General features: G+C 36.2%; 201 protein-coding genes, 7 pseudogenes, 2 riboswitches and 1 other annotated feature. Of the genes and pseudogenes, 131 read left to right on the top strand and 77 right to left on the bottom strand.

The window, feature by feature from the left end; genetic code table 11:
- Positions 1 to 158 precede the first annotated feature (158 nt).
- The 4 genes from HRG09_RS06660 to HRG09_RS06675 form a co-directional block, all read right to left on the bottom strand.
- Positions 159 to 773 carry a response regulator transcription factor gene (locus HRG09_RS06660; RefSeq protein ID WP_174099987.1) on the bottom strand — a complete coding sequence of 205 codons (615 nt, stop codon included), beginning with the start codon at positions 771 to 773 and terminating at the stop codon, positions 159 to 161.
- On the bottom strand, positions 742 to 2,331 hold the full coding sequence (locus HRG09_RS06665) for a sensor histidine kinase (RefSeq protein WP_174099988.1): 1,590 nt from the start codon (positions 2,329 to 2,331) through the stop codon (positions 742 to 744). The genes HRG09_RS06660 and HRG09_RS06665 overlap by 32 nt, the downstream gene beginning before the upstream one ends.
- Positions 2,332 to 2,409: 78 nt before the next feature.
- Positions 2,410 to 4,380 carry an ABC transporter permease gene (locus HRG09_RS06670; RefSeq protein WP_174099990.1) on the bottom strand — a complete coding sequence of 657 codons (1,971 nt, stop codon included), beginning with the start codon at positions 4,378 to 4,380 and terminating at the stop codon, positions 2,410 to 2,412.
- 23 nt (positions 4,381 to 4,403) lie between these two features.
- Entirely contained in the window at positions 4,404 to 5,159 is a 756-nt protein-coding gene (locus HRG09_RS06675) for an ABC transporter ATP-binding protein (protein WP_174099991.1), read from the bottom strand.
- A 502-nt stretch (positions 5,160 to 5,661) separates the two neighbouring features.
- Between HRG09_RS06675 and HRG09_RS29350 the strand changes: the two genes are divergently transcribed.
- Together HRG09_RS29350 and HRG09_RS29355 are read left to right on the top strand one after the other, a co-directional pair.
- Positions 5,662 to 5,784: a type A2 lantipeptide gene (locus HRG09_RS29350; RefSeq protein ID WP_174099993.1), complete on the top strand. Its 123-nt coding sequence runs from the start codon at positions 5,662 to 5,664 to the stop codon at positions 5,782 to 5,784.
- Between the two features lie 78 nt (positions 5,785 to 5,862).
- Entirely contained in the window at positions 5,863 to 5,985 is a 123-nt protein-coding gene (locus tag HRG09_RS29355) for a type A2 lantipeptide (protein WP_174099995.1), read from the top strand.
- 508 nt (positions 5,986 to 6,493) lie between these two features.
- Here the strand turns inward: HRG09_RS29355 and HRG09_RS29640 are convergent.
- Complete coding sequence (locus HRG09_RS29640; RefSeq protein ID WP_174099997.1) at positions 6,494 to 6,613, bottom strand: IS3 family transposase; 120 nt, start codon at positions 6,611 to 6,613, stop codon at positions 6,494 to 6,496.
- A gap of 18 nt (positions 6,614 to 6,631) precedes the next feature.
- Here HRG09_RS29640 and HRG09_RS28765 point away from each other — a divergent pair.
- Positions 6,632 to 6,832 (top strand): annotated as a pseudogene (locus HRG09_RS28765) (GNAT family N-acetyltransferase); the annotation flags it as partial.
- 57 nt (positions 6,833 to 6,889) lie between these two features.
- On the opposite strand, the gene HRG09_RS06695 reads toward HRG09_RS28765, so the two are convergent.
- Together HRG09_RS06695 and HRG09_RS06700 are read right to left on the bottom strand one after the other, a co-directional pair.
- A complete protein-coding gene (locus HRG09_RS06695) occupies positions 6,890 to 7,042 on the bottom strand; it encodes a hypothetical protein (protein WP_174099998.1) in 153 nt (50 codons plus the stop codon).
- 268 nt (positions 7,043 to 7,310) lie between these two features.
- Complete coding sequence (locus HRG09_RS06700; RefSeq protein WP_174100000.1) at positions 7,311 to 8,033, bottom strand: lipase family protein; 723 nt, start codon at positions 8,031 to 8,033, stop codon at positions 7,311 to 7,313.
- A gap of 165 nt (positions 8,034 to 8,198) precedes the next feature.
- On the opposite strand from HRG09_RS06700, the gene HRG09_RS06705 reads away from it, so the two are divergent.
- Positions 8,199 to 8,984, top strand: coding sequence for a MerR family transcriptional regulator (locus HRG09_RS06705; RefSeq protein WP_174100001.1), 786 nt, complete (start codon positions 8,199 to 8,201; stop codon positions 8,982 to 8,984).
- Between the two features lie 39 nt (positions 8,985 to 9,023).
- On the opposite strand, the gene HRG09_RS06710 is transcribed toward HRG09_RS06705, so the two are convergent.
- Positions 9,024 to 9,806, bottom strand: coding sequence for a TIGR00266 family protein (locus tag HRG09_RS06710; RefSeq protein ID WP_174100002.1), 783 nt, complete (start codon positions 9,804 to 9,806; stop codon positions 9,024 to 9,026).
- 500 nt (positions 9,807 to 10,306) lie between these two features.
- Here HRG09_RS06710 and cspD point away from each other — a divergent pair, with 500 nt between their 5' ends.
- Positions 10,307 to 10,507 carry a cold-shock protein CspD gene (gene cspD, locus HRG09_RS06715; protein ID WP_001193054.1) on the top strand — a complete coding sequence of 67 codons (201 nt, stop codon included), beginning with the start codon at positions 10,307 to 10,309 and terminating at the stop codon, positions 10,505 to 10,507.
- Positions 10,508 to 10,549: 42 nt separating this feature from the next.
- Here cspD and HRG09_RS06720 read toward each other — a convergent pair whose 3' ends face one another.
- The gene (locus tag HRG09_RS06720; RefSeq protein ID WP_174100003.1) at positions 10,550 to 11,281 is read right to left on the bottom strand and encodes a yteA family sporulation protein; all 732 of its coding nucleotides are present in this window, start codon (positions 11,279 to 11,281) and stop codon (positions 10,550 to 10,552) included.
- 238 nt (positions 11,282 to 11,519) lie between these two features.
- Positions 11,520 to 12,473: a 1,4-dihydroxy-2-naphthoate polyprenyltransferase gene (locus HRG09_RS06725; protein ID WP_174100004.1), complete on the bottom strand. Its 954-nt coding sequence runs from the start codon at positions 12,471 to 12,473 to the stop codon at positions 11,520 to 11,522.
- A gap of 192 nt (positions 12,474 to 12,665) precedes the next feature.
- On the opposite strand from HRG09_RS06725, the gene HRG09_RS06730 reads away from it, so the two are divergent.
- The 11 genes and pseudogenes from HRG09_RS06730 to HRG09_RS06780 all read left to right on the top strand — a co-directional run bounded on the left by HRG09_RS06730 (position 12,666) and on the right by HRG09_RS06780 (position 23,182).
- Positions 12,666 to 14,060 carry an isochorismate synthase gene (locus HRG09_RS06730; RefSeq protein WP_174100005.1) on the top strand — a complete coding sequence of 465 codons (1,395 nt, stop codon included), beginning with the start codon at positions 12,666 to 12,668 and terminating at the stop codon, positions 14,058 to 14,060.
- Positions 14,057 to 15,811, top strand: coding sequence for a 2-succinyl-5-enolpyruvyl-6-hydroxy-3-cyclohexene-1-carboxylic-acid synthase (gene menD / locus HRG09_RS06735; protein ID WP_174100006.1), 1,755 nt, complete (start codon positions 14,057 to 14,059; stop codon positions 15,809 to 15,811). Before HRG09_RS06730 ends, menD begins: the two co-directional genes overlap by 4 nt.
- Complete coding sequence (menH, locus tag HRG09_RS06740; protein WP_174100007.1) at positions 15,808 to 16,620, top strand: 2-succinyl-6-hydroxy-2,4-cyclohexadiene-1-carboxylate synthase; 813 nt, start codon at positions 15,808 to 15,810, stop codon at positions 16,618 to 16,620. Before menD ends, menH begins: the two co-directional genes overlap by 4 nt.
- A gap of 81 nt (positions 16,621 to 16,701) precedes the next feature.
- Positions 16,702 to 17,520 carry a 1,4-dihydroxy-2-naphthoyl-CoA synthase gene (gene menB, locus HRG09_RS06745; protein ID WP_174100008.1) on the top strand — a complete coding sequence of 273 codons (819 nt, stop codon included), beginning with the start codon at positions 16,702 to 16,704 and terminating at the stop codon, positions 17,518 to 17,520.
- A gap of 114 nt (positions 17,521 to 17,634) precedes the next feature.
- Positions 17,635 to 19,080, top strand: a complete 1,446-nt coding sequence (locus HRG09_RS06750) for an o-succinylbenzoate--CoA ligase (RefSeq protein ID WP_174100010.1) — start codon at positions 17,635 to 17,637, stop codon at positions 19,078 to 19,080.
- Entirely contained in the window at positions 19,081 to 20,187 is a 1,107-nt protein-coding gene (gene menC, locus HRG09_RS06755) for an o-succinylbenzoate synthase (protein WP_174100012.1), read from the top strand.
- Between the two features lie 4 nt (positions 20,188 to 20,191).
- The gene (locus HRG09_RS06760) at positions 20,192 to 20,476 is read left to right on the top strand and encodes a hypothetical protein (RefSeq protein ID WP_174100014.1); all 285 of its coding nucleotides are present in this window, start codon (positions 20,192 to 20,194) and stop codon (positions 20,474 to 20,476) included.
- A gap of 178 nt (positions 20,477 to 20,654) precedes the next feature.
- Positions 20,655 to 21,272 carry a DUF47 domain-containing protein gene (locus HRG09_RS06765; protein WP_174100016.1) on the top strand — a complete coding sequence of 206 codons (618 nt, stop codon included), beginning with the start codon at positions 20,655 to 20,657 and terminating at the stop codon, positions 21,270 to 21,272.
- Between the two features lie 71 nt (positions 21,273 to 21,343).
- Positions 21,344 to 22,330: an inorganic phosphate transporter gene (locus HRG09_RS06770; RefSeq protein ID WP_174100018.1), complete on the top strand. Its 987-nt coding sequence runs from the start codon at positions 21,344 to 21,346 to the stop codon at positions 22,328 to 22,330.
- 298 nt (positions 22,331 to 22,628) lie between these two features.
- Positions 22,629 to 22,766: pseudogene (locus tag HRG09_RS06775) on the top strand (GntT/GntP/DsdX family permease); the annotation flags it as partial.
- 221 nt (positions 22,767 to 22,987) lie between these two features.
- Complete coding sequence (locus HRG09_RS06780; protein WP_174100019.1) at positions 22,988 to 23,182, top strand: YjcZ family sporulation protein; 195 nt, start codon at positions 22,988 to 22,990, stop codon at positions 23,180 to 23,182.
- Between the two features lie 51 nt (positions 23,183 to 23,233).
- Here HRG09_RS06780 and HRG09_RS06785 read toward each other — a convergent pair whose 3' ends face one another.
- The 5 genes from HRG09_RS06785 to HRG09_RS06805 form a co-directional block, all read right to left on the bottom strand.
- The gene (locus tag HRG09_RS06785) at positions 23,234 to 25,204 is read right to left on the bottom strand and encodes an FtsX-like permease family protein (RefSeq protein ID WP_174100020.1); all 1,971 of its coding nucleotides are present in this window, start codon (positions 25,202 to 25,204) and stop codon (positions 23,234 to 23,236) included.
- The gene (locus HRG09_RS06790) at positions 25,201 to 25,953 is read right to left on the bottom strand and encodes an ABC transporter ATP-binding protein (protein WP_174100022.1); all 753 of its coding nucleotides are present in this window, start codon (positions 25,951 to 25,953) and stop codon (positions 25,201 to 25,203) included. The genes HRG09_RS06785 and HRG09_RS06790 overlap by 4 nt, the downstream gene beginning before the upstream one ends.
- A 20-nt stretch (positions 25,954 to 25,973) precedes the next feature.
- On the bottom strand, positions 25,974 to 27,944 hold the full coding sequence (locus tag HRG09_RS06795; RefSeq protein WP_174100025.1) for an ABC transporter permease: 1,971 nt from the start codon (positions 27,942 to 27,944) through the stop codon (positions 25,974 to 25,976).
- A gap of 94 nt (positions 27,945 to 28,038) precedes the next feature.
- Positions 28,039 to 29,061: a sensor histidine kinase gene (locus HRG09_RS06800; RefSeq protein WP_174100027.1), complete on the bottom strand. Its 1,023-nt coding sequence runs from the start codon at positions 29,059 to 29,061 to the stop codon at positions 28,039 to 28,041.
- A 2-nt stretch (positions 29,062 to 29,063) separates the two neighbouring features.
- A complete protein-coding gene (locus HRG09_RS06805) occupies positions 29,064 to 29,759 on the bottom strand; it encodes a response regulator transcription factor (RefSeq protein WP_174100029.1) in 696 nt (231 codons plus the stop codon).
- Between the two features lie 206 nt (positions 29,760 to 29,965).
- On the opposite strand from HRG09_RS06805, the gene HRG09_RS06810 reads away from it, so the two are divergent.
- The 4 genes from HRG09_RS06810 to HRG09_RS06825 all read left to right on the top strand — a co-directional run bounded on the left by HRG09_RS06810 (position 29,966) and on the right by HRG09_RS06825 (position 33,362).
- Complete coding sequence (locus HRG09_RS06810; RefSeq protein WP_018764634.1) at positions 29,966 to 30,238, top strand: autorepressor SdpR family transcription factor; 273 nt, start codon at positions 29,966 to 29,968, stop codon at positions 30,236 to 30,238.
- Entirely contained in the window at positions 30,235 to 30,870 is a 636-nt protein-coding gene (locus tag HRG09_RS06815) for an SdpI family protein (RefSeq protein ID WP_174100031.1), read from the top strand. The genes HRG09_RS06810 and HRG09_RS06815 overlap by 4 nt, the downstream gene beginning before the upstream one ends.
- A 211-nt stretch (positions 30,871 to 31,081) precedes the next feature.
- On the top strand, positions 31,082 to 31,798 hold the full coding sequence (locus HRG09_RS06820; RefSeq protein ID WP_174100033.1) for an ABC transporter ATP-binding protein: 717 nt from the start codon (positions 31,082 to 31,084) through the stop codon (positions 31,796 to 31,798).
- Positions 31,788 to 33,362 (top strand): putative ABC transporter permease subunit, encoded by a 1,575-nt coding sequence (locus HRG09_RS06825; RefSeq protein ID WP_174100035.1) that lies wholly within the window; start codon positions 31,788 to 31,790, stop codon positions 33,360 to 33,362. The genes HRG09_RS06820 and HRG09_RS06825 overlap by 11 nt, the downstream gene beginning before the upstream one ends.
- 85 nt (positions 33,363 to 33,447) lie before the next feature.
- Here the strand turns inward: HRG09_RS06825 and HRG09_RS06830 are convergent, their stop codons facing one another.
- Positions 33,448 to 34,320, bottom strand: coding sequence for an AraC family transcriptional regulator (locus HRG09_RS06830; RefSeq protein ID WP_174100037.1), 873 nt, complete (start codon positions 34,318 to 34,320; stop codon positions 33,448 to 33,450).
- Between the two features lie 305 nt (positions 34,321 to 34,625).
- Between HRG09_RS06830 and HRG09_RS06835 the strand changes: the two genes are divergently transcribed.
- The 5 genes from HRG09_RS06835 to HRG09_RS06855 all read left to right on the top strand — a co-directional run bounded on the left by HRG09_RS06835 (position 34,626) and on the right by HRG09_RS06855 (position 39,497).
- Complete coding sequence (locus HRG09_RS06835) at positions 34,626 to 35,396, top strand: ABC transporter ATP-binding protein (RefSeq protein WP_174100039.1); 771 nt, start codon at positions 34,626 to 34,628, stop codon at positions 35,394 to 35,396.
- Positions 35,383 to 37,332 carry an ABC transporter permease gene (locus HRG09_RS06840; RefSeq protein WP_174100041.1) on the top strand — a complete coding sequence of 650 codons (1,950 nt, stop codon included), beginning with the start codon at positions 35,383 to 35,385 and terminating at the stop codon, positions 37,330 to 37,332. The genes HRG09_RS06835 and HRG09_RS06840 overlap by 14 nt, the downstream gene beginning before the upstream one ends.
- 152 nt (positions 37,333 to 37,484) lie before the next feature.
- Positions 37,485 to 38,195 (top strand): TraX family protein, encoded by a 711-nt coding sequence (locus HRG09_RS06845; RefSeq protein WP_174100043.1) that lies wholly within the window; start codon positions 37,485 to 37,487, stop codon positions 38,193 to 38,195.
- A 139-nt stretch (positions 38,196 to 38,334) separates the two neighbouring features.
- Entirely contained in the window at positions 38,335 to 38,901 is a 567-nt protein-coding gene (locus HRG09_RS06850) for a class I SAM-dependent methyltransferase (protein WP_174100045.1), read from the top strand.
- Entirely contained in the window at positions 38,901 to 39,497 is a 597-nt protein-coding gene (locus tag HRG09_RS06855; protein WP_174100047.1) for a DedA family protein, read from the top strand. Before HRG09_RS06850 ends, HRG09_RS06855 begins: the two co-directional genes overlap by 1 nt.
- A gap of 187 nt (positions 39,498 to 39,684) precedes the next feature.
- On the opposite strand, the gene HRG09_RS06860 is transcribed toward HRG09_RS06855, so the two are convergent.
- The 3 genes from HRG09_RS06860 to hpt form a co-directional block, all read right to left on the bottom strand.
- Positions 39,685 to 39,864, bottom strand: coding sequence for a cold-shock protein (locus HRG09_RS06860; RefSeq protein WP_174100049.1), 180 nt, complete (start codon positions 39,862 to 39,864; stop codon positions 39,685 to 39,687).
- Between the two features lie 150 nt (positions 39,865 to 40,014).
- On the bottom strand, positions 40,015 to 40,917 hold the full coding sequence (locus HRG09_RS06865) for a diacylglycerol/lipid kinase family protein (protein WP_174100050.1): 903 nt from the start codon (positions 40,915 to 40,917) through the stop codon (positions 40,015 to 40,017).
- 84 nt (positions 40,918 to 41,001) lie between these two features.
- Entirely contained in the window at positions 41,002 to 41,532 is a 531-nt protein-coding gene (gene hpt / locus HRG09_RS06870; RefSeq protein WP_174100052.1) for a hypoxanthine phosphoribosyltransferase, read from the bottom strand.
- A 187-nt stretch (positions 41,533 to 41,719) separates the two neighbouring features.
- On the opposite strand from hpt, the gene HRG09_RS06875 reads away from it, so the two are divergent.
- The 9 genes from HRG09_RS06875 to HRG09_RS06915 all read left to right on the top strand — a co-directional run bounded on the left by HRG09_RS06875 (position 41,720) and on the right by HRG09_RS06915 (position 49,630).
- Positions 41,720 to 42,625 (top strand): ABC transporter permease subunit, encoded by a 906-nt coding sequence (locus HRG09_RS06875; protein ID WP_174100054.1) that lies wholly within the window; start codon positions 41,720 to 41,722, stop codon positions 42,623 to 42,625.
- Complete coding sequence (locus HRG09_RS06880) at positions 42,618 to 43,517, top strand: ABC transporter permease subunit (RefSeq protein WP_217447944.1); 900 nt, start codon at positions 42,618 to 42,620, stop codon at positions 43,515 to 43,517. The genes HRG09_RS06875 and HRG09_RS06880 overlap by 8 nt, the downstream gene beginning before the upstream one ends.
- Before the next feature lie 243 nt (positions 43,518 to 43,760).
- A complete protein-coding gene (locus HRG09_RS06885; RefSeq protein WP_174100056.1) occupies positions 43,761 to 43,973 on the top strand; it encodes a hypothetical protein in 213 nt (70 codons plus the stop codon).
- A gap of 186 nt (positions 43,974 to 44,159) precedes the next feature.
- A complete protein-coding gene (locus tag HRG09_RS06890) occupies positions 44,160 to 44,492 on the top strand; it encodes a hypothetical protein (protein ID WP_174100058.1) in 333 nt (110 codons plus the stop codon).
- A gap of 566 nt (positions 44,493 to 45,058) precedes the next feature.
- Complete coding sequence (locus HRG09_RS06895; protein WP_174100059.1) at positions 45,059 to 45,661, top strand: N-acetylmuramoyl-L-alanine amidase family protein; 603 nt, start codon at positions 45,059 to 45,061, stop codon at positions 45,659 to 45,661.
- Positions 45,662 to 45,888: 227 nt separating this feature from the next.
- Complete coding sequence (locus tag HRG09_RS06900) at positions 45,889 to 46,383, top strand: LPXTG cell wall anchor domain-containing protein (protein ID WP_174100061.1); 495 nt, start codon at positions 45,889 to 45,891, stop codon at positions 46,381 to 46,383.
- A 94-nt stretch (positions 46,384 to 46,477) separates the two neighbouring features.
- Positions 46,478 to 47,098, top strand: a complete 621-nt coding sequence (locus tag HRG09_RS06905; RefSeq protein WP_174100062.1) for a class D sortase — start codon at positions 46,478 to 46,480, stop codon at positions 47,096 to 47,098.
- Positions 47,099 to 47,141: 43 nt separating this feature from the next.
- Positions 47,142 to 47,831: a response regulator transcription factor gene (locus tag HRG09_RS06910; protein ID WP_174100064.1), complete on the top strand. Its 690-nt coding sequence runs from the start codon at positions 47,142 to 47,144 to the stop codon at positions 47,829 to 47,831.
- On the top strand, positions 47,828 to 49,630 hold the full coding sequence (locus tag HRG09_RS06915) for a sensor histidine kinase (RefSeq protein ID WP_174100066.1): 1,803 nt from the start codon (positions 47,828 to 47,830) through the stop codon (positions 49,628 to 49,630). The genes HRG09_RS06910 and HRG09_RS06915 overlap by 4 nt, the downstream gene beginning before the upstream one ends.
- Before the next feature lie 222 nt (positions 49,631 to 49,852).
- Here the strand turns inward: HRG09_RS06915 and thiT are convergent, their stop codons facing one another.
- On the bottom strand, positions 49,853 to 50,455 hold the full coding sequence (gene thiT, locus HRG09_RS06920; RefSeq protein ID WP_174100068.1) for an energy-coupled thiamine transporter ThiT: 603 nt from the start codon (positions 50,453 to 50,455) through the stop codon (positions 49,853 to 49,855).
- Between the two features lie 95 nt (positions 50,456 to 50,550).
- A riboswitch (TPP riboswitch) is annotated at positions 50,551 to 50,652 on the bottom strand.
- Between the two features lie 437 nt (positions 50,653 to 51,089).
- Between thiT and HRG09_RS06925 the strand changes: the two genes are divergently transcribed.
- From HRG09_RS06925 to HRG09_RS06935, 3 genes are read left to right on the top strand one after another with little or no spacing between them, the layout of a single operon-like run.
- A complete protein-coding gene (locus tag HRG09_RS06925) occupies positions 51,090 to 51,317 on the top strand; it encodes a FeoA family protein (RefSeq protein WP_174100070.1) in 228 nt (75 codons plus the stop codon).
- On the top strand, positions 51,314 to 53,302 hold the full coding sequence (gene feoB, locus HRG09_RS06930) for a ferrous iron transport protein B (RefSeq protein ID WP_174100072.1): 1,989 nt from the start codon (positions 51,314 to 51,316) through the stop codon (positions 53,300 to 53,302). The genes HRG09_RS06925 and feoB overlap by 4 nt, the downstream gene beginning before the upstream one ends.
- A gap of 16 nt (positions 53,303 to 53,318) precedes the next feature.
- Positions 53,319 to 53,486 carry a FeoB-associated Cys-rich membrane protein gene (locus HRG09_RS06935; RefSeq protein WP_174100074.1) on the top strand — a complete coding sequence of 56 codons (168 nt, stop codon included), beginning with the start codon at positions 53,319 to 53,321 and terminating at the stop codon, positions 53,484 to 53,486.
- 40 nt (positions 53,487 to 53,526) lie between these two features.
- Here the strand turns inward: HRG09_RS06935 and HRG09_RS06940 are convergent, their stop codons facing one another.
- The 3 genes from HRG09_RS06940 to cuyB form a co-directional block, all read right to left on the bottom strand.
- Positions 53,527 to 54,105: a lipoprotein BA_5634 family protein gene (locus HRG09_RS06940; RefSeq protein WP_174100076.1), complete on the bottom strand. Its 579-nt coding sequence runs from the start codon at positions 54,103 to 54,105 to the stop codon at positions 53,527 to 53,529.
- Positions 54,106 to 54,649: 544 nt separating this feature from the next.
- Complete coding sequence (locus HRG09_RS06945; RefSeq protein ID WP_174100078.1) at positions 54,650 to 55,519, bottom strand: LysR family transcriptional regulator; 870 nt, start codon at positions 55,517 to 55,519, stop codon at positions 54,650 to 54,652.
- 123 nt (positions 55,520 to 55,642) lie between these two features.
- Positions 55,643 to 56,347, bottom strand: a complete 705-nt coding sequence (gene cuyB, locus HRG09_RS06950; protein WP_174100080.1) for a cysteate racemase — start codon at positions 56,345 to 56,347, stop codon at positions 55,643 to 55,645.
- Positions 56,348 to 56,731: 384 nt separating this feature from the next.
- Here cuyB and HRG09_RS06955 point away from each other — a divergent pair, with 384 nt between their 5' ends.
- From HRG09_RS06955 to HRG09_RS06970, 4 genes are all read left to right on the top strand, one after another.
- Positions 56,732 to 57,397: a PspA/IM30 family protein gene (locus HRG09_RS06955; protein WP_174100082.1), complete on the top strand. Its 666-nt coding sequence runs from the start codon at positions 56,732 to 56,734 to the stop codon at positions 57,395 to 57,397.
- Positions 57,398 to 57,659: 262 nt separating this feature from the next.
- Positions 57,660 to 58,064: a DUF350 domain-containing protein gene (locus tag HRG09_RS06960; RefSeq protein WP_174100084.1), complete on the top strand. Its 405-nt coding sequence runs from the start codon at positions 57,660 to 57,662 to the stop codon at positions 58,062 to 58,064.
- 21 nt (positions 58,065 to 58,085) lie between these two features.
- The gene (locus HRG09_RS06965) at positions 58,086 to 58,592 is read left to right on the top strand and encodes a DUF4178 domain-containing protein (RefSeq protein ID WP_174100086.1); all 507 of its coding nucleotides are present in this window, start codon (positions 58,086 to 58,088) and stop codon (positions 58,590 to 58,592) included.
- 12 nt (positions 58,593 to 58,604) lie between these two features.
- Positions 58,605 to 59,414: a DUF4247 domain-containing protein gene (locus HRG09_RS06970; RefSeq protein WP_174100088.1), complete on the top strand. Its 810-nt coding sequence runs from the start codon at positions 58,605 to 58,607 to the stop codon at positions 59,412 to 59,414.
- Between the two features lie 76 nt (positions 59,415 to 59,490).
- On the opposite strand, the gene HRG09_RS06975 is transcribed toward HRG09_RS06970, so the two are convergent.
- Entirely contained in the window at positions 59,491 to 60,507 is a 1,017-nt protein-coding gene (locus HRG09_RS06975; RefSeq protein ID WP_309232027.1) for an alpha/beta hydrolase, read from the bottom strand.
- A 339-nt stretch (positions 60,508 to 60,846) separates the two neighbouring features.
- Positions 60,847 to 62,001 (bottom strand): MFS transporter, encoded by a 1,155-nt coding sequence (locus HRG09_RS06980; protein WP_174100090.1) that lies wholly within the window; start codon positions 61,999 to 62,001, stop codon positions 60,847 to 60,849.
- A 99-nt stretch (positions 62,002 to 62,100) separates the two neighbouring features.
- On the opposite strand from HRG09_RS06980, the gene HRG09_RS06985 reads away from it, so the two are divergent.
- A complete protein-coding gene (locus tag HRG09_RS06985) occupies positions 62,101 to 62,964 on the top strand; it encodes a LysR family transcriptional regulator (protein ID WP_174100092.1) in 864 nt (287 codons plus the stop codon).
- A 100-nt stretch (positions 62,965 to 63,064) separates the two neighbouring features.
- On the opposite strand, the gene HRG09_RS06990 is transcribed toward HRG09_RS06985, so the two are convergent.
- Positions 63,065 to 64,357, bottom strand: coding sequence for a hypothetical protein (locus HRG09_RS06990; RefSeq protein WP_174100224.1), 1,293 nt, complete (start codon positions 64,355 to 64,357; stop codon positions 63,065 to 63,067).
- Positions 64,358 to 64,566: 209 nt separating this feature from the next.
- Positions 64,567 to 65,595, bottom strand: a complete 1,029-nt coding sequence (locus tag HRG09_RS06995; RefSeq protein ID WP_174100225.1) for a YdcF family protein — start codon at positions 65,593 to 65,595, stop codon at positions 64,567 to 64,569.
- A gap of 190 nt (positions 65,596 to 65,785) precedes the next feature.
- On the opposite strand from HRG09_RS06995, the gene HRG09_RS07000 reads away from it, so the two are divergent.
- On the top strand, positions 65,786 to 66,001 hold the full coding sequence (locus HRG09_RS07000) for a spore germination protein (protein WP_174100094.1): 216 nt from the start codon (positions 65,786 to 65,788) through the stop codon (positions 65,999 to 66,001).
- A 41-nt stretch (positions 66,002 to 66,042) separates the two neighbouring features.
- Here the strand turns inward: HRG09_RS07000 and cydB are convergent.
- Positions 66,043 to 67,071, bottom strand: a pseudogene (gene cydB, locus HRG09_RS07005) (cytochrome d ubiquinol oxidase subunit II).
- Positions 67,061 to 68,407 (bottom strand): cytochrome ubiquinol oxidase subunit I, encoded by a 1,347-nt coding sequence (gene cydA, locus HRG09_RS07010; RefSeq protein ID WP_174100096.1) that lies wholly within the window; start codon positions 68,405 to 68,407, stop codon positions 67,061 to 67,063. The pseudogene cydB and the gene cydA overlap by 11 nt, the downstream one beginning before the upstream one ends.
- Positions 68,408 to 68,630: 223 nt before the next feature.
- Between cydA and HRG09_RS07015 the strand changes: the two genes are divergently transcribed.
- Entirely contained in the window at positions 68,631 to 69,194 is a 564-nt protein-coding gene (locus HRG09_RS07015) for a beta-class carbonic anhydrase (RefSeq protein WP_174100098.1), read from the top strand.
- Here the strand turns inward: HRG09_RS07015 and yidD are convergent.
- Complete coding sequence (gene yidD, locus HRG09_RS07020; protein WP_174100100.1) at positions 69,191 to 69,427, bottom strand: membrane protein insertion efficiency factor YidD; 237 nt, start codon at positions 69,425 to 69,427, stop codon at positions 69,191 to 69,193. The genes HRG09_RS07015 and yidD overlap by 4 nt on opposite strands.
- A 322-nt stretch (positions 69,428 to 69,749) precedes the next feature.
- Between yidD and luxS the strand changes: the two genes are divergently transcribed.
- Positions 69,750 to 70,223 carry an S-ribosylhomocysteine lyase LuxS gene (gene luxS, locus HRG09_RS07025; protein ID WP_174100102.1) on the top strand — a complete coding sequence of 158 codons (474 nt, stop codon included), beginning with the start codon at positions 69,750 to 69,752 and terminating at the stop codon, positions 70,221 to 70,223.
- Positions 70,224 to 70,313: 90 nt separating this feature from the next.
- Here luxS and HRG09_RS07030 read toward each other — a convergent pair whose 3' ends face one another.
- Complete coding sequence (locus HRG09_RS07030) at positions 70,314 to 70,871, bottom strand: helix-turn-helix domain-containing protein (RefSeq protein WP_174100103.1); 558 nt, start codon at positions 70,869 to 70,871, stop codon at positions 70,314 to 70,316.
- A 258-nt stretch (positions 70,872 to 71,129) separates the two neighbouring features.
- Between HRG09_RS07030 and dapA the strand changes: the two genes are divergently transcribed.
- The 3 genes from dapA to HRG09_RS07045 all read left to right on the top strand — a co-directional run bounded on the left by dapA (position 71,130) and on the right by HRG09_RS07045 (position 74,198).
- Entirely contained in the window at positions 71,130 to 72,026 is an 897-nt protein-coding gene (dapA, locus tag HRG09_RS07035; protein WP_174100104.1) for a 4-hydroxy-tetrahydrodipicolinate synthase, read from the top strand.
- 16 nt (positions 72,027 to 72,042) lie between these two features.
- A complete protein-coding gene (locus HRG09_RS07040; RefSeq protein WP_174100105.1) occupies positions 72,043 to 73,527 on the top strand; it encodes an aldehyde dehydrogenase family protein in 1,485 nt (494 codons plus the stop codon).
- 242 nt (positions 73,528 to 73,769) lie between these two features.
- Complete coding sequence (locus HRG09_RS07045; RefSeq protein ID WP_174100106.1) at positions 73,770 to 74,198, top strand: DUF5412 family protein; 429 nt, start codon at positions 73,770 to 73,772, stop codon at positions 74,196 to 74,198.
- Positions 74,199 to 74,289: 91 nt separating this feature from the next.
- Here the strand turns inward: HRG09_RS07045 and HRG09_RS07050 are convergent, their stop codons facing one another.
- From HRG09_RS07050 to ytzI, 3 genes are all read right to left on the bottom strand, one after another.
- Positions 74,290 to 74,517, bottom strand: a complete 228-nt coding sequence (locus HRG09_RS07050; protein WP_174100107.1) for a DUF3953 domain-containing protein — start codon at positions 74,515 to 74,517, stop codon at positions 74,290 to 74,292.
- 264 nt (positions 74,518 to 74,781) lie between these two features.
- On the bottom strand, positions 74,782 to 75,012 hold the full coding sequence (locus HRG09_RS07055; RefSeq protein ID WP_174100108.1) for a DUF3953 domain-containing protein: 231 nt from the start codon (positions 75,010 to 75,012) through the stop codon (positions 74,782 to 74,784).
- 1 nt (position 75,013) lies between these two features.
- The gene (ytzI, locus tag HRG09_RS07060) at positions 75,014 to 75,163 is read right to left on the bottom strand and encodes a YtzI protein (RefSeq protein WP_174100109.1); all 150 of its coding nucleotides are present in this window, start codon (positions 75,161 to 75,163) and stop codon (positions 75,014 to 75,016) included.
- Between the two features lie 107 nt (positions 75,164 to 75,270).
- On the opposite strand from ytzI, the gene HRG09_RS07065 reads away from it, so the two are divergent.
- Both HRG09_RS07065 and mutTA read left to right on the top strand, forming a co-directional pair.
- Entirely contained in the window at positions 75,271 to 75,588 is a 318-nt protein-coding gene (locus HRG09_RS07065) for an HAD family hydrolase (RefSeq protein WP_174100110.1), read from the top strand.
- A gap of 85 nt (positions 75,589 to 75,673) precedes the next feature.
- Complete coding sequence (gene mutTA, locus HRG09_RS07070; RefSeq protein WP_174100111.1) at positions 75,674 to 76,153, top strand: antimutator 8-oxo-(dGTP/GTP)ase; 480 nt, start codon at positions 75,674 to 75,676, stop codon at positions 76,151 to 76,153.
- 94 nt (positions 76,154 to 76,247) lie between these two features.
- On the opposite strand, the gene HRG09_RS07075 is transcribed toward mutTA, so the two are convergent.
- A complete protein-coding gene (locus HRG09_RS07075) occupies positions 76,248 to 76,898 on the bottom strand; it encodes an HAD family hydrolase (RefSeq protein WP_174100226.1) in 651 nt (216 codons plus the stop codon).
- Between the two features lie 105 nt (positions 76,899 to 77,003).
- Between HRG09_RS07075 and HRG09_RS07080 the strand changes: the two genes are divergently transcribed.
- Both HRG09_RS07080 and HRG09_RS07085 read left to right on the top strand, forming a co-directional pair.
- Positions 77,004 to 78,128 (top strand): recombinase family protein, encoded by a 1,125-nt coding sequence (locus HRG09_RS07080; RefSeq protein ID WP_174100112.1) that lies wholly within the window; start codon positions 77,004 to 77,006, stop codon positions 78,126 to 78,128.
- A gap of 168 nt (positions 78,129 to 78,296) precedes the next feature.
- The gene (locus tag HRG09_RS07085; RefSeq protein ID WP_174100113.1) at positions 78,297 to 78,524 is read left to right on the top strand and encodes a hypothetical protein; all 228 of its coding nucleotides are present in this window, start codon (positions 78,297 to 78,299) and stop codon (positions 78,522 to 78,524) included.
- A 49-nt stretch (positions 78,525 to 78,573) separates the two neighbouring features.
- Here the strand turns inward: HRG09_RS07085 and HRG09_RS07090 are convergent, their stop codons facing one another.
- From HRG09_RS07090 to HRG09_RS07100, 3 genes are read right to left on the bottom strand one after another with little or no spacing between them, the layout of a single operon-like run.
- Positions 78,574 to 79,380: an ABC transporter permease gene (locus HRG09_RS07090; protein WP_174100114.1), complete on the bottom strand. Its 807-nt coding sequence runs from the start codon at positions 79,378 to 79,380 to the stop codon at positions 78,574 to 78,576.
- Positions 79,373 to 80,137 carry an ABC transporter ATP-binding protein gene (locus HRG09_RS07095; RefSeq protein WP_174100115.1) on the bottom strand — a complete coding sequence of 255 codons (765 nt, stop codon included), beginning with the start codon at positions 80,135 to 80,137 and terminating at the stop codon, positions 79,373 to 79,375. The genes HRG09_RS07090 and HRG09_RS07095 overlap by 8 nt, the downstream gene beginning before the upstream one ends.
- A gap of 11 nt (positions 80,138 to 80,148) precedes the next feature.
- Positions 80,149 to 81,153 carry an ABC transporter substrate-binding protein gene (locus HRG09_RS07100; RefSeq protein WP_174100116.1) on the bottom strand — a complete coding sequence of 335 codons (1,005 nt, stop codon included), beginning with the start codon at positions 81,151 to 81,153 and terminating at the stop codon, positions 80,149 to 80,151.
- A 121-nt stretch (positions 81,154 to 81,274) separates the two neighbouring features.
- Here HRG09_RS07100 and HRG09_RS07105 point away from each other — a divergent pair, with 121 nt between their 5' ends.
- The 3 genes from HRG09_RS07105 (at position 81,275) to HRG09_RS07110 (ending at position 82,985) form a co-directional block, all read left to right on the top strand.
- Entirely contained in the window at positions 81,275 to 81,571 is a 297-nt protein-coding gene (locus HRG09_RS07105) for a DUF3986 family protein (protein ID WP_174100117.1), read from the top strand.
- A gap of 1 nt (position 81,572) precedes the next feature.
- On the top strand, positions 81,573 to 81,776 hold the full coding sequence (locus HRG09_RS29495) for a hypothetical protein (RefSeq protein WP_309232028.1): 204 nt from the start codon (positions 81,573 to 81,575) through the stop codon (positions 81,774 to 81,776).
- Positions 81,777 to 82,031: 255 nt separating this feature from the next.
- Complete coding sequence (locus HRG09_RS07110) at positions 82,032 to 82,985, top strand: metallophosphoesterase (protein WP_375335752.1); 954 nt, start codon at positions 82,032 to 82,034, stop codon at positions 82,983 to 82,985.
- Positions 82,986 to 83,110: 125 nt separating this feature from the next.
- On the opposite strand, the gene HRG09_RS07115 is transcribed toward HRG09_RS07110, so the two are convergent.
- Positions 83,111 to 83,620, bottom strand: coding sequence for a DinB family protein (locus HRG09_RS07115; RefSeq protein WP_174100118.1), 510 nt, complete (start codon positions 83,618 to 83,620; stop codon positions 83,111 to 83,113).
- 575 nt (positions 83,621 to 84,195) lie between these two features.
- Here HRG09_RS07115 and HRG09_RS07120 point away from each other — a divergent pair.
- From HRG09_RS07120 to HRG09_RS07135, 4 genes are all read left to right on the top strand, one after another.
- Positions 84,196 to 86,013 (top strand): acyltransferase family protein, encoded by a 1,818-nt coding sequence (locus tag HRG09_RS07120; RefSeq protein ID WP_174100119.1) that lies wholly within the window; start codon positions 84,196 to 84,198, stop codon positions 86,011 to 86,013.
- Positions 86,014 to 86,465: 452 nt separating this feature from the next.
- Positions 86,466 to 86,708, top strand: a complete 243-nt coding sequence (locus HRG09_RS07125) for a phosphate-starvation-inducible protein PsiE (RefSeq protein WP_483862106.1) — start codon at positions 86,466 to 86,468, stop codon at positions 86,706 to 86,708.
- 33 nt (positions 86,709 to 86,741) lie between these two features.
- On the top strand, positions 86,742 to 87,083 hold the full coding sequence (locus HRG09_RS07130; protein WP_309232029.1) for a Na-translocating system protein MpsC family protein: 342 nt from the start codon (positions 86,742 to 86,744) through the stop codon (positions 87,081 to 87,083).
- Between the two features lie 131 nt (positions 87,084 to 87,214).
- On the top strand, positions 87,215 to 87,592 hold the full coding sequence (locus HRG09_RS07135; RefSeq protein WP_174100120.1) for a nucleoside triphosphate pyrophosphohydrolase family protein: 378 nt from the start codon (positions 87,215 to 87,217) through the stop codon (positions 87,590 to 87,592).
- Positions 87,593 to 87,678: 86 nt separating this feature from the next.
- Here the strand turns inward: HRG09_RS07135 and HRG09_RS07140 are convergent.
- Together HRG09_RS07140 and HRG09_RS07145 are read right to left on the bottom strand one after the other, a co-directional pair.
- Positions 87,679 to 87,915: pseudogene (locus HRG09_RS07140) on the bottom strand (Ger(x)C family spore germination C-terminal domain-containing protein); the annotation flags it as partial.
- Positions 87,916 to 88,374: 459 nt separating this feature from the next.
- Positions 88,375 to 89,183, bottom strand: a pseudogene (locus tag HRG09_RS07145) (alpha/beta fold hydrolase).
- 229 nt (positions 89,184 to 89,412) lie between these two features.
- On the opposite strand from HRG09_RS07145, the gene HRG09_RS07150 reads away from it, so the two are divergent.
- From HRG09_RS07150 to HRG09_RS07165, 4 genes are all read left to right on the top strand, one after another.
- Entirely contained in the window at positions 89,413 to 90,612 is a 1,200-nt protein-coding gene (locus HRG09_RS07150; RefSeq protein ID WP_174100121.1) for an ATP-binding protein, read from the top strand.
- A 233-nt stretch (positions 90,613 to 90,845) separates the two neighbouring features.
- On the top strand, positions 90,846 to 92,072 hold the full coding sequence (locus HRG09_RS07155; RefSeq protein WP_174100122.1) for an ATP-binding protein: 1,227 nt from the start codon (positions 90,846 to 90,848) through the stop codon (positions 92,070 to 92,072).
- Positions 92,073 to 92,558: 486 nt separating this feature from the next.
- A complete protein-coding gene (locus HRG09_RS07160; protein ID WP_174100123.1) occupies positions 92,559 to 92,882 on the top strand; it encodes an iron-sulfur cluster biosynthesis family protein in 324 nt (107 codons plus the stop codon).
- 112 nt (positions 92,883 to 92,994) lie between these two features.
- Complete coding sequence (locus HRG09_RS07165) at positions 92,995 to 93,900, top strand: DMT family transporter (protein ID WP_174100124.1); 906 nt, start codon at positions 92,995 to 92,997, stop codon at positions 93,898 to 93,900.
- A 28-nt stretch (positions 93,901 to 93,928) separates the two neighbouring features.
- On the opposite strand, the gene HRG09_RS07170 is transcribed toward HRG09_RS07165, so the two are convergent.
- A complete protein-coding gene (locus tag HRG09_RS07170) occupies positions 93,929 to 94,150 on the bottom strand; it encodes a hypothetical protein (protein ID WP_174100125.1) in 222 nt (73 codons plus the stop codon).
- Positions 94,151 to 94,717: 567 nt separating this feature from the next.
- On the opposite strand from HRG09_RS07170, the gene HRG09_RS07175 reads away from it, so the two are divergent.
- Positions 94,718 to 95,089: an ATP synthase subunit I gene (locus HRG09_RS07175; RefSeq protein ID WP_016116757.1), complete on the top strand. Its 372-nt coding sequence runs from the start codon at positions 94,718 to 94,720 to the stop codon at positions 95,087 to 95,089.
- Positions 95,090 to 95,578: 489 nt separating this feature from the next.
- On the opposite strand, the gene pckA is transcribed toward HRG09_RS07175, so the two are convergent.
- Positions 95,579 to 97,165, bottom strand: coding sequence for a phosphoenolpyruvate carboxykinase (ATP) (gene pckA / locus HRG09_RS07180; protein ID WP_174100126.1), 1,587 nt, complete (start codon positions 97,163 to 97,165; stop codon positions 95,579 to 95,581).
- Between the two features lie 370 nt (positions 97,166 to 97,535).
- Positions 97,536 to 97,657: riboswitch (SAM riboswitch) on the top strand.
- Positions 97,658 to 97,823: 166 nt separating this feature from the next.
- Here pckA and metK point away from each other — a divergent pair.
- Entirely contained in the window at positions 97,824 to 99,023 is a 1,200-nt protein-coding gene (metK, locus tag HRG09_RS07185) for a methionine adenosyltransferase (RefSeq protein ID WP_174100127.1), read from the top strand.
- A 142-nt stretch (positions 99,024 to 99,165) separates the two neighbouring features.
- On the opposite strand, the gene HRG09_RS07190 is transcribed toward metK, so the two are convergent.
- Entirely contained in the window at positions 99,166 to 99,345 is a 180-nt protein-coding gene (locus tag HRG09_RS07190; protein WP_174100128.1) for a hypothetical protein, read from the bottom strand.
- 160 nt (positions 99,346 to 99,505) lie between these two features.
- On the opposite strand from HRG09_RS07190, the gene HRG09_RS07195 reads away from it, so the two are divergent.
- Positions 99,506 to 100,015 (top strand): MogA/MoaB family molybdenum cofactor biosynthesis protein, encoded by a 510-nt coding sequence (locus tag HRG09_RS07195; RefSeq protein WP_174100129.1) that lies wholly within the window; start codon positions 99,506 to 99,508, stop codon positions 100,013 to 100,015.
- Positions 100,012 to 100,614 carry a molybdenum cofactor guanylyltransferase gene (locus HRG09_RS07200; protein ID WP_174100130.1) on the top strand — a complete coding sequence of 201 codons (603 nt, stop codon included), beginning with the start codon at positions 100,012 to 100,014 and terminating at the stop codon, positions 100,612 to 100,614. Before HRG09_RS07195 ends, HRG09_RS07200 begins: the two co-directional genes overlap by 4 nt.
- Before the next feature lie 10 nt (positions 100,615 to 100,624).
- Here HRG09_RS07200 and HRG09_RS07205 read toward each other — a convergent pair whose 3' ends face one another.
- From HRG09_RS07205 to HRG09_RS07215, 3 genes are all read right to left on the bottom strand, one after another.
- Positions 100,625 to 101,770: a glycosyltransferase family 4 protein gene (locus HRG09_RS07205; RefSeq protein WP_174100131.1), complete on the bottom strand. Its 1,146-nt coding sequence runs from the start codon at positions 101,768 to 101,770 to the stop codon at positions 100,625 to 100,627.
- Positions 101,771 to 101,782: 12 nt separating this feature from the next.
- Positions 101,783 to 102,316, bottom strand: a complete 534-nt coding sequence (locus HRG09_RS07210) for a phosphatase PAP2 family protein (protein ID WP_174100132.1) — start codon at positions 102,314 to 102,316, stop codon at positions 101,783 to 101,785.
- A gap of 145 nt (positions 102,317 to 102,461) precedes the next feature.
- Positions 102,462 to 102,974: a gamma carbonic anhydrase gene (locus HRG09_RS07215; RefSeq protein WP_174100133.1), complete on the bottom strand. Its 513-nt coding sequence runs from the start codon at positions 102,972 to 102,974 to the stop codon at positions 102,462 to 102,464.
- A gap of 74 nt (positions 102,975 to 103,048) precedes the next feature.
- Here HRG09_RS07215 and HRG09_RS07220 point away from each other — a divergent pair, with 74 nt between their 5' ends.
- From HRG09_RS07220 to HRG09_RS07235, 4 genes are all read left to right on the top strand, one after another.
- Positions 103,049 to 103,852: an alpha/beta hydrolase gene (locus tag HRG09_RS07220; protein ID WP_174100134.1), complete on the top strand. Its 804-nt coding sequence runs from the start codon at positions 103,049 to 103,051 to the stop codon at positions 103,850 to 103,852.
- Positions 103,853 to 103,888: 36 nt separating this feature from the next.
- A complete protein-coding gene (locus HRG09_RS07225; RefSeq protein ID WP_174100135.1) occupies positions 103,889 to 104,950 on the top strand; it encodes a tetraprenyl-beta-curcumene synthase family protein in 1,062 nt (353 codons plus the stop codon).
- Positions 104,951 to 105,169: 219 nt separating this feature from the next.
- Positions 105,170 to 106,081: a helix-turn-helix transcriptional regulator gene (locus HRG09_RS07230; RefSeq protein WP_174100136.1), complete on the top strand. Its 912-nt coding sequence runs from the start codon at positions 105,170 to 105,172 to the stop codon at positions 106,079 to 106,081.
- Positions 106,082 to 106,141: 60 nt separating this feature from the next.
- On the top strand, positions 106,142 to 106,528 hold the full coding sequence (locus HRG09_RS07235; RefSeq protein WP_174100137.1) for a GyrI-like domain-containing protein: 387 nt from the start codon (positions 106,142 to 106,144) through the stop codon (positions 106,526 to 106,528).
- Positions 106,529 to 106,871: 343 nt separating this feature from the next.
- On the opposite strand, the gene HRG09_RS07240 is transcribed toward HRG09_RS07235, so the two are convergent.
- From HRG09_RS07240 to mnmL, 3 genes are all read right to left on the bottom strand, one after another.
- Complete coding sequence (locus HRG09_RS07240; protein ID WP_174100138.1) at positions 106,872 to 108,182, bottom strand: PepSY-associated TM helix domain-containing protein; 1,311 nt, start codon at positions 108,180 to 108,182, stop codon at positions 106,872 to 106,874.
- A gap of 191 nt (positions 108,183 to 108,373) precedes the next feature.
- Positions 108,374 to 108,946: a tRNA 5-(aminomethyl)-2-thiouridylate-methyltransferase MnmM gene (gene mnmM, locus HRG09_RS07245; protein WP_174100139.1), complete on the bottom strand. Its 573-nt coding sequence runs from the start codon at positions 108,944 to 108,946 to the stop codon at positions 108,374 to 108,376.
- Complete coding sequence (gene mnmL, locus HRG09_RS07250; protein ID WP_174100140.1) at positions 108,943 to 109,902, bottom strand: tRNA modification radical SAM protein MnmL/YtqA; 960 nt, start codon at positions 109,900 to 109,902, stop codon at positions 108,943 to 108,945. Before mnmL ends, mnmM begins: the two co-directional genes overlap by 4 nt.
- Before the next feature lie 110 nt (positions 109,903 to 110,012).
- Between mnmL and HRG09_RS07255 the strand changes: the two genes are divergently transcribed.
- From HRG09_RS07255 to HRG09_RS07275, 5 genes are all read left to right on the top strand, one after another.
- Positions 110,013 to 110,276 carry a YtzC family protein gene (locus HRG09_RS07255; RefSeq protein ID WP_174100141.1) on the top strand — a complete coding sequence of 88 codons (264 nt, stop codon included), beginning with the start codon at positions 110,013 to 110,015 and terminating at the stop codon, positions 110,274 to 110,276.
- A 15-nt stretch (positions 110,277 to 110,291) separates the two neighbouring features.
- Positions 110,292 to 110,441 (top strand): glycogen biosynthesis protein GlgD, encoded by a 150-nt coding sequence (locus tag HRG09_RS07260; protein ID WP_098359531.1) that lies wholly within the window; start codon positions 110,292 to 110,294, stop codon positions 110,439 to 110,441.
- 96 nt (positions 110,442 to 110,537) lie between these two features.
- The gene (locus HRG09_RS07265; protein ID WP_174100142.1) at positions 110,538 to 110,900 is read left to right on the top strand and encodes a VOC family protein; all 363 of its coding nucleotides are present in this window, start codon (positions 110,538 to 110,540) and stop codon (positions 110,898 to 110,900) included.
- A 167-nt stretch (positions 110,901 to 111,067) separates the two neighbouring features.
- On the top strand, positions 111,068 to 111,829 hold the full coding sequence (locus HRG09_RS07270) for an ABC transporter ATP-binding protein (protein ID WP_174100143.1): 762 nt from the start codon (positions 111,068 to 111,070) through the stop codon (positions 111,827 to 111,829).
- Positions 111,830 to 111,845: 16 nt separating this feature from the next.
- Positions 111,846 to 113,699 (top strand): FtsX-like permease family protein, encoded by a 1,854-nt coding sequence (locus tag HRG09_RS07275; RefSeq protein WP_174100144.1) that lies wholly within the window; start codon positions 111,846 to 111,848, stop codon positions 113,697 to 113,699.
- Between the two features lie 56 nt (positions 113,700 to 113,755).
- On the opposite strand, the gene HRG09_RS07280 is transcribed toward HRG09_RS07275, so the two are convergent.
- From HRG09_RS07280 to HRG09_RS29500, 3 genes and pseudogenes are all read right to left on the bottom strand, one after another.
- The gene (locus HRG09_RS07280) at positions 113,756 to 114,952 is read right to left on the bottom strand and encodes an ABC transporter permease (protein ID WP_174100145.1); all 1,197 of its coding nucleotides are present in this window, start codon (positions 114,950 to 114,952) and stop codon (positions 113,756 to 113,758) included.
- Positions 114,949 to 115,094, bottom strand: a pseudogene (locus HRG09_RS28770) (ABC transporter ATP-binding protein); the annotation flags it as partial. The gene HRG09_RS07280 and the pseudogene HRG09_RS28770, both read right to left, overlap by 4 nt.
- Positions 115,095 to 115,213: 119 nt before the next feature.
- Positions 115,214 to 115,318: pseudogene (locus tag HRG09_RS29500) on the bottom strand (DUF6584 family protein); the annotation flags it as partial.
- Between the two features lie 391 nt (positions 115,319 to 115,709).
- On the opposite strand from HRG09_RS29500, the gene HRG09_RS07285 reads away from it, so the two are divergent.
- From HRG09_RS07285 to leuS, 6 genes are all read left to right on the top strand, one after another.
- Positions 115,710 to 116,237 (top strand): RNA polymerase sigma factor SigX, encoded by a 528-nt coding sequence (locus HRG09_RS07285; RefSeq protein WP_174100230.1) that lies wholly within the window; start codon positions 115,710 to 115,712, stop codon positions 116,235 to 116,237.
- 3 nt (positions 116,238 to 116,240) lie between these two features.
- Positions 116,241 to 117,416 (top strand): anti-sigma factor family protein, encoded by a 1,176-nt coding sequence (locus HRG09_RS07290; RefSeq protein WP_174100146.1) that lies wholly within the window; start codon positions 116,241 to 116,243, stop codon positions 117,414 to 117,416.
- 65 nt (positions 117,417 to 117,481) lie between these two features.
- Positions 117,482 to 118,447, top strand: a complete 966-nt coding sequence (locus HRG09_RS07295; protein WP_174100147.1) for an ABC transporter ATP-binding protein — start codon at positions 117,482 to 117,484, stop codon at positions 118,445 to 118,447.
- Positions 118,419 to 119,291 (top strand): ABC transporter permease subunit, encoded by an 873-nt coding sequence (locus HRG09_RS07300; RefSeq protein ID WP_174100148.1) that lies wholly within the window; start codon positions 118,419 to 118,421, stop codon positions 119,289 to 119,291. The genes HRG09_RS07295 and HRG09_RS07300 overlap by 29 nt, the downstream gene beginning before the upstream one ends.
- Before the next feature lie 396 nt (positions 119,292 to 119,687).
- Positions 119,688 to 120,881 (top strand): MDR family MFS transporter, encoded by a 1,194-nt coding sequence (locus HRG09_RS07305; RefSeq protein ID WP_174100149.1) that lies wholly within the window; start codon positions 119,688 to 119,690, stop codon positions 120,879 to 120,881.
- A 52-nt stretch (positions 120,882 to 120,933) separates the two neighbouring features.
- Positions 120,934 to 121,197: a binding site (T-box leader), on the top strand.
- Between the two features lie 66 nt (positions 121,198 to 121,263).
- A complete protein-coding gene (gene leuS, locus HRG09_RS07310; protein ID WP_174100150.1) occupies positions 121,264 to 123,672 on the top strand; it encodes a leucine--tRNA ligase in 2,409 nt (802 codons plus the stop codon).
- Between the two features lie 303 nt (positions 123,673 to 123,975).
- Here leuS and HRG09_RS07315 read toward each other — a convergent pair whose 3' ends face one another.
- The 5 genes from HRG09_RS07315 to HRG09_RS07335 form a co-directional block, all read right to left on the bottom strand.
- Positions 123,976 to 124,404 (bottom strand): pyrophosphohydrolase domain-containing protein, encoded by a 429-nt coding sequence (locus tag HRG09_RS07315; RefSeq protein WP_174100151.1) that lies wholly within the window; start codon positions 124,402 to 124,404, stop codon positions 123,976 to 123,978.
- 83 nt (positions 124,405 to 124,487) lie between these two features.
- Positions 124,488 to 124,673 (bottom strand): hypothetical protein, encoded by a 186-nt coding sequence (locus HRG09_RS07320; protein ID WP_174100152.1) that lies wholly within the window; start codon positions 124,671 to 124,673, stop codon positions 124,488 to 124,490.
- Positions 124,674 to 124,796: 123 nt separating this feature from the next.
- Positions 124,797 to 125,876 (bottom strand): Ger(x)C family spore germination protein, encoded by a 1,080-nt coding sequence (locus HRG09_RS07325; protein WP_174100153.1) that lies wholly within the window; start codon positions 125,874 to 125,876, stop codon positions 124,797 to 124,799.
- A complete protein-coding gene (locus HRG09_RS07330; RefSeq protein ID WP_174100154.1) occupies positions 125,852 to 126,946 on the bottom strand; it encodes a spore germination protein in 1,095 nt (364 codons plus the stop codon). Before HRG09_RS07330 ends, HRG09_RS07325 begins: the two co-directional genes overlap by 25 nt.
- 17 nt (positions 126,947 to 126,963) lie before the next feature.
- Positions 126,964 to 128,760, bottom strand: a complete 1,797-nt coding sequence (locus HRG09_RS07335) for a spore germination protein (RefSeq protein WP_174100155.1) — start codon at positions 128,758 to 128,760, stop codon at positions 126,964 to 126,966.
- Between the two features lie 202 nt (positions 128,761 to 128,962).
- Between HRG09_RS07335 and HRG09_RS07340 the strand changes: the two genes are divergently transcribed.
- The 5 genes from HRG09_RS07340 to HRG09_RS07365 all read left to right on the top strand — a co-directional run bounded on the left by HRG09_RS07340 (position 128,963) and on the right by HRG09_RS07365 (position 133,317).
- On the top strand, positions 128,963 to 130,087 hold the full coding sequence (locus tag HRG09_RS07340) for a homoserine O-acetyltransferase family protein (RefSeq protein WP_174100156.1): 1,125 nt from the start codon (positions 128,963 to 128,965) through the stop codon (positions 130,085 to 130,087).
- Positions 130,088 to 130,526: 439 nt separating this feature from the next.
- Positions 130,527 to 130,832, top strand: coding sequence for a rhodanese-like domain-containing protein (locus HRG09_RS07350; protein WP_174100158.1), 306 nt, complete (start codon positions 130,527 to 130,529; stop codon positions 130,830 to 130,832).
- Positions 130,833 to 130,923: 91 nt separating this feature from the next.
- Positions 130,924 to 131,148 (top strand): spore germination protein, encoded by a 225-nt coding sequence (locus HRG09_RS07355; RefSeq protein ID WP_174100159.1) that lies wholly within the window; start codon positions 130,924 to 130,926, stop codon positions 131,146 to 131,148.
- 18 nt (positions 131,149 to 131,166) lie between these two features.
- The gene (locus HRG09_RS07360; RefSeq protein WP_174100160.1) at positions 131,167 to 131,481 is read left to right on the top strand and encodes a hypothetical protein; all 315 of its coding nucleotides are present in this window, start codon (positions 131,167 to 131,169) and stop codon (positions 131,479 to 131,481) included.
- A gap of 585 nt (positions 131,482 to 132,066) precedes the next feature.
- Positions 132,067 to 133,317, top strand: coding sequence for a YHYH domain-containing protein (locus HRG09_RS07365; protein WP_174100161.1), 1,251 nt, complete (start codon positions 132,067 to 132,069; stop codon positions 133,315 to 133,317).
- Positions 133,318 to 133,381: 64 nt separating this feature from the next.
- Here the strand turns inward: HRG09_RS07365 and narI are convergent, their stop codons facing one another.
- The 6 genes from narI to HRG09_RS07395 form a co-directional block, all read right to left on the bottom strand.
- Entirely contained in the window at positions 133,382 to 134,080 is a 699-nt protein-coding gene (gene narI, locus HRG09_RS07370) for a respiratory nitrate reductase subunit gamma (protein WP_174100162.1), read from the bottom strand.
- A 17-nt stretch (positions 134,081 to 134,097) separates the two neighbouring features.
- Positions 134,098 to 134,628, bottom strand: a complete 531-nt coding sequence (gene narJ, locus HRG09_RS07375) for a nitrate reductase molybdenum cofactor assembly chaperone (RefSeq protein WP_174100163.1) — start codon at positions 134,626 to 134,628, stop codon at positions 134,098 to 134,100.
- A 19-nt stretch (positions 134,629 to 134,647) separates the two neighbouring features.
- Complete coding sequence (gene narH / locus HRG09_RS07380; RefSeq protein ID WP_174100164.1) at positions 134,648 to 136,123, bottom strand: nitrate reductase subunit beta; 1,476 nt, start codon at positions 136,121 to 136,123, stop codon at positions 134,648 to 134,650.
- Positions 136,113 to 139,796, bottom strand: coding sequence for a nitrate reductase subunit alpha (locus tag HRG09_RS07385; RefSeq protein WP_174100165.1), 3,684 nt, complete (start codon positions 139,794 to 139,796; stop codon positions 136,113 to 136,115). Before HRG09_RS07385 ends, narH begins: the two co-directional genes overlap by 11 nt.
- A 211-nt stretch (positions 139,797 to 140,007) precedes the next feature.
- A complete protein-coding gene (locus HRG09_RS07390; protein WP_174100166.1) occupies positions 140,008 to 140,700 on the bottom strand; it encodes a Crp/Fnr family transcriptional regulator in 693 nt (230 codons plus the stop codon).
- A 167-nt stretch (positions 140,701 to 140,867) separates the two neighbouring features.
- Positions 140,868 to 141,539, bottom strand: coding sequence for an NAD(P)H-dependent oxidoreductase (locus HRG09_RS07395; protein WP_174100167.1), 672 nt, complete (start codon positions 141,537 to 141,539; stop codon positions 140,868 to 140,870).
- A 139-nt stretch (positions 141,540 to 141,678) separates the two neighbouring features.
- Here HRG09_RS07395 and HRG09_RS07400 point away from each other — a divergent pair, with 139 nt between their 5' ends.
- The 3 genes from HRG09_RS07400 to HRG09_RS07410 all read left to right on the top strand — a co-directional run bounded on the left by HRG09_RS07400 (position 141,679) and on the right by HRG09_RS07410 (position 144,274).
- Entirely contained in the window at positions 141,679 to 142,005 is a 327-nt protein-coding gene (locus HRG09_RS07400) for a winged helix-turn-helix transcriptional regulator (protein ID WP_174100168.1), read from the top strand.
- Positions 142,006 to 142,230: 225 nt separating this feature from the next.
- Entirely contained in the window at positions 142,231 to 143,244 is a 1,014-nt protein-coding gene (gene moaA / locus HRG09_RS07405; RefSeq protein WP_174100169.1) for a GTP 3',8-cyclase MoaA, read from the top strand.
- Positions 143,245 to 143,260: 16 nt separating this feature from the next.
- Positions 143,261 to 144,274 carry a molybdopterin-synthase adenylyltransferase MoeB gene (locus HRG09_RS07410; protein ID WP_174100170.1) on the top strand — a complete coding sequence of 338 codons (1,014 nt, stop codon included), beginning with the start codon at positions 143,261 to 143,263 and terminating at the stop codon, positions 144,272 to 144,274.
- Between the two features lie 30 nt (positions 144,275 to 144,304).
- Here HRG09_RS07410 and moaC read toward each other — a convergent pair whose 3' ends face one another.
- Positions 144,305 to 144,796 carry a cyclic pyranopterin monophosphate synthase MoaC gene (moaC, locus tag HRG09_RS07415; protein WP_174100171.1) on the bottom strand — a complete coding sequence of 164 codons (492 nt, stop codon included), beginning with the start codon at positions 144,794 to 144,796 and terminating at the stop codon, positions 144,305 to 144,307.
- A 95-nt stretch (positions 144,797 to 144,891) separates the two neighbouring features.
- On the opposite strand from moaC, the gene HRG09_RS07420 reads away from it, so the two are divergent.
- The 5 genes from HRG09_RS07420 to HRG09_RS07440 all read left to right on the top strand — a co-directional run bounded on the left by HRG09_RS07420 (position 144,892) and on the right by HRG09_RS07440 (position 148,624).
- Positions 144,892 to 146,181: a molybdopterin molybdotransferase MoeA gene (locus HRG09_RS07420; protein WP_174100172.1), complete on the top strand. Its 1,290-nt coding sequence runs from the start codon at positions 144,892 to 144,894 to the stop codon at positions 146,179 to 146,181.
- Positions 146,151 to 146,663, top strand: a complete 513-nt coding sequence (mobB, locus tag HRG09_RS07425; protein ID WP_217447948.1) for a molybdopterin-guanine dinucleotide biosynthesis protein B — start codon at positions 146,151 to 146,153, stop codon at positions 146,661 to 146,663. The genes HRG09_RS07420 and mobB overlap by 31 nt, the downstream gene beginning before the upstream one ends.
- Positions 146,663 to 147,133: a molybdenum cofactor biosynthesis protein MoaE gene (locus HRG09_RS07430; RefSeq protein WP_174100174.1), complete on the top strand. Its 471-nt coding sequence runs from the start codon at positions 146,663 to 146,665 to the stop codon at positions 147,131 to 147,133. Before mobB ends, HRG09_RS07430 begins: the two co-directional genes overlap by 1 nt.
- Entirely contained in the window at positions 147,130 to 147,363 is a 234-nt protein-coding gene (moaD, locus tag HRG09_RS07435) for a molybdopterin converting factor subunit 1 (RefSeq protein WP_174100175.1), read from the top strand. Before HRG09_RS07430 ends, moaD begins: the two co-directional genes overlap by 4 nt.
- Before the next feature lie 91 nt (positions 147,364 to 147,454).
- Positions 147,455 to 148,624, top strand: coding sequence for a nitrate/nitrite transporter (locus HRG09_RS07440; protein ID WP_174100176.1), 1,170 nt, complete (start codon positions 147,455 to 147,457; stop codon positions 148,622 to 148,624).
- 249 nt (positions 148,625 to 148,873) lie between these two features.
- On the opposite strand, the gene HRG09_RS07445 is transcribed toward HRG09_RS07440, so the two are convergent.
- Positions 148,874 to 149,368, bottom strand: a complete 495-nt coding sequence (locus tag HRG09_RS07445) for a CarD family transcriptional regulator (RefSeq protein WP_174100177.1) — start codon at positions 149,366 to 149,368, stop codon at positions 148,874 to 148,876.
- A 284-nt stretch (positions 149,369 to 149,652) separates the two neighbouring features.
- Between HRG09_RS07445 and HRG09_RS07450 the strand changes: the two genes are divergently transcribed.
- From HRG09_RS07450 to HRG09_RS07465, 4 genes are all read left to right on the top strand, one after another.
- Entirely contained in the window at positions 149,653 to 149,889 is a 237-nt protein-coding gene (locus HRG09_RS07450; RefSeq protein ID WP_174100178.1) for a DUF2553 family protein, read from the top strand.
- A 1-nt stretch (position 149,890) separates the two neighbouring features.
- On the top strand, positions 149,891 to 150,073 hold the full coding sequence (locus HRG09_RS07455) for a sporulation protein Cse60 (protein WP_174100179.1): 183 nt from the start codon (positions 149,891 to 149,893) through the stop codon (positions 150,071 to 150,073).
- Positions 150,074 to 150,211: 138 nt separating this feature from the next.
- Positions 150,212 to 150,640, top strand: a complete 429-nt coding sequence (locus tag HRG09_RS07460) for an SRPBCC family protein (protein ID WP_174100180.1) — start codon at positions 150,212 to 150,214, stop codon at positions 150,638 to 150,640.
- Positions 150,641 to 150,964 (top strand): ArsR/SmtB family transcription factor, encoded by a 324-nt coding sequence (locus tag HRG09_RS07465; RefSeq protein WP_174100181.1) that lies wholly within the window; start codon positions 150,641 to 150,643, stop codon positions 150,962 to 150,964.
- A 233-nt stretch (positions 150,965 to 151,197) separates the two neighbouring features.
- On the opposite strand, the gene HRG09_RS07470 is transcribed toward HRG09_RS07465, so the two are convergent.
- Both HRG09_RS07470 and HRG09_RS07475 read right to left on the bottom strand, forming a co-directional pair.
- Positions 151,198 to 152,631: an MDR family MFS transporter gene (locus HRG09_RS07470; protein WP_174100182.1), complete on the bottom strand. Its 1,434-nt coding sequence runs from the start codon at positions 152,629 to 152,631 to the stop codon at positions 151,198 to 151,200.
- Between the two features lie 117 nt (positions 152,632 to 152,748).
- Positions 152,749 to 154,014 carry a BaiN/RdsA family NAD(P)/FAD-dependent oxidoreductase gene (locus HRG09_RS07475; RefSeq protein WP_174100183.1) on the bottom strand — a complete coding sequence of 422 codons (1,266 nt, stop codon included), beginning with the start codon at positions 154,012 to 154,014 and terminating at the stop codon, positions 152,749 to 152,751.
- Positions 154,015 to 154,164: 150 nt separating this feature from the next.
- On the opposite strand from HRG09_RS07475, the gene HRG09_RS07480 reads away from it, so the two are divergent.
- Both HRG09_RS07480 and HRG09_RS07485 read left to right on the top strand, forming a co-directional pair.
- The gene (locus HRG09_RS07480; RefSeq protein WP_174100184.1) at positions 154,165 to 155,817 is read left to right on the top strand and encodes a putative polysaccharide biosynthesis protein; all 1,653 of its coding nucleotides are present in this window, start codon (positions 154,165 to 154,167) and stop codon (positions 155,815 to 155,817) included.
- A 42-nt stretch (positions 155,818 to 155,859) separates the two neighbouring features.
- On the top strand, positions 155,860 to 156,594 hold the full coding sequence (locus HRG09_RS07485) for a pseudouridine synthase (protein ID WP_174100185.1): 735 nt from the start codon (positions 155,860 to 155,862) through the stop codon (positions 156,592 to 156,594).
- A gap of 83 nt (positions 156,595 to 156,677) precedes the next feature.
- On the opposite strand, the gene HRG09_RS07490 is transcribed toward HRG09_RS07485, so the two are convergent.
- On the bottom strand, positions 156,678 to 156,899 hold the full coding sequence (locus HRG09_RS07490; protein ID WP_000805512.1) for a DeoR family transcriptional regulator: 222 nt from the start codon (positions 156,897 to 156,899) through the stop codon (positions 156,678 to 156,680).
- Positions 156,900 to 157,257: 358 nt separating this feature from the next.
- Here HRG09_RS07490 and pepV point away from each other — a divergent pair, with 358 nt between their 5' ends.
- From pepV to HRG09_RS07510, 4 genes are all read left to right on the top strand, one after another.
- Positions 157,258 to 158,664, top strand: coding sequence for a dipeptidase PepV (gene pepV, locus HRG09_RS07495; RefSeq protein ID WP_174100186.1), 1,407 nt, complete (start codon positions 157,258 to 157,260; stop codon positions 158,662 to 158,664).
- 111 nt (positions 158,665 to 158,775) lie between these two features.
- Positions 158,776 to 159,330, top strand: coding sequence for an RNA 2',3'-cyclic phosphodiesterase (gene thpR / locus HRG09_RS07500; protein ID WP_174100187.1), 555 nt, complete (start codon positions 158,776 to 158,778; stop codon positions 159,328 to 159,330).
- A gap of 131 nt (positions 159,331 to 159,461) precedes the next feature.
- Entirely contained in the window at positions 159,462 to 161,603 is a 2,142-nt protein-coding gene (gene pulA, locus HRG09_RS07505; RefSeq protein WP_174100188.1) for a type I pullulanase, read from the top strand.
- A 256-nt stretch (positions 161,604 to 161,859) separates the two neighbouring features.
- Positions 161,860 to 162,657 carry a phosphotransferase family protein gene (locus HRG09_RS07510; RefSeq protein WP_174100189.1) on the top strand — a complete coding sequence of 266 codons (798 nt, stop codon included), beginning with the start codon at positions 161,860 to 161,862 and terminating at the stop codon, positions 162,655 to 162,657.
- 4 nt (positions 162,658 to 162,661) lie between these two features.
- Here HRG09_RS07510 and HRG09_RS07515 read toward each other — a convergent pair whose 3' ends face one another.
- Positions 162,662 to 162,940: a YtzH-like family protein gene (locus HRG09_RS07515; RefSeq protein WP_174100190.1), complete on the bottom strand. Its 279-nt coding sequence runs from the start codon at positions 162,938 to 162,940 to the stop codon at positions 162,662 to 162,664.
- 278 nt (positions 162,941 to 163,218) lie between these two features.
- Here HRG09_RS07515 and trmB point away from each other — a divergent pair, with 278 nt between their 5' ends.
- From trmB to HRG09_RS07545, 6 genes are all read left to right on the top strand, one after another.
- Positions 163,219 to 163,872, top strand: a complete 654-nt coding sequence (trmB, locus tag HRG09_RS07520) for a tRNA (guanosine(46)-N7)-methyltransferase TrmB (RefSeq protein WP_174100191.1) — start codon at positions 163,219 to 163,221, stop codon at positions 163,870 to 163,872.
- Between the two features lie 74 nt (positions 163,873 to 163,946).
- Positions 163,947 to 164,810, top strand: coding sequence for a YtnP family quorum-quenching lactonase (locus HRG09_RS07525; RefSeq protein WP_174100192.1), 864 nt, complete (start codon positions 163,947 to 163,949; stop codon positions 164,808 to 164,810).
- 302 nt (positions 164,811 to 165,112) lie between these two features.
- Positions 165,113 to 166,681 carry a fatty acid--CoA ligase gene (locus HRG09_RS07530; RefSeq protein ID WP_174100193.1) on the top strand — a complete coding sequence of 523 codons (1,569 nt, stop codon included), beginning with the start codon at positions 165,113 to 165,115 and terminating at the stop codon, positions 166,679 to 166,681.
- Positions 166,681 to 167,826 carry an acyl-CoA dehydrogenase family protein gene (locus HRG09_RS07535; protein WP_174100194.1) on the top strand — a complete coding sequence of 382 codons (1,146 nt, stop codon included), beginning with the start codon at positions 166,681 to 166,683 and terminating at the stop codon, positions 167,824 to 167,826. Before HRG09_RS07530 ends, HRG09_RS07535 begins: the two co-directional genes overlap by 1 nt.
- Before the next feature lie 131 nt (positions 167,827 to 167,957).
- Positions 167,958 to 168,830 carry a 3-hydroxyacyl-CoA dehydrogenase family protein gene (locus tag HRG09_RS07540; protein ID WP_174100195.1) on the top strand — a complete coding sequence of 291 codons (873 nt, stop codon included), beginning with the start codon at positions 167,958 to 167,960 and terminating at the stop codon, positions 168,828 to 168,830.
- Positions 168,827 to 169,978: a thiolase family protein gene (locus HRG09_RS07545; protein ID WP_174100196.1), complete on the top strand. Its 1,152-nt coding sequence runs from the start codon at positions 168,827 to 168,829 to the stop codon at positions 169,976 to 169,978. The genes HRG09_RS07540 and HRG09_RS07545 overlap by 4 nt, the downstream gene beginning before the upstream one ends.
- A gap of 98 nt (positions 169,979 to 170,076) precedes the next feature.
- Here HRG09_RS07545 and HRG09_RS07550 read toward each other — a convergent pair whose 3' ends face one another.
- On the bottom strand, positions 170,077 to 170,388 hold the full coding sequence (locus HRG09_RS07550; protein WP_098491931.1) for a PepSY domain-containing protein: 312 nt from the start codon (positions 170,386 to 170,388) through the stop codon (positions 170,077 to 170,079).
- A gap of 143 nt (positions 170,389 to 170,531) precedes the next feature.
- Between HRG09_RS07550 and HRG09_RS07555 the strand changes: the two genes are divergently transcribed.
- The 13 genes from HRG09_RS07555 to HRG09_RS07615 all read left to right on the top strand — a co-directional run bounded on the left by HRG09_RS07555 (position 170,532) and on the right by HRG09_RS07615 (position 183,836).
- Positions 170,532 to 171,605 (top strand): M42 family metallopeptidase, encoded by a 1,074-nt coding sequence (locus tag HRG09_RS07555; protein WP_174100197.1) that lies wholly within the window; start codon positions 170,532 to 170,534, stop codon positions 171,603 to 171,605.
- Positions 171,606 to 171,722: 117 nt separating this feature from the next.
- Positions 171,723 to 172,232 (top strand): DUF84 family protein, encoded by a 510-nt coding sequence (locus HRG09_RS07560; RefSeq protein ID WP_174100198.1) that lies wholly within the window; start codon positions 171,723 to 171,725, stop codon positions 172,230 to 172,232.
- Positions 172,233 to 172,315: 83 nt separating this feature from the next.
- Positions 172,316 to 172,630, top strand: coding sequence for a thioredoxin family protein (locus HRG09_RS07565; RefSeq protein WP_174100199.1), 315 nt, complete (start codon positions 172,316 to 172,318; stop codon positions 172,628 to 172,630).
- 79 nt (positions 172,631 to 172,709) lie between these two features.
- Complete coding sequence (locus HRG09_RS07570) at positions 172,710 to 173,522, top strand: DUF1444 domain-containing protein (RefSeq protein ID WP_174100200.1); 813 nt, start codon at positions 172,710 to 172,712, stop codon at positions 173,520 to 173,522.
- Positions 173,519 to 174,133, top strand: a complete 615-nt coding sequence (gene ytpR, locus HRG09_RS07575; protein WP_174100201.1) for a YtpR family tRNA-binding protein — start codon at positions 173,519 to 173,521, stop codon at positions 174,131 to 174,133. The genes HRG09_RS07570 and ytpR overlap by 4 nt, the downstream gene beginning before the upstream one ends.
- A gap of 147 nt (positions 174,134 to 174,280) precedes the next feature.
- Complete coding sequence (locus HRG09_RS07580; protein ID WP_174100202.1) at positions 174,281 to 174,628, top strand: thiamine transporter; 348 nt, start codon at positions 174,281 to 174,283, stop codon at positions 174,626 to 174,628.
- A gap of 208 nt (positions 174,629 to 174,836) precedes the next feature.
- A complete protein-coding gene (locus HRG09_RS07585; RefSeq protein ID WP_174100203.1) occupies positions 174,837 to 175,802 on the top strand; it encodes an N-acetylmuramoyl-L-alanine amidase in 966 nt (321 codons plus the stop codon).
- A 534-nt stretch (positions 175,803 to 176,336) separates the two neighbouring features.
- On the top strand, positions 176,337 to 179,630 hold the full coding sequence (locus HRG09_RS07590; RefSeq protein WP_174100204.1) for a DNA translocase FtsK: 3,294 nt from the start codon (positions 176,337 to 176,339) through the stop codon (positions 179,628 to 179,630).
- Positions 179,631 to 179,690: 60 nt separating this feature from the next.
- On the top strand, positions 179,691 to 180,809 hold the full coding sequence (locus HRG09_RS07595; RefSeq protein WP_174100205.1) for a nicotinate phosphoribosyltransferase: 1,119 nt from the start codon (positions 179,691 to 179,693) through the stop codon (positions 180,807 to 180,809).
- Positions 180,810 to 181,061: 252 nt separating this feature from the next.
- Positions 181,062 to 182,372, top strand: coding sequence for a UDP-N-acetylmuramate--L-alanine ligase (gene murC / locus HRG09_RS07600; RefSeq protein WP_174100206.1), 1,311 nt, complete (start codon positions 181,062 to 181,064; stop codon positions 182,370 to 182,372).
- A gap of 193 nt (positions 182,373 to 182,565) precedes the next feature.
- Positions 182,566 to 183,111, top strand: coding sequence for a GNAT family N-acetyltransferase (locus tag HRG09_RS07605; RefSeq protein ID WP_174100207.1), 546 nt, complete (start codon positions 182,566 to 182,568; stop codon positions 183,109 to 183,111).
- A gap of 107 nt (positions 183,112 to 183,218) precedes the next feature.
- The gene (locus HRG09_RS07610) at positions 183,219 to 183,617 is read left to right on the top strand and encodes a PH domain-containing protein (RefSeq protein WP_174100208.1); all 399 of its coding nucleotides are present in this window, start codon (positions 183,219 to 183,221) and stop codon (positions 183,615 to 183,617) included.
- Positions 183,618 to 183,629: 12 nt separating this feature from the next.
- A complete protein-coding gene (locus HRG09_RS07615; protein WP_174100209.1) occupies positions 183,630 to 183,836 on the top strand; it encodes an ATP synthase subunit I in 207 nt (68 codons plus the stop codon).
- Between the two features lie 20 nt (positions 183,837 to 183,856).
- Here the strand turns inward: HRG09_RS07615 and HRG09_RS07620 are convergent, their stop codons facing one another.
- On the bottom strand, positions 183,857 to 184,972 hold the full coding sequence (locus HRG09_RS07620) for an aminopeptidase (protein WP_174100210.1): 1,116 nt from the start codon (positions 184,970 to 184,972) through the stop codon (positions 183,857 to 183,859).
- 188 nt (positions 184,973 to 185,160) lie between these two features.
- Here HRG09_RS07620 and HRG09_RS07625 point away from each other — a divergent pair, with 188 nt between their 5' ends.
- Together HRG09_RS07625 and ytxJ are read left to right on the top strand one after the other, a co-directional pair.
- On the top strand, positions 185,161 to 185,664 hold the full coding sequence (locus HRG09_RS07625; protein WP_174100211.1) for a DUF948 domain-containing protein: 504 nt from the start codon (positions 185,161 to 185,163) through the stop codon (positions 185,662 to 185,664).
- A gap of 1 nt (position 185,665) precedes the next feature.
- On the top strand, positions 185,666 to 185,992 hold the full coding sequence (ytxJ, locus tag HRG09_RS07630) for a bacillithiol system redox-active protein YtxJ (RefSeq protein WP_174100212.1): 327 nt from the start codon (positions 185,666 to 185,668) through the stop codon (positions 185,990 to 185,992).
- A 53-nt stretch (positions 185,993 to 186,045) separates the two neighbouring features.
- On the opposite strand, the gene HRG09_RS07635 is transcribed toward ytxJ, so the two are convergent.
- The 3 genes from HRG09_RS07635 to HRG09_RS07645 are packed head-to-tail and all read right to left on the bottom strand — an operon-like array spanning position 186,046 to position 190,802.
- Positions 186,046 to 187,866, bottom strand: a complete 1,821-nt coding sequence (locus tag HRG09_RS07635) for an ABC transporter substrate-binding protein (protein ID WP_174100213.1) — start codon at positions 187,864 to 187,866, stop codon at positions 186,046 to 186,048.
- Positions 187,867 to 187,897: 31 nt separating this feature from the next.
- A complete protein-coding gene (locus HRG09_RS07640; protein ID WP_174100214.1) occupies positions 187,898 to 189,412 on the bottom strand; it encodes an ABC transporter permease in 1,515 nt (504 codons plus the stop codon).
- 13 nt (positions 189,413 to 189,425) lie between these two features.
- On the bottom strand, positions 189,426 to 190,802 hold the full coding sequence (locus tag HRG09_RS07645) for an ABC transporter permease (RefSeq protein WP_174100231.1): 1,377 nt from the start codon (positions 190,800 to 190,802) through the stop codon (positions 189,426 to 189,428).
- Between the two features lie 215 nt (positions 190,803 to 191,017).
- Between HRG09_RS07645 and HRG09_RS07650 the strand changes: the two genes are divergently transcribed.
- The 3 genes from HRG09_RS07650 to ccpA all read left to right on the top strand — a co-directional run bounded on the left by HRG09_RS07650 (position 191,018) and on the right by ccpA (position 195,365).
- Positions 191,018 to 192,745, top strand: a complete 1,728-nt coding sequence (locus tag HRG09_RS07650) for an ABC transporter ATP-binding protein (RefSeq protein ID WP_174100215.1) — start codon at positions 191,018 to 191,020, stop codon at positions 192,743 to 192,745.
- Positions 192,746 to 193,021: 276 nt separating this feature from the next.
- Positions 193,022 to 194,092, top strand: coding sequence for a bifunctional 3-deoxy-7-phosphoheptulonate synthase/chorismate mutase (locus HRG09_RS07655; protein WP_174100216.1), 1,071 nt, complete (start codon positions 193,022 to 193,024; stop codon positions 194,090 to 194,092).
- Positions 194,093 to 194,366: 274 nt separating this feature from the next.
- Positions 194,367 to 195,365 (top strand): catabolite control protein A, encoded by a 999-nt coding sequence (gene ccpA, locus HRG09_RS07660; RefSeq protein WP_174100217.1) that lies wholly within the window; start codon positions 194,367 to 194,369, stop codon positions 195,363 to 195,365.
- 223 nt (positions 195,366 to 195,588) lie between these two features.
- Here the strand turns inward: ccpA and HRG09_RS07665 are convergent, their stop codons facing one another.
- Entirely contained in the window at positions 195,589 to 196,353 is a 765-nt protein-coding gene (locus HRG09_RS07665; RefSeq protein ID WP_174100218.1) for a right-handed parallel beta-helix repeat-containing protein, read from the bottom strand.
- A gap of 330 nt (positions 196,354 to 196,683) precedes the next feature.
- On the opposite strand from HRG09_RS07665, the gene HRG09_RS07670 reads away from it, so the two are divergent.
- On the top strand, positions 196,684 to 196,956 hold the full coding sequence (locus HRG09_RS07670; RefSeq protein WP_174100219.1) for a DUF3917 domain-containing protein: 273 nt from the start codon (positions 196,684 to 196,686) through the stop codon (positions 196,954 to 196,956).
- 50 nt (positions 196,957 to 197,006) lie between these two features.
- Here HRG09_RS07670 and mscL read toward each other — a convergent pair whose 3' ends face one another.
- Positions 197,007 to 197,405 carry a large conductance mechanosensitive channel protein MscL gene (gene mscL, locus HRG09_RS07675; protein ID WP_174100220.1) on the bottom strand — a complete coding sequence of 133 codons (399 nt, stop codon included), beginning with the start codon at positions 197,403 to 197,405 and terminating at the stop codon, positions 197,007 to 197,009.
- Positions 197,406 to 197,919: 514 nt separating this feature from the next.
- Between mscL and HRG09_RS07680 the strand changes: the two genes are divergently transcribed.
- Positions 197,920 to 199,252 (top strand): MSCRAMM family protein (locus tag HRG09_RS07680; RefSeq protein ID WP_174100221.1); only part of this gene is annotated, 1,333 nt, incomplete at its 3' end.

Consider the following 199,252-nt stretch of genomic DNA (forward strand, 5'->3'; position numbering starts at 1 on the left):
CAAAAGGAATCCGTCTTTTCGGTGTATAACGAATTACAGGGGATAACTGTTGTATAATCATTTGAAGTTGGCAGGATGTGTTCTGTTTTAAATAACTTTGTAACAGAACACATCCTGCCAATGTCTGTCTGCATAAAAACTTTGTAATAGGAACGTTTTTAATAATTAGGTTGAATATAGCCTAACTTTATTCCCTTAGTTACAGCTTCTAACGCAGAGGAAACATCTAACTTATTAAATATACGCTGAATATGGTTGGAGATTGTACGGTCGCTAGCATATAACATAGAAGCAATTTCTTTACGCTTATATCCATCGCATAGTAATTGTAAAATTTGTTTTTCACTATTAGTCAATTCTTCTATATTTTCTGTAGATATTGGAAAATAGCACGCGCCCTTATTAATTTTGTTTAATATTTGTAATAATGCTTCTGGCAAAACGTTTTTATTAATAAAACCACTTACCCCTAGTTTTTGAGCTTCATATTGGTAAACAGGTAAATCATAGCCTGTTAATATAACTATTTTTGTATTACATTTACTATCTAAAATAATTTTTGCTACCCCTAAACCATCTTCACTACTGATGTTACTTAAATTAATATCTAATAAGGTAATGTCTGGTTTAAACTCATTGATAATTGTAATGACATTTTCAACATTTTGTAATGAACGGAATTGGTTTATGTCAGGATAATCCTCCAAGGCCATCTCCAGACTTTTTGCAAATAAAGCATGATCATCTATTAATAAAATATTCATAGGAATCATCTCCTTCCATGGGAATAAGAATAGTAACACATAAACCAGAAGGGTTGCACTCTGAAATTGTCATTTTACCGTTTAATAAAAATAGCTGTTCTTTAATCGAATTCAATCCCCTATGGCCATTAAGAATGTCCGTTTCAGTGGTCATCAGGCCTTTACCATTATCTTTTACTATAAGTTCTATTTCACCATTTTCTTGTGTCAAACTCAAAACTACCTTAGAACATTTCGAATGTTTGAATGCATTCGTTACCAATTCTTTTAAAATTCGATATATAACAAGATGATAGGGTTCAACTAAAAATAAATTTTCATTACACTTAAAAGATATATCAATATTTTGCATTCCATATTTTTGCTGTATCATCTCAAGCAAATTGCTATAATTCTCTTTTAATGTGAGTGTTTTTAATAGGGTTGGATGATATTCTTGCATTTGTACGCGTATTGATTGGTTTAAGTTACCTAGCGTTTCTATTATTATTTCGCGAATCTCTTCTTTGTTAGATTTATTCATCATATTTTTAACAGCTAATATATCTTGTAATATGTCATCGTGTAAATAATCTGAAAAGTCATTTTTTAATTTTTCCTCTTTAGCTATTTGTATGAGATTATGAACATAAGAGCTCTTTGGCAAGGTTTTTAGTTCTTCTGTATCCAAATTTAAGATAGTATTTTTTGTGTCTTGAAATAATAACGTGAAATAAAGTTGAACAAACCAAAAAATTGTATGTATAATGATGAAATAGGTAATCATATTAAATCTAAACAACATCCCAAGCGAACTAATAAAAACAAGAAAACATAAAAACATAAAGAACATTTTCCCTTCTTTTAAGAGAAAATATTGCTTCATAGATATATGGTTTTTAAAAGCTATCGCATGAATACTAAATAAGGGTAACAGGATCACGATATACCACCCTAAATTACTTAAATATTCGGGGCTCTCTGCAAACAACATAGCATATAAAATAAAGGGAAAAATGAGAATAGTAACAGATTTGAGTAAATGCTTTCTTTCGCTTTTGAAGACAAATTTAATTCGTTTACGATGCTTCAAGAATAGAAAGATAATACAACTAAAACTAAAGATCCATTGACATGAAAATAGAATGGCAAATATTTTATCGTTTATCAAGTTCGCAACCAATGTTAATAAACATGTAATCTGTAAAATCCAATCTTTTTCTTTTTTATAAGTATAGATAGAATCTTGGAAAAAGAATAGGAGCAAAAATTGTACGGTCTTATATAGAACCAATACACTAAGTAGCATACTTAATGTATGAAAAATCTCCCCCTCATTAAGTGTAAGTAAAAACTGCCATGAAGCAATGAGTAGCAAATTAGAAAATTGTGATAGTGTGTTATTGTCTTTTATGTTTAAAAAGCGGATGTATGCTCCATAAATAGACATTATCGTTATAAGCATTAGGGGGAGCAACTTTGCTGTTCCTATAATATTATTCTGTAAAAATTCGTAACATAAAAAAATAATCATACAAAGTTGATTAATTAAAATAAAAATTTGTTTTTGCTCATAGTGCTTTTTCATAAACTCACGTACCTTTACTATATTAAATACAGATAAAGCTGATGCTGGTTGACTATCACCAGCCTTATCTGTAGATTTTTACTTTTTATCGTTAAATATGATTTTATAACATGCTCTTTTTGTTAACAAATAATAAATGATATACACCAGAGTAAAAATAATTACTGCAAAAAGAATAGGTAATATAAAGGCACTGTTTTTTCCTAATAAGTCATCCATTAAAGCAGTTTTATAGGCTATCAGTGCAAAAATACTATGTGCTAACCCTAATACGTAGGGAATGCTAAATAACGTAAAAACTTCTTTACTTATTATTCTTTTTATTTTTTTCTTGCTATATCCCATTCTTTTTAAAATTATAAATTCATTTTTGTTTGACATCATGTTCGAAAGGTTATGGAAATAGAGAATACTACCTGTTGCAATAAAGAAGATGATAGTAACAAAACTAATGAGCAAGAATGTTGAGCTATTCTGTCCAATAATGTAATCATTTTTTTGGTAACTACTTGTAAAATAAATATTGTTTTTAAATAGTGGAGCTAAGTTTTCATAAACTTCCTTGTTATCTCTCATATCTGCTCCATTAAAGCTCATCATATTTTTTTCTTTAAGCCCTAAGGCCTTTATTTCTTTGTAAAGTTGGTCTGAAATGATAAGAGTTCCTACACTATTTGCAAATCCGATTGGATTAAGTAATGTAGTGTCTTTTACTTTTATATCCACGTTATTTGTAGGCGTTAAATTCAAAGTATATATTTTCCCTTTATCTAGCTTTTCTTTTTCAGGTCGATATTTTACTAAGACACTTTCATTTTTAGTTAAATTCTTAAAGTCTACATTTTTGCCCTGAATATTTATTAATTCCTTGTAATCGGATTCAGAGATAAGATCAAAGCCATGTTCTTTTTTTGCACTATATTCTTTAGGTAAATTTTCAGAAGAAGATGTTCCGTGAATAATAGTTGTTTCTTTATATTTCATATTTTCTTTGCCGACAGTATTTTGCACAATTTTAATTGCTTCAGTAGCTAATTGCTTATCTTCCACTGGAAACTCAATAGCTGACGGTATAATACGTTCTGTAGCAGCAACAGGATAGTAGAGAGTTAATATGGTGGAACCGAATATAGCCAAAGTTCCTGCAGCTAGTAAAGTTAACAAAATTAAAGTTTTTGCCTTCGAACGGATTTTAAATATAAAGTTTGGAATGATAATAATATTCGATTCCTTATAAAACCAGCTTTTCTTTTTCTTCAATTTTTGAATAGCGTAGGGTAAAAAAGAGTGAATAAAGAAAATTGTCCCTAGTACTACACTTAACATTGTTAAAAGTGCGATTGGTGAAAACCCTATCGTTTTCCACAATGATTTAGTTCCTCTTGTAATATCAATCGCTAAGAAATAACCCATTAAAATTAAGAATAATCCCAGTAACGAGAAAGCTGTATTGATTTTCACTTTCTTTTCTTCTTTTTTTTCCATACGTACCAAAGTCAGTAAGGAACTTTTTCGAAGAATTATCCAATTTGATAAACATAAAACAGTCAAAACAGCAAATATAAAAATAAAAGTGAATAATACTGCATCAGGATTAATAAGTGGTACTTCAGAAGTATTGATTTGTAATTTTAGTACGCTGACTATCGCTTCGACAATTCCTTTATGAGCAATAGCACCAAAAGCAATTCCTACAATTAGAGCAGTAAAACAAATTATAATATTTTCAAAGGTTAATAGTTTTAGCATTGTTGACTTTCGATACCCCAATAGGGAATAAATTCCAAGTTCTTTCATTCTTTTTTTCATAAAGAAAGTATTGGAGTATGACATATAAAATAATACAAATGTCATAACAAAGATTGCTACCGTTCTCGACATTGTTTCTACTCTACCATCAGACGAAATCTTTTCCATGATAATATCGTTCATGGAAAAAGAAATAAAGGAGAAAAACACCATCAGCACAAAAGCTACTGAAACGAAATAGAACGAATAGAAGGAAAAGTTATTCTTCAGATTCTTTTTTGCTATTGTTAATAATCCCACAGTTATGCCTTCCTTTCATACCTTTAGTTATATCGATTTTCATCAATTTTAGAGATTTCTTTTAATATCTCTTCAAAAAAATCTTTTCTATCCTGTCCATTTCTTCTTAATTCTTTTATGATATTTCCATCTTTAAATATTAGGATTCTACTTGAAAAACTTGCTGCATAAACGTCATGGGTTACCATTAAAATTGTTGTATGAAGTTCCTCATTTACCTCCCTTAATTTTTGAAGTAGCTCTGTTGCAGAGTTTGAATCTAACGCGCCTGTCGGTTCATCTGCAAATAAAATACTTGGCTGTTTCGCAATCGCTCTTGCTGCTGCAACTCTTTGTTTTTGCCCTCCAGAAAGTTGACTAGGGTACTTGGATAATTGTTCGAATATCCCAAAACGCTTTGCTAAATTTTCTATTGTCGACTCAATTTCTTTTGGGGATTTTTTTAACAGAGTAAGTGGCACAGCAATATTTTCCTTCACTGTTAAACTATCAAGTAAGAAATACTCTTGAAAAATAAAGCCTAAATGATCTTTCCTAAAATCCGCAGATTTATTATCATCAAGTGTTTTAATATTAATATTATCTATAAAAATATCTCCATCTGTAGGTGTATCAATGGTTGATAGGATATTTAATAAAGTTGTCTTCCCAGATCCAGATGCCCCCATAATGCCAACAAATTCACCTGAATTTATATCCAAAGATACTTTATCAAGTCCAGGTAATTGATTCTTGTTATAAATCTTTGTTACATTTTTTGCAGATACTAATGCATTCATCATATTTGCTCCTCTCAACTTATTGCTATATTAAGTTTACGATTCAACATAAAAAGATTCATGAGTAAAAAACGCAATCTTTTAATCATATACGGTATTTTTCTTTCTGATTGTCTATTTTGTATTTAAAATTACATGACATGTTAAGCTTTTTTATGAAAAATGCTAGTTAGATGTAAGGGGTTCTATTGCAAAGTTATTTTTATAAAGGTCTTTTTCTTTTTATTTTTTTATGCATAAATTAAAAAAGTCACCTTATAGTGATTGTTGAATGAACCGCCTCACAAAAACTTAGATACATCACGATATCTTTTTTGGAGTGTTTTCTTTTAAATTTTCTCATTTTCCAAGAGTCTTTTAATTTTTTCTCAAGGTCCAAAAAACTTGAAACAAGAACGTTTTTTTACAATAAAAGTATTTAAAAAAAAAATACTTTTATTATACAAAATTTTCTACATAATGAATTTCGCAAGGACCAAAAATAAAATAGGGGGTGGAAAAAATGGGAGAATTAAAAAATGTTGTAATGACATTAACTGATGAGGAACTACAAGAAGCAGCAGGTTGTGGTTGGGCATGTTCAGTAACAGATGATTGTCCAAATAGTATTTTTGTCTGTTGTTAATTTGAAATAGCAATTATAAATTTCAATTATATATATTTATATTTTTATATTACGTTAAAAAAATTAGGGGGCAAAAAAATGGAAGAGTTAAAAAATGTTGTAATGACACTAACTGATGAAGAATTACAAGAAGCAGCAGGTTGCGGTTGGGCATGTTCAGTAACGGACGATTGTCCAAATAGTATTTTTGTATGCTGCTAATCTCGTGAATTTTGACTGCACTTAAAATTAAGTAATTAGAAAGACAAGGATAGTTAATCTTATCCTTGTCTTTAATTATGAAGAATATAATTGAATATTATTCATAAAAATACAAAAATGCTTTTTGTTTCTAGTTAGTCACACTAAATTTGTTCATACTGTAGATTGATATAATATTCAAATATACATATTTTTATGCAAACAAGGAGTATAAAAAACATTATTTAGTAAGCATATTATTAAAGGTCAAAGCTGTTGTTATCTAAAGAATTGTCACCCTGGAATCGTGGATTATATTTACATGAACGTAGTGTTAAATCCCAGGAAATAAATGAAGAAATGAATGAAGAAATAAATCATTACATAAAAGAAGAAATATTTATTATTCTTTTATATGCAATTAAGTTTAGAATGTCCGCATTAAACTAGATAACTTGTATAAGGACTGTTACTTAAATTCTACTGTCATTCGATAGTTCAGTGTCTCGTGTATTCCAATGTTATTAAATTAGTGAACATAATCATTTAGTTTAAGAATCAGCTGTTCAAGTGAAGTGAAATGTGTTTCATTATCGAATCCTGTTTTAAATACTTTAAACATTGCGTTATTACAAGTGTATCCCTTCATATTTAGAGAACGCTTAATGTTGAAGCTTTAGGAGAACTTATAAAATTTGGTTTCCAGGAATTAAGCTTGAATCGCATTGAAGGAAGATGTGATGTGAAAAATATAGCATCTGAACGAGTGATGTAAAAGTTAGAGATGATCTATGAAGGCAAGTTGAGACAAAGCGTAAAAATTAATGAGAAATATTGTGATTCCAAGGTATATTCTCTTTTAAAATAAGAATATAATAATGTCTGGTAAAATCAAAACCGCTTGGAAGTTTCCAAGCGGTTTTGACTAGTTGTTGTAGTTTGTTACTGAAATGTAAGGATTGACTGAATAAATTATACCAGTTCCCCCATATTCCTCCGTAGCAAAGTATGAGAATGTAAAGAAACCTGTAACTGCAAATAATAGAACAAGAAAAAGTGCAAAGAAATATTTTAGCATGTATGGTCCCCTCATCCGAAGTTAGTTACATATATAAATCCAAATTAAAAAACGAACATCAAACCATTCTTTTCAGATGGGTGAGAGCATCCGGCCATGTATAGAAGCGGTCGGTGCCTTTTTAGCCCCATGCCATGTGAAAACAGAAGGAGAAAATGAGTGAAAGTCCCTGTCTGTTCTTCATAGCCATAATTTACCTGTTAGAAAATCAAATTGGATTTATATATTATTATAATATACTATCATTTCATTTCCAAATGTTTCCGGTTTAAAAGTGAGAAGTCAGACATGTTTTGTATGTTGTCATAGCGTGATTGTTGGTGATAGATTTTGTATTTTTCGTAAATGTCATGTTGTGATGAACATGTGCATACTCCCAGTCATGGTCATTAAAATGTACTTTGCGCGGTGGAAGAAGCGGGACGACATCGAATAAATTAACAAAGCGAAAGCTACTTGCTACTTGCAGTTTATAGTAGTTTCGAAAAGTAATATCGCCAACTTTTGGAGAAGCGAAGTTATAGAGACCATATTGTGCAAACGCAGTATTCACTCGTGCGTCTAATATGTGCAGTGTGGCAAGTGCCCCGCCAAGGCTATGTCCTGTGGCGAGCAGCTTTTTATGTGATGGCAAAGAGACGAGCATATCCATAATCGTATCACGGCATGATTCATAAATAGAGAGAAAGCCGTTATGGACGTTCCCGCTGTTTAATGCGTATGGATAAGGTTTTTGGTTTACAAGTGAATCAATCAGCCACTCAGGATCCGTTTGTGTTCCCCGAAAGGCAACAATGATGGTATCTTCAGATTCTAATATGAAGCCAAACCATTCTGTTGTTTGTATTACCTTTGCTTGAAAACCTTGTACATATTGAAAATCATCAGGTATTTGAAAAACACCATTTTGTTTATATTGATCATATGTTAACTCGCAACAAGAAGCTAACAATATGGCAGTATCTTTATCAAAGGATAAAGGAGCACGCATCAAGGAAGCCCTCCTTAAGAAGAAGTAATAGTTCAATATATGAGTGGGTAGGTGGAATCATTCTTTGAGGAGATTGAAAGGAAATTAAAACTTGAACCTACAGTTACGTGAGGGAGTATGATTGAGGTAACCGCATTGGTAAAAAGAATGTAGGGGGAATAAGAGATGAGTAACAGTGAAAATTATTCAATTGGAGAGTTTTCGAAACAAACAGGCACATCAGCACGAACACTACATTATTACGACGAAATTGGGTTACTTACACCTGAAAAACATCCTAGTTCCGGGCATCGCATATATAAAAGATCGGATATATTAACATTGCAAAAAATTGTGAGTTTAAAATTTTTAGGATATAGCTTAGATGAAATCTGTGTAATGGTAAATAGGGAAAGCTTTAACGGAAGCTTGAAAGAAACTTTACAAAGTCAGAAAAAAGCTTTTGAAGAAAAAAAGAGACATATCGAAACTTCTCTAAAAGCGATTCATCGAACGATTACTTTATTAGAGGACGAAGGGCAAATAGACAGTGACATTCTGATGACTTTAATACGTAGTATACAAAAAGAAAATGAACAACGCTTATGGCTTGAGGAATACATAGATAAGGGAGTTGTTGATCGATTATACGATAAATCTGAAGAAGAGATGGTAGCATTGGATAAAGAATTTATTCAGTTGTCGAAGGAAGTAAAGAGATTATTCGGAAAGCCAGTCCATGATTCAGAGGTGCAACAGCTTGTTGATAAACATATGAAGGCAAGTCTTACATACGTTGGGCAAGAAGCACTGCGCTCTTTTGGAGAATTAGAAAATATGGAGGAACAATATGAGCAGATAATTCCTTCTCCATATACAGAAGAAGAAGAGGACTGGTTAAACCGAGCGATGGAGTATTATATGATTCAAAACGGTATGTATAGTCCAAATGAAGTAGAAACGGATAAATAAAAAACAATCGCTACGTCTTATGACGTAGCGATTTGAACTTTACTCTTTTCCATCAAGAAGGCGACCAAGTCCTCCTAAAACGCTACCTTCCCCGCTACTTTGAGCTGCAGGGTTTGTAAGGCGTGCAGCTAAACGGCTTAATGTCAAGGATTGAAGCCAAACCGTTCCAGGACCTTCTAACGTTGCGAAGAATAAACCTTCCCCGCCGAATAGAGCAGTTTTTACATTGCCTACAAATTGAATATCATAGTCAACATCTTTCGTCATTGCAACGAGACACCCTGTATCGATACGTAATCTCTCGCCAGGTTTTAGGTCTCGTTTATAAACTGTTCCACCTGCATGCATGAAAGCAAGTCCGTCACCTTCAAGTTTTTGCATAATGAAGCCTTCCCCGCCGAAAAAGCCGCTACCGATTTTTTTTGTAAATTCAATTCCAATCGAAACCCCTTTGGCTGCGCAAAGGAAAGCATCTTTTTGACAAACCACTTTGCCTTGATATTCTCTTAAATCAACTGGAACGATTTTCCCAGGATAAGGCGCAGCAAATGATACGTGACGTTTGCCGTGACCTGTGTTTGTAAATACAGTCATAAACATACTTTCACCTGTAACGAGACGCTTTCCAGCACCCATTAGTTTGCCGAATAGGCCGCCAGATTTTCCAGCACCGTCGCCGAAGACTGTTTCCATTTCAATATGGTCTTCCATCATCATCATTGCGCCAGCTTCTGCTATAACACTTTCCTCTGGATCTAATTCAATTTCAACGAACTGCATATCATCGCCGTATAATTTATACTCAATTTCATGTGCTTTCATTTTTTCACCTCTTATGTAGTGGATACTAATATTGTACAGAAATTAAAGAGATTAGAAAACTATCGTTTTGTTAATTTTCAAATAAAAAGCCATTTTGATTTTTCGACATATAAGTTGCTGTTATGAAAAGAAATAGTAGATTTGCACTTGTTTTCTTCTTTCGCTTGGTAATGAGGCTGAAAGAGGATCTGACCGCTTCTATACATGGCTGGACGCTCTTTCCCATCTAAAAAGAAAGGTTTTATATCAGTTTGTATTTATGTAGTTTCCAGATTTTGTTAATAGTTTAAAAAATATAAGAAAAATGCTGAAATGAAAGTGTTCTCATTTGACGTTTTTGATAGAGCATGATATAGTGAAATCACTATTGAGCTACATAATGTGGTACGGAAATAAAGCGTGTTTAATTCAAGGCATTAGGTCTGAGATACATTCATGTCCTTTATATCCACCTTTTCATGTGGATTCATAGTTTCATTTTTATTTAGGAGGTACATGACATGCAAACAGGTAAAGTTAAATGGTTTAACAGCGAAAAAGGTTTCGGTTTCATCGAAGTTGAAGGTGGAGATGATGTATTCGTACATTTCTCAGCTATCCAAGGCGACGGCTTCAAAACTTTAGAAGAAGGTCAAGAAGTTTCTTTCGAAATCGTTGAAGGTAACCGTGGACCACAAGCTGCTAACGTTACAAAAAACTAATTAGCTAGCGAGAAAAAGCATTCCGAATTTCGGAATGCTTTTTTATGCCTTCGAACCAGACTCATCTGAAGATAATTCACCTTTGTAAGTACGTTCTTCAAAATCATCCAGCATTTGTTCATATTCTTCATGCTCTTCTGTCGCGTATACTTGTGGATTCTTTCCATACATATCTGTTCCGATGAAGTTCTCGAAGTCTTCTACATAACCACGTGGTTCTTCAGCATCTACATACATTTCATCGAAGTTTTTAGAGTCGCGGCGTTCTAAATCGGATGGCGTTTCTGAAGTTCCATATAAAGCGACATCTTGCCAAGCATCCTCTGCATCGTATCCTACGGCACTGTCCATATCATATTTGCCAAACGGTGGCTCTACTAATTCTTCTTCAATAGGGCGTGCGCTCATGTTTAATTTATTTGTTGTATGTTGGATACAGGTCGTAGCAGTCGGCATTGCTTCTAATCGTTCTAGTGGAATTTCTTCACCAGAAACTTCGCAAATACCGTATGTGCCAGCTTCGATTTTTTGCAAGGCATGCTTTGTATCTTGCAGTTGCTTATGCCAAAATTCAATCAGTCCGAAATCTTTTTCTCGTTCATATAATTCTGTACCCATGTCCCCAGGATGATTATCATAAGCAGATAATTCTCCTACAGATTCCCGTTCAGAAGCACGATCTTCATTTTCATGATTTTGAAGTGTTTGTTCTAGTTCTTGTTGTTGCTTTTCTAACATGGATTTAAATTGATTGATTTGTTGTGGAGTTAACATTGTATCCACCTTCCTACAATTCGGTTTCTTTATGTAGTATGAGCCGGAATTCGGGAAATATGAGGAGGAATTTAGGGAAGTAGTGGTGTCGTTACATGTCGAGTGGTCGATATGTTGTGTCGAATCGCTGATATATTTCAATTTGTGCTGATATAATTGGAGTTGCGGTCGATATATTTGAAAAAACGCCGATATATTTTGAAAATGAAAAAGGAGAGCTGCCTAGCAGCTCCCTTCCCTATAGGAAATACCCAAGTAGTAGGCCGATTCCCATTAAAAATCCGAAGATTGTATTTGTTTTTGCAGTTGCAATCATTGCAGGTGCCATTTCCATTGGAATGCTTTTGCCGATAAATCCTTTTGTTGCTTTGAATGCTTTCGGTGTACTTAGGAATACAATCAACATCCATGGAGATACGATTCCAACAATGATTAGGGCAATCGTCCAAATGTAGGAAATGATAAACATAGAAGCAAGGACACCAATTGCATTTTCACGTCCAACGATAATTGCTAATGTGTTACGACCGTTTTCTTTGTCTCCATCTAGATCACGAATGTTATTGGAAAGTAAAATTGCACCAATTAAAATCGAATTTGGAATGGATACTAAAATAATTTCTGATGTTACAGTTCCAGTCTGAATGAAGAAAGAAATACCAATAATAATAACACCCATAAATAATCCTGCTGTTAATTCTCCAAAAGGTGTATAAGCAATTGGAATTGGGCCACCTGTATAAAGGTAAGCAACAGCCATACACACAAGACCGATTGCAGCAAGCCACCAGCTAGAGTTCATACAAATATAAACGCCTAATAGCATCGCGATACCGAAAAATCCAAATGCTAAGTTCAGTACTGTTTTTGGCTGAATACCGTCGCGAACAATTGCCCCGCCGATACCAACAGAACCTTCATGATCTAATCCTCTTTTATAATCAAAGTATTCGTTAAACATGTTTGTTGCCGCTTGAATGAGAAGACAAGCAAGAAGCATGATAAAGAAAAGAGGGAGATGTATTTGATTAATACCCCCTACTTGCATGGCATACGCTGTTCCGATAAAAACAGGAACAAAAGCAGCTGTTAATGTATGAGGACGTAATAAACTCCACCAAATGCGCCAGCCTGTTTGTTTATTTGGCTTTGGCGGCATGGGAGGGGAATTTGTTTTCATTTTTATTTCCATTTTGAATCCTCCTAGTTCACATAAAGTACACAATTAAGTGTAGGAAAAGCATCATTTAGTGTCAACGTTTATTTTCTAGGAAGAGAAGGTGAATTTCTCAGAAATGCTAAACGTTGACAGGGGTTTCGTTTGAGGTGTATCTTAAAATCAAGCGTATTTATGACTATTTTTCGCCCATAGGGGGGAGACTTTGTGATTCAGACGAAACAAAAAGATTTACAAGAAATACTTACTGCAGCGATTGAATATGCAACTGATGAAAAAACATTGGTCAGTTTTGTAAAACAAATAGATTGGATGGATCCGCTTCTTTTTTATGCAGCAGGAAGAAGCATTGCATCCGAAAATAGATGTTATTTTGCAGACCCAGCTCAGCATGTAATATTTGCGGGAATTGGCTCTGTTTTCACTATAGCAAAATCTTCTGACAAGCGCTTTCAATATGCCTGTGAAGAGTGGAATAAAGTGCAGGAGAAAGCAATTGTTCATAGGGAAGAATATGAATTTGGAACGGGTCCACTTTTATTTGGTGGCTTTTCATTTGATCCAGAAAAAGAGCAAACGGATCTGTGGAAAGAATTTAAAGATACAACATTATCGTTACCGGCTTTTCTTTTAACAGTGAAAAATGAAAAAGCATGGTTAACAATAAATACATTTATTTCAGTTGGGGACTCTGTACAGATGGTTTATGAAGAAATTGTTTCTTTAGAAGAAAGAATTTTACACGAATGTAAAGGGCCACTTACAGAAGCAAAATTAGCAGTAAATTCTAAAGTAGAAGTTGATCCAAAGGGCTGGATGAATGCGATTGTAAAAGTGCAAGAAGAAATGAAAAAAGGAAGCGTACAGAAGGTTGTATTAGCAAGAGAGCTAAAACTAGTGATGGATCGAAATATTGATTCTGCTCGTATTTTAGAAGCGCTCCGCATCGGTCAGCCGGATTGTTACGTATTTTCCTTTGATTATAAAGGGGCATGCTTCTTAGGAGCAACGCCTGAAAGATTAATTCGTAAAGAAGGCGAGAAATTTACATCGATGTGTCTTGCTGGCTCGATTGGTCATGGTAACTCTATAGAAGACAGTAAGCAAAATGGCGAGATGCTTCTTCATGATGAAAAGAATTTAGCAGAGCATGGCTATGTAGTAAATATGATTCGCGGCGTATTAAATGAACATTGTGAGTCTGTTACTATTCCAGAACGTCCAGGATTATTAAAAACAAAAAATTTACTACATTTATATACACCAGTGGAAGCAAAAGGTGATGCATCCCTTCTGACAATGGTAGAAGAACTCCACCCGACGCCAGCTCTTGGTGGCACACCTAGCCACGCGGCGATGAAATTAATTCGTGATGTAGAATTATTAGACCGTGGACTGTACGGAGCACCAATCGGTTGGATAGATGACAAGGGGAACGGTGAATTTGCAGTCGCCTTGCGGTGCGGATTATTAAATGGTAATAAGGCATCCTTATTTGCCGGTTGCGGTATTGTGATTGATTCAGTTCCGCAACTTGAATATGAAGAAACAAGTTTGAAGTTTAGACCGATGCTTGGTGCTTTGGAGGAATTAATGAAATGAATAATCATATAGAAGCATTATCATATTATTTAGGCGCGTTTGTGGACGAACTAGCGCGTCTAAATGTATATGATGTTGTCATTAGTCCAGGCTCACGGTCAACACCGCTAGCCTTATTGATGGAGCGACATGAACAGATACAAACGTATTTACATGTAGATGAACGATCAGCTGCCTTTTTCGCGCTTGGTATTGCGAAAGCGAAGAATCGTCCTGTAGCAATTTTATGTACATCAGGAACAGCGGCAGCGAACTATTATCCAGCAATTTGTGAAGCTTTTCATTCACGTGTACCACTTCTTGTTTTAACAGCAGATAGACCGCATGAACTAAGAGATGTTGGTGCACCGCAGGCAATGAATCAATTGAATTTATATGGTTCTTTTGTAAAACAGTTTATGGAGATGGCACTGCCAGAAGCTAGGGATCCTATGTATCATTATGCCCGTATGACAGCTGGGCGCGCTATTGCAAGTGCATCGCTTGCGCCAAAGGGACCTGTCCATATTAACTTCCCACTTCGGGAACCGCTCATTCCTGATTTCTCTTTAGAGAATTTATGGGAAAAGGGTCGTGGTGAATATACAGGGGCAGTTCATCAAGGAAATATGACGATGACGAGTGAATATGTACGTTCTCTTACAGAGCGCCTTTCAAGTATGGAAAAGGGGCTTATTGTTTGTGGGGACGATAGTCATCCAGAAATCGTTGAAGTTATCACGGAGCTTGCTGAGCAAACCGGATATCCGATTTTAGCAGATCCACTTTCCGGTCTCAGAAGCGGCGAGCATGATAAATCAATGGTAATGGATTGTTATGATACATTTTTACGAAACGAATTGTTAAAGGATACATGGAAGCCAGAAGTAATCATTCGTTTTGGTGGTATGCCTGTATCAAAAGCATTAACGCAATATATAAAGAAACAAGAGAATGCTGTTCATATCGTTGTAGATGAATCAGGAAAATGGAGAGATGCAGCCCTTGTAGCGACGGAAGTTGTATGTGCAAGTGATGTCTCGTTCTGTAAAGCAATGATAGATCATATGCAAAAGCGAGAAAAGAATGATTGGTACGTGATATGGAAACATATAAACGATACAACGAAGGAACAGCTTCGTGAAATCGAAACTTATGAAACAGCATTTGAAGGAAAAGTGATTACAGACATCGTGCATGTACTGCCAGAGGGAGCGACTTTATTTGCCAGCAATAGTATGCCAATTCGTGATACAGATACGTTCTTTTTTACAACAGATAAAAGAATCAATGTAATGGCAAATCGTGGTGTGAATGGTATTGATGGGATTATTTCAACAGCCCTAGGCGCTAGTATGGTTTGTGAACCACTTGTATTAGTCATCGGTGATTTATCATTTTATCACGATTTAAATGGACTTCTAGCAGCAAAATTACATGATTTAAACGTAACAATTGTTGTTGTCAATAATGATGGTGGTGGTATTTTCTCATTCCTACCGCAATACGAGTCAAAAGAACATTTTGAAACATTATTCGGAACGCCGCTTGGACTGGATTATGAACATGTTGTAAACATGTACGGTGGTTCATTTGCGCGTGTAAATGGCTGGGAAGCATTTCGTAACGAAGTGCAAAAAGGAACAACTGAAAAAGGATTACATGTTGTAGAAATTTGTACGAATCGTGACGAGAACTTAAAGCTGCACCGTGATTTATGGGCAAGTACATCGAAGGTTGTTACGGAAATTTTGCAAGGTGAAACGGAATGAAAGTAACGCTAGAAGGTGTAGCATATGAATATGAGGTGGTAGGTAGTGGAGAACCGCTACTACTTCTTCATGGTTTTACGGGTAGCATGAAAACGTGGCGCCCATTTATTTCTTCATGGAGCGAACAATTTCAAGTTATCACTTTGGATCTAGTTGGTCACGGGAACACGGAAAGTCCGGAGGAAATGACGCATTATGATATTCAAAACGTAGCACTTCAAATGACGACATTACTCGATCATTTAAATATTGAAAAAGCACATATACTTGGTTATTCGATGGGCGGAAGGCTTGCGATTACGATGGCATGCTTATATCCAGGCCGTGTGAAATCTCTTTTATTAGAAAATTGTACAGCTGGGCTTGAGGTGGAATCGGATCGGCAAGAACGCCGCGCGCGCGATGAACAGCTCGCAGATCAAATCGAATTCGAAGGCATAGAAGCATTCGTAAATAAGTGGGAAAATATTCCGTTGTTTGCAACGCAAAAAAAATTACCACAAGGCGTGAAAGAAGCAGTTCGAAAAGAGAGACTAGCCAATACCCCAAGAGGACTTGCAAATAGCCTTAGGGGCATGGGAACAGGGGCGCAACCTTCATGGTGGAATCAGCTTGAAAGACTCAAAATGCCTGTTCTTTTAATGAATGGAGAGTATGATCAAAAGTTTTTTCAAATCCTTACAAACATGAAAAAATGCATCCCTCATGCGAAATTTGTCAAAATTCGCGAGGCTGGCCATGCAATTCATGTGGAACAACCGCAAAAGTTTGGTACAATAGTAGAGGGATTTCTAAAAACCATACAGTGACACTTTTTTCTTTTGAAGAGAGTGAAGCTTATAAAGGGGCTAGTGGACAACCATTAGCATAATAAAAAGGAGGTAAGAGTAATGGCTATTGAATGGGTAAAAGAAGGCAATTACGAAGATATTATTTATTCCACATACAATGGTATCGCAAAGATTTCGATTAACCGTCCTGAAGTACATAACGCATTCCGTCCGAAAACGGTAATGGAGTTAATCGATGCTTTTGCACACGCTCGTGATGATGCAAATGTTGGCGTTATCGTTTTAACTGGGGAAGGTGGACGTGCATTCTGTTCTGGCGGCGACCAAAAAGTTCGCGGTCATGGCGGATATGTAGGTGAGGACCAAATCCCACGCTTAAACGTATTAGACTTACAACGTCTAATTCGCGCAATCCCTAAACCAGTTATCGCAATGGTAGCAGGTTATGCAATTGGCGGTGGACACGTACTTCATATCGTATGTGACTTAACAATCGCAGCAGACAACGCTGTATTCGGACAAACTGGTCCTAAAGTAGGTAGCTTTGATGGTGGATACGGTGCTGGCTATTTAGCTCGTATGGTAGGTCATAAGAAAGCTCGTGAAATTTGGTACTTATGCCGTCAATACAGTGCGCAAGAAGCACTTGATATGGGCTTAGTAAACACAGTTGTACCATTAGATCAATTAGAAGCAGAGACAGTACAATGGGCAGAAGAAATCTTAGCAAACAGCCCAATGGCACTTCGTTTCTTAAAAGCTGCATTCAATGCAGATACAGACGGTTTAGCTGGTATCCAGCAACTAGCGGGAGACGCAACGTTACTGTACTACACAACTGACGAAGCAAAAGAAGGCCGTGACGCGTTCAAAGAAAAACGCCGTCCAGACTTCGGACAATTCCCTCGTTTCCCTTGATCAAAAGCGAAGCCGACTGTTCTAGCCGCTGTAGCTGGATAAGATCAAAAGCGGAAACAAAAAGAGACTTGATTCTATATCAAGTCTCTTTCTTTCATGAAAGGAGAATGTGTAATGGAGACAATGCCCAATTGGTTAATGCAACGTGCTTTTTTAACGCCAGAGCGCATTGCAATTGAGACAAAAGAAGAGAGAATGAGCTTTGCAAAATTACATGAAAAAGTATTATCTGTTTGTGAACACTTTTCATACTTACAAGTAGAAAAAGGTCAAAAAGTGGCTGTTCTGATGAAAAATGGTACGGAGATGATTACGGTAGTTCATGCCTTATCTTATATAGGGGCAGTAGCGGTACTTCTAAATACACGTCTTTCAAGAGAAGAGCTACTTTGGCAAATGGAAGATGCTGAAGTTGTTTGCTTAATAACGGACCGAGAATTTGAAACGGAGCAGGTACCTGTTTACATATTTGAAGAAGTAATGCATGGACCGAAGAAAACGGCAGTTGTTCAAGAGGAGTTCTCGTTAGAAGAAGTGATGACAATTATTTATACGTCAGGGACAACTGGTAAGCCAAAAGGGGTTATCTTAACATACGGTAATCACTGGGAGAGTGCCGTTGGATCGTCACTTAATTTAGGGCTTCGTGATGACGATTGTTGGTTAGCGTGTATGCCAATGTTTCATGTGGGCGGATTATCTTTATTAATGAAAAATGTGATGTACGGTATGCGCGTTTTACTCGTTCCGAAATATGATCCTGATTTCATTCATGAGGCAATAAAAACTCAGGGAGTAACAATCATATCGGTTGTATCTAAAATGCTGATGGACTTATTAGAAAGGCTTGGAGAAGAAACATATCCAAACTCTTTACGCTGCATGTTATTAGGCGGAGGGCCAGCACCAAGGCCGCTACTAGAAACATGTGTAGCAAAAGGAATTCCTGTATATCAAACGTATGGAATGACGGAAACATCTTCACAAATTTGTACGTTATCAGCTGACTACATGTTAAAGAAAGTCGGTTCAGCAGGAAAACCTCTTTTCCCATGTCAACTTCGAATAGAGAAGGATGGTAGGGTTATGCCGCCAAATGTTGAAGGTGAGATTGTTGTAAAAGGACCGAATGTGACACGTGGTTATTTTAAACGAGAAGACGCAACGCGTGAAACGATAGCAAATGGCTGGCTTCACACAGGAGACCTTGGCTATTTAGATGAAGAAGGGTTCTTATATGTATTGGATCGTCGCAGTGATTTAATTATTTCAGGCGGAGAAAATATTTATCCAGCACAAATTGAAGAAGTATTGCTTGCGCATCCTGCGGTAGGGGAAGCTGGTGTTGTTGGGAAAGCGGATGAAAAGTGGGGACAAGTGCCAGCTGCCTTTATTGTCAAAGCAGGACATGTAACAGAAGAAGAAATTATTCGTTTTTGTGAAGAAAAATTAGCGAAATATAAAGTGCCAAAAGAAGTGCATTTCTTATCAGAATTACCACGTAATGCTTCGAAAAAATTGTTAAGACGGGAACTAAGGCAGTTGCCGGAGGAAATGTAGATGAAGTTTAAAAAAGTGACGCTTTATATAACCGAAATGCCGCTTGTTACTCCTTTTGCCGCAAGTTACGGAACGTATAAGACGCGTGAAAGTATTGTCATTGAGCTAGAGGATACGGACGGATATATTGGTTTTGGGGAAGTTGTTGCTTTCTCAGAGCCATGGTACACAGAAGAAACCATAACAACGGCACTTCATATGCTTCAAGATTTTTTATTGCCAGATTTACTGAAAGCTGAAGTTATGCATCCAAATGAAATCCCTAATCTTTTTCAGCATATAAAGCGGAACCGGATGGCGAAAGCGGGAATAGAAGGTGCGGTATGGGATTTGTATGCGAAACGTCAAAACAAATCGTTAGCAACTTTACTTGGAGGAACGCAGCGAGAAATTGAAGTCGGCGTTGTGATTGGTTTAGATACAATTCCGAATATGTTAAAACGAATTGAAATGTATGCAGCAGAAGGATATCAGCGATTTAAAGTGAAAATCAAGCCGGAACTTGATTATGAGCTATTGAAGGAAATACGAAAAGCATTTCCACAGGTTCCTTTAATGGTAGATGCAAATTCAGCGTATACGCTAGCAGATACTGAGAAATTAAAGAGATTAGATGAGTTTCAGTTAATGATGATTGAACAGCCTTTAGCTGATAACGATTTTCTCGATCATGCTAAACTACAAAAACAAATCGAGACACCTATTTGTTTGGACGAGAGTATTCATAGCTTAGAAGATGCAAGAGTAGCCATTACATTGGGAAGCTGTCGCATTGTAAATATCAAGCCGGGCCGAGTCGGGGGATTAACTGAATCCATTCAAGTTCATGATTATTGCAAAGCACATGATATTCCAGTTTGGTGCGGTGGTATGGTTGAAATGGGAATTTCACGTGCACAAAATATTGCGCTGGCATCACTTCAAAACTTTACAATTCCCGGTGATATTTCAGCTTCGAGTAGGCATTGGCAGCGAGATATCATTTCACCAGAAGTAACGTTGCAAGGAGGGAAAGTGATTGTCCCAACTGGTCCTGGGTTTGGATATGATGTAAACCGGGAAAGATTAGAAGAGATTACGAAAAAACGGATTGTCTGTGAGAGGTGAATGCATGAGGGAAGAGATATTGCAGGTTATACAAACATACTTATTACGGGTGGTATTTGTAAAAGTTGCATACATCTGTTGGTCTCATGAAAAGGAAGGGATAACCACTACTATTGCGATTGAAACAAGGAATGCTTCATATAAGCAATTTCAATGGTTATATTTTGAGTTGGTAGAAGGACTAAAAGGAAGAGAGAAATTTGATGTGGTACATGTAAATACGCTCTCTGATCCACAAGTGAAAAAACGTATACTGCAAGAAGGAAAGTTGTTTGTACAGCGTATATAAGGAGCCTACGATAATTCGGTTATCGTAGGCTTTTTTGTATTAAAGGAATTTGAAATCCTTTCAATTATTAAGATTTGGTTCATCATTTTTATGGATTGAATTGTGCCATAAGGAAATATTAAGGTTGTATTATTTACGCTCGATATTTAAACTCATTGGACAAATTGGAGGTAATAGCATGGCTGTAAGGAAAAAAGACAAGTTTACAAATCATTTAAGTAATATTTCTTTAAATTTAAATGAAAGTGCTAATTATTTCGCTGATTATAAACTGAAAAATGTGAATGACCTTAAAGTTTTTTCTGAAAAAATGAAGAAATATGAATCAGAGGGGGATTCTTTAGTTCATGAAGTTACCAAAGACTTACACAATGCTTTCATCACTTCCATTGAACGAGAAGATATTTTATCTCTTACCTTGAGCATGGATGATGTTTTAGATGGACTAGAACATACTGCTGCTCTATTTGAAATGTATTCTATAGTAAATGCTGATAATTATATGCTTGAGTTTGTCGATGCTATCCGTAATTGCACTGCTGAAATTGTGGCAGCGGTTGACATGTTGGCAACAAAGAAATTACTAAACATGAGGGATCATGCCATTAAAATTAAAGAATTGGAATCAAAATGTGATGAGGTTTTGCGTGAATCCATTAAAAATCTGTTTGCTAATGAAAAAGATCCTATTCGTATTATTCAATATAAAGAAATCTATGAAGAGCTCGAAAACATTGCGGACTTCTGTCAGAATGTAGCCAACACATTAGAAAGCATTATCATGAAAAATGCTTAACCGTATTCAAGGAGCATTAATATAGCTCTGGAGTGAAAATTAATATAGTCAAAAAATATGTGGAGGCTCTAATGACAACAATAATTATTATCCTTATTCTTGCTTTAACTTTCGAATTCATTAATGGATTTCATGATACGGCTAACGCAATTGCAATGTCAGTTTCTACAAAGGCTTTATCACCACGATTCGCGGTTATTTATGCGGGTGTATTAAATTTTATAGGTGCTTTAATATCAGAAGCCGTAGCAAAATCGATTGGCGGTAAAATTGCTGATCCTTTTCAGATTGAAAACGGCTTGTTAATCGTCATTTCCGCTCTTATTGCAGCTATATTTTGGAATCTGTTTACATGGTATTATGGGATTCCTTCTTCATCGTCACACACTTTAATCGGATCTGTTGCTGGAGCTGTTATTTTTGGATCAGGAATACATTCTATAAACTGGGAAGGTTTCACAGATATTATAAAAGCCCTAATCATTTCTCCTTTTTTAGCCTTTATAGTAGGATTTATTCTAATGAAAATATTAGCAATTGTTTTTAAAAACGTAAATCCTCGCCGTGCCACTCGTGGTTTTCGAGGGTTTCAAGTTGTAGCTTCTGGTTTAGCTGCATTTTCTCATGGAGGAAATGATGGGCAAAAAACAATGGGAATTATTGTTTTTGCTTTAGTAGCAGGTGGTTACCAAGCCACATTAGATGTACCACTTTGGGTACAAATTACTTGTGCAGCGACAATTGGTTTAGGAACAATGATGGGTGGAATGCGAATTATTAAAACGGTTGCTAAAAAAATATTTAAAGTTCAACCTATCAATGGATTTGCTGCAGATTTAACATCATTTGTAGTATTGCAAGGTGCTACTATGTTAGGGCTACCAGTATCAACCACACATGTATCTTCATCTGCCATTTTAGGTGTTGGTTCCGCTAAACGTGTTCGGGGTGTAAATTGGGGAGTTGCTATAAGAATTGTGATGACTTGGGTTATTACACTGCCAATATCAGCATTAATAGCTGGTTTAGTAATGATGATAATGAAAATTTTCATATAAGGATATTAAATGAAAAAACAATAAAAAGTATTTGTCCGTTACCACTCTTTCAAAAAGCCATGAATATGTAATGCTCCCTCTTCAACCATCCTGCTCATTAACTTAATAAGATAATGAGCAATAATCTTTAATTACCCACTTTTTTCTTCTGATTGGAAACATATTAAAGGTAAATAACATAATTATTATCTGATGATTACGAATTGTTTTTGTAATATACAATGTTATTACTTAGGGTAGAATATGAATTAGAAACAGTTGAATTCTCAATTTTAGTGAAGGTATTGTATGATACAGATTAATAGAGAAAGATGGGGCAGCATCATTCATGTTTTCCCATGTAAATGATGCTGGATTCTGGTTCGTAAAAGAGACGTTTAAGACGTGGATAGTACTAGAGACAGTATTATCATTTATCGCATTTGGATTTGCATGATTGCTTAATATGTTTGTGTAATATAAGGAGGATGCTCTTAAAGAGCATCCTTTTTTGTATGTGATTTAAGAATTCATTTTTTTATTATTACATGAAACAAGCCTATTTTTAGGCAATACAAGCTCCCGATTTTCCATATAGACATAATATAAATGGAATCCCCTCATTTAGAACAAGGTAGAATTTCTTGTTACGAATGACACTAAAGGAGGAATAGAGCAATGAGTGAAAGTTTCGATCATAGACATCACGATCGTGACCGTGACCGTTGTCACAGCTTTGGCGGCGGTTTCGCGCTTCTAATTGTGTTGTTTATTTTGTTGATCATCATCGGTGCTAGCTGCTTCGGCGGTTTCCGTGGAGGTCACTGTGGTTACGGCGGTTTTGATGGCGGTTTTGGCGGTTATTGCTGTTAACAGTTACAAACTATTGAAATAGCCTTGTGCACGCGCACAAGGCTATTTTATTCACAATTTAAGACGTTGTGATAATTTATTCATGTAAAGGGAACGGATTAAAAAGAAGAAAATAATCTCGATAATCCCAAATAAAGTGAGTACAAATAATAGTTCTTTAAGTAAAGAAAGAGAAAGCACTGCTTGTAAAAATTGAATTGCAAATATTGTATGAATAGCTGCAACTATATAAGGTACGAAAAATAAGATAGCTAATTGAATTGTTGCAGAGCGAAACATCTCAGCTTCTGTTAATCCAATTTTAGTAATAGTGATATACTTTTGTTCTTCCCGCGTTAAATCATTATACATACGGAAATATAAGACACTTGCTGCGCCAATAAAGAAGATAATCCCAAGGAATGTTCCAATAAAGAAACTAGAGACATTATCTTTTTTACTGTATGCTAATTCATCACTAGATGTATAAAGACTGAATGGGATGGCGATATGTTGTTCTGTAGGCTTTGTTTTCTCCAATAAATCGTTTCGATCTTTATCTATGCTATTCACCATGTTTTTGGTAGGGACAAGAGTGTCTTCCCAATTTTCAACAAGATAGTTATAAATGGTAATGGTTTCAATATGAGGAATCATATTAGCAACTACATGATCTGGCATCACAAGTGTATGCGGAAGAGCGTATTGTGGCTCTACACTATGTTTTAAAAATCCTTTAATGTGAAACTCTTTTTTGTTAGACTCCAAAGTTATTGTTTCTTGCTTTGCAAATGGATTGGTTATTAAATTTAAGAGTGTTGGTGAAAGCCGAGAAATGATATAAGTTTCGTCTAGCCCCAACTGAACTTCTGGTTTTTTTAACAGTTTAGCTAGTGTATTATAATCACTCATTTTCATAATAACAATATCTTGATCTAGAGCTTGATCTTTTAAAACTGTAAATTTATATTTTTGATATTGAAATTGATGATTTGTAAGTTCCTGTTCTATCGTAGAAATATGTTTTTGTTCGAATGAATTTCCAGGCTCAGATATATATGTGAATGGAACGGGATAACGTTCTAAAATCGCAGCTTTTGTGTAATTATTCATAGCAAAGAGCGGTGTAATAATTGTAAAAGCAAGCGCAGATAACATAGTAACAATAAAGAGCATATTAATATTACCACGCGTGCGAGCAACTAAATCTGAAATCCATAACATATTTATTTGTTTCATATAAAATTTTCTTCTTTTTTTTAAAATAGATATAAAGAGAAGAATCGTTTGAGAAAAGAATAAATATGTTCCAATCGTTACAAGTGGCAAAATCGATAAAATGATAAAGGTTACAGAGCCATCCTGTACGTTTTTTTCGGTGACATATCCTTTTGGATATCCAGCGATATAATAACATAGACCTAAACAGGCTAAAGCAAATAAAGAAATAAGAATAGAAGGCCGTTTTTCTTTTCCTTGCTTGTGATCGCTTTTAATGAGACGAACTGTTTTACGTGTACGAACGAACATAGGTGTGAACGTAGAAACGATAAAAAATAGAACAATAAAAGTTACGGTTGTTGCGATAATTGCTTTTGTTGGCAAATATAAATAGATTCCTGTTGCACCTGTTAATTTGGATGTAACGAGTAGGAAAAAGTTAGAAAAAACAAGACCGACTTGAATACCAGCAAAAATTGCTAAGATCCCAATTATCATATTTTCCAGAAAAATAAGGCGTTTTAACTGTTTCTTAGAAATACCGAGAACGGTTAAAATACCAAATTGTTTTTTACGTACATTTAAAAATGTTCCAATCGAATATAGTAAAAAAAAGAACGAGAACATAACGATGACAAATTGTGCCATTCCAATTAAATTCATTAGCGGCCCTTGTTCTTTTATGTCTTGTAAGCGTGGATGATACGAATATACAGTAAAGGAAAAGAAAACTGTAATTGAAAATACACTGCTTATAAAATAGGCGAAATATGCCTGTGAATTCCGAGAGACATTTTTAAAAGCAAACTGCCAAAATGTCATCCGCGTCTTCCTCCTAATAACGCCAACACATCTAATATTTCTTGATAAAACTTTTCACGATATAGACCACGGTGTAATTCATTGTAAAGTTCACCATCTTTAATAAAAATCACACGGTTGCAATAGCTTGCTGCAAATGGATCGTGTGTCACCATTAAGATGGTTGCTTGTTCTTCTTTATTTAATTTTGTAAATAACTCCATTACATCAATCGCCGCTTTTGAATCTAAGTTTCCTGTTGGTTCATCAGCAAGTAAGAGCGATGGATTATGAATGACAGCACGAGCTACGGCGGTGCGCTGCGCTTGTCCACCAGAAACTTCAAAAATTCGTTTATCTAAAATATGATCAATTCCAAGTTTCTTGGAAATGTGATCAAGTTTTTCATCCATTTCTTTTAGAGGAATATTATCTAATGTTAAGGGTAATACGATATTTTCACCGATTGTTAACGTATCTAATAAGTTGAAATTTTGAAAGACAAACCCTAATTCTTGGCGACGAAAAACAGCTAATTTTTCACGGCGGAACGTGTGAGGTTCTTTTCCGTTAATAAACACCTCGCCAGCAGTAGGGGAATCAATCGTTGAAATTACATTTAAGAAAGTGGATTTACCGCTCCCAGAAGGACCCATAATTGCGACAAACTCACCTTTATCTACATGTAAATTAATGTTTTTTAAAGCGGTATGAGGGACTTTCCCCTCATACACTTTTGATACATTTTTTATGTGTAATACTTCTTCCATAAAACTCACCTTTCTAGCTCTTAAAGCTTAATATGTTGCGATAATTTTTGCATATATAGGGAACGAATTAACAAGAAAAAGATGATTTCAACGGTTCCGAAAATCATAAGGACAACCGTAACTTCAGCAAATAAAGATAGATTCATGATTTCTTGTAACATTCTTGTGGCAAACATTGTATGGATAGATGCCATAATATATGGAACAAAGAATAAAATTGCCAGTTGAATCGTAGCAGAGTGTTTCATTTCAGATTCTGTTAATCCAATTTTTGTAACGGTAATATATTTTTCTTGTTCGTTTGTTAAATCTGTATACATACGGAAATAAAGTACACTTCCAGCTCCAATGAAGAAAATAACGCCAAGGAACGTACCAATCAAGAAGAATGAAGCGGCACCTAATTTAATTTCGTATAGCGTGTTACTCGCTTCGTTCATGATAAATAATGGTTCTTCAGATGGGATATTTCTTCGATCTTTTGCAAATGTATCAAGATATTCTGCAGCAATCTCATGTGTCGTTTCCCAGTCTTTTACTTGAAAATTATAAAGTGTCATATGCTTCATATTATTTGATAAAGCATGTACTGTATCATCAGATAAAATCAGTATTTGTGATGTCCATCCAGTTGGTATCACATTAATCATTTCGTAACCTTTTACATGTAATGTAAGTGCATTTTGAGAAAGTGTGACGCTCTTTTGTTGAAACTCTTCTTGCATTGGGCTCAATATGTTTTGATATCCATATCCAGGTAATATATATGTTTCATTCTGTTTTACAAAAAGTTGCTTGCGATGTAAAGCAGTGGCCAATTTGTTATAGTCACTTTCTTTTAGTACATAGGCTTCCTGTTCATAAGGATTCATTTCATTCTTTTGCAATGAAACTGCATATAAATCTGTTTTGAATTTTTTATATGCAAATTGTTCTTCACTCAGCCGCTTCTCTAACCAGTCCATATGCTTTGAAGCAAGGGGATTAGCGTCGTACGAAAGGTAGGAGAATGGAAATGGACTATTGTTTGTAACGTCAAATTTCATAAATTTCCCAAATCCATATATAAATGTAATCATCGTAAATGCGAGAGTAGATAGCATTGCTACAATAAATAGCATATTAATATTTGTACGAATGCGGCTTGCTAAATCAGAAATCCACAGCATATTAATTCGTTTCATATAAAACTTTCTTCGCTTTTTCAGTATGCGAATGAGGAGGAAACTAATTTGAGAAAAGAAAAGATAGGTTCCAATTGCAACGAATGATGGAATAACGAAAATACTAGAAACAATGTATAGACCCCCTATATCTGAACCAAGTGATACAAAGTATTTTGGGTTCCCAGCTAATACATAACCTGATAATAAACAAATAGCACCGAATAGTGAAATCAGGATAGATGGTTTTCTTTCTTTTTGTTTCACATTCCCTTCTTTTAGAAGTCGTACCGCTTTTCTTGTTCGAATGAGCGTAGGAGTAAAAGCTGATACAACGATAAAGAGTCCCAGAAAGATTGTCGCTGTTAAAATAATCGCTTTTGTTGGCCAATATAAATAGAGTCCAGGAGCATATGTAATCTTTGCTGTTACCAATAAGAAAAATTGTGAAAATACAAGTCCAAATTGAATGCCAAAGAAGATGGATAATAATCCAATTAACATATTTTCCATAAAAACAAGGCGTTTCAATTGTTTTCTTGATATTCCTAAAACGGTTAACACGCCAAATTGTTTTTTTCGAACTTTTAAAAAGGTGCCGATGGAATAAAGTAAGAAGAAAAATGAGAAGAACACAATGACTACTTCTGAAAATATCATTAATCCTGAAATTCCATCAACTACGCTAGAATTCTGTAACCGAGGATGAAATAAATACACTGCAAATGAAAAGAACACAGCAATGGAAAAAGCACTACTTACAAAGTAAGCAAAATAAGCTCTAGAATTTCGTGTTACGTTTTTAAATGCAAATTGCCAAAAAGTCATGCTGTATACCTCCAAATTGAAGATATCGTTTGAGTCATGTTGCAAAAAATGTATGAGAGTAAGTTCTCATACATTTTGCTAAAATGTGTTATGTTCATTGCTCTGTCACCGCCCCAGATTCATCTGCTCGGTTATTCGCAGCGTTATGGAAGATGATTTTGATGCTTGTCCCTTTACCAACCTCGGAATCCAATTTCACAGAATGACCTAAATAAGAGCAAATCTTGCTTACAATATAAAGCCCCATACCAGTCGATTCTCCGAAAGTACGTCCATTTTTCCCTGTGTAAAATGGTTCAAATACTCTTCGAATGTCTTCCTGAGGGATACCAACACCTTCATCACGAATTTCTAAAATAATATCTTTTCCGTTTCGGTAAGCAGATAAGAAAACCTTTTTTCCACGCTCACCAGAATAACGAACCGCATTCGTCATTAACTGATAAATAATGAATTTAAGCCACTTGGCATCAGAGGCAACCATAAGATCAGAATGAACTTCTAGAACAGGGAAGACTCCGTTCCGAATAAAGAGTTCTTTTAAGCCATTAATATTTTTGGTTACAGCATCTTTCAGTGAAATGGTTTCAACGTGGAAATCTTCATGGAAGTTATTGAGCCGTGCCATATATAATGCCATATCAAGCCCTTGGTTTAATCTTTCTAGTTCTTTTTTAAATTTAGGAATGAGATGCTCATCTTCCATTTCAAGTACCATAAGCTGCATAACAGAAACGGGTGTTTTCATTTGATGCACCCAGTGGTTAATAAACAGTTGATGTTCTTGTTGTTTTACTTCATATGTTTGCAGCTCTTTTTGGAATAGGCGATATTGCGTACGAACAAGCTCGTTTACGCCGTGCGGCATAGGAGCGGTTGCTCTTTCAATAAAAGCATCTTCCATTTTTTCTGGTGGCTCACTTAACCTGTGATACATTCTGCGATTACGAACATAACGATAAGCAAGGAAGCAAATAAATAAATATAAACTTAATACAATAAAGTAGAACTTGTTGTTTTGGAATCCGTCTACTGCATCATAGAGAATAAAAATGATACCGAAGTTTAATGCATATAATAGAAAAAATGCAAAATGATCACGCAAAAATAACTTCATGCTTATTCACTCCAAGTTGTGTTAAAACGATACCCTAATCCACGTACTGTTTCAATGGCATTTTCAATACCAAGTTCATTAAATTTCTTACGAAGACGTGTAATGTTTACGTTTAATGTATTTTCTTCAACGAAGCTTTCATCATCCCAAAGAGCAGCTAATAAATCTTCACGATTTGCTGTACGAGGGAATTTTGATAACAGCATTTCAGCTAAGATTGCTTCTTTCTTTGTTAGAAGAACTTGTTCACTTCCAAAATGAATTTCTGGTCGTTCAGGAAATAATTTTAAACCTTCTACTTCAACGATCCGTTCTGAAATATTTGGTGCATAGTCACCGTAAATACGGCGTAATTGTCCTTTAATTTTCGCCATTACAACATCGTAGTGGAAAGGTTTTGTAATATAATCATCCGCACCGCTCTCAATTGCCATAATTTGTTCCATTTCACCAGCACGAGCAGAAATGAAAATAATTGGGCAAGTAGATTCATGACGAATTTGACGGCACCAGTAGAAACCATCGAACTTCGGTAAGTTTACATCTAGAAGCACTAGGTGTGGTTTCACTCTATTAAAAGAATCCATAATATCATCAAAGTTATCCGCAACAACAGCTTCATAACCGTATTTTTGAATATGAGATTGCAGTAAAGATGAGATATTTGGATCGTCTTCAACGATTAAAATTTTATACATATGTATATTCCTCCTAAAAACAATTGTAGCTATAGTGTACCATTTGTTTCGTGTCTTTTCATTAGCTTGAAACGAGTGTTAGTAAACAGTATAGGTCAAAAGTGGAAAAAGTAAAAAGGTCTTTGGATAGAATTGACAATTCATAGTTTTTATTTTAACATTTAGATAAATATATAAATGTCTAATTAGCGAAAGGAAGAAAGGTATTGAACCAAGCATTTAAAGCATTAGCAGATCCAACCAGACGAAAAATTTTAGACTTATTAAAAGAAGGAGATTTAACAGCTGGTGAAATTGCTGAACATTTCAATATGACAAAGCCGAGTATTTCACATCATTTAAATGCGCTCAAAAACGCTGAACTCATTCAAGATGAAAAAAGAGGACAATTCGTTGTGTACTCTTTGAACACAACCGTTTTTCAAGATTTATTAACATGGGTGTTTACGTTTACGAATAAAGGGGGAGAGGGGAAATGAGGAAGCATCTTTTTGCAATTATATTAATTTTGACAACATGCCTAGCATGGGCATTTGCATGGCCACATTTACCAGATACAATTGCAACACACTTTAGCGGCGGTAAGGCTGATGGATTTTCATCGAAAGTAACGGGCATGATGGTTATGGTTGGTATCATGATAGGTTGTTATATATTTTTAAATCTTTTAGTGAAAATCGATCCAAAGAAAGAAAACTATAGTAAATTTCCGAAAGCTTTAACGATGATAAACAATGGATTACTAGTTGTTTTATTTATAGGAAACATAGATATTATCACAAATGGATTAGGATACAATTTATTTATTAATCGAGTCCCGGAATTAATTGTCGGTATTTTATTTTTAATTATCGGTAACTATTTACCACAATGCAAACCAAATTTCTTTGTGGGTATGCGTAACCCATGGACGTTAAGCAGTGAAGAAGTATGGCGAAAGACACACCGCTTTAGCGGAAAAGTGTTTGTAGCTTTGGGACTTTTTATGATTGTAAGTATTGTTGTGCCGGCTAACTTGAGATCTTACATGATGCTTGCGATGATATTAATTGCTGTGTTGCTGACGAATGGATATTCTTATGTTTTATATAAAAAGGAAATGCAATCGTAAATAGCAGGTGATAGTCTTTAAAGCAGTTTGTAAGAAATTATACGCAGTAGGGATGCAGTCTTACTGCATATAATTTTGAATATAAGTTCTTAATATTCCAAAAACAATTGCGTTTGATTATAAATAGGGATGTTAGAGGAATGAAGCACAGGAAAAGGCTAAATATGTTGAGTCGATTCTATAAGAGTGAAGAGCGTTTGGGGGAGAGAGTATGTTAGAAATCATAAATTTTAGTAAGACATACAAAGGTGGTAGAAAAGCAGTAGATAAATTGAATCTGATTGTTCAAGCAGGAGATATTTTTGGGTTTATCGGACATAACGGTGCTGGAAAAAGTACGACGATTAAGTCACTAGTAGGCGTGATAGATTTCGAGGAGGGGGAAATTTTTGTTGATGGACATTCAGTAAAAAAAGATCCGATTGCATGTAAGAAAGTCATGGCATATATTCCTGATAATCCGGATTTATATGAACAATTAACAGGGATTCAATATTTGAATTTTGTTGCGGATATTTTTGGAGTGCCTGCAATAGAAAGAGAAGAGCGGATCCGAAAGTATGGAGATGCTTTTGAGATTACGCCATATTTGGGAGATTTAATATCTTCCTACTCACACGGTATGAAACAAAAAGTAGCAATCATATCGGCAGTTGTGCATCGGCCAAAATTATTAGTTTTGGATGAACCTTTTGTCGGATTAGATCCCAAAGCTGCCGTTGTATTGAAAACGATTATGAAGGAACTTTGCGAATCAGGCAGTGCGATTTTCTTTTCTACCCATGTATTAGATGTGGCAGAAAAGTTATGCAATAAGATAGCGATGATTAATAAAGGAAAACTAGCAATTTCAGGGGAAGTAAAGTCTTTAATAAAGGAACATTCATTAGAAGAGCTCTTTATGAAGGTGCTTGCTGATGAAGAATAATACGCTAGCTCTTTTAAAAATTCGTCTCATAACACAGCTTGGTCTCAATACTTTTAAGTATGAAAAAGATAAGAAAAAGAAGCAGAATAAAATTTTAATTTCAGTATCAATTGCCTTAGTGGCTGTTATGTTGATGTTGTATTGTGGAAGTTCGGCATATGGATTGATAAAACTTGGGATAGGTGAAGTCATTCCTGTTTATGCCTTTGTTATTAGCAGTGTATTAGTTTTATTTTTCACTATGTTTAAGGCGAATGGTGAAATTTTTGCCTTTAAGGATTATGATTTTGTCATGTCTTTACCGATTTCTGTAAGTGCGATTATTGCTAGTAGATTTTTGTATTTATACGTATTAAATACGGTCTTTTCAATGATCATTATGCTGCCGATGGGCGTTGTTTATTGTATATATGAGAAGCCATCGGCGTCTTTCTATTTAATGTGGATCATAACTCTGTTTACAGTCTCTTTAATTCCAACAACAATTGCGGCAGTTTTTGGAGCATGTATTACGGCAATCGCCTCTAAATTTAGACATGCAAATAAAGTCACTACCATTTTGAGTTTTATCGCAATTATTATATTTGGCTTTTTTATGTTCAAACAGGGAAATACGAAATATAGTTTTACAGATTTAGAAGGGATTGGTGCAACTGTTTCAGAGGGATTAGCTAAGGTGTATCCATTAGCTAACATTTTTCAAAGAGCAATTGTCGATGCTAATATGGGAGCTTTTATCTTTTTTGTTGGCATATCAGTTATTTGGTATTATCTTTTTGTAAAAATACTCGCTCTTAAATATAAGCAAATCAATACAGGTATTTCTACGTACCATATGCTTTCAAATTACAAGATTGATAGTATGAAGAAAGAAAAAGTATTGATTGCATTATATAAAAAAGAACGAAAGCGCTTCTTTTCTTCTACAGTATATGTGATAAATATCGGTATGGGAGTTGTCATGGCAGTCATCTTCTCACTTGCAGTGGTTGTAGTAGGACCAAGCAAATTAATCGGGTATCCTGGAATCGAAACAATTTTACAAAAGGTTGCGCCATTTGTTATTTCAGCAATGATTTCGTTGACGTGTACAACATGCGTGTCATTGTCATTAGAGGGGAAAAACGTATGGATTATCAAATCATTACCTCTTACACCTAAGATAATTTATGACAGTAAGATTCTCATGAACCTTTCACTGAGTATACCTACATCAATTATTAGCGCCATTCTTATGATAATCGGTTTAAAGCCGGATATTTGGACTGCTATTTTACTCATAATTACTCCAATTGCCTATTCATTCTTTTCAGCTGTATGGGGAATTTTTATAAATAATCGATTTGGTTACTATGATTGGGTGTCAGAAACGCAAGTAGTGAAACAGAGCATGGGAGCTTTTCTGGGTATGTTTGGAGGCATGATTATGGCTGTCATACCCGCCTTGCTAGTAGGTACCGCTGTGATATCAAACTATAGGTTGTTTACTTTTGCAGTAGTTGTAATGATTTCGATTGTGACTGCAGTACTGTATAACAATGAATCTAAAAGAAGTATAAAGTGAAACATTAGTCTAAAAAAAGCTGTCTCCAAAAGGGAGTTCAAAACGACCTTTTGGGATAGCTTCTTTTATTAATCCTATGCGTGATTTACTTTTTCAAAACGGGAATCCATATTTCGCTCTTAAAAGTTGGCGAAGTTACATCTTTATTTTCATTCCAGAGAATTTCGGGCCCTTCCAGTTGTTCATAGTTTGAAGATGGAAACCACTCAGAATAAATGCGTCCCCATACATTTTGTAATGTTTCAGGAAATGGTCCGATTGCTTCGAATACGGCCCATGTTGAAGCAGGGACTTCAAGTAGTTGGAACTGGTCTTGGCAATCCTTTGTTGTTGCTACACCAATATAGTGGTCCAACTCTCCTTTTTCCTCCATTCTCCCTTCAGAAAAATTGGTAGAAGCGCTAATGAGTCCAGTAGGTTCAACATTCGAAAGCGTCTTTAATGCGTGGATTGCTTGACTGTCTAAACTTTTCCACATAGAAGCAATTTCTTGGTTTACCCCGCTGAAAATAATCGGTACTCGTTTTTTTATACCAACGATGCGAAATGCTTCTTTTTCTTCGATTCTATAGTTCATTTCATGTCCTCCTTTAATAGATAACTGGAAGGTCATTCGTGAGTAGGCTTTAAGAGAACCGCCACTATTTCTAGCCTCTGACGGCGTTATACCATGCAGGTTTTGAAATGCTCGTGAAAAAGAATCTGGTGAGTTGTATCCATATTTCATAGCGATATCAATGACTTTTACATTACTATCTTTTAGTTCGAATGCCGCAAGAGTAAGACGTCTACAGCGAATATATTCTGAAAGTGAAATGCCTGCAAGGAAGGAAAACATCCTTTTAAAATGATATTCAGAGCAGAAAGCTAGCTTTGCCACTTCTTTAAAGTCAATGCTATTCGCAAGATTATCTTCAATATACTGTATTGCTGCATTCATGTTTTTAAGCGAATTCATGATATGACCTCCTTATGTAAATAGAATAGCAGGAATGAAATAACCTCATCCGACATTTCGTGCACAATTATGTAGGGCAGTTTTTTACCTTACAGAAATGTAATGTTTCTGTAAGGAGAATGAATGGCTGGCTCTTTGGCCCAATGTTATAGTAGCAAAGTAGTTATTTCATAAAGTTAAATTTCGTTTTCTTCTGCTAAGTAGCCTTACATAACTGTCATGTTTGTGTAAGAAACATCGATAGTGGCAAGAGTAGAAGTTAGATATAGTGAAAATAGAGAATAGAAGAAGAGAGGGATATAGAGATGAAAACGGTATTAGAAGCGAAAAATATTAAAAAAGTATATGATACAGGTGGAAATAAATTTGAAGCGTTAAAAGGAATTAACTTACAAGTTCAAGAAGGCGAGTTCGTTGGAATTATGGGACCTTCTGGGTCTGGTAAAACGACTCTTTTAAATGTTCTTTCTACAATTGATAACGCGACGAACGGTGAAATTTTAATTGATGGAAAAGACATTGTGAAAATGAATGATGACAAATTGGCATTGTTCCGCCGTGATCATTTAGGTTTCATTTTCCAAGATTATAATTTATTAGATACGCTAACGGTGAAAGAGAATATTGCTCTGCCACTTGCGTTATCCAAAGTGAAAGCAAATGAAATTGATCGCCGCGTTCTTGAGATTGCGAAGAAGTTTGGCATTGATCACATTTTAAGTCAATTCCCATACCAAGTATCTGGCGGACAGAAGCAGCGCTGCGCAGCATCACGTGCAATCGTTACAAATCCAAGTATGATTTTTGGGGACGAGCCAACAGGAGCGCTTGATTCTAAATCAGCAACAGACTTATTAGAAAGTATGAAGTCATTAAATGAATATGATAATTCAACCATTTTAATGGTAACGCATGATGCGTTTGCGGCAAGTTATTGTAAACGAGCTATCTTCATTAAAGATGGCGAGTTATATAAAGAATTGCACCGCGGGGAGTTAACTCGTAAACAATTCTTCCAACAAGTAGTAGATGTAATGTCCGCAATTTCTGGAGGCATGGCCCATGACATTATCTAGCATTGCCCTCCGCAACATACAGCGGAACTTTAAAGATTACTTTTTATATTTTGCATCGATGATCTTTAGTATCGTCATTTATTTTACATTTAAGGCACTTCAGTACAATTCACAAATGGAAAAAGCAGCGGAAGGCTCTAAGAAAATTAGCGGGGCATTCCAAGTTTCCAGCGTGATGCTGATTATTTTCGTAGCAGTATTTATTATATACTCTAACGGATTCTTTACACGAAAACGCAAAAAAGAAGTTGGATTATATTCACTGCTAGGAATTCGAAAAAAACAAATTGGTAAAATGTTATTTTATGAAAACATGCTAATGGGATTAATGTCATTAGTAATTGGAATTGCGATTGGTAGTGTACTTTCAAAATTATTCCTTGAATTGTTAGTAAGTATGATGGGATTAAACCTAAATGTGCATTTTGAAGTACCGGTGGCAGCAATTATTGATACAGCTATTATCTTTTTCGGCATTATCCTTTACACATCACTACAAGGGTATCGTCTAATCTATCGCTTTAAGTTAATTGAACTGTTCCGTGCAGAGCGTGAAGGAGAGGCAATGCCAAAAGGATCGATGATTATGGCATTACTGTCAGTCTTCTTAATCGGTTCGGGATATTTCTTATCGCTGATGTTTATGAAGGCTGCAAAATATGCTGACTTTATGATGGTTGCATTTTATATTTTACTTGCAACGGTACTTGGTACGTATTTACTATTTATGTTCTTTACAGTATTTGTATTAAAAAGAGCAAGACATAAGAAGTCATCCTTCTATAACGGTATGAATATGGTAACAACGTCACAGTTATTATATCGTATTAAAGGAAATGCAAAGTCTCTTGCGACAATTGCGATATTAAGTGCGGTAACATTAACGGCAGTTGGTACTTCTGTTACGATGTATTACAACACATTTAAGCAAGCGAAGAATGTTTCACCATATAGCTATTCATACGTGAAACAAGATGCAGCGTTAGATCATAAAGTAAATGCAATTCTTGATGCAGAAAAGAAAAATCATCCAGTTACAGAGCAATCTGAAATTGAGATGGTTCCTGTGAAAGGAAAGTTTGAAGGTAAAAGAGCGGATCAGGTTATGAATACACATTATCTTGTTACAGAACAATACCAGCTTATTTCTCAATCGACATTTAATAGAATTGCGAAAAAAATGGATGCAGATGCTGTGAATTTAGCTGCCAATGAAGCATTTATATATGATAGTCTATATGTTGAAGGGCTTGATTTCGGTCCTGAATATAAAGGGAATAAGGCTGTATTCCCTATTGGAAATGAAACACAAAAGCTTACAATTAAAGATGTAGATAATCGCAATATCACGAATTTAAGTGAATTATTTGTGATTGTTCCAGATCAAGTATATGAACAAGCGAAAAAAGTATCTGGAACACGTGTTGTAAACAATATTGATATAAAAGATGAAAGAAATAGTAAGGCACTAACAGAAAAATTAGCGAAAGCTATCCCAGCAGGAAAATCTGAAATTGAAGCATCATTTAGAGACTTCTACACTGGTTTCCAAGCAGGTCTTGAAGCGACGGGATTAATGATGTTTATCGGATTATTCCTAGGTTTAGTGTTCTTGCTTGCAACAGGTTCTATCATTTACTTCAAACAGTTAACAGAAGCGAGTGCGGACCGTGATCGTTACGTTGTCCTTCGTAAAGTTGGTGTAACAAAGCAAGAAATGAAAACGGCAATTGCAAAACAAGTAAGCTTTATCTTTGCGATTCCATTAGTAGTTGGAATTCTACACAGCTTATTTGCATTAAAAGGTTTATCAAATATATTGCCATATGAAATATTGATTCCGTTATTAATGAGCATTGGTATATATAGCGTGATTTATATTGGGTATTACTTCTTAACAGTTCGTTCTTATTATAAGATTGTGAGCGCGAAGTAATAAAGGAAGCAGCTATCGCTAAATAGGCGGTAGCTGTTTTTTATACAAAAATCTTACAAAAGTGTAATGTTAATGTAAGAGAAGTCGATAGTCCTCCTAACAGGAAATCGTTATAGTAAGAAAGTATTTAAAAAAGGAGGACTACTATTTTTATGAGGTTAAATGCTTTTCAATTAAAGATTTTTGCAATGATCTTAATGGTCATTGACCACGTGTATACGTATATTCCAGGTATGCCAATGTGGATGCATCATCCAGGACGCATCGTTGCGCCAATTTTCTTCTATTTTGTCGTAGAAGGATTCTTCTATACACGTAATCGTACGAAATACGCGACTCGTGTATTTATGTGGGCAGCGATTATGTTTGCAGGTTCAGCACTTATTCAATATTTGTTCCCAAGTGACAGTGGACTATCTAATAATATTTTCTTGTCACTTGGTTTAGGAATTGTTTTATTAATTGCAATTGATTATACGAAGCGTACAAAAAACTATTTAGTAGGGATTCCAGCTGCAATTATTGCGGCTGCATTAGGAATGTTTACGGAAGCAAGCTTTATAGGTGTAATCATGACATTAATCTTCTATTTCTTTAGAGAGAAGAAAATGTGGCTTATTGTCGCGTATGTGTTGCTTTCACTACTAGAGGTTCCATCGTTACTAATAGATGGAGAAATCTTTACCAAAATGGGATTGTTTGGATACAATAACCAATGGATGATGGTATTTGCTTTACCGTTTATTCTCTTATATAACGGAGCGCGTGGTTTAAATAATGCGTTCACGAAATATATGTTTTATATTTTCTACCCTGTTCATTTATGGATTATTTATACAATCGGATATTTTGTTAGTAAATAAAGAGAAAGCTTTGTGCATGTGCACAAAGCTTTTTTATTTCTTCATAAAATCTTAAGAAATTTCCATGCTATTTTTTAAAAAATGATCGTTATACTTGAAGCTATATTAAACAATACTGAATGAATGGGAGAGGTTAGAAATGCAACTTATTACATTCTTAACCGAATTTGTGAAGCATCCAAAGAATACTGGGGCAATTGCACCTAGTTCGAATAGATTAGCCAAAAAGATGGTAGGCGCGATTAATTTTGAAGAAGCGAAGTACATTTTAGAATTAGGACCTGGAACAGGTTCATTCACGAAAGAGATTATAAAGAGAAAAAAAGAACATACAATATTTATCTTGATTGAAATTAATGAAGTTTTTTTCAAAAAATTACAGAAGCAGTTTAAGGACGATCCTAATATTTTAGTTATACATGGATCAGCTGAAAATATAAAGAAATACATAGAGGATTTACAAATAGAGAAGGTTGATTACGTATTATCAGGATTACCCTTTACGTCTTTACCAAGAGAAGTATCATCTCGTATTTTATCTAGCGTCATGGAATCATTAAGTGAGGATGGTGAATTCATTACATTTCAATACTCGCTTGCAAAGAAAGCATTTATCCAAACCTTTTTTCAGGAAATTTCATTAAAAAAGGTTTGGTTGAATCTTCCACCAGCGCATGTTCTTAGTTGTAGAAAGGCATGTATGTAATGGAATTACATGAATTGTTATCATATATTGAGCAGTATGGTTATTGGGCTTTATTCTTTTGTCTATGGCTTGGGATTGTAGGCATGCCAGTTCCAGATGAAATGATTGTAATGAGTGGTGGGTTTGTATCATCGGTGGGCATACTAAGTGTAATTCCTGCCTTTTTGTTAACCTATTTAGGTGTAGTGTCAGGTCTTTCATTAGGATATATACTTGGAAAATTATTTGGTTCTAAATTACTTGATAAATTAATGAAAAAGAAGAAAGTAAAGTACCTTTTAAAATCACAAAAACTGATTCATAAATACGGACATTATGCATTGGCAACAAGTTATTTTATACCTGTCGTTAGACATATCGTTCCTTATTTAGTTGGCATGAATCGTATGTCATTTAAAACATATGCTTTGTATTCATACACGACAGGATTCATGTGGACATTGCTTTATTTTATGCTTGGTTCTATGTTTGGTAAATATATCGAGACGATTGTAGAACTTGCGACGAAGTATGGCCTCTATTTTGGTGGCACAATTGTCGTCATAGCAAGTATTTCATATTTATATATGCAAAAGAAAAATCAGGTAATGGGATAGATTACTTCTCCAAATATTCGCAGGCAGTAAGGAAGAAGGCAGCTATTTTAAGTAATAGCTGCCTTCTTCCTTATTTATTTTCGATTCACATTTAGGCAAGGTAGTTATAGTGGAGATAAGGAGAGGGAGGATCTTCTCTTTATTTGATTTCGTAATTGAGGAATGTAGGGGAAATAGAACTTAATCTTTACAATTTTTGTAGTAGTCGTGTTCCGCTCTCCATATCTCCTTTACATAAAGGACATTTTGGTTCTTCTTCTAAAGAAAAGTTTTTACGCATCCATCCACGGCAGCTTTCTGATTGACATTCCCATACAGCTATTTCTTCTGGATCTTCGACAGGCTTATTATTTCTTTTCCAATACATATCATCACTCCTCTAAAGTGGAAAATTTTTCTAGAAAAAATAAAAAGGTTGTTAACGTTTTTTGTTAACAACCTTTTATACTTTTAATTATAATCTTTATTTTATAAAAATGCGAACTTTATAAATTACCAAAGTATAACAAAGAATCTATTACACTAGTTCTGGATTATAAATCATCGTAAAATGTCCTGGCAATAATTCAATTTGGCACGGTGTATGAAGTGAGCTTTCTCCGTCTGTATCTACTTCTTTTTCTTCTTTCGTTTCAATAAGGATTGATTTTGCTTTCACGTGGAATATGTCGTTGTTATTAGTATCTTCAAATAGTTTCTTTCCGATATAATCTTTGAATGCTTGGATTCCTGTTGACTTCACAACAAAGATATCAAGTTCCCCATCGTCACATTTTATATTCGGAATGAAAGAAGGAATACCGCCAAGATATTCACCGTTTCCAACCATAACGAGTACTGCTTCGTCCTCATATACTTGTTCATCATATGTAATTTTCACAGGGAAGGTTTCTGCATTTTTAACTGTGCGGATTGTACTTAAATAGTAACCAATTTTACCGAGTTTTGCTTTTTCATCCGCATCAATGTTATTGGATACTTCGGAAACGAGACCAATTCCCCAAAAGTTTAAGAAATATTGGTTGTTTGCTTTGGCGAGATCAATCGGCTTCGTATGACCTTTTACAATTAATTTGGCAGCCTCGGCAATATTTTGTGGAACGCCAAGCGTACGAGAGAAGTCATTGCACGTCCCGCCTGGAATGATTGCAAGTGTTGGGCGGATTTTAAGCGGTGCTAGTCCATTCGTACATTCAAAGACAGTACCATCACCACCAAAGACGATAATTAAATCCACTTTGTTTGCAAACTCCTTACAATACTTTGTTGCATCGCCTTGCTGTTTTGTATGAAGAATACGTAAATCAGGAAAAGCTGCAGCAAGCGGCGGAACGATTTTGGATAAGTTTGTATGTAAATCTCCTTGCCCTGCTTTTGGGTTTACGATGAGAAGAACTTTTTCAAATTTTGTCTGTGTCATTCTAATCTCTCCCTTTGTTTTTTGCGAGTAGTAGATGATATAAATAAACTTCCATCAAAAGCCGATGGAAGTTGTCTGTGTTTTTTATTTATCAGTTACAACCGATGCGATATATGGTAAGTTACGATATTTTTCTGCACAGTCGATACCGTATCCAACGATAAATTCATCTGGAATTTGGAAGCCTACATACTCTGCTGTTAAATCGACTTTACGACGTTCTGGTTTATCAAGTAATGTACAGAACTTTAATGCTTTTGGTTTATGCATAAAGAAATGGTCTTTTAAGAAGTGAAGTGTTAAGCCAGAATCGATAATGTCTTCTACAACAATTACATTTTTACCTGTAATGTTGACATCGATATCTTTTAATAATTTAACTTTCCCCGTTGTTTCAGTTTGGTTGCCGTAACTAGATGCTGAGATAAAGTCGATTGTTACTTCATTTTTAATGTGACGAATTAAATCAGCAGCAAAGACGAAAGAACCTTTTAGTACAGCGATAACAACGATTTCTTCTCCTTCAAAATCACGCTCAATTTGTAGTGCGAGTTCTTTTACCTTCGTTTGTAATGCTTCTTCAGAAATTAAAGTATCTTTTATTTCAATATTCATTGAGATCCTCCTACGTTGTAAAACTTATGAACATTTCGACTTTAAAGGATTGAAGGGGAAAAGTCAAAAAAGAGAAAGACATATCGGTTAAAGGTTTATATTAGGAAAGTCAGAATAAAATAAAATGAAAGTTCGATTTGAGGTTTTTATGATCCATTCATGCTAGAAAAATTGAGAGGAGAAGGGAATGTTTAAAAAAATAATTTCAATCATTCTTCAATTATTTATTATGATTCTGCTATTTGTAGTAATTGTAAGTCTTCCGATGTTATTTATAGATGGGAAGAAAGTTGGGATACATATAGAGCATTTTTTTACACAATGTATACATGTTATCTTTGCACTCATACATCCAGAAGAGTTAAAGATGAAAATGGCTACACAAGTAGCGACTGTTTCGAACAATGTGCAAATATTTAAGATGCAAGAAAGGGAATTCCCCTTATTTCCACTTATCTTTAAACCATATGCATATTCGCTCATGCTTATATTTGGAGCGCTCGTAGTTTCGCTCTGTTTGTCTTTTGTATGTAGTATGATTACAGCGGTTATACCAAGGCGTGTACAGAGATTGATAGAAGAAGCTGTATGTTTTCTTAAAACAATCCCAGATATCTTTCTGATTTTTTTTCTTCAACTTATAATGGTAACTATATATAGGTATACCGGAGTTTTATTATTACATCCATTCTCTACAATGCAAAATTCATCGATCGTATTACCAATTCTCATTTTAGCTATTATTCCTACCATTTCTTTATTTCAATTTCAAATGCTACTTATTAAAGAGGAGCAGAAGAAAGATTATGTTCTGTTTGTGAAGGCGAAAGGTTTTAGTAGTCTGTATATTTTATGTAAGCATATTATTAGTAATATCGTGATTTCAGTTGTGAATCATATGGAATCAATATTATTAGCTTTGATAACGAGTTTATTTGTTTTTGAGTACATGTTTCATATAAGAGGTTTGTTTTCAATTTTGATTAGCGGCCAAGATCCAGCAGTTATCGTTTATTTGCTGATGCTGTTTATCGTACCTATGTACGGAGTGATATTGCTATTGAATTGGTTAAGGAGGAAGCTGTATGCGTAAACAGCGTTATATATACTTCTTATTTCCTATTATTCTATTATTAATTATTAGTTTTGCACTTCCATATTTTCAGAAGGAACCTAAGGTAGTGGAATATCGATACAATGATAAAGGAGAAATTGTTGAAGCGGCCCCTTTTTCCATGTCCTCTGAACATTGGTTTGGAACGGATCGAGAAGGAGAAGATTTGTTTTATAAAGTAATAGAAGGAGCTAAGTATACAATTTTAATATCATTTTTTGTGGCGGTTGCTAGAGTAACCATTTCTTTATTGATGAGCTTGTTGGTTCGTAATGATAAGTGGGGATTTTCTTTTTTACAACGTATTACTGTTAGTTTTCAATTTTTTCCACAAACGTTATTTTGTATTTTATTTCTTACACCGTTCATTATTTATGAACTACGAACGAAACCTATTGTTACAAATATAGAAGTGCTATGTATACAATTTCTTGTATTAGTTGTTGTGGCGCTTCCAGGAATGACACGATTTTTTCAAAAAGAAGTTCAGCAGCTGTGGAATAAGGAATATGTAAAGAATTCTTTTCTATTAGGCGGAAGCAGATGGCATGTATTTCGAACTCATATTACGAAAGTATTGCAACCACAAATTATATTTCAAATTGGAGAACAGATGGTGCAAGTATTATTAATTATGTTACATCTTGCCATTTTTAAATTATTTTTAGGGGGAACAAAAATCGTTTCCGGGCAAGCTCATGATCAATTTAATATATATGTTCCATACTTAAATGACTGGGCAAATTTAATTAGTTATTACTATGGAGAACTTATGCTAGAGCCAAGAATTATTATAATTCCAGTTCTGTTCTATATGCTTCTTTTATTTTGTATGACGAAAGTAGTAAACGGATATAAACATAATATGTAAATACAAATGTAAAAAACGAAATGAAATCATTCTTTTTAGGGGGAGAGAGCATCCGGCCATGCATAGAAGCGGCCAAACTTTCTTCCTGCTTCATGCCAAGTGAAAACAAAAGGAGAGAACGAGTGCAGGTCATTTTTTTATTTGTAAAAACGGAAGCGTTTTTAAAAAAAATATCCACAAAAAGGTCTGATGATATGATATAATAGCTATATTAAGAAAACGCTTCCATAAAGGGTAATAATCATGAAAAAGAAACAGTACTCAAGTATTACATTTATAAAAGCATTGCTTCTAACAATCGTTCTTGGTATGTTGGCTTATATAATTGATGTTCCTGCTATTCGAGTTTCACTGATTGGAATGACTTTAGTTCTTAGTGCGATTTCTCATGGAATGCTGCTCCAATTGTATGAAGCTGGATTAGATGATATGAAAGAATATATAGATAAAAAATGATTTCAAAACCTTCATTCATTTAGATGAAGGTTTTTTAATTCCTTACAAAAATGTAAGGTAATTTGTAAGACAAATCGATAGTGGAGTAATGATATTTTGGATAAACTTATAGGTGTAAGGTAAAAGGCAAGCACATTTTAGGTAAAATACGCTTTAGGCATTACATGTGAAAAGGAGTAGAAGGGAATGGATAAACGTTGGATGACCATTGCTTTATTATCGACTAGTAACACTATGATACTAGATGAAGAGATGAGTCTTTCGCACTTGTTTGATCGAGAAGAAGATCATTCTTCTTTACAATTTACAATGAAATGGTGTAAATGGAGCGAAAGTTGTAAATTTGAAGAAGAGACCCCTAATAAAGAGCAAAGAATTATCTTTACGAACCCTATTAAAGCATGGACCTTTCAACATAGTAAGTGTAACGTCACTAATCACTTAAAGAAAACTGAGCCGAGACAATTAGTTATTAGTCCAGATCCTTTTACTCTACATTCACGTGAAAGTAACAATTAAATACTGAGACACAGAAAAAGCATTGTAGAGGGAATCTACAATGCTTTTTTAGTGAAGATAAACATCTATATAAAGTGAAACTTTAATCAGCGGGGGGGGGTCCCATCCCCCACTGATTATTAGTTGAACCAATCGGGCTTTTACGGACAGTTCACCTCCCACCTAACTTCTTTGCTTTCGCTGAATTTTGAGGTGGGAGTGTTACTGTCCGTTAATGCGGGATAAATACGGATTAAAAAAATGACATAAAATCATTCCTTTTAGGTGGGAGAGAGGATCCACTCATAGGTTAGCCCCATGCCAATGGAAGAACAGAAGGAGAAAAGGAGTGAAAGTCTCTTTCTGTGCTTCATAGCTACAATTTATATGTTAGAAAATCAAATTGGATATATATTAATTTCGAGAATGTAATAGAAAAATAGTAACGGGAAAATAACTAAAGTAACAAAAATGATAAAATTATTACATTTATATTACAAAAGTGTTGTTTATTTTTACGATCCGTAATATAATTTGGTTGTAGAGGTAGAAACCAAAATATATTATTATTTGGGAGACTGGGAAAAATGAAAAAAATTATTTTGCTAGTTTTAATGTCTGTAATGTTTTTAGTACCTGTCGTTTCTTATGGAGAAACAAATGAAAATATGAATCAGGCTATCCCGAAAGAAGAACAAGCTATACAAAAAATGGGATGGGTAAAAACTGAAGATACATGGTATTACTTTGATAAAGATGGAAAAGCTCATGAAGGCTGGTTAAGTTATAACGGAAAATGGTATTACTGTATAGATGGAATGATGGTACAAAACGATTATGTTAGAGTAAATGGAAGCGATTATTACTTAGGTCAAGATGGTATTATGCAAACTGGTTGGATACAGGATGGAGATCGTTGGTTATATGCAAACCAAGATGGTTCATTTAAAACTGGCTGGTTAAAAGAAAGAAATGAGTGGTATTATATTCATCGTGGATTAATGAGAACTGGCTGGGTAAGAACTGATGCAGGTTGGTATTATATGAATTCTAATGGCACAATGAAAACAGGTTGGATGCAAGAGAGTGGAAATTGGTATTATTTAAAATCTGACGGTGCAATGGCAACAGGCAAACATTTGATTAATGGTACTTGGTATGTATTTAAAGATAATGGCGTTATGCTTTAAACATTTTAGATAAGAGGCTGCCGAAAGTAGTTGAATAGCTACTTTTAGCAGTCTTTTTTTATTCTATAAATAGAGAGAAGTGTATAGGGAATTTTGCTTTTCTGAAGGAGATTAAATCTTTAAAAGAAATCCATTTTATCTGCATCTCATCTTTACATCGTAGATATATTCTATGAATACATCCGATGCGATGTGATGTGAAAAAAGTATATAAGGAGAGAAATGAAATGAAAAAGAAACTTTTACCAATATGTGCGATGGCACTTTTATCAGTGGGGTATGCATCGGTAGCCAGTGCTTCTACTGGCACGATGACGAAAGAAGAAGTGACACAAGTGCAGCAGGATATGGCAAAAAAAGAAGCAGCAATTCAGGAGCAACAAAAAAGTGATATAGCGAAAAAAGAAGCAGCAATTCAGGAGCAACAAAAAAGTGATACGGCAAAAAAAGAAGCAGCAATTCAGGAGCAACAAAAAAGTGATATAGCGAAAAAAGAAGCAGCAATTCAGGAGCAACAAAAAAGTGATATGGCAAAAAAAGAAGCAGCAATCCAAGCAGAGCAAAAGAATGAAGTAGAGAAAAAAGAAGTAGCAAAGCAAGCTGTAAAAGGTGAGAAACTACCAAATACAGCATCAAATAGCGTAACAATGATGGCGTTAAGCGCGTGCCTTGTAGCATTAGGATCATTGTTTGGATTTACGCGCCGTAAAATTAAAGCGTAAAATGAATTTTTAATTAGCCTATAAAGAATAGGATCATTTCATATATTAAAAATGGTAGGTTAACCCTACCATTTTTTGCATGGAGGGATGAAAAGTGAAACTTGTAAATCGGATTGGACTCGCTTTCATGATAATTGGTATTCTTATGGGAGCTTATTATACTTTTGAATGGTATAAAGGAAAAAGTTCAGCGCAAGATTTAACAATAGAGGAGATAAAGAGCTTTGAAAAGGCACAACAAAAGGAGAGTATTACTGAAATACCTGTGAATTCGCAAATGTCTTCTTCTCAAATGCAGTATAAAGAAGGAGAGAAAGTAGCTACATTAAATATCCCGAAAATCAAGAAGAAATTTTCCGTACATTGGGGAACTGATGAAAATACGTTAAAAAAAGGCGTTGGTATGTTTGTTAGTGATATTACTACAGTTCCGTCTGAACGAGGCCATACAGTGCTGAGCGGACATCGTGATACTGTATTTATAGAATTAGGAGAGTTAAAAGAAAAAGATAGCCTCGTTGTAGAATATGATAAAAAGATCTACACTTATGAAATTCGAAAAATGTGGATTACGCATGCAGATGATCGAACTGTCATTGTAAAAAAAGAAGAACCGACATTAACGCTCACGACTTGTTATCCATTTGATTATATAGGTGATGCACCAGATCGATATATTATTGAAGCGAAGTTAATTGCGACTTATTCAAAATGAAATGACAGCCTTAGCTATTTTAGAATAAGAGGGGGAAATGAATATGCCACAAACCATTTTAATTGTTGAAGATGAAGACATTCTACGTGAAATCTTGAAAGATTATTTTTTAAGTGAACAATATAAAGTGCTTGAGGCAAGGGATGGGAAAGAAGCCTTATCCTTGTTTGAAGAAGATGAGGTTCATTTAGTTATCCTTGATATTATGTTACCAGAATTAGATGGCTGGTCTGTGTGCAGGAGAATTCGTAAAACGTCACAAGTTCCGATTATTATGCTAACAGCGCGTGTAGATGAGGATGATACATTACTTGGATTTGAGCTAGGGGCAGATGATTATGTAACAAAACCATATAGTCCGCCTATTTTATTGGCGAGAGCAAAACGATTACTAGAGAGCAGAGAAGTTATCAGTAAACCCTCGAGTAATAACGATGATACATTATCTATCCATGGAATTTGTGTTCACTTTCCCTCACGTGCTGTTACTGTAGAAGGAATAGACATTAATTTAACGCATACAGAGTTTGAGATATTGACCTATTTCATGCAAAATCAAGGAATTGTTTTGACAAGAGAGCAATTGATCTCAAGAATTTGGGGCTATGAATTTGCTGGTGATGACCGGACAGTGAATAGTCATATCCGTAATTTACGAAATAAATTGGGAGATAAAGCAAAGCACATTACGACTGTTGTTCGGATGGGTTATAAATTTGAGGGGAATGTATGAGAAAAGGGATTGTACTCAAATTATTTATTCTTACAACAGCACTATGCATGTTAATTTTAGCAACCATTTTTATTGGACAAACGATATTTTTTAAACAATATTATGCAAACAGAAAAGTTAGTGATATTAAAACAAATATAAGCTCCTTTGAGAGAGAGTATTTGAATAGTGGTGGTAACACAGAAACAATTCAGAAACTGGAACAAGATTTTTATAGAGAAAATAATACATGGATTACAGCATTAGATAGCGATGGGAATTTAAAACATGCAACCGATTTTTATTTAGAAGTAAAGCTGGATCGGCTGTGGCAGAAGGAACTTGGAAAAACAAACCTTACAATCCCTCTCTATTATCTTATGGGAATAGAAGAGGTTGAAAATGAAAAAATGCCGAATTTTTCAGGATTGCAAATTTCGGTTTATGGAATAGATAGAGATTCTACATTTGTTCCTGCTGTATTAAATTTAAGTAAGGGTAGTATAAGTTGGTCCAACAAGCCATTAGATAAGAAAATAAATGAAATAGTTCTTAAGGTGAAAGAGGAAAAGAAAAGTGCGGCTCAAGTTCCTAGTACTGGTTTTGGGGGAACTGTTACAAAAGTGCAACTACCTGATAGTAAAGGGATAGTGAATCCACTTTATAAAAACACTTTGTTCTTGGAGAGTATAAAAGAATTTCAAGCAGACTTACTGTTAAATGAAAATAAAGATAACAATGATGCCTTAAGAATAAATGACTATGAAAAAAATGATATAAAATATAAATTATTAATCAAACCAATAAAAGAAAAGGATGGCTCTTTAACATATATATTCGCCATGGCGTCCTTACAGCCTGTGGATGAAGCAGTACAAATGGTAAAGGATTATTATGTATATATTATTGCATTTGTACTAGTCCTCACCTTGATGGCATCTTTTTATTACTCAAAACAAATTGCAAAACCGCTATTAAGAATAAATGACACAACCAAGAAAATTGCAAATCTAGATTTCACAGAAAGAATTCCAATTGCTTCAAAAGATGAGATTGGAGATTTATCTCAAAATATTAATAGGTTATCTAATACATTGCACACACATATTGAACAATTAGAACAAGATATTGAAAAAGAAAGAAAGTTAGAAAATACGAGAAAAGAATTTATTTCGGGTGTCTCACATGAATTGAAAACACCGCTAAGTATTATGAAAAGCTGTATTTCGATCCTAAAAGATGGGGTAGCTGAACATAAGAAAGAGTATTACTTTCAGGCAATGGAAAAAGAAGTGGATAAGATGGACATGCTAATTTTGGACATGCTAGAGTTAGCTAAATTCGAATCTGGTACGTATAAAATGCAGATGGATACTTTTCATATTGATGAGGTCATTGAGCATATATGTGGACAGCTATCATTAGAAATAGAGAAGAAACAACTGCATGTTTACAAACACATATCTCCAGCTCAAGTTGTCGCAAATCAACATCGTATTGAACAAGTAATTGTCAATTTCATTACGAATGCAATCCGTTATACACCTGAAAAAGAAGATATTATTATTTCTACAATAGATGAGACAAATCGAATGAAAATTTGTATAGAAAATAAAGGCGCTCATATTGAAGAAGAACAATTAGATAAAATTTGGGACCGTTTTTACCGGATAGATACAGCTCGTCAACGTTCAAACGGTGGAACGGGACTCGGACTTTCGATTTCTAAAAATATTTTAGAACTTCATGAAGTAGAGTATGGGGTAACGAATACAGCCGATGGTGTGTTATTTTACTTCTATTTACCGAAAAAAGTGTAGGAAAGAAATTCTACGCTTTTTTAATTTATTTTGATAATATCTTTATTTTATCTTTATATTTAACATTTATAATTTTGGTAGAGGATAAAGTTGTTTAAGGAGTAGATTATCCATGAAGAGCAATTTACTAAGTGTAATGGTATTTATATTTTTATGTGCATTTATTGTTTTTATTATTGATATAACACATTGAGAGTTGTTTATAAAAAGAAGAGCACCTATTTAGGCACTCTTCTTTTTTGTGTTTCTATTATATACATCTGCGCTTTTGAATAAGCGCGGAGCTGTTGTGTATAAAAGCAGTAGTAATACTGTACATAATGCGAAGGATGCAAGCAGTGTACTACCGTTTACAATCAATGAATATAGGAAAACAGATTGCCCCTTTGGTGCATATTGTCCCCAGAAAACAATACCAGCGATAAAGTGCCAGAAGTAACGTGCTAAGCTACCAATGAATGTAGCACCAATAATATAGGCCATTGTTTTCTTACCTTGATTATTTGCCATTGCTTGTTGGATAGGTTGATAAAATAAGCCGGCGAAACCAATGAAGGCAAAAGCAACAAAATATTCAATCAGTGTCTGAATTGGTGTAACGATAACAGCATCCCCAACGACAATTTGTAATAGTCCCCAAATCAAGCCGCCTAAGAAAGCTGTTTTAAATCCCCAGCGGTAAGCGATAATAAAAATAGGAATCATAGCAAATGAAACAGAACCGCCTGTTGGAAGTTTAATGGATAGTGGTAAAATATCGATGATCAAGGCAAAGGCTGCAAGGATTGCAGATTCAATCATCGCTTGTAAATTGGTGTTACGCATATTATCATTCCCCCTAAATCTAAGTTGCACAAAAAAAGAATAATGTATCATAGGGAGATATGAAATACGTAAATAGAATATGATGAGGTAGATGTATTTCGACGTTTGCACAATTCCTACGTTAGCATTAACTAACAGGTTCTAAGGGTCGGAATATTATATTCCCTCTCAGCAACGAGGCTCCCCCTGTGATAACGAGATTCTTTGATTGTTAGATTCATTGTAATTGAAATGGATGAGAATGGCAAATGGTGTTTAGATAATCGTAAATTAAAGACTTTTCTTGTTAGAGGGAAGAGAGAATCCAGCTATGGATAGAAGCGGTCAGGGCCTTTTTGGATCCCATACCGCATGAGGACAGAAATAGGGAATGAGAGGAAGTTTATTTTTATTTTCATAGCCGTAATATGTATGTAGGGAAATGGAAATAGCAGAAGAGGCTCCCTTTTCTTTTTTGATGAAAGAGAGAGTCTAGCCATTAGCGAGCGGTGAGAGTTATGGTGCAAAAAAGTTATTCCTATGTAATTGTCCCAAAATGTTAATAAATATGAAGGAAAAGGCTATAGTACTTGATTGGTAGGGATGGTATAATTCGTATGAAAATAATTATCATTCTCTTTTGAGGAGGGGGATTATGAGTCTAGTTGACATCAAAATAGGTGAAGAGGCACTAGTGAAAAATATACAGGCGTTAGATAAGTTGTTAAAGCGGAGATTAGCTGCTTTTGGTCTTTCTGAAGGAAGTGAACTTCGTGTAAAACAAAAAGCGATGTTCAAGGGACCATGTACACTAGAATGCCGCGGGCAATTAATTAGTATTCGTCATTGTGACGCGAAAATGATAAAGGTGGAATTAGCGTGAATAAGGTTGCATTGCTAGGGAATCCGAACACAGGAAAAACATCATTATTTAATGCGTTAACTGGTTCCTATGAATACGTGGGAAACTGGAGCGGGGTAACGGTAGAAAAAAAGATTGGTAAGTTAAAGAATAAGCAAGGGACATTAATTGATTTACCAGGTGTATATGATTTAAATCCTGTCTCGCGTGATGAAGGTGTTGTTACAAACTTTCTATTAAAAGAAGAATTTCAACATATGCTGAATATTATTGACTCTTCGCAATTTGAGCGCAATATGCATTTAACATTGCAACTACTGGAATTTGGTAAACCAGTTTCAATTGGGTTAAATATGATCGATGTTGCAAAGCAGCGCGGGATTGTTATTGATGTAAAAAGATTATCAGAAATATTAGGAGTAACGGTTGTTCCTGTTGTTGCGAGAAGCGGGAAAGGCTGTGAAGAGTTACTTGCTGCCCTTCATGAGAGTGAGAAGAAGACGAAAAAGCCTTTCATTCTTTCATATGGTAAACAAGTAGATGCAGGAATTGCAGAGCTTATGGATCTTTTAAACAAGGAAAATTATGAACATCCAAGATGGCTTGCACTTCAGTTTTTAAGCAATAATGAAGTTGTGGAACAAGAAGTGAGTAGATTACCGATTTATAAGGAACTTGTGGCAATTCGCTCTAATCTGGAAGCAGAACTTGATGGTACATTAGAGCAGCATATTTATAATACACGTGCAGCGTATATTGAAAAGTTAAAAACAAATGTCATTCAGCATGAAAAAGAAGGAAAGATTCCTTTTTCGGAAAGAGTTGACCAGTTAATTACACATAAAGTTTTGGGACTTCCAATCTTTTTAGCAGTTATGTTTTTTATTTTTCAGATTACGTTTACGTGGATTGGGACGCCTTTGTCGGATATGCTGGATGAATTTCTTGGTGGGCAGTTTACGGATTGGGTGACAGCGGGCCTTACAAGTATTGGCGCATCTGAGTTTATTCAAGCGCTTGTTACAGAAGGAATTATTGCCGGTGTTGGTGCTGTTTTAGTGTTTGTTCCACAAATCTTTGCACTCTTTTTCTTTATTTCGTTATTAGAAGACTCCGGTTATATGGCACGGATTGCGGTTGTGATGGACCGGATAATGGAGTTCTTTGGTTTAAACGGAAAAGCATTTATTCCAATGATTATCGGTTTTGGTTGTAACGTACCGGGCATTATGGCAGCAAGAACAATTGAACAAGAGAAAGAAAGGCTGCTTACTGTTTTAGTAACACCATTTATGTCTTGCTCAGCACGTTTGCCTGTATACGCACTATTTGCGGGAGTCTTTTTCCCGAATAGCCAAGCGAGTGTTGTGTTCTCGTTATACATTGCAGGGATTGTACTTGCGCTATTAGTTACAAAGGTAATGTCTATGACTGTTTTAAAAGAAGAAAAGTCTATTTTTGTGATTGAGCTTCCGCCTTATCGTATGCCACAAGCAAAAACATTGTGGCTGAGTACGTGGGAAAAAGGAAAAGGTTTCGTACGTAAAGCTGGTACATTTATTTTTGGTGGATCTGTTGTCATTTGGTTACTCAACTATGCTGGTCCATCTGGATTTGGCGTAGATATGGGAGATAGTTTCTTAGCGATGATTGGTGGGTTCGTGGCACCAATTTTAGCACCGCTCGGTTTTGGAACATGGCAAGCTGCAGCATCACTTTTAACAGGATTTTTAGCAAAAGAAGTTGTTGTTTCTACAATGGCCATTATTTATGCGGTGAAAGAAGATGTATTAGGAAACGTAATGGGAGCGCACTATACTGCGTTATCAGCATATGCGTTCATGTTTTTCATTTTATTATATGTTCCATGTTTAGCGACAGTAGCTGTGATTCGTCGTGAAACTGGATCTGTAAAATGGACGATTTTCTCTGTTGTGTATCCACTTATCATTGCCTATGTATTAACGCTCATTATATACCAAGTCGGATCCATGCTTGGATTCTAGAAGGAGATGTATCATAATGATGGTCAATATTGTTATTGGAGCTGTCATTTTTGGCTATGCAGGGTATACATTATTCAATTTTGTAAAGAGAAGTAGAAAAGGGAAATGTGCAGCATGTTCCTTGAATAAATCATGTCAGTCAAAGAGTTGTAGTCCCGATATGGAGCAGGTCGTGAATAAATAGAAAAAAGCTTTGCGAATTTCGCAAAGCTTTTTTCTATTTATTATTTTTTAATTTTAACAAGTTGTACGGCTTCTGTTTCTTTAGTTGTATCTTGGATTTTATCTTTAGGGTCCTTATCAAATTTCAGTACACCTACAGATTTTTCTTCGCCCTTCACATCTCCGTATGCTGCATCATCAACGATTGCAAACATATCTGCATAAGAACGTGCATCACCGATAATTGTGTTGCCTTCGTATTTTAATTTCGCTCCATCAATTGTCGCATTTGCTACTTCTTCTTTCGCAAATAATATACCTTGATCCGCTGTTACTGCTGGCAGTTTATCGATTGCTTTTGTGTCTTCTTTTTCTACTTTCTTGATAAGTTCTTTTTTCACTAGTTCTTCACCAGTTTTTTTATCCATTACAAGCACTTTCTTATTATTTAATGTTGAAAGTTTCATTCTATATGTGTTTTTTTCTTTTATATCAGATTTGTTTTTATCGATTACATTGTTAACTTGTTGTTCACTTCCGTAAGTAACCATACCATTTGCTTTTTCACCTAATAACGAACAGCCTGATAATGCTCCGAATGAAATTGCTGCTGCTAACCCGATTCCTACTAATTTTTTCATTTTCTTGTCTCCTTTTTATATACGATATAGTGAATACAATGCAGGTACTAAGAGGGAAATATACATTGTATTGATTCTTAAAATATGAAGAAGCAAAAGTGTTTTGGTTGTAACCTCGGCTTCTGATTTCATTTTATAAAAATAACGTTTTTATAACTATCGAGGTAGCTTACAGTAACATTACAATTCTGTAATTTAGTGAAAATGGTTAAAAGTGTGATAAAAGAAAGTGAATCTGGAAGAAATTACAATAAGGTGTATAGAGTTGTATATAGGTTTTAAAGAGAAGAAGGGGTATCCCTTGTAATGATAGGTTCTGTAAGTTGTATATGTATAAGCTATAGATGGAGTATCGCCACATCGCTATCAAGTTAAAATTTTGTAGCACCCCCAGAACGAAATTTTAGACCTTCTTATAACAGAGAAGGTTATTTTATCGTTTGGGGGTGACCTGTTTTCTTAGCTTGATAGGTATACGTCAGAACCCCATACCTATCAACTCCAGAACAAAAACAAACCGATTGATATACCAATCAGTTTGTTTTTATTTACACATCTTATCTTTTAAAAAGTCAATAAAAACAGATTTTGGTCTGCCTTTTAAATAGATAAAATCAATACTAATATTAATTTTCACTGGAGGTGCCATTTCCACTCGGATCAATTCTCCATTTTCTAATTCTTGTTTGACACAATGTTCAGGCAAAAAGCTAATGCCCATCCCTTGAATCACTAAATTTTTCGCTGTTTCCATATTATCTACTTCTAAAGATATAGTCGGGCTTACATCATTACCTGAAAATAGCCGATGAATCATGAGCCAATCCATTGATCCATAATCAAAAAAGATAAGGGGTTGTTTACTTACATGTTCTATTGTTACTTTTTCTTCTTTTAAAAATATATGATTTCGAGGCACAAAAAGGCCAATAGGGTCATTATAAAGACGAATTGATTCTACTTGAGGATGTGTTTCTGTTCGTACGATGCCAAAGTCAACTTCTTTATTAATAACCTTCTGTAAGATGTCTTGTGAATGACCCGTTACAATTTTTATTTTAACATCCTTAAATTCAGATTTGAAACCAGGTAAAATCTCAGGAAGGATATTATTAGATATTGATAAAGCACTCCCAATTACCAAGTCATATGGGATTGTTACTTGTTGCAATCCATACTTAGCTTCCTGATAAGATTGCAAAATTTTTTGTGCATGTGGAAAAAAATACTCTCCTTTTTCAGTTAAGGAAATCTTATTGCCATTTCGATGAAAAAGCTTTATATTAATTTCACGTTCAAGTGATTGAATACGTGCTGTTACAGAAGGTTGGGTTAAATAAAGAGCTTCGGCGGCTTTATTGAAACTACCAAGTTGACAAACATATATAAAAGCTTCAATATTTTCAATATTCATTTCTAAACGCTCCTTACTGTAGCTCTCTATTATCATTTACTATAACATGTACACGTAAATCGTATGCATCAAATATTCATAAAATAAGAATGCAACAATTCTGCCGCATTCCCAACTTATAAATTACACTTTTATTATTTCTTTTTCTGTTCCATTAGCTATTTTAATAACCATTTTAGCTACAATTTCTGTTGGATCAATAACGCAAATATTTTCGGATGATTTCAATACAAGAGGAACCTCTGTGCAGCCTGCTATAATAGCCTCAGCTCCGCTCTCTTTCAATTTATCAGCAACCTTTGAAAGATATAAAAATCCTGTTTCTAAATTTCCACTTTTTATAGCATATATTCCTTCCATCACTTTTTCTTGCATTTCTTTATCAGGCTCAATGACATTAATCTTGTAACTTTGACAACTGTTTTGGTATAGTTCCGTCTTAATCGTCCCATCCGTAGCTAACAAACCTACTTTTTTAAAATTATTTTCTTGTACAAAACGAGCCGTTTCTAAAGGCATATGCAAGATCGGAATACTAACGGACCTTTTAGCTGCTTCATAGAAAAAATGAGCGGTATTACACGCAATAACAAGAAACTCCGCACCAGCGTTTTGCAGTCGCTGCGCTGATTGTACAATGTATGGGGTCGGATCCACTCCCTTTCCCAAAATAGCCGTTGTCCGATCAGGTATTTGAGAATAGTTGTCTGCAATGATATGGATATGATCTTGATCCTTCATTGCAGGTGTATAAGAAATAATTTTATTCATTAAATCAACAGTCGCCAAAGGCCCCATGCCACCAATAATCCCAACAACTTTTTGCATTTTGTTCACCGCTTTTAAGTATATTTTGAAAGTCCAATCTTAATAAATTTCTTAGTATTTCTGTAAATGTATTTTGAATGATTGACTTAATTATAAGCTCCTTTTTAAGGAATGAATTATAGAAAGAATCTATACAACAATAGAAACTATGTATTGATAACTAATGTATAAGGGGATTTTCATATGTTTAATAGTGGAGAGGAAATGTTGAGAAGGAAATGTCATATTATAATTTGCGTATTTGGAAAATAATAGGTAAGGACATCTTCGTTTTAATATAATAAATATGTAGGATTTGGTAATGAACATTATTCTGGTAAAAAGAAAGTTTTTACGGGAAGTACATGAATTTGAAATATGAGGAAATATATAGGAGGAATATGAATGTCTGTATTTAAGCGATTAAGAGACTTAACAATGTCAAATGTGTATGCACTAATTGAAAAAGCTGAAGATCCAGTTAAGATGACGGATCAATATTTACGCGATATGCAACAGGATGTACAAGAAGCTGAGAAGAGTGTAGCAGCTCAAATTGCGCTTGAGAAAAAGTTTAAATTATTGTTTGAAGAGCAAGAAGCACTTGTAAAGAAACGTGAAGAACAAGCACATATGGCTGTTCAAGCGAATAATATTGATCTTGCGCGCCGTGCTTTAGAGGAAAAGCAAAATGCAGAGCAAAAGATGAATGAATATAAAGCGAGCTATGAGCAAAATAAAGCAGCTGCTGATAACCTTCGTGCGAAGTTAGAAGAAATGCGTAAGCAATTAACCGAGCTCAAAAATAAACGTGAAACACTTGTAGCACGTGTAAATGCTACGAAAGCGCAAAAGAGCATTAATCAAGCGATGTCTGGATTCGATGCCAATACTGCAAAAGCAGGCCTAAGCCGTATGGAAGAAAAAGCTCTTCAATTAGAAGCTGAAGCAGAGGCAAGCGGCGAAATTTACAAAAAAGAAAAGTCATTAGATGAGGAATTTGCGGCTTTAAATAAAAATTCAGCTGTGGATGATGAATTGGCACGTATTATGAAGCAGTATGAGAAGTAATAATATATAAATGAAGGACTAAAAACCTTTCTTTTTTGGTGGAAGAGAGCGTCCGGCCATGTGTAGGAGCGGTCAGAGCTCTTTTGGATCCCCTGCCGTGTGAGAACAGAAATAGGAAAAGAGAGGAAGCCTGTTTTTGTTTTCAAAGCTGTATTTTAGATGTGGGAAATCAAAATAGATATATAGTAGATAAAGAAACCGGCATGTCATGGAAAGCAATCATGTCGGTTTTCATATTATTTTTCTAGGAGGAGGTTTTTGTATGACATGGATGAATGTGTTAGCCATGCTTGTATGGACAGGAGCAAGTGCTGTTCTTTTATTTGCACTTATGTGGGTTGATTCTATTTTTACAAAATACAACGATTTAGCAGAAATGAAACAAGGAAACATGGCCGTTACAACACGCTTTATTATGAAATTATTTGCACAAGGATATATTTTGTCACAATCAATTACGAAATCAAATGATTTATGGCAAGCACTCCTTGCATCAGCGGTTTCATTCGTTATTTTATTAGTTGTAGAAATGTTTATTGAATTTATTTTGAAAATAGTAGTTGGTTTAGATTTAGAAGAGGGAACGAAGCAAGGGCATGTCGCACATGCTTTATTAGCTGGTTCGTTACATATTGTTGGAGCCCTCATTTTAGCAGCTTGTCTATAACGAGAAAAGGAGGGATAAATCATGAGTTTATTTAAACGTATTAAAAATATAATAAAAAGTCCAGAGCCTGTGAAACCAGAGAAATCGTTACTCACGTTAGCACCTGGCGATATGATTGAAGTTTCATTAGTTATGTATGAATTGATTGGAAGAACAAGCATGCATTCTCGGAATGAAATTGTCTTAACATTACAGGACGGGAAAACAATTCGCTATTTAAAAATTGAAAATCGTGAAAGTACGTATTATAAGTTGTATACACCAATTGATGGTCGGTTAGATTCGATAGATGAGATTCCAACGACAATTGAAATGGATGATATCGAGTATCATATGGAAGAACAATATAGCGGCCGTGTTGTTGTGATGGGAAAAACACCGTTTGCTGTCTCTGATGAACAATATGTGTGGGAGTTTCAATCTGATAACCGGAAGCTACTTCGCATTGAGTGGCAAGACGGACGTACAATGATGTATGAGGGAGAATCGATTCTTCCTGCTGATGTACAAATTATAAGGGCAACGTAAGGGGGCATAATCATGTCAAACCGATTGTTTACCATGATTAAATCGTTCGTAATCCCTATACTTGCCAGCGTTACATTACTTGTAATTGCTGGATATGCTTTATCAGGGTGTCAAAGTGAAAAATCGATTCAAGATCGTTATCCACTAGAATCCGTCGCAAAAGATGGTAAGCAAGAATCTTATGTGTATAGGGCTGCTAATCGGTCAGTTCCAGAAGTTGCAAAAGAACTGATTGATGAGAAAAAGCCGAAGCAAGTATCTAAAGAAGATGAAAATCAGATGTTCCTTGTCTATTCTGATAAGTTATATAATCTTCAGAAGGATAAAGAAAAACCGTCTGATACATTAATTGAAATTAGTAATAAAGAATACGTTCGCCAAAATTATCAACCGTCCTTTTTACAAGGATATATTATGGCGAGTATATTAAATGATATATTTGATTCACGTAAATCGTATCATGGCGATTACCGAGGATATACAGATCGGAAAAATCATAAACCGGTTATTCCAGACAGGCCGCCTACAAAAGAAGAAAAACAAACACCACCGCCTATTACAAAACAAGGTAAGGGTTCTATTATTAAAAGAAGCGATAAGATTGAGCCGAAACCATCTGTAGGAGACCAAGGAAGCATTATCGAAAAAGGAACAAAGACGGTTCCGCCATCTACAGAGAAAAAAGGGAAAATCACGAAATCACCAGGTGGTTCTAGTGGATCTGATGTAAAACCAAAATCATCGATTAAAAGCCCGCCTAGAAATACATCTCCCCCTAAAACAAGGGTTGGTGGTTCAGGGAAAATTACGAAGAGAAGATAGAGGAAAGTCCAAGAAGCAGAGTAGATGCTTCTTGGACTTTTGTGTGAGTGATATAATATATAAGTAACAAATATAATTATTTATGTTTATTTAGGAATTCGATGGTTTTTCCGAGCGTTTTTTCAGCATGTGGTGAAGTGAAATCAAATTGATATTCATGACCTAATTCAGATTTTGTTCCGTCAAATAAAACACTTTCTACTTCTACACCATTCTTTTTGAGCGCGTCTATAAGATCGGCTGAATGTGGTGCCAAAGGATCGGCATCTCCAACTGTCAAAAAGACAGGTGGATAATTAGGTGTTACATGATGGACTGTAGACAATTCGTTGAGTCTAGGAAAAGATGCTACATCCTTCTCTCCTGTATATGACCAAAACATTGTATGCACCATCCATTTTCCGATTGCTGATGATTCAGGATTATCTAATCTATCCATGCTATAAGGCCCGCAAAACAAAAGAAGACCTTTTATTTGTTTATTATCAATAGAAGGATGAATATCCATCGTTTTTGCTAGTCTTTCATTGGACATAAGTGCGGCAGTTTGACTAGCGATTTGAGCACCCGCGGAATCGCCTCCTATGAATAATCTATTCATATCGCCACCGTATTCTGCAATATTGTTCTGAAGATATTGCAGTGCCTGATTTGCTTGAATGATAGGACCTGGATATTTTTGCCGCGGTGCAATCGCATAGTTTATATTTGCAACTACATATCCCTCGTTAGCTAATGCCATTCCGTATTCTTGTGTTTGTTCTTTACTACCAGATAAAAAGCCACCGCCATGTATCCACATAATAACAGGGAGCTTCTCATTCAAATTTTTCGGATAGTAAATATCTAAAATACTATTATCAAGTCCATCCTTGTCATAAACAATATCTTTTTTTACAATAACTTGCTTTCTTATCGTTTCCATATTTTTAGGTGATGCAAAAGGCTTTGCCTCGAAAAGTTTCTTCATTACTGCTGCTCTAATTGCAGGTGTAAACTGATTCATTATAGATACAGCCAATGTAGGAATACCAATAACCGAAATAGGAATTATCCATCGCTTTTTCTTATAGACTTTTTTCTTTAGTATCACTTGAATCAGCCTTTCTTAAGATGTATCGTAGTTCTGTATATCTATATTTCAATATTTCTTGGTGTTTCATTGTTATTATGTATCCTGCTATTTATGATTCATACTCCTACTTTACAATTCAGCGAGAGCAAAGAAGTTAGATGGGGAATCAAGGAACCCCCACTGATTAAAGTTTCACTTTATACCATTATACCCTTATTTCTTGTATATTCCCTTTCAATTTCAAGATCTAGTAACCAGGCTTCATAAGTATGCGGAATAGAGCATAAGAGATTATGTTAGTAATAAGCCCTTATCTTATAAGAAGGAGATAGGGGCGTATTGTTTTTGAATCATAATTTAGTGAGATTCACGTACTGTTACAATTTTCTTACCTATAAGAAGGATTTGTCCTCCTATAGCCAAAAGTAATATACCGGCTATTATAAAAGGCAAAGTAACAGGTTCTATTCCTTTCTCTAAAAATATTCCGTTTGTCATAGTCCCTATTGAACCAGCTAAGTAATTAATAGAGCTAAGTAAAGCAATTGAAATGGTAGCATGATCTGGGCTAATTTCTAAGAGTGTTTTTTGCTGAGTAGCGAGTGCCGCCCACCCTGTACTTCCCCAAAGAATTAAGCATATAGCTAACAATAATGCAGTTTCATGGAAAATCCCCATACATATAAACGAGAAAAACATGATTCCCATTAAGTACAGTAATATGATTTTTGGCTTCTTATAGAAATCCATTATAAACCCAATTATAAAACTTCCGGCAATACCACCAATTCCCCACATCCAAATAAACATGATAGATTTTTGAAATCCATATGCAGTAATGATGGTATCTAAGTATGTGTATAAACCTAAACTGCAAAAACTTAATACCATTGTGATAAGCATGACGAGTGAAATCTTTTTATTTTTAAACATATTTAACCGTTCTTTTAGCGTTGGTAAAGGTCTAGATTCTATCATAGGAAATTTAGCAAAGAGAGCAAATATCCCGATCGTCCCAATGATAACGATAAACCACATCGCTATGCGCCATTCATAAATAGAAGCAATATAGATGCCGAACGGAACGCCAATTACAGTACCAGCGCTCATTCCGAGTAAAACGGTGCTTAAAGCTCTTCCTCTTCTTTTCTCAGAAACTAATGTAACAGCAGCTGACGACGCCAATGGTGAGTATAGGCCAGCACCTATGCCAGCTAGGCCTCTAGAAATTAATAGAATAATAAAATGATGAGTTACAGCGGTCAGGAAGTTAGAGAATGTAAAAAGGAATAATGCTGCCAATAATGTATGTTTTGTGTTTGTCTTTTTCATACATGTAGCAAATAAAGGCGCTGCAATCGCATAACAAATTGTGAAGATACTTACGGTTTGTCCAGCAGTCCCGATTGAAACATGAAAATCATGGGCGATTTGAGGCAAGATTCCTGCCATTATATAAGCATCTACTCCTAGTGCGAATATCCCAAATGTTAATAAAAAAATTTTATTCAATGTGAGTCCTCCTTTTGATGATTTGTTCTAATTTCATCGTAACGAGTATAATGAAATTAGTGAAATTCATATTTTACATAGGAGGTATGAATAAAACTCATGACGATAGCTAGATATGAAGTGTTTCAAAAGGTAGTAGAGTTAGGTAATTTTACTAGAGCAGCAGAACAATTGAATATGACGCAATCAGCTGTGAGTCATGCGATTGCGAGTTTAGAAAAAGAATTAGGATATCCTTTGCTGCACCGGAATAAGCAATCTGAGATTAGAATGACTGAGTTTGCAAATCGTCTTTTTCCACATATTCAGAATGTCTTGAAGAGCGAAGTGGCTATTAAACAAGAAGTATCCATGCAAAATAATCGGTTGGAAGGCACATTGAAAATCGGAGCATTTACAAGTGCGGCAGCTCAAATATTACCTGCCATGTTATTGCATCTTAAACAGAGTTACTCAGGTGTGAAAGTTTTATTATTCGAGGGGACATACGGAGAAGTAGCGGAATGGATTAATAATGGTACAGTTGATATAGGGTTTATATTAGAAACGAATACAAATAAACAAATAAAATCAATCCCGGTGAGCAAAGATGAAATCGTATTAGGGTTACCGAAAAATCATTCATTGATGAATCAAAAAATAGTGGATGTTCAGCAAATTGATGGAATGGATTTTATTATGCCAAAAGGTCCGTATCAGCCACTAGTGATAAAAAATTTAGCTGATTATCAAGTACGTCCAAACATTATATTAGAAGTACTAAATTGCGAAACAATCGTGAACATGGTCTCGCAAAATATTGGAATTACAATGGGGCCTGAGTTGTTTTTTAAATCGCATAAAAATATTGAAATGAAAAAATTAAAGCAGAAACAATATCGCCATATCCATTTAGCGTTTAAAGAAAGTTCACCTATCATTAATGCCTTTTTTACGTGTAATCAATTGCTGATTCCTTCCTAAGAGTATATAAAAGTTGTATTTTTTATATTCAAAAAGAGGACTGTCTATAAGTCAGCTTTCACTGACATATGGGAAGTTCCTCATTTTTTTATAACCACTCTTACCCCTTTTTTGGAGCAGTTTTTTTACCAATCCAAACACCTAAAACTACCATTCCGAGCCAACAACAGAGTGCTAAAATAGACATTAATAACGGTGCTGGTAGTCCTGGTATTGGTAACTTATTCCTTCCGGCAATTGTTTGGAAAAGTTGAGACCACGGAGTATTGTAGTAGATTCCAACGGTCACAATTACAACGAATACAAAGAATTGTAAACACAGATTTCCAATTGATCTCCATGTTGTATGAATGAGTAATGAAAGTTCTCTATGTGAAGGGTTATGGGTATATACCTTCATATTATTTTGGGAAGAAATTATGTTAAATGTATAGCTTCCAATAGTTACACTTAGGATAATAAATATGGGTGAATAGAATCCGAATAACATTAAAAATGTACTCAATAGAAAAATATGTACTAGATTCATTTTCTTAACAGTTGTATTGTTTAACAATGTAGACAGTAACAGCCCTAATAAATAAGGAACAACCACAATAAAAATACTAGTTAAAATGTTATAAAATGTAAAACCGTAAAATAGCCCGATTACAAATAAATAACCATTTCCAAACCCAAGCAAAAAGGATTCGGCTTTTAGTTTCGTTGGTAATGATGAAGAAATATTATGGAAAAATTCACCTTTTAATAATTTGAAAAACATGAAACCAATAAGCAATATAGCCATAATTAGAAACAAGATTATGAGCTGGTCATTGCTCGTATAACGACTCGCACGCAGCAGAATAACGAATAGAGAAAATAATAAAAACTGTATGATTGCGCCTGTAATTGGAACGGAGGGCATGTCTGTCGTTTTTTTTATTTGTGGCATTTTTCTTATAAAAAAGACGACATGAATTAAGCAACCTCCATATATTAGGGTTAATATGAACAAGGGTATGAAACTAATTGCGAAAAGAAATGTAATTAACAAGAAGAAAACAATGAACATAAGCAGTGCTTGTTGATTATTGTTAAAAACTTTTCCGCCTCCTTCTACATGGCGAAATAAAAAAGTGCTCGTCATTGCAGAAATAGTACTAATGGAAAAACCAGAAACGAGTGCACTTCCTTCGATCCATAGGGAAGAATCTTTAAAGAAGGCGACACTTATTATAGATATCATAGCAATGAAAACAGCACAGTATAATGATTGATGAATACCAATCTTACTAACGATAGGTATCCAAATCAATACACCAGTTATATAGGTAGTATAAAATAAAATAGATGGCCAATATCCTTCAAAGCCGCTAGATAACTGTAACCCGTATACAACGTAAAGAATCATTGGAATAAAAGCCGTACTGATTAGTAAGCCAAATGTAAAGAGACTTTGAATGACGCTCCATCCTTCTCTATTAATACGTATCATACAATCCCTCCGCTACATGTAAAAATTCAACCTTTTTTCATACATATTGTATCCCAAAATATGATATTGTATATTTTTACATATAGAGAAAAGCCTTCCTTAAGAGAGGAAGGCTTTTTTGTAAATTAACTAAATAAAAAGCTAATTACAGATAAGAAGATACAGAAACCTAAAATGACTCCTACAACTTTCGTATGGAACTTTCGGCTCATTACAACAATTGCAATATATTCCCGAATCATCGCATTTGGCCAGTAATAGAAAGCGGTTTTTGAACCGATTCCTTGGCTGTTGAGCCCAGCTTGTCTTGCGTATAATCCAGCACGGAATAGATGGAAATTATTCGTTGTGAAGATGCTCTTATACTTGTCTTTTAATGAATCCATAATTTGTTTTGAGAAGAGCATGTTTTGGTACGTATTAACGGAACGATTTTCTTGAACTGTATGTTCAATCGGAATTCCTTTTTCAACAGCGTATTTTTGCATTGCTTCCGCTTCAGGGAGATTTTCATCCGGTCCTTGTCCACCAGAGAAAATGATTGTAGGCGGAGTAGTGACAGCAGCCTGTTTCCAGTAAAAATCAATCGCTTTATTAATTCGACTCGCTAAAAGCGGAGGTACTTTATCATTAATTAAGCCGCTGCCAAGAACGATAATGAAATCTTGATTGCGTCGTGGTTTATTAAATTGATATAAAAAATAAGCCGTTAAGAAAGTTGATATATGGAAAAAGAAATATATCATAATCAAAAATACTCCTGCAAAAATCGGCTGGAAATGAGGAGAGAAAAATCGAGTTGGCTCAACTATTAAGGCCAACATAGCAAGTAACATACCAATTCCAGCGATTAAAGTTAAACAATTAGATAAACGACGTCCCTCTTTTCTCATTAAGATTCTTGCGTTAAGAAATAGTCCAATCATTAATGCGAATACACCAAAGGTCAGCATTAAGAAAATGATAATAAACGGTATAATTGCAATAATTCTCAATATCGCATAATTTGAGCTGAAACCTAAATAAAGGAAAAGGATAAGCGATGAGCAAAAAAATAGGTTAAATAAAAATCCGATTACTAAACTTCTAGGATCCCTTAAATAAAAGAATAGAAAAATAAAGAATAAAATAAGTGTAACACTTCCAAAAAACATCAATTTTGTAAACACCTCAATTTTTTTATGAATAATTGCCTCATTTATTATATATTACATTTTGTAAATAACGTAATTGAAAAATAATTCATTATAAAAAATAGTATCTTTTTCTTTTTTCCTGTAAACATGCTATTTTTCTAGGCTCTCTTCATAAACTGAAAATAACATAAGGAAAGTGAGTGATACGATGCCTGCTATTATTGATGGTGTAATTATTGAAACTTGTAATGGTACACTTAATTTAGGGGATAAATACAATGTGCGCCCGATATTTGAAGAAAAATCATATAATGGTTCTGGATCGTCTAATTCAGGTTTTTCTGTGAGAGCCTTTAATGGAATTAGTGCTACAGATGTGTGTGATAAAGATGTGAATGATCAAGGAATACAATTTACACTATAAGCTTAAAATGAAAAGGCACTCGTTTTGAGTGCCTTTTCATTTTAGTGATACCCTTTCGCAGAGTCTTTATGAATTTTTTCTTTAAAGATTGTGTAGCTCCATAATTGATATCCGATAACAATTGGTACCATTACCATTGCGACGAAGAACATAATTTTTAAGTTTAATTCACTACCTGCTGCTTGGTATAACGTTGTACTATATGCATCGTTAATACGTGATGGCAACATTCTTGGGAACATACCTGCAAAGCCAGTTGTCATAAACATTGCGATTGTTAGACAAACAAACGTGAATGCAAGACCAATTTTATGTTTGTAAACCATAATAATTGCAAGGACACTCATTAGCATTGCAAGAGCTGGCAGAATAAATAGTACAGGATACTCCGTAAAGTTTTGGAATAAGTTTGTACGGTTTGCAGTTGCCACATAGAAGATTGCTAAAATACTTGCTGCTGCTACTGAAAATGGTTTTGCAATTTTATAAGCACGATCTGATACTTCACCAGATGTTTTAATCATAACCCAAAGTGCACTGGATACGACGAAGATTGCAGTGAAGAAGAGCCCACCTAAAATACCGTAATGATTTAATAAGCTAAATAATGTTCCTTCATAGCCGTCTTTTCCAATTTGCAGCCCGTAATATAGGTTTGCAAATGTCACACCGAATAAGAAGGCGATGAGGAAGCTACCAATTGCAAATGCCCATTTACAAACGTTTTGCCAAATTGGTGAATCATCTTTATGCATAAATTCAAGCCCTGCTGCACGAGCAAAAAGAGCGAGTAATACTAAAAATAACGGTGTATATAAGTAGCTAAACATATTTGCATAAGTAACTGGGAAGGCGGCGAATGTTGCACCGCCCGCTGTAATTAACCATACTTCGTTACCGCCCTAGAACGGCCCAATTGCTTCTTGCATTTGATTTCGTTCTTTTCGGCCTTTCGTAACGAATGGGAAAATCATTCCATTACCGAGTGCGTAGCCATCAAGAATAAAGTAAACTGTCCAAATCACGCCCCATAAACCAAACCAAATGACTGCAAGCATATCATGAGACATGAGCGGCACCTCCCTTAGTAGGTTCTTCTAGTGCTGCAGGTCCTTTTTTCGCGAATTTCAACATTAGATATACATCAGCAATTAATAGCAGTGTATAGAATAATACTAAACTTAGTAATGAGAACCAAATTTGCGGGACAGAAATTGGTGAAACAGCTTCAGCTGTACGCATCAATTTGTATACTGTCCATGGTTGACGACCTGCTTCAGCGACAACCCATCCAGCGTTAATCGCAACATATGGCAGTAAGACAGACCACATTGTAATTTTTAAATAACGTTTTGAATCTTCTAGTTTACCTTTACGATTTAAATAGAAACCATACCAAGTAAGTGCCATGAAGAATATGCCAAGTGCAACCATTAAACGGAAGCTATAATAAACAAGATTTACGTTTGGACGATCCTCTTTCGGAATATCTTTCAAACCGACAATTTCTCCATCAAATGAGTTTGTATAGAAGAAGCTACCAAGCTTTGGAATTGTTAATAATTCGAAGTTCTTCTCATTCTTCACATCGGGAATTTGGATGATTGAGAAGCCTTGACCTTTACCAGTCTCCCAAACTGCTTCCATCGCAGCACCTTTTGCTGGTTGATATTTAGCAGCTGAAACGCCAGATTGATGACCCATAAATGGTGTCACAGTTGCAGCAAATAAACCTAAGATTAAACCGAATTTAAATGATTTTCTAAAGAATTCTACTTCGTTTTTACGTAATAAATGATACGCACTAATCGCCATTACGAAGAAAGCACCGACGATATAACAACTAATTACTGTATGGAAGAACATGTTCCATGCGTATGGATTAGTAACAAGTGCCCAGAAATCATTTAATTCAGCGCGGCCGTTACGCACCACGTACCCAACAGGGTTTTGCATAAAGCCATTTGCTGTAATGATCCAAAGTGCGGAAATGTTTGTTCCAAGTGCAACCATCCACATACAAAAAGCACGGAACTTTGGTGAGATTTTATCTTTACCGAATAACCAAATTCCCATGAAGGTAGATTCTAAGAAGAAAGCAACAAGTGCTTCGATTGCGAGTGGTGATCCGAAGATATCCCCCATGTATTTTGAGTACTCTGACCAGTTTGTTCCAAATTGGAACTCCATCGTAATACCGGTTATAATCCCCATTACGAAGTTTATCGTAAATAGCTTACCCCAGAAATTCGCCATTTTTCGATAAGTGGGATTTAATGTACGTGCATATTGTGTTTCCATACACGCTACTAAAATAACAAGTCCGATTGTCAAAGGTACAAACAAAAAGTGATAAAAAATAGTAATTGCAAATTGAAAACGACTCAATAACAGAACGTCGGACATAATAAAGATTCACTCCTTTTTAACATTATCTACATTTAGTTTATAGTGGAAATATGAGCAAAGTAGAGGAGAGTTGTTACAGAGGTGTGTGTATATTTTGAAAGAATTATGTCGATTATCTGAAAAATTATATATTTGCAATAAAGCAATATCCTTTTGGAATTTTTTTGACTTTGGTAAACTAAGTATGTAGTTTAACTGAAAGAAAAGAGGGTTCTTTACTATGAAGTCATTAGAAGAAATTTTGCAGTATAATGAAAAATTCGTCGAAGAGAAAAAATATGAAGAGTATGAGGCAGGAAAATTTCCAAACAAAAAGATGGTAATTATTTCTTGTATGGATACACGTCTTGTTGAATTATTGCCAAAAGCAATGAATATGCGTAATGGTGATGTGAAAATTATAAAAGTGGCAGGTGCTGTTATTTCACATCCATTTGGAAGTATTGTGCGCAGTGTATTAGTTGCTGTATATGAACTTGGCGCAGATGAAATATGCGTTGTTGGTCATCATGACTGTGGCATGGCAAAAATACAGGCAAGCAGTACAATTGAAAAAATGAAAGAGCGTGGCGTAACCGCAGACAAATTAGATACACTTCAATATTCTGGAATCGATTTGGATAAATTCTTACAAGGATTCTCTAGTGTGGAAGAAAGTGTAGAGCATAGCGTGTCAGTACTTCGTAACCATCCATTACTTCCAGCAGAAGTACCGGTTCATGGTCTTGTCATTCATCCTGATACAGGAAAATTAGATTTAGTTGTGAACGGCTACGAAGCTTAAGATTTTACTTTGTCATCCTTTTTATCTGGGACTGGATCAAATCCTCCTGGATGAAAAGGATGACATTTTAATATACGTATGAGTGTGAGCCAAAATCCTTTGAAAGCACCGTGTTTTTGAAACGCCTCTAATCCATAATGAGAGCATGATGGATAAAAGCGACATGTAGGTGGTGTCATCGGGGAAATAAATTTTTGATAAAAGCGTATGATGCCGATAAAAATCTGTTTCATAACGGTCTCCTTTCCAGCATATTCTTCTAGTATTATAGCACGGGCTCTCTATATATAAATCCATTTTGATTTTTCGACATATGAGCTGCGGCTATGAAAGTAAAAACAATTATCCACTTACTTCCTCTTTTTGTTTTCATATGGTACGGGGTGAAAAAAGCACTGACCGCTTCTATGCATGACCGGATGCTCTTTACCATCTGAAAAGAAGGGTTTGATGTTCGTTTTTTAATTTGGATTTACATAATACTTTACTAATTCACATTTCCGTTATATCATATTGGATATAACGGAATTAAATTGAAAGCGGGAGAGATGTTTTATGCCATCAGTAGAAAGCTTTGAATTAGACCATACGATTGTAAAGGCACCTTATGTTAGACATTGTGGTGTTCATAAAGTAGGTAGTGACGGTATTGTTAATAAATTCGATATTCGTTTTTGTCAGCCAAATAAACAAGCGATGAAACCAGATGTCATTCATACATTAGAACATTTATTAGCATTTAATTTACGTAAATATATTGATCGTTATCCACATTTTGATATTATCGATATTTCACCAATGGGTTGCCAAACAGGATATTATCTTGTTGTAAGCGGGACACCAACAGTTCGTGAAGTCATTGATTTATTAGAGCTTACATTACAAGATGCAGTTCAAATTACGGAAATTCCAGCTGCAAATGAAACGCAATGTGGTCAAGCGAAGCTTCATGATTTAGAAGGAGCAAAACGCTTAATGAATTTCTGGTTAAGTCAAGATAAAGAAGATTTAGAGAAAGTATTTGGTTGAAAAATGAGGAAGCTGCCTGTGAAAGGGCAGCTTTTTTAGTTCTTATGTGTAACATATAGTGTTGAATCGCTGATATGTGAGAAGTGAAAGTTATTGCTTAAAGAACATTGGAGGCGAGCTCACAAATAAAAACTTAGCCGGCTTTTCCATATGATTAAACCAATTATGTGGCGTGGCAGATTCCATATGAATGCTGTCGCCAGGATGTAGATCATACTCCTCGTTTTCTAATAGAATGGTGAGTACACCTTCTAATACGAACACGAATTCCTGTCCATTGTGAGAATAAGGATCCCCCTTTTTTTCACCGGGATGTAGCGTCACTAAAATTGGCTCGAAATGTGGATTTGATACACCACCAGAAAGATTCGTGTAAACAAAATGAGAGTAATTTACATGTTCTTCATTTTGCTGTCCGCGGCGTATGATACTTGTATTTGTTTTTTGCTCAGCTGCAAAAAAATAGCTTGGGCTGACATGGAGTGCTTCTGATATTTTTTTTAATGATTCTAGTGTAATAGAAGATTTCGAGCGCTCTACTTGAGAGATAAAACTAATAGATAGATTTGTTTTCTCAGAGATTTGTTTTAAAGTCATTCTTTTTTCTAAGCGAAGCGTTTTAATTTTGTTTCCGATATTTTCATCCATATGATAATCCCTCGAATAGTGTATTAGATAGAATTTTTCTTATGAAAAAAGTGTAAAGGAAAGTTTTGAGTTTTGCAAATTGTCATTAAAATATTTTCCAGAAAAATTAGATAAATATGTTGTAAATCTATTTTTTCTGCATTATAATGACACGTAAGTGTATAGATGATATGAAACGCGTTTTTTTTACGAAACAAATTGAAGTGACACTTCAATTTGTTTTACTTTTAGTTAAATTTGGTTATGGGAGGAATAAACATGTATCAAACATTTAAAGGGGCATATCCAGTCATTATTACACCGATGAATCAAAATGAAGAGATTAATTGGGAAGGCTTGAAACAAAATATTGAGCACTTTATTCAAGAAGGTGTAGCAGGTTTAGTTGTGAACGGAAGTACGGGAGAGTTTGTTAGCTTAACAAAGGAAGAACGTTTTAGAGTTGTGGAAACAGCGGTGGAACAAATTAACGGACGTATCCCACTTCTTGTTGGAACGGCGGCTGAAACGACAAAAGAAGCAATTGAATATACAAAGCAAGCAGAAAGAGCTGGAGCAAGCGGTGCACTACTCATTAATTCATACTACGCTCATCCGAAAGAAGAAGAGATTTATGAACACTTTAAAGCAGTAGCGGAATCTGTTCAGTTTCCAATCATGATTTATAATAATCCATTTACATCTGGCGTGGATATTAGCACAGAAACGATTCTCCGCGTCGGACGTGATGTAGAAAATATTACGCATGTAAAAGAATCGAGCGGTGATATTCGTAAAGTGCGTGATATTACAAGAAAAGGAAAAGGGGATATTGAAACATTCTGCGGTGCGGATGATTTAGTATTAGAGTCCTTTTTAGTTGGGGCAACAGGCTGGATTTCAGTTGCAGGTAACGCTGTGCCAAAACTTGTAACGGAACTGTTTGATGCTGCGCAAAATAAGGAACTAGAGAAGGCTTGGGGGCTATACGATAAAATTTTGCCGCTCTGTAGCTTTATTGAAGAATCAGGGAAGTATGTTCAAATCATTAAGAGGGTCATGGATTTAAAAGGGCAAGCTGGTGGTCCATCTCGTAAACCGCGCCTGCCATTAACAGAGGAAGAAGATCAAAAGTTACAAGGGATTTTAGAAAATCTATTAACATTACAAAAATAAGAAGGGAGAGAGGAGTATGCTAACGGCAAATCAAGATTTAAAACCGAAAGTTCAAGCGTTTCTAGATGGAAAAAAGGAATTATTCATCGATGGGAAGTTTGTTCCAGCGTTGAGCGGAAAAACATTTGATGTTTGGAATCCAGCGACAGAGGAAGTGCTTGCTGTCGTAAGTGAGGCCGGAGAAGAAGATGTGAATCTTGCAGTGAAAGCTGCACGCAAAGCTTTTGAAGAAGGAGCTTGGTCAAAAATCAGTGCGGCAGAACGAGCACATTTAATTTACAAACTTGCAGATTTAATCGATGAGAATAAAGAAGAGTTAGCACAACTTGAGGCATTAGACAATGGAAAGCCGTATAAACAGGCACTTGAAGATGATATTGCAGGTACGGTTGATCATTTCCGTTATTATGCAGGATGGGCGACGAAGATTCTTGGGCAAACAATCCCAATTTCACCAGAATATTTAAACTATACACGCCATGAACCGATTGGCGTTGTCGGGCAAATTATTCCGTGGAACTTTCCACTATTAATGGCTGCTTGGAAGTTAGGCGCAGCACTTGCAACAGGATGTACAATTGTTCTGAAACCATCAGAGCAAACACCGCTCTCTCTCCTATATACAGCGCAGTTATTTAAAGAAGCTGGGTTCCCAGATGGTGTAGTCAATTTTGTACCTGGCTTTGGAGAAGGTGCTGGTGAGGCAATGGTGAATCATCCGGATATCGATAAAGTTGCTTTCACAGGATCAACTGTGATTGGAAAAGGGATTATGCGTAAAGCAGCAGAAACGGCAAAGCACGTTACATTGGAACTTGGCGGGAAATCGCCGAACATTATTTTAGAAGATGCCGATCTTTCCAAGGCAATTCCAGGAGCATTCAACGGCATTATGTATAATCATGGACAAAACTGTAGTGCAGGTTCACGTGTATTGGTTCATCGTAAGCATTATGAAAAAGTTGTTCAAGAATTAGGGGAAATGGCGAAGGAAGTGAAGTTAGGGCACGGATTAGACCCTGAAGTAGAAATGGGACCGCTCGTATCGAAGAAGCAACAAGAACGCGTACTGGCTTACATTAAGAGCGGCATAGAAGAAGGTGCAAAACTGGTAGCGGGCGGCGTGAAGGAATTTGAAAAAGGGTATTTTGTAGCGCCAACTGTATTTGCGGATGTAACGGATAACATGAAAATTGCGCAAGAAGAAATCTTTGGCCCAGTTGTTTCAATCTTACCTTTTGATGAGATAGAAGAAGTCATTGAACGAGCAAACAATACACGGTACGGCTTAGCAGCTGGTGTATGGACGGAAAATGTAAAGACAGCGCATCAAGTTGCGAATCAATTAAAAGCAGGTACAGTGTGGATTAATAGTTATAACTTAGAAAATGCTGCATCGCCATTTGGAGGATATAAACAATCTGGTATTGGCCGTGAAATGGGTTCGTATGCGCTTGATAATTATACGGAAGTGAAGAGTATTTGGGTGAATTTGGAGTAGTTTGAGAGAAGGATATGGATACCATATCCTTTTTCTATACAAAAATATATGTCTGTTTTTTGTTCAAAAAGGGAGGCTGAATGAGGTTAGGTGAGTTCCTGCTAACAGATGAAAAAAAGACTTATCCCTTCTTTAACAAAGAAGGGATAAGTCTTTTTTTGGTGAATAAGAAATAGGTAAATTATATTATTATGTAATATGGTTTTAATGGGATTATATTCAAATGCATAGGAGAGGGTTATTTGAACGATACAGAAGCAAAAAACGAAATCAAAAAAAAGAAAAGAAGAGTAGGAATCCTATTACTTTCTTTGCTAGTCATTATAATAAGCTTTGGATATTGGAAATTTTTTAGTGTGCAAGGTGTTCCAAAAGGAGAATTGATTCGAACTGTGAAATCTCCCGATGGAAAACATGCTATAAAAACTTATTTTCATAACGCTGGATCATTAAGTGCGGATGCTGTTAGAGGAGAATTAGTTAACCTTAGTTCCAATTCTGCCAAAAATGTATATTGGAACTATCCAGATACAGATCCACACATTGAATGGAGAGATAAAGATAGAGTTAGAATAGGAGATCAAACATTAGATATTTCAAAGAAAAAAACTTATGATTGGCGTGACGATAATAAGCATATAAAAGAATATCCAAAACAGTTTGTTCAGTAAATAGGATAGAACTACTTTGATCAAATAAAGCACAAGAGTAACAAAAAGAGCTATCTTTTTTATATTAAGTGAGAAGATGGCTTTTTTCTTTTTATCTTAAAAGTATCGAAATTACAATGAAGAAGATAAAACCAGAAACAAAAAAGGAAGAGATTCCTATTACTTTTCTATTTGCTTTCAGTTCAGAAATGCCCATGATAATGAACATACATGCGAGTGAAAGCTGCATGTAAGGAAGTATAGCGGCTTTAGTAAAATAGTAATAAACCCCGAGAACGATTGTAAGAAGTCCGAAAAAAATACGTAATCCAATTAGCATTGTGTCCCTCCTTCAAAAGATAATATTAGCGGAGAAATTCTGATATAGCGACGAATAAAACGAGAGCTCCAACTAGAAAACACATTGTTCGCTTACTTTCTTTTGTTCACGTAATTCCTCGATGCTCATAGTGAAAGACATTAATCCTAAAGATAAACATATAAAGCAAAATGCCTCTGTTATCAGTGATAAAGCTAATGCAATGAGTGCAAAGGTAATCCGAACACTCTTTAATATATTAACCCCTCCGTAAGAAAACAGTCATTACATCACATACTTTACTGCAAGAACAGCCCACACGAAAACTCCTGCTACCATACAAGTTAGGCCAGTACTTGGATCCTTCTTTTTGATTTGTTCAATCGCAATTATAAACATTAAGGTTCCAAGGAAAAATTGTGAAAGTGTAAGAAATGTATCATTCTGTGAAAATAGACTATATAGGGATACGATAATTACAATGAAAGCAGTGAGGAGGCGGAGTATAAGAAGCATATTATAAATCCTTCTTTTTATTTGTTAGATAAGGATTATTCTCTGGTTTATCAACTGAATGTTTATATGAATACCCTTTATTAATTGTTAGTACAGAGAGAACTAACACGATAAGAACAATAATGACCCCGATAATTAATATTTTAATCAAGCAGACCCCTCCTTTTCTCCATTTTATCATTAAACGAAACTTTGTTTTACATAATTTTGTAATTGTTGAAAAGAATAGAAGTTAAAAAGGTGAAAGAAGGGCGTTATATGGAGAACAAGAAAACTTATTATATATCAGTAGGAAATGGACAGATTTCGCAAGTGAAAACGGCAGATACGTATAGCTTTGAAATTCAGGCAAATGATGAGGAAATTATTCAGCTTCGGGAGTATTTTGATCAAGCATACCGTGAAGACTTAGGCTCTTTTGTACGTTCTCACGTTCCATATGTTGAGTATCATCATGATTCAAATAATGATCGGTATGATGCTGAGCTGCAGAAAGCATATCAGATGATTTATGATTTAGGAAATCATGAAACGAAAGAATTAGTCGCGCAAATGGGAATAATCAATGGATTATAGTTGGATAACATTATGCATATGAATGCGAATTGTGCTACAATTTGTGGTAGGAAAAACTTGTAACCATCTATAGGGGAGTAATGGCATGTACAAATTTAAAGATTATTACCACAACACTGTACAATTATCGTTTGAACGTTACCCATTTTCTCCTGAGCCAAAGCATGTTTGGGTTGTATGCCGGTACGGGGATCAATGGTTATTAACGCATCATTTACGTCGCGGTCTTGAATTTCCAGGTGGTAAAGTAGAAATTGGGGAAACACCGGAAGAAGCGGCAGTCAGGGAAGTTCATGAAGAAACCGGCGGCATTGTTTCTGATTTAACTTACTTAGGACAATATAAAGTATCTGGAAAAGACAAAATAATCATTAAAAACATTTATTTCGCAACAATTAGTACAGTAGAAAAACATACGCACTATGAAGAAACAAAAGGATCTGTTTTATTAAAAGAAATCCCTCATAACATTAAAACTGATAGGAAATTTAGCTTTATTATGCGCGATGATGTACTAGCGCGTACGATGAAACATATAGAAGAACTCGGCTGTTTTACGAAGTAAAGGAGCCGAGTTCTTTTTTATCCCGTAAAAGCCCGATTGGTTCAACTAATAATCAGTGGGCGATGAAGAAACCCCCACTGATTAAAGTTTCACTTTATAGAAAAGATAGTACTTCAAGCAAATCTCTAGCCACACGAGAATGCTCAAACCCCTCCCAAAATGAATCCTTCTTCCAAATAGTGGTAATGCCAGTATTTTCAGCTCCAATTACATCATTTTCAGGATGATCTCCAACGTAGATACATTCCTTCGCTGTTACATTTAATTGTTGAAGGGCACGTTCAAAGATAGCTGGATGAGGTTTCTTAATGCCTTCTGCTTCCGAAATAAGAATTGTATTTGTATAGGTATGTAGCTGTAAGGCACAAAGATTGTTCATCTGAAATTCGGTGAAGCCATTTGTGATAATTCCGATTGCGATATTTTGATTTTGCAGTTGTTGTAGCAATTCATGCATATTTGGAAAAGGAATGCAGTGATTTTTGAATTCTGTTATGTAGTCATGCAGGAGTTGATCGGCTGTTAGAGTTGTAATGTTATATTCGTTGAGCAAAGTAGTATATACTTTATCCTTCCAAGTGTAGCCGTTATTATCAAGCTGAATGAAACGAGTGCAATACTCGTTTTTTTCTATCTCAGTAAAATGCTCTGCGTAACGTTCATATTGATCGCTAATAAAACTCTCCAAAGATTGACGTCGATCTAACAATGTTCCATCTAAATCAAACAGTACAGCGCGTATCATCATACATTCCCCCTCAAAAAGTAAAAAACTCCCTAAAAATAATTATCGCATATTTGTCAGAAAATGATTATCATATCTTTGTAGAATGGAATAATGGAGGATTATATGGGAAAGATTTATGGAAGGCTATTATGTTTTATCTTAGTAATTGGTGTTACAGCAGGGTGCAGTAAAGAGGTAAGAGTTGCGGAAACGAAAGATATATGCAAAACCGAAGGTGAATGTACGAAGCTTGGAGATGCTATGGTTCAAAAAGTATATAAAAAAATGGACAGTCTGTCTCAGCTGGAAGAACCAGAGGAAGATGTAAAAGGCTCGGAAGAAAATACAGAAGAGAACGCTGGAAAGAAAGACAACATGAAAGAAGCAGAACAGAAGAAAGATGATGATGAAAACTATTTCTTTTTAGCATCTTACTATATTAATGAGGAAGAAATCGTAGGTCCTTATTTTGAAAAACTAGATAAGAAGCGTTTACAGAAAATGTTTGCGGATGATATAGAAGCGAAGGAAGAAATAATTGAGCAGCATGAAGATAGAGATTATCATGAAACGCTGTGGGGAATTTATCGTACGTTAATTCCGTCTAAGTATCGAGAGAATATAAAAGAATTTGATATTGTGACAGATGGATATGATGGAATTGTTGCTCATGTAACTCCTAGTATGGAGAATCCGAAAGATTGGGTGTTAAGTTTAGATACGCTTGATTCAGGTGTGAATATAGATGAAGTAATGAAGACATTAATACATGAGACTGCTCATGTATTAACGCTTAGTGATAAACAAATTCCAGTAGATGAAAAGTATGTAAAGGCATTTGAAGCGGAGAAAGATGTTTCTTCCTATCAAAATAAGTGTAAAAATCTTTTCTTGCAAGAAGGGTGCGCGAAAGCAGATTCGTATATTAACAAATTCTATGATTCTTTCTGGAAGCCAATTGAAAGTGAATGGAAAGAAAAGCAAATTGAAACAGATGAAGAGGCGCAAATACAATTTTTTGAAGAAAAGCATGATCAATTCGTTTCTGAGTATGGAACAACAAATGTAGCAGAGGATATTGCTGATACATTTACTGCATTCATTTTGCAAGATTCAAAGAAAGTGAAAGAGGGACAAGAACTGAAATATAAAAAGATGGCATTCTTTTATCAATATCCGGAGCTTGTCAAAATGAGAGCGGAAGTATTATCAGGATTATATGAGATTTCGCGACAATTAAAAGAATAAAAGTAGAAAAAGCAACCAAAATATAATTAGGTTGCTTTTTTACGTAGAAGAAGGAACAAGAGCTTTCAAATAGAATAGAGTATAAAAGGATTAATTGTCACAAAATTGACACAATTATAATATACATAGTAGAGATGTAATGAATTTATTCTCAAGGGGGTAGATCGTATGAAAACCATTCTTGCTATTGCTGGTCTTATTTGGGTCATGTCGCATGGGTTTCCGATTTTCGAGGGAGAGAAAATTCGTACAGCGTTAAATAAACAATTTAAGCAGTATCATGTTATAGATCGAAAAGATAACATTGTAACAGTGCGTGTGAAAGATTGTTTTCATACGGTCACGACTCAAGGAAGTACTGTCGTTAACGATACAAAAGTATGTGACCAACAATGAATCCAATTTATAATAAAAAAAGAAGCTGACTCCGGCATATGATTTGGAGTTAGCTTCTTTTTCTTTTTCCTACAAGTAATTTTTCAAACCCTTCAACAAATACATACATAAGAGTGGCAAGGACACATGTCAGTAAGACACTCAGCAGTACAAGCGTAAAGTTAAACACTTGAAATCCATAGCTAATTAAATAACCGAGCCCTTGTTTGGAAACGAGAAGTTCCCCGAAAATAACACCAACCCATGATAATCCAACGTTTACTTTTAAAGTTGAAATAATAGCTGGAAAGGAAGAGGGTAAAATAACTTGTTGATATGTTTGCCATTTATTAGCGCCAAACGTACCCATTACTTTTATATAATTAGAATCCACTTCTTGAAATGCACTGTAAATAACAAGAATGGTGATGATAATGGAAATAATGACTCCCATTGCGATTGAAGAGGAGATATTTGGGCCGAAAATAACGATAATAATTGGGCCAAGTGCTACTTTTGGCATCGCGTTTAATACAACAAGGTATGGGTCTAATACGCGAGCGATAAGAGGTATCCACCAAAGAATGGTTGCGATAATTGTCCCAAGTACTGTCCCGAGAATAAATCCAATACTTGTTTCTAATAGTGTCGTCCATATGTGAATCCAAAGTGATCCATCTCCCCATTTGCTTAGAAACAGTTCCCAAATGCTTGAAGGAGAGCTGAAGAGTAAAGGATCAATCCACTCTTGTTTACTAGAAATTTCCCATATTACAAAGAAGAGAATGAGAAGTAATAATTGTGAAGAAGCAACTATCCAAGTGCGCTGGCGCTCTTTTTTTCGAAACTGTTCATGTAGTTGTTTTATATTATCCAAGGCTCTCAAGCTCCTTCCATATGGCTTGAAAAAGAGCTGGAAACTCAGGGTGGTGTCTTGCCTCTAATGGTGGTAGAGAGCGAATGCTTTCTGGTACGATAAATGTTTTGGCAATTTTGCCAGGGTTTGATCGAAGTAAGTAAATACGATCACTCATCGCGATAGCCTCTTCGATGTCATGGGTGACGAGAAGAGAAGTTTTCTTATACTTGTGCAATAAAGAAAATACGAGATTCTCTAATTTTAATTTCGTTTGATAATCAAGGGCTGAAAATGGTTCATCTAACAAAAGGATTTTTGGGTTTGTTGCGAGTGTACGAACGAGTGCTGCCCGTTGACGCATACCACCCGATAATTCTGAAGGGTATTGCTTTTCTACACCTTGCAGGCCCACTTGCTTTAAAAGTTGCAATGTATGTTCTTTCGTTTCCGCTCCGTATGTTTTTGTAATGTGCAATCCAAGTATAATATTTTCTTCAATTGTTTTCCAAGGAAACAAATAATCTTGTTGAAGCATATATCCCATTGAATCTGTGGGTTTTATTATTGGTTTATTATCCACAAAGACTCTGCCTTCAATTGGCTCTAGTAGTCCTGCGATTATAGAAAGGAGCGTTGTTTTACCACAGCCACTTGGACCGAGAAAGGATATGAATTCTCCTTCGTCTACCTGTAAGCTAATATCTTCAAGGATGAGCCGGGCACTTTTTTTTGAAAAAAAACATTGAGAAACGTGAGATATTTGTAAGAAACCCATTGTATTCGCCTCTACTTCTTAATAACGCTTTCGGCAATTTTTGTATTAACGAGCGCCTCATGTGGAACTTCTTTTTGTAGTTCACCAGCTTCTTTCATAATCGTTTGTAGTTGTTTCCATTCTTCCGTATCTAATAATGGGTTTGTGGCATACGAATGTTGCTTTTTATAGCGTTCGATTACTTTTACCATAATATCTTTTGAAGTATCTTTAAAAAGTGGTGTAACAGCCTCGGCAATTTCTTCTGGGCTATGTGTATCTACCCATTGCTGTGCTTTATATAATGCGCGCGTAAATTTTTCGGCGGCTGTTTTATCTTTCTTTAAAAAGCTTTCTTTTGCCATAAATGTTGTGTAGGGAACAGTTCCAGATTCAGCACCAAAGGAAGCGACGATATAGCCCTTTCCTTCCTTTTCAAAAATGCTTGCGGTTGGTTCAAACAGCTGGACAAATTCTCCTGTACCAGATGCGAAGGCATTAGCGATATTCGCAAACTCAACATTTTGAATTAAATTTGTATCTTTTTGCGGATCAATACCATTTTTCTTCAAAACGTATTCCCCAACCATTTGCGGCATACCGCCTTTACGTTGACCGAGGAAAGTAACGCCCTTCACATCGTTCCAATTAAAGGAGTCTAACTTTTTACGTGAAACTAAAAATGTACCATCCGTTTGTGTGAGTTGTGCAAAGTTAATAACCGGATCTTTTGCTCCTTGCTGGTGAACATAAATGGATGTTTCAGAACCGACAAGTGCAATGTCAATTCCACCAGATAACAGCGCGGTCATCGTTTTATCGCCCCCAGCTGTCGTTTGCAAATCAATATCTAACCCTTCATCTTTAAAAAATCCCTTTTCAATTCCAACATAGAGCGGGGCATAGAAGAGGGAATGTGTAACTTCACCGATGCGAATCTTTTGCGTCTGCTGCTTCGTATTGTCTTTTTTACTACACGCCACAAATGTAAAAACAGTGAGTACAAGTATACAAAAAACAGCTATGAATTTTTTCAATAGGTACCACCTCCTAGAAATGAATCTATTTCCATAATATGTAGAGAAGTGCCTAGATGTGAGTGGACATAGAAGGAATTTTTTTGATGATAAAGAAGTACACATATAAGGGGTGATAAAAATGAAGTATGAATATGATGATAGCTTGCATTTACATCTTGATTATTTTGGAGAAGAATATGATGTGGAATCGATTGCTTATAAAAGAAAACATGAAGATGTGTGGGATGTTTTTTTTAACTTTGCCTTTTATGGGATTCCCTTAGTACAGGTGCAAGAAGATGAATTCATGGATGACTATTCTGGATATCGTGTTTTTTCTGTACATGCCCATGATCTAAGCTGGGAATTTGGTAGTGCTAAGTTTGAAGAATGGATTTTAGAGCATCGGATATTAGAGAAGGTAGTACAAAAATAAAGTGATTGATTTTCTCGTTTTGTTACTTATATTTGTAGCAGGTTTTATGATGTTACAGTTTCTTTCTTATCGCTTTGCCAAAAAGAATATCCATAAATATAAGGAAACGAAACTTATGCATATGTGGTTGGATATGCAAGTAAAGAAAGGGCCGAAATTAGATTTTGGTGATTATACATTTATATTGATTGTATGCATCATATAGAAACGTTGGCTTCTTCCTCTCGTGAGTTGAAATTTGTAAAATCATCCAAACTACTTCTAATAGGATTAGTAGTAAATATTCTATCATTTTCCCCCTTAACAGAAGAACTACATGATGTATCAAATCTTAATTTTGGTGTAAGTAGCTTGTTCATGTTCACTTCAATTTTCAAAAAGACATACGTTTGTAACATAGAAATGCTACAACTTTATGTAAAGCGTATCTTTTGATGAAGATGAATTTAGAGGTGAACATATGAAAGCAAACTTAGAACACGCCAAAACAAATAGAATGAATCCGAACGAAGAAGTACCTTCTTTAGAGCAAGCAAAAGAAGGTACTTCCTTATTGTGGTTGAGACGAATAGGTATGATTTCCCTCATACTATTCATTCTTCCGATAACAATTTACGTATATGCTTTTCATTTCGAAACAAAAGCATTGTCAGTTACATGGAATGATATTGACAATCCAAATATCCCAAAAGGTTTTCATGGTGTGAAAATCGTACAGTTCTCAGACACACATTTTGGACCGAATTTTCCTCATAAACAACAACAAATGTTAGTGGATAAAATTAATCAATTGAATCCTGATATTGTAGTATTTACAGGAGATTTAATTGATAAATTTGGAGAATATGCTGCAGAAAGAAAGTACTCACAAACTATTTTGGCACAAATTCATGCTCCCCTTGGAAAATATGCAGTGTTTGGCAATCATGATCGAGGCGGTGGAGGTAGTTACTTATATAAAGAGTATATGGAGAAAGCTGGCTTTACAGTTTTGAATAATGAAACGAAAAAAATTAAAGCTGCGAATGGTGAGTCTATTACTATTTCTGGTCTCGATGATTTTTTACTTGGAAAACCTAAAATTCATCCAACCTTGAAGGACCTTAGAGTAGAGGATTTTAACTTGCTACTAGTGCATGAACCTGATGCTGTCGATCAAATATTGGAATATCCAGTAGATCTTCAAATATCCGGCCATAGTCATGGTGGACAAGTCCAGATTCCATTCATAGGTCCTATTATTACTACTTCACTAGCAAATAAATATGTAGAAGGGCTTTATTCATTAGAAGGAAAGAGTAAACCATTACAGTTGTATGTGAATCGTGGTATGGGAACTACTAGAATGCCGGTCCGGTTTTTAAGTAAGCCTGAGCTTTCTGTTTTTGTATTACAGAGAACAGGGAGAATTTGAGTATATGAAATGAATCATTAAATATATGTGCACTAAAAGAAATGCCATCCTTTTTGTATATTTTAAGAAGAAGGATAGCATTTCTCATATTATTTTACTAAAACTGGGAAGTGTATTTAAATAAGCTATTTTTGTTTTAAATATAAATAAAAGCCATAATCCGTCATAACAGAAGAGTAACCTAGTTGTCGTAACATAGCAGTGATATTACCACGATGATATGTTCCGTGATTTACAACATGTGGTACCAATTCAGAGACGCTAGTTTTCATTAGGTCACCAGATGGATGTTCAATTATAAGAGTCTTTGTTATATTTTCTTGTTTATTAAGGAATATCTTATATCGTTCAGCCAACTCAGCGAACATTGCCTCCATTTCCTTGATTCCTTTTGCTTCTGTTTGTTCTTTCAATTGTTCAGCTAATCTCAATGCATGATTCATACTTTTTCCAGAGAAAACATCTAGCCAGCCAAGATCGGACAGGTAAATATGAGCCAATGCGTTAGATATAGAGGGAAAAACACTTTGAATGTTTTTATGATAAATATTCTGTGGAAGTTCATTTAATCGATTGAAAATTTGTTTATTCGCCCATACGTTATAGTCGTATAGCTGTAATGCAAGAAGTGGCACTTTGAAATTCCTCCTTTGTATATTGGGTAAAATTATATAAGGGTACAACAAAAACAAGGAACGTATGTTCTGTGTTTGTTTTTCATTTTAACTCAAGTTCCTATTAATGTAAATCTTTATATGTATTGTTGAAGATGATTTTTTTTGGTATTAAAAAATTGGCTTAATAAGTATAGATATCGAGTATGAGCGCTAGGTCTAAAAAGGATTTGATTAATAAATCTTAATGAAAAATAGCAAGTATAGGAATAGATTTTTATTTGTGATTAGAGTACAAGATGGACAAATTGATAGATTTCAAAGTGTCGGTTAATAAAAAAGAGGTTATCCTGAAATTAATTTTTTAGGATAACCTCTTTTTTTACATTAAAGTTTATTCATGAAACTATTTTATGTAGTTAGATAACGTGATAAAATTTTAGTTACTGTGTATGTAATCATAAAAAAAGAGAGAGTTTATTAAACAGTTTTGTAATATTTTGATTGGGCTCCTATTTTTTGGGGGATACAATTGATAGAGTTGTATGTTGTGTGTATTTACAGAATTTTTAGAGAAACATGGGGGTGACTGCTAGATGCCCGAACCATTAAAGAAAAATAGTCGCTATATGGTTGGATTGGACAGTCTAAGGGGCCTAGCTATACTAGGTGTTATTTTGTATCACATCAATTTTAATTGGATGCCTGGAGGATTTTTAGGAGTTACGGTATTCTTTGTACTTTCTGGTTATTTAATAACGGATATTCTGGCGATAGAATGGCAGAGAAATAAGAGAATTGACTTGAGGAATTTCTGGCTCCGTAGGGCAAGGAGATTACTTCCTGGCATGCTTGTCATGCTTGTAGTTGTATTAGCGTGGATTACAATTTTCCATAGTTCTTTGCTAGGAAAGATGCGAGGGGATTCACTAGCAGCTTTATTGTATTTCAGTAACTGGTGGTATATTTATCACAAATTATCATACTTTGAGAGTTTTAATCAACTTTCACCGCTCAATCATTTTTGGTCATTAGCTGTTGAAGAACAGTTCTATGTAGTGTGGCCATTTATCATTAGCCTTGCATTTTATTACATAAAAAAGAAATCACGTATCATTTTATTCGTCGTTCTAGGGGCAGCCATGTCTGCATTAGCGATGGCAATTTTGTATGAACCTGGAGCTGATCCGAGTAGAATTTATTATGGTACTGATACGAGAGCTTTTTCCTTATTGATTGGAGCAGCACTTGCCTTAATTTGGCCAAGCAGTAGGCTTGCGAATAAAATTATTCCAAAAGCACGTCTCGTTCTTGACATAGTTGGAGGGATTGCTCTTATCATCATTCTCGTTATGTTTTGGAAGACGAATCAATATGATCCGTTTCTATATCGCGGGGGAATGGTTCTTTTATCGCTTGCTACTGCTCTGTTAGTAGCGAACCTTGCTCATCCAGCTAGCCGAATTGCTCAATTTTTACGTTTTAGACCACTGCGCTGGATGGGGGTACGATCGTATGGAATATATCTTTGGCATTATCCGATTATTACATTAACGACCCCAAAAATAAATGCTGGAGAGTTTTCGTTTACACGAGCCCTTCTTCAATTTCTTCTTATTATAGTTGTTGCACAAATTTCGTGGAAGTTTATTGAGGATCCAATCAGGCGAGGAGCATTGAAGAATATTGGCTCGAAGAACTGGAGCATGAGAAACTTAGCATTAAGTGGTAAGTTAGCTATAGTAGGTGCATTATTCATTTCTACCATAGCTGTATTTGGATTATCGACAGCTAGTCAAGCAAAGGATAATCCTCAACAAGGTAAAACTGAAGTAGTACAAACGGAACAAAAAGAAAAACCGAAACACCCAGTGGCAATTCGAGAAAAACCAGCTGAAGAACAACCTCCAAATAAAGAACAACAAGAAGCTACTACACAGACTAAGGAGCCTCAAACAGTTACAGCTGTAGGTGATTCTATTATGATTGATATCGCTCCGTATTTAAAAAATACATTTCCTAATATTACGATTGACGCAAAGATTGGTCGACAATTGTCTAAAGCAATTCCAGCGGTGGAACAGCTAAAGAATCAAGGGAATCTAGGAAATCATGTCATTATTGGATTAGGTACAAATGGAGCCTTTACAAAGGATCAATTAGTATCATTAGTGCAATTGATTGGGAATGAACGTAAAATTATATTAGTCAATACGAGGGTACCGCGTCCATGGGAATCATTAGTGAATGAGAAATTAAAAGAAGTAGCATCTGCTTACCAAAATGTGACGCTAGTCGATTGGTATGCAGCAAGTGCCGGAAATAAAGCATACTTTGAACCAGATGGCGTACATTTAACAAAAGCAGGTGCAGAAGCATATGCTGCGCTTGTAGCAAAAGCAGTGAATTCATAATTGGATGTATTTCATGGTATAAAAATATTTTTTTATTATTTAGTAGATTGATTGTAACAAAAAAAGAACTTGTAGATACGCTACAAGTTCTTTTTTCGGTTTATATTGAATAACGGGGGTATAACTAGACAAAACAGCTCAAACATAAAGAACGGGGAGTTCTACTTTAACCTGACACGTTTAGTATATAGCACATGATAGCATTTTCGGTGATATATTATTGAAAATTATGTGAATTATAAAATTGATAGGTGGGAATTTGTTCACACTTTCATTATTTTGACTACAGATAAGTTATTTATCAAGAATTTAAATAACTATAATTTTCTCTTGTAAGAAATAAGTCGGGAATTGTACGAGAAGAGAAGTATTAGAACTGATAAAATAATCATTTTAGAGAACTTTATTACATTTTAAATGATATCTTTGGGGGTAATGGGAATATTCATGAGATTTTTGGTAAAATACTAATATTTTTCTTATATTTCGGTTTTATTTCTATGATTGTACGATATTTCAAAGAAGATTACCATTTTCCATTACGATACCTTCTATACATTGGGATTACAGCTACCATTAGATTTATAATAGTAAATAACGGAGAACCAATTCAAAATTTCTGGTTATCTATCGTAATTTTTGTACTTACAATAAGTTATATAATCTTACCGCACGCAGACGCTAAAAAGGATTAAAGGATCAGATAGGAGAAATAAAATGAAAAAAATGTGGAACATCAATTCAATATGTTACTTCGTGAAATACGCAAAGAATATATTGGAAATGGCCCAAAAGAAATTACAACTCGTTTTGTAGGCTCTTGGGTTATTAGTGAGATGAAAGGCAATCTGACGAATGTGGAACATTTTATGATGGGTTCACCAGAAGGGCAACGAGTCGTTCATGAAGCACGAACGAAGTTAGTAAAACAGATTTATAAGAATCCTTTAGTTTTGAAAAAAATTGAGGAGATAACAGAGGCGAAAGTTGTAAATATTTTTACAGATATTGATATAGAAACAGATACAGCGATGACTATTTATGTATTTGACAAACCTATTCAGGGATAATTATTATCTATGATTTTGAATAACAATGGACTTATATTTTAGAATGGAAATGATAAGGCTAGGGTTTACATATGAAACCCTAGCCTTTAATAAAGATATTTAATTGTATATACAGTTAAGGAGGAGCTGTTATGGACATAAAAAAAATGATAGAAATGATAAAGGTAACAGAGGTTGATACAGAATTACTTGTTTCCAAAATACATAAAAACCTCATCAACTTGTATAACAAAAAAGATATGGGCGATTATACGGAAATGTTACATGATATGTTCGTACTAGCAGTTCACCTTGAATTTGATTTCGTTTTAAAATATTTTGGGGCAAAGCCAATTGTTACGGCGGATGAGAGAATACAATTTCAGGAAATATTTAAATGTTTAGCGACAAGAAACAACAATAAAGATTGGTTTTTACATTTATTTTCTTTGTTTTTAGGGATAGCTATTGTTTTTAAATTTGATACGAGTGAAATTGAAAGGGAATTCTTCGAAAAGCAGTTGATATAAATTCAGCGAGAGTAACTACCATCAGTAGGAGGTTCCCCATCTCCTACTGATGGTAGTTTTATGTTTTGAAGTGTTTATTACACTCCTCATTCAATAATTCCACTTTCTAGAATTTTCAAAGTGGGTGTTACTTTAACATTTGCTTTTGAGAACGTATTTGGCCATTCATTTTCAATTTATTTCCATTGCTTATATTGAAAGGCACGTGCATAATCGCCAAACCCGAATGGGTCAAGCTTTTGTCTTTGTACCTTATGGATTAAGTCATTAAAATCTTTCTCTGGCTGTTTCGTAATAAGTGCAGTTAATTTCACCGTATCTTTTTTCATGTTTATATCAAATGACCATCTTTAAGTGGAATCAATAATAACAATGGCATCCAAAGTGTAAAGAAAAAATCATACTGTTTAATACATTGTCAGCTTGTTTCTGCGTAGAAAAAGATTGTTTCCCTCGTAGCCGTTTATGAAAAGAATCCATACATTCACCTTTTCTCTTGTTGTGTTTCATATGGTTTATTATGGAGGATTGGGCGAAGATATATACTTTTTTAGGTCATGGAGGAAATGAACGATTGTAAGGAAACTTAATGAAATATTGCAGAAGAGGATGTTCGTGCAAAATGATAAATGAAATATATCGGCGATTCGGTAATAGCGACATAAAAACAAGAATCTATTGTCTTTCGTTTCACGCATTAATGGGCAGTAAGACTCTCTAAGCTAGGTGGGGGATGAAGAAAACCTCTATTGATTAAAGATTCACTTTATTGGAATTGTTCATTACGTGTTTAAGAACTGTAAAAGTGCCTGATTAAGCTCGTTTGCTTGATCAATAGGTGCTCCATGACCACTGTTAGTAAGTGGATATAACTTAGAGCCTCTAATTCGTTGCTGCGTAAGCTCAGCACTTTTGAAAGGAATGAGTTGATCATGAACTCCGTGGAATATCATTGTTGGAACATGAATTTGATCTAAATCTTTTATTACATCTTCGTTCGCAGCGGCTTGAAGGATTTTAATAAGAGCATAGGAAGCGGATTGCAGTCCGAGGTAGGAAAACCAGTCTAACGTAGCGGAACCTAGGTTTCGATTGAAGAATGATAAGGAAACATCGTTAAGAAATTTAGGTAGATTCATATACATTTGATTAAAAGGGTATCAGCTTGTTCCTTAGAAACACCGTAAGGAGAATTTTGATTTTTAACAAAAGAAGGGGAAACAGCATCTATTAGTGCTAATTTTGAAATATGTCTTCCGTTATAGCGAGACATGTATCGAATTGAAAGGGCACCGCCGACAGAAAAACCAACTAAAGTAGCATTTTCTATTTGAAGGGCGTCTAACACAATCGCAATGTCATCAGCTAAGCGGTCGTAGGAATAACCGGTCCAAGGTTTATCAGATTGTCCATTCCCTCGTATATCCATAGCGATACAACGGAACCCATGTTGTGGTAATACGTTAAATTGATATTGAAACATTTGATGATTTAACGGCCAACCATGGACGAAAAAAATTGGCTTACTGTCAGGACCGGGGTTCATATCCTGTATAAAGATATGTACATCTTTTTCGACTTTAACAAACATTGTTCAGCCTCCCGTTAACCGATTTTTACATATTCTATTCTTAATATGCACACTCCCATACTATAAGTATTATTTTTCATATTTTTTATGATTACGAAATGACGAATCAATCGGATTGCTGTGCCAAATAAAAGAGAAAAAGTATCGCAAATGTATATTGTCGTTTATTATAATAATGTGTGTTAGTAATCATATAACGAAAGTATATGGGGTTTGGGGAAGTGTTAAAGTGAAAGAAAACTTTATATCATTTCAAGAAGAAAAGAAAAATGCCTGCTTCTTTTTATGGGTATTGAGTATTGTATGGGTTATATATGAAATAGTTTATTCTATTATACTAGGAGATTCTGTACCACTTATAAGATTAGATGGTCAAGTTCCAAAGTTTTTGTATGGAGCTTGCTTAATCGTATGCAGTATGTATCTGATAAAAAGAGAACAGGCATATCGTGTTAAGTACATATGTTTAATAGCTTATATGTTTTCGGAAAGTTTTAATTTGTGTTGGTATGCAATTCACAATAAAGTAGCATTTAATGATGGGAATATACTTGAATTTGTTTTTATTTTATTTGTGCCATTTTTTATGAGTAAAAGATATGTACTGTGGCTATTTTTGATTTTAATGGGAAAATATAGTTTGTTTTTGGTCCTGGGAAAAAAAGGGGCATTTATGCCGTTGGTTATGTATAGTCTTTTATTATTTGTAACGTACCTCTTATTGAATCGATTTTTACAGTACCTTTCTGCTGTAAACAATGTAATGATAGAAAAACGAGAGTCTGAAAAGCTCGCAGTTATTGGGAAAATGGCAGCGTCTGTTGGACATGAAATTAAAAATCCACTTTCATCATTAAGGGGATTTACACAATTGCAGAAAGAGAAATATATAGAGGATAAAGTGTATGAACAGATGATTGATGAAATTGAGCATATAAACAATATGATCAGTGAACTGATGATAATGGCAACTTGTAAGCCTTCTACCTACAATAGTTATTTAATAGAAGAAATTGTATCAAATGCCTTGAAAGAAATGAGTGCAGAAATCAAGAGGAAACAGCTGTATCTCACTTATGATGTCGCACCTGATCAAATAAAAATAGATTGTGATCATCGTAAATTAAAAGGAGTATTTCTATACATAATAAAGAACGCAATTGAAGCGATGGAACATGCCGGAACACTTCAGATACATATAAACAAAAGAAATGAAGATGGTGTAATCGTAAGTATTGTAGATAATGGGTGTGGCGTGCAGGAAGAGAATTTACAGCGTATAACAGAGGCTTTCTATACAACAAAGAAAGGTGGTATAGGATTAGGTCTTACTGTGGCTTGTAAAATTATTGAAGAACATAATGGACAAATACATATTACGAGTAAAAGAAACGTAGGAACAAAAGTAGATATTATTTTACCTGTATAAGAACAAGAAAACGACATAAACCCTTTCTTTTTAGGTGGGAGAGAGAATCCGACCATGCATAGAAACGGTCAGTGCTTGTTTTAGCCCCATGCCAAGTGAAAACAAAGGGAGAAAATGAGTAGATATTTCCTTTTGTTTTCATAGCCACAGTGTATATGCTGGAAAATCAAAATGAATTGATATAGAAGGCAAGATGGGTGAAGTATATCTATTGTGAATAGAGGAGTTACTACATGAACAGTGTTTATAGATTAACTAGGGAAGAGATCCGAACGTTAAAGCTGTTTTTAAGTTTATTCTTTACGACTTTTTTTATTTATGATGTTGCATATTATTATATTATGCCTAAGCTAGAAGGGGGAGGAGATGGGGCTCCAATTCTAGAAAGGGGTTTAGGGATATGGTTGTATATTCTCATGGTTATATTGGTGTTTGTGGGAATATATGTGGCGAAGCGACAGAATCCATATGCTGTGAAATATATTATTTTCATAGGATACAATGTATTAGATTTCATTCATAATTTTATCATTTACTATGGAACAGATTTAGAGTTTGATGCAGGGAATATAGTAGAGGGATTTTTCTTCCTTTTTGCACCACTCTTTGTGAACAAACGCTATTTTTGGTTAGTAACGGGAGGAACAATCGTAAAGTATGCTTTAATGGGATTCGTCGTAAATTCTTTTATTGTTCTCATTCCCATTGTTCTTTGTAGCTTATTTTCCATTATAGGATGGATAATTTTATTGAGATTCCAATCTTATATACGCACAATTGAGATGATGCATAAGGAATTGCAAAAGTCAGAGAAGATGACTGTAATTGGAAGAATGGCGACGGTTATCGGGTTTAAAATGCGTAATCCACTAATGCTATTGAAAAGCTTTGTTAGCAAACAACAAGAAAAGTATCCTGAGGATAAAGTATATTGTGACATTATGGAGCAAGAAATCGAAAGAATCGATACAATTGCCACCGAACTTGTGGAGCTAGGAAATTCTAAGCCAATGGAATGCGAGAATCATAATATAAAAGACATTCTTTCATACGTGGTAAGAATTATGGGACAGCCTGCTTCGGAACGAGGAATTAAAATACATACCATTTATAAAGGTGAGTTACCAAATATAACATGTAATGAAAAACGTTTAAAACAAGTATTTTTAAATGTAATAAAAAATGCGATTGAATCGATGCATGCTGGTGGAATTATTATCATTCAGGTAGCAGCTGTAAAAGATGTGATGATTATTCGAATTAAAGATGAAGGCTGTGGCATACCGAAAGACAAAATTCCTAAACTGAGCGAAGCATTTTATACAACGAAAGACGATGGAACTGGCTTAGGATTAATGGTTACATATAAGATTATTGAAGAACATCAAGGCAAAATACAATTTGAGAGTGAAGTTGGAGTTGGGACTACGGTTGAGATTGTGCTCCCAATTTCGGAATAAAATAAAAAGAGAAAATCCGTTCGCGAAACGAATTTTCTCTTTTTTGATGTCATAAGTCTTACATATTATTAGGGGTCTAGTAGTCCTTAAGTTTTCAAGTTAGCAATTTGCATGAAGAAGGATTACTAACAGATTTCTTTAGGATTATATCATATAAAGTATCAAGAAATGATATGTAATATTTCATATTAAAGTCTAGAAAAACGCAGCCTATTGATAGGTAGATGTGTACATTGTATAGTGGTCGTAATTTTCTGTATACAACAAATGGATGGAATTCTTAAAAACAATGGTACAATATAAGAATTATCCCGCATTAACGGGCAGTAATACTCCCACCTCAAAATTCGGCGAAAGCAAAGAAGTTAGGTGGGAGATAAAATGCCCGTAAAAGCCCGATTGGTTCAACTAATAATCAGTGGGGGATGGAGAAAACCCCCACTGATTAAAGTTTCACTTTATGTAAAGAGGTAGGAGGACTATTGAATGTACGTTACTGTAACAGATGCAGCATATAAAAAGATTATGGATACGATTCCAAGTGAAGCGAACTTTATAAAATTATTTTATGATAATGAAGGATGCGGCTGCGTGATGAGTGGCATTATTGATTTAGTAGCTGTATCAGAGAAAGATGAAAGTGATGTAGATATTGAGTCAAATAAATTACAGTTTATTGCGGATCGTACGAAGCTTGTTTTTATGGATGATAAGTTGACCGTTGCTCTGCATGAATCAGGAGGACATTTTCAACTGAAAAGTCCAAGTCAATTTTATAATCCAAATATGAAACTTCATATTCGAGTATAATTCATTCAGAGGGAGCAAATTGTGTGCTCCTTTTTCTTATGAAATTTTTCATGTAATGAAATGTACATATGATTGAATTTTCTGTATAATCTTCTGTGCGGAGGGGATACGTATGAGAAGATGGGGAATTGAATTATTACTTTTAAGTGTTGTTATTATTTGGGGTGTTAATTATACAATTGGAAAATACGGACTCGTAGAATTTACAGCAATTGAGTTTACTGCGCTCCGTATGATTGCAGCAGCACCGCTATTATTATTACTTACATTTTATATTGAAAAGTCATTGCATATGGAATTAAGGGATATACCAAGGCTTATTGTAGTTAGTGTGGTGGGAATCGTGCTGTATCAAACATTATTTATGGAGACCATCAAATATACATCCGCTACGAACGCTTCCTTACTCATTTCTATTTCACCTATTTTCACAACAATGTTTGCGATTTTTTTGAAACAAGAGAAGTTTTCCCAGCGGAAGTTAGTTGGTTCTATGATAGCTTGCATCGGTGCGGCCCTTGTTTTATTAGCTGGGCATTCACTTGCTGGTTCTTTTTATGGGAATGGAATTGGACTCATTACATCGATATGCTGGGGGCTCTATCCAGTTTTAGCAGGACCACTGATTAGAAAATATTCAGCACTTCGCGTAACTGCATGGTCAGCAGTTGTTGGAGCGATTCCACTCGCTATACTAAGCGGATGGCATATTTTTTCATTGCCGTTTCAAATTGAACAAGGAATGACATGGTTTGCGCTATTGTATTCTATTTTCTTTGTCACAGTATTTGGCTTAGTTATGTGGTATATTGGAGTTCAAAAAATTGGAGCCTCTCATACAATGGTGTATATGTATATTACGCCATTTGTTGCAGTTATATTTGCAGCGGTATGGGCGAAGGAATATATTTCGCTGCAACAAATAATCGGCGGAGGGATTATTTTTCTCGGTTTATGGTTTGTGAAATCTGAAAAGTTTGAAACGCAGTCAATTGCGCCAGAACATATATCAAAATAGGAAAACAGGTCAGTTATGATCTGCTTTCCTATTTTTTTATTTTGGGCAGAAATATAAGGAACAAAATAGCAGTAATAAGTGGAAGTAAGTTGAGAAAAGGTATGCGAAACAGCGCAATGAGAATAATACCAGGGAGAAGGACACCGAGGACAGCATAGAAAATGCTATGTTTTTTTGTGTACCAATATAACGAGAGTCCTATAAGTGCAGGGATAATGAGGTGGATGAGAGCCATTAAAAAATAAATCATGGGAGGCCTCCTTTAAAAGATATTAAAAGCTTTCTTTTTAGATGGGAGAGAGAATCCTCTCATGGATAGAAGCGGTCAGTGCCATTTTTCGTCCCCATGTCATGTGAGAACAGAAAGAGGGAACGAGTAGAGGGCTCTTTATGTTTCCGAGACCGTGGTTTATATGTTGAAAAACTAAAACGTGTATATATACATCATATCCATATGTTTATAGATTGATATCACTTTTTTGTAAATCTATGAAAAAATGTTTGAAAAAAAGTCATAAATTGCGCCTGCCCTCAAACTAGAAATCTTGTATAATATTATTTCTGAAAAATATTTTAACAACATAAGTGTAGTGTTTATGTTGTTTTTCTTTGAATATAACAGATAAAGTGAAACTTTAATCAGTGGGGAGGATTGATTCCCACTGATTATCAGCCCTCGCCAATCGGGCATTTACGGGCAGTTGATCCCCTACCTAGCTTCGTTGTTTTTGCTGAATTTTGAGGTGGGAGACTTACTGCCCGCAAATAGCGGGGTAAAGTCTGATGATATGTAAATAAGATGATAAAGGAGAACTACATGATTAGTATGTCACTAAGGTCATTTAAAATTCAAATGTATTATTTGCTAGGCGCAATGTTATTAGGGTGGGCGATGACACCTTTTTCTGCTCACTTTTTAGGTGTAGGGATTGGTTTACTCGTTAGTATGTATTGTGTTTGGATTTTAGGAAGACGTATCGAAAAGCTTGGAGATAGTATTGTAAAAAAGAGTAAAGCACCAACACTTGGTATGATTAATCGCTTTGCAGCGGCAATTCTCGGTGCAATTATTATGTATGAGATTGAACACCATATGGTTATGTGGGCGTTTGCTGTTGGGATTATGGGTGGTTATTTCTTAATTGTTATTAATTTAGGGTATTACAGCATGAAAGATGCGAGGAAATAAATAAAAAAACTTTTCTTTTAGGTGAGGAGAGAGCGTCCGGCCATGGATAGAAGCGGTCAGTGCCCTATTTCGCCCCATGCCATGTGAAAACAAAAGGAGCAAGTGAGAGAGGAATCTGCTTTTGTTTGCAAGGCCTTGATTTATAAGTTTGGAAATCAAAATATATAAATTGAATCGTTGGTAAACCCCTTTTCTTTTTGACTTTTTGAGTAGGGAGAGAGCGTCCGACGATGTGTAGAAGCGGTCAGTGCCTTTTTTTGCCCCATGCCGTGTGTGAAAACAAAGGGAGCAAGTGGGTAGGAAGTTTGCATTAGGAGTACCACGAAAGTAAAAGAAAGAAGCTTACGTTTTTATCGTAAGCTTCTTTTTTATTGTAAGTATGTGTAACCAGCAAAGTCGCATGGGTTTTGTCGGTGAGTACGCGATCCTTTTAGGTTACAACATGCTTATTCATATGAGTAAAGGTCATTCAGACAGTAAAGGTTTAAATTAAGCGATTGGACCGCCCAATTTGATAATATCTTCAGAAACGTTCTCGAACTTTTTGAAGTTTTCTTTGAATTCATTTGCAAGTTCGATTGCTTTTGCTTTGTAAGCTGCTTTATCAGCCCATGTTTGTTCAGGCATTAATACTTCATCAGGTACACCTGGTACATGATGTGGTACTTCAAGACCGAAGATGTCATGTTTCGCTGTTTCAGCTTTATCAAGCTCGCCGTTTAATGCTGATTGTACCATTGCGCGAGTGTAACCTAAGTTCATACGTTTTCCAACGCCGTATTCGCCGCCAGTCCAGCCAGTGTTTACTAAGAATACTTTCGCATCATGTTTTTCAATCTTTTCACCAAGCATTTCAGCATAGCGAGATGCATCAAGTGGTAAGAATGGAGAACCGAAGCAAGTTGAGAATGTTGCTTGCGGAGATGTTACGCCGCGCTCAGTTCCAGCTAATTTACTAGTGTAACCGCTTAAGAAATGGTACATAGCTTGCTCTTTATTTAATTTACTGATTGGAGGTAATACTCCAGATGCATCAGCAGTTAAGAAAATAATTGTATTTGGATGTCCTGCAACACTTGGTACTACGATATTATCAATCGCATCAATTGGGTATGCAGCACGTGTATTTTCTGTTAATGTAGTATCATTATAATCTGCAATACGTGTTTGATTATCAATTACAACATTCTCAAGCACTGATCCAAATGTAATTGCATCAAAAATTTGTGGCTCTTTTTCATGAGAAAGGTTAATACATTTCGCGTAGCAACCGCCTTCAATATTGAATACGCCATTATCAGACCAACCGTGTTCATCGTCACCAATTAATTTGCGGTGTGGATCAGCAGATAGCGTTGTTTTACCTGTTCCAGATAAACCGAAGAATAAAGCAACATCGCCTTCTTCACCTACGTTTGCAGAGCAGTGCATAGATAAAATATCTTGTTCTGGAAGTAAGAAGTTCATGATAGAGAAGATTGATTTTTTCATTTCTCCAGCGTATTCCGTACCACCGATTAATACGATGCGTTTTTCAAATGAAACCATGATAAATGCTTCAGAGTTTGTGCCGTCAATCTCTGGATCTGCTTTAAAGTTTGGTGCAGAAACAATTGTGAATTCAGATTCATGATTTGCTAATTCTTCTTCAGTTGGACGAATAAATAATTGATGTACAAATAAATTGTGCCATGCATATTCGTTAATAACTTGTAATGGAAGACGATAGTTGCGATCAGCACCAGCGAATCCTTTAAATACGAATAATTCGTCTTTTTCCTTTAAGTATTCTAATACTTTTGTATATAATTTATTAAAATGTTCTTCAGAAATCGGTTGGTTTACAGATCCCCAAGCAATCTTATCTGCAACCGATGCTTCTTTCACAATAAATTTATCTTTAGGAGAACGTCCTGTATACTTTCCTGTAGAAGCAGAGACGGCACCAGTAGAAGTTAATTTTCCTTCATTTCTCATTAGTACTTTTTCCACTAATTGTGGAACGCTTAGTTGAACCTGTGCATTGCTTCCGTTCAGTAATTCGTGTAATCCAATTTGGACATTCACAGTACTCATATTTATATACCATCCTTTTCATTTTAATGAAATATTTCTCGTAATCCCCACCAAGAGTATAACACAATCATATAAATAATGTATACTATTTATTTATTTTTGTTTGTGTGAATGTATAATTTTCCTATTAATATTTTGTTCGACATAAAGTGAAACTTCCATCCGTATGTTTTTCACGGATGGTTAGCCCTCACCAATCGGGCATTTACAGGCATTTATTACATATATCTTCTTTGTTCTTTCTAAATTTTTTGGGGGTGGGATATTACTGCCCGTTAATGCGGGGAGAAATGCGAAAAACTTGTAGGAATATGTGAATATTAATTGACAAATGAATATCATTTCTTTAGTATAGGTTGGGACGGATACTCTCTTATCCCGAGCTGGCGGAGGGACAGGCCCGATGAAGCCCGGCAACCTCACTTGTATTGGTAAAAACAAGTGAATAGGTGCTAAAACCTGTGCGAGGCGAAAGGTCTCGAACGATAAGAGCGAAGGGCAAAAAGCAGTATGCAAGTAGCAAATTAAACCTTTTCTCTATAAATAGGAAAGGTTTTTCTTTATGCTTGTGTGGGAGAATAAATGAATGTCGCAGTTTGTGGCAAATTAAGGATGAGTTCCGTACAATATATACAATTACTGTAGGGAGGTTTACCACATGACAAAACAACGTCATCTGTTCACATCTGAGTCTGTAACTGAAGGACATCCAGATAAAATTTGTGACCAAATTTCTGATTCAATTTTAGACGCGATCTTAGCAAAAGACGCAAACGCACGTGTAGCTTGCGAAACAACAGTAACAACTGGTTTAGTATTGGTAGCGGGGGAAATTACGACTTCTACTTATGTAGATATTCCAAAAATCGTTCGTGAAACAATCCAAGGAATCGGTTATACTCGTGCAAAATACGGATTCGATGCAGAAACTTGTGCAGTTTTAACATCTATCGATGAGCAATCTGCTGACATCGCTATGGGTGTTGACCAAGCATTAGAAGCACGTGAAGGTCAAATGACTGACGCTGAGATTGAGGCAATCGGTGCAGGGGACCAAGGTTTAATGTTTGGTTTCGCATGTAATGAAACAAAAGAATTAATGCCACTTCCAATCTCACTTGCTCACAAATTAGCTCGTCGTTTAACGGAAGTACGTAAAGATGAAACATTAGAATATTTACGTCCAGACGGTAAAACGCAAGTTACAGTTGAGTATGATGAAAATGGTAAACCAGTACGCATCGATACAATTGTAATTTCAACGCAGCATCACCCAGAAGCTACGTGGGAACAAATCGATCGTGACTTAAAAGAGCATGTAATCAAAGCTGTCGTACCAGCAGAATTAATGGATGAGGAAACAAAATTCTTCATTAACCCAACTGGCCGCTTCGTAATCGGTGGACCACAAGGGGATGCTGGTTTAACAGGACGTAAAATTATCGTTGATACTTACGGTGGATACGCTCGTCACGGCGGCGGTGCATTCTCTGGTAAAGATGCAACAAAAGTTGACCGTTCTGCGGCATACGCAGCTCGTTATGTTGCGAAAAACATCGTAGCAGCTGGTCTTGCTGACAAAGCAGAAGTACAACTTGCATACGCAATCGGTGTAGCACAACCAGTATCAATTTCAGTTGATACATTCGGCACTGGTAAAGTATCTGAAGAAGTACTAGTAGAACTAGTTCGTAACAACTTCGATCTTCGCCCAGCTGGCATTATCAAAATGTTAGACTTACGTCGCCCAATTTACAAACAAACAGCAGCTTACGGCCACTTCGGACGTACTGATGTAGACCTTTCATGGGAACGTACAGACAAAGCAGCAGCTTTAAAAGAGCAAGCTAGTCTATAATATAAGAAGAAAAAGCTTTGCGCGAAGGCGCAAAGCTTTTTTTATTAGGCGTGTTAACATATGTTTTGGAAAAGTTAATCTTGAACTTTATTTAAATATATCTTGGCTAATTTGATTGTACATAATTGTGGAATTAAATTTATCAGCCTTTCTTTTGACGTGCTTTTCCAGCACAAAATGCACTGCAAAGTAAGAAGAGTGTCCCAAATCCCCACCCACCGATTGCTGAGTATGGGACGGCATCTTTTAAAGCCATACCAGCGCTAATAGAAGCGGCAAATAGAAGGATAAATACAGTTGTGAGTTTTTGATAATGCTCCATGAATACACCTTCCTTTTTATGGTTATGTATACGAATATTGTATCACGATGTTTTAGTCATTCACTACATAATTATGTAAATGTGATGTACTTCATATTTGATAGATTTTCTATCCGATATGATAAAATGATGAGTAGTTCATAAGAAGGAGCGAATAAAAATGAGCGTTATAGAGCATAAAAAACAAGCGCCAAAAAAAGTGCGCTGCAAAATTGTTACGGTCTCTGATACACGTACAGAAGAGACAGATAAGAGCGGCCAATTATTAAAAGAATTATTAGTAGAAGCAGGACATACGGTAATGGCTTATGAAATTGTAAAAGATGATAAAGAAGAGATTAGACAGGCTGTATTATCTGGCTATCACCAAGAGGATGTTGATGTTGTCTTAACAAATGGAGGAACAGGCATTACGAAGCGTGATGTTACGATTGAGGCAGTTTCGTCATTATTAGATAAAGAAATCGTTGGATTTGGTGAGTTGTTTCGCATGATTAGTTATTTAGAAGATATCGGAAGTGCTGCGATGTTAAGCCGAGCGATTGGCGGTACTATTGGAAGGAAAGTTGTATTTTCAATGCCAGGTTCTAGCGGAGCGGTTCGCCTTGCGATGAATAAATTGATTTTGCCAGAGCTTGGACACATTACATTTGAGCTGCATCGCCAATGAAGGAACTAGCAGGGATTGTATTAGCAGGTGGTATGTCAAGACGCTTTGGTGAGCCGAAAGCATTGGTGAGTTGGCAAGGACATACGTTTATCGAACATATCGTGAACAGGATGCAGAATGTTTTAGAGAACGTAGTTGTAATTAGTCATGCTGATATAAAAGAAGGCGTAGCTCGGTTAGTGCAAGTTCCTGTTACAGAAGATCTTGCTGTTTATAGAGGAAAAGGACCGCTTGCTGGAATTGCATCAGGTATGGAATATCTTGAAGCGAAGTGGTATATCATTTCCCCTTGTGATACACCAAATCTTTCAAATGAGTGGATTACCGAATTAATCGGACAAATCAGTGATGAATATGAAGCGATTATTCCGGTTATTGATGGAAGAAAGCAGCCATTATTAGGCGCATATCACTACAGTTTGAAAGAGAGAATGTATACGCTGCTAGAGGAAGAGAAACGAAGCATGGGACAATTGTTATCGCAGTGTAAGGTGAAATACGTGCTGGAAGAAGAAGTGAATGTGCAACGGGAATGGTTTACGAATGTGAATACGAAGGAAGAGTATGGAAGATTATGTAATGAAAAAGGAGCCGATTAGCTCCTTTTTCTTATGCCAGCAATTCCGAGTTATTTTGATGAAAGACTTCTTCATACTGTAAGAGCAATGTATGAAGAATCTCATCCCAGCTTTGTTTAGCAGCATACGTTCTAGCGGCTATGCTCATTTGTTTCCGCAGTTCATCATTATTTAATAATTGATAAATCGATAATAAAAATGATTCCGTGTTTTTCGGTTCACAGAGAGAACCTGTTTTTCCATCTATAATAATATTTTTTACCCCGCCAGAATTTGCACCAATTACTGGGGTGCCGCATGCGAGTGATTCAAGTACGACATTGCCAAATGTTTCGGTGGTCGATGGGAATACCATTAGATCAGAGCATGCATAAGCTTCTGCTAAGTTTTGCCCTTGTAAATATCCTGTAAAGGTCACGTTAGTTGTTGGCACGGTTTCACGTAATTCTTTGGCAAGGGGGCCATCTCCAGCAATAAGCCAATGAATATCATCTGTTCGTTCTTTAAGTGTTGTTTGAATCAATATGCGAAGCGTCTCAATATCTTTTTCAGGGGCGATGCGTCCGGCATATGAAAGAATGTATGGAGCAGTAATATTATATTTTTTTCGGAATACGTCTTTATTGTAAGCAGGATGGAAGAGAGAACCATCTACTCCCCGTGCCCATATATATAAATTTTGAAATTCCTTTTTAGCTAATTGCTGCAATGTTTCAAGAGAAGGGACAAAGTTTTTTTGCATATGGCTATGAAACCATTTTAAATAATTCCATAACATATTGGAGAAAAATTCAATTTTATAATACTTCAAGTAGGCATCGAAGTCAGTGTGATAAGAACCGACGAGAGGGATATTTAATTTTTTTGCGTAATACATGCCGCATAGTCCCATGTTAAAAGGAGTAGCGACTTGAATGATATCGGGTCTAAAGCTAAGAAGCTCTCGCTTAATACGCGGAGTTGGAAAAGCAAATCGGCATTCTGGATATAGTATTTTCAGCGGAATACTTCTTAGTTTATTCACATTGGCTACGAAGTCATCTTCTGCTGTATGCTGCGGTGCAAATACGGAATAGGAAATATTTTGTTTTTGAAAATAACAGGTCAAACGATCTAATGTTTTTGCCAAGCCGTTTACTTGCGGTGTAAATGTATCAGTAAATATGGCGACTCTCATCTAATCGCTCCTTTATATGAAAGGTGGAATGAATTGATAAAAAGAGATGATGCCAGAACATGTGCCAAGGCACATACCTACAAGTACATCTGATGGATAGTGAAGACCAAGATAGATACGGGAAATTCCTACAATCATTGCTAATGGAAGTAAAAAGGCTGCCAAGCTTGTATCATAACAAATAAATGGAACGACAATTGAAAAAATAGCTGTTGTATGACCAGACGGAAATGAATGGTCTTGTAATGGGTGCAATGGGTATTTCGCATCTTGAATTGTTAAATAAGGCCGTTTACGTGGGTACCATCTTTTTAAAATTTGCACAGGAATATGACTGATTGCTAATGAAAGAGTTGCTGCAATTGTGGCATTGTGTAGAAGTCCTTTCGAAAAGATAAGAAAGCAAACGACAAGCGCGATGGAAAAGATTGCACCACCGATATGTGTAATGGTGCGGAAAAAGATATTTAATGTTTTTTGCTCAAAGTAGCGGTTAATTCCTTTGAAAATGTAACATTCTATTTTATATAAGGAGCTGACCTTCATGAAACCTCTCCTCCTCATTTACATATATATTCAGTTGCTATCTTCTATTTTAATAAGATTTTATTGAGGGGATAATAAGGTTTTGTAAAGAAAATGTTAGAGTTTTAACGAAAAAAAGCTGCCAGTGTGGTGGCAGCAAGTAGAACTATTTTTGCAAGGATTTATAGTATTGTCCTTTTTCAACATACTGTTTACGAATACGTTCCATATCTTTTCGATCTTCATCAGTTAGTTCTCGAATAACCTTTGCCGGACGACCGAAAGCTAGTGTATTAGGAGGAATTTTCTTTCCTTGTGAAACTAAACTACCAGCGCCAATAAATGCACCTTCGCCAATTTCAGCACCGTCTAAAATGATAGAGCCCATCCCGATTAAAGCATCTTTTTTTATCGTGCAGCTATGTAAAATTACTTGATGTCCAACCGTCACATCGTCTTCTAAAATAAGGGGGTACTGCGGGCTTTGATGAAGTGTACATTGATCTTGCACATTTACTCTGTTTCCAATGGTTGTTGGTGAGACATCACCACGAATAACAGTATTAAACCAAACGCTTGATTCTTCACCAATTGTGACATCGCCTGTAATCGTAACGTAGTCAGCGATAAAAGCGCTACTCGCAATTTTCGGATTTTTATCTTTATAAGGATATATCATGTAAAGCCTTCCTTTCCTAGAAACTAGTTTTAGTGTATCAAATTACAGAAAAGAGTGAAATGGAGGAGTTTCGTATGTGGAATTATGAAGCGGAAGAGGCAAAAGCGGTAATCGTGATTGTGCACGGTGCAATGGAATATCATGGACGTTATGAGGCACTAGCAGAAATGTGGACTCATTTCGGGTATCATGTTGTTATGGGAGATCTTCCCGCTCATGGAACAACTTCAAGAAATAGAGGACATATTGACTCATTTGATGAATACATAGAAGAAATAAAATTATGGGTGAAAGAAGCAAGGAAATATCGGCTCCCTATTTTTTTATTTGGACATAGTATGGGCGGACTTATTGTGATTCGAATGATGGAAGAAACGAAGAGAGAAGATATAGACGGAATTATATTAAGCTCGCCATGCTTAGGTGTTTTAGCTACACCTGCCGCACCGCTTCGAGCTGCTTCAAAGTTGTTAAATATTCTCACGCCAAAACTTCAATTTCCCACAAATCTTACAGTAGAAATGTCAACGAGGAATAAAGAAATTCGTGATGCAATGGAAAATGATTCTTTGTTCTTGCGCAAGGTATCTGTTCGTTGGTATAGTGAATTGATAAAATCTATTGAGATTGCTCATGAAAAAATTGATGATTTTCCAGATGTTCCGCTCTTGCTAATGCAGGCGTGTGAGGATAAACTTGTAGATAAAACACGTGTCCGTAAATGGTTTGATAACTTAAAGGTTAGTGATAAGGCGTATAAGGAATGGTCAAATTGTTACCATGAGCTATTAAATGAGTATGAGCGAGATGAAATTTTTAGCTATATCAAAGCATTTACTGAAATACATGTAAATAACATAATAGAAACAAATAAATAATGATTTGGACATTTAATAGAGGAGATGAAGGAAGAAGTGAACGTACCGAGTAATCCCATAACGCTCATGGCGAAAGTATACCGTGATGTGTTTCCGGTTGTACACCATGAGCTAGCGATGTGGAAAGAGCGTGCCTACCATATTCCGAATGATGAGCTTCATAATCAGGCAATTGCAAGTATTGAACATAAAACGTTTCATTGCGAGGGCGGTGGTATTTTAGCGTTACTGGCAAATGAACACCGCGAGGATTGTATTCGTTTTATTGTGGCGTATCAGACGATTAGTGACTACTTAGATAACTTATGTGATCGTAGTACATCGCTTGATCCGAACGATTTTGCCGCACTGCATGAATCAATGATAACAGCACTAACACCTGAAAGTGAAGGGGCGAATTACTATCGCTACCGTGATGATCAAGATGATGGTGGTTATCTAGATGAACTTGTTGCAACATGCCAAGATGTGCTAAGAAAAACAAAGCATTATGACAAAATTGCCCCAATCCTTCATGAACTTGCTTGTTACTACTGTGATTTGCAAATTCATAAGCATGTGAAATTAGAAGAGAGAGAACCACGCTTGCAAACATGGTTTGAAGCTCATAAAGAAAATGTACCAGCGATGAGCTGGTTTGAATTTTCTGCATGTGCAGGATCCACACTTGGAATCTTTTGTCTCGTGGCATATGCGTTTCATGATGAATTACTTGATGAAGATATTGCAAAGATTAAGCAAGGTTATTTTCCATATGTACAAGGACTTCATATTTTACTTGATTATTTCATTGATCAAGAAGAAGATCGTATTGGCGGAGACTTAAATTTCTGTAGTTATTATGAAAATGAGCAAGTCATATTAGAGCGAATGAAGCATTTTGTGGAAGAAGCAGAAAGAAATATCGGTGATTTACCGCATGCGAAGTTTCATCGTCTTATTAGCCGTGGTCTCCTCGGAATTTATTTATCTGATCAAAAGGTATCAGAGCAAAAGAATATGCAGCAAATGGCACGGCGCATTGTGAAATACGGAGGCTTCACTTCACGCTTCTTCTATTGGAACGGGAAGATGTACCGAAAGAAAACGGCGCAGTGATGGGGGAGACCACTCTTTTTAGGAGTGGTCTTCTTTACTATGTATAAGTATTTTGTAAAATAATGAAAGTAAATGGGATTGAACTGGTCAATATCCTGTTCTTTTTGTATGTAGCAATAATCTTGGATATTGAAAATTAAATCTGTTACTCATTTAGCCTGCTATTTGGGGCTGATTAAATTTTCACTTTATCTATCCCCATAGGAGGCCAAATACGCTATGAAAACAGAAAGAATGTTTTCCATACTTATCTATTTATTGAAAAAAGATATAGTTTCTGCTGAAGAATTAGCTAATAGATTTGAAGTGAGTAAGAGGACCATCTATCGAGATATAGATGCTTTATCAGCAATTGGTATCCCTATTATTTCTTATTTAGGAAAGAACGGTGGCTTTACTTTAATTGATAACTATCAACTAGATAAATTTACATTTAATGAAGAGGAAAAGAAGTTTTTACTAGAAGGTTTAACATTAAAAAATGAACTGTTTGATAATGATCAATTATTAATTTTACAAAAAAAATTAGAGCTGTTGAAAGAGAATAAAGAAGAGCATCACTCCAATATCACAATATCATCATCTACGTTACACCGAGAAACGATAGAAGAAGAAACAAAAGTAAAGATCAAAAAAATACTGTCTGTAATTAATGAAGGAAATAAAATCCGTATTTCCTATGTGTCACAAACAGCGAATATATCTAGTCGAATGATTCAGCCTTTAAAACTAAATTTTATGAATGGTAGTTGGTATTTAGAAGCCTTTTGCGAATCTAGAAAAGCTTTGAGATTATTTAAATTGACTAGAATAAGAAGTATGGAAATCATACATGACAATACTAGAACACCCTATACTGAGAAAAATGAGTACGTAACGAATAAGATAGCTAAAATAGAGAGGATTATATTATTATTCTCAAAAAGTGAACTTGGGAAATTATATGACTTCTTTACTGATGATGAAATAGAGGTTCTTGAAGATGGGGAGTTAAAAGTAACTTTTCCATATGATAGCAATAAAAATATATTGCCATTTCTCTTGATGTTTGGGAGGCATGTAAAAATAATAGAACCCTTATGGTTAAAAAATAAATATAGAGATGAAATTGAATATATTTATAAAAGCTGACAGACTGTTGTCATATTATGAATGTTATACTTTCCTTATTAATGAGTAGGGGGCGTATATATGAATACAGCAGTTGCGGAGAAACATATTTACGGAAAGAAAGTAAGAACAAATAATCAAAATACAGATGCTATACTTAATCTGTGGGAAGAGTTTCTTCGTTTAAATTTAAAAGGTGACATATATGGTGTGTATAATAATTATGAAAGTGATTTTACAGGTAATTATGATTTACATATCGGTACTGAAGAAAAATTTACTGATGAAAGTAATGTTATCATTCCAACGGGTAACTACCATGTTGTAGAAGTAGATCATACGGATCCCAAAGGTGTCTTCAACGCTTGGGTGGATATTTGGAACAGCGATATCAAAAGAGCATATAAAACTGATTTTGAATTTTATTCTAAAGATGGAAGTATAAAAATATTTCTGTCGGTTGAATAATAAGATTAATTGTTAGTGTAAACCAATTTATAAGCAAAATACCCGGTTCCTTAACGTAAGAGGAACCGGGCGTTTTGTGTCTAAATGTTATTATTTCTTATACTGTAGCAACTTTCATTGATTTTCTTCTCATATACTATGGCGGGAATTGGCTTGTAAGTTATATTCCGTTTGAGCCATTGAAAACTATCGCTTCAATAATCATTATAATTGCTGTTCTATCTTGTTGGTTAAAGGTATTAAATCAGTTGTTAAAGAAAGTATCCAATGGCGTGTAGTGATGTTTATCCTCTCATATAAATAAAAAGCATTTGTACAAGATGAATTGTACAAATGCTTTTTTCTATATTTTTTTTACCCGCATTTTAGAGAATAGATAAAGTAAAAACTCGACTATAAAAATGATAAGAACAGATAAACCGAATAAAGGCATGGAAATACCTAATATTATCATAATAAGTATGAAGGCAAACATGCTTTTCTTATCTTTTTGTTTTGGCGGTGCCCCTAGCTTGCCTTGTGGTTTTCTTGCTAGCCACATTTTAACTCCGAAATAAATGAGGAATAGCAAGGATAAAGTTGTTAGTAAACAAAGTATTTTATTTGGCCATCCGAATAAATGTCCTTCATGAAGAGGAATACCATAAGAAAACCACTGTGCAAATAGCCCGTAATCACGATAGTCAATTTTTGAAATGAGAGAACCGCTATATTGATCAAAATAAGCAGTGATTTCTTCATTTGGTGACACGTTCATTCCCGTAATGCCTGATCCGCTCGATTTTGAAACGGTGAAAACTCCTTTGGCATCATTCGGTAAAGAAATGACGTATGGTTTTTCAATTTGAATCTTCTCTTCTAGGTCATTGATTGAAAGAGCGCCCCGTTTAGCTACATCTGATTGTGGAGGCGTTTCGTGTTTAGTCGCCCATGGCAATTCTTCAACCTTAGACTCTGGTGGTGCCATATATAATTTAGGATATCCTAGTGATTGATTGGAAGCTGCGATGTTATAAATTTGTTTTCCCATGAAACCGGACCAAGGTAATCCTGTTAGTACTAAGAGAATGAGTGGGATTGTAAATACAATGCCAATTATGCTATGAAGTCGTTTTGATTTCTCTCTAGCGTTTGATATTGGAGTGTTTTTGAATCGTTTTATACTCATATATAAACCAGTGACAATTAAGAAAATTGTCCAGCAAGCCGCTAACTCAACTAAATAGTTTACAACAGTCCCGCCAACTAGAAGTGAACTGTGTAATTCTCTCATTATATTTGCGAACGTTTCATTCGCATTCTGATCGCCAACAATTTGATTATGCTTGTCCAAATACACATATTTTTGATCGCCTGTATATTCATTTTTCATTGTCAGCCTTGTATTATAATCATTTTCAAAATAGCTAATTTTTGTCACGCTATAGTGAGGATATTTGTTTTCAGTTAGTGAAACGGACTCAGTCATAGAAAGAGATTCTGTTTGCTGACTATTTCCGAAATATAAATCCTTATAAATAACATTTTCAACCTCTTCGCGAAATAGATATCCAATTCCACTGAGTGACAAAGTAATGAGAAGTGGTGTAATAAATAGACCAGCGTAAAAATGCCACCTCCAGAAAATGTAGTGAAGCGAACGATTTCTTTTCATATTTTAAATCCCCTATCTTACCTTTTATAAATTGCATGCTTATTTAATATATCGGGACAAAGTGTGATTACTTTGAAAAAAATGTGAAAGAATTCGAAAATTTTAGGCGTAGAAAAAGACGTGCAGCATGTGCACGTCTTTTGGTGGTTTTTGTCGAGCGGTCGATATGTCGTGTTGAATCGCCGATATAGTTAGCGCTTCTCAATCGCCACGATAAATGGCGGATTGTTTTGTTGGTTGATGAAACCGTAACGAAGTACGTGTGCTCGCTTTTGATCCAGTTCTTCAGCAAATTTTAGGACAGCATCGCGCTCTACTTGTCCTTCTGGATGTCCGTGATAAATGACAAGAACGATGATTCCTTCTGGGGCCATAACTTCTAATAATTGTTCGATGGCAGCTATCGTTGAGTTCGGTTTAGTAACGATATGTTTGTCGCCGCCAGGAAGATAACCTAAATTGAAAATGGCTCCGGTTACTTTACCTGTTGCTTTTTCAGGTAAGACATCTAATAACGTATCATGGCTATCATGAATCAGAACAGTTCGTTTCTCTAACCCTTTTTCTTTTAGGCGAACAGTTGAATTTTCAATTGCTTCTTTTTGAATATCAAATCCAAATACTTTCCCATTTTCTCCAACAATCTCTGCTAAAAAGCAAGTATCATGACCATTTCCGAGCGTTGCGTCTACGGCGTAATCTCCTTCTGTAACAGCTGTTTGCAAAAGCGTGCGTGCAAACGGCAGGACACGTTCTAATTTCATACTGTTTTCACCTCGTTTGCATATTTCCCTTGCCAACTTCCGCGTCGTACGAACTCTGCGTCGATAGAATTTAATACTTCCCATTTGTTTAAGCTCCACATTGGACCAATCATTAATTCGGGTGGCCCGTCACCTGTGATGCGGTGCACAATCATATTTGCTGGAATCATTTCAAGTTGGTCAACAACGAGACTTACATAATCCTTGAGAGAAAGGAATTCTAATTGTCCTTTTTCATATTGTTTCACCATTGGCGTTCCTTTTAATAAGTGAAGCAAATGAATTTTGATGCCTTGTACATCAAGTTTTGCAACTTCACGGGCAGTCTCCATCATCATGTCATAATCTTCAAGAGGAAGGCCGTTAATAATATGGGAGCATACTCTAATGCCATGCTTACGAAGTTTATTTACGCCCTCTACATATGAGGGATAATCATGAGCGCGGTTAATGAGATTTGCCGTGCGTTCATGAACCGTTTGTAGCCCAAGTTCCACCCAAAGATACGTGCGTTTATTCAAATCAGCTAAATATTCAACAACATCATCAGGTAAACAATCTGGACGAGTTGCGATGGAAAGACCAACTACATCTTTTTCAGCTAAAAGTGGTTCGAATTTTTCTTTTAACACTTCTAATGGAGCGTGGGTATTTGTGTACGCTTGGAAATAAGCAATACACTTTCCATCCTTCCATTTCGAATGCATTTTTTCTTTCATTTCATGATATTGCGTTACGACATCGTCGCGGCGATCACCAGCAAAGTCACCAGAACCAGCAGCGCTACAAAATGTACATCCGCCGTATGCGACTGTGCCATCACGGTTTGGACAATCAAATCCAGCATCTAACGAAACTTTAAAGATTTTTTCGCCGAATTCTTTTCGTAAGTGATAATTCCACGTATGGTAACGTTTATTGTCATTTGTATATGGAAAAGGGTTTTGAACCTTCATTACATATCCCTCCTAAAGCCTAAAATGAAACAAAATCCATTATAACATACTCATAAGGTCGACATGGAAGGGACACACTAAAGGGGAACTAAAGGCAAGGAGGCTATATGATGGCAGAACGTCAATCTCTTGAAGAATATATTACGCAAGCAGAGCAAGCGATCGAATATGCAAAAGAGCAATTAGATATTGGGAGTAGACAAGAGCATTACAACACAATGGAGTATTCTGATGCTCAGTTACAATTAGAACAAGCGTATAACGATTTACAAGTTATGCAAGAACATGCGAATGATGAACAGCGTGAGCAGTTAAACCGTGCGCGTATGGCAGTTCGTCAATTACAGCATCAAATGATTATTACACCGCATTGATAAGGAGTGATAGGAATGGCAAAGCGTTCAGATCAAAACAACCCAGAGCAAAAAACTCAAAATGGACACAACGCTGAGTTTTCGAATGAACTCGATCCAATTGTACAAGCGAAGCAGCGTAATCGTAAAAAAGGGCAACCACAAAAATCAAAGCAATCAGAGTAAACCAGGTCGCAGTATGACCTGGTTTTATTTTTTGCAATTTTGAATACCTACATTATAATTAAGTTTCAAGTAAGAATAGTAACGGAGGAATACATAATGATTGCACATATCGGTACAGTAGCAGTTTACGTAGATGATCAACAAAAAGCACTTGAATTTTGGACAGAAAAGGCTGGATTTGAAGTATATCGTAATGATCCAATGGGACCAAATGCAAGCTGGATTGAAGTAGGGCCAAAAGGAACTCGTTCTCATTTAGTCATTTATCCAAAAACAATGATGCCAAATGCAAATGAGTTAAAAGCATCAATCGTATTCGTAACAGAAAATATAACAGAAACGTATGAAACAATGAAGAAGAACGGTGTAGAATTTACACAAGAGCCAAATGAAATGCCTTGGGGTACCTTCTCTATCTTTAAAGATAATGAAGGTAATGAGTTTGTTTTAAAAGGATAATGCTATGAAAAGCTGAGTTTAAATAAACTCAGCTTTTTTATTTATATTACAAAAATGTAAGGTAAATGTAATGTTAACCAATAGCAGATATCTTCCGAAAGGCGCAAAATAAGAAAAGGAAAAGGAAAAGGAAAAGGAAAAGGAAAAACAAGCGTAGGAGGATAACGATGAACAAACCAGTTGTAGACGTAAAAAACGTTCAAAAAGTGTACGGTAAAAAAGGCGAGAATCAATCACATGCATTAAAAGGTGTATCATTTTCAATTCAAGAAGGAGAATTTGTCGGAATTATGGGACCATCTGGTTCTGGAAAAACAACATTATTAAATGTAATTTCAACGTTAGATAAAGCAACGGGCGGCGCTGTTGAAATTGCAGGTACGGATATTACGAAGATGAAGCAAGGTGAGCTTTCTGATTTCCGTTCTCAAAAATTAGGGTTCATTTTCCAAGACTTTAACTTACTAGAAAACTTATCAATTTATGAAAATATTGCATTGCCACTTTCACTGCAAGGCGTTCCTTCAAGAAAGATTGGCCCAAAAGTAGAAAAGGTAGCAGAAATGCTCGGGATTTCAGCAATCCTTCAAAAGTATCCATCTGAAGTATCTGGTGGACAAAAACAACGTTCAGCAGCTGCACGTGCACTTGTGCATGAACCAGCAATCATTTTAGGAGATGAGCCAACAGGAGCACTTGATTCTAAAAATGCAACAAGCCTTTTAGATGCGATGACAAACTTAAATGAAGAACAAGGCGTATCTATTATGATGGTTACCCACGATCCATACAGTGCAAGTTATTGTCAGCGTATTTTGTTCATTCAAGATGGTGAGTTATATAAAGAAATTCACCGCGGTGGTACGCGTGAAGCATTCTATAAAGAAATTTTAGATGTACTTGCAGACTTAGGTACACAAAAAGCGTAAGAAAGGAGGTTCAAACATGTTATTTAAGCTTTCTATGTCAGGACTAAAAAGTAAGCTGAAAGACTATATCGTCTTACTTGTTGGTCTTGTTATGTCCATTTCAATTTTTTATATGTTTCAAACGTTAGCACTGAATAAAGCGTTTCTTGAAGCGAATGCTGTTATTCAATCAATTGGATTTGTCTTTCAAGCGGGTTCATTCTTACTAGCAATTATTACGTTCTTCTATATTTTATATGCAAACTCTTTCCTATTATCGCTTCGTCAAAAAGAGTTCGGTATGTATATGATGTTAGGAGCAAAAAAACATAAAGTTACACTACTTATGTTTATTGAAACAATTGTATTAGGTGCGGCATCTCTTGTGATCGGGATTGCAGTTGGTGTAGGGCTTGCACAAGTAATTGGTAAACTACTTATGCAGCAACTTGATTTTGCAGCTCCTGGATATCATGCATTTTATGTTCCATCTGCAATTGTTACTTGTGTTTTCTTCCTTGCACTATTTGTACTATCAGCAATTATGAATAGTATTAAGTTATCGCGTATTACAGTTCTGCAACTTGTTCATGCCGACTCAAAAACGGACCGTGTTTCTGTGAAAGGTGCGAAGACTGTTTTCTTTGCTGTCATTGGTATTATTTTATTGGCAATCGGTTATGCTTCTATGGTTTATATGGATAAATTGAGAGAAATGGGAATCATAATCGCGTTAATTACAGTAACATCAGGAACGTACATGTTATTTGGAACGTTCTTACCACTTTTCATTAAGAAGTTAAAAAGTAATAAAAAACGTACTGAAAAAGGACTTAATGCCTTTACATTTGCACAGTTAAACTTCCGCATTAATAGTTTAACAAAAGTACTAGCGACTGTAGCGATGTTAGTTGCGCTGGGAGCTGGAGCGATTTCTGGTGGTATGGCATTCAAAAATAACGTTATGCTGACTGTAGATGGTCTTTCAATTTATGATGTTACGATTCATAATCCAACAGCTGAAGAAAAGAAAATTTTAGACGGTATTACATTTAAAGAGAAAGGCGAATACCGTTATAAGACAGATGATAAATATGTTTATTATGTAAAAGAGGATTTAGAGAAAAATCGTCCTTTCGTAAGAGATGTTAAAAATATGAAAGGTATGAAAGATCTTGCTAAGGTGAAAAAAGCTTCTGAAGAATTACCAGTAGGAGCGATTTCAAGTTTCGGTGAAGAAAAATCTGATAAGGTAATTCCAGAAGAGTGGGAAGATGCTTTCAGAACGATGGAGCCATTTTACGTGCATCCTGATCATACTATTAAAATTATCGATCAAAAAATGTACGATGGTTTGAAGGGCACAGCGGGTGTTTCATTTATTGGGAAAACAGATGATTTCTTAACATACACAAAAGAATGGGAAAAAATTGATGAGTTGCAGCTAGTGAAATATAAAAATATAAATGAAGATGCCTTGCAAAGTAAAAATCAAGTATATACTGGATTTTACGGCATTGCTAGTGGAACAGTCTTCATGGGCTTCTTCCTGGGAATTGCTTTCTTAGCAATGATGGCAAGTTGTTTAATGTTTAAAATTCTATCTGGTGCATCAAGTGATATTACACGTTACCAAATGCTTCGTAAAATCGGTGTGCGCCGTGAATTATTAACAAAATCAATTTATAAAGAATTATTCTTAGTATTCTTATTCCCAGCGATTGTGGGTATCGCCCACGTATTAGTTGGTATGAATATTTTCGGGTTTATTTTAATTGATCCGTACTTCCGTATTTGGCTTCCAATTGTTATTTTCGTAGTCATTTACGCAATTTACTACTTCATTACAGTTCAATTGTATAAAGGAATTGTTCTTCCGAAAGAGGACTAAGATAGGAAAATACCGAGCAGAGGGTGCTCGGTATTTTTTGATTATACACTAATAATCTATTCGTAACGAAGTGCTTCAATTGGATCTAATTTTGCAGTTTTGTTTGCTGGAATTAACCCAAAGATAATGCCGAGCGTCATGGAGAATAGCACGCCTCCAACGACAACTTGCCATGAAATAACCGGTGGCCAGCTTGCAAATGATGACGCAATATTTGCACCACCATAACCAAGGCCAATACCAAATAATCCACCAAAAAGTGTCAGCATAACCAATTCAATTAAAAATTGTAGTAATATTTTCCCACGGTTTGCACCAAGTGCTTTTCGCACGCCAATTTCACGTGTACGCTCTGTCACAGATACAAGTATAATATTCATAACGCCAATACCGCCCACGAGTAGTGAAATACCTGCAATACCACCTATAATCATCGTCATGATATTTGTCGTTTTAGAAATACCGTCTTGAATTGCTTTTAAATTCGTTACTTCATAGTTACCTGTAAATTCACTTGGCTTACGATTGTTTAATAAATCAGCAGCTTTTTGCCCAGCAGCTTCTAAATTATCAATATTTTTTGCTTGTACAAAAATCCCATTAATTTCATCTGTTCCATATAGTGTCGGCCATAATGTTAGAGGAATAAGGACTTCAGAACCTTCTCTACTAGATCCTCCCTCAGTCTCGTACACACCAATGATTTGCATAGGTTGACCTTTTATCTTAATAATTTTTCCAACTGGATTATCTTCTTCAAATATCTTACTTTCTAAACTAGTATTAATCATGACAACATTATTTCCATGTTCAATATCTAAATTGTTTAACAATCGACCTTTTATCACATTTACTTTATTTACAAGAAAATATTCACTCTCTAAACCCGTAACATTTACCATATCTTTTTTATCGTTAATATCTAGTGTTTCCCTACTTAGGTTCGTTTTAATTACATGTGCAATTTCAGGAAGCTTTTTCACTTCAACAATATCTTCTTCTGTCAGTTTGGGTTGACCCATTTCCCCTGTACCAAGTGAATCATCTATATCGGCATTATAGTAAATCGAAATTACACTATTTCCATCACCAACAACTTGTGATTTTAGCGTAACTTCCCCGCTCTTTCCAATCGCAACAACAGTAATAATGGAACCAACGCCGATAATAATCCCAAGCATCGTAAGCACTGAACGCAGTTTATGAGTCAGAATAGAAGATAGGGCAATTTTGATACTTTCTATTAAACTCATAACGCGCACCTTCTATCTTCTGTAATTTTTCCATCTCTTAATACAATGCGGGCGAAGAATACGCTGCTACTTCTTTTTCATGAGTAACCATAACAATGGTCGTACCCTCTTCATTTAACTTTGTGAAAATATCCATAATTGCAACAAAAAAATTAGTATAGCAACAAATCCGAGATTATCACCGATATCAAAGCTTTTCTTTTTCTTCTTTTAAACTACAGACCTCATCTTTTAATTTATTGATAGATTCTTTCAATTCGTTAATTTCTTGCGCAGAGCTAATGCATTGGGATAAGTCGAAATTAAACCATGTAGTCGATCTCTTGTTTTTCCTAAATCATTGTTTGTAATGTCGTTTTTTTCGATTTATATATATATCCATTTTAATTTTTTAACATATAAGTCGTTGCTACGCAGAATACAACATGACTTGCACTTGCTGCCTCCTCTTACTTTAAACCTTGTATGTGGTAGGAAAAGGCCCTGACCGTTTCTATGCGCGGCCAGATGCTCTCGTCTCCCTAAAAAGAAAGGAGGTTTTTATGTTGGTTTTTTAACTTATATATAGATTTATGCTTCTTAACAAAATCTCTTAGAGAACAAGGAATTAAAACTGGTTTCAATACACGGTTATAATAAGTATGAACCATTACAAGAAAATATTTTTTATTTTTTTGTCACAAATAGCAAATTTGTGGTTTCTTTATAGTGAAAGTGGCTAATAAGGAGGAAGAAACGAGTGGAGGTGAAAGCTTCATTGTTAAATATATATGAACAAGATTCAGTTTCTAATATACAGTTTCAAGATGTATTTAAACAATATTATGCTCACGTTGTGAGACAAATTATGCGGATTGTGCGAGAGCAAGCAATTGCTGAAGATTTAGCGCAGGAAGTATTTTTGCAATTATATCACACAGAATGGAAACAGATTGAAAGTGTATCGGCATGGCTGGCAAAATCATCCATTTATGCAGCATATAACTATTTGCGATCGGAAAAAAGGCATCAAGCAAGAATTGAAAAAGAAGCAAATTATAAACAATCAATTAGTAGTCCGTCATCGGAAGAAAAATGTATTCAAAAAGAAGAAATTACTCGTGTACAAAGTATATTAAAAGAAATGGATGAGCGTGAACGTACCCTCTTATTAATGAAGTTTTCGGGATTTCAATATAAAGAAATCGCGGAGGCTACTCATATGGAAGTTTCCTCGGTTGGAACATTGCTAGCACGAGCGAAAGCGAAATTTCGGAAGATGTATAGAGGGATGAAGGAGGAGTGACAAATGAAATGCCAAGATATTGGATTTATTCAGACGTATTTAGATGGGGAATTAAACCGCGATGAAAGAAAGCGATATATTCAACATCTTGACCAATGTAAAGCATGTCAAAAGGCGTTAGAAGAAGTAAGCAAGCTTAATCAATGGGTAGAAGTTGTAGTGGATGATGAATTCACAAACGTTAGTGAAGAGATTGATATCAATGTTGACCAAGCTTGGAAAACCTTTGAACAAAATATACAAAATTATAAAACGGAAGAAACAAACAGTGAAGAAAGTAAAAAGAAGGGAAGATGGCATAATATGAAGAAATCATCTAAACGTTGGATTACTGCAGCGGCAGCAGCGGCAGTTGTGTGTGTGTCTTTAACAGTTCCAGAAGTACGGGCAGGAGCAAGTAACTTGTTATCGATTTTTCGAGTAAAGGATGTGCAGTTAGTTCAACTTACAGATTCTGATTTACGTGAAATTGAAGGATGGATCTCTAATATGGAAGAAGGAGAAAAGTCCATTAAAGGAATTGGGAAAATAGGAATCAAAGATAATGGAAGCAAAAAAAATGCTCATTTTCAGTCGGAACAGCAAGCAAGAGAAGCTGGATATGCTGTTCCAAAAGTGCCAAATGGATATCGTGTAACGAATGTGGATGTGAATCCGTCATTTATTATGCAATTTGAGCTCGATACAGAAAAAGCTAATAAATTATTGAAACAACTACAAAGCAATACGCAGTTTGAAAGTGCTTTGAATGGTAAGCAGTTTTCGATCACAGTTCCGGAATCAGTACGTACTCAAATAGAAGTTGAGGGCAATCGAACATCAAGCGCTTTTTCCTATAATGTAATTGATGCACCAAAAATTTCTGTTCCAGAAGGTGTAAATGTTACGAAATTACAAAAAACAGTTTTAGAGCTTCCGATTATTCCTGCGAATGTAAAAACACAACTTGCAGGTATTCAAGATTGGACACATACATTGCCGATTCCTTATGTAGCAAAAGGTGCAAAAGTATCGGAGACAAAGGTTCAAGGAGTAAAGGCCGTTTTATATGGTACTGAATATGAAAATGTGCTTATTTGGGAGAAAGATGGGAAAATGCACATGATCGAGCAACATAAAGAGCAAGAGAAAGATTTGAATGCAAACAATCTTATTAAACTTGCAAATGAATTAAAATAATGATTGAACAAGAGCGGCTCCGCGAAATGGGGCGGCTCTGTTCCTGTATAGAGCGGGGGTAAAACATGAAACAAGACTGGATTATTCAAACGAAGAACTTAACCAAACAATATAACGGAAAAGGCGGTATCCGCAACATTTCATTAGATGTGCCGCGCGGTACTGTATTCGGATTTATAGGTCCTAACGGTGCAGGGAAAAGTACGTTTGTGCGAACGATGCTTGGTTTAATTCATCCGGATTCTGGAATGGCGCAAATGTTAGGACAGCCGATTGGGACAATAGAATCAAAACGGCGTATTGGCTATTTACCTGAGCTGTTTCGCTATCCTGATTGGCTGACCGGATGGCAGTTACTTGAAACGCATGCAAAACTATGCGATCTTTCTTCTCGTGAGCGGAAAGCAAAAATGAGTGAGGTTATTGAAAAAGTTGGCTTAAAGGGTAGAGAAAAAGAAAAAATTCGCGGTTATTCAAAAGGAATGCAGCAGCGTATCGGACTTGCTTGTGCCCTGCTTTCTGATCCGGAATTGATTTTTTTAGATGAGCCAACATCTGCGCTTGATCCAATCGGGCGGAAAGAAGTGCGTCATCTAATGGAAGAGCTTCGGGACCAAGGGAAGACAGTATTTTTAAACAGCCATCTATTAAATGAAATTGAACATGTATGTGATCACGTGGCGATTATTAATAAGGGAGAGTTAATCGTACAAGGAGATTGGCGCTCATTGATGATGATTCAAACGGAAGTTGAAGTAACACTTGGTAAAAAGAGCGAATTATTCTTTAAACAATTGCCTTCATTTATTAAAAATGTAAGGAAGGTAGAGGAATGTGAAAATCGTAAGCGTTGGATTATCACGCTACAACAAGAAGATGACATTCCTAGATTGTTAGAAGCATTTGTAGCACTACATATTCCTGTGTATCAGTTAAATCCGGTTCACCGGCATTTGGAAGATGTGTTTATGTACTGGGTAAATAAGAAAGAGGGGACGCAGCATGTGGACAATCGCCAAATTATCATTTAAAGAAATTTTGTTAAAGCGTATTTTCACCATTACGTTATGTATGACTTTTGCCTTTTTAATATTTTATGGAGTGGCCATTCATTACGCCGTCAGTGAAATTCTTCCAGGAGAATCTAGCGGTCTTTCGGCAGCTCAAGATTTTATGAACAAAAGTTTTATTTCTACACAGCTTCTTGGAGTGGGGTTGTACTTTTCTTCGTTTATTACTGCGTTGCTAGCTATTTTAAGTAGTGTTGGCAGTATTGCAAATGAAATTGAAAGTCATCAAATTGATACATGGCTAACGAGACCGATTTCACGCTTTTCCTTTTTAATGGGAAAGTGGATTGGTTTATGTTGCTTACTGATTGCGTACGCAGCCTTCCTGTTTATAAGTATCGTACTCATCCATCAAACAATGGGAGGGAGCACGTTTCATTTAGATTTCACGGCGACGCAGATTACAAAAGCATTGGCTCTCTTCTTGATCCAGCCTGTTATTTTAATTAGCATCGCGATATTACTAAGCACGCGTATGGCAACATTAAATGCTGGCATTGTGTTAATTATTTTGTACGGAACTGGGTTTATTGGCGGATTTGTTGAACAAATCGGTACATTGGCACAAAAAACAGCACTTGTAAACATGGGCATAATCGCAAGCCTCTTATTCCCAATTGATACAATGTATCGTAAAATGACAATCTATTTATTTGATTCAGGAGACAATCCTTTATCAATAGCTTCACAAGGAGTGTTCGGGAGTGTTTCGACACCGAGTAATATGATGATTGTTTATGTTGTTTTATATGTGTTAGCAGCTATTTTTATAGCGATTCGTACATTTAAATCACGTGATTTATAAGGGGATGAAATTTCAGTGTATTCTCCCAATGCTGTAAGGCGTGAACTAAAACCCACCTCTTTATGTAGATGTGGGTTTTATATATATCCATTTTAATTTTTCGACATATAAGTCACTGCCGTGCAGAATACACCATGATCGCTACTTGCATGCTCCTTTTGTTTTAAACCTTGCATGTGGTAGGAAAAGGCCCTGACCGTTTCTATGCGTGACCAGATGCTCTCGCCTGCCTAAAAAAGAGGGTTTTTATATCGATTTTTTAATTTGTGTTTATATAGTCTACATCTCATTATCTGAATTTCACCAACTATTAATCAGTTGCCTTCCTATATAAAAACGACTACAATTTTACTGTTATATATAAGAACGAAAAACAACAGAATAGGAGGGGAAACTATGCCAAGGAAAGTATGGCTATTAGTAGCTGGGATGATTATTAATGTCACGGGTGCTTCTTTTTTATGGCCTTTTAATACAATTTATTTACATGATCATTTAGGGAAGTCTCTATCTGTGGCCGGGATGGTGTTGATGATTAACTCACTTACTGGTGTAATTGGTAATTTACTCGGCGGTGTTTTATTTGATAAGTGGGGCGGATATAAGTCAATTTTAGTTGGGATTGTCATTACACTCGTATCGATTCTAGGTCTTGTATTCTTCCATGGATGGCCACTTTATGTTGTGTGGCTTGCATTAATTGGCTTCGGTTCTGGAATGGTCTTTCCATCGATGTATGCGATGGTTGGTACGGTTTGGCCAGAGGGCGGAAGAAGAGCGTTTAATGCAATGTACGTTGGTCAAAATGTCGGAATCGCTGTTGGGACAGCGTGTGGTGGTTTAGTCGCTTCGTATCGTTTTGATTATATTTTCTTAGCGAACTTTATTTTATACTTTATTTTCTTCTTAATTGCTTTTATTGGATTCCGTGGTATGGAAGACACGAAAGAAAAAAGTGTACAAACAGCGGTTAAAACGGAAAAAGGTTGGTCGCTTACACCAGGGTTCAAGGCGCTTCTTATCGTATGTGTAGCATATGCTTTATGCTGGGTTACATATGTACAATGGCAAGGCGCGATTGCGACGCATATGCAGGAATTAAATATTAGTCTTCGTCATTATAGTTTATTGTGGACGATAAACGGGGCGATGATTGTTTGTGCGCAGCCACTTGTAAGTATGATTATTCGTGCGATGAAACGTTCTTTAAAGCAACAAATTATGATCGGAATCGGTATTTTTGCAGTGTCATTTATCGTACTTAGTCAAGCGCAGGAATTTACAATGTTCCTTGTCGCAATGGTGACACTAACAATTGGTGAACTATTTGTATGGCCAGCGGTTCCAACGATTGCAAACATCCTTGCACCAAATGATAAGCTCGGTTTTTATCAAGGTGTTGTAAATAGTGCAGCGACTGTTGGGAAGATGTTTGGACCAGTTGTTGGCGGAGCAATTGTTGACTTATACAATATGGAAGTATTGTTTATCGCAATCATGGCCATGCTTGTAGTAGCGCTTATCGCAACGAGCATGTATGATAAGAGAGTCAAGGTTGAAGAAACAGTAGAAGAAAAAATTGCAGTTTAGTTTGACGGAACATGTAACATGTTTTAGAATATATTTAAATTAACTCATATGTTTAATAACAGTGAGAAGGAGTAGTAGTAATAGAAGCTGGTTTAGAGAGTTGACGGTTGGTGCAAGTCAATCCACGTTTCGTTATGAACTCGCCTTTGAGTTGCAGTTGTGAACTAAAGTAGCAATTGCCGTTTATCCACGTTACGGATCTAAGCGAATGTATAGATTGATGCTTGTTTAACGACCTTTACCGGACGTTTCGAACATCTTTTATTACATTAATTTAGGGTGGTACCGCGGGAATCTATAACCTCTCGTCCCTTTCTAGGGATGAGAGGTTTTTTGTATTTTAGGCGGTGAAAATAAATATAACTTGAATGGAGGATATCTCATGAGCTTTAATCATCAAGAAATTGAGAAGAAGTGGCAAGCGTATTGGGAAGAAAATAAAACATTCCGCACACCAGATGAGACAGAAAAACCAAAATTTTATGCACTAGATATGTTCCCATATCCATCAGGTGCTGGCCTGCACGTAGGACATCCAGAAGGATATACAGCAACGGATATTTTATCTCGTATGAAACGTATGCAAGGATATAATGTTCTTCATCCAATGGGATGGGATGCATTCGGTCTTCCGGCAGAGCAATATGCACTTGATACGGGAAACAGCCCAGCTGAATTCACAGAGAAAAACATTAACACGTTCCGTAACCAAATTAAATCATTAGGTTTCTCTTATGATTGGGATCGTGAAGTAAATACAACAGATCCAAATTACTACAAGTGGACACAATGGATTTTCTTAAAACTATTTGAAAAAGGCTTAGCTTACGTTGATGAAGTACCTGTAAATTGGTGCCCAGCGCTTGGTACAGTACTTGCAAATGAAGAAGTAATCGATGGTAAGAGTGAGCGCGGTGGACATCCAGTTGAGCGTCGTCCAATGAGACAATGGATGTTAAAAATTACTGCTTACGGAGACCGTCTATTAGAAGATCTAGAAGATCTAGATTGGCCAGAAAGCTTAAAAGACATGCAACGTAACTGGATCGGTCGTTCTGAAGGTGCAGAAGTACATTTCAATATCGATGGTATAGATGAGAAATTCACAGTTTTCACAACGCGCCCTGATACACTATTTGGTGCAACATACTGTGTACTTGCTCCGGAACATGCACTTGTTGCAGAAATTACAACTGCAGAGCAAAAAGAAGCGGTAGAAGCTTACATTAATGCTGTAAAAATGAAGAGTGATCTAGAGCGTACAGAACTTGCGAAAGAGAAAACTGGTGTATTCACTGGTGCTTACGCAGTAAACCCAGTGAACGGTGAGAAATTACCAATCTGGATCGCTGACTATGTTCTTGCAACTTACGGAACAGGTGCTGTAATGGCAGTTCCAGCTCATGATGAGCGTGACTATGAATTCGCATCAGTATTCAATCTTCCAATGAAGGAAGTTGTAAAAGGCGGAGACATTACAAAAGAAGTGTACACAGGTGATGGTGCACACGTAAACTCAGCATTCCTTGATGGTTTAAATAAAGAAGAAGCAATCGCAAAAATGATTGAATGGCTTGAAGTGACGAGCGCAGGAAATCAAAAAGTAACGTACCGTCTACGTGACTGGTTATTTAGCCGTCAACGTTACTGGGGTGAGCCAATTCCAGTAATCCACTGGGAAGATGGCACAATGACAGCTGTGAAAGAAGAAGAATTACCATTAGTTCTTCCGAAAACAGATAACATCCGCCCTTCAGGTACAGGTGAATCACCACTAGCTAACATTGAAGAGTGGGTAAATGTTGTTGATCCTGAGACTGGTAAAAAAGGTCGTCGTGAAACAAACACAATGCCACAATGGGCTGGTAGCTGCTGGTACTACCTACGCTACATCGATCCAAACAATAGCGAAGCACTTGTAGATCCTGAAAAAGTAAAACAATGGCTTCCAGTTGATATTTATATCGGCGGAGCGGAGCACGCTGTACTTCACTTACTATACGCTCGTTTCTGGCATAAAGTATTATATGATATTGGTGTAGTTCCAACGAAAGAGCCGTTCCAACAATTATTCAACCAAGGTATGATCTTAGGTGAAAACAACGAGAAAATGAGTAAATCAAAAGGTAACGTTGTAAACCCTGATGATATCGTAGCAAGCCACGGTGCAGATACACTTCGTCTATACGAAATGTTCATGGGACCATTAGATGCTTCAATTGCTTGGTCTGAAAATGGTCTTGACGGAGCTCGTCGTTTCCTAGACCGCGTATGGCGCCTATTCGTTCAAGATAACGGTGAATTAAGTGAGAAAATTACTGATGCACCAAACAAAGATCTTGAAAAAGCTTACCATCAAACAGTGAAGAAAGTTACAGAAGACTATGCAGAGCTTCGCTTCAACACAGCGATTTCTCAAATGATGGTATTCATCAACGATGCATATAAAGCTGAAACGCTTCCGAAAGAATATGTAGAAGGTTTCGTAAAAATGATTGCACCAGTTGCACCTCACATCGGGGAAGAACTTTGGAGCAAACTTGGATACACTGAAACAATCACATATGCCAGCTGGCCAACATTTGATGAGTCTAAACTTGTAGAAGATGAAGTTGAAATCGTTGTTCAAGTTATGGGTAAAGTTCGCGCAAAACTAACAATGAAAAAAGACGCATCAAAAGAAGAAATGGAACAACTTGCACTTGAGGCAATTAAAGAACAAATCGAAGGAAAAACAGTTCGTAAAGTAATTGTAGTTCCTGGAAAACTTGTTAATATCGTTGCAAACTAATGCGAAAGAGCAGTCCTCAAAAGGACTGCTCTTTTTTTAGAAACAACTGAAAAAATTCTCTTGGAAGCAAGGTGATTTTTTATTTTGGGAATAGTAAGTAGTAGAGGGGGTGTACATATGGGAAAAGGTAGAAGTAATAATGCTGGTAAAAAGCAACCGAATTTCGATGATTCATCTAATTTCGCTAAACAAAGCCAACCGGTAGAGAAAAAGAAAAAATAAGCAAAACGGAGCTATCTTTACAGAAAGATAGCTCCGTTTAATCATATGCCAGCGCTTTTTAGAGTATATCGACCGCTCTATTTATTTCCCTGTTTTTGCTAATGCTTCTTGACGTTGGCGCTCAATTTCAGCACGAAGTTGTGGTTCTGGTGCTTGCCAGCCTTCTGGTTTTAAAATTTTGCCGTCTCCTTCGCGGAAGCGTGGCTTTCCATCCGGGAATAGTTTCGCCATATTTGCATTATTTACAATTTCAAAGCCTCTATCAGGACGAACTCCCATTTCTGCAAACGTTCCGAATGCGAAATAAATAAGATCAATTAATGCATCGTACTGATCTTCTACAGTATCTGCTTCTAAAAATTCTTCTAATTCTTCTTGCATAAAGCTTGCACGAATTTTTGCACGTTCTTCCGTTAATTTTGTTGGTACATCTGTAACAGGATGTCCAAATACTTCGTGCATTTTTGCGACAAGTTCATATCCTTTATCTAAACCCTTTTCGTTTGTCATGTTGTTTCATCCTTTCTCGTTTTGTGCCGAGTTTCATTGTAACATAAATAAGGAGGAACATCTTATTCATAAGATGTTCCTCCTTATTCCTCTTTCTTTATTAAAAATGACAAAACAAGATCAATCCCAAACATCCCCACAAGTAGCATGGGTACGACAACAAGTAAATAACGCGCAAATGAAACATTTTTTAAGTATGTATGAGCAAATAAAAAGACGCCGAGAAACAGAATACCATTTAAAATAGGTTTTACTAACTTTTTAGACATAAGCTCCCCCGTAAATATCTTTTTTCTCTCTGTAAGTAATTTAAAAACTCCTCTCTCCGTTGTACCATGCCGGAGAGAGGAGTTCAATCATAATCTTACATTTTGAGGATGCTATATTTCATATTATTCGATTACACCTGAGTTTGTAATATCAACTTTATACTTTACTGTAACGGGAACATCTTTATACATTTTTTGCCACTCTTCTAATTTGAATGGTCGATAGTGTTGTCTATATTTAGCTCCAAGTCCAAGTGGATCAACATCTAGAGATTTAAATTTTTTGATGAGTTTTGCAGCTGTAGCATTTAATTGCTTTTCAACTTCTTTTGCTATTTTTTTTGTGTTCTTTTTATTATCTAGATTTATTTGTTTTGAAAGTTCTAAAATGCGTGCCTCCATTTTAACTTTAATTAAGAAGGAAGGCTTTCCATCTTTTATATTTACAATGTATGTTGGTTTGGAACGTATATTATTAATCATTACATACCCATCATTACTTTTAAATTCATGTGAGTCCAGTCGGTGTTTTTCTAACAATCCTTTAAAAATAAACATATCTTGTTGATCAATTTTTCCGACATATTTATCTTTCTTGAAAAGAGCGATACCAGTAATTTTGATTTTATCTTTGCTTTTTTTGAGAACAGGAATAAAGTAGTCCTGGCCATCTCGATAATATCGGAATGCTCCTAAATATAAGTTATCAGTTGGTACAGAACCAGTTTTCATGCTATGCTCTAACATTTTCTTTATATAGATCGCTACATTAGCAGAAGTTGTATATTTTCCTGTTAATAGCTCAAGGCCATTCCCTTCTAATAATCCAACATATAATGAGTTCCCGATCGTTACATCGCGAAGCAATGTATCAAAGGTAGTAGCTAATCCTTTTTTTGCAATTTTTGTAGTAAATAAAGCAACACGCATTTGTCCGCTTACAAATGGTTGAGACGACTCTAAAGAAGAATTAGATTTTACCTGTTTGACAGCATTACCGACTCCTTCAAAGACTTGTACTTTATTCCCTTTTTGTTGCACCGGACAAACAAATGTTACTTTTACTTTATCATCTTTTGCTGCATCAAAAACAGCACCTTGAATTAACTGTACGTCATCAATGATATTTTTTTGTAAGCAGCCAGTTAGACTGAGCAGACAAATACAAGAAAGGAGCATTAGTTTTTTCTTGATTTTTTCCATCTTCTTTTCACCCACACAATAAGAAATAAGATTGGGATATACACATAGATAAGCCAAAGACTAACTTTGGAAGCATTACTAATAAAATCGTTAATATCATGCCTGTTTGTTAAAAGCTGTGAAACAATAATGGTAATAAACATGAAAGAAAGTAAAATATATTTTTGCTTCACATGAAAGATTTCATGTGTTCCCCTTGTAGATGCCCATAATGGGAGGATAAAACTTGTAAGAATAACTAGGGCATAGCCAGAAATGGCGATGTATTCTAACCGTTCGATAAAGGGCAATTTAATAACTTGTGTCATTGCAAGCTGAGACCAAATTATTTTAAGTAATTGTTTTTCACTAAAAAAAGCGAACGCTAAAATCGTACTAAACAAATACAAAATATTAGAGAATAATACACCATATTGTGCATATTTATGAGATTTTTCAGGCCTCTTCACAAACGGATAGACCATAAGAAGAATTTCAAAGCCTGTCATACTATAAATTGATAAGTTTGCAGCTTTTAAAATATCTTGAAACGAATGCGAAAAGATAGGGAGTAGATTTTCCCAATGTGCGTATTTCAACATAAAGAGACTAAGAAAAATATATCCAAACGTTCCGCCGACAGAGATTACACAGATACCGGTAAGGACTCGAAATCCTGATGAAATGATGTAATAACCTAATAAGCAAAAAAAGATGGTTAGCATCCAAGTAGACGCAGTTGGAAACATCCACACTTGAATAATTTCAACATACGTTCGGACAACAGATATACTGACAAGAAGAAAATACAGCATGAGTACAATATTTATTCCATTACCTAACCATTTTCCGAAAGTTTGCTGATGAATGTCTATTATGTTTCCTTCTGTATTTCTTAATACGTAATACATCATCCAAACGAGAAGATGAATGATAATTCCAGTGATAAGAACTCCTATCCAGGCATCATACCCAGCCGCTTTTGCGATAATGCGTGCAAATCCAAGAACGCCAGCACCGAACTGTGCACTATGAATTAAAAAGAAAACAAAGATAGGAGATATTTGATATTTTGTTTTGACTTTACTCATATATGCACCTCGCTTTTTTATTCATCAAAATCAGATGTATGTTTTGTTGAAATTCCATTTGCTGATTTTTTTACGTGCTGTGGCCTCGCTTGAATATCTCTTGTATCAATCATAGATAACGGAAACCGAATCCAAGAGTCTTTTAATGCTTGTTGTCTTGCTGGATAAAAGAGCGCGTACGGTTTTCGTAAAGAAGACAGTCTGAAAAGATGGGTAAATAAAAAAATAAATCCAAGTGAAATTCCTAATAGTCCCCCTAATTCTGCAAATAAAAGGAATGGAAATCGTAGCAAGCGAATTGCATTCCCCATCTTGTAAATTGGTGTGATAAAAGAAGCTAATGCGGATAAAGCGACAATAATTAATAAAATGTTACTTGTTAGTCCGGCTTCTACTGATGCTTGTCCAATTACAATACCACCTACAATACCGAGTGTTTGACCTACTTTCATTGGCAGTCTTGCACCCGCCTCTCTTAGTAAATCAATAGCAAGTTCTAGAAAGAGAGCTTCTATTAAGGGAGGGAATGGAACTTGTGCTCTTGATAAAATTAATGTTTCGAGTAGATCGCTCGGAATTAATTCGTAATGGTAACTTAAAATGGCAACATATAGAGGTGTTGCACAGATAGAAAATAGAACAGCTATAAGCCGTAAAAATCTTGAGAACGTAGCGTATAGCCAAGATACGTTATAATCCTCTGGCGAAACGAAAAAATCAAAGTATGAAACAGGAGTAAGTAAGACGCTCGGTGAACCATCCGTAAAAATAGCAATTTTTCCATCGATTAGTGCCGTTGTTACTCGGTCCGTACGCTCTGTATTAATAAATAACGGGAAAATAGATTTTTCTCCCATCAATTCTTGGATATAGGAGCTGTCGTTAATTTGGTCGTATTCAATTGCACGAAGTGATTCTTCTAAATAATCAACACTGTCTTTTTCAGCAAGATTCTCTAAATACATGATGACAACTTTTGTTTTAGAGAATGTTCCAATGATAACTTCCTTTGTTTGTAGTGCTAACACTGGAAGGCGTTTACGTACTAAGTTAATATTGGTATCAATATCTTCTACAAATCCCTCTTGTGGACCAATAACTGTCGATTCATTTAATGGAATAGATGGCGCCCGATAATTATCAATTGTGATATTTGCTAAGATACATTTTTGATCTTGTTTATGTAGCTGTACGATAGCGTGTCCTTTTAATACCATATCCTCGATTTTTTGAAGATCATTTGTAATCGTAATTCCGCTCATCGGAATATGTTCTTTCAATTCTTCTAATGTAGAGCAGGTCCGCTCTAATAAAGCTGGCATTAAATATTTTTGCAGCTTTTCTCCATCAAGTGATGGGCGATAATAGGAGATCCAGTATGGCATTGTTTCATCATCTGACGTGTGATAACTAACAAAATCACTAGATGCTTTTAGGTTTTCTAATAAATCTTGAAGAGAGTGAATTTTTTCTTTCTCAGGTTTACTGAAATCATAAATGCTATTTCTTTTATTATTTTGTGCATGAGTGTCTTGTGTAGCAGTTTGAGTAGCTTGATGTTGCTTGTTTTGTGTTTGCACGTCTTGTGTAGCAGTTTGAGTAGCTTGATGTTGCTTGTTTTGTGTTTGCACGTCTTGTGTAGCAGTTTGAGTAGACTGATGTTGCTTGTTTTGCGTGTGATCCTGTTGTTTAGTAGCTTGAGCAATTTTGTGTTGCTTTCCTTGCGTCTGCTCCTCTTTTTCAGTAGTGTGATTCTGCTCTTTTAAGTCTGTTTTATTTGATTTTTTTTCCTTTCGAAACCATTTCCATATCATAAGTATTCCCTCTTTAATTTATGTAAGATAATGTTAGTTTGTGGTTTGTTTTGTATATTATGCACGTGTTTAAGAGGAAACGAACATCCTTTTTGTTAAAAGAAGGGTTTCTTTTGGAAACGTATAATTGTTTTGGTAAACGGAATCGATTTGTTATGGAAGATTGATATATAATGACGTATTTACAATGGAGGGGAAATTTATGCTACAAGTGAAAAAGGAAAGCTTTCATTTGAAAGAGTTCACATTTGAAAATGGCAGAAAGATTCCTGTTCAGCTTGGATATGAGACATACGGTAATTTAAATCAGGAAAAATCAAATGCGATTTTAGTCTGTCATTACTTTAGTGCTACAAGCCATGCAGCGGGAAAATATACAGAAGAAGACCCGCTTCCTGGTTGGTGGGACGGACTGATTGGACCGGGGAAAGCGATTGATACAGACCACTATTTTGTAATATGTACCGACAACATTTGTAATGTGCAGGTGAAAAATCCTTATATGATTACAACAGGGCCAAAATCAATCAATCCAGTAACGGGATTGGAATATGGGATGGAATTTCCGGTATTTACATTTTTAGATGTAGCACGTGTGCAATACGAATTAGTGAAAGCAATGGGAATTACAAGACTGCATGCTGTCATAGGCCCATCGGCTGGAGGAATGATTGCGCAGCAGTGGGCTGTTCATTATCCGCATATGGTAGAGAGAATGATTGGGGTCATTACAAACCCGCAAAATCCGATTGTGACATCGGTGAATGTATTGCAAAATGCGATTGAAGCTATTCAGTTAGATCCGAAGTGGAATGGTGGGAATTATGGGGAGGAACAACCGATAAAAGGATTACATTTGGCTGGTAAGATGATGTTTATAAATGCATTTGATGCTCATTATTATGAAACGACATTTCCGCGTAATAGCATAGAAGCTGCAGATTATGAGAGTTTCTCAGCGCAGACATCATTTGAACAAAATATAGATACATTGACACTTCAAAACATCGCTTTTGTTGATGCAAATTCATGGATGTATACAGCAAAGGCAACATTATTGCATGACCTTGCTCATGGTTTTTCTTCTTTAGAAGAAGCACTTTTTCAAATAGAAGCGGATGTGCTTATGATCCCTTGTAAGCAAGATTTGCTACAACCTTCTCGTTATAATTACCAAATGGTAGAGGTACTTAGAAAACAAGGAAAGTATGCGGAAGTTTATGAGATTGAAAGTATAAATGGCCATATGGCTGGTGTAGTAGATGTTCATTTATTTGAAAAGAGAATAGATGAGTTTTTAGGGAGAAGAGTGTCTAGCCGTGTGTAAAAGAAAAGGTGCAAGTCGCTAAGCTGGCACCTTTTTTTAGGTGATTTTTAAACGGAAGACGTATGTTGCAATACATAATCCAAGACAGGCAATACTGATTAATAAATAAATGAATGATCGCTCTTGAGAAGATGGTGTAGGTTTTCTTTTATTAAATATACCAATTGAAATGATAGCGAGAATTAAAAAAATGAGACTTATAATGAAAAGAAAAAGTGTCATGTCAATCGACTCCTTTCGTAAAACAAGTATATTGAGGATACAATGTAAAAGCTAGATTTGTAAATAGATTAAATTGCAATTGTGTTGAGAAAAAATAAAAATGTAAGAAGCTTCAATTCTTTGCGTTCGTACTTTTGCATGCTAAAATTGGTGATGAATAGATTGCTAAAAAAATTATTGCTTAAAGTTTTATTGTATATAAGGAGGAATTGTGAATATGACTGAAGTAAAAACAATTACAACAGAAGAAGTACAAAAGCGTTTAGAAAATGGAGAAACGTTATTTTTAGTAGATGTACGTGAAGATGAGGAAGTAGCACAAGGGAAAATTCCAGAAGCTGTACATATTAAAATGGGTGATATTCCAAATAAAATGGAATTCTTTGATAAAGAAAATGAATATATTTTTATTTGTAGATCAGGAATGCGCAGTGAAAATGTGTGCCATTATTTAAATGAGCAGGGCTTTAAAACTGTGAATATGATCGGCGGTATGCTGCAATATGAAGGTAAAATTCAATAATTTATGCTTAAAACTTGAAACGTGTTTGTTTCAAGTTTTTTTCTTTTGCATACAGTGTACAAAAGAATCAATTTCTTACAGGGGGGGACTTATGAGCGCATTTTTTCGTAAAATAAAAATTATAAATAATCAAGGGGCAGTAAATGTGGGTGATTGTTATAACATTGAACCAGTTACTGTAGCGAAGGTGTACACTGGTGCTGGAGGTTCAAGTTTTGCTACTTTCCTAAATGGAAAACGTATGCCAGCAGTTGTACCAAGAGGGGCGGTATTTATTCCTCCTTTAGAGACAAGTGAAGTGACATTAGGTTCCTGATAGAAAGGTTGAATAGAAATGCCTGCTAATATTAAAGAATTTGTGATTGTGAATAATTATGGAAATTTATTTACAGGAGATAATTTGAGGGATAATTCATTTACTTCATCTAAAATGTATAGCGGTTCGACAGGACCAACTTGTATTGATGTTGTGACAGTTATTGGAACAACAACTAAGCTTTGTTTAAGACCAGGAGATACGGTAACGACGACATATACGAGAGGAGCACAAGTAGGAACTGATGCAAATAATGATTCAAGTGCAAGGTCAGTTGGTACTTTGCAGGCTGCACCGAATACGGATGATTTTGATTCAGCGCCAGGTTTATAGGAAAACCTCCTGTCAAAAGCAGGGGGTTTTTCACATACTTATAACAGATCATTGTTTTCGTATGCTTCGTTTACAAGGAAAACAGGGTAACAACATGAGAGGATACTCGCAACGATTTTTATCCCGCATTAACGGGCTGTAATATTCCCGCCTCAAAACTTAGGAGAATGCGAAGAAGTTTAGGTGGGAGATAAACAGCCCATAAACGCCCGATTGGTGAGGGCTGACAATCAGTGGGGATGGAGAAAACCCCACTGATTGAAGTTTCACTTTATATATTGCGTAAATTTGTTTTAATGTTAGGCAACAAGTAGAGTTCCTTGTGTTAAAAAATAGAAAAAGGTAGTCGGTAAAAACTGCTGCTTTGTAATATGAACTGTAGACGAGACAGACAAGGTACCTCGTCCATACCATTTTTGACAAAGAAGCTATTGTTATAATCGAATAATTTTGTAGAGAAATCATTTAATAGATAAAGAGTTGGATGGCCTAATATGTGAAAATTAATCTTTATTAATATCATTCAGTTATCATATAATAATGCTTGATAGAGACATAGATAGGGAGAAAAGGGGATGGGGATTTATGAAAAAGAATATGAAAATTTTAGCTATGGCAGTGGGTTTAACTGTGATGGGATCAACGACAGCTGCCTATGCCAGTCCTGGTGGATTGGATAAAAATGGTGGGCATACTTGTCGAACAAACTGTGGAAAGTATGGACTTGCAACAGGAGAATATCATTATCATAACAATTGGAAACAAGAGAATGGAAAATGGTACTTCTATGATCAAAGTGGAACGAAAGCGAAAGGTTGGAAAGAAATTAATGGTACATGGTACTATTTTTACAATAATGGCCAAATGGCAGCAAATACAACGATTGATGGTTACATAATTGGCGCTAACGGTGCAATGCAAAAAGGTAAAGCTGTGCAGACAGGTTGGCAACAGAATGGATCTGTATGGTACTACTATAATACAAACGGCGTGAAACAAACAGGTTGGCAACAAATCAGTGGAGTATGGTACTACTTTAACGGAAGCGGAGCAATGCAAACAGGTTGGCAACAAATTGGCGGTGTATGGTACTACTTTAACGGAAGCGGAGCAATGCAAAAGGATTGGCAACAAATTGGCGGAGTATGGTACTACTTTAACGGAAGCGGAGCAATGCAAAAGGATTGGCAACAAATTGGCGGAGTATGGTACTACTTTAACGGAAGCGGAGCAATGCAAAAGGATTGGCAACAAATCGGCGGTGTATGGTACTACTTTAACGGAAGCGGAGCAATGCAAAAGAGTTGGCAACAAATCGGTGGTGCATGGTATTACTTCAATGGAAGTGGAGCAATGCAGACGGGATGGATTCAAGAGAATGGAAAATGGTATTACTTAGAAAATAACGGTGTTTGGAATCCGAATGCAGCGCATGCAGATAACATTTCACAATATGAAGGTTTCTGGAGTAATGTTGACGTATCGGATATAGATGATTGGAAAGAAATACCTACTCATATGAGTGCAATGGTTCAGTTCATATCTGGAAATAAGGCATCAGTTGGAGTAGGGTACATGGCAAGTCAGGGGACACGCTATGCTGAAGTTAGTGGAACTGTAACGTTTACAAATAATAAAGCGGTCTTAAATTTTGATGATGATGGATGGGGGCATTCCGGTAAAATTGAATTTACATTAAAAAATAATAAAGTATACTTAAATATTTCAACAAATCAAGGTGGTATCACGGCATGGGGAATTCCATCAGGTCAGCATGTATTAACGTATCAGTATGAACTAGAAGAAATGAAAGCTATGGCGGATTTAAAAAAGTAGAAGTGAAAGATTAAATAAAAAAGCAGCACCTAATCATTGGAAAATGAGATAGGTGCTGCTTTTATTACATTTTTACTTTATTAGCGTCAACAGGCTGTCTTTTACGGTAAATTACATAGCTTCGTCGTAAATATTTCACAGGAACGCTAAACACATGCACAAGTCTTGTAAATGGCCATGTTGCAAAGAGTCCCATTGCTGCAATGATATGAATTTTAAACCAGAGTGGGACAGTTGCCATGTACTCTGCTTTTGGCTGAAAAACAAAGAGGCTGCGGAACCATGGTCCAATTGTTGTACGATAATCAAATCCTTTTGCATCGATATTTAAAAATGTAGAGAATAGACCTGCTAACATTACGATGAACAAGAGGACAAGGGCTACATAGTCTCCTTTTGTACTTGTTGCGATAATACGTTTTACTGTAAAGCGACGATACATTAAAATCACTAATCCAACAATCGAAGCAATTCCTGCAGGAAGACCGAAACCGATAGCAACCATATGATACATATGTTCAGAAATACCAAAAGAGGTATATAAGGATTCTGGAATTAATATTCCCATGATATGTCCACCGATTACGAACATAATGCCAAAGTGAAAGAGCAAACTTCCAATTCGGAGCATTTTCTTCTCTAATAGTTCGCTAGATTTTGATGTCCAGCCAAATTGATCATAGTTGTATCTGAAAATGTGTCCGCCGATAAAGATTGCGAAAATGATATAGGGAAACAGTACCCATAAAAATTGATCCATCATTTTGACGACACTCCTTTCTAATTCGCTTGTACTCCCCAGGCATCGATAGCGAGGAGAATAGCAGCAAGAATTGGTTCGTACATACAATTCGCTTCTTTTAACTGTCCGTGCAATGCTTGTATATTTTTCGTGTATTTACTCATAATTGGTTCGCTATCTTCTTCATTCGCGTTTGCAAGAAACTCAAGTAGAAGTGGTAAATAATCAGGTAATTCTTTATCTGTTACCGCAAATCCGGCTTTTTGATAGTGTTGTTTTAACTCTAATAATTCAATTCCGCGCTCTCTTTGTTCACCTGTGTTCATGTAAGTGAGGTACATATTTGTTTTCTTTCCAAAGTCGAATGTATATACGTAAGAATCAATGAGTTGATCGTTTGTTTTTTCTAGCGCTTGCTTTATGAATGTTGTAAGTGATGCTTGGATTTCTTCGTGTTCAATCGCTTGAATCTCTTCCTGTAATTCTAGTAAAGCTTCTCTCCAACCTAGTTCAGGATAGGAGAGAAGAAAGGAAGAACAAGAAAACGCGGTTTGTAAACTTTGTTTCATATTTGCCTGCCTCCTTTATTTAAGAGATTGTCATACAAGAACCTGGACCACCTGCGAAGGAAAGGCCACAACTTCCTTGTTCACTATATAAATCTGCAACTTGTTCACGATGAGATGTAGGGATAACGAAACGGTCTTTATATTTTGCGATAGCAAGAAGACGGTACATATCTTCTACATCTTCTTTCGTTAAACCTAAGTTTTGTAAGACAGCTTCATCTGGTTCTTTATTAATTTGCAGTGCTCTCATATGTGTTCGCATGACAGCCATTTTTTTCAATGTAAGACGAATGTGTGATTCGTCGCCTGCAGTGAGTAAGTTAGCTAAATATTGAATTGGAATACGCATATTATCGATAGCAGGGAAAATTTCTTCTGCTTGCCAGTTGCTTCCTTTTCCTTCCACCATATTCATAATTGGACTAAGCGGTGGAATATACCAAACCATTGGCATTGTTCTGTACTCTGGATGAAGAGGAAGGGCGATTTTCCAATCAATAATCATTTTATAAATCGGTGACTCTTGAGCGGCTTTAATCCATTCTTCAGGAATACCTTGTTTTTTTGCTTCAGCCGCTACTTCTGGATCGTTTGGATCTAGGAAAACAGTAAGTTGAGATTCATATAAATCTTTTTCGTTTTCTACTGAAGCCGCTTCTTGTACTTTGTCAGCGTCATATAACATAACCCCGATATAACGAATGCGTCCTACGCATGTTTCAGAGCAAATCGTTGGCATACCAGCTTCAATACGCGGGAAGCACATTGTACATTTTTCTGCTTTATTTGTTTGCCAGTTGAAATACACCTTTTTATATGGGCAAGAAGATACACAGAATCTCCAAGCGCGGCATGCATTTTGGTCAACAAGGACAATGCCATCTTCTTCACGTTTATACATCGCACCAGATGGGCAAGAAGAGACGCAAGATGGGTTCATACAATGTTCGCAAATGCGAGGGAGATACATCATAAAAACATTTTCAAAGTCTGTTTTAATATCTTCTTCCATTTTCTTGACGTTCGGATCTTGTAGTCCTGTTATATGCCCGCCTGCTAAATCATCTTCCCAGTTTGGTCCCCATTCAATTTTATCGATAAACTCGCCAGTGATTGCTGACTTCGGGCGAGCTACTGGCTGATGTTTTCGCTGCGGGCTGTTTGTTAATGTTTCATAATCATAGTTCCAAGGTTCAAAGTAATCATCGATAGTAGGTTGATCTGGGTTATGAAAAATGTTCATAAGACGTTTCATTTTAGAACCGGATTTGAGCTGAAGTTCACCGTTCTTTAATTCCCATCCACCTTTATACTTTTCTTGATCTTCCCATTGTTTTGGATAACCAATACCAGGTTTTGTCTCTACGTTGTTGAAATACATATATTCAGCACCTGGACGATTCGTCCAGGTGTTTTTGCATGTTACGCTACAAGTGTGGCAGCCGATGCATTTATCTAGGTTCATTACCATTCCGACTTGCGCTTTAATCTTCAAGCCAATCTACCTCCTTCAGTTTGCGGATTACGACGTTTAAGTCACGCTGGTTGCCAGTTGGACCGTAATAGTTAAATCCATAGCTTAATTGGCCGTATCCGCCAATCATATGTGTTGGTTTCACGTGGATACGTGTTGGACTATTATGCGTTCCGCCGCGATTGCTCGTTAATTTCGTACCAGGTACATTAATATGACGGTCTTGTGCATGGTGCATAAAGGCCATTCCTCTTGGTATGCGGTGCGTTACAACGGCACGCGCTACAACAACGCCGTTACGGTTAAAGCATTCGATCCAATCGTTATCGGCTACGCCAGCTTCGGCGGCGTCATCTTTGTTCATCCAAACAGTTGGACCACCGCGGAATAACGTTAACATCGGTAAGGAATCGAAGTACATACTATGAATCGACCACTTATTATGCGGCGTTAAATAGTTCAGCGTAATTTCTTTTCCTTCTACTTCAGGGCGTGATTTACGGAACGGTTTATGCTGTAAGATTGGCTTAAATGTAGCCATTGTTTCACCGAATTCCTTCATCATATCGTGATCTAAGTAGAACGATTGTCGTCCAGTTACCGTTCTCCAAGGGATCAGACGCTCCACATTTGTTGTAAATGGTGAGTAACGACGTCCACCTTTTTCAGAACCCGTAAAGGCAGGGGAAGTAATTACCGTTTTTGGCTGCGCCGTAATTTGTTCGAATGTGAAGCATTCTTCTTCACGTTCTTCCGCTAAATCACGAAGCTTTAAATCTGTTTGTTTTTCAAGAGCTTCCCATGCTTTTACGGCCATATGACCATTCGTTGTAGAAGAAAGGGTTAACACTGCTTCAGCAGCATGGATTGCTTCTGTTATGTCAGGGCATCCTTTTGCGATAGAATCAGTGCGAATAACTCCTAATCGACTCTTTAATTGTTCGTATTCTTTTTCTGCTGACCAAGAGATTCCTTTCGTACCGATTGGCTGTTTCCTAGCATTTGGTCCGAGCGCAGTCATTTTGTCATAAATCGTTTTGTAATCCCGCTCCACAACATGAATTTGTGGCATTGTTTTTCCAGAGATTGGTTCGCATTCACCTTTGCTCCAGTCTTTAATCTTGCCAAGCGGCTGTGCTAATTCTTGTGGTGTATCATGAAGAAGTGGTGTTGCGACAACTTCCTTCATTGGCTCAAGGTCAAGTTCTGTTGCTAACTTAGATACTGCTTTAGAAAGAGAGCTGAAAATATCCCAGTCAGAGCGTGCTTCCCAAGGTGAACCGATTGCTGGATTAAATGGATGCACGAATGGATGCATATCTGTACTACTTAAGTCATGTTTTTCATACCAAGTTGAGGCAGGAAGGACGATATCGGAATAAAGCGCTGTTCCAGCCATACGGAAATCTAGGTTAATGAGTAAATCAAGTTTCCCTTCAGGTGCTTTTTCATGCCATTTTATTTCTTCTGGTCGTAATGAATCGCTATCATCATTCATTAATCCGTTTGTTGTACCTAATAGATGTTTTAAGAAATATTCATGTCCTTTACCAGAACTTGAAATTAAGTTTGCGCGCCATACGAATAAGTTGCGCGGGAAGTTGTTTTTGTTATCTGGGTCTTCAATTGCAAATTTCAGTTCTTTTTCTTTTAGTTTTTGCGCAACATATTTTCCGATTTCTTCCTGGGTTGTTGCGCCACTAGCGACAGCTTCTTTATATAATTCAATTCCGTTTTTCTCAAATGTTGGATAAGAAGGGAGCCAGCCAAGGCGAGCAGCTAATACATTGTAATCACCGTGATGTTGATAGCGTGAGTTGCCGACAACTGGTGATGCTAGGTGCCCAACTGGTGTATCTTCATAGCGCCACTGATCCGTTACGAAATAGAAGAAAGATGTACCGTTTTGTAGTTTCGGTGGACCTTGCCAGTCTTTTGCCATTGCGATCGTTTGCCAACCTTCTGCTGGACGCAGTTTCTCTTGCCCAACATAATGTGCCCAGCCCCCGCCATTTACACCTTGCGCTCCAACGAGAAGAACAAGATTTAGAACTGCGCGGTAAATCGTATCAGAGTTAAACCAATGGTTAATACCAGCGCCGACAATTATCATTGAGCGGCCATTTGTATCAACAGCATTTTGTGCAAACTCACGAGCAATTTGAATAATGAGTTCTCGTTTTACGCCGGTCATTTTTTCTTGCCATGCTGGTGTAAATGGCATATCATCATTGAAGTCTTTCGGTTCTTGCCCGCCAAGTCCACGGTTAACACCATAGTTTGCTAACGTTAAGTCGTATACAGTTGTAACGAAAATGTCGCCTTCTTCAGTCGTGATTTTTTTCACTGGAATTGTGCGTTCTAGTACTTTGTTCCCATCATCAGAGAAGTACGGAATTTGTACAGTTTCAACCGCATCTTCCATACCAAGTAAGGAAAGGCATGGATCGATTTTTTCGCCGGTTTGTTCATCTTCTAAACGTAAGTTCCATTTCTTTTCGTTATCCCAGCGTGACCCCATTGTGCCATGAGGTGTTGCGAAATCGTTCGTGTTATCGTTCCAAAGAACAGGTTTCCATTCACCGAGCTTTGTTTCACGGCCAATATCACTGGCGTTTAAGAAACGATCTGCAACAAATTGGTCTCCTTGTTGTTTCAATGTGACAAAGAACGGGAAATCAGTATATTGTTTTGCATAATTTGTGAAATATTCCACTTGCTGGTCCACGTAAAACTCTTGTAAGATGACGTGCCCCATTGCCATTGCAAGGGCTCCGTCTGTACCTTGTTTTACGCTAATCCAGTCATCAGCAAATTTTGTAGACTCAGCAAAGTCAGGACTTACAGAAACAACTTTCGTTCCTTTATAGCGCACCTCTGCTAAGAAGTGAGCATCTGGTGTTCTTGTCATTGGTACGTTTGAACCCCATGTCATAATGTAACCAGAGTTATACCAGTCACTACTTTCTGGTACATCTGTTTGATCACCCCAAATTTGCGGAGAAGCTGGTGGCAGGTCAGCGTACCAATCATAGAAACTAAGCATCGGTCCGCCCATGAGTTGCATAAAGCGGCTACCAGCGGCATGGCTTAACATCGACATGGCTGGAATTGGTGAGAAGCCAACATTTCGGTCTGGGCCATATTTGATTACCGTATAGAGTAAAGAAGCGGCAACGAGTTGTAACACTTCAGTCCAATTTGCTCTAATGAATCCGCCTTTACCACGTGCCCCTTTATAAGCACGTGCTTTTTCAGGATTTTCCACGATACTTTTCCAAGCGTCTAGCGGTGATTTGTGGTTTTGAAGTTCTTCTTGCCACATATTCCAAAGTACACCACGTACATATGGATATTTCACGCGAAGTGGACTATAAATGTACCAAGAAAAACTTGCTCCGCGCGGACATCCTCGTGGTTCAAAGTCTGGCATATCAGGGCCGGTTGATGGATAGTTTAACTCTTGGCCTTCCCAAGTTACAATTCCATCCTTTACGTAGATGTTCCAGCTACAAGAACCAGTACAGTTTACACCGTGTGTAGAACGAATGACTTTATCGTGTTGCCAGCGTTTTCTATACACGTTTTCCCATTCGCGATCTTCATACGTTTCTTGTGTATGATTGTTGTTATAGCGATCTATTGGAGAAAAATATTTTAAACGTTTCATTAATGCTGAAGGTTTCTTTTTCATACTGTTCACTCCTTTATTACGTCTCTCTTGCTTATTTTCAATATAAGAGAGCGCATCAAATAGAGATGTGATATCTATCACAGTTCAACAGATTGTCAAAAATCAGACTTATAACATTTTTTGGGAAGTTGTGACATTTTTCACATCGAAGAGTGATTCTTCTTTGTAGAATAAAGGAGAAAGAAAAAAGAGTAGCCTCTCAATAGAGAGGCTACTCAATACTACAAACAGAGGCAGGACAATCTTCACAAGCAATTTCGCATTTTAAAAATTGTAAATTATGAATCGTGATTTTTCCTTTATGAATAGAAATAATTCCTTGTTTTTTTAAATCATTTAACATACGGTTGACACTTTCACGTGAGGTTGCACAGAAATTCGCAAGCTCTTGATTTGTTAAAGGTAGATCGATAAGGATACCGTTTTCTTTTAATACGCCATAACTATTCGTCATACGAATAAGAGTCGAATAAAGAGCACCTTTTTTACCATGTAACACTAAATCACGGAATTTCGTTTGCATTCTTCTTAAATGCTCGCTAATCCATTTCATAAATTCGAAGGCAAGGGCTGGTTTTTGGAATAATGCCTTCTCTAAAGCATCTCGTTTAATTACGCCAACCTCAACATTTTCAAGGCATTTTGCATTTAATAAATACTTTGCATTGTCCGTAAATAGTGTTAATTCTCCGATAATATCGTGAGTTGAACAAATGCGAAGTGTTAACTCCTGTCCATCAGCGCTAATTTTACTAATCTGCACTTTTCCAGAGTGAATGATATAGAGTTCTTTTGCCTCCACACCTTCTTGGAAAATATAACTTCCTTTATTAATCTGCATTTTATATTCAACAGATGCAAGCAATTCCTTTAAATCTTCTGATAATGCCGTACGGTTTGTCACAGCAATCACCTTTCTCTTAAAAGCAGTCTACTTCTTATTGTGGGTGTAAACATGGTGAAAATGCAAGAAATATCTTTTTATTATAGGTTATAAGTTAGTGCTTAGCTGTGAACAAGCGCACATTTCGTACTGAAAAAAAGAGTGTCTTTTGTAGACACCCTTTTACTTTATTTAATCCACTCCACAACCATATCCATTGTTTGACGAGTTTTATCACGTTTTGGTTCTTCTAAGCGATAACCGAAAGCAACTAAAACAGACACACCAAATGCATCATTTGAAATAATTCCTTCTTCTTTTAAAATCGCATCTACTTTTTCTTGCTGGAATCCTTCAATAGGGCAAGAATCAATTCCGATTTGGGCAGCGGCAGTCATCATATTGCCAAGAGCGATGTAAGTTTGCTTAGAAGCCCAATCAAACATGGCACGATCACTTTCTAGTAATTGAAAATCAGATTCTTGAAATTCTTTATAAAAACCGCGTTTCATCGTTATAACTTCTTCAGGAAGTTGCTGAATATTTTTCATAAAGTTAGAAATATAGGGTGAGTTATAAATCATCTCTTCTTTTTTACGAGCTAATATAACGACAAAGTGGCTTGCTGTTGGTAATTGTTTTTGCGCGCCCCATGCTACAGGGATGAGTTTGTTACGAATATCTTGATTTTGGATTACAACGAATTTCCAAGGTTCAAAACCAAATGAACTTGGAGAAAGTCGTCCTGTTTCTAAAATAAAGTGAAAATCTTCATCAGAGATTTTTTTATTCACATCAAACTCTTTACATGCATGTCTAAATTGATACGCTTTTAAAATTTCTTCTTTTGTATGTTTCATTTTGATAACCACCTTTAATAATTTACTTTTTCTTAGTAAGTTGATTACAAAATTGATTCTACAATAGTACAATAAATGATGTAAGTACGCACATTTTTAGCATATAGTATCAATTTGTATACTAATGGAGAGTGACAACATGGAACAGAAAGATATAAATCGTTGTTCGGTAGAAGTAACGTTAGATGTAATCGGTGGGAAATGGAAAGGGGTTATTCTATTTCACTTAATGAATGCCGAAGTGATACGTTTTAATGAATTTGTACGATTGATGCCTGGTATCACACAGCGCATGCTAACTAGGCAGCTTAGAGAACTTGAGGCGGATGGAGTAATCCACAGAGAAGTATATAAAGAAGTTCCACCAAAAGTGGAGTATTCTTTAACGAAATTCGGAAAATCCCTTACACCAATTATCAAACTTATGCGTGAGTGGGGGGAGGAGTACCGTACGCAAATAAAGTAATTGTAACTGAAATGTGAATAAAATTTGAACGAATTTGTGAAGAATTTTTGAATGAAGAAGGCGATGTGAGAAATATCACAACGTACCTTCTTCTTCTTTTTTATGATGGAGGCAACTAAAAAACATAGAAAGTGAATAAAGAGCTTAAGCAAAAACATCGCAGTTTAAAAATATATTATAATAGAATGAAGACAGATAGAATTTAGCAGAAAAGGGGGGATAACGATGCGCGAGAAGATTACAGATTCTTTGCAGCGTCCACTTCAAGATTTACGCATCTCTGTCATTGATCGTTGTAATTTCAGATGTACATACTGTATGCCAGCTGAAGTGTTCGGGCCTGAGTATGCATTTTTACAAGAAGAATTTTTGCTTACATTTGATGAAATTGAACGACTAGCAAAATTATTTGTCGGCATGGGTGTAAAGAAAATTAGGCTTACGGGCGGAGAACCATTACTACGTAAAGATTTGCCAAAGCTTATTACACGGCTTGCAAAGTTGGATGGCTTAACAGATATTGGACTTACGACAAATGGGATTCATTTAACAAAGCAAGCAAAGGCGTTAAAAGAAGCTGGATTACACCGAGTGAATGTTAGTTTAGATGCGATAGAGGACGATGTGTTTCGCAAAATTAATGGCCGGAATATTAGTACAAAACCGGTACTAAAAGGGATTACCGTAGCAAAAGAAGCAGGACTCGATGTGAAAGTAAATATGGTGGTGAAAAAAGGAATGAACGATAGTCAAATTCTTCCGATGGCCACTTATTTTAAAGAACAGGGGATTTCACTTCGCTTTATTGAGTTTATGGACGTTGGCAGTACGAACGGCTGGAATTTTGAACAAGTCATCACAAAGCAAGAGTTGATTGAGAAGATTAGCGAGGTATATCCGATTGAACCTGTAAATCCCCATTATTTCGGAGAAGTTGCGAAGCGTTATCGTTATGTCGGCAGTAATGCGGAAGTTGGATTTATCACTTCAGTTTCTGAATCTTTCTGTTCTTCTTGTACGAGAGCACGGATTTCGGCAGACGGTAAATTTTATACTTGTTTATTTGCAACGAAAGGAACAGATTTAAGAAGCTTACTTAGAGAGGATATTTCGGATGCCGATTTATTAAAGGCAATCCAAAACGTATGGGAATATCGAAAAGATCGGTATTCTGATGAGCGGACTGAAGAAAGTGCAAATAACCGCCCGAAAATTGAAATGTCTTATATTGGGGGATAAGGAAGGGGGAAGACATGTGCAGGAGCGTTATTCAAGACAAATGTTATTTTCAGGAATCGGCGAGACAGGTCAAAGGAAAATAAGGGAAAAGCATGTGCTCATAATCGGTGCCGGTGCATTAGGGGCAGCAAGTTCAGAGGCAATTGTAAGGGCTGGAATTGGAAAGCTAACGATTGTTGATCGTGATTATGTCGAGTGGAGCAACTTACAAAGGCAGCAGCTATATACAGAAGAAGATGCAACGCAGTATAAGCCGAAAGCAGTTGCAGCGGCTGAACGTTTAAGGCAGATTAATTCTGAAGTGGAGATTGTACCAGTTATAACGGATGTAGCGGTGCGAGAAATGGAAGAGTTAATTCAGAATGTGGATTTAATATTAGATGCGACTGACAACTTTGAAACGCGTCTTCTTATTAACGATATTTCGCAAAAATACAATATTCCTTGGATATACGGGGGATGCGTTGGAAGCTACGGGGTCACATATACAATTCTTCCGGGGAAAACACCGTGTTTCCGTTGTCTGATGGAGCATCCATCAAGCGGCGTGACATGTGATACGGCGGGAATTATACAACCAGCTGTACAAATAGTCGCCAGTCACCAAGTGACAGAAGCCCTTAAAATATTGGTAGAAGATTTTGGAGCGCTTCGTGAAACGATGCTGTCATTTGATCTTTGGAACAATCAGCATATGGCGTTTAAAGTAAATAGGCAGAAAAAAGATACGTGTCCATCTTGTGGAAAACTGCGCACGTACCCGAGTTTAGCATTTGAATCACAAATGAAAACAGAAGTGTTATGCGGAAGAAATACAGTTCAAATTCGTCCAGGTGTGCCGCAAACTCTTAACTTAGAAGAAATTAAAAAGCGCTTACAAAAAAGCGTAGATGTGCAAACGACGCCATATTTATTGTCATTTCTAATTAATGAATATCGTTTTGTTTTATTTACAGATGGCAGGGCATTTATTCATGGAACAAATGATATGACGGTGGCGAAAGGGTTGTATGCGAGATATATAGGATGAACCTAAAGGAAAACCTTTAGGTTCAAGGGATTAGGACTGCGGATGTCTAACGTAGTCTCCGCTCTTCCCGCCTGTTTTTTTTAGTAAGTATGTCTCGCCAATAATCATACCTTTATCAACGGCTTTACACATATCATACACGGTAAGAGCAGTTGCAGAAGCTGCTGTTAAAGCTTCCATTTCAACGCCGGTACTGCCTTCTGTTTTCACTTTTACTTCAATAAGTAAACGATATTGTTCTTTCACTGTTTCCCATTCGAAGGAGACATCTACTCCTTTTAGAAGTAAAGGATGGCACATTGGGATAATATCAGAGGTGCGCTTGGCAGCCATAATACCGGCAATTTGTGCCACGGCTAATACATCGCCCTTACCAATTTCGTTTTGAACGATTTTATCATAAATTTCTTTCATAACTAAGATGCTAGAGCGAGCAATTGCTGTTCGGACAGTAGTTTTTTTATCGCTAATATCGACCATTTTCGCACGGCCTTGGTCATTAAAATGAGTAAATGAAGACATGGAATTCCTCCTTGAAGTAATTGCTATTATGATTAGCATTGTACAATATAAAGTGTAACCAAGATGTGATATTTTGCAAATATGGGGTGAAAAAGATGTTAGAAAAACGAGTGCCAATTCCAGTTGCTGAAGCAGTAGAAAAGGTTATGAAATACGCTCGGCAAGGTGAAATAGAAACAGTTTCTATTACAGAAAGCTATGGAAGAATTCTTGGAGAAGATGTTGTAGCAGATCATGATGTACCGCATTTTGATCGTTCTCCGTATGACGGATTTGCGATTCGAGCGGAAGATACAAAAGATGCGAGTCAAGATCATCCAATTGAATTTGAAGTAGTCGGAGAAATTGGAGCTGGTTCTGTTTTTATAGATGAAGTAAAGGCTTTTGAGGCGGTTCGGATTATGACAGGTGCAGCAATTCCACAAGGTTGTGATGCAGTTGTCATGTTAGAACTGACGGAAGAGTTTGAGCATAACGGTAAAACGTATATGAAGTTAAAACGTTTTTTTAAAGCCGGTGATAATGTTTCATTTAAAGGTGAAGATGTGAAACAAAATCAAATACTTGTGAAAAAAGGAACGAAGGTGAATCCGGGAGTAGCAGCACTGTTAGCGACGTTTGGTTACAGTTCAGTAAGTGTTATGAAACAGCCAGTTGTCGGAATCGTAACGACAGGAAGTGAGCTGTTAGAAGTGCATGAACCACTTCAGCCAGGAAAGATTAGAAATAGTAACTCTTATATGATCGCAGCTCAAATTGCTAGAGCCGGTGGAATCGTGAAGTATTATGGACAGCTTGCTGATGACTTAGAAAATTGCTATGAAGCAGTGAAAGCTGCGATGAATGAAGTGGATATTGTAATCACAACAGGTGGTGTTTCGGTAGGTGATTACGATTACTTGCCTGCAATTTACGAAAAGTTACATGCGAATGTCCTGTTTAATAAAATCGCGATGAGACCAGGTAGTGTCACAACAGTAGCTGAAGTAAATGGGAAATTGTTATTTGGATTATCAGGTAACCCGTCTGCTTGTTATGTCGGTTTTGAGTTACTCGTTCATCCAGTTGTTCAAACATTCCTGCATGTGAAAGAACCACATGCATATCGAGCTGATGCAATTTTAAAGAAAGACTTTCCAAAGGCAAATCCATTTACGCGATTTGTAAGAGGAAAAGTAGAGTTTGTTAATGGACAATTGCAAGTTATGCCAGTAGGACTTGATAAGTCGAGTGCGATTTCTTCCCTTGCAGATAGCAATGCTTTTATTGTTCTACCAGGAGGAACAAGAGGATTCGAAGCAGGAATGACAGTTTCCGTGCTGTTGTTAGAATTGAATGAAAGAAGTGAGTGGCCATGGGCAGAACCGCTCCAATCTTACAAATAGTTGGCTATCAAAATAGCGGGAAAACGACGCTTACGGAGAAATTGATCCAAGCTTTTTCAGATAAAGGCATGAAAGTTGCTACAATTAAGCATCACGGGCATGGTGGATATCCAGAAGTACCACAAAAAGATAGTGAGCGTCATAGGCAAGCGGGTGCTGTTGTAAGTGCTGTAGAAGGAGCAGGATTATTATCTCTTTCTTCTCTTCGGGATGAATGGTCTTTACAAGAAATGATTCGTTTATATGATTTTTTTGAAGTAGATATGATTTTAATTGAGGGATATAAAGCGGAAAATTATCCAAAAGTGGTTTTACTTCGGACGAATGAAGATATTGTTTTACTAGATAAAGTAGAGAATGTGATTGCGGTTATTACATGGAATGATGCTGTGCAAAGTTTACAAGAAACATATAAAACATTTCATATAACAGAAGAAGAATTATATATAAAATGGCTCGTACAAACAATAAGAGGTGCATGATGACACATACGTATTATGAAGTAATCGACACACCAATTTCAATTGAAGAGGTAACAAATAAAGTCATTCGTCGTGAATGCGGTGCTGTGACAAGTTTCATTGGTACTGTAAGAGAATTTACGAAAGGACGCCGTACTTTATATTTAGAGTACGCAGCCTATAAGACAATGGCTGAGAAAATGCTTGCAAAAATTGGAGATGAAGTGAAAGAGAAGTGGCCTGGCACGCATGTTGCGATTACACATCGCATCGGTACACTGCAAATTTCTGATATTGCCGTTGTCGTTGCTGTATCAACACCGCACCGGAAAGCTGCGTATGAAGCGAATGAATACATTATGGAACGCATTAAAGAAATTGTTCCGATTTGGAAAAAAGAATTTTGGGAAGATGGCGATTCCTGGATTGGTGACCAGTTAGAAAAAACACCGTATCCAAATGGTGAACCTGGAAAGGAGATGGGAAAATGATTCAAGTATTATTATTTGCACATTTACAAGAAGAAGCGGGAACAAACGAACTGAAACTAGACTGTGAAAATATTACTGTTGCAGAATTAAAAGGTATCATTACGAAAGAACATCATATCGCAGTTTCAGAGCAAATTATGGTTGCAATTAACGAAGAATATGCAAATGAAGATGACAAAATACAGTCTGGTGATGTGGTAGCATTGATTCCGCCGGTGAGCGGTGGTTGATTTTTTCCAGTCTAATCACGGAAATCTGTGATTAGACTGGAGGGAATTAATATATATTGTGAAATAATGAGCAAAATAGGAGGCGGAAAAGATGAGAAGTCCGAATTTTCAATTAGGTTTACAAACTTCTAATCTTGTTATTGGTTTTATGGTATGGGTGATTTTATCTTCGTTAATGCCATTTATTAAAGCGGATATTGCATTAACAGCAGGACAGATTTCCCTTGTTACAGCAGTACCCGTTATTTTAGGTTCAGTGCTTCGGATTCCAATTGGTTATTGGACCAATCGTTATGGCGCAAGAAAATTATTCTTTATAAGCTTTATCATTTTATTATTCCCTGTCTTTTATATTAGTATTGCGAACTCTATGATGGATTTAATTATCGGTGGTTTATTTGCAGGGGTTGGCGGAGCGGTGTTCTCCGTAGGTGTAACGTCCTTGCCAAAATATTATCCGAAAGAGCGTCACGGTTTTGTAAATGGTATTTATGGTGCCGGTAATGCAGGAACAGCAGTTACATCTTTCTTAGCGCCTGTAATCGCAACTTCATTTGGCTGGAGAGCAACTGTCCAATCGTTCTTAATCTTACTTGCTGTCTTTGCACTTCTAAACTTTTTATTAGGAGATCGTAAGGAACGAAAAGTGAATACACCATTAATGGAACAATTAAAAGGTGTGTACAAAAATGAAAAATTGTGGTTCTTATGTATTTTTTACTTCTTAACTTTCGGTTCGTTCGTAGCATTTACAGTATACTTACCAAACTTCTTAGTATCTCACTTTGGATTAGAGAAGGTAGATGCAGGTATGCGGACAGCTGGCTTTATCGTCCTAGCAACAGTTATGCGCCCAATTGGTGGTTGGCTCGGTGATAAATTTAACCCATTTAAAATTTTAATTTTTGTATTCATCGGTTTAACACTATCTGGCATTATTTTATCGTTTATGCCAAGTATGAATGTATATACATTCGGTTGCTTACTGGTGGCATTTTGCGCCGGAATTGGAAATGGAACGATCTTTAAATTAGTACCAATGTACTTTTCTGAGCAAGCAGGGGTTGTAAACGGACTTGTCGCAGCTTTAGGTGGTTTAGGAGGCTTTTTCCCGCCGTTAATTTTAACGTTACTATTCCAACTAACAGGTCATTATGCAATTGGGTTTATGGCACTTTCAGAAGTGGCACTTGCATGCTTAATTATTACAGTGTGGATGTACAGTCAAGAAAAGCTAATAGTAATGTTGAATCATAAATAGAAGAAACGATTGTACTGGTTCTTAAAAAAGATAGAAAAAAGCAGCATGATTCTAGTTTTTGTACTGGAGTCATGCTGCTTTTTGTATTGGTTTGAGATATGGTGCAGGAAGAGGATTTGACCGCTTTTATGCATGGCTGAATGCTCTCTCCCAGCAGAAAAAGAAGGTTGTATGTCAGTTTTACAATTTGTATTTATACAAAAAAAAATAGCGGTCAGCTATTTTAAATTTGAATATATATTTTTCATGTTAATGACTGATCGTATCTTGTAGGAAATCAGTTGCTTGATTTTCTGAAACATTTTGCACAAGTGCAACTTCACTAATTAAAATTCTGCGGGCATTGTCTAGCATTTGTTTTTCACTCGCATTTAATGCTCTTTCTTTATTGCGGCGAATTAAATCGCGAACAACTTCAGCACCGTCTGAAAGATTCCCATTTTTCATTTTCTCCATATTCATGGTATATCTTTGTTTCCATGAGAGAGAGAGATCAGCTTCACCATTATGAACGTCAACTAATACATCGTTTAATGTGTTTTTGTCGACAACATAACGTATGCCTGAATTTTCTACTTTATCCATCGGGATCATCACTTGCATATCGCTAATCACCATGTGTATCACACAATACTGACGTGTTTTTCCTAACACTTCTTTATCCTCAATTGCTTCGATTATTCCTGCTCCGTGCATAGGGTAAACAATTTTATCACCGATTTGAAACAAATCATCCACCTCCATATGTGGTAACTATATGTAATGATAACACATATGGATAAAAATATCAAATTTATTATATTAACATACGTTGTGTATTTGTGTCAATAATTTCAGGAAGAAATTTTCATCCTATTTTTATCTGAAGAAACACAGCGTTTTTTGAAAGAGTCGTAAATGAAAAGTAAGGTGTCTTGAGGGACTTTCGATGAAAAATGCAAGGCATATCCACCTATTTTTTATCATAAAATGTAAACTCGTTAATACAATATACCTAAATCCGTTCTTTTTAAAGGAGGGGAGAGAAGGTGGGGCGCACAATTAAAATTGATATTACGAATAAGGTAGTAGCAAAATTTAAATCAAATTATTTGGAATTATATACGAGTAAATTTATGATAGGTAAGTTTTATGTCTATACTGAAGATAAGAAATATGTGTTAGAAGACGGATATATATATGAAGATGGTAAGTTTTATCGCATCATAGATACGCACCGTGGCAATAATCAAGCGGCGGAGGGCTGCGATCTAGGATGGTGTTAAAATGATTCGAGTCAAGATGTTTGATGAAAGTCATGAAAAGGACTTGGAAGATTCCGTAAATGTGTTTTTGAAGAAGCTAAATGAAGAACAGCTTGTAGATATTAAATATCAAGTTGGTGTATCCATTAATGACGATGAAAATCAAATTTATTGTTTTTCGGCGATGGTTGTTTATAAAACATAAAAAAGAGCTGGGGAGCCAGCTCTTTTTTATGTTTTTAAGTAGGGATTATATAAGTTGACATAAAACCCAAAGGTGTTATATCATGAAAAATGAAACCAAAAGGTGTTATATGTTAACGCCTCATAAAGGAGACATAATATGAATCAGCAAAATACATTACAAGACATTACACAGACAGTTCTTTTTGAAGCACCTATTCAAAAGGTATGGAATGTGGTATCCACTGCAGAAGGAATTGCATCTTGGTTTATGCCAAATGACTTTGAACCAAAAGTAGGGCATGAATTTCATGTACAATCACCTTTTGGCCCATCACCATGCAAAGTGTTAGAAATCGATGAGCCTCATCATTTATCTTTTTCATGGGATACAGATGGCTGGATCGTTTCATTTATTTTAAAAGATTTAGGAGATAAAACGGAGTTCACTCTTATTCATGGCGGATGGAAACAGTCTGATGAGACGATTTCGAAAGCGAACGAGAAAGCTTCTGTTATTCGTGATAGAATGGCCGGCGGCTGGGTAGCGATTGTAAATGAAAAGCTCAAAAAGGTTGTTGAAGGGTAAATGTCCTCATCAGCAGCGAAATATGATGTTTTTCAAGCAATTGCTGATCCAACGCGCCGAGAAGTACTTAAATTATTAACAAAAGAAGAATTACCGATTTCTAAAATAACAGATCATTTTCCGATGAGCCGTACAGCTGTAGCGAAACATCTTCATATTCTTTCAGAAGCGAAATTAGTAAGCGGAAGAAAAGTTGGGAGAGAAAGGATATATCGCTTGCAGCCTGAACCGTTAGCAGAATTACAAGAGTGGCTTTCGTATTATGAGCAGTTTTGGAACAATAAATTGTCCATGCTGAAATATGTGGTGGAAAATGAAGAGTAAGTGTTGTTCTATATATGAGGGATTTTAAGGTGTAAAGTGGTAAATGAAATTATATCAGCGATTCTTCCAATATATCGACCATTTCTCACCATATATCGGCGCAAATTCGAATATATCGACGATTCGCCAAAGGATATCGACCTTTCAACAAATAATGACAAAAAACAAGAGTCTGCTGGCTCTTGTTTTCCAACATGAAGAGGCTGATCGCTATAAGCGATCAGCCTCTTTTTTTACTGTTCAGCGGTCTGCCCGGCTGGCTTTAATAGAAGCCAGCCGATAAATAGTGTAAGCAGTGCGAGCGCAAATGTACTCATATAAATAACATGTACGCTAGAAGCTAATGCCTCTTGTGATTTTGTTACTACATTTGCTGCACCGCCGTGCCCACCTGAGACAAGATCAACATTTTGCATGCCTTGCGCATGGATCATCGTATTAAAGATTGTTCCGAAGATAGCAGCACCTAATGTTTGGCTAAATGTATTAATAAATGTGTTTAAGCCGACTGCTGTTCCGCGTGTGTGTGCTGGGACAGCTGCTTGAATGGTTACCATATAAATAGGTGTGATAAGGCCCATTCCTAAACCGAACAATCCAACGGCAACATAAATGAGAAATGCTGGTGAATGAGTTGATAATGTAAATAATAAGAAGGTAGCGATAGATAAAATGCTAGCTCCAAGTAAAATAATTTGTTTCGTTTGTAACTTACCAACTAAATTGCCAGAAAAAATCGCGCCGAATGTCCACATAACAGGAATTGGCATAAGAATAAGTCCCGCTTCTGTCGCATTTTTTCCTAGTACACCTTGGCTCCAAATTGGAAGGTACATTGTAATACTAATAATCATTGCACCAGCAATCAGTGTTAATATGTTTACTGTTGATAATGTACGATTAGAGAAAAGAGCTAACGGAATTAATGGCTCTGGAGACTTTTTCTCAACGAATAAGAAAATAATGAACGAAACAGCTGCAAAGATTAAGAGGCCGATAATTGTAATGTCGCCCCAGTTTTGCTTACTACTTCCTGTTAGAAGTGCATAGAGTAACGCAATTGTACTTAGTGAGAAGATGATTGCACCAGGATAATCGATATGATGTTTCGCTGGTTTAATGGACTCTTTATAAGAAATGGCAATCATCGCACAAGCAAGAATTCCAAATGGAACGTTTAAGAAAAAGATGTAACGCCAAGAAAGAGAGTCAACTAAGAATCCACCTACTAGCGGCCCAATAACACCTGAAACGCCCCAAACAGCACTCATCCAACCTTGTGCTTTTGCACGATCTTTCGCTTCGCTATATAAGTCGCCGATAATCGTCATTGTAATTGGCATAACAGCGCCAGCACCTATACCTTGAAGAGCACGGAAGATGATTAATTGTTCCATTGATGTCACGACTCCACATAGTGCAGAACCAATTAAAAAGATGGCTGCACCAATGAGAAGTACTTTTTTACGCCCGAATAAATCGGCTAATTTTCCGTAAATTGGAGTTGAGACAGCTGTTGCTAGCATATAAATTGCATACACCCAGCTAACAAGTTCGACACCAGATAAATCACTCGTTATACGAGGAATTGCTGTACTAACGATCGTTCCTTCCACAGCGGAAAGAAACGTCATTAACATTAAAGATATCATGACTTTTTTACGCATATGTTTTCCCCTTTGTTTCAATTATTCAACATTATAAAATATAAAGCTACTAAGCTATATAAAGCAACAAAAAAGAAACAAGAGTGGAAAGAATCCACCCATGTTTCTTTTTTAGTACTACACTTTCGCGTTTTGCCCTGCAGTTGTTCCTGCGATTCTTCCTGTGACAAGAGCAGAAGTAATATTATAGCCACCTGTATAGCCATGAATATCAAGAACCTCTCCGCAGAAGTATAAGCCGTTCATTAATTTAGAAGCCATTTCTTTCGGATAAATTTCTTTAACAGAAACACCGCCGCCTGTAACGAATGCTTTTTCAAGAGGTTGTGTGCCATTTACTGTTACTTTAAACTCTTTGAAGTCCTTCACAAGTGCGCGAATCTTTTCGTGAGAAACTTGTCCAGCTTGCTCGCTACCGTCAATTCCGTTTCTTTCTAATAAGAATAAGAAGTAACGCTCAGGAACATATCCTTTTAATACATTTTTGATTCCTTTTTTTGGTTCTTCTTTCATTTGTTTCATCATGCGCTGGAAGAGTTGTTCGCCATTTTCTTCCGGCAATGCATCAATGCTCATTTCTACCGCACGCATTTTAAATTTTTTCATCGTTTTTACAACGAATTGACTACAGCGAAGAGCGGCTGGACCAGAAATACCAAAGTGGGTAAAGAGCATGTCCATTTTATGAGAAATGACAACTTTACCTTTTGGGTTCAGTACACTTACATTTACATCGCGTAAAGCAAGTCCTTGCAGTGTACGATCACGAATAAATGGTTCGCTTGAAGTAATTGGAACTTCTGTTGGGAAAAGCTCAGTAATGGTATGCCCAGCTTTTTCAGCCCAAGCGTAACCGTCCCCAGTTGAGCCAGTATGAGGAACAGATTTCCCGCCAACGGCGATAACAACATGGTTTGTTTCAAGCACTTCACCTGTTTTGAGAACAACGGATTTTGTTTGACCATCTGCATATTCGATTGTTTCAACTGGTGTATTCGTACGGATTTTAACGCCTAGTTCGTTTAGTCTCGTTAATAAAGCATCTACAACTGATTGTGCTTTATTAGAGACGGGGAACATGCGGCCATGGTCTTCCTCTTTTAACTTTACGCCAAGCTTTTCAAAGAATGTAATAATATCTTCATTATTAAAAATAGAAAAAGCACTGTATAAAAAGCGACCATTTCCTGGTATATGTTTGACAATTTCATCAAGTGGTAAGCGGTTTGTTACGTTACAGCGACCTCCACCAGAAATAGCAAGTTTACGTCCAAGTTTATTTCCTTTATCAAGAAGCAAGACGCGTGCGCCTTCTTCAGCGGCACCGATTGCGGCCATTAATCCTGAAGGGCCTCCTCCGATGACAATAACATCATAATGCATAGTATATCGACCTCATTTTCTACATTTCCTGCCTAAAAGAATAGCATGTTTTCGTAGAAAAGAAAAATTCAGTGAGGTACTGTTTCCCTGAAGAATTGTGGTACAATACAAAGGTTAGAGTTCAGCGTTATATATGTAGGAGGATCATCTATGTCCGATTCAAAATTTCTGCGCGGAACGCTTATTGTGACGTTAGGAACTTTTTTAGTTAAGTTCTTAGGCATGATTTATGTCTTTCCATTTCATGCTTTAGTTGGCACAGAAGGCGGAACGCTCTATACGTATGGATATATTCCATATACGATCTTTTTGAGTATTGCAACGGCGGGGGTGCCGCTTGCTGTTTCAAAGTTTGTTTCTAAATATAATGCACTTGGAGATTATAAGACGAGCCGGAGAATGTTCCGCTCGGGAATGGTTATGATGATTATATCAGGAATCCTTTCCTTCCTCGTTCTTTACATGTCTGCGCCATTATTTGCTGAGGCAATGCTTGGTAAACAAAGTGTACACAATAGTATAGAAGACGTTACGATGGTTATTCGTCTCGTAAGTTTTGCGCTTATTGTTGTACCAGCAGCAAGCTTAATTCGTGGTTATTTCCAAGGTCATCAATCAATGGGACCAACTACGGTATCGCAAATTATTGAACAAATTATTCGTATTGTCTTTTTATTAGCGGGTAGTTTTATTGTCATTAAAGTAATAGGAGGATCAGTAGCAGAAGCAGTTGGAGTGGCAACTTTCGCAGCGTTTGTTTCAGCTGTGGGGGCGCTCGGTGTGTTAATATGGTACTGGTTAAAACGCAAAAAGCATCTCGATCAATATTTAATTGAACAAACGGTCCCAGAATCAACAGTAAGTACAATTCAATTATTTAAAGAATTATTTGCGTATGCAATTCCTTATGTTGTTATTGGGTTAACGATTCCTTTATATCAACAGATTGATACATTAACATTTAACTCTATTATGCAAGCAATTGGACAAGGGGATATTGCAGAACGAGCACTCGGTATCTTCACAATGTGGACACATAAATTAATTATGATTCCTGTTTCACTTGCGACGGCGTTTAGCTTAACGCTTGTTCCAGCAATTACAAAATCATTTACAGAAAAACAATATCGCTATTTAAAACTGCAAATTACACAAACATTCCAGGCAAATATGTTTTTAACATTACCGGCGGTAGTTGGTATTTCTACGCTTGCGTATCCAATTTATACAGCGTTTTATGAAAAGGATCCATTAGGTGGACAAATACTGATGTGGTATGCGCCAGTCGCGTTACTATTTGCTTTATTTACAGTAACTGCAGCCATCTTGCAAGGAATTAACCAACAAAAACATGCAATTATTGCGCTTGGCATGGGTGTTATTTTGAAATTCTTATGTAACGTAATCTTTATTCGTTACTTCGGTACAATTGGAGCTGTTTTAGCAACAGCTGTCGGTTTCTTAGTTTCCGTTTGGTATACGAATAAACAGATTCGAAAACATGCACACTATTCATTCGGTGTCGTATATAAGAGAACTTTCCAAATTGCAGTATTAACGCTTGTGATGGTAGTTGTAGTAAAACTATCACAAGGACTACTATCCTTTGTAATTTCGCCTGATGGTCATTTTGGAGCACTCATTACAGTTGCGGTTTGTGCAGGGATTGGCGGCCTTACTTACGGAATTTTAGCAATTCGCACAGGTGTACTTGAAAGAGTATTTGGCGGAGAAGCTTTAGAGAAGATTCAGCGTAAGCTTGGTGGTAAGCTGAAAATAAAGATGAAATCAAAAGGGGCGTAATAGACGTCCCCTTTTCTATGATAAATACAAGAAGGTGAAAGAATGAGATTAGATAAATTATTAGCAAATATGGGATACGGAAGTAGAAAAGAAGTAAAGAAACTATTAAAAGATGGTGTTGTAAAAATTGATGGAACGCCAGTTAAAGATGCAAAGTTCCATGTGAATGTAGAAGAACAAGAGGTTATGATTCACGGTGAAATTGTTGAATATAAGGAATTTGTATATTTAATGATGCATAAACCACAAGGTGTCATTTCGGCAACAGAAGATGATAATCATGAAACAGTTGTTGATTTATTAGAATTAGAAGATGCGATTTTCGATCCGTTTCCAGTTGGAAGACTAGATATTGATACGGAAGGGTTCCTATTGTTAACAAATGACGGGAAGCTTGCTCATCAGCTATTATCTCCGAAAAAACACGTGCCGAAAAAATATTATGCACACGTAGCTGGAGTTGTAACAGAAAAAGATGTAGAAGAATTTGCAAAAGGTGTAATTTTAGATGATGGCTATGAAACGAAGCCAGGTAAACTTACAATTTTGAAAAGCGACGATGTGTCTGAAATTGAGCTTGTCATTACAGAAGGAAAATTCCATCAAGTAAAGCGCATGTTTGAAGCGGTAGGGAAAAAAGTTGTTTACTTAAAGAGAACAGAGATGGGACCTTTAGTATTAGATGCAGAATTAGAACTTGGTCAGTACCGCGAATTAACAGATGAAGAAGTAGACATGTTAAAAACGTATCAAGTTCAAACAGAGAATCAAGATTGAGACCGATTCCAAAAAATAGAAAGAACCCCTTTCTGATTTCACAGAAAGGGGTATGTATTATATTTTAGATACAATTGTTTTCGTTATGAGGTCATTCTCACTTTCTTTCCTGTTGTTGTCCACTTGCCGCGGCAAGGGCTATACACGAGCTCATTAAACTGCAACACATTCAGATCACGTTGTATTGTTCGCGGTGTGATCCCGAACTCATCTACAAGGTCTTTCGTCGTTACCGTACCATTCTCATTGATGTACATATAAATTGATTTAATGCGTGTTAGCATACGAGTAGTTGTAGGTTTCAAGAGAAAACCACTCCTCTACTAGTTTTTTTGACCCCATTCAGGAAAGAAGGTCTTTACTACCATTGTACTCCACATGACAAATTTCATGCTTTAACCTAGTTAAATTTTACAAAAGTTTAACAAATAATAAAATAGAAAAATATTGGTAGTTGACATTCTATGTCTCTTCTATCAACTACCACATAAATTTCTACGTAAACCGTCAAATTCCTGCAAATTTTTTTAGAAAAACAAAAGAAAAACTAATGCGAAATGTCTGAAATGTTGAAATTGTTCGTTACTTGATGTTCTCCTGTTGGCATATCGGATTTTCGTTTGCTATGATGAAAGAGAGAATGATAGAAGAGGTGAATGAGTTATGTCAGCAATTAATTGGACAGAAGAAGTTGAGAAAAGAAAAGAAGAATTAATTCATGACGCACAGCAGTTTTTGCAAATTAAAAGCGTATGGGAAGAAGAAACAGCAGAAGAAGGGGCACCGTTTGGAGAAGGTGTAGCGAAAGCACTTTCGTTCATGCTACATAAAGGGGAAGTAGAAGGATTTACTTCTAAAAATTTAGAAGGGTATGCAGGACATCTTGAAATGGGACAAGGAGAAGAATTAGTGGGTATTCTTTGTCACGTTGACGTTGTACCAGAAGGAGATGGCTGGACAACACCTGCATACAGCGCTGATATTCGTGATGGAAAGATTTTTGCACGTGGTGCAATTGATGATAAAGGGCCGACAATGGCAGCTTATTATGCAATGAAAATTGTAAAAGAATTAGGATTACCACTTTCAAAACGCGTACGTATGATTTTAGGAACGGATGAAGAAAGTAACTGGAAATGTGTTGATCACTATTTTAAGAATGAAGAAATGCCAACAATGGGATTTGCACCAGATGCTGATTTTCCTATTATTAATGCGGAAAAAGGGATCTCTGATATACAAGTTGTGCAAAAGAGTAGTGAAACAAAAAGCGGAGAATATGAGCTTGTTTCATTTTCTTCAGGTCGCCGTTTAAATATGGTTCCTGATTTCGCAGAAGCAGTGGTTACGACTGAAAAAGCAGCGATGATTAAAGATACTTACGAACAATACTTACAAGCTGAGAAGAAAACAGGGAAAGCAAATGTAGAAGGGAATACTGTGACGTTACAAGTAGAAGGGATTTCCGCTCACGGTTCTACTCCTGAAAAAGGTGAAAATGCGGGTCTCTTGTTAGCGAACTTCTTAACAACGATCGCTCTTGACGGTAAAGGTGCTTCATTTGCGGCATTTGTTACAGAAACATTTACGAACGATACGCTTGGAGAAAAAGCAGGAATCGCTTATAAAGATGAAATTAGCGGACCATTGACAGTGAATGTGGGGCGTCTTTCGTATACGAAAGAGGAAGGCGGAAACTTAGGATTAAATATACGCTACCCAGTAACAACGAATTTTGAAGAGACAGTGCAGAAATTAAAAGACTATGCCAGCAAGAACGACTTCCAAGTAGCTGATTACTCTAACGCACGTCCGCATCATGTTAATAAAGATCATGTTTTAATTCGTACATTACAACGTGTGTATGAAGAACAAACAGGGAAAAAAGCAGAGTTATTAGCAATCGGCGGTGGTACATATGCTCGTTCATTAAAAACTGGTGTCGCATTCGGACCACTATTCCCTGGTAAAGAAGAGCTTGCCCATCAAAAGGATGAGTATATTGAAATAGAAGATTTACTAAAAGCAACAGCAATTTATGCACAAGCAATTTATGAATTAGCGAAATAGGTTGATTGTATGCTGAGATATGACCGCTCTCCATTTGGAGGGCGGATTTCTTTATATTGTTGGAATGAGATGCAAAAGAAAAGCAACAATAATAAAAAGGAGAAGATATAAATGGTATCACATTATTTTTTAGCAGTTACCCTGCCAGATTATATAAAAGAAAGGCTTGCGAGTTATAAAGAGGAAATGAAAGATAAGTTACCATTTCGCTCATGGGTACATAAAGAGGACTATCATATTACCCTTGCCTTTTTAGGGAGTGCAACGCAGGAACAACTGCAAGGAATAGAGAAAGGATTACAACTCCTTGTGAATACACCAGAGTTAAATCTCACGCTGCAAAACTTTTCTACATTCGGCCTAGTAGAGAACCCGCGTATATTTTGGGCTGGATTGCAAGAAAATCAAGCGTTATTTGATTTGCAAAAACAGGTGCATGCGATTTGTGAGATAAATGGTTTTTCACTTGAAACACGTCCTTATCACCCGCATATTACTGTTGCCCGTAAGTGGATGGGAGAAGAAAAATTTAATCCTACAAACCTGAAACCAGTGGATGCGGTATTGTTTCAGGCTGACACGATTACATTATACGAGTCTCACGTCCATCAAACTCCGAAGTATAGATCAATTTGTGAAATAAAGTTACAGAACTTTAAAGTGTAAAAAACGTTTCTTATGAATGTGAATATACTATAGAAAATGGTAAGTTTGTGTGTAGCGTGCGATTCATCTTTAGGAGTACCTATTTGTAAAAGGGAGTTTCATTTTAATTTCGAGAATGATGGTGATTTTTTATGCTGAAAGTAAAGCGTCCATTTGAAGCCTATTTAGATGAAATGAATAAAATTACAATCTTGCTCCCGCATACGTATGGAACAAGCCGGACATTTTTTATACAGGAAGGAAATCATGTATGGGAGCTTAAGGTTGCTCAAATCATATCTCTTCCAGATGTAACAAAGTATGAATGTTATATAGAATATCCACTTGATGTGGGAAAGTATTATACAGTGCGAGATGAGCGAAATGGAGAAACAGATTTACAAATTGGAGCGGTTATTCGAACAGCTGTATTTGATGAAAAATATTATTATGATGGTAGCGATTTAGGAGTTTGTTATGGAAAGGAAAAAACAACTTTTAAGATGTGGGCACCAACTGCAAGACTTGCGAAAGTAAGAATTTATAAAAACGATAAAGAGTATATGGATTATGAGATGAAAAGAGAAGAGAATGGTGTTTGGTCCTATGTTTTACAAGGAGACTTTGAAGGGGCGCAGTACACATTTCTCGTTTGTATTAATTTGATATGGAATGAAGCTGTAGATCCGTATGCAAAATCCGTATCAGTTAATGGTAAGTATGGAGTTGTGGTCGATCTTGAGAAGACATATATAAAGAAGCAAAATACGTTGCCGAAACTAGATTCTTTTACTGATGCAATCCTTTATGAAGTCCATATTCGCGATGCTACTATGCATCCAAATAGTGGTGTGGTAAAAAAGGGGACATATGCGGGATTAACAGAAGAGAATACGAAGGGGAAACTTGGGACAGAGACGGCCTTTTCTTATATAAAAGGATTAGGGGTTACACATGTTGAAATTTTACCTCTTCATCATTTTGTTGGAGTAGATGAAATGCGTCCTTTTGCGGCGTATAACTGGGGCTATAACCCATTGTATTACAACGTCCCAACAGGCGTGTATGCAAGCGATCCTACCAATCCTTATAATCGAATCAAGGATTGTAAACAACTTATTGAGAAGTTTCATGAACGTGGACTCCGCGTGATTTTGGATGTTGTATACAATCATGTATATGAAAGAGAAACGTCATCTTTTGAAAAGCTTGTACCAGGATATTATTTCAGACATGATGAAAATGGCATGCCATCAAATGGAACGGGAGTTGGGAATGATATAGCATCAGAACGAAAAATGATGCGGAAATTTATTGTTGATTCTGTTCTATATTGGCTTACTGAATATAACGTTGATGGTTTTCGCTTTGATTTAATGGGAGTTTTAGATGTGGAAACAATGAATGAATTAGAAAAGGAAGTCAGAAAAATAAAAAAGGATGCACTGTTGTTGGGGGAAGGTTGGGAGCTGCAAACACCGCTTCCGCTAGAGGAGAAAGCGACGCTTAACAATGCAAACCAAATGCCGCGGATAGCACAGTTCAACGATCAATTTCGTGATGCGATAAAAGGTAGTACGTTTGATGTAAGTAAGCGTGGTTTTGCGTTTGGAGGAAGTGTAGATCCCGCCCATTTACAATATGTGCTAACAGGAAGTCTTGTAAATGAAAAAGGAGACGGGTTATTTTTAGAGCCCATTCAAAGTGTTAACTATGTGGAATGTCATGACAATATGACGATGTGGGATAAACTCGTGCGCAGCAATCAGGAAACGGAGGAAGTGCAAAAAAGGCGTCATCGCCTAGCGACAGCGATGACATTACTCTCACAAGGAATCCCGTTTTTACACGCAGGACAAGAATTTTATCGTTCTAAGAAAGGAAATGAAAATAGTTATAATGCGCTTGATGAAATTAATCAGCTTGATTGGAATCAAAAAGAGAAAGAAATGGAAACGATTGCTTATATAAAAGGTTTGATTGCGATTCGTAAGGCGCATAGAGCGTTTCGCTTACCAGCGGCTCATCTTATAAAGAAGCACATGACATTTTTACAAGCGCCTCCTACTATTGTTGCTTATCATTTACAAAATGTAGGAGAGTTCGGTCCGTGGAAAGAAATTGTTGTTTTGTTTCATAATGGTGTGCAATTAGAAACGATTTCGCTGCCAAAACATGAAATGTGGTACGTATTAGCCGATGATACAAAAGCAAAAATACAGCCAATTTCTTCATTTCAAGGAAGTGAATTTCAAGTGGCACCGATTAGCTCGTATATATTGGTGATAATGTGACAAATCGCTACTTGACGATGAGAATGTAATAAATGTAGAATTGACAAAGGTGACGATTTTGATAAATTGTCATTCTAATATTGGTTTTGTAAAATAAAGTAAAAGGATGGACGGTTCGTTTGTCCTGATCTCTTGGCTTATGCCAAGTTTTCTTTCATTTAATTACAGTAAAAAATATATGAATCCACAACATGTTCAAAAGGTGTTGCGGTTTTTCTTTTCATAACTATAAAAGATAAGGATTTGTTAACGGGTAATGAATATGGAATGGTTGGAACAATTATTAGGAGAAGAGTGGAGTCTCATACCAGCTGGTGGGGCAACGGGCGATGCGTATATTGCGCAAAATGGACAACAAAAGCTATTTTTAAAGCGGAATACATCGCCTTTTTTAGCGGTATTGTCGGCAGAAGGAATTGTTCCAAAATTACTTTGGACAAGAAGAGTGACAAACGGCGATGTAATTTCGGCTCAAAAGTGGCTTCCAGGGAAAAAGCTAGAGCCCGAAGATATGAAACTAGAGCGTGTTGCGAAGCTTTTAAAAAAAATACATTCGTCTAAAGCACTTGTGCAAATGATACAAAGGCTTGGAAAGCAGCCGCTGCATGCACAGGAGTTATTAGAACAATTGTATTTTATTTTAAGAGGAGATATAAGAACGGATGAAATGATTCAGACAGGGCTGGAGTATTTAAAAGCTACACTGAAGGATATTGAATATGATGAATTTGTTGTATGTCACTGTGACGTGAATCATAACAATTGGTTATTATCGAATGAAGATGAATTATTTTTAATTGATTGGGACGGAGCTGTTATTGCAGATCCTGCCCTCGATCTTGGCATGTTATTACATTGGTATGTTCCGCGGCACGAATGGGACGAATGGTTAGCGTATTATGGAATTGAAATGAATGAATCATTGGTTCAGCGTATGAAGTGGTATGTAGTGGCACAAACTATTTTATCTGTTCAATGGCATACAACAAAAAAACAGCAAGCAGAAGCTGAATATTGGCATCAATATTTACAGCAACTACTTGCTTCAGAGTAAAGAATTAAGAGAAATTGTCCATTCCAGAAATCCATTGTGTGAGTTGCTCTTGATTACTAGAAATATGATTGTCTAAATCAGGAGAATATTTACCCGATTGACTATAGTAATATACATCGTTTAGCATTGCTTTTACATCGCTGTTCACGTTATCGTTTGCAAGCAATGATTGAATGAGCCGTTCTAATTGTTCGCACTCAGAAACCGTTCCACAGCAATCACTTTGGTGATTGATTAAAATATCTTTTAAAACTTCTAATTGATGTTGTTGATTAATCGGCATGACTGGATCATCCTTTCGATTGTTGTTCAATGTGAACAAGTAAGAGAAATTTTCTGTTTCGTCATGGAGTAGCTAATCAGTGGCTAACGAAACCTTTCTACAGAAATGAAAGTTTCGTTCTATGCTCTTTGTAGTTTGTATCAAAATGGTACACCTTATACTTGAAAGAAACGGACCGAGTGCTCGTACGTACTTGGTTTTTTGTTTGATAGATTGATTAAAAAAGAAAGAAGGAATGAACCTTCAAAAAATAGTCTGGTAAAGAGAGGGAGACATCTATGCGTTTAAGACATAAACCATATGCAATGGATCGAATCAATGAGTACTCACAGTTTGTAATTGGAAATCCAGAGGAGCGTCGTGGCAATTGGCAAGAAGTGTTTGGAAATGACAATCCAATTCATATTGAAGTAGGAACAGGTCGTGGCCGTTTCGTTTATGAGATGGCAAAAGCGAATCCACATATTAATTATATCGGAATTGAAAAATTCACAAGTGTTATCGTAGATGCGCTTGATAAGTTGATTGAAGAAGAAGTACCAAATTTAAAATTAATGAATAAAGATGCTGAAGATTTAACAGTGTTCTTTGCAAAAGGTGAAATTGACCGTGTGTATTTAAACTTCTCAGATCCATGGCCAAAAAACCGTCACGCAAAGCGTCGTTTAACGTATAAAACGTTTTTACGTAATTATGAAGAAGTGTTAGTAACGGGCGGAGAAATTCATTTTAAAACGGATAACCAAGGTTTATTTGAATACTCTCTTATGAGTATGGCTGAATATGGTATGCTACTCACATTCCTTAGCTTAGATCTTCATAATAGTGATTTTAAAGGTAACATTATGACGGAATACGAAGAGAAGTTTTCTAGTAAAGGACATCGTATTTATCGTGTTGAAGCGAAATATCGTACAGAACCTGCGCAGTAATGCACAGGTTTTTTTATGCGGAAAAATAATCTGAATTTTATGTTAAAATTGAAGTGAAAAAGGGGGAATATGGAATGGAATTTTTAAACATTGGAGAAATCAAAGTCACATGGCTCTGCGGTGGGAATACTCATTTAGATGGGGGAGCAATGTTTGGGGTTGTACCGAAAGTTTTATGGTCACGCAAATATAAACATAATGATACAAATCATATTTATTTACGGACAGACCCATTGCTTGTGCAAACGAAAGATGGGAATATGCTTATTGATTCAGGAATTGGAAATGATAAAATGAATGAAAAGATGAAGAGAAATCAAGGTGTGACGGAAGAATCGTCAGTTGAAATTTCTCTAGCGGAGCGTGGTTTAAAGCCAGAAGATATCCATTGCGTATTCATGACGCACCTTCATTTTGATCATGCATCAGGATTAACGAAATGGGAAGGTAGTAAGCTTGTTCCAACGTTTCCAAATGCAAAAGTATACGTGTCAGAAACAGAATGGAATGAAATGAGAAATCCTAATATTCGGTCTCGTAATACATACTGGAAAGAAAATTGGGAGCCAATTGTACAGCAAATTGTTACCTTCAAAGAAGAAATCCAAATTTCAGATGAAGTAAGAATGGTGCATACAGGCGGACATAGTGATGGTCATGCTGTGATTGTTCTTGAAAGCAAGGGGGAAACGATGCTGCATTTGGCGGATTTATTACCAACGCATGCACATCAAAATGTATTATGGGTTATGGCTTATGATGATTACCCAATGACATCTATTGAACATAAGCAGAAGTGGATGAAGTACGGAGTGGAGAAAAAGGCATGGTTTACATTTTACCATGATGCGTATTACCGCGCTGTGAAGTGGGATGAGGAAGGGAATATGATAGAGAGAGTAGAACGAAAAGAGACAAATGTACCAAGTGAAGTGTAAGAAAGTTAGAAGAGTTGTGACCCTCCACTAAAAAAGTAAGATTTTTATATTCTCCTTTAATTGTAAGTTAATTAGTTGTCAGGATTTGTCGAAAGAATAAACTTTAAAACATTCTGAAAATTGTTATAATATCTCTGAGTTACTACATTATTACACGCTCTATATGAGAAGCGTTTTATCCCGCATTAACGGGCAGTAAGACCCCAAACTCAAGATTCAGAGGGAAACGGGGAAGATAGGTGGGGGATGAAGAAAACCCCCACTGATTAAAGGTTCACTTTATTCGAAAAGGGGGAAATATATTGTATATAACGATTGGAAAATTGCTTGAGTTGACTACTGAAAGTTATGCAAATAAAGAAGCGATTGTTGAGCCGAAGAAAAATATTCGCTGGACGTATACAGAATGGAATGAACAGGTAAATAAGCTAGCTCACGCTCTTCAAAAAAGTGGTATACAAAAAGGTGACCGCGTTTCGACATTTCTCTTTAATAGTAGTGAACTAGCAACTACATGTTTTGCTTGTGCAAAAATTGGCGCCGTGTTTAACCCAATTAATTTTAGATTAAAACCACAAGAACTCAGTTATATATTAGAAGATGCCTCTCCAAAAATCGTACTTTTTGAACAGCAATTATCCTCTCAAGTACAAAACATTCATAAACAATTTCCTCATATTCAGTTCTGGTATATTGATCAAAATCATCCGTCGTTTTCTATTTCATATGAAGAAAAACTATCCAATGCATTACCACAATTTGAAGCAGTAGAAGTAAAAGAAGATGATATTTGTTCCATTATGTATACAAGTGGAACAACCGGTTATCCAAAGGGAGTGCTTCACCGTCACCGAGAAATTATTGATCAAAGTTTGCTGGGAATCGCATATTTACATTACACCGAAGCTAGTCGTGGCCTTGTAACAGCGCCGATGTTTCATTGTGCAGAGCTGCATTGTTGCTTCATTCCAAGGGTACATAGCGGTGGTGCGAATATTATTCTACACCATTTCGATACAAAGAATGTTCTTGAAACAATTGAAAAAGAGAAGGTTACTGTTATGTTTGCGGCACCTACAATGTGGAATATGATGTTGCAGGAAGATTTAATGCAGTATGATTTATCTTCTCTTCGGTACGGTTTATATGGAGCAGCTTCAATGGCACCGGCACTTGTAAAAGCTTGTGATGAAAAATTGAATGTTTCATTAGTACAAGCTTATGGTATGACGGAAATGGGACCGGCAGTTACTTTTTTACGAGAGAATGAGCAACTTACGAAAGTAGGTTCTGCAGGAAAAGCTGCCTATAACCATGAAATTCGTATTGTCCGTCCAAATGAAGAAGGCCCATCTGAGCCAAATGATATAGTAAGGCCGTATGAAATCGGAGAAATTATTATGCGGGGTTCTTGTTTGATGAAAGGGTATTACAACAATGAGAAGGCAACTGCAAAAGCGCTATATAAAGGATGGTACCATTCAGGGGATTTAGGCTATGTAGATGCAGATGGTTATTTGTATGTTGCAGATCGCGTTGACGACATGGTTGTTAGTGGCGGAGAAAACATTTATCCACGTGAAGTCGAGGATTTTTTGTATACACATGAAAGCATTTTAGATGTTGCGGTGCTTGGAGAGAAAGATGAGCTTTGGGGGGAAAGTGTCCTAGCGTACATCGTTTCAAAAGATCAGTCTCTCACCGCAGAAATATTAGATGAGTACTGTAAAGGAAGTGATAAGCTTGCGGATTACAAACGTCCGCGTCGCTATGTATTTGTTGAACAATTGCCAAGAAATGCGAGCGGTAAAATTCAAAAATTTATTTTACGTAGCCAAGTGACAGAAGAGGAATCTAAGGGGAGGATATGATGAAGCATAAATATTTACAGGAGGAGCATCACATTTTTCGTGATGCTTTTCATAAATTTTTAGAAAAGGAAGCATATCCATACTATGACGAATGGGAAAAAAACGGGATGATTCCTCGTTCTTTTTGGACAAGTATGGGAAATAAAGGTTTCCTTTGTCCAATGGTAGAGGAGCAGTATGGCGGAGCAGGTGCTGATTTTGGATATTCGGTTGTCATGAATGAGGAACTTGAGAAGGTTGGATCAAGTTTAATTGGAATCGGTTTGCATAATGATATTGTTGTTCCATACTTTACGCAGTACGGAACAGAAGAACAAAAGAAACGCTGGTTACCAAAATGCGTAAGCGGTGAATATATAACGGCAATTGCGATGACGGAGCCAGGAGCAGGTTCTGACTTGGCAAGTATTCGAACAACAGCAAGGAAAGAAGGTGATGATTATGTAGTGAATGGTGAAAAAACATTTATTACAAATGGTATTCATGCGGATTTAGTCATCGTTGTTTGTAAGACAGACACAAATGTTAAACCAGCTCATAAAGGAATGAGCCTGCTCGTTTTAGAAAGAGGAATGGAAGGATTTAAGCGAGGAAAAAAACTTAAAAAAATTGGTTTACATAGTCAAGATACAGCAGAGCTTATTTTTGAAGATTTAAAAGTTCCTGCTTCGAATTTATTAGGGGAAGAAGGGAAAGGCTTTTATTATCTCATGGAAAAGTTGCAGCAAGAACGTCTCATCGTTGCAATTGCTGCTAAAACAGCAGCGGAAGTAATGTTACATATAACGAAAAAGTATGTAAAAGAGCGCAAAGCATTCGGGAAACATATAAGCGATTTTCAAACGGTACAGTTTCGATTAGCAGAGATGTATACGGAAATTGAAATCGGTAAAACATTTGTAGATGACTGTATTACCGCTCATATGAACGGTGAGAATATCGTAACAAAAGTATCGATGGCGAAGTGGTGGTTAACAGATCTTGCAAAAAAAGTGTCAACAGAGTGCATACAGTTGCACGGCGGATATGGCTATATGGAAGAATATGAGATTGCGCGCCGTTATCGTGATATTCCGGTAAGTTCGATTTATGCTGGGACGAATGAAATCATGAAAAATATAATTGCAAAAAGTATGGACCTATGATGCTGTAAGGAATAACAGTTATTGATGTCTCTCATTCTATTACCCAATAATATTCAAAACTACTTTGAAACCAATGCTTTGTTTGAATGCATTACATAGAAAAAATGAAAAGTAATGATAGGAGGAATATGATGATTCAAAATATCGCAGTAATTGGTGTAGGAATTATGGGAAGTGGAATTGTCCAAGCGTTAGCGATGGGTGGTAAACATGTGAAAATGTATGACGTATCAGAAGACAGTTTACAAAAAGCTTATGGAACGATTACCAAAAGCTTGAGTCGTTTTGTTAGTGCAGGACGTATGACGGATAAGGAGAAAAATGGAATCTTATCCAATATAACTTCTACAGTTATATTGCAAGAGGCTTGCCAAAATGTAGAGCTTGTTATTGAAGCTGTACCGGAAATATTACAGTTGAAGAAGGAGATTTTTCAAAAGCTAGATTTGTATACAGCGCAATCTACTATTCTAGCAACAAATACTTCTGAATTAAGTGTAACTGCGATTGCAAGTGCAACGAGTCGTCCCGAAAAAGTAGTGGGAATGCACTGGTTTAACCCTGCTCCCGTTATGAAGCTCGTTGAAATTGTACGAGGAGTGGTTACGGCAGAAAGCACAATACAAGCGGTAAGAACAGTATCAGAAGAACTTGGAAAAGAAACGGTAGTTGTGAAAGATATGCAAGGGTTTGTGACCACGCGGGCAATTGCTATTCATATGTTAGAGTGCATGCGTATGTATGAGGAAGGCATTACAAGTAAAGAAGAAATTGATAAGGCGATTAAGCTTGGCTTGAACTATCCAATGGGACCATTTGAATTAGCAGATTATGTGGGACTAGATACAATGCTATTTGCGAGCAAAGGACTAACAGAAGCATTTGGTGATAGGTTTAGAGCACCGCAAATACTTGTGAAACTTGTAGAGGCGGGGCATCTTGGAAGAAAGACTGGGAAAGGTTTTTATGATTATTCAAAAGGGAAAGTAGGAGAGAAAATATGAAGCGAGATGTTGTCATTGTTGAAGCTGTACGTACACCAGTTGGTAAAAGAAATGGAGCGTTCCGTTTACTTCATCCAGTACAACTTGCGGCAGTTGCACTAGATGAAGTAACAAAACGGGGAAATATAGAGAAAGGCCTTATAGAAGATATTGTTATGGGCTGTGTAACGCCAATTAACGAACAAGGTTTTAATATTGGAAGACTTTCGGCACTGGAAGCAGGTTTTCCTATAACAGTTCCAGCAGTAACGATTAATCGTCTTTGCGGTTCTGGACAACAGGCTATTCACTTTGCCGCGCAAGAAATTAAATCAGGGGATATGGACATTACAATTGCAGCTGGTGTAGAACATATGACAAAAGTTCCTATTTTAAGTGATGGGAATGAACAGACTATCCCAAGTAGTCTTCATGAAAAGTATCAAATTGTACATCAAGGTGTATCTGCTGAGATGATTGCAGAAAAATACGGTATTACCCGTGAACAGTTAGATACTTATGCACTAGAAAGTCATAGACGAGCACTTCAAGCTATTGAATCTGGACACTTTCAGCGAGAGATTGTACCACTGCGCGGTATAGATAAAGAAGGAAATGAAATAGTAGTTGAAAATGATGAAGGACCGAGAAGGGATACTTCTTATGAAGCGTTAGCCAATTTAAAAACGGTTTTTAAAGAAAATGGAGTAATTACAGCAGGGAATGCAAGCCAAATTAGTGATGGTGCTGCAGCAATCTTGCTGATGGATAGCGAAAAGGCGAAAGAGCTAGGGTGTAAAGCACGTGCTCGTATTGTTAATCAAGTGGTTGTTGGTTCTGATCCGACGACAATGCTTGATGGGGTTATCCCTGCAACGAAAAAAGTGCTGCAAAAATCAAATTTAACAATTCAGGATATGGATGTTATAGAGATTAATGAAGCATTTGCATCGGTTGTTTTAGCATGGCAAAAGGAAATGGAAGCAGATTTGCAAAAGGTCAATGTTAATGGTGGTGCAATTGCATTGGGTCATCCGCTTGGGGCAACTGGTGCGAAATTAATGACTTCTCTTCTTCATGAATTAGAAAGAAGGCAAGGAAGATACGGCCTGTTAACGATTTGTATTGGACATGGGATGTCGACAGCGACGATAATTGAAAGAATGTAAAAAAGGCGTGCAGAAATTCATCTGCACGCTGTTATTTCGCTACTGTCTATAAAATTTCACTTTATTTAAACGTATGTTTTCGGATTTTCAGAGTTCCTTTAGGCAGCGTTTACTTCTAAAACTGTACCTGTTTTTGCATCTACTAAAAATTCGAATCGTTCTTGTATATCATTTAAAATCGTTGTAAGACCGCCACGGTATACTTCGTATGCGACATCATATTTTTCAAATGTCTCTGGAACCATATGTACCCAAGAGCCAGTAACTTCGCCTTTATGACTTAATGCTTGTTTCACCATTTTCAATGCTTTTTCTGAAGAAATATGGGATTGTTCTTGAACTTTGTTTGCAACAAGATAACCAGCTGCAAAACCAACGCCAACACCAGCTAGTAAACCTTTCCAGCTCATATATTCACCTCACTTCTATAAAATAGTGTATCGATAACAATTATAATGCAATTTTAATGAAAAAAGAAGAAACTAGAAACATTTCGAAAATTTCGTTACAATAAAAAGAGGTATTCTACTAAGGTTTGAAAGAAGGGGACTTCGTGAATAAAGAGACATTAGAATTATTTCGCACGTTAACAGAATTACAAGGTACATCAGGATTTGAGCATGATGTGCGCCGTTTTATGAAACAAGAGCTAAGTAAATATGCAGACGAAATCGTCCAAGACGGTTTAGGTAGCGTGTTCGGTCTTAAAAAAGGGGATGAAAGTGGCCCACGTGTACTTGTAGCTGGTCATATGGATGAAGTTGGCTTTATGGTTACGCAAATTACGAAAAACGGGATGATTCGTTTTCAAACGCTAGGGGGCTGGTGGAGTCAAGTACTACTAGCACAACGTGTACAAATTATGACGGAAAATGGCCCGGTTGTTGGGGTTGTTGGTTCCATTCCACCTCATTTATTAAGTGATGTGCAACGTGCAAAACCAATGGATATAAAAAATATGTTAATTGATATCGGTGCAGATAGCTATGAAGATGCGCTTGAAATTGGTGTGAAACCAGGACAACAAATTGTTCCAATTTGTCCGTTTACACCGATGGCAAATGAAAAGAAAATCATGGCAAAAGCTTGGGATAACCGTTATGGCTGTGGACTTGCGATCGAATTATTAAAAGAACTAAAAGATGAAACATTACCAAATACATTATATTCTGGTGCGACTGTACAAGAAGAAGTAGGACTTCGCGGAGCACAAACAGCTGCGAATATGATTCAGCCAGATATTTTCTATGCGCTTGATGCAAGTCCGGCAAATGACGCATCTGGGGATAAAACGCAGTTCGGCCAATTAGGAAAAGGAGCGCTTCTTCGTATTTATGACCGTACAATGGTAACACATAGAGGAATGCGTGAATTTATTTTAGATACAGCAGAAACACATAATATTCCGTACCAATACTTTATTTCACAAGGTGGTACAGATGCTGGTCGTGTACATACAAGTAATTCTGGTATTCCATCAGCAGTAATTGGTGTCTGCGCTCGTTACATTCATACACATGCATCTATTTTACATGTTGATGATTATGCAGCAGCGAAAGAGTTAATTACGAAGCTTGTAAGAGCGACAGATAAAACGACATTGGAAACAATTAAAAATAACGCTTAAAAGGAAGGGGTAAAAACCCTTTCTTTTTTTAGATTGGAGAGAGGACCCAGCCAGGTGTAGAAGCGGTCAGTGCCTATTTTCGTCTTTGGAGTATGAATTTATATAGAGGTGAACGATATGAGAGTTGCAGTTGGATCGAAAAACCAAACAAAAGTAGGAGCCGTACAAGAAGTGTGGAAAGAGGTGAATATTACTTCTGTTTCAGTCCCTTCAGGAGTAGCAGCGCAACCATTTTCTGATGAAGAAACGATGCAAGGCGCAATCAATAGGGCAAAGCAAGCACTAGAAGCAGAGCAAGTTGACATCGGATTTGGATTAGAAGGAGGCGTTATGAAGACAGAGCACGGCTTGTTTATGTGTAACTGGGGTGCTTTAGCAACAAGTACAGGTAAAATATTTGTTGCGGGCGGGGCGCGTATTAAGTTGCCAGATGATTTTCTTATTCCTCTTGAAAGTGGGAAAGAGTTAAGTGAAGTTATGGAGGAATTTGCAAAACGGAAAGATATTCGTAGTCATGAAGGGGCAATTGGAATCTTTACAGATCATTATGTGGATCGTACAGAGTTATTTGTACATGTTGTAAAGCTATTAATTGGGCAATATAAGTATGATGAAAAGCGAGCATAAACCTTGCACCGTGCGCGATGTATGGTAGTATAAAAGAAAGATTACATATGAAAAGGTATACTTCGTTAGAGGAGGAAATATAGATGAAATCATTAGAAAGCATGGAGCAATTCCAAACGTTAAAAAATGAAGAGAAAGTGATTTTTATGTTCTCGGCAGAATGGTGCCCAGATTGCCGTTTTGTTGATCCGTTTATGCCGGAAGTAGAAGAGAAATATAGTGATTTCTCATTTTATTATGTAGATCGTGATGAGTTTATTGATCTGTGTGTAAAATTAGACGTATTTGGCATTCCTAGCTTTGTAGCGTACAATAAAGGTGAAGAAACTGGACGCTATGTAAACAAAGATCGTAAAACACAAGAACAAATTGAAGAGTTTATTGAAGGGTTAAAGTAAGGCGAGTAGCCAATTAAATTGTAAAAACAACCTCTACCTTCGCGGGGGAGGTTATTTTTTTGGAAGGGAGGCACACGAAATGAAAATGACAAATAAAAAAATGAAAGAAGAGCTAATGAGTAGATTAGCTCGCCCAGAATGGGAATTTCATTATGATAGTGAAAAAGATGTACTTCGCATTGAGCAAAAGGATACGAAAAAAGGTATTAGTGTTTCGCTCCCAGGAGTTGTAGCAAAATGGGAAGTGAAAAAAGAAGCGGCAATTGAAGAGGTTGTCTATTACGTGCAAGAGGCACTCCTGGCGATGCATAAAGAAGAAAGCAGTGCAGCAAAAATTCTGCCGGTTATTCGCTCTACTTCTTTCCCGAGACAAGCGGAGGAAGGTAATCCGTTTTTAATGACGGATCATACAGCAGAAACACGTATTTATTATGCATTAGATTCTAATAAAACATATCGATTAATTGATGAACGTTTGTTACAAAAGTTAGGGCTTACAGAGCAGCAAGTACGTGAAATGGCATTGTTTAATGTGCGCTCATTAAGTCATACATTTAAACAAGATGAAGTAGCGGGAAATACATTTTATTTCTTAAACACAAATGATGGATATGATGCGAGTCGTATTTTGAACGAATCGCTATTACAATCAATGTGTGAAAAGATTTCAGGCGATATGGTTGTGGCTGTTCCGCACCAAGATGTTTTAATTATTGCTGATATCGTGAACGAAATCGGTTATGATATTATTGCACAAATGACAATGAAGTTTTTTGCTGAAGGTCATGTTCCGATTACATCACTTTCATTTGTATATGAAGATGGGAACTTTGAGCCGATCTTTATTTTAGCAAAAAATCGGAAGAAGACAGATGAAAAAGAGAAAGGATGAACATAGTGAACGTTTTTTATAACCTTGAAGGAATTGGGGACACATTAATCGTTGCCTTACAAGATATCACATTAGAAAACCGTACATTTGACCGCAAAGGAGATGTTGCTCGCGTTTATGATCGTGAAAGCAATGTAACAGGGGGATTTAACATCTTTAATGCGTCATCGTATGTAGAAGTAAAGGAAACTGGAAACATTACTTTAACAAAAGAGCTTGTTGAAAAAATCAATGAAATTTTAGTGGAGAATGGCTTCGAGGAAAAAGTAGAAGCAGACTTCACGCCAAAATTTGTTGTTGGCTACGTAGCTGAAAAAGAAAAACATCCAAATGCTGATAAATTGAGTATTTGTAAAGTAGAAATTGGTACAGAGACATTGCAAATCGTATGTGGCGCACCAAACGTTGATGCAGGACAAAAAGTTGTTGTTGCAAAAATCGGTGCTGTAATGCCAAGTGGTATGCTAATTAAACCAGCTGAACTTCGCGGTACGCCATCTTCTGGTATGCTTTGTTCTGCACGTGAATTAGAGCTTCCAGATGCTCCGCAAGAAAAAGGTATTCTTGTATTAGAAGATAGCTATGAAGTTGGACAAGAATTTAAATTTTAATTCATATGGAAACGTAGCCTCATTATAAAATGAGGCTATTTTTTTGCGGAAATGTCCCTAGATTGTAACGTTTTGCTGAAAAAACTATATTGTATTTCAGAAACAAATTAGTTAAAATTTAGAAAAAATAGAAGGGGATAGGAACGTATGAAACAGCACCCAAAAGCAAAAGAGCTTCTAGAGCTTATCGAAACTTCGAAGAAACATGATATTGAATTACAGTCATTTGAAATATATTTATTTCATGAAAATGAATTGGAAAAGGGACAAATTGGATATCGATATGATAAAAACAAAAATTCACTCATTAGTGGGAAAAAGGGAGACTGGCAAGAGAGCTGGATTGTGATTGGATATGATACTGATATGGGTGATCCTATCTTTGTTGATATAGAGGATCCGGTTTATCCGATATACACAGTAGAAAAAGGAGCAGGAATATGGGAGCCGGTTTGTATCGCACGTAGTATTGATGAGATTATGAAACAATTTTAAATATAGAAATACAAAGTGAAACGCCTGATAGAAAACCTTTCTCTTAAGGGGGAAGAGAGTGTCGATCCAAGCATAGAAGCGTACCCTATGCGGAATGAAAACAAAGAGAGAGAATAAGAGTTTTCTTCATAGCCGCGATTTATATGCGAAAACCTAAATGAAAATTGAAAACCGGCATGAAATCTTTCTTTTTAGATGGGAGAGAACAATGAAGTATATAAAAATGATGTGTGTAGTTGCATTACTTGGAATATATATGGGCGCATGCTTGAAGGAACAAGAAAAAGAAACACTATCTACTGTTCAAGAAGAGAGTAAAAAGGTTGTAGAAAACACGAAAGAAGCCCCGCCAGAGAAGCAAGAGAAGAAAGTAGAAACTGAAGTACCGGTGGAACAAAGTGGAGAACAAGAGAAAAAAACTGAACAAGAGCCCTCAGCGGAGCAAGATGAAAAACAAGAGCCAAAGGTAGAACAAGTACCACCGGCTGAAGAATCGGTGAAAACTCCTGAAGTAAAAGTGGATGCTGAGCAAAAACAAGGGAAGTTTCTTGTTGTGATTGATCCAGGACATCAAGAGAAAGCAAATTTAAATTTAGAACCAATTGGCCCGGGGGCAGCTGAGCAGAAATATAAAGTGACTGATGGAACGACAGGTGTTGTGACGAAAAAGCGCGAATCTGTTCTCGTATTAGAAGCTGCGATTATGTTGAAAGAGAAGCTTGAAGCGAAAGGCATGCAAGTACTGATGACAAGAACGACGCATAATGTCGATATAAGTAACAAAGAGCGAGCGACGTTCGCAAATGATCATCAAGCAGATTTGTTTTTACGCCTTCATGCCGATGGCTCAGAAAATCGAGCACAAAAAGGTTTTGCTGTGTTGACGCCAGCGGAAGGAAATACATATACAAAAGGAATTTATGCAGAAAGCTTACAAGTTTCTCAAATAATCGTAAAGAAAATGAAAGAAAACAGCCAAGTAAAAGTAAATGGGATTAAGTTTCGAGATGATCTTTCCGGATTCAATTGGTCAAAGGTTCCAGGCGTTTTACTGGAACTTGGATTTATGTCGAATCCTGAAGAAGATCAGAAACTATCAGACACACAATATTTAGGCTCTTTACTGCAAAGTGTGGCGGAGAGCGTAGAAGAATATCGGATGATTAAGCTCTAAGTGGCAGCCTTATATATGAGGCTGCTTTTTTATATGTAAACAAAAAACAAAAAGTGAAAAAACGATATAAACCCTTTTTTTAGGTGGGAGAGAGGGTCCGTCCATGGATAGAAGCGGTCAATGCCTTTTTTAGCTCCATGCCAAGTGAAACCAAAAAGAGAAAATGAGTGTAGTTCTCCTTTTATTTTCATAGCCGGAACTTAGGAGTCAGTAAATTAAAACAGATTTACAAAGTGGAAAACTGATAGAAACTCTTTCTTTTAAGGCGGGAGAGAGGGTCTTCCCATGGATGAATGCTGTCAAATTACCCTCCTGCTTTATGCCAAGTAAAACCAAAGAGAGAACATGAGAAAAGGTCACCTTTTGTTCTTTATGGAATCGACTTATAAGTTGGAAAATCAAAATAGATTTGTATGATACTTACTGAAAATTTGAATATGGTGTACAAAATACAAGAACGTAATTTTACCTGCACTTTTTGCTGAATGCTGATACAATAAAGGATGTTACTATTTAGTAGAAAGAGTGGTAAGCATGTTAGATTGGATGAAAAAGCTGTTTAACAAAGAGGAACATCAGGAAGAAAAAACAGCGATGAATAAAGAAGTACCGAAGAACACTGAAAGTAAGCCGAAAATTCCTCGTGTAAACCACTACACTGCAGCAAGAGAAGCGCAAATGGCTAGTCGGAATTCAGGTGTGAAATGCCGATTTCCATTAGTGCCTGATGATGGATTCGATGAGGAGAATGTGGAAGAATCAACACATGTTGAAAAGCAGCCACTGCCGAGAGTAACAAACATGGAGAGGCGCGGACCGAGATATGTAGAAGAACCTATTCATACATTTGTCCCTCAACAAGCTGAACAAGAAATTGAGCCAGAGCCGTTCATACAAAAAAAATCTGTACCAACACAAGAAGGAAATCGAAGACCATTTCGCCCAACCGAAATGATTTCACCGATCTTTGGATATAAACGTCCGTCTATGGAGAAAGAAGAAGTGAAGACGGAAGAAAAAAAGCAGGAAGATCTTGAAATATCGGTTGAAGGAAAATCAGTTGTCGATGCATGGCTAGAGAAAAAAGGATACTCACTTGCCGATTTCTCAGACGAATCCTTTGTTCCTTCTAAGAAGCAGGATGAAAATCTAAATCATCAACAACAAGAAAGTAAAAAAGAGGAAAAATCCGTTGTTGATCAGTGGTTAGAGAAAAACGGTTACGATTCTGAACGTTCACTTACTTCGTTAGAAGAGCAAGACAAGGTAGATATCGCTGCAGACTTGCGTCCATTTGCAACTGATGGCTTGTTACATAAATCAGTTGGACAGGGTAATGAAAAAGAAGAACATAATGCTCAAAACGTACAGGTATTTGGACAAGAGCCGGATGTAGTGGTGTTATCACAAGATGATAACGAGGGAAATGAAGAATCTCTACAAGGTCAATTACGAGACTCTACTGTAGAGAACATCAATACAACGTTAACGGAAGAAATTGAATATAAGAAAGAAACAGAAGAATGTTCAGTAGAGAACATTGTATTGAAAGAAAGTGTTATTGAAGAAGAACTTGAAACAACGCTGAAAGTAGAAGCAGTAGAAAAATCTGAAACAACGCTGGAAGTAGAAGAAGCGGAAGAATCTGAAGCAATGCCGGAAGTAGAAGAAGTGGAAGAATCTGAAACAACGCTGGAAGTAGAAGAAGCGGAAGAATCTGAAACAATGCCGGAAGTAGAAGAAGTGGAAGAATCTGAAACAGCGCCGGAAGTAGAAGAAGCGGAAGAATCTGAAGCAATGCCGGAAGTAGAAGAAGTGGAAGAATTTGAAACGGCGCTGGAAGTAGAAGAAGCTGCAGAACAAGAGAAGTTTGTTTCTAAAGTAGAAAACGATATTTCTGAAATAGCTTTAGCGACGGATGAGCATACGAAAGAAGCGGTTCAAAACTTTGCAAATGTACTAATTGAAGAGGCAGAGGGAAAGCAAGAGGTTACTTCGGAGCAGATTATTGCGAAACAAAAAGAAGAGCCGAAGCGTGAGAAAAAGCGCCATGTACCGTTTAATGTTGTGATGTTAAAGCAAGACAGAAGAAAGTTGATGGAGAGACATGCGGTTAGAACGCAAGCATCACAGACTCCTGTAAAACAAGCTGAAGAAACTTCGAAAGTGAACATGCAACCTGTACAACAAGTTGAAGTAGAAGAGAAACCAGTAGAGCAAGTTGTAGTGGAAACTCGAGTAGAAGAGAAACCAGAGCAGCAAGTTATAATGGAAATTCGAGAAGAAGAGAAGCCAGCACAGCAAACGGAAGTGAAAGCACCTGTTGTAAATGAAGGAGTACAAGAAAAAGCATACGTTGTAGCAAAAAGAGAGAATGATATGCGTAATGTACTGCAAACACCACCGGAATATACAATGCCACCATTAACATTATTGACGATTCCGGCGCAAGCGGCGTTAGATAATACAGAATGGTTAGACGAACAGAAAGAACTATTAGATACGACGTTTAATAACTTCCATGTTGGGGCTCATGTTATCAATGTTTCACAAGGGCCGGCTGTAACCCGCTTTGAAGTACAACCTGATCCAGGTGTGAAAGTAAATAAAATTACAAACTTAAGCGATGATATTAAGCTGAGTTTAGCTGCAAAAGATATTCGAATTGAAGCACCGATTCCAGGGAAAAGCGCAATTGGAATTGAGGTTCCGAATAAAGAGAGTAAGCCGGTATTTCTAAGGGAAATCTTGAGAAGCCCCGTGTTTACGAAGAGTGAATCTCCGCTTACAGTTGCACTTGGACTTGATATTTCTGGAGAACCAATTGTAACGGATATTAGGAAAATGCCACATGGACTGATTGCTGGTGCGACTGGTTCAGGGAAAAGTGTGTGCATTAACGCGATTTTAACGAGCATTTTATATAAAGCAAAACCACATGAAGTGAAGCTGATGTTGATTGACCCGAAAATGGTTGAGCTTGCACCATATAATTCTGTTCCACATCTTGTAGCACCTGTTATTACCGATGTAAAAGCAGCTACAGCAGCGTTAAAATGGGCTGTAGAAGAGATGGAACGCCGTTATGAATTGTTTGCGCATGCTGGCGCGCGTGATTTAAATCGTTATAATACAATTGTGAGCGAGCAGGAAGTTCCAGGTGAGACATTACCATATATCGTCATTGTGATTGATGAGTTAGCTGATTTAATGATGGTTGCTCCTGGCGATGTTGAGGAAGCAATTTGTCGTATCGCTCAAAAAGCACGTGCTTGTGGTATTCACTTATTAGTTGCAACGCAGCGTCCATCTGTAGATGTTATTACCGGATTAATTAAATCAAATATTCCAACGCGTATTGCGTTTACAGTATCCTCTCAAGTTGATTCACGTACAATCATTGATATTGGAGGAGCGGAAAAATTACTGGGCCGCGGTGATATGCTATTTTTAGGAAACGGTACGTCAAAACCTGTTCGTGTGCAAGGTGTATACGTATCGGATGACGAGATTGAAAAAACAGTTGACCACGTGAAAAAACAAATGAAGCCAAATTACTTATTTAAGCAAGAGGATTTATTGGCAAAATCAGAGCAACATGAAGCTGAAGATGAACTGTTTTTTGATGCATGTCAATTTGTTGTAGAACAAGGGGGAGCGTCCACATCTTCTGTACAGAGAAAATTCCGCATCGGTTATAATCGCGCGGCACGTCTTATTGAAGAGATGGAAGCACAAGGGATTATTTCTGAAGCACGGGGAACAAAACCGAGGGATGTCCTTATTTCAGAGGATGAGTTTGCTGCGATGCAGGAAACGAATGTATAGGAAGCGGTTTTGCTGTATACTAAGAGAAAATGTTGGATAGTAAAGTAGGGAGTAAACGACATGAAAGAAATTGAATTAAAATTAAAAGGTGAAATCAATCGACTAACAAATAAAACATTTAAATTTGATGAACGAGTTGGAGAAGGCTGGTTCTCTGCCGTTTACTTTTTAAAAACTCGTGACATTATTCAAGAATTTCGCCCGAAAAGTGTTGTGACAATGCAATTTTTCCAAAAAGAGCATGCGGTACTTTGCGGAACAGATGAAGTATTAGCATTGTTACAAACATTTGCTGCACATCCTGAAGAACTTGAAATTCATTCTTTAAAGGATGGGGACAATATTAATCCGTTTGAAACAGTTTTAACAATTACAGGGCCTTATGAATATTTCGGTTTTTTAGAAGGTGTAATTGATGGGATTTTAGCTCGTCGTACATCTGTTGCAACAAATGTATATAACGTTGTACAAGCTGCTCGTAGCGGTGAAAAAGAAAAACCTGTTATTTTCATGGGAGACCGTGATGATCATTATACACAGCAAGCTGGTGACGGATATGCTGCTTATATTGGTGGCATGAGTGCACAGGCAACGCATGCTATGAATGAATGGTGGGGCAAAAGTGGAATGGGGACGATGCCTCACGCATTAATTCAAATGTTTAATGGAGATGTTGTAGAAGCTGCGAAAGCATATCACAAAAAGTTTCCAGAGGACGATCTCGTTGTACTGATTGACTATAACAATGATGTTATTACAGATGGGCTTCGTGTTGCACGCGAATTCGGTTCAGAATTAAAAGGTGTCCGCATTGATACATCACGTACAATGATTGATCAATATTTCATTCGTCATCCAGAAGTGCTTGGAACATTTGACCCACGTGGCGTCAATCCATCACTTGTTTTTGCTCTTCGTAAAGCGCTTGATGAAGAAGGATTCCAACACGTAGATATTGTTGTAACCGGTGGATTCGATGAAAAACGTATTCGTGAATTTGAAGCACAAAATGTTCCTGTAGATCTATATGGAGTAGGAAGCAGTTTATTAAAGATGAACATTGGTTTTACAGGTGATAATGTAGAATTAAATGGAAAACCAGAAGCGAAGGCTGGACGTAAATATCGTCCAAATCCACGTTTAGAGCGTGTTCAATTAGAAAAAAGAGAAGAGATGTAAAAACTTGAAAAACTGATAGGTGATTGACCCTATCAGTTTTTCTGTTATCATAGTATAACGGATTGTTTTTTGCTATAATAGGTTTGTTATGGACATGAAAGAAGTACGTATGTGTTTATCTCGACTGGTGATAACAGATTAAAGTTTCACCGTATCGGGAAATGTATGATGATTACCAAAATAAGAAAAGATTCATATACTGTCTTATAGATAGGCCGTTATATTAGTTCGAAATGTTGGAGGTTCTTTAAGATGACAGTTTACCATTTTGTAGGAATTAAAGGAACAGGAATGAGTTCATTAGCACAAATTCTTCATGATATGAAGCATACTGTTCAAGGTTCTGATTTTGAAAAGCGTTTCTTTACACAAACAGCATTGGAAAAGCGTGGTATCACCATCCTTCCTTTTGATAGAAACAATGTAAAAGAAGGACAAGTGATTATCGCTGGAAATGCATTCCCTGATACACATGAAGAAATTGTGGCAGCGAAAGAATTAAATATCCCAGTACATCGTTACCATCACTTTTTAGGTGATCTTATGAGTAAATATACAAGTGTTGCTGTAACGGGTGCGCATGGAAAAACGTCAACAACAGGTTTGTTAGCCCATGTAATGCAAGGTGCACATCCAACATCTTACCTTATTGGAGATGGAACAGGGCATGGGGTAGAAAATAGTAAGTATTTTGTGTTTGAAGCATGTGAGTATCGTCGTCATTTCTTGTCTTACTATCCAGACTATGCAATTATGACAAATATTGATTTTGATCATCCGGATTACTTTACAGATGTGAATGATGTATTTAGCGCATTCCAAGAGATGGCATTGCAGGTGAAAAAAGGAATTATTGCATGTGGTGATGATGAAGAACTTCAAAAAATTCAAGCGAAAGTACCTGTTATTTTCTATGGATTCGGTGAAGATAATGACTTCCAAGCTCGTAACATTCAAAAGAGAACAGATGGTACTGTGTTTGATGTGTTCGTTCGTAATACGTATTATGAAACGTTCCAAATTACAGGATACGGTAATCACAGCGTATTAAATGCGTTAGCGGTTATTGCGCTTTGCCACTATGAAAATGTTGATGTAGAAGCAGTAAAACAACAATTAACAACGTTTGGAGGCGTAAAACGTCGCTTTAATGCAAAGCCGATGGGAGAACAAGTCATCATTGATGATTATGCACATCATCCGACAGAAATTAAGGTAACGATTGAAGCTGCTCGTCAAAAATATCCAGAGCGTGAAGTTGTCGCTGTATTCCAGCCGCACACATTCTCACGTACAGAAAAGTTCTTAGATGAGTTCGCAGAAAGTCTAAGCAAGGCTGATCAAGTGTACCTATGTGATATTTTCGGATCAGCGCGTGAAAACAAAGGTGACTTAACGATTCAAGACCTGCAACAACGTATTGATGGTGCAGAATTGATTACAGATACAACAACTGATGTATTAAAGAAACATAAAAAAGGCGTTCTTATTTTCATGGGCGCAGGTGACATTCAGAAATTCGAAGCAGCTTACGTGAAAGAAGTGCAAGTTGCGGAGAAGTAATGAGATGAAAAAGACGTGCAGCGTTGGCTGCACGTCTTTTTTTGTTTGTTTTGTATCGAACGCTGTCGGATGGCCGATATATTTCGAAAAACGCTGATATGTTGGTGATGCAGGTTCTTTTTATAGTGTTTTTGTTACTATTTTTATGATGAAATGTTAGAATAATAAGAAAAAATAAAGGGAGATAGAGAAAATGTTCACACTTCGAGTAGATGATGAAATCGAACTCCAATTATTAGAAAAGCATCATAAAGAAGAGTTGTATCAATTGATAGATGAAAATAGGGAACATTTAAGAGAATGGCTTCCATGGGTTGATGGAACAAAATCAGCTGATGCATATGATGAAATTTTTCCAATGTGGCTGAAGAAATTTGCAGATGGAAATGGTTTTGAAACAGGTATCCGTTATAAAGGAAAGCTTGTTGGGATGGTAGGTATTCATGAAGTAAATTGGGGAAAGAAAGCAACGAGTCTTGGATATTACCTTGCAGAAGAAGCGGGCGGAAAAGGAATTATGACGCGAAGTGTAAAAGCGGTGCTACATTATGCGTTTGAAGAATTAAATTTGAATAAAATAGAAATACGTTGCGGATTAGAGAATCAGAAAAGTCGTGCGATTCCAGAGCGTCTTGGTTTTCGCTTAGACGGGATTCTGCGTGAGGAAGAATGGCTATACGACCATTTTCATGATCTTGCTGTATACAGTTTACTAGCTTCAGAGTGGAAGAATCACTAAAGAATACGGCTGAATAAGGAGTTTCATAGTTTGTGAAAACTGGAGGTAAAAGTGTCTCTAGTTTTTTTATTATTGGTAATGGTATAATTTGGTTAAGAGGTGATAGTATGAACTTTCCTATTCAAAGAAGTACACCCATTATGATTTTTGTAAGTGGAATGTTGATTTTCATGGTTGTTTGGCCAATTGTGATGCTCATGATGAATAAGGAAAACTGGGGATCAGCACTGATTGGGATGGCAATTTGTCTTATTGTAAATGTACCGCTTGTTTGGGATGTATTTATTAAAAAGCACACCGTAGAAAATGGTGTACTTAAGTACGGGATATTAAATGATGATATTGTCCTATCTGATGTGAGAGTTGTTCGCCAAGTTGGAAAATCCCTCGAACTGACAACGAATCAATATAAAGTGCATATGATTGCCATGCCGCGAAATAAGGAAAAGCTGTTGCTGCTTATTCAAGAAGCAAATCCGTATGTGAAGATAGATATGAAAGCATAACTGGGGTGAGCAATGAAACATTTCAGACTGTTATTTTGTTTTGAATTATTGATGGTACTGGTCGTTTGTGTTAGGGGATATGTTCGCTGGGGATGGCCGTTGTATGTATCGATAGGTGTAGGCATTTTAGCAGTTGTACTTTTGTTTTATTATCATGCTCGTCAGACTCGACCGAAGGAAAAGAGAGTGGAGAAATACAAGAAGAGCCCTCCTATTTAGAAGGAGAGCTCTTCTTTGTTTTATTTTAAATTCTCAGGATTCAACGCTTCTAATTCAGATATAACAAATCGTCCATCTTTACGAATCAATACGTCATCGAAGTAAATTTCGCCGCCGCCGTATTCAGGGCGTTGGATGCATACTAAATCCCAGTGGATGTTAGAGTTGTTGCCGTTCCATGCATCGTCGTAAGCTTGTCCAGGAGTGAAGTGGAAGCTGCCGTCGATTTTTTCATCAAATAGGATGTCGCCCATTGGATGTAAGATATACGGGTTTACACCGATTGCAAACTCACCAACGTAACGTGCGCCTTCGTCTGTATCGAAGATTTGGTTAATGCGTTCTGAATCGTTTGCAGTTGCTTCAACGATTTTTCCATCTTTAAATGTCAGTTGTACATTTTCAAATGTATAGCCGTTATATGGTGATGGTGTGTTGTAAGAAACTGTACCATTAACAGAATCGCGAACTGGTGCAGAGTATACTTCACCATCTGGAATATTTAAATGACCAGAGCACTTAATAGCTGGAATGTCTTTAATAGAGAATGTTAAGTCAGTTCCAGGGCCAACTAGGCGAACTTTATCTGTTTTATTCATGAGTTCAACAAGGTTGTCCATTGCTTTGTCCATTTTACCGTAATCTAAGTTACATACTTCGAAGTAGAAGTCTTCAAATGCTTCTGTGCTCATTTTTGCAAGCTGTGCCATAGATGCATTTGGGTAGCGAAGCACAACCCAGCGTGTTTTTGGAACACGGATGTCTCTATGAACTTTTTTACCAACAGTTTGACCGTGGATTTTCATGCGTTCACTTGGAACATCAGCTTGTTCGTTAATGTTATCGCCAGAGCGTAGACCGATGTAAGCATCCATATCCTTCATTACGCTTGCTTCATACGCAGCGATTTGCTCGAAATGTTCTTCAGTAGCCCCCATCAATAAAGAGCGGTCAACTTGATGATCTTTTAATGAGACGAACGGGAAACCACCAGCTGCATATGCTTCTTTTACAAGTGCAGTTACAAGTTCTTTTTGTAAGCCAAAGTTTTCAATTAATACTTTTTCACCTTTTTGTAAACGGATGGAATAGTTAATTAAATTATGTGCTAAAGTTTCAATACGTGGGTCTTTCATATGTAAAAGCCTCCCTACTAATTATGTATCCTTTCTTATTGTACCCTAATTGGTGGTATTTGTTTAATGATTTATGTTACAGTTGACGAACAAGTATGAAAATTCTTGCGTCCTCATAAGGATTAGAACGAAACGGAAAATGATTGTATAATAGGAGAAAGTATTAAAAAGATAAAGGAAGTGATGAAATGCAAATTCTTTTATACGTAAGTGCAGCTATAGCTGCCATTGCTTTTGCAATTTTAGTGATATATACATGTAGAACATTATTATCATTGCAGAAGACGTTAGAAAATGTTGCAAGTACATTAGAAGGTTTAGAGAAGCAAATGCAAGGGATAAGCGTAGAGGCAGAGCAGTTATTACATAAGACGAATGCATTAGCTGATGATATTCAGCAAAAATCTCAGTCATTAAATAAAGTAGTAGAAGGCGTAAATGGAATCGGAACAACAATTCATTCTTTAAATACGAAACTGCGCAATGTATCGGATTCTGTAACAAATGAAATCGAAAATAATGCAGACAAAGTAGCGCAAGTCGTACAATGGAGTAGTGCAGCGATTGAAGTGTACAATCATTATCGCACGAGTAGACAAGAGAAAAAGCTAGAAAAGGCCGAGAAGAAATTAGAGAAGGCAGAGAAAAAAGAGAAGCGCTCTAGACTTCCAATTCGTATGAGGGGTGAATAACGTGAGCATGACGAAGATTGAAACAATTGAAGAGTTTGACGCATTATTAGAAACAGCGGAACCATATATTCTTTTTAAACATAGTACAACATGCCCAATTAGCCAAGGGGCATACGCAGAGTTTGAAGCATATTGTCAGGAGGCAAAAGAAGCACCTGCTTATTATTTATACGTGCAAGATGCAAGAGAGGTTTCGAATCGTATGGCAGAGCACTTTGGTATTAAACATGAATCACCGCAAGTGCTATACATAAAAGATGGTATGGCGGTATGGCATACATCGCATTGGAATATCAAGAAGCAAACTTTAGAAGAGAACATTAAATAAAAGAGAGAGTGAACTAAAAGATTTTCTTTAAGTTCACTCTCTTTTTATTTTTCTTATTTTTTGTGTGCTTTATAGTTATTTAAGAATTTTTGTGCTTTGTCTGAATCAGCTTTCAGCTCATTTCCTGTTTTTACAATTGGGCTAACGGTAGAAATAGCTTTAATTTTTTTGTTTTGATAGAAACTTAAGATTTCATCTTGATTGATAGAGTAAAGAATAGCTTTTCGTAAGTCTTCACTTTTTGAAACTTCGCGATTTGCTGTGTTAAATAGTAGATAGCTTACACCATTGCTCTCAATATTTTGTAGTGCTAATTTGTTATCACTTTTGATAAGATCATGTTTTGTTTCTGGAACACCGGAATACAAATAAATCTCATTGTTGCGTAACGCAGAAAGTGCACTATCTGTGTCCTTAATGAATCGAAGTGTTACATTTGAAATTTTCGGTTCATGCTTCGTTCCTTTTAAATAATTGGGGTTCTTTTGGAAAATTGCTTCGTAATCATTCTTATACGAAAGAATATATGGACCGCTTGCATACAGCGTGTTATTGTATTTATTTCCATCTGCAACTGTATTTTGATCACCGTAAGGAATGTCTTTATTTACATCAAATGAAGCTACATCATAAGTATTGATACTCTCTACTTGTTTTTTAGAAACAATACCTGCAGATTGGTGAGCTAAATAGTTTAATACTTGTGGAAAAGGTGTTGTAGTTGTAAGTTTCACAACTTGATATTTCCCTTCCTTGTTATTTGCTTGTTTTTTGTCAGTTACGAGCTCTGAAATTTTTGCAGTTAATCCCTTTTCAAGTTCTTCTCTCACTGATTTACTATTACCAGATTGTTTCACTTTATCGAGTGTGCTGAGGTCTGTAACAATTTCTGCATTTTGAATATGTTCATGTAAACTATATGTGCGGTGATCGGGAACAGATTTTTTATCTTTTGCTCGATTCAGTGAGAAAATCACATCATCAGCTCCTACACGTTCACCAGTATCTTCTGCCTTTTTATTCGAGATTTTTGAGAAATTTATATCATCTCTAAGTAGGAAGTAGTATTCTGAATTCCCTTCCGCCATACTGTAGTTATGAGATAAAGAACCCTCTGATGTAATTTTGTCATTATCTGTAAGGTTGATAAGTCGAACATACATATTTGTATTGATCATATTAATAGAGCCATCATTACCTTTAATAGGATCAAGTGATGTTAATGTTGAAGCAGTTTGCGTAAGAACAAGAGGTGCTGTTTCACGTTTACTAGTGTCTTTGAAATCAATTGATTCCCATACGAGAGCACGAGATTTCGCCAATCTTACTGAATCCTTATTTAAAATATCTTTATTGATAGCTTGTGTTTTCAATGATGTGTAAAGCGGTACAATATAGGCTTTATTAAATACAAGACGTTGTTCTAATTGTTTGTACGTATTTACATATTCTTTTGGAGTCTGTGTGCTCGCTTTATCGATTAGTTTATCGATTTCTGTATCAGCCAGTATACTGTAGTCTCCACCTGTTTTGAATAAGGAACGTACTGCGTAATCAGGATTACCGGTAACTGTAGTCCAACTAGATAACGCAACATCATAGTTACCCGCATTTTGCTGTGCTTTGAAACTTCCATAATCGGGTTGGATGTTTAATTTCACTTTGAATCCATTTTTGGTAAGTTGATCTCGAACAATATTAATGTCAGTTTCACTGCCACTTTGGCCAAGAATTTCGATTTCCACTGGATTTTTATCATCGACTACGTTAGTTTTCTTCTTTTCTTTTTCTGCCACTTCTGATTTTGTATTTACAGAGCATCCTCCTATTAACAATACAGATGTTAGCAGGAGAGAAGTTAAAACTTTTTTCATAATAAATTCCTCCTCAAAGTATAAGATAGATTTAATCTAATTTTGGATCTAGTGCATCTCTCAAGCCATCTCCTAAAAAGTTGAAGGATAAGACAAGAGCAATGATGGCAAGACCTGGATATATTGCCAAATAGGAATGAGATTCAAGGTACGTACTTCCAATCTTTAAAATGTTCCCCCACTCTGGTATGTGTGGTTCGACGCCTAATCCTAGGTAGCTTAAGCTGCTTGTAGCAATGACTGCTCCACCAATTGTAAGGGTCGATTTAACAATCATTGGTGCAAGTGAGTTAGGGACAATATGCTTAAAAATAATAGAAAAATTATTTAATCCGTATGCACGTGCGGAAAGTACATATTCATAATTTGATACCATCATTACATTTGCTCGCATCGTGCGGGCGTATGTTGGGATGGAGCCTATGCTGAGTGCTACAATTAAATTTGTTGTATTAGCCCCAAAAGCAGCGATTATTGCGATTGCTAATAGAATACCTGGAATTGCATATAAGATATCTAGAAGTCTCATAATAATATTGTCTGTACGATGACCGTAATAGCCGGATAGTGCTCCTAAAATACCGCCAATAACTACAGGAATGATTGTAGAGAATAAACCGACAACTAGTGAAATACGAGCCCCAAATACAATTCTGGAAAACAAATCTCTTCCGAAATCATCTGTTCCGAATGGATAAGCAAGACTCGGTGCCTGAAGAATGACGTTGTAATTATTTTCGACAGCCATACCATAGTCGAATGTTAAATAGCTACATATAGAAATAGAAAATATAAAAACGATAAAGAAAAGTCCTAACATAGCTGTCGTATTCTGCGTGATTTTTTTCCAAATACTATCCCATTGCATGATTCTAGATTTATCGCTACTGTAAATTTTCATAATCAAATTTATCCCAAGTAATAGAGCGAAAAGGTTACCTGTTATAGCTGTAAGTAAAAGAGGAATGGCTATGTAGGTGAACCAAGGTGCTAGTTTATTATTTTGTACATACTTTGCTACTAGTAAAAGTATGATTAGTTGGAATATTAAGACTAAGAGTAGTGTAAACATCGATGAAAGAAATGTATCCGCAACATAAGGTTTAAACAAGTTAAGTGCTGATAACACAATAATAAAGAGCTGTGTAAGAAACATGTATACAGCGAATGTATATTCAAGTGTTTTTTGTTTTTTTATTAAATGGAATGCAGCAATAGTAATAAAGATATTACCGACGAAAATACTAAAAAGTTGTATGTAGCCCAGTATCCTCGTCTTATTTTGTACATAGCCTAAATTAAGAAGATCATGCTTAACTTTAAGTGTGATAATAAATTGTAAGCATGTAAATAGAATGTAGGCGATAAACGTACCGAATATATATATATTTAATGTTTGTTGGATAAAGTCATAAATATTTAGGCCTAGAATAAAAGTGAGTGCGAAAGATAGAATGCCTGCGAAACTAGCTTGTGTGTATTCTGGGAGAGAATGTAGAATTTGTGCCTTTTGATGATTTTTTATTGATTTTATGGTCTTGAGCATAAATACACCTTCTTTAATATTGTTTCATTTTCGAACGGATACGAGGATCAAAGAATGCATACAAGATGTCAATAAATACATTAACTAAGGAAATTGTAATAGCTACATAAATAACCCCGCCCATAATACTTGGAATATCAGGGATAAACTGCTTATCAACAATGTAACTTCCAATACCATTTATATTGAATACTTTTTCGGTAACCGCAGCGCCGCCAAGCATTCCCCCGAATAGCAGGCCGATGACAGTAATAATTGGAATCATGGCGTTGCCAATAGCGTGTTTCCAAAGAATATAATTTTGACTCAACCCTTTAGCTTTAGCTGTTATAATGTAATCTTCATGAACCACTTCGAGCGTTGATGAGCGTGTCATTCTGGCAATAGAGGCTGTAAGTCCAGTTCCTAGCACAATGACTGGCATAATGATAGATAGCCAATTTTCAGGGTTAAATGTTGCTGGTAACCAATGTAATTTAATAGAGAAATTCAAAATAAATATGAGACCTTGCCAAAAATTTGGAATAGATAATCCAATAAGAGCGATGAACATAAAAGTATAGTCGAAAAATGAATTAGGTTTTGTCGCTGAAATAATACCGATTGGGATTGCAATCATGATAGCCATGAGTAATGAGATAACGGCTAGTGTAAGTGTTATAGGAAATTTTTTTGCTATACTTGCAATCACTTCTTCATTACCTGAGAAAGATATACCTAGGTCGAAAGTTGCAATGCCTTTAAGAGTATTCCATAGCTGTTGAAAATATGACTGATCAAGGCCATACAGATGATTAAATGCATGAATCTGTTCTTTTGTTGCTGTTTCGCCGAGGATGTTTGATGCTGGATCAAAAGGTGACAAATATAAAATGGTAAACACAAGAATAGAGACTCCAAAAATTACAAACACACTCATAATTAGTCTCTCAAAAATATATTTTAGATAGGAATTACTATAGAGAAGAATGAATATGTACATAAATAAACCTGGGATAAATGATAAAGTTAAAAAAATTGGATATGAGATAAGAGATTGAAAAGTATTTTCAAATGTTATTCTTTGTTTACCTTGTTGTTCAAGGACTTGATTTGTTTTTTCAATCACAGTTTTGTGAAATTGTTTTTCTGTCCATTTTTCTACCAGTTGGTTAATTTTCTGCATACTTACCTTTTGGCCAAAAAACTCCTGTTTCCGTAGGGCTTGATCTAATAACTCATGTCTTACATTTTCACGGTATCCAGATTCAATCAAAGAGTTCTTTGTTTCTTCCAAAATAGAGAAATAGGAATCGCCCCTTTTTCTATATATGTAGATAAACAAGACAGCGATGTTAACTGGTAAGCCAAGTATAAGGAGTAAATATTTGTATGAGGGACGTAGCTGCATTTTCCCATAAGTACGGCTAATGATATCCGATAGAGGGGACCCTCTATAGCCGTTCTGTTCTTTTTTAACTCGAGTTATTTCCAATGGATTGAACCTCCTTCTTAAAAAAGTAAATTGAATTATTCCGATGTGTATAGTATATTTTATTTTAATAGTTTTAAAAAGTCAATATTCGGATTATTCAAAAAACAAACAATAAAAGGGAGGTTGGAGACTTGGAATCTATTTTGGAAGTTAGAAATTTACGTGTGTCTTTTCAGTCAAGAGATCAAGAATTTGAGGCTGTTCGAGGTGTGGATTTTGAGGTGAAGAAGGGAGAGACATTAGGAATAGTAGGCGAATCAGGAAGTGGTAAAAGTGTAACGGCTCGTTCTATTATGCGCCTTCTTCCACCAACTACTTCTGATATGAAAGAAGGAGAGGTTATCTTTTTAGGAGAAAATCTTGCTTATAAGACAGAGAAGGAAATGGAAAGTATACGTGGTAAGGAAATTGGTATGATTTTTCAAGATCCAATGACTTCTCTTAATCCAACTATTCGAATTGGGAAACAAATATCAGAAACTTTGATGAAACATCAAGATTTGTCTAAAAAAGAGGCTAAGGAACAAGCAATTGAAATGCTTGAACTTGTAGGTATTAGAAGCAGTGAAATACGTTATAATCAATATTCACATGAGTTTTCTGGAGGAATGCGGCAACGTGTTATGATTGCGATGGCACTAGCTTGTCGTCCTACTTTATTAATTGCTGATGAACCGACTACAGCACTTGATGTAACGATTCAAGCGCAAATTTTGAATGTAATGAGAGACATTCAAGGGCGTTTTGGAATTTCAATTATATTGATTACACATGATTTAGGAGTTGTTGCTAGTATGTGTGATCGAGTCGCTGTCATGAAAGATGGAGAGATTGTAGAGACTGGAACGACAGAAGAAATTTTTGAAAGTGCCAAGCATCCGTATACATTAAAGCTCCTCCATGCATTGCCGCGTCTACATGAAAAAAAGAAAACGAAATTTGTACATAGTAAGCCTTTTGATAAGCCTTTAGTTGAAGTGAAATCGTTAAAGCAATATTTTGATTTAGGAAAAGGGAATGTTTTAAAAGCAGTAGATGATATTAGTTTTCAGATTCGGGAAGGTGAGACCTTAGGATTTGTGGGAGAGTCTGGTTCGGGAAAGTCCACGACAGGACGTGCGATATTACGTCTTCATGAACCAACAGCTGGAGATGTATTATATAAAGGAATGGCAGTGAATCGTTTTTCAAAGAGTGAAATGAAAATGATGCGTCGGCATATGCAGATGATTTTTCAAGATCCTTATGCATCTCTAAATCCTCGTTTTAAAGTTATTGATATTATCGGTGAGGTATTAGATGTGCATCGATTGAGTGGGAGTAAAAAAGAAAGGACAAGAAGAGTTGAAGAATTGCTTGATATGGTCGGACTTGATCCTGCATATACAATGCGTTATCCACATGAGTTCTCTGGTGGACAGCGTCAACGTATTGGAATTGCACGTGCACTTGCAGTAGAACCGAAGTTCATCGTATGCGATGAACCATTGTCTGCACTTGATGTATCTATCCAATCCCAAATTGTAAAGTTATTAGAGGAACTGCAGAATCGATTAGGGCTGACGTATTTATTTATTGCGCACGACCTTTCAATGGTGAAGCACATTAGTGATCGAGTGGCTGTGATGTATGCTGGGAAAATTGTGGAGATTGCTGAAAGCGAAGAGCTTTATACGAATCCACAACATGAATATACGAAATCTTTGCTGTCTGCAATACCAATTCCGGATCCTAAAATTGAATCGAAGAAAAAAAGAATACTAATAGAAGAAACAAATGAAGAGGATAAATATTCTTTACGGAAATCCAAGCTCGTTGAGGTGTCTGAAGGACATTGGGTCGCCCTTCCAATGGAATAGAAAGAGTAGTTAATAAGGGGTATGCGCTTCACTTCGTTTTTATTAATATGTAAAGTATCAATAACTTTTAGTTTTTTGGGAGCTATAGAGTTTTAACTTGATGGCTATGGATATTTTTTGCTGTTATTGAGTTAAAACTTCATAGTCTTCCTTTTTTTTAGTTTTTTTAAGCTAAGTATATCATGTGACAACCTGACACCTATCGGATATAATAAATTATCTTAACCATGATAATAAGGTAATCTTCATATATAACTTGAAAGAGGTGGCTTTCTTATGGCATCACAAGAATTAGATCATTTACGTTCTCAAATCGATCAAATGAACCTGCAAATTTTAGAATTACTAAATGAAAGAGGTCGTCTTGTTCAAGAGGTCGGTAAATTGAAAGAAGTGCAAGGTGTAAAGCGATTTGATCCTGTACGTGAAAGAAGTATGCTTGACTTAATTGCAGAGAATAACGATGGACCATTTGAAACATCGACTCTTCAACATATTTTTAAACAAATTTTTCAAACAAGCCTAGAGTTACAAGAAGATGATCATCGCAAGGCACTGCTTGTTTCTCGTAAGAAGAAACAAGAGGATACAATTGTCGATATAAAAGGTGAAAAAATTGGTGACGGCAATCCTCACTTTATTATGGGACCATGTGCGGTAGAAAGTTATGAACAAGTTCGCCAAGTGGCAGAAGCGATGAAAGAACAAGGTTTAAAACTGATGCGCGGCGGTGCGTTTAAACCCCGTACATCACCTTATGATTTCCAAGGTCTTGGCTTAGAAGGCTTGAAGATATTACGCCAAGTGGCAGATGAGTATGATTTAGCGGTTATTAGTGAAATTTTAAATCCGAATGATATTGAAATGGCATTAGATTATGTTGATGTGATTCAAATTGGCGCTCGTAATATGCAAAACTTCGAACTCTTGAAAGCGGCTGGATCGGTGAAAAAACCAGTATTATTAAAACGTGGTTTATCAGCAACGATTGAAGAGTTTATCTATGCAGCAGAATATATTATCGCACAAGGTAACGGGGATATTATTTTATGCGAGCGTGGCATTAGGACGTATGAAAAGGCAACACGTAATACGCTAGATATTTCCGCTGTGCCGATCTTGAAGAAAGAGACACATTTACCTGTTGTAGTCGATGTAACGCACTCTACAGGACGACGTGACCTTCTTTTACCGACTGCAAAAGCAGCGATGGCAATCGGTGCTGATGCGGTTATGGCTGAAGTACATCCAGACCCGGCTGTTGCGTTATCAGATTCAGCACAACAGATGGATATTCCAGAATTCAATGAGTTTATGAAAGAATTAAAAGCATTTCGCGGTAGATAATTAAAATGGATTTTAAGGTCTATGCGACACTTGTTGCATAGACTTTTTCGCGGAAATTGACCTTTTTCACATGAAAAATACGAAAATAGGAGAAAAGAAGCGAATTTTTTCGAAACTTTTGCGGGAAAATATTGTATGAGCCTGCATTTTTATCGTATCATTAGTAAAAGGACTCGGGAGTGACATCTTCAAGTAGAGTTGATGTCTTTTTTTCATTTAAGTGAACCGATACATAAAGATAGATAACATAATATAGAAGGAGTGTGCGGAAGAGATGAACGTAACAATCTATGACGTAGCGCGCGAAGCAAACGTTTCAATGGCAACTGTATCACGCGTTGTGAACGGTAATCCGAATGTAAAGCCTACAACAAGAAAGAAAGTATTAGAAGCAATTGATCGATTAGGGTACCGCCCAAATGCGGTAGCACGTGGACTAGCAAGTAAAAAGACAACAACAGTAGGTGTTATTATTCCAGATATCTCTAATACATTTTATGCAGAACTGGCACGTGGAATCGAAGATATCGCAACAATGTACAAATATAACATCATTTTAAGTAACTCTGACCAAAATAGAGAAAAAGAGTTCCATTTATTAAATACAATGCTTGGTAAACAAGTGGACGGTATTGTATTCATGGGTGAAGATATTACAGATACGCATGTAGAAGAGTTTAAAAAGTCTCCAGTACCAATCGTATTAGCAGCATCATTTGATGAGGAGAATGAAACATCATCAGTAAATATTGATTATATACAAGCGGCTTATGATGCGATGAAACACTTCTTAGAGCAAGGCCATAAACGTATCGGTTTCGTATCAGGTCCTTACATTGACAAAGCTGGAAGCGCAAAGAAATTACAAGGTTATAAAAAAGCTTTAGAAGAAGCTGGTATCGCTTATGATGAAAATCTTGTTATTGATGGAGATTACACATACGATTCAGGTTTAGAAGCATTTGAGAAGCTTTGGGAACTTGATGAAAAACCAACAGCAATCTTTGTTTCTTCAGATGAAATGGCACTAGGCGTTATCCACGCAGCACAAGACGCTGGATTAAATGTACCAGAAGACGTAGAAGTACTTGGCTTTGACAACACACGTCTTGCATTAATGGTACGCCCGCAGCTTTCCACAGTTGTACAACCAATGTATGACATCGGTGCAGTAGCAATGCGTTTACTTACAAAGTATATGAACAAAGAAAAAGTAGAAGATCATACAGTTATCTTACCTCACCGTATCCAATTTAGAGATTCAACGAAGTAAGAATAGGAAAAACTCACAGCGTGGTGCTGTGAGTTTTTCTTTTACAAAATATATGTATATCGTAATGGTAATAGTAGATAATAAAATATTCATTTTCATTATTTGCTGTTCGAAATGAAGCTTCGCTATATGGCAAAGCCCCTTCAGCCCTGTGACTAAAGAGGCCCTTGTTTAGAAAATCCAGATTATATAAAGAGAAATAACAGCACTACTTTGGACAAAATTAACCAAAACAATCATTCTCATTGTGATTAGAAGAATTATTTTGCAAGAAGTTGTTGTCGATGCCGTTATTTAAAATGTTATTTGGTCTGTTATTCGAAATGGTGTTTCTAAAGATAAAGTTATCATTTGCTCCAATGGAAAGAACAAGCCCATTGTTTCGGTTTCCTCTAACTGTGTTACGTTCAATAATATTGAAATCATTATTTACTTGAATACCAGTACCGTTGTTGTTAAAGATCTGGTTACCAATCACACCATTAGAGTTAGAAAAAACAGCTATTCCTCTATTAAAGTTCCCACGTACTGTATTGTTAACAAACCAGTTAGAATCAGCACTTATTTCGATGCCGCTAGATGCAGTATTGTCACCTATATTTTGAATTGTATTGCCCAAAATTAAGTTGCCATTTCCAGACTCGATGTCAATCCCATCTCCGTTAACATTTGTGATAGTATTGCGTGTAATTAGATTGAAACTACCATTTATTTCAATGCCATCCTCCATGTATCTAGAAATATTAAATCCATTAATTTCAACTCCTGTTACCCCGCTAGTTAGAGTAAAGGCTGTTGAAAGAGTGTTATCTCCGTTTAGGAATGCTCTGTTTCTCTCAGCAACAATACGAATATTATTTTTAGTGTTATTAATCGTTACGCTTTCATTATAGACGCCATCCTTCACAAGAATGACATCACCTGAGGTTGCGGTATTTACTGCATTTTGAATGGCATTTGTCCCAGGTACAACTGTAAGAATTGCCATGTTATAGTTCACCTCTTTTCTGTTCACATGTAATAAAAGTATATGGATATTTAGTAAAATTGCTTGTACATTGGTTCAGGCCTGTCTAAAAAGTACTGTGTTTATATGGATTTCACATGACATTAATAGAAAAAAGATTCGTTCTTTATTTCTAATGGTCAGTCTAAATTTGTATGAGACAAGATGAGGATAAAAGGAAAAATTAGATTGCACCGATAGCTTCAGTTTTTAACATTTCTCATGAAATACCACTTTATTAAGGAGACGATTTCCCTATAACTACGCAATGTCATGTATAATAGAAAGAAAAGGCTTGTGAGGGGGGAAGAGATGATCGTTCTTTGGATAATTACGCTTTGTATGACTGCTTTTTTTGCATATATGACGTTAAAACAAAACGGCTTAAAGCGCTTTGTTCCAGGAAGTATTCTTGCAGGAATTGCCCTTATCACGTATGTAGCTTCTATTTTTATTGAAAGTATTTCAGTAGATGTAAGCACAAGCTTCGTATTTGTTGCGATTACATTATTTGCAGGTTCTATTATGGTATTAATGGTTGCCGGTATTATTTTGTTCATTCATATGAATTCGGAAACGTTATAAAATATAAAGAAAGGCATGTCCTATGAGGGGCATGCCTTTTGTCCGTTCAATTACGCGTTGTCTTTTGAAGTGTTTTGTTGCTTTAATAGGTCGCGAATCTCGCCAAGAAGTACTTCTTCTTTTGTTGGTTCTGGAACTTCTTCTTTTTTCTCTTCTTCTTTTTTGAATGTTAGCTTGTTGAATAGCTTAATGAATATGAAGATAGAGAACGCGATAATAAAGAAGTCGAAAACAGTTTGAATGAACGCACCGTATTTTAAGGTTGCGTTCCCAACAGGGTAGGATAGCCCTTTGAAATCAACGCCACCTAGTAAAATTCCGATCAATGGCATAATAACATCATTTACTAATGAGGTAACAATTTTACCAAATGCACCACCGATTACAACCCCGACAGCTAAATCAACGACATTCCCTTTTAGGGCGAACTTTTTAAACTCGTTCCACATTTATGATTCCCATCCTTCCCACGATTCAGTATAAGATTTATAATTCCTATCAACATATTCTATAGAAGTTTGTGATAGAAATAAAGGGGAAATGGGAATGAAAGTAAATTCTGAAAAATGTATCCGTTTTATTTTATAAAGTTAAATTAAGCATAAATGAAAAAGTTTATCTCCACTGATGATAAAGGATTTTATTGGTAGAGCTTATCCATAGAAAAATTTTTGTTTTCTACTGAATTGTGGGAGAAGGGGTTGTTGCTTGTTCATTTAAAGAAGTATGTTCTATTTATTAGGTTGTAAGAATACATTTCCTATTTTGTCAATAAGAGGTTCTGTATCTTACTTTATTGGAAGATGTACTTAAAGCGAAATTTCTCAATAAGAATTCTCAATTATGTAACGATTATAAATTAAAATTTATGATTTTTTAATTTATAATAAAAAATAGATTTGTCGCCATTATTCTAAATATTTGAATGATACGCATTTCGAGTTAAATTGGGAGGTTTCATGTATGGGGAAAAAGTATGTTGTAAGAATACTAGCTTTATTATCTGTATTATCTCTAGTTTTTAATTTGATGTTACCGAAAGCAAGTGCAGAGGTTATGTCACATGAGAAGTATGCAATGAACTGGAGCTATAGTAATCAATTAGGTAAGTATATTAGAACTGAAGTTATCAAAACAGCTCACGGTCAAATTGCATATTGCTTAACATTAGGTCTCAAATCTCCAAGTGGACAAGATCTACCTGAAATGGGGAAAACCGATAATATTGTGTATCGTGTGTTATTAAATGGTTATCCGCAAAAAAGTGCAGAACAGTTAGGTGTATCGAATTGGCAAGAAGCACATTATGCAACGCAGCTTGCAGTGTGGAATGCATTAGGACAGCTTGATGTGAATGAATTAAAGCATGAGAATAAAAATGTAGAGAATGCGGCTAAAGCTATGATTAAAGCGGCAAATAATAGTCAAGAAACGCAAGATATTTCTATGAATGTAATTCCAGCGGAAAAGCAAAAAGCGGAATTAAAAGGTGACTATTTTGAAACAAATTTATATACCGTTCAAACAAATGCTAAAAACGGTACATTCAAAGTTACTACAAGTAATGCACCAGAAGGGGTGCGGATCGTTAATGAAAATGGAGAGGTGAAAGATCAACTTGCCCTTGGGGAAAAATTCCGTATTCAAATTCCAAAAGTAACGAAAACAGGTGAGTTTAATTTAAAAGTCACTTCCAACCTTACAAAAATACAAGCAATTGCATATCGGGGTACAGATACAATTCAAAATGCAACTGTACTATTAGAACGAAATGAAGAGAAAATTAGTGGTGAGCTTGCAGTGAATTGGGAAGCTGCTGGTTCTCTCCAAGTGAACAAAGTTGGAGAAAATAATGAAGCTTTAGCAGGAGCTGTATTTGAGGTATTGAATGCAAATGGTGAATCTGTAGGGGAAATTACAACAGATACGAATGGAATTGCGGAGCTTAGCAGTATTCCTACAGGAACTTACACTGTAAAAGAAGTAAAAGCTCCAACTGGTTATGTATTAGGGGAACAGCCTCAAGTTATTGAAGTGAAAACAGGTGAAATAGGAACAATACAAGTAGTAAATAAACAAATTAAAGGGAGTATTGAAATTACAAAAGAAGATATTGCAAGCGGTAACAATAAACTGCCAGGAGCCGAATTTACGATTTATAATGCACAAGGGCAGGAAGTAGTGAAAGGAAAAACTGATGAAAAAGGAATTGCGAAATTTGAGAAATTACCATATGGAAAATATACGTATAAAGAAACATTTGCACCAGAAGGGTATTTAATTAATGAAGAAACAC

The sequence above is a fragment of the Bacillus sp. Xin1 genome, assembly GCF_013314535.1.
Taxonomy (GTDB): Bacteria; Bacillota; Bacilli; order Bacillales; family Bacillaceae_G; genus Bacillus_A.

Coding starts and splice junctions, on each gene's coding strand:
- HRG09_RS07200 (WP_174100130.1), top strand. CDS start 100,012: ATGAAGGAACTAGCAGGGATTGTATTAGCAGGTGGTATGTCAAGACGC.
- HRG09_RS07320 (WP_174100152.1), bottom strand. CDS start 124,673: ATGTCTAAAAAGTTAGTAAAACCTATTTTAAATGGTATTCTGTTTCTC.
- HRG09_RS06665 (WP_174099988.1), bottom strand. CDS start 2,331: ATGAAAAAGCACTATGAGCAAAAACAAATTTTTATTTTAATTAATCAA.
- HRG09_RS07205 (WP_174100131.1), bottom strand. CDS start 101,770: ATGAGAGTCGCCATATTTACTGATACATTTACACCGCAAGTAAACGGC.
- HRG09_RS06750 (WP_174100010.1), top strand. CDS start 17,635: ATGGAGACAATGCCCAATTGGTTAATGCAACGTGCTTTTTTAACGCCA.
- HRG09_RS29640 (WP_174099997.1), bottom strand. CDS start 6,613: ATGAAGGGATACACTTGTAATAACGCAATGTTTAAAGTATTTAAAACA.
- HRG09_RS07420 (WP_174100172.1), top strand. CDS start 144,892: ATGTTAGAAAAACGAGTGCCAATTCCAGTTGCTGAAGCAGTAGAAAAG.
- HRG09_RS07220 (WP_174100134.1), top strand. CDS start 103,049: ATGTGGAATTATGAAGCGGAAGAGGCAAAAGCGGTAATCGTGATTGTG.
- HRG09_RS06875 (WP_174100054.1), top strand. CDS start 41,720: ATGTTTAAAAAAATAATTTCAATCATTCTTCAATTATTTATTATGATT.
- HRG09_RS07170 (WP_174100125.1), bottom strand. CDS start 94,150: ATGATTTATTTTTTAATGGCTCTCATCCACCTCATTATCCCTGCACTT.
- HRG09_RS07290 (WP_174100146.1), top strand. CDS start 116,241: ATGAAATGCCAAGATATTGGATTTATTCAGACGTATTTAGATGGGGAA.
- HRG09_RS06915 (WP_174100066.1), top strand. CDS start 47,828: ATGAGAAAAGGGATTGTACTCAAATTATTTATTCTTACAACAGCACTA.
- HRG09_RS07565 (WP_174100199.1), top strand. CDS start 172,316: ATGAAATCATTAGAAAGCATGGAGCAATTCCAAACGTTAAAAAATGAA.
- HRG09_RS07465 (WP_174100181.1), top strand. CDS start 150,641: ATGTCCTCATCAGCAGCGAAATATGATGTTTTTCAAGCAATTGCTGAT.
- HRG09_RS07550 (WP_098491931.1), bottom strand. CDS start 170,388: ATGAGCTGGAAAGGTTTACTAGCTGGTGTTGGCGTTGGTTTTGCAGCT.
- HRG09_RS07155 (WP_174100122.1), top strand. CDS start 90,846: ATGAACAGTGTTTATAGATTAACTAGGGAAGAGATCCGAACGTTAAAG.
- HRG09_RS06660 (WP_174099987.1), bottom strand. CDS start 773: ATGATTCCTATGAATATTTTATTAATAGATGATCATGCTTTATTTGCA.
- hpt (WP_174100052.1), bottom strand. CDS start 41,532: ATGAATATTGAAATAAAAGATACTTTAATTTCTGAAGAAGCATTACAA.
- HRG09_RS07065 (WP_174100110.1), top strand. CDS start 75,271: ATGGAGAACAAGAAAACTTATTATATATCAGTAGGAAATGGACAGATT.
- HRG09_RS07325 (WP_174100153.1), bottom strand. CDS start 125,876: ATGGAAAAAATCAAGAAAAAACTAATGCTCCTTTCTTGTATTTGTCTG.
- HRG09_RS07105 (WP_174100117.1), top strand. CDS start 81,275: ATGAAGTATGAATATGATGATAGCTTGCATTTACATCTTGATTATTTT.
- HRG09_RS07480 (WP_174100184.1), top strand. CDS start 154,165: ATGTCCGATTCAAAATTTCTGCGCGGAACGCTTATTGTGACGTTAGGA.
- HRG09_RS06705 (WP_174100001.1), top strand. CDS start 8,199: ATGAGTAACAGTGAAAATTATTCAATTGGAGAGTTTTCGAAACAAACA.
- HRG09_RS07305 (WP_174100149.1), top strand. CDS start 119,688: ATGCCAAGGAAAGTATGGCTATTAGTAGCTGGGATGATTATTAATGTC.
- HRG09_RS07040 (WP_174100105.1), top strand. CDS start 72,043: ATGCTAACGGCAAATCAAGATTTAAAACCGAAAGTTCAAGCGTTTCTA.
- HRG09_RS07475 (WP_174100183.1), bottom strand. CDS start 154,014: ATGCATTATGATGTTATTGTCATCGGAGGAGGCCCTTCAGGATTAATG.
- narJ (WP_174100163.1), bottom strand. CDS start 134,628: ATGAAACAAAGTTTACAAACCGCGTTTTCTTGTTCTTCCTTTCTTCTC.
- HRG09_RS07230 (WP_174100136.1), top strand. CDS start 105,170: ATGAAAACAGAAAGAATGTTTTCCATACTTATCTATTTATTGAAAAAA.
- HRG09_RS06780 (WP_174100019.1), top strand. CDS start 22,988: ATGAGTGAAAGTTTCGATCATAGACATCACGATCGTGACCGTGACCGT.
- HRG09_RS07255 (WP_174100141.1), top strand. CDS start 110,013: ATGGCAGAACGTCAATCTCTTGAAGAATATATTACGCAAGCAGAGCAA.
- mnmM (WP_174100139.1), bottom strand. CDS start 108,946: ATGAAATTAGAACGTGTCCTGCCGTTTGCACGCACGCTTTTGCAAACA.
- HRG09_RS06825 (WP_174100035.1), top strand. CDS start 31,788: ATGAAGAATAATACGCTAGCTCTTTTAAAAATTCGTCTCATAACACAG.
- moaA (WP_174100169.1), top strand. CDS start 142,231: ATGCGCGAGAAGATTACAGATTCTTTGCAGCGTCCACTTCAAGATTTA.
- HRG09_RS07270 (WP_174100143.1), top strand. CDS start 111,068: ATGAACAAACCAGTTGTAGACGTAAAAAACGTTCAAAAAGTGTACGGT.
- HRG09_RS06955 (WP_174100082.1), top strand. CDS start 56,732: ATGTCTGTATTTAAGCGATTAAGAGACTTAACAATGTCAAATGTGTAT.
- yidD (WP_174100100.1), bottom strand. CDS start 69,427: ATGAAACAGATTTTTATCGGCATCATACGCTTTTATCAAAAATTTATT.
- thpR (WP_174100187.1), top strand. CDS start 158,776: ATGGTATCACATTATTTTTTAGCAGTTACCCTGCCAGATTATATAAAA.
- mutTA (WP_174100111.1), top strand. CDS start 75,674: ATGTACAAATTTAAAGATTATTACCACAACACTGTACAATTATCGTTT.
- HRG09_RS06700 (WP_174100000.1), bottom strand. CDS start 8,033: ATGCGTGCTCCTTTATCCTTTGATAAAGATACTGCCATATTGTTAGCT.
- menD (WP_174100006.1), top strand. CDS start 14,057: ATGAATAATCATATAGAAGCATTATCATATTATTTAGGCGCGTTTGTG.
- HRG09_RS07030 (WP_174100103.1), bottom strand. CDS start 70,871: ATGGATGAAAATATCGGAAACAAAATTAAAACGCTTCGCTTAGAAAAA.
- HRG09_RS06910 (WP_174100064.1), top strand. CDS start 47,142: ATGCCACAAACCATTTTAATTGTTGAAGATGAAGACATTCTACGTGAA.
- HRG09_RS06795 (WP_174100025.1), bottom strand. CDS start 27,944: ATGACTTTTTGGCAATTTGCATTTAAAAACGTAACACGAAATTCTAGA.
- HRG09_RS07545 (WP_174100196.1), top strand. CDS start 168,827: ATGAAGCGAGATGTTGTCATTGTTGAAGCTGTACGTACACCAGTTGGT.
- HRG09_RS06790 (WP_174100022.1), bottom strand. CDS start 25,953: ATGGAAGAAGTATTACACATAAAAAATGTATCAAAAGTGTATGAGGGG.
- HRG09_RS07655 (WP_174100216.1), top strand. CDS start 193,022: ATGGCATCACAAGAATTAGATCATTTACGTTCTCAAATCGATCAAATG.
- HRG09_RS07265 (WP_174100142.1), top strand. CDS start 110,538: ATGATTGCACATATCGGTACAGTAGCAGTTTACGTAGATGATCAACAA.
- HRG09_RS07355 (WP_174100159.1), top strand. CDS start 130,924: ATGAGCGCATTTTTTCGTAAAATAAAAATTATAAATAATCAAGGGGCA.
- luxS (WP_174100102.1), top strand. CDS start 69,750: ATGCCATCAGTAGAAAGCTTTGAATTAGACCATACGATTGTAAAGGCA.
- HRG09_RS07640 (WP_174100214.1), bottom strand. CDS start 189,412: ATGCTCAAGACCATAAAATCAATAAAAAATCATCAAAAGGCACAAATT.
- HRG09_RS29350 (WP_174099993.1), top strand. CDS start 5,662: ATGGGAGAATTAAAAAATGTTGTAATGACATTAACTGATGAGGAACTA.
- cspD (WP_001193054.1), top strand. CDS start 10,307: ATGCAAACAGGTAAAGTTAAATGGTTTAACAGCGAAAAAGGTTTCGGT.
- HRG09_RS07590 (WP_174100204.1), top strand. CDS start 176,337: ATGTTAGATTGGATGAAAAAGCTGTTTAACAAAGAGGAACATCAGGAA.
- HRG09_RS06725 (WP_174100004.1), bottom strand. CDS start 12,473: ATGGAAATAAAAATGAAAACAAATTCCCCTCCCATGCCGCCAAAGCCA.
- HRG09_RS07445 (WP_174100177.1), bottom strand. CDS start 149,368: ATGGAGGTGGATGATTTGTTTCAAATCGGTGATAAAATTGTTTACCCT.
- HRG09_RS07645 (WP_174100231.1), bottom strand. CDS start 190,802: ATGCAGCTACGTCCCTCATACAAATATTTACTCCTTATACTTGGCTTA.
- menC (WP_174100012.1), top strand. CDS start 19,081: ATGAAGTTTAAAAAAGTGACGCTTTATATAACCGAAATGCCGCTTGTT.
- HRG09_RS07280 (WP_174100145.1), bottom strand. CDS start 114,952: ATGAGTTTAATAGAAAGTATCAAAATTGCCCTATCTTCTATTCTGACT.
- HRG09_RS06675 (WP_174099991.1), bottom strand. CDS start 5,159: ATGAATGCATTAGTATCTGCAAAAAATGTAACAAAGATTTATAACAAG.
- HRG09_RS06800 (WP_174100027.1), bottom strand. CDS start 29,061: ATGAAGTTATTTTTGCGTGATCATTTTGCATTTTTTCTATTATATGCA.
- HRG09_RS07515 (WP_174100190.1), bottom strand. CDS start 162,940: ATGCCGATTAATCAACAACATCAATTAGAAGTTTTAAAAGATATTTTA.
- HRG09_RS06895 (WP_174100059.1), top strand. CDS start 45,059: ATGAAAAAAATTATTTTGCTAGTTTTAATGTCTGTAATGTTTTTAGTA.
- cydA (WP_174100096.1), bottom strand. CDS start 68,407: ATGTCCGACGTTCTGTTATTGAGTCGTTTTCAATTTGCAATTACTATT.
- HRG09_RS07670 (WP_174100219.1), top strand. CDS start 196,684: ATGATCGTTCTTTGGATAATTACGCTTTGTATGACTGCTTTTTTTGCA.
- HRG09_RS07175 (WP_016116757.1), top strand. CDS start 94,718: ATGATTAGTATGTCACTAAGGTCATTTAAAATTCAAATGTATTATTTG.
- HRG09_RS06995 (WP_174100225.1), bottom strand. CDS start 65,595: ATGTTTTTTGGAAGTGTTACACTTATTTTATTCTTTATTTTTCTATTC.
- HRG09_RS06765 (WP_174100016.1), top strand. CDS start 20,655: ATGGCTGTAAGGAAAAAAGACAAGTTTACAAATCATTTAAGTAATATT.
- moaD (WP_174100175.1), top strand. CDS start 147,130: ATGATTCAAGTATTATTATTTGCACATTTACAAGAAGAAGCGGGAACA.
- HRG09_RS07055 (WP_174100108.1), bottom strand. CDS start 75,012: ATGCTTCTTATACTCCGCCTCCTCACTGCTTTCATTGTAATTATCGTA.
- HRG09_RS07400 (WP_174100168.1), top strand. CDS start 141,679: ATGGAACAGAAAGATATAAATCGTTGTTCGGTAGAAGTAACGTTAGAT.
- HRG09_RS06820 (WP_174100033.1), top strand. CDS start 31,082: ATGTTAGAAATCATAAATTTTAGTAAGACATACAAAGGTGGTAGAAAA.
- HRG09_RS07315 (WP_174100151.1), bottom strand. CDS start 124,404: ATGACAAACGAAAAGGGTTTAGATAAAGGATATGAACTTGTCGCAAAA.
- HRG09_RS06835 (WP_174100039.1), top strand. CDS start 34,626: ATGAAAACGGTATTAGAAGCGAAAAATATTAAAAAAGTATATGATACA.
- HRG09_RS06710 (WP_174100002.1), bottom strand. CDS start 9,806: ATGAAAGCACATGAAATTGAGTATAAATTATACGGCGATGATATGCAG.
- HRG09_RS07110 (WP_375335752.1), top strand. CDS start 82,032: ATGAAAGCAAACTTAGAACACGCCAAAACAAATAGAATGAATCCGAAC.
- HRG09_RS06840 (WP_174100041.1), top strand. CDS start 35,383: ATGACATTATCTAGCATTGCCCTCCGCAACATACAGCGGAACTTTAAA.
- HRG09_RS07340 (WP_174100156.1), top strand. CDS start 128,963: ATGCTACAAGTGAAAAAGGAAAGCTTTCATTTGAAAGAGTTCACATTT.
- HRG09_RS07440 (WP_174100176.1), top strand. CDS start 147,455: ATGAGAAGTCCGAATTTTCAATTAGGTTTACAAACTTCTAATCTTGTT.
- HRG09_RS06860 (WP_174100049.1), bottom strand. CDS start 39,864: ATGTATTGGAAAAGAAATAATAAGCCTGTCGAAGATCCAGAAGAAATA.
- HRG09_RS07350 (WP_174100158.1), top strand. CDS start 130,527: ATGACTGAAGTAAAAACAATTACAACAGAAGAAGTACAAAAGCGTTTA.
- HRG09_RS07050 (WP_174100107.1), bottom strand. CDS start 74,517: ATGCTAATTGGATTACGTATTTTTTTCGGACTTCTTACAATCGTTCTC.
- HRG09_RS07635 (WP_174100213.1), bottom strand. CDS start 187,866: ATGAAAAAAGTTTTAACTTCTCTCCTGCTAACATCTGTATTGTTAATA.
- HRG09_RS06785 (WP_174100020.1), bottom strand. CDS start 25,204: ATGACATTTTGGCAGTTTGCTTTTAAAAATGTCTCTCGGAATTCACAG.
- HRG09_RS06770 (WP_174100018.1), top strand. CDS start 21,344: ATGACAACAATAATTATTATCCTTATTCTTGCTTTAACTTTCGAATTC.
- HRG09_RS07610 (WP_174100208.1), top strand. CDS start 183,219: ATGAACTTTCCTATTCAAAGAAGTACACCCATTATGATTTTTGTAAGT.
- HRG09_RS07295 (WP_174100147.1), top strand. CDS start 117,482: ATGAAACAAGACTGGATTATTCAAACGAAGAACTTAACCAAACAATAT.
- HRG09_RS07235 (WP_174100137.1), top strand. CDS start 106,142: ATGAATACAGCAGTTGCGGAGAAACATATTTACGGAAAGAAAGTAAGA.
- HRG09_RS07430 (WP_174100174.1), top strand. CDS start 146,663: ATGACACATACGTATTATGAAGTAATCGACACACCAATTTCAATTGAA.
- HRG09_RS29355 (WP_174099995.1), top strand. CDS start 5,863: ATGGAAGAGTTAAAAAATGTTGTAATGACACTAACTGATGAAGAATTA.
- HRG09_RS06760 (WP_174100014.1), top strand. CDS start 20,192: ATGAGGGAAGAGATATTGCAGGTTATACAAACATACTTATTACGGGTG.
- HRG09_RS07570 (WP_174100200.1), top strand. CDS start 172,710: ATGAAAATGACAAATAAAAAAATGAAAGAAGAGCTAATGAGTAGATTA.
- HRG09_RS07365 (WP_174100161.1), top strand. CDS start 132,067: ATGAAAAAGAATATGAAAATTTTAGCTATGGCAGTGGGTTTAACTGTG.
- HRG09_RS07335 (WP_174100155.1), bottom strand. CDS start 128,760: ATGATATGGAAATGGTTTCGAAAGGAAAAAAAATCAAATAAAACAGAC.
- HRG09_RS07275 (WP_174100144.1), top strand. CDS start 111,846: ATGTTATTTAAGCTTTCTATGTCAGGACTAAAAAGTAAGCTGAAAGAC.
- HRG09_RS07615 (WP_174100209.1), top strand. CDS start 183,630: ATGAAACATTTCAGACTGTTATTTTGTTTTGAATTATTGATGGTACTG.
- HRG09_RS07525 (WP_174100192.1), top strand. CDS start 163,947: ATGGAATTTTTAAACATTGGAGAAATCAAAGTCACATGGCTCTGCGGT.
- ytpR (WP_174100201.1), top strand. CDS start 173,519: ATGAACATAGTGAACGTTTTTTATAACCTTGAAGGAATTGGGGACACA.
- HRG09_RS07620 (WP_174100210.1), bottom strand. CDS start 184,972: ATGAAAGACCCACGTATTGAAACTTTAGCACATAATTTAATTAACTAT.
- narI (WP_174100162.1), bottom strand. CDS start 134,080: ATGATGGATCAATTTTTATGGGTACTGTTTCCCTATATCATTTTCGCA.
- moaC (WP_174100171.1), bottom strand. CDS start 144,796: ATGTCTTCATTTACTCATTTTAATGACCAAGGCCGTGCGAAAATGGTC.
- HRG09_RS07015 (WP_174100098.1), top strand. CDS start 68,631: ATGAAGTCATTAGAAGAAATTTTGCAGTATAATGAAAAATTCGTCGAA.
- HRG09_RS07135 (WP_174100120.1), top strand. CDS start 87,215: ATGGACATAAAAAAAATGATAGAAATGATAAAGGTAACAGAGGTTGAT.
- HRG09_RS07210 (WP_174100132.1), bottom strand. CDS start 102,316: ATGAAGGTCAGCTCCTTATATAAAATAGAATGTTACATTTTCAAAGGA.
- HRG09_RS07300 (WP_174100148.1), top strand. CDS start 118,419: ATGTGGACAATCGCCAAATTATCATTTAAAGAAATTTTGTTAAAGCGT.
- HRG09_RS06885 (WP_174100056.1), top strand. CDS start 43,761: ATGAAAAAGAAACAGTACTCAAGTATTACATTTATAAAAGCATTGCTT.
- HRG09_RS06890 (WP_174100058.1), top strand. CDS start 44,160: ATGGATAAACGTTGGATGACCATTGCTTTATTATCGACTAGTAACACT.
- HRG09_RS06900 (WP_174100061.1), top strand. CDS start 45,889: ATGAAAAAGAAACTTTTACCAATATGTGCGATGGCACTTTTATCAGTG.
- HRG09_RS07605 (WP_174100207.1), top strand. CDS start 182,566: ATGTTCACACTTCGAGTAGATGATGAAATCGAACTCCAATTATTAGAA.
- HRG09_RS07460 (WP_174100180.1), top strand. CDS start 150,212: ATGAATCAGCAAAATACATTACAAGACATTACACAGACAGTTCTTTTT.
- metK (WP_174100127.1), top strand. CDS start 97,824: ATGACAAAACAACGTCATCTGTTCACATCTGAGTCTGTAACTGAAGGA.
- HRG09_RS06815 (WP_174100031.1), top strand. CDS start 30,235: ATGAGGAAGCATCTTTTTGCAATTATATTAATTTTGACAACATGCCTA.
- mobB (WP_217447948.1), top strand. CDS start 146,151: ATGGGCAGAACCGCTCCAATCTTACAAATAGTTGGCTATCAAAATAGC.
- menH (WP_174100007.1), top strand. CDS start 15,808: ATGAAAGTAACGCTAGAAGGTGTAGCATATGAATATGAGGTGGTAGGT.
- HRG09_RS06850 (WP_174100045.1), top strand. CDS start 38,335: ATGCAACTTATTACATTCTTAACCGAATTTGTGAAGCATCCAAAGAAT.
- HRG09_RS07395 (WP_174100167.1), bottom strand. CDS start 141,539: ATGAAACATACAAAAGAAGAAATTTTAAAAGCGTATCAATTTAGACAT.
- HRG09_RS06965 (WP_174100086.1), top strand. CDS start 58,086: ATGAGTTTATTTAAACGTATTAAAAATATAATAAAAAGTCCAGAGCCT.
- HRG09_RS07165 (WP_174100124.1), top strand. CDS start 92,995: ATGAGAAGATGGGGAATTGAATTATTACTTTTAAGTGTTGTTATTATT.
- HRG09_RS06960 (WP_174100084.1), top strand. CDS start 57,660: ATGACATGGATGAATGTGTTAGCCATGCTTGTATGGACAGGAGCAAGT.
- HRG09_RS06985 (WP_174100092.1), top strand. CDS start 62,101: ATGACGATAGCTAGATATGAAGTGTTTCAAAAGGTAGTAGAGTTAGGT.
- HRG09_RS07085 (WP_174100113.1), top strand. CDS start 78,297: ATGAAAACCATTCTTGCTATTGCTGGTCTTATTTGGGTCATGTCGCAT.
- HRG09_RS06845 (WP_174100043.1), top strand. CDS start 37,485: ATGAGGTTAAATGCTTTTCAATTAAAGATTTTTGCAATGATCTTAATG.
- HRG09_RS06970 (WP_174100088.1), top strand. CDS start 58,605: ATGTCAAACCGATTGTTTACCATGATTAAATCGTTCGTAATCCCTATA.
- pckA (WP_174100126.1), bottom strand. CDS start 97,165: ATGAGTACTGTGAATGTCCAAATTGGATTACACGAATTACTGAACGGA.
- HRG09_RS07240 (WP_174100138.1), bottom strand. CDS start 108,182: ATGAAAAGAAATCGTTCGCTTCACTACATTTTCTGGAGGTGGCATTTT.
- HRG09_RS07470 (WP_174100182.1), bottom strand. CDS start 152,631: ATGCGTAAAAAAGTCATGATATCTTTAATGTTAATGACGTTTCTTTCC.
- HRG09_RS07625 (WP_174100211.1), top strand. CDS start 185,161: ATGCAAATTCTTTTATACGTAAGTGCAGCTATAGCTGCCATTGCTTTT.
- HRG09_RS07160 (WP_174100123.1), top strand. CDS start 92,559: ATGTACGTTACTGTAACAGATGCAGCATATAAAAAGATTATGGATACG.
- HRG09_RS07120 (WP_174100119.1), top strand. CDS start 84,196: ATGCCCGAACCATTAAAGAAAAATAGTCGCTATATGGTTGGATTGGAC.
- HRG09_RS06880 (WP_217447944.1), top strand. CDS start 42,618: ATGCGTAAACAGCGTTATATATACTTCTTATTTCCTATTATTCTATTA.
- HRG09_RS06940 (WP_174100076.1), bottom strand. CDS start 54,105: ATGAAAAAATTAGTAGGAATCGGGTTAGCAGCAGCAATTTCATTCGGA.
- HRG09_RS07000 (WP_174100094.1), top strand. CDS start 65,786: ATGCCTGCTATTATTGATGGTGTAATTATTGAAACTTGTAATGGTACA.
- HRG09_RS07095 (WP_174100115.1), bottom strand. CDS start 80,137: ATGGGTTTCTTACAAATATCTCACGTTTCTCAATGTTTTTTTTCAAAA.
- HRG09_RS06945 (WP_174100078.1), bottom strand. CDS start 55,519: ATGAATATTGAAAATATTGAAGCTTTTATATATGTTTGTCAACTTGGT.
- HRG09_RS07195 (WP_174100129.1), top strand. CDS start 99,506: ATGAGCGTTATAGAGCATAAAAAACAAGCGCCAAAAAAAGTGCGCTGC.
- murC (WP_174100206.1), top strand. CDS start 181,062: ATGACAGTTTACCATTTTGTAGGAATTAAAGGAACAGGAATGAGTTCA.
- HRG09_RS06695 (WP_174099998.1), bottom strand. CDS start 7,042: ATGCTAAAATATTTCTTTGCACTTTTTCTTGTTCTATTATTTGCAGTT.
- thiT (WP_174100068.1), bottom strand. CDS start 50,455: ATGCGTAACACCAATTTACAAGCGATGATTGAATCTGCAATCCTTGCA.
- trmB (WP_174100191.1), top strand. CDS start 163,219: ATGCGTTTAAGACATAAACCATATGCAATGGATCGAATCAATGAGTAC.
- pulA (WP_174100188.1), top strand. CDS start 159,462: ATGCTGAAAGTAAAGCGTCCATTTGAAGCCTATTTAGATGAAATGAAT.
- HRG09_RS06865 (WP_174100050.1), bottom strand. CDS start 40,917: ATGACACAGACAAAATTTGAAAAAGTTCTTCTCATCGTAAACCCAAAA.
- HRG09_RS07455 (WP_174100179.1), top strand. CDS start 149,891: ATGATTCGAGTCAAGATGTTTGATGAAAGTCATGAAAAGGACTTGGAA.
- HRG09_RS07215 (WP_174100133.1), bottom strand. CDS start 102,974: ATGATATATCCTTATAAAGATAAAAATCCGAAAATTGCGAGTAGCGCT.
- HRG09_RS07485 (WP_174100185.1), top strand. CDS start 155,860: ATGAGATTAGATAAATTATTAGCAAATATGGGATACGGAAGTAGAAAA.
- menB (WP_174100008.1), top strand. CDS start 16,702: ATGGCTATTGAATGGGTAAAAGAAGGCAATTACGAAGATATTATTTAT.
- leuS (WP_174100150.1), top strand. CDS start 121,264: ATGAGCTTTAATCATCAAGAAATTGAGAAGAAGTGGCAAGCGTATTGG.
- HRG09_RS06830 (WP_174100037.1), bottom strand. CDS start 34,320: ATGAATTCGCTTAAAAACATGAATGCAGCAATACAGTATATTGAAGAT.
- ccpA (WP_174100217.1), top strand. CDS start 194,367: ATGAACGTAACAATCTATGACGTAGCGCGCGAAGCAAACGTTTCAATG.
- HRG09_RS06720 (WP_174100003.1), bottom strand. CDS start 11,281: ATGTTAACTCCACAACAAATCAATCAATTTAAATCCATGTTAGAAAAG.
- dapA (WP_174100104.1), top strand. CDS start 71,130: ATGTATCAAACATTTAAAGGGGCATATCCAGTCATTATTACACCGATG.
- HRG09_RS07385 (WP_174100165.1), bottom strand. CDS start 139,796: ATGAAAAAGAAACCTTCAGCATTAATGAAACGTTTAAAATATTTTTCT.
- HRG09_RS07665 (WP_174100218.1), bottom strand. CDS start 196,353: ATGGCAATTCTTACAGTTGTACCTGGGACAAATGCCATTCAAAATGCA.
- HRG09_RS07585 (WP_174100203.1), top strand. CDS start 174,837: ATGAAGTATATAAAAATGATGTGTGTAGTTGCATTACTTGGAATATAT.
- HRG09_RS07080 (WP_174100112.1), top strand. CDS start 77,004: ATGGGAAAGATTTATGGAAGGCTATTATGTTTTATCTTAGTAATTGGT.
- HRG09_RS07260 (WP_098359531.1), top strand. CDS start 110,292: ATGGCAAAGCGTTCAGATCAAAACAACCCAGAGCAAAAAACTCAAAAT.
- HRG09_RS06805 (WP_174100029.1), bottom strand. CDS start 29,759: ATGTATAAAATTTTAATCGTTGAAGACGATCCAAATATCTCATCTTTA.
- HRG09_RS06855 (WP_174100047.1), top strand. CDS start 38,901: ATGGAATTACATGAATTGTTATCATATATTGAGCAGTATGGTTATTGG.
- HRG09_RS07330 (WP_174100154.1), bottom strand. CDS start 126,946: ATGAGTAAAGTCAAAACAAAATATCAAATATCTCCTATCTTTGTTTTC.
- HRG09_RS07560 (WP_174100198.1), top strand. CDS start 171,723: ATGAGAGTTGCAGTTGGATCGAAAAACCAAACAAAAGTAGGAGCCGTA.
- HRG09_RS07510 (WP_174100189.1), top strand. CDS start 161,860: ATGAATATGGAATGGTTGGAACAATTATTAGGAGAAGAGTGGAGTCTC.
- HRG09_RS07535 (WP_174100194.1), top strand. CDS start 166,681: ATGAAGCATAAATATTTACAGGAGGAGCATCACATTTTTCGTGATGCT.
- HRG09_RS06935 (WP_174100074.1), top strand. CDS start 53,319: ATGATGGTCAATATTGTTATTGGAGCTGTCATTTTTGGCTATGCAGGG.
- mnmL (WP_174100140.1), bottom strand. CDS start 109,902: ATGAAGGTTCAAAACCCTTTTCCATATACAAATGACAATAAACGTTAC.
- cuyB (WP_174100080.1), bottom strand. CDS start 56,347: ATGCAAAAAGTTGTTGGGATTATTGGTGGCATGGGGCCTTTGGCGACT.
- HRG09_RS07540 (WP_174100195.1), top strand. CDS start 167,958: ATGATTCAAAATATCGCAGTAATTGGTGTAGGAATTATGGGAAGTGGA.
- mscL (WP_174100220.1), bottom strand. CDS start 197,405: ATGTGGAACGAGTTTAAAAAGTTCGCCCTAAAAGGGAATGTCGTTGAT.
- HRG09_RS07595 (WP_174100205.1), top strand. CDS start 179,691: ATGAAAGAAATTGAATTAAAATTAAAAGGTGAAATCAATCGACTAACA.
- HRG09_RS07190 (WP_174100128.1), bottom strand. CDS start 99,345: ATGGAGCATTATCAAAAACTCACAACTGTATTTATCCTTCTATTTGCC.
- HRG09_RS07580 (WP_174100202.1), top strand. CDS start 174,281: ATGAAACAGCACCCAAAAGCAAAAGAGCTTCTAGAGCTTATCGAAACT.
- HRG09_RS06990 (WP_174100224.1), bottom strand. CDS start 64,357: ATGATTCTTTACGTTGTATACGGGTTACAGTTATCTAGCGGCTTTGAA.
- HRG09_RS06925 (WP_174100070.1), top strand. CDS start 51,090: ATGAGTCTAGTTGACATCAAAATAGGTGAAGAGGCACTAGTGAAAAAT.
- pepV (WP_174100186.1), top strand. CDS start 157,258: ATGTCAGCAATTAATTGGACAGAAGAAGTTGAGAAAAGAAAAGAAGAA.
- HRG09_RS07360 (WP_174100160.1), top strand. CDS start 131,167: ATGCCTGCTAATATTAAAGAATTTGTGATTGTGAATAATTATGGAAAT.
- HRG09_RS07075 (WP_174100226.1), bottom strand. CDS start 76,898: ATGATACGCGCTGTACTGTTTGATTTAGATGGAACATTGTTAGATCGA.